Here is a 230,686-nt window from a genome sequence, read left to right on the forward strand (position 1 = left end):
TTTTTAAATTTTAGCTAAATAATAGTTATGATCAGAACAATAGCAGTATGAATTTCTGTAAAAATTTATAATACATATGAAGACATGACTATACGATACTCAGATCTAAATATAAACCCAATAGCTATTCAAATAGGCAACCTAAGTATACATTGGTATGGAATTACTTATTTATTTGGGCTCCTGATAGTTTATATTCTAGGAGAAATAAAACTAAAGAATAACTTATTAAATAAGAGAAAAATAAAAAATTTAGAAGACCTGATTTTGTATGGAATGCTAGGCGCTATAATTGGAGGAAGGTTAGGCTATGTAACCATATACAAGCCATCTTATTTCTTTACAAATCCTATAGAAATTTTTTATCTATGGGAAGGAGGAATGTCATTTCATGGCGGACTCATAGGAGTAGTTATTTCTTTATTTGTGTATACAAAATACAACAACATTCCATTTTTTGAGACAACTGATTTCATCGCCTGCATAGTTCCTCCTGCTATTTGTCTAGGAAGGATAGGAAATTTTATAAATGGAGAACTATGGGGCTATCCGACAGACCTTTTTTTCGGAGTGATTTTTGATGAGACTTGCGATGATTTAGTTAGGCATCCTTCACAACTATATGAGTCAATACTAGAAGGACCGATACTATTCACAATAATGCATATTTCCTCTAAAAAGATTAGAAAAACAGGAATAGTGAGTTCTGTTTTTTTGATTGCGTATGGTCTGTTAAGATTTGTTGCTGAATTATGGAGAGAACCTGATTACTTCCTAGGGACGGTCTTTATAAGTCTCAGCATGGGACAAATTCTATCAATATTAACAGTTATTATGGGCCTAATAATCATGCAGACACGTGCTAAATAAGATCATCTATTAAAATTGATATATTATCCATTTTATCTTTTATTTCCTTAAAGGTGACACTATTGGAATTAATGCAATCATCGGAAATTCTTATTGATAATAGCTCACTAGCTAACTGTAAAGAAACCATTGTAGCCAACATCTCAGTTGTATATGTTTTTCCAGAATCTTGTATACGAGCAGCCAAATTATTAATATAATCAACAGCAGAAATAAGACTGGACTTCTCCTCGATAGAACAAGCTAGCGAATAGTCTCTGCCAATGATTTTAACATCAAGACGTTCCATTACTATCATCCTCATTTGAAAATATACAAGGTAATTTATTTGCTAACTCGCCTAAACGGTTAATTGCCGACTGCACGTTACTTCTCATGTGAGAAATCTTTGACTCTTGTGATAATAATATATCTCTTAATTTATGCTCATAATTCTTCATTAATGCTTCTTTCTCTTTATAACACTCCTCCTGAGCTCTTAACTTACTAGTAAGAACATTCTCCATAGCTTCTTTTTCAGAAATCAAAGAAACAATTCTATCTTCAGATTCAATAGACTTATTTTTCCAGCAAATAACATCTGAATTCTGTTTATTATATGCCTCTTTCAATCTGGAAATCTCCAAATCATAGTATTTAGCTTGATCTATAAAATTTTCCTCTAACTCAATAAACTTATCCTTCCAATAAATAATATCTAACTCTTTTTTACCACAAATTTCTTTTATATTGGAAATTTCTATATTGCATTTTTTTACTTTGTCTTCAAGATCAGCATTTTCAGATCTAATATCCTTGAACTTATCTATTAAACTATTAACACGAAAAATAAGGCTATCTATTTCACTCAACATATCTCTAATATCTCTAATTTTATTAGCGAACAACCATTATGAATTTAATTTATTATTTACAAAATCTGTAATTACACTTTGGCAATCATGCTCATTATTTAAAACTTAAAATCTTAAAATAAAATAGATGACAACTCCTTCAGAGCCTGCTTATAAACAGACCTCTTGAACTCTATTACATTATCTAATGGTAACCAATAATGACTCCACCTCCATGCGTCAAACTCAGGACTAGATGTTGCAGATAAACAAACATCGCTATCACTACCAATCAATCGCAACAAAAACCAGATTTGTTTTTGACCTTTATACTGGCCTCTACTTTCCTTGCGAACGAAATTACTAGGAACATTATAATGAAGCCATTGTTTAGTTCTTCCTATTATTTTAACATGTTCTGGTTTTAAACCAACTTCTTCATAAAGCTCACGATACATAGCTTCCTCCAAGCATTCACCATATTTAACTCCACCCTGCGGGAACTGCCAAGCCTCTTCTTTTATTCTTTTACCAAGAAAAACTTCATTTTGTCTGTTAACAATAATAATGCCAACATTAGAACGATAACCTTCATTATCAAGCATGATGATGATCTACCAAATTAAATTTATTACAATTAGAATAACACTTTAATATTATTTTAAAAAACATATAAATATGCATGCTACTAAATACCACATCTTTACACTAAAAGAAGCTCCATCAGAAGCAGAAACAACAAGTCATAAGCTGATGACAAGAGCGGGAATGATTAGAAAAATATCTGGCGGAATATATACTCATATGCCACTAGGTCTGAGAGTATTACATAAGATCGAAGCCATTATTAGAGAAGAAATGAATAGATCAGGATCCATCGAATTGCTAATGCCAATTATCCAGCCAGCAGAACTGTGGCAAAAATCAGGAAGAATAAAAGAATATGGACCAGAACTATTAAGATTTAAAGATAGGAATGAGCGTGATTTCATCATACAACCAACTTCAGAAGAAGTAATCTCAGAAATAGCAAGGAATGAAATACATAGCTATAAACAAATGCCTTTAATTTTTTATCATATACAAACTAAGTTTCGTGATGAAATTAGACCTCGTTTCGGATTGATGAGGAGCAGGGAATTTATCATGAAAGATGCATATTCTTTTGATACAACTGAAGAGAACTCCTTAATCAGCTATGAAACTATGTTTAATGCTTACTCAGGAATATTCAATAGAATTGGATTAAAATTTCGAGCAGTAGCAGCAGACACAGGGTCAATAGGCGGGAATAGGAGCCACGAATTCCATGCTATAGCTGAAACAGGCGAGGATACAATAGTATATGATAGATATTCTGACTACGCATCCAATACTGAATTAGCAGAGGCCCCTTGTCTTATATTGGAAAGAAATAAGCCAAAACAGAATATGGTACTTGCTCACACAACAGATACCAATACATGCAAGAAAGTAGCCGAGTATCTAAAGGTTCCTATTCACAGTACTATAAAATCAATCGTATTAATGACCCCCTCTGAAAATAGAAAAATGTACCTGCTTTTGATACGTGGGGATCATACGTTAAACGATATTAAGGTAAAGAAAATTGAAGGCTTGGATAAATTTCGTTTAGCAACAGAAGAAGAAATTTTTGAATATTTTAACTGCAAACCAGGATTCCTGGGCCCAGTTAATATAAATAAATCAATAACTGTAATTGCAGACAGAACAGTGGCAAATATGAGTGATTTTGTATGTGGAGCAAACATAGAAAACATGCACTACACTGGGGTTAACTGGTCTAGAGACCTAGCAGAACCAGATGCAATATATGATATCAGAAATGTAGAAATAGGAGATACCTGCCCTAACAGCAACAATATTTTATCATTTCAGAGAGGAATTGAAATTGGACATATTTTTTTCCTGGGAACAAAATATTCAAAAGCATTAAATGTTTCTTTTTTAAATAAAGAAGGCAAATCCAACATTACACAGATGGGATGTTATGGTATAGGAATAACACGAATTATAGGGGCCGCAATAGAACAAAATAATGATGAAAATGGTATCATATGGCCAAAATCCATATCTCCTTTTGAAATAGTAATATGTCCAATTGGATATAAAAATAAAACTAGAGTACGAGAAACTTCTATAAAAATATATGAGCTAATAAAAGAATCCAAAATAGATGTTATTTTAGATGACAGAGATAAAAGACCAGGGATAATGTTTGCAGAATGGGATCTTATAGGAATACCCCTACAGATAATAATAACAGAAGATAATATAAAAAATGAAGAAGTTGAGATAAAAATTAGAAAAACGAACCAAAAAACCAGAATACATATAACAAAACTAATTGAGACAACAATAAGAATTTTAAATAATCTCTAACATGATATATTTTTGTAGTAATAAATAAACAATAATTGTTGTTGCATTATTTTGCTTATACAAATATATAAAAATAGGAAAAACTTTAATAAAACATAGTGCTTTATAAAAAAGCGTGTTTGATTAAATTCGATAGGGATAAAAATGACTGACAGTGAATCTAAGCTCTATGAGCTTATTGAATGCATAGATAATTTTCTTTTACTATCGTTTCTAATTATCTGTTTACTGTATACACCATATGTATATGCAAAACAAAACAATCTGGATAATGGGAAATATACTGTAGCAATATACGATTTTAAAGGGGTGCCAGAAGCAGGACTTTTCATAAAAGACACAATAAGCAAAGATCTTAACCGCATAAATAAATTTAAAATAAAACATGATTTCAAGAAAAATAAGAAAAAAACTGCTAATGATAGCATCAGTTACATTATAAAAGGAGAAATAAATCAAGAATCTAAAGACGTATACAATGTGAATTATCAACTTGTTGATTTTATTAATAAGATAACGATAGACAATGTTTCATTTTCTGGATCTAAGGCAGAAATTAGTAATATTGCACATCTTATATCAGATCGTATTTTTAGAAAAATAACTGGAGAAAAAGGAATATTTTCTACTAAAATAGCTTCTGTATTGTATAAGATGGGTATTTTTGAATTGGTTATATCTGATTATAACTACAAAAATCACCAAGTAGCCCTCAGATCAAAAGAACCTATAATTTCCTTGTCGTGGTCACCTGAAGGATCTAGAATAGCATATTCTAGCTTCGAGACAGGTAAACCCGTTATATATATTCATAATATAGCTACAGGAGAAAGGAAAGTTATATCTGATGATTACAGTGGAGCCAGTAGCTCACCCGCATGGTCTCCTGATGGCTTGAAAATAGCAGCCACAATGACAAAAAACAGATTGCCACAAATATATATAGTAGACTTGAATAGCAAAAATATCGATCCCTTTATAAGCTCCTATAGTTCTGATACCGAGCCCGTTTTCACAAAAGATGGGAAACATATAATCTTTAATAGCGACAGAAGCGGTACTTATCAAATTTATAAATCTGATATTAATGCCTCAAAGACAAATAGAATCACTTTTAATGGAGAATATAATAGCTCTCCTAAGATATCTTCTGATTCTTCAAAATTATTATATATAAAAAAGAAAGATAACAAATTTCAAATAGCCTGCTTAAATATGCTATCAAATACAGAAACCATTCTAACTAATGGTGATAATGACTGTTCGCCTTGCTTTTCTCCAAATAATAATGAAATTATCTATATATCTAATAAAAATGATTGCAGAACAATAGAAACAATCAGCCTAATTGATGGATCTAACAATAAAATATACAATGATGCGGATTCTAGCATCATAGAGATTTCATGGGGACCATTTATAGAATGAGAAAATTATATACAATTTTGCTTTTTTTTATAACTTTATCTCTAACATCCTGTAGGATAATAACTGATAACATGGTGTCCAGAAATATAAATTGCAGAACCGAAAAGATAAACAATATATCGATATTTTTTGATAGCAACAGCTATTATGTGAATAATCATTATTCTAGTATAATAGAAAGCGTTGCCTGTTTCTTGTCAAAAAATCAAAATGTAAAAGTCATTCTAAATGGATACTCTGATATAAATGGAGGATCTGAGTATAATATTGCTCTAGGGCAAAGAAGAGCAAACTCTGTTTACGAAATCATGAGAATATTAGGAGTTAATGATACTCAAATGGAAATCATAAGCTTCGGAAAAGAAAAATTTCACAAATCAAGCGACACTCTTGAAAATGATTTAGCAAGAAACCGTCGTGTTGATATAATAATACAACATTAAAAAATTTACTAAATGATAGTAACTTATTCACCAAATATACGTTCACTGTTAATAGCATTTATAATGCTTGTCTTTATAACTCCAGTAACAACCTGTGCTAAAAATGAACCGAGCGCTAGTGAAATAAATTTACAAAAACAAATTGATAATATAAAGAAATCAGAACTTCAGCTACATAACTATATTATGAATCTGCAAAATGAAATATATATTATTCGAGATCAGATAGAACTTATATCAAATAGTCCTTTGTTAAATAAACAATCGTTCCATACTAAAACGCCACAAAATGATGGGCGTAGTCTAAAAGAGAAAGAACTTTATGATCTATGTATAAAAATGTTTAACGATCATAAATACATAGAATCTAAGAATCATCTAGCTAATTTTATTGATGTATATAACAATAGCAGTCTAATACCATATGCGATATTCTATTATGGAAAGTGCAATTACAAACTAGGTAGATTTAAAGAATCAATAGATCAATTAACTATTTTCATTAAAGAAAAATCAGATAATGAGCATGTTCCTGAAGCAATGCTGCTAATTGCTGAGAATCAGATAGCCCTTAATAACATTTCTGATGCAACAAAAACATTAAGAAAAATATTAAAAAATCACAAAAACTCAGATATATATGGAACGGCACAAAAATTATTTAACATGATCAAATAATAACCACTTAAAAAACAGATCAAAATGAAAACTATCAAGTTAAATCAATATAATTTCCATTATGTAAACAAAGGCACTGGAATGCCTTTATTATTAATTCATGGGTCATTATGTGATAGTAGATATTGGAAAAAACAAACTGATCGTTTATGCATAAACCATGAAATTTTTGCATTAAATCTTAGGCATTATTGGCCGAATAAATTTGATCTAGCTAATAGTGAATTTTCTTTGGATCAACATTCATACGACATAATAAAATTTATACAAGAAGTGGTAAAAAAACCAGTAAACATATTAGGACATTCAAGAGGAGCTACTCTATCACTAAATATTGCAGCAAAGAAGCCTGAGCTCATAAATAAACTGATATTGGCTGAGCCTGGTGGACTAATAATTCCTGGCATGCACGATCAAAAAAATGATTTTAAAATACATGTTTCTGATCTTATAGAACAAAACAAGATTGATGATGCTTTAGAGTTATTCATTGATAAAGTTAGTGGTTCTGGAACCTGGAAAAAAATGGTTCAGTGGTTCAAAGAAATGGCACGTGATAATGCGCACACTCTAATAGGTCAATCTTTAGAAAAAATGTTGTTTTTATCAAGTAATGAGATCAGAAATATATCTATTCCTACATTATTAATAGGAGGCGAAATAAGTCCAGAGCCATACCCAAGAATAATAAAGATATTACACGACCTTATACCGCAAAATTATAGGGTAGTTGTCAATGGGTCTTCCCATGGAATGAATTTAGGAAACCCTGCTTTTTTTAACAAGACAGTCTTGGATTTTATTTGTACATAGACTCAATATAGATTATAAAAAACCACCTTTTACTAGAAATTATTGGCAATTTGCTAATTTACAACTAACTTCCATTTTAAATAGTTATTTTAAAAAATACATCCAAATTCTACTTTTTATATCTGATAGTGCCTAACATTTAACTATTAAAGTAGAATGCACTTCGATATCGATATCGATATCGAATCCAAATATACAGTAAAAATATAGGCTGTTTTTATTTAGTTATAGAAAAAATGACTAATGATATATAATCATACTGATTTTACAAGAAGCCTTTAGTGCTAATATTTTACTATTGCATATATGGTAAGTTTTCATATAAGCTTCGGCTTATATGATTAGTAAATTATAGATAAAAGACAATATCTGAATAACACAAAGCAGAGATGATATACTCCACTCACAAAGAATTCTCTAGTGCTCAAATGGTATGCTGCATAACAGCAAATTTAGTTAGTTATCCCATGTATATATGGCAAAAACAATCAGATAAAAATCATTAAAATGGGTAAATGTATTTATCGAAATGTTGAACTTGTTTACAAAGCGTATTGTTATACTTACAGTACTATTATTTTGAATATAGCTTCTAGTCCTCATTCGGACATAAGATAATAAAGGCTCGCATGATTTCGCTTTCATTAACACAATCACTACTTGCCTGCTGTTTGGTTTTATTGGGCGGGCGTTTTTTAACAAAAAGAGTTAGTTTTCTGGCTCGCTATAGCGTTCCTGATTCTATTGTTGGCGGTCTTATTTTTGCAATAATAACACAAGCTTTAGCTGCATTTGGTGGCATTCAAATCTACCTTGAAACAACAATTAAACCGACTTTCTTATTACTTTTTTTTGGCTGTATAGGACTAACTGCCGACTTAAAATTACTTGCGAGAGGAGGATCAAGATTGATAGCTTTGCTATTGGTGCTTGTTCCATTTCTGTTCTTGCAAAATATAGTTGGTCTAAGTTTGGCGTATTTGTTAGATATGCATCCACTTATGGGCCTGATAGGAGGAACTATAACATTAGTTGGTGGACATGGAACAGGTGCTGCATATGCAGCACGTTTTGCTGATATAAATAATATACAAAACATAACTGCATTGGCTATGACATCAGCAACTATAGGACTAGTTTTTGGCGGAGTCCTGGGAGGTCCTATCTCTGAATGGTTAATAAAAAAACATAAAATTATTACTCCATTTGAAAGCGGAGAATACAATGAGGCTGATAAATTACCTAAAAAAGATACAATTGAAATAAAACCCTCAACAGAATCTCCCGATTTTATTACCTCACTCTGCGCTGCTTTGATAACGCTAGCAGCCGGATCATACCTATCTAAACTATTAGGCAGTAATGCTATTAGTTTACCTAATTTTCTTTGGTGTCTTGGCGTCGGAATATTAATAAGAAATATTGGTCCATTTGTAAAATTAAAACTTAATGATAAAGCTACAGAAATATTAGGGACAGTAATGCTGTCGTTATTTCTTGGTTTTACTATGATGACATTAGATCTTGCCAGTGCTGCAAAACTTGCGGGACCTTTAGCCTTTATATTACTAATACAATCTATAGTATGCTCATTATATTGCTGTTTAGTAGTATTTAAAGCTCTTAAAAGAGATTATGAGGCTACAGTAATGTCCGGAGCTTTTTGTGGTATTGGATTAGGAACTACTGCAACTGCCATTGCAAATATGCAAGCGATTACAAATAGGCATGGACATGCCCCACAAGCATTTATAGTAATACCCCTCACAGGGGCTTTCCTTGTAGACATTATGAACGTTATTGTTCTTACCACAATGATTTCTTTACCTTTTATAGGGGGTAGTATTATATGACACATATTATTAAAAAAATGTTAGTGATAATTATGTGCATTCTGCTATCTGCCTGTGAAAGACAGCCTGACTCAGAAAAACTTCGTTCGGCTTTAGAAAAGGGGTTAAACAATACTTTTGGCACAGGATCATTTAATATTATTAAATTAAAAAGACTTGGCAGTGCGATAGATAGCACAGCTCCTTCTAATGAAGAAAGAAGGGTTGTCTACTATGATGTAGTACTAGAAGCAACCAAAAATATAGAGCTTGGTTCTTGGGATCATCCTGGTGCTGCTGCATTAGTTACTCTGATAGGAGCAGGACCAAGGAGCATTGTAGGTGTTAAGTCTGAGGGTAATAGTGCCGGAGATAGGATAACTGCTCATGCCAGTGCAATATATATAAAAAACAATGGCTCATGGGAACGAGTAGCACCTGCAGGATATACAGCAGAAGATGGATTATTTTTGGAAAATGGAATACAAAAACCTGCTGCAGAAAGACTAATTAGTTCCCTTAATAATATTACAACATCCATACCTTATACATCATCAAAAACAGCACAAAAAGTTGTTCAGCAAGAATTAGAGAGATCAGTAACCAGAATCAATGGAAGGCTTGCAAGACTGCAAGATGGGTATCCTTTTGCAGCTGGACCTGGGAAAGGTGAATATTTAGTATTTGCACACTCTTTAGCTGATATTGCAAAAAAACAACATGTTAAGATGATACCCTTGATCACTAGTGGCAGCACTGAAAACATAGATCTTCTTAGGAATGGCAATGCAACTATAGCACTAGCTCCGGCTGATATTGCACTAATGGCATACAATGGCAAAGGCCCATTTGAAGGACATGGGCCCTTCACAGAGCTAAGAACATTGGGAAGTTTATATCCTGAGCTTGCACACATAGTTGTGCGTAATGATTCTTTGATAAAAAATTTAAGAGATTTAAGAGGCAAAAAAATCTCACTTGGATCAATAGGATCTGGAGGCAGAGCAACTTTTGAGCAAGTGTTATCAGCACATGGCCTACGTGCTCATGAAGATTACAATATAATCGACACAGAATTCACTACTGCATTGCAACAACTAAATAACAATGAAATAGATGCAGCAGCACAAATAACAGGAACACCAGCAAGTCCCTTACGAGCAGAAATGGCTCAATCAAAACTTCGCTTAATTCCTTTAGATCCAATAGCTGTCAAAAAATTAACTGAAAATAACCCTGCTCTTCTATCTCTAAGTATTGCTGCAGGAACATACTCGAACCAGCAAAAACGTATAACCACAGTCGGAACAGCTGCTCTAATGCTAACAACATCGGAATTAACAATGGATGAGGCCGATAATATCGTAAAATCAATATATCATGCCGGGCAATACCTGCTAGCCGCAGGATCAACTCAGGGCGCGCAAGTTTCAGTTACTACATCAAAAATATGCCTAACTGTACCAATGCATCAAGGTGCGGCCGAGGCTCTAAGAAAAATAGCACATACTGCTCTACCGAGAGCCGTTGTATCAAAAAACACACTACCTAAAAAGACTATGTCGGATGATACTGGAATTGAATCATTGCCTCATGGTATGTGAAAAATATTTTTCATATAGAATCATCATATTTAAATAATTGATAACATTATGGCCATGTAACCTTTTTATCAATTTTTTGCAAATCTTCTATATAATTATCATGCTCTTTCTGTTCCTCAGTTGTAGCTTTCAGAACAGGAAGGTTTAAATAAAATCTATTGTCTCGTAAATTTTTGCCGGAATAAGAGTTCGATTTATTATTAATTATCAACTCGTCTTGGCCACGAGTCATAGATAACCAAACATTAGCCAAAAGCCGGGCATCTAACAATGCGCCATGCAAGACTCTATCCTTATTAGAAATGTTATAAAAATCACATAATGCATCCAAAGAATTCCTCTTACCTGGACGTAACTTTCTAGCCTGATCTAAGGAATCTACTACACCAGAGCAATAAGATATCAATGGCCCCATACCCGCCATATTAAGCTCACTATCGATGAATTTCACATCAAAAGATGCGTTATGGGCTATTAATTCAGCATCTCTTATAAATTCTATAAAACTGCTAACTATAGATTTAAATATAGGCTTATCTGATAGAAAATCTACAGTTAATCCATGTACTGACAAGGCACCAGGATCAATATCTCTATCTGGATTAATATAAACGTGAAAATAATTATCAGTTATAGAACGATCCATAACCTCTACACACCCTATTTCTACAATCCTATGTCCTTTAGCAGGATCAAGACCTGTAGTTTCAGTATCAAAAACAATCTGACGCATAATAGAACTCTAAGTAATTTTTGTTAAGATAACATCAATCAATAGATAAGCTAGATACTCCCATATTAGCTAATCTATCAGCAATGTTATTACCTTCATTGTTGGAGTGCCCTTCCACCCAGTACCACTTGACATTAGACTCAATAACCTGATTACATAAGATTTTCCATAGATCAATATTTTTTACATCTTTCCCAGAAGCAGTATGCCAATTATTTTTTATCCAATTATTAATCCATTTTGTCATGCCATTTACTACATATTTAGAATCTGTATATATATCTATATTTATAAAGTCTTTGTTTACTTTTTTTAATCCCTCAATTATAGCTAATAGCTCCATTCTATTATTTGTAGTATTATTTTCTCCTCCATATAAATCAATTCTCTTCCCATCTGGGTAGATTATCATAACACCCCATCCGCCTGGTCCTGGATTTCCTTTACAAGCTCCATCTGTCCATAATTCAACTTTGCTATAACTATTCATAATTTAATAAAAAATACCTATAAATAAAAAATGCACTTACCATATTGACTAAAGAATAATTATATTCTTAAGATAAGTTTCGATAATAAATATTAATAACAAACAATGTATAGTATATTCTGCATTAAATTTTTGTTACAACCGATAAAATATAATCAATTTACAAAACAAATACCAACTTCTATTGATAAATGAATACATGGATGAAAAACAAATAAAAAATGGGATATTTCCTATAAAAGCCCTGAAAGATAACTACATATGGGCAATAGTAAAAAATTACTCAGTTGCTGTTATTGATCCGGGAGAATGTGCGCCCATATTGGATTTTGTTAACAAATACTCTTTAAGAATTTGTGCTATCTTCATAACTCACTACCATGAAGATCACATTTCGGGTATAAAAAAACTATCTGATAGTGTAAGCTACCAATTCCCAATTTATGGTCCGCACCATAAAACTATATCATTGTGCAATAAAAAGGTTTATGAAAATGATATTATATATATTCCAGAATTAGAAACTTTTCTGAGAGTATTAGATGTATCTGGCCATACATCACATGATATAGCTTACTATGGGGAATATGAAAAGATACTATTTTGTGGGGACACCCTGTTTTCAGGAGGCTGCGGCAGGTTATATAATGACAGTTTTACTGAAAAAATGTTTTTATCTTTAATAAAAATATCAAGTTTACCTTTAGAAACAATGGTTTTTTGTGCTCATGAGTATACCTTGCAAAACTTAAGTTGGGCTATAACAGTAGATACTAGAAACGTAAAACTAGAGGAATACTACAAATCGATATGTATTCTAAGTAAAACTAATTGCCCTACACTACCTTCTTCCATCTCTAAAGAATTAGATATTAATCCTTTTTTAAGAACTAACCATTCTGATATTATTAAATCAGCATCATTGTATTCTGGAAAAAATCTAAAATCATCATTGGAAGTTTTTAGTATATTACGTAAATGGAAAAATGCAATTGGATAAAAATATAGCATATATGCCTTGTCTGAAAGCTTATTGTATATTGTTATGCATAGCCTTAATGGCTGGCTGCACCTCGGTATCAGCTGGTTTTCAAAGCAACGATTTACATAATGTTAGATCTCTACTAAAGAGAAACAATGAGCCATTAGATGCTTGGGATAGAATGAGAAAAGGATTTCAAATGCCTAATCTAAACACAGAATTATCAAAGCAATGGTTACAGTATTATGCCTCACATCCAGAGTCAATAAAAAAGATAGCTGAAAGGTCCAGTAAATACTTGTATTTCGTAATAGAAGAGATAAATAGAAGAAATTTGCCAACTGAACTTGCATTAATACCTTTCATAGAAAGCGCATATAACCCAACTGCAATATCAAAAAATAAAGCATCTGGACTATGGCAATTTGTTCCAAAAACAGCTCAACATTTTAACTTAAAACAAGATTGGTGGTGCGATGAAAGAAGAGATCCTGTTATATCCACATACGCTGCATTAGATTACCTAGAGAAACTTTATAAGACACAAGGAAATTGGCACCTTGCGCTAGCTGCCTATAACTGCGGTGAATCGACTATTCAAAAGGCTATAGCAAAGAATAAATTACTGGGGCTTCCTACAAACTATTCATCACTTAAAATTCCAGAAGAAACTAGAAATTATGTACCGAAGATACAAGCTATAAAAACTATTATAAAAAACCCAGAAAAATTTGGGATTGAATTACCTAAAGTAAACAATAGCCCATATTTTAGTAGCGTAAAAAAAAACAAAGATATAGATATTGAAGTGGCTGCTAAATTGGCAGAGATATCTCTAGAAGAATTCAAGGCTCTCAATCCTTCTTACAATAGACCGATAATAAAGGGCCCCTACTCTCAAACAATTTTATTACCAATACATACTATAGATACATTTCACAATAATTTAAAATCATTCAAAGGAAACCTAAGCAATTGGAAAATTTATAAATCAAAAAACAGAGAAACATTTACTTCTATATCAGAACGTTTTGGCATATCAGAAACAGATCTCAGAAAATCAAATCATATAAAACATCAACAAAAATTAACTTCTGGACAAATATTACTAATTCCAACAGATAAGATTAAAAAAAATTCTATGATATCCAACTTAATAGAATATGAAATAAAAACTGGAGACACCTTATCAAAAATAGCTAAAGATCATAATACGACACTAAATAATCTTATTAAAGCAAACAAATTAAAAAACGATAAAATCATAGCTGGATCAAAAATAATGGTCCCTTATAAAAAGAAATAGGTAAACTTTCTTATGCTATAGAAATTAAAATCAGCATATAGGTTATTAATGGAGAAGAATAAATGTGTTTTCTGAAAAATAAGAGAATCTTAATAACAGGTATCATATCAAATAAATCAATAGCGTATGGGGTTGCAAAATCATGCAGAGAACAAGGCGCTGATTTAGCTTTTACTTATGCAAATGAAAGATTTGAAAATCGAGTGAAAGAAATAGCAAAAGAATTTGATAGTAAAATTTGCATACCCTGCGATGTAAGCGATGATAGGCAAATAGAAAATCTATTTGAAGAGATTTCAAATAGCTGGGATTGTCTGGATGGATTAGTACATTCAATTGGTTTCGCTCCAAGAGATTCTATTTCTGGAAAATTTTTGAATGGGCTAACTAGAGAAAACTTTTCTATAGCTCATGAAATTTCATCATATAGTTTCCCCGCTATAACGAAGTCATTATTACCCTTACTGAGAGACAGAAGATCTTCTATCATAACAATAAGCTATATTGGCGCAGAAAAGTATATTCCTAACTATAATATAATGGGTCTTGCAAAAGCATCATTAGAATCAAGTATAAGGTACCTGGCCGGCGATCTAGGTGAATTGAATATTAGAGTTAACGGAATTTCATCAGGGCCAATCAAAACACTTGCTGCAAGCGGGATAAAAGATTTCTCTAGTATTCTAAATTTTGTAAAGAATGTTAATCCTTTAAGAAAAAATGTAACCATTGAAGATATAGGTAATACTGCTGCATTCTTGTTGTCTGACATGTCTTCCGGCATTACCGGTGAAATAATACATGTAGATGCTGGTTTTTCAGCAGTAGCTGGAATAACAAACAATAAAAATGTTATATAAAATAGTACAATCATCATTAATAATAATTATATTTTTAAATTTTGAGAATTTAGGAGTATTAACATCATCTTAGATAAAACATAATAAATTATTTTATATGAAAGTTAATATTTTATAATACCTTTAAGGAGGGGCTATGTCTGGTGGAAAATCTTTTTCTATTTTTTCTTATTTTGAAAAAATAATCGACCCATTTAAAGATCCATCAGAAGAAACTCCTCCGGGTAAATTAGCAGAATTTTATTTACATTATCTAAAGCAGATATGGCTTGTCTTATTTGCCCTCCTCATAGTAGGATTACTTGTTGCGCTAGTTGAAGTAGCATTATTTAAATATATTGCTAAAATCATAGATATGGCACAAACAACAGATCCTAAAGATATTTTTAATAATAACTTAAAACAATTAATTATAATGACATCTGTTATTGTTATAGCAAGACCGTTATTGTTTGGTTTACATAATTTGTTAAGTCATCAAACTATAACTGCAAATCTATCCGCAATGATAAGATGGCAAAATCATAAGTATATTTTAAAACAAAGTGTAAATTTTTTTCATAATGATCTAGCGGGAAGAGTAGCTAACCGCGTGATACAAACAGGTAGTGCACTAAGAGACTCCGCCTTACAAATGATAGAAGCCATATGGCATATATTAATATATGCAGGTAGTGCTATGTTCTTATTCTTGCAGGCAGATTGGCATCTCATACTACCTTTAATATTATGGATGATAATTTATTTGTTTATGCTGTGCCACTACATACCCAAAATAAGATCTATGGCAATATCATCATCAGAAGCTCGATCAAAGCTAATGGGCCTAATAGTAGATTGTTATACAAACATTATTACAATCAAGCTGTTTTCAAACTCTACTAAGGAAGAGAGTTATGGAAAAGAAGCTATAAATATGCAAATGAATAAACATCAATCTGTGTTAAGATTAATAACAGAGATTGACACCTTGTTAACATTTACAAATGGAATATTGATCGCGTCTACAACTGGATTATCACTATGGCTATGGAGTAATGGCATAATATCTATAGGATCAATCACACTAGCTACTGGACTAGTTATAAGAATAAATAATATGTCTAGTTGGATAATATGGGTGGTGAATAGTATCTTTGAGAACCTAGGTATAGTTCAAGATGGCATTGAAACCATCTCAAAGCCTGTAGAAATAAAAAATAAAGAAACAGCAAAACTATTAAATGTAACAAACGGTTCTATTAGGTTTGAATCTGTTGAATTTAAATATAATAAAAATAACAGCGGAATTCTATCAAATTTCAACTTGATCGTAAAACCAAAAGAAAAAATAGGCATAGTTGGGCCATCTGGAGCTGGAAAATCAACTATAATGAACCTGCTATTAAGATTATATGAATTAGATACCGGTAAAATATACATTGATGATCAAGATATTTCTTCGGTAACACAAGAAAGTTTGCGTGCAAAAATTGGAGTTGTGACACAAGATATATCTCTGCTAAACAGATCCATTAGAGATAATTTAACCTGTGGAAATGATAATATATCTCACAAACACTTGCAAGAAGTATTGCACAAATCGAAAATGAATGAATTTCTTACGAGCGTAATAGATCACAAAGATCTTATGGGTCTTGATGCCACCGTTGGAGAACGGGGTGTAAAACTATCCGGAGGACAAAAACAAAGAGTAGCTATAGCTCGTGTGTTGTTAAAAAACGCCCCAATATTATTACTTGATGAAGCGACTTCTGCCCTGGACTCTGAGATAGAATCAATAATACAAGAAAATCTAGAAAGCATAATGCATGGTAAAACAGTTATCACTATAGCACACAGACTATCAACGATAATACGTATGGATCGTCTAATAGTGATAGAAAAAGGCAGAATCATAGAAACAGGAACACATAAAGAACTAATTGCACGCAACGGTTTGTATAAAAAACTTTGGGATCATCAAACTGGCGGCTTCATTAAATAAAAACAAACTATTGGCGGACAGAGGGGGATTCGAACCCCCGATACGCTAAAAACGTATACACGCTTTCCAGGCGTGCGCCTTAAGCCACTCGGCCATCTGTCCCAAGACTTTAATTATAACAGAATTATCAGCGTTTGACTGTGTAATATTCCATCATTCTTGCAACATATCTTGCTATTGTGTCTATTTCGATATTTACCAGATCTCCATCTCTAAAAAATTGTATATTAGTCTCTTTAATAGAGTGAGGTATAACGTTAATTCTTATTACGCAAGTATTAATATTATCAATTACTTGATTAATAGTTAGGCTAACGCCATTTACTGCTATTGATCCTTTATATGCAACAAATTTTGAAAATTCTACAGGTAAACTTATATATAGCTCTTTAGATTCTCCTACTGATGAAAATTTTTCTACCTTGCCTATACAGTCAATATGACCATAAAGAAGGTGGCCATTAATTCCATTAGTAATAGATAAAGAAGTCTCCAAATTAACTATTGTATTTAAATTATTAAAACCAACAGTACAACTAAGGCTCTCAGCTGAAATATCAATATAAAAATATTTTTGACAAAAATTAACTACCGTCATACAAGCGCCATTAACTGCTATGGAATCACCTATATTAATATTTTCTAATTTCAAAGTACTGGGCTCTATACATAGATTTAATCCTGCTAACCGATCGTATGAATCTGATAAATCTTTTATACCAATTATTCTTCCTAGGTCTCTCACAATACCAGTAAACATTTTTTTACTCTATAAAACATTTAAATAACTTTGGATGTTGTTTCAAATAAATAATTCCATTTATTGCTTTCATAAAGTCTAATTCTAAAATCAGAACCAATAGAAACAGCATCAAGTATAGAAAACCTTAATGCATCTTTCAGACTTAATATTCTTTTCAATTTGGCCACTGGAAAAGCATCCCCCAAAAAAATAGGAGCTAAATACATAACTAGTTCACCCACATGATTATCTGAAAGCAACCTTCCATTTAATCCAGCACCGGCTTCTACATGTATTTCGTTAAAACAGTTATCTGCCAACCATTTCATGACAAGCGACAAATCAACACTAGCAGGGATTTTTTCATTTGGCAATAAAATCACCTCAACATTCTTATCTGCTAATCTATGTTTTTTTTCTTTATTATCAACAGAAGTAAACACGAAAACTTTTGATCCATCTATTATGTTAATATCCTCTCCTATTATAAAACCATCATCTATAACTGCCCTACATGGCTGTCTAGCAGTATCTACATATCTGACGTTAAGTAGCGGATTATCATGCATTACTGTACCTATGCCTGTCAAGATTATACCACTACGCGCCCTCCAATGATGTGTATTTTTCCTAGACTCCTCACATGTAATCCATTTCGATTTATAGTTATGTAAAGCAGTTCTACCATCTAGAGATGAAGCAACTTTTAACCTAACCCAAGGTTTAGAACATAGCATTCTATATGCGAATCCTATATTCAACCATAATGCTTCTTTATGGCAAACTCCTACTAAAACCTCTATTCCTGACAAGCGTAATTTTTTTATTCCATTGCCACTTACCAAAGGATTAGGGTCAACCATCGATAAAACAACTCTAGCAGGAGATGCTTTTATGATTTGATCAACGCAAGGTGGAGTCTTACCATAATGGCTACATGGCTCTAATGTAATATAGAAAATAGATCCTGTTACATCCTGATTATTTTTCCTAGCATCTATAAGAGCACATACCTCAGCATGATCACCACCAACAAAACTGGTTGCCCCCATCCCTATACACTTTCCATCTTTTACAATGATGCACCCAACACTAGGATTGGGTGCAGTATTATAAGAGGCTTTGTCAGCAAGCTTCAGTGCTTCACGCATCCAAAACTCATCTTTTTGAAAAAAATCCATCGTTTCTATTAATACACTACTCAAATAATAAAAATCTTAATATCAAATTATTATGAAATATAATACTCAAAAACATTAAAAATTAATCATTATTTATTCTTATATACAGGTAGTCTTGCCGTCAACTCATTAACCTTATTGCGAATTTTAGATAAATTATCATTATCATAAGGATTACTAAGAACATCCGCCAATAAGTTTGCAGTAAGCTCAGCATCTGATTCCAGAAAACCTCTAGTGGTGATAGCAGCAGATCCTATACGAATACCACTAGTGATAAAAGGACTTTCTGGATCATTTGGTATAGAGTTTTTATTGACTGTAATATGAGCAGCACCTAAAGCTTTTTCTGCTTCTTTCCCATTAATTCCAGTAGATCGAAGATCTACTAACATCATATGACTTTCTGTATGACCAGATACAATACGTAATCCTCTTTTTGTTAAAGTATCAGCCATAACCCTAGAATTATTAATAACCTGTTGTGCATAAATTTTAAACTTGGGATCCAGAGCCTCACGAAACGCAACAGCTTTCGCAGCAATAACATGCATTAAAGGACCTCCCTGTATTCCAGGAAATATAGAAGAATTAATAATTTTCTCAAATTTTGACTTTGTCATGATTACACCACCTCTTGGCCCCCTAAGAGATTTATGAGTAGTCGAAGTAACAAAATCAGCATATGGCATAGGATTAGGATAGACACCACCGGCAACCAAGCCAGCATAATGTGCTATATCAACCATAAAAAAAGCTCCGACACTAGCAGCTATTTCAGACATAAGTTTAAAGTTAATACGCAAAGAATATGCAGAAGCACCAGCAACGATCATCTTGGGTTTATGTTGTTTAGCTAATTTTTCAACATTTTTATAGTCAAGAACCTCATTTTCATCCAAACCATAAGGTATGAAGTTATATAACTTGCCTGATGAGTTAACAGGAGATCCATGGGTTAAATGCCCTCCCTCTGCTAGACTCATGCCAAGAACAGTATCACCAGGTTTCAATACTGCATTATAAACACCTTGATTAGCCTGTGATCCAGAATTAGGTTGAACATTAGCTGCCTCGGCTCCAAATATTTTCTTAAGCCTATCGATAGCTAATTGTTCAACATCGTCCACATATTCACAGCCACCGTAATAACGCTTACCTGGATAGCCCTCTGCATATTTATTTGTTAAACAAGAACCCTGAGCTTGCATAACAGCTACACTGGCATAGTTTTCAGATGCTATCAACTCTATATGCTGTTCCTGACGAATAGACTCTCTCTCGATAGCTTTCCATATGTCTGGATCTACTTGGTCGATCTTTTTAAATTGTTCAAGCATTATGGCTCCTATAGGAAATTGACATCTAACTATATAATATAAAAACAAAAACTGCCAAAATTTTGGTAAATTTAGACAAATAGTATACTTATTTAGTAAACTATAATCCTATTAAACTAATTATAGCAACCATTATTGGATAAAACCTAAAGACAGATAATAAGAAATACTCCAAGGTCATGAAATCAACTAAATACTATGACCTCTATGTTAATAGAACTTTAATAAATTTTCTTTTTCCTACCTGAATAATATATTCACCTGCAGATAATTGTAAAGACTTGCTTTCAATTCTATCTCCGTTTACCTTTATCCCTTTTTGTTCTATCATTCGCTGAGCTTCTGATGCTGATGCTACTAAACCTGAGTTTCTTAGTACTCTAATTATATTAATGGGAGCTGGACCAAGATTAATTTCTAATATTTCACTCGGAACTCCTCCGTTACGGAATAAATTATCAAAATTCAAAAGTGCTTGATCTGCATCCTTATTCGAATGAAATCTTGTCACTATTTCCTTAGCAAGTGCAACTTTTATATCCCTAGGATTCATCCCTTCATTAACTTTTTTCCTAAATATATTTATATTTTCAGAAGATCGAAATGACAATAAATCAAAGTAATGCCACATTAAATTATCTGAAATGGACATTAACTTACCAAACATAGAATCTGATGACTCTTCTACTCCTATATAATTACCCTTAGATTTAGACATTTTTTCTACACCATCTATTCCTATCAACAAAGGCATAGTCAATATTGACTGCTGCTCTTGCCCATTCTCTTTTTGTATTTCACGACCCATCAATAAATTAAATTTCTGATCAGTTCCTCCTATTTCCATGTCTGCTTTTAATGCCACTGAATCATAACCTTGCATAATTGGATATAAAAACTCATGTATAGATATAGGATCTCTTGCTTTAAATCGTTTAGTAAAATCATCTCTTTCTAAAATTCTAGCCAAAGTACAACTAGCCGATAATTTTACTATCCCTCTTGATCCTAATTTATCAAACCATTCTGAATTGTATCTAATTTCTGTCAAATCAGGATTTAATATCTTATATGCCTGAGAACAATAAGTTGCAGCATTATATTCAACCTGCTCTTGATCTAAAGAAGGACGTGTTGCTTTTCTTCCACTTGGATCACCTATCGTTGCCGTGAAATCTCCTATCAAAAATATTACTTTATGACCTAAATCTTGTAACTGTCTAAGCTTATTTAATACAACTGTGTGCCCTAGATGTATATCTGGTGCTGTTGGATCAAGACCAAGTTTTATTCTTAAAGGAACCATGTTTTTTTTATTTCTTGCTATCTTATTAATTAATTCCTCTTCCACTAATAACTCATTGCAACCTTTCTTTATAATAGAAAACTCTGATCTGATATCTGAACTAATGTAGTATTCTTTATTTAACATAATTTAAAATGTACTTTTAATGAAATTAATTATAATATCGACTATGCTATTGAAAAAATTTAATGAAATTACTAATTTATAGTAATTAAATCTGATTTACATCGTTAGAATTATGCGCTACATGAACTATAAACCTTGTTACATAACAATTTCATTTGGCGAATGAAATGAAATCACAATAAAAACATGATGAATATTTTCTTACGTCGACTTATATCAATAATAATATTATTTGCTCTTTGCGTAGCTCCATTATACATGTTTAAACGCAATACAAATAAATCTGATCTGCCACAATCAAAAATTCTCAGAAGCGAACAACCTTTGTTAGATTATGATTATAGACTACTAGATACAAGCGATGATATCTTTCCTTATATTAACGAAACCATTATAAAAAAAGGCGATACTTTACGAAGTATTCTACAGCGCTTAAGGGTAAAAAACCTAGAGAAAATACAAAATTTTATTACAAAAAATCCTGAAACTAATAGCATTCGAAAGTTGTTGCCAGGGCGCCAAATACAAGTTGCTACTGACTTGCATGGAAACATGATTTGGCTACGATATTTACATACACCTTATTGTGATAATAGTGGTCAAATTATATGCAAATACTTACAAATTTCTTCTAACAAAGAACATTCTTATTCTGCCTATGAAAAAACAAATTATTCTGAAAAACAAATTAGAGTAGCATTCGGAGTTATAAAATCATCTCTATTTGAAGCAACAGAACAAGCAGGAATTCCGAATTTCATAACAATACAAATGACTAATATATTAAGCACTAAGTTAGACTTTCCAAGAGATATACGCATTGGAGATCAATTTAGAGTTATATATGAATTACAAATGTATGATGGACTTTACTTAGGATCAGGCAAAGTGCTGGCTATAGAATTTAAAAGCACTGATAAAATGCACAATGCCATATGGTTTGATAATGATAGAAAAATAGAAGGCGGATATTATAATTTTAATGGAGATAGCCTAAAAAAAACATTCCTTAATTCCGCTATAAAATTTAGCCGTATAAGCTCTAGATTTGGTAAAAGAATACACCCTATAAGAAAGACATTAGTTGATCATAAAGGGGTAGATTATGTTGCCCCAGCAGGGACTCCCATATATGCTACAGCTGATGGAATAGTAGAGTTTTCTGGATGGCAAAATGGTTACGGCAAAGTAGTTATTTTAAAACACTTCAATAAATATTCAACTTTATATGCACATCAAAGCAGAATTGACCCGAAAATACATAAAGGCAAAAAAGTATCACAGGGACAATTAATAGGGTATGTTGGATCAACAGGATGGGCTACAGGACCACATCTGCATTATGAACTACGTATAAATAACAAACCTGTTGACCCATTATCCATAAAATTACCAACATCAAAAAAAATAGATGCCTCCATACAGAATAACTTTAACAACAAAGTAGAATACTATAAAGAACAAATGAGATTTTTAGAAAAATTACAATCTGAATCAATAAAAATTTCCTATAGCAAATAAATTATAACTAGACAGAAAAAGAAGAGCCACACCCACAAGTTGTAACAGCGTTTGGATTTCGAATAACAAACTGCGAGCCCTCGATATCGTCCTTATAATCTATCTCAGCGCCAAATAAATATTGCAAACTTATAGGATCAACCAAAAAACTTGTCCCTTCTTTATCTATTACAGTATCTTCGTGATCATAAGTATCATCAAATGTAAAACCATACTGAATGCCTGAACAACCACCACCTTGAACAAAAACACGCAGTTTCAAGTTAGGATTGCCCTCTTCTTCTAAAAGAGATTTTACCTTACTAATAGCAGATTCAGTAAAAATCAATTTTGCCGCGTTATTAACAAATCTATCAAGACTCATAAAATCTCGTTAATAAAAGTTTTAAAATTTAATTAATTAATTAGTTAATTAATCTCTCTAAGGTAATATAGCTACAGAGTCTAAACCAGTGGTTTCTTTTAAACCAAATATTAGGTTCATATTCTGAACAGCCTGACCTGCAGCTCCCTTAACCAAATTATCCTGTATAACTAGTATAATTAATCTATTCTCATTATTTGGGCGATGAATAGCAATTCTAAGTCTATTAGAAGAGCGAACTGATCTAGTTTCCGGAAAAGATCCTGAAGGCATTACATCTATAAAAGGTTCAGACTTATAACGTTTAACAAACAATTCCTGAAAATCAATATCTAAAGCATGAGGAAGTATTTTTGTATAAATAGTAGAAAACATTCCTCTAATCATTGGAACTAAATGAGGCACAAAAGTTAAATTAATCTTTTTGCCAGATATTTTCTCTATTTGAGAGACAATTTCAGGATGATGCCGATGCCCAGAAACACCATATGCTTTAAAATTATCTGATGACTCAGAGAATAAATTTGAAATCTCTAGCTTTTTACCAGAACCAGACACCCCTGATTTGCAATCAGCTACTATATCACTAACATCTATTAAAGGTTCAGCTAGATCTAATAAAGGAATCAACCCCAATATAACCGTAGTTGGATAACATCCTGGATTTCCAATGACATTAGATTTAACAATATTAGAACGATTTAACTCCACTAGACCGTATTCTGAATTTTTCAAAATATCCGGACAGGAATGCCCCATCTTGTACCACTTTTCGAAAATTTCCACATCCTTGATACGAAAATCAGCAGCTAGGTCAATAATTTTAACACCAGACTCTAATAGGTCTCTAGCCTGAGACATAGCCACACCATGAGGAGTTGCAAAAAATACAATATCACAACTCATTAATTTAGGGCTATCTAGCGAAGAAAATTCTAAGCTAATATGGTTGCGTAAGTTTGGATATAAATCAGAAACACGTAACCCTGATTCTTTTCTTGATGTTATAACCAGCAAATCCACATTAGGATGCTGTATTAATATACGTAATAATTCCACTCCAGTGTATCCAGTACCACCAACTAGACCAACCTTAATTCTTTTATCAAAACTATTATCCATAATAAAACCATCAGTACGCTAATATTTTATAAACTAATAGTATATTACACCATTAGATAACATTTAACTGAACCATAATAAAAACAGAAATGAAAATTATAACTGATGAGATACAATATTCATGTATATGAATACAAAAAACTAACGGTCGTTATTAAACGACCGTACAAAAAATTAAATTAACGTTTACTAAATTGTTTTTTGCGACGTGCTTTCCGTAGTCCAACCTTCTTTCGTTCAACCTCTCTAGCATCACGAGTGATAAATCCAGCATTAGATAAAGAAGGTTTAAGTTCTTTATCATAATCTACTAGAGCTCTAGTAATGCCATGACGTACTGCTCCAGCTTGACCAGTCTCACCACCACCATAAACATTGGCCTTTATATCAAAAAAATCTAGATAACCAACCTTAACCAATGGTTGCTTAACAATCATTCGACCAGTTTCACGAGCAAAGAAATCATCCAGTAATTTACCATTAATCGTAATTTTACCTGTACCCTTCTTAATAAAAACCCTGGCAACAGAAGTCTTGCGTCGGCCAGTTCCATAATTCCAATTACCTATCATACTCGTTCCCTAGAATTCCCTAGCAATAGGCTGCTGAGCAGCATGTGGATGATCAGCACCAGCATACACCTTAAGTTTCTTTATCATTGCATATCCCAAAGGACCTTTAGGCAACATGCCTTTAACAGCCTTTTGAATTACTCTGCCTGGAAAACGTTGTTGCATTTTTTCGAAACTTATCTCACGTATTCCACCTGGATATGTAGTATGTCTATAATAATTCTTATCTCTAGCTTTATTGCCAGTAACTACTATATCCGCTGCATTGATTATTACAATAAAATCACCCGTATCAACGTGTGGTGTGAATTCAGGTTTGTGTTTTCCGCGCAAAAGTCGTGCAACTTCGCTGGCTACACGACCTAAAATCTTTCCCTTGGCATCAATAACAAACCAGCTTCGCATAACTTCATGCGGTTTAGCCACAAAGGTCTTCATGTCAATCCTTAGTATAAAAATCCAGCTAAAAGCTGGTGATAATAAGACCTATCGAGAATTTTCAATTCAGACAATCCGAACCGAAAAATATAAATAATGCCTAGACGTTATAAATCGTCCGTACAATAATTGAAAGGTCCAATTTTTGATTCTTACACAAAACAATATTATTTGCAATCAAAAACATTGGTATAACAAGACTTAGACTAAACCAATTAATTTATAATCCAGCTATTGACATATTTTCTATTAATACTGATCCTGTTGTTTTAGTACCTCTTGAAATAACATCAGATCCAATTAAAAGAATTTGTCTGAACATGTCTCTTAAATTCCCAGCAATTGTTATCTCTTGTACTGCATGCTGTATCTCACCATTTTCTACCCAAAATCCAAAAGCTCCTCTTGAATAATCTCCTGTAACATAATTAACACCTTGTCCTATTAGTTCAGTTATTAGCAAACCTCTATTCATTCTCTTTATCATTGACATTAGATCATCAGTTTTTTTCGTTTTGGAAGAGATCATACAAATATTATGTGAGCCACCTGCATTCCCTGTAGTAGACAATCCTAACTTCCTGGCAGAATAAGAAGACAAAAAATAACCATTAATAACCCCCTTCGATACAACAGAACGTTTTATAGTAGAAACACCCTCAGAGTCAAAAGAGGTACTACCAATTGCTCCATCTATATGCGGATCCTCTATAATGTCTATATGATTAGAAAAAACACTCTTTCCTAAAGAGCCAGTCAGGAAACTAGCATTCCTATACAAGGCTCCTCCGCTAGCCGCCTGAACAAAAGAGCCTATTAGCCCTAAAGCAACCGGAGCTTCAAAAATAACAGGAAAGTTTCCAGTTGATATGCGACGGGCAGACAATCTAGCAATAGATCTTTCTGCTGCATATTTCCCAATATGCACTGGATCTGATAAATTTAATGGATTACAGTTCGAGTCGTACCAATAATCCCTTTGCATATTGCCTTGATTATCTCCAGCTATTGGCATAACTGACAAACTGTACTGAGAAGAAATTCTACTTCCAAAAAACCCAAATGTATTTCCTAATAAAGAATAACTCTGACTTGAGTTAACAAAGGATCCATCAGTATTCACTATTCTATTACTAAAATTTATAGCAGCCTCTTCTGTCTGCTTAGCAATAGATATCATGTCTTCCACAGACTTGGACCATAAATGATATAACTTAAAGTCTCGGAATTCCTTAGCCAATAAATCCTCCTCTGGAAGACCTGAAGCCTCATCAATAGCAGTATATCTCGCTATATGCCAAGCAGCTTCTACTGTCTTGCTTAAAGCATCAGGAGAAAAATCAGAGGTGGATGCTGAACCACTCTTCTTGCCATCAAATACGACTATATTTAACATCCTATCATGTGACTTTTCTATGGTTTCTACACAGCCCTTACGCACAGAAACTGACAATCCCTTGACTGTAGAGATTTCTGCATATGACTGGTTAGCGCCAAGTCTATTTGCGCTTTTCAATGACCTCTCAATGAGATCTTGGAAATGTTCTTTATTTTTATCCATAACCTATAATGAAGCAGTTTTTAATTCTTTAATGAATCTTACACAAAGCTGGTAATACTAGTATTATAATATAAGTATTGATGAATATTTACCTGTCACAATTAATTTATATTAAATAATATGATAATTGGCTTATTACTAAGTTGAGTTATACATTCAAATTAAATAGCTTATGTTAAAAAACGAAAAGAAAACTATAGAAATAGAGACTAGCATAGAACCATCACATACATTAATATGGCTTCATGGATTAGGAGCAAACGCACAAGACAGCATACAAATTCTAAGTAATTTGGATATTAGAAACTTAAATACACGCTTCATATGCCCTAATGCTCCTGAGAGGATTATATCAGTAAATTGCGGGCTAAAAATGCAAGCATGGTACGATATAAAATCAAATATAATTGATGAAAATGAAGATATCTGCGGGATAAAAGAATCCGTCTGCATTATAAATGATTTGATAAATAGAGAAAAATCAAGAGGTATTAAACCTGATAATATTATCTTAGGTGGATTTTCACAAGGTTGTGCGCTAGCATTATATGCTGGATTAAGCATAACCGAAAAAATAAATGGTATAATTGCCCTATCCGGTTATTTGCCTATGAAAAAAGATCTGATTAGCAAATTAAATCAACATCGAGATATAAATATCTTTGTTGGACATGGGATAAATGATCCATTAATATCTCCATCCTATCCAAAAGAATATGTGGAGATATTGAGAAAGAACGGTTATAACAATATAAAACTTAAATATTACGACATAGCCCATAGTATCTGCACAGATGAGCTAAAAGATATAAGCAATGCAATAAAAGAAATGATAACAAAAAAATCAATAACGACTTAGGTCAAAATATACTCTATATATAGATTTATCTTCAGGATCAGTTTTTATAATAAAGCCAAGATTTTTTAGCAAAGATAACATGGGCCTGTTGCTACTTAAAACAAAACCATCCATGTATTTAAAACCTATTTTTTTCGCTGCATCTATCATGTAAATCATCAATTTATTACCGAGCCCAATTCTCTGCCATTTATCACCAACAACTAGAGCATATTCGACTCCTAAACCATCTTCATTACATAAAAAATGCACAAAGCCAATCATAGTATCCTCGTTGTATTTATCATTATTGGCTGATTTGTCTATAATTGCCACCAAAGCCAACTCTCGTTGATAATCAATCTGAGTATAATGAGATAACATTTTAGGAGTTAACTCTCTCATTGCAGATATGAATCTCATGTAGCGAGATCTGTCAGATAATCCTCTAATGAAATTCTGCAAGATTTCTGCGTCTTCAGGACGTATCGGCCTCACCAAACATACTGTCCCATCTTTCAAATAACACTTCTTTACTAGATCCGAAGGATATGGATGAATTGCCATGTGTGGATAAGCAACATTCACAAAATTATCATTGCCATGTTTCATGATCTCTACTGCTACATTATCAGATACTACCCCATAATCTGTAATAAAAAATGGTCCTAAACATAGTGAATAGATATCAGGAAGCGCTATCAACATCTCAGAAATTTGAACTAAAATTAATTGTAATGTACTTAAGCGATTATCGCCAATTTCTAATTTATTAACAAAGACATTACTACGTTCTATAAGTTGTCTGGCTAAAAAATTATTTAGAGGAGGTATTTCCATATTCAAAGGATTTGTATTATCAAAATTTTTATGATTAATAAAGCTACCACAAAGTTGTATAACTGGACCAAATATACTATCTCTCCATACATGTATCTCAATGGGGCCATTAGATCTAGGCAAAAATTTCCACTCTGTAGAGAATTTGATTCTCATGTCAAATGCACAAAACATTGCATCTATTTCTTGTAAATTTAAATTATGCCTGCCATTTGAAATAATTGAGCTTAATAATAACTTTATATCATCAATATTTGGCAATACATAGAACGGAATAGATGGCTGAACCTGCAACAGTAATTGCTGATTGTAATAATGTTCTGCTAATACACTAATAGCATAAGCAGCTGACTCTGGAGTTTGAAACACCGATATCATATATCTGTTACATATTTTCACTAAGGATGTCGCTGCAATATCAGCCATCAAACAAATTACTATTGGTTTTTTTATTTCAGGAATTATGTTTAATAATGCCTCAACTATAGATAGCATGTCTGAAGAATAATCAGGAGCTATCAGCACAAGAATACCATCTATATCATCATCAGATAAAAACAAATTCATTGCTTTTATAACAAGATCCTTATCTAATGAACTATGAATTATAATTGAGCAATGATCAATTACTGATATTTTATCAAACAATAACTTTATAGATTCCCTGGTATTGCTTGATAAATTGCTCTTTAATAGCATTGGGGAAGCATATATCATATCAACGGCTAGTCTAGATAGTCCTATGCCATTTGAAAACAAGGCAATTCTTCTACCATTTAATTTATTTGGATAAGATAATATTCTTACTGCAGAAAATAACTGTGAAAAATATCTTATCCTAACCACGCCTGTTCTACGCATAACAGCACTAAACACAACATCATCATAATCATGATGACCTGCTTTTAATACTATTACAGGCTTTATCCTAGCCAATGCTCTTAGCGCACTGATAAACTCACGGACATTGTCCATGTTTTCTAAATACAAGACAATACTCTCGGTATAATAGTCCCAAATCAAATAATCTATTACCTTGGATAAACTAAGTGACGTTTCTTTCCCTATAAATAAAACTAACGAAAATCCTATATTGTCTCTTGAGGCCCAGTCTATAATTACCGACACAATAGACCTAGATTGAGATATTAAAGCAACTCTACCTTGTCTAACAGAAGGAAAATTAGGGCTTAAATTTAAAGAAATACTTGGGCGCTGTATACCAAAAGAATCAGGCCCCAATAACTCGCACTTACAATCACTAGCCCATCTTTTACACAAATCTCTTATGTTTTTTGAATATAATGATGCATCATGATTTAATATAATAGCAGCCCTGGGATTAAACTTACTTAAAGAATAAAGTGTCTCCTGTAAAATATCATTAGAAACACATACGAGGACAAGATCCACGGAATCTATAATACTAGGGTTACATTTACCGTAGTATTTTACATACAACTCTTTATTTTTAATACGATCAATATCTATAAGATTTTTTTTTATATTTTCAGGCAAAGATATGTTATTTATTTCCTTGTCGGTGCAAATTAATAATGAAGATGGATCTAACAAAGAAGAAAGAAAGTGCCTTGACATTAATTTATACTATACTCCATCAAAAATAAGATAAAACAAATAAAAATATTTACTGTTATTATAGTATTTTCTAGACAATATATTTTTATTTAATACAAATAAGTGTTCAATTCTAACAATTTAATTTATTTATATGAACTCCTACACTAATAATAACGTGCGTGTTCGTTTCGCTCCATCCCCAACAGGTTTCCTTCATCTGGGAGGTGCTCGTACAGCATTGTTTTCATGGGCTTTTGCCAAACACAATAACGGTATATTTTTATTGCGCATAGAAGATACTGACATAAAGAGATCAACTAAAGAAGCTATAAAATCCATCATGGATGGCATGACATGGTTAGGAATAATATCAGATGAAGAGATAGTATATCAAACTCAAAGAATGGAGCGCTACCGAGAATTACTAAAAAAAATGCTTAACGAAGGTAATGCTTATTACTGTTATAGTTCAGCTGAAGAAATTGACAAAATGAGAGAAGAAGCTAGGAAAAATGAAACAAAACCAAAATATGATGGCACATGGAGACCTGAGCTTAATAAAATAATGCCAAATATACCAAAAGATCGCAATCCAACAATAAGATTTAAAAACCCATCAACAGGGATAGTAACATGGAATGACATGGTAAAAGGAAGGATTAGTTTTAAAAATGAGGAACTTGATGATTTAGTAATAGCTCGTTCTGATGGCACTCCTACATATAATTTTTGTGTAGCCATAGATGACCTGGATATGGGCATATCTCATGTGTTACGAGGAGATGATCATGTCAATAATACACCTAGGCAGATTAATATACTAAAATCACTGAATGCAAAAATTCCCGAATACGGACATCTGCCTATGATATTAGGAACAGATGGCGAGAAGTTGTCAAAGAGACACGGGGCCATGAATATTATGGAATATAAATCTAAAGGCTACCTTCCTGAAGCAATGGTAAACTATTTGGCTCGCCTTGGATGGAGCCATAATAATGATGAGATATTTAATACTAGGCAGCTAATAGACTGGTTTGACATTAAACATCTATCCAAGTCTCCGTCACAATGGGATCCTAAAAAACTTGACTGGATTAATTCATACTATATAAAACATACAGATACTCATAATTTAGTGAATATGGTAATGCCGATGATAACAGCTCGCAATTATGAGCCTAACGAAAATGATCTAGGATCTATAATAGACCTTTTTAAAGAAAGGTCTACAACTCTAAATCAACTTGCTGAAAATGCAATAATTTTCTATAAAGAGACTATCAATATAGCAGATGATATAAAAAATAAGTGTACTGATGATCAAACAATTCAACTTATACGCAAATTCATTTCTATTGCAAATAACGTAGACTGGAAAATAGAAGAAATAGATAGAGTTATTAAAACTATAATTACAGAAAACAATATAACAATGAAACAAATTGCATTGCCACTAAGAATATATTTAACAGGAGAAGCAAATACTCCATCTATCAATAAAGTCTTATTACTATTAGGTAAGGAAAAGGTACTTAGCCGTCTAAGAAAGACTCTTGATAATTACAAACAGCTCTAATATTTAATTATAAATAAGCGTCTCACAGAATTGAAAATTGGTGATAGTTATTAAAATTTAATCATAGTCAAATATCTTTTTAAGAAATAGGCTAAGAAATTTTATCAGCAAATTTTTCTCTTGTAAGTTAGGGGATCAATAACTAAAATTAGTCTATTACATCTACACTTCGATCCCCTAGGTCTGCTTGAGACACTGTCTCTTTTTAGATATTAACAACAACTGTTAGGATACTCTTAGCAAATCCAGGCGATTAAAGAACCTTAAAATTTAAGCCTTGATTTAGGGATTTAATCATGCAAAAAACAGTAATTTCTATAACTGATGACTCATCAGCTGTAAGCAAAAAACAACAAAATTATATTGACAAATGGTCTGACTATAAAGTAATTAGACGAGATGGATCTGTAGCTGATTTTATTCCAATCAAGATTAATATTGCAATAACAAAAGCATTCATAGCAGTACGCAATGACCAAGGTATAATGTCCGCTAGCAATAGGGAGCTAATTGAAAAACTTACAAATCAAGTTATATCTGCTCTGATACGGAACAAACCTAGTGCTGGATCATTTCATATAGAAGACATTCAAGATTATGTTGAATTATCTCTAATGAGAGCAGGTCTTCAAGATGTTGCTAGAGCTTATGTTCTATATAGAGAAAAAAGAAATCAAGAAAGGATTATATCAAAAACCATAATAGATAAAAAAAATAATACTGAAGATGAGAACTCTATAACAGTAAAAGAAAATAATCAGTTAAGAACAATTAAAATATCTTCGTTAAAATCAATTATAAAATCAGCCACCACTGGACTAGAAAATGTTATAAAAGAAGTCGATATAGAAATAATTATAAAAGAAACTCTTAAAAATCTATACGAAGGCATACCAATTAAAGAAGTATTTAAATCTATAATTCTAACGACAAGAGCAAAAATAGAGAAAGAACCATCCTATAACTATGTAACTGCTAGGTTACTACTACACACAATAAGGAAAGAAGTTCTAGGGAAAGATATCTCTCATGAGGAAATGCATAAAAATTATGCAGATTATTTACCTGAATTCATTAAAATTGGGGTAAAAGGTGGGATTCTATCATCTGATCTTGAAGATTATGATCTAAATTTGCTAGGGAATGTAATTGATGCTAACAGAGACCTAAATTTTAAATATCTTGGACTGCAAACCTTATATGATCGTTATTTTTTGCATCTAAATGGAAAACGGATAGAACTTCCACAAATATTTTTTATGAGGGTTGCTATGGGCATAGCAACTAAAGAACGAGACAAAAACCAAAAAGCAATAGAATTCTATAATATATTGTCTTCTTTTGATTTTATGAGCTCTACTCCTACTTTATTTAACTCTGGAACTAAACACGCTCAGATGTCATCCTGCTATCTAACGACAGTGCCTGATAATCTAGATGGCATATATGAGTCTATAAAAGAAAATGCTCTGCTAGCTAAATATGCTGGCGGACTTGGTAATGATTGGACCCCAGTACGAGCATTAAGGAGTCATATAAAAGGAACAAATGGAGAAAGCCAAGGAGTAGTTCCTTTTTTAAAAGTTGTTAACGATACAGCTGTTGCTGTTAATCAAGGAGGTAAACGTAAAGGAGCTGTATGTACCTATCTTGAAACATGGCACTTGGATATAGAAGAATTTTTAGAGCTAAGAAAAAATACTGGCGATGAAAGAAGACGTACCCAAGACATGAACACATCTAACTGGATACCAGATCTTTTCATGAAGAGAGTAATGAACAATGAAGATTGGACCCTATTCTCTCCATCAGACTGTCCAGATTTACACGAAAAGTATGGTAAAGAATTTGAGAAGGCTTATTCTAAATATGAAGCCAAAACAACAAATGGAGAAATCACCTTATTCAAAAAAATACCAGCTATATCTCTGTGGAGAAAAATGTTATCAATGTTATTTGAAACTGGTCATCCATGGATAACGTTCAAAGATACATGCAATATAAGATCTCCACAACAGCATATAGGTGTAGTTCACAGCTCCAATCTATGCACTGAAATAACATTGAATACAAACGAGTCTGAAATAGCAGTATGTAATTTAGGATCCATAAATCTAAATAATCATATGAAAACAACAGATAACAAGTCGTTTGAACTTGATCTGAAAAAATTACAAAATACTACTAAAGTAGCAATGAGGATGCTAGATAACATTATTGACATAAACTATTATGCGGTATTGAAGGCAAAACAATCAAATGAAAAACATAGACCTGTTGGGCTAGGCATTATGGGATTTCAAGATTGTTTACACATGATGCGCATATCCTATGCATCAAAAGAAGCTATAGATTTTGCTGATAAATCTATGGAAGCAATATGCTACTATGCTTATCTAGCTTCTAGTGACCTAGCGAAAGAAAGAGGTAAATATAACTCATTTAAAGGATCTCTATGGTCACATGGCATCTTGCCACAAGACACTATAGACATATTAGAAAAAGAAAGAGATGGTTATGTTGAAATGGATAAATCTAGTCAACTCGATTGGAAATACTTAAGAAATCATATCTTGGAAAATGGAATGCGCAACTCAAACTGTGTTGCAATAGCACCCACAGCTACAATATCAAACATAATTGGTGTGTCTGCAAGTATAGAGCCAACCTTCCAAAACCTTTATGTTAAATCTAACCTGTCTGGAGAATTTACCATTATCAATGAATACCTAGTTGACGATTTAAAACAACTAAATATTTGGGATGAAGTAATGGTTGCAGATATAAAATATTTTGATGGCAGCCTATCACGTATAGAACGCATACCGCAAAATATACGTGATTTATATAAAACAGCTTTTGAAATTCAACCAGAATGGCTAGTAGAGTGTGCTTCGCGTCGTCAAAAGTGGATAGATCAGTCTCAGTCTTTAAATATATACATGTCAGGCGCATCAGGAAAGAAATTAGATGAAACATATAAGTTAGCATGGATAAGAGGATTAAAAACAACATACTATCTACGAGCTATGGGGGCAACTAGTACAGAAAAATCTACAGGTCAAGGCGGAGAATTAAATTCAGTTAATATAAAGAAAGAGCAATCAAAAACGTGTCAGATAAACATTAATGATCAAGAATGTGAAGTCTGTCAATAAAATTTACTGTTACATAATAGGACATGTATTATGACGAACGCACAAGATTCAAGAACCAAAAGAATTATCGCTTCTGAAAAAAGGATAATAAATGGCAAGACAGATGTAAACCAATTGGTACCATTCAAATATAAATGGGCCTGGGAAAAATACTTGAGTTCGTGCGCTAATCATTGGATGCCTCAAGAAGTTAGCATGTCACGTGATATTGCCTTATGGAAAAATCCAAATGGTCTAACAGATGACGAAAGGTTAATTGTAAAAAGAAATCTAGGGTTCTTTGTAACAGCTGATTCTTTAGCTGCTAATAACATAGTGCTTGGCACATATAGACACATTACTGCTCCTGAGTGCCGGCAATTTTTATTAAGACAAGCTTTCGAAGAAGCCATCCATACTCATGCATATCAATACATAGTTGAAAGTTTAGATCTTGATGAATCTGAGATATTTAACGCTTATAACGAAATCGAATCAATAAGAGCAAAAGATGAATTTTTAATACCATTTATAGATGTAATATCTGATAAAAAATTTCAAACTGGAACATTAGAGGCAGATCAAACTCTATTAAAATCTATAATAGTATTTGCTTGTCTAATGGAAGGTTTATTTTTCTATGTTGGATTTGTTCAAATCCTATCCTTAGGAAGGCAAAATAAAATGACTGGTTCTGCAGAACAATATATGTATATATTGAGAGATGAATCAATGCATTGTAATTTCGGAATAGATCTTATCAACACAATAAAACTGGAGAATCCTCAGCTATGGACACGAGAATTCCGAGAAGAAATAACCTCACTATTCTATAAAGCTGTTGATTTAGAATATGCTTATGCAGAAGATACAATGCCAAGAGGCGTCTTAGGTCTTAATTCAACCATGTTTAAATCTTATCTAAGATTCATAGCTAACAGAAGAGCTCAACAAATAGGTCTAGATATTTTATTTGAACAAGAAATTAATCCATTTCCTTGGATGTCAGAAATGGTGGATTTAAAAAAAGAACGAAATTTCTTTGAAACTCGTGTTATTGAATATCAAACTGGTGGCACTTTGACTTGGGAGTAATAGACTAAACTACTTGGACAGAAAACTTGATAAAGAAGACTATGCATATTTTATAATGTATGATAGTCTTCCATATTCCAGTTAATATGACACCATATCTTCATTCAATATATTTCTTTCCATACAAACATACCCAACCATCTATTTCTTTCCAGACGTGAAGTTTGATATTTGGTAAATATACTGATACTACATCTTCTATCTGATTAGACAAAATACCAGACAAAACTAAATAACCATTATTCTGAACCATTGAATATAATTTATTAGCCATCAATTGGAGCGGTTTAGATAAAATATTAGCGACAACAACTTCGTACGTGTTAAAAGGCATATCTTCTGGAGCACAAACTATTAAACTAACATTGTTTATACTGGCATTATGTTTTGCACAAGAAATAGCTTGGCTATCTATATCTACTGCCACTACCCTTTCTGCTCCTAATTTTAAAGCAGTAATTGCTAAAATACCAGAACCACAACCATAATCTAGTAATGAAGATCTTTCCTTAATATTATTATCTAGCCATGATAAACAAAGGCTAGTAGTAGGATGGCTACCTGTGCCAAAAGCTAAACCTGGATTTATTTCTATATAATGAATATTACTTGGATTAGTATTAGTAATATTACTATAAATATCATTCTGATTAATGCTGGAAACTATACAGATTCGTTCTGTTACTAAAATAGGAGAAAACTTAGACTGAACTAATGAAACCCAGTCCAATTCCTCTAGCTCAACCACAGAAATATAATCCACATCTTTATTACTCATTGCCAAATGATCTAGAGCTGAATTCAACATATCTAAAGGATTTTCCTCATTTGAAACTAAAACATTTACCCTATTTCTGCTCCAATGAAATTGGGCTTCTGAAAATCCAGGCTCTAAAAAAAGAGGGTACTCTTCCGCGCTATCTATATCAGCATCTTCAATTGAAACAGACAATGCTCCCAGATTTATAAATGCATCAGATAAAGAATCCATGTAAATGGCTTTACAATAAAAAGATAATTCCTGCAAAAATGACTCCCGGAAATATTATGATTTATCACTAACTAACACTAACAGCTATATTCTTTGCGATAACTTCTGCTCTAAATAATGAATGCTAGTGCCACCCTCAAGAAATCTAGAATCTTGTAATAATTCTCTATGTAAAGGAATATTAGTTTCAATACCGCCCACTACCATCTCTGATAAAGCCACCTTCATCTTAGATAGAGCTTGCTCCCGACTGTCACCATATGTAATCAACTTAGCGATCATTGAATCATAATAAGGAGAAACAACGTAACCATCAAACACATGCGAATCAACTCTAACACCAGGACCGCCAGCAGTGTGCCAATTTGTTATCTTTCCTGGGCTAGGTAAAAAATTAGATGAATTCTCTGCATTTATTCTACACTCGATGGCATGTCCCTTTATTTTTATATCTCTCTGTCTTAATGCTAGCTTCTCTCCGGCAGCTATCTTTATCTGCTCCTGAACTAAATCAATACCAGTAATAAGCTCTGTAACAGAGTGCTCTACTTGGATTCTAGTATTCATTTCAATGAAATAAAACTCACCATTTTCGAATAGAAACTCAAAAGTTCCAGCTCCTCTATATCCAATCTTTCTACAAGCATCTACACATCTATCACCTATACGTTCAATCAACTTCCTAGGAATGCCAATTGCTGGGGCTTCCTCAATTATTTTCTGATGGCGACGCTGCATAGAACAATCCCTTTCCCCAAGCCATAACGCTTGGCGAGCTCCATCAGATAAAACTTGTATCTCAATATGTCTAGGATTTTCTAAAAATTTTTCTATGTAAACACTAGGATTATTAAAAGCAGCATCTGCTTCTGATCGAGTCATAACAACTGCATTCAACAATGCAGCTTCAGTATAAACAACTCTCATGCCTCTACCACCACCTCCCCCAGCTGATTTTATGATCACTGGGTATCCTATCTGTCGAGCTATATCTAATATAGAAGGTGGATCATCTGCAAGAACACCGTCAGATCCCGGAACCACTGGAACTCCTGATGCTATCATTATTCTCTTCGCGCAAACCTTATCACCCATTTTACGTATGGTTTCAGGCCTAGGACCTATAAAAACAAACCCGCTTCTTTCAACTCTTTCTGCAAAATCAGCATTCTCTGATAAAAAACCATAACCAGGATGAATGGCTTCTGCATCTGTAACCTCTGCAGCAGAAATAATAGCCGGCATATTCAAGTAACTATCTTTTGATGCAGCAGGACCTATGCACACAGATTCATCGGCTAAACGAACGTATTTTGCATCTTTATCTACGTCAGAATGAACCACGACAGTTTTTATGCCCATCTCACGACAAGCTCTTTGTATTCTCAACGCGATTTCACCACGATTAGCTATCAGTATTTTCTCAAACATTTTGACCATTTAACCAATAATAAATAAATGTTGACCATACTCAACAGGCGCCCCATTATCTACCAATATTGCTTTTATAACTCCTGACTTATCAGCTTCTATCTCATTTAATAATTTCATAGCTTCAATTATACAAAGCTGATCACCCTCTTTTACTACTTGTCCGATATCCACAAAAGGCAAGGCACCAGGACTTGATGATCGATAAAAAGTGCCAACCATTGGAGCCTTAACAATATAAGAATTATCCGTGACATCATCACTTGCTTTGTTCTCTGTAGAATTGACCAAATCTATAGTAGAACTAGTTTTATAATTAGATTTAGAAGACTTAACGATACGAACCCTATCATCACCTTCTGTTATTTCAAATTCTGTAATATCTGATTCAGCAACCAAATCTATTAATCTTTTAATTTTCTCAAAATCCATGTTTTTCCCAAGAGTGAAGCCAAGAATCCAAATAATGAATATATATCTGGAACTAGTTTGGTTCTTCTAAAACCCACAATAATTATTAATATGTTATAGCATATCTTAATGCTGCTTCATATCCAGTAATTCCTAGGCCAGAAATAACACCAATAGCAATATCAGATAAATAAGATAAGCTTCTAAAAGACTCTCTTTTATAAATGTTAGATATATGTACTTCTATGAAAGGAATGGAAATCGCAGATATTGCATCACGCATGGCTATACTAGTATGAGTATATGCACCAGCATTAATAATAAGAAAATCATTTTTCTTGAAACGAGCATCGTGAATTGTATCAATAATATGACCTTCATGATTACTCTGCATAATGGAAATACTAACCCCAGCTTCAGAAGCAATGCTTTTAAGGCTATTATCAATCATAGACAACGATAGATTTCCGTAGATAGTTGGTTCTCTAACACCCAGTAAATTTAAATTTGGGCCATGTAACACTAGTATGTTTTTTGCCATTGAACGCTACCATAGTATATAACGAATTATTTTAAATAAATTATTTCAATCTAGTGGAAGCACTACGGATTGTTTAAGATAACAATATCCTGTATTTTATATAACTAGAAGAATATTACTAGAATTATAACCTATAATTCTAGTCTATGTATTGTTCTAGAATAAAACTAATTATATATTTAATATGTTATGTAAAATAGGTAATGGTTTATAGATATAAAGAAAATACATAGTAATCTATTATTCTGAAAAAGTTAAAAATGCCATGATTTAATTAATATTTCATTGAGAATTATAAATTTATAGAGCATTAACATTATTAGAACAATACTAAATATAATAATATTCACTTATCAAAATATAGAATAAACCATGAATATGTATGTTTTCTACGATGAAGGAAAATCCTTCAAGACAGGTAGTATAATCTCTGAAACAGAGAATAACATTCAAATAATCTCGGAGCACGGCAAACACATAAAAATTAAACAAGTGAATTGTTTATTTAAATTTGATACTCCTGATCCACTTGCTCTAATGACAGAAGCTAAAAATCTAACAAAAGAACTAGATGCAGAATTTCTATGGGAATGTTCTCCTAAAAACAACTTTAAAGCTATAGACTTAGCAGAAGAATATTTTGGACACAGACCAACAAATATAGAATATGTTAGCGTTTTGATTTTATTACATAACTCACCTATATATTTTCACAAGAAAGGTACTGGGCAATATATATCAGCTACAGAATATGCAATATCTTCTGCTTTAATCGGCATAGAGAAAAAAAAATTAATAGAGCAAGAACAAGAACATCTGAAAACCCAAATGTTGAATGGCATTCTACCTAAAACTATACATGAAAATGCAGAATTATTAGTAACAAGTCCAGATAAACAATCAATTCAATGGAAAGCATTAAATTCAGCATGTATGGAATTGCAAAAATCTCCTGAGCAACTTCTTCTGTCATTAAAAACATGGCCTAACCGATTAATACTATTGAAAAAAAAATTCATCTCAGCAAATTTTCCAAACGGATTAGATTTCCCTAAGGCTTCTAATATTAAAAAAAATAGAAATCTAAATTTATCCAATAATGAAATATACTCAATAGATGACAAAAATACTATAGAGATAGATGATGGCCTATCTGTAAGAGAGCTAGAAAATGGCGAGGTAGAAGTAGGCATACATATAGCAGCTCCAGGCTTGGGGATAGAACCAGGTAGCATATATGATACGAATGCAAGATTTAGAGCATCTACTATATATATGCCTAGCGAGAAAATTCAAATGCAACCCGATGCAATATTAGATGAATTCTCTCTTGATAAAGGAAAAGAAACTCCAGCTTTATCTTTATATGTTATTTTTGATAGGGATTACAATATTATTAAATCTAGCTCCTGTATAGAACTTGTAAAATTAAAAGATAATTTGCGCACTAATCATCTTGAAGAAGAATACACAGCATCTAATTTAGACAATCCTGAGAAGGATGTAATATACTCAAACTGGATAAGACCATTATGGAAAATTGCTCAGAAGTTAAATTCCTCAAGACAAGTTAACAGAGGATTTTCAGAAAACAATTCTTACGTAGATTTTTCCATTTATCTAGAAGGAGACACTAATAACCCTGACACCATAGTGCAGATAGAAAAAAGAAGAAGAGATTCTCCTATAAATTTAGTAGTCTCAGAATTCATGATTCTTGCAAACTGCTTATGGGGGGGGCTACTAAAAAAATATCATATTCCTGGAATATATAGATCCCAACAACCGATGAGTAGAGTAAAAGTTGGAACTATACCTCTACCGCACTCTGGGATAGGAGTACCACAATACATATGGAGCACTTCTCCACTACGAAGGTATGTAGATCTTGTTAATCAATGGCAATTAATATCTATAGTTGAAAATGAAATAGCTGCGCCTCTATTTTCCCCATTTAGAAATAGAGGAAATGAGCTTCTGACTATAATACAAGAATTTGAACTCCGATATTCCGTTATATCAAATTTTCAAAATGAAATAGAGAATTACTGGTACATAAAATGGCTAATACAAAATGGGATAAAAAAAACCATAGCACACGTAATCAAGGACAATTTGATAAAATTAATCGAAGTCCCACTATTTGCAAATATAAGTGACATGCCAAAAAACCCAAGAGGAACAGCTATGGAAGTAGAAATCACTGACATTGATGAATTAAATTGCAAGCTAACCTGTAAATATATACAGCGATCTGAATCTATCTAAAAATAGGTAAAATTATAATAACCCTATTATAGAATAATCTTTAATATTTATAGGAAATATTTTAATGAAAAAATATGCAGTAGTTGGAAATCCTGTTGCTCATAGTCGATCACCAGAAATACATATGATGTTTGCAAAACAAACTGGTATTTTAATATCTTACGATAAAATTATTTCATCAGAAGAAAAATTTAATAAAACCGTTAGGAGTTTCTTTGATGAAAATGGATACGGATTAAACATCACAGTCCCTTTCAAGATGAAAGCATTTTCAATAATAGATGATAATTTAATATCAGAAAGAGCTAAAATAGCTAAAGCCATTAACACAATCTGGATAAAAGATGGGCTCCTACATGGCTGCAATACTGATGGTGTAGGACTATTAAGAGATCTAACTAGATTGGATTTTAATTTTAAAAATGCCAGGATATTAATTGTAGGGGCAGGAGGAGCTGCTAGAGGAGCACTTCAAGCCCTATTAAATACTTCTTGCTCTGAAATCCATATTGCAAATAGAACAGTTATTAACGCACAAAATTTAGTAGAGGAATGTAGGAATAATGATGACAAAATAATTGGTCATGGATCACTTGCAGATTCAAATAAAAATGGACCTTGGGACCTTGTTATAAATACTACAACAAGCAGCCTGTCTAATCTAGCACCAACTCTTCCTGGAAACTTATATTGTAAGGACAATTCCCTTGCATATGATATGATGTACAGTAAAGATGAAACACCTTTTATGCGCCAAGCTAGATTAGATGGAGCTACAAATTACTCAGATGGATTAGGCATGTTAGTAGAACAAGCAGCTGAGAGTTTTTTTATTTGGCACAATTCAAGACCAAATACTATAACCGTAATAGATAATATAAGAAAATTAATGTCTAAATAACAATTAACACTAACACATTACTGATTTTAACATTACAATTAAGAGTTGAATGTTTACTATTAATAGTTATCTAGCTAAAAATACATATAGATCATGTCTCATTGTCTTGTTGTCTCTTCTGAGTTTATTTACTATTTTTTCATTAATAGAAACTATAGAGGATATAGATTCTATTACTATTAGTATATTTTACTTTCAAATCCTGAGCGCTCCTGGACGTTTATATGATCTAATACCCATCAGTATTTTAATAGGTACTGTATTATCTATAAATTGGCTATCGATAAATAATGAATGGCTAATACTTAATATGTCAGGCATAAGCAATATTAAGCTTATTTCTACCCTGTGGTTAATAAATATTCCAATAGTAATATTCTCTTTATTTCTTTCTGAATATATAGTACCAGTTGCTGAAATGAAGAATCTGAATAATCAAGTAGCAAATAAGAAAAAACAAAATAATAATCAATTTATAAGTGGATACTGGATAAATGAAAACATAAATTCTAAAAACACAATAATTAATATAAATGATATGAAGGCCAATGGAGAAATTGAAAAAATTACATTATATGAATTTGGACAAAACAGAAAACTTGCCAAAATATATTTTGCTGATCATGGTAAATTTATAAAAAAACAAATGATACTAAAAAATGTAATAGTAAAAACTCTAAACAATCCTCTTTGCGAGACTTTAATAGACAATCATCAAAAAAAATATATAGACACAATATTTTTTGAAAACATACGTTACGATACAAATATAAATAAAGAATTTCTACTTGCCAGCAAATTACCAATAGACAGGGTACCACTGTCTACCCTATTTAAATATAAAAAAAGCAACATTGCCTCCTATATACAAGAAGTAGAATTATATAATAAACTGTTGTATATATTGTCCTTATTTTTAATGATATCTATAGCTACAAATATCATTAAAAATAATCATATTAAAAATGGCAATAGAATAATCGAAACATTAGTAATTGGTATTATCTTATTCATAATAATTAAACTATGTCCTATAATTGGCTCATTCTATAATTTATCTATAATCTCAACAACTTTAATTCCTGGTGTAGCTATTACAATATTATCAATTTGCAACATTATCCAGCGAGAAAATATAGAATGATAGAATATGATGAAACTATTAAAAAAGAAATTTGGGCAATTGGAGATGTACAAGGTTGTTGCGATCAACTACAAGAGCTATTATCGCACAATATATTTTCAGACAATAAAAATATAGAATTATGGTTTGCCGGAGACATGATAAATCGTGGCCCAAAATCACTAAAGACCATAGAATATATAATGAGTTCAAATAAAAGAAATATTTGTGTTCTTGGAAACCATGATCTACACTTGCTAGCCACATTTGCTGGGCTAAGAAAAACATCTAGATCTGATACACTAGAAGAAATATTAAATTCCCCTAATATATTAGACATTATAAATTGGTTGAGATTTCGCCCGCTTGCTCATTTTGATAATGGCAATCTAATGGTACATGCTGGCGTAATGGCGCAGTGGGACATAAAAAAAACATTATCTCTAGCATCTGAAATACAAGATTTGCTGCGTGATAAAAACTGGCAAAATAATATTAAAAAAATATTCGGCAATACATCATTAGTTTGGCATGATGAATTAAAAAATAATAAAAGACTTAGAACAATTACAAATGCATTGACTAGAATTAGACTATGCACTATAAAAGGCAAGATGATTTTTTCTATTAAAGATCCTAAACTCATAGAATCAGATAACAATATAGTTCCTTGGTTTAGACTTCCTGATAGAAAAACAAAAGACATCACAATAATCTTTGGTCATTGGTCCTCACTGGGTTTATTTATAGAAGAAAATCTGATGTGTCTAGATACTGGATGCGTATGGGGGAAAAGCTTAACAGCAGTTAGGCTTAATGATCGCAAAATTATAAGTGTTAATTGCAGTAATAAAATATAAATTAATGACAGCAATAGTGATATTTAAAACTATCAAAGTAATTCTGTAATATTACAGCAGCCGCTACTGCATCTTCGATGGCATTATTTTTTGATAATAAACTCTGAGCTTCGATGCTAGAATATCTCTCATCTACAAAATCTACCTTTATGTTGAACCTCCCATTGACCTGATTAGCAAAACGACGACATCTAAATGTCATTTCTTGCTCAGAACCATCTTTATTTAAAGGTAGTCCTATTATGACATGATCAACACCCCACTCTTTTAACAAAAAATCTATCCTTTCAAAACGAATAGAGTTCTTTTCAGACTGAATAATCTCAAGAGGACGAGCCTTTAATGTTAAAGTATTACCTAATGCTACTCCAATTTTTTTTATGCCAAAATCAAAGGCTAACAATACCTCCTCAGTCATAACAAGCATAATCCACAAGACTTGTCAAGTTATTAATTCCTAATAACCCTAAAGCAGCCCTATACCTATCCTTAGGAGGCAAATCAAAAATAATGCTAGACTCAGCTGGGACACTTATCCAATCATTATGATATATCTCATCCTCCAGCTGTCCTGCTGACCACCCAGAATACCCCAAAGAAATCAGTAAGCGATTTGGTCCTCTGCCATCAGCCACATCCTGCAATATGTCTCTAGACGTCGTTAAAGCCAATTCTCCTAGTTTTATAGTAGAACCATAATTGCTATTATATGGGTGCAAAATAAAACCGCAATCAGATTGCACAGATCCTCCAAAAAAGACCATCTTGTCCTTAATTGTAGATATCTCAAGACTTAGGTTGATTCTTTCAAATAAATTACCTAATGTAAATTCAGTTGGTTTATTAATAACCAGACCCAAAGCCCCCTTTGAGTTATGCTCACAAATATAAATCACAGATCCTGATAATCTATTATCTAAATCGCAGGATGTAGATATTAAAAAATGATTTACCAGATTAATTGAAGTACTATCTTTATGTATCATATAATTCCCACGATCAAAAATATAAAAATATTATTAAAAATATCTATAATCTATAAATAATCCCTAGATGAAATATATTAAAGATAATTATGGAAATTTTCATTATTAAGTGCATTTAAATAAATTATAGAGATAGTAGTAATATTATAAATAATGTTTTCATTAGTTAAAAACTATATATATCTAAAATAGTAAAAATATTCTATGATATCATGTCAAATGTTTTTTGAGTACATAAGAAAAAATATAACAATAGCTAAATAATTTATTAAAAAACGCAAAAACAAAGTTTCATTAAATAAAACAAAGCAATTTGCATTATAAAAATTAATAAGCTTATAATGTAGCAGTTGTCGTTTGCCATAAAAAACAAAAATGGCATGATAAGCCCTTTGTAAGGTTATTTATTAGAATATGTTAATATTCCCTTACAAAGTTGTTACATCATAGTTTCACAGTAAAATATTAATACCATGATTTCTAATACAGATCTCTTTGAACGAGCACAACAATTTATACCTGGTGGAGTTAACTCTCCTGTTAGAGCATTCTTATCTGTTGGCGGTTGTCCTCGTTTCATCAAAAAAGCATATGGCCCTTATATTTGGGATGCTGAAGGAAAACAATATATAGATTATGTCGGATCATGGGGTCCGGCAATTTTAGGGCACTCTAATCCTGAAGTTATAAATTCCGTTATAGAGGCCGTTAAGAATGGATTATCATTTGGAGCCCCGACTGAAGGAGAAACTGAACTAGCAAAACTTATAATTTCAAGAATACCTTCAATAGAACAAATACGTTTAGTTAGCTCAGGGACTGAAGCAACTATGACTGCAATACGTCTAGCTAGAGGCTTTACTAATAAGACTAAAATAATCAAATTTGAAGGATGCTATCATGGACACTCTGATAGTTTACTAGTAAAAGCAGGATCTGGACTTCTAACTCTAGGGCAACCAACATCTTCTGGAGTGCCAACTAGCTTTATAAAAGACACTATAGTACTAGAATTTAACAATATAGAATCAGTAGAGAAGGCATTTGAACAACATGGTAAAAATATTGCTTGCATTATAGTGGAGCCGATTGCAGGCAATATGAATTTAGTAAAACCCAAAGAAGGTTTTTTAAAATTTTTGCGTAATATTTGCACTCAAAACAATTCTCTACTAATATTTGATGAGGTCATGACTGGATTTAGAGTCGGACTGAGATCTGCTCAAGGTTTATTTGGCATATCACCAGATATAACAACACTAGCCAAAATAATTGGTGGCGGATTACCTGTTGGGGCTATAGGGGCTAGGAAAAATATAATGGAACATCTAGCTCCACAAGGTGGAGTATATCAAGCTGGCACACTATCAGGAAACCCTATTGCAGTTGCAGCAGGAATTGCTACTCTGAAACAATTAGGTAAGCCAGATTTTTATGAAAACCTAGCTAAAAATACAAATCTATTGACATCAGAACTTCAAAGAGTGGGAAGAAAGGCTGGATTCCAGTTTTCCTCGGATTTTGTAGGAGGAATGTTTGGTATATATTTCAATAATATGGTGCCAACATCTTTCATAGAAGCATCGAGTTGCAACTCAGAATTATTCAAATGTTTTTTCCATGAGATGCTTGATCAAGGTGTTTATCTAGCTCCATCATCTTTTGAGGCTGGCTTTTTATCATCCACACATGATGAGAATGTTATTCAGAAAACCATAGATATAGCAGAGAAAGTATTTAGAAAGCTAGAAAAACAAACATAGCGCAATAGAAATTTTATTTTTTATTGATTAGAAAAATATTTAAAGGTTAATTTTAAGAGCGAAAATCAAGCTGGGATAGTTCTAATGCCTAGCTTGATTGAGGCGCTCAATGTAATTACTTAAGTTTATATTTCCAGATTATCTATTAGACGAACATTTCCTATAAAAGCAGCCCCCAATATCACTAATGGAACGTTGATTTGATTATCTAAATCATCCTGACTCGGCAGGGAGAGATCTAATTGCTTGCGCACAGTTATATAATTAACAAACCACTTATTCTCTTCTAGCTTTCTAGTAGCCTCAAGCTCTAAGGCTACTAGATCCTTAATCGATAAATTACTATTATCTAAGATTTTCTGCCTCATACAGTTTAGAACTGTATATAACATAGGCGCAAGTGAGATTTGATCCTCGTTTAAATATTTATTCCTAGAAGAAAACGCAAGACCTCTTTTTTCTCTTACTATTTCATGACCTATGATATTAGTTGAAAGCAAAAATTGCTTACACATACTCCTAACAATTATCAGTTGCTGATAGTCCTTTTTACCAAGAACTACAGTATCAGGTCTTATAAGAGAAAACAACTTCATAAGTACTGTACAAACCCCTGAAAAAAAACCTTTTCTCACTTCCCCTTCAAGAATATTGCCTAATTCATTAGGGGGATTTACATAAAAATTTTGGGGTTCTGGATAAATCTCTCTCTCATCAGGAATGAATAATAAATCAGTTTTAGCATGATTTGCTAAAATGTTAATATCATTCTCTATGGAACGGGGATATTTGTCAAAATCCTCATTAGGACCAAACTGCAATCTATTAACAAAAATACTTACAACAACAAAATTCTTTGTTCCTTTAGCTAAATCAACTAACTCTAAATGACCTCTGTGAAGACTTCCCATCGTGGGAACGAAAGAGATTTTCGCATTCAACATGCTTAAAAATTTATGTAAATCAGATACTGAATATATTATCTTCATAATTAAACAATAAAATTATTAATCTGCTTGATAAACATATGGTTTTTGAGATACTCTAGATAATTCAAAATCTTTTATAAGATCTGTTTCAATCCTTTTATCCCATAATATAAGCCTTCCATCGACCTGTTGCTCCCTTAATGAAGGATGAGTCTTGTTATATTCTCTTATAAAAATAGTAATATCAGACTCATAACTATTTGACATATTAACATCTCCTATTGAAAAGCATTTAATTAATAAGATACTATATCTTCATTAAAAACAGAGGATAAATAAATATGCTATCAATTAATAACTGTATAAAAACATTGCCTTCATACTTTAAAATCAAAAAATTCTATTTAAAAACATTAATGGCAATTCCATTAGAATCTCTTTGTAGCTAGAACAAGGGTAATTTAAGATAGACTTTTGGGCTTCTTTCGCCTCGCATTCAGCTAATTTAGAAGTATATTGTAAAGCATCTGTATCCTTCACAATATCTATTATATCTACGAGATTAGCATCACCAATAAGCACCGCATCACGTAAAATATTTCGTTGTTTTTCAGAACAAACAGCCATAGCTCTTATTAATGGTAGTGTTAATTTTCCTTCACGCAAATCATCACCTATATTTTTACCTAAAGTATCCACATCCCCAAAATAATCCAATATGTCATCAATTAACTGAAAAGACGTGCCTATATGTCTGCCATAAGCAATTGCAGAATTCTCCTGTTCTAGATCAGCATTCGCAATAATAGCCCCAACATGTGCTGATGCTTCAAATAACTTGGCTGTTTTAAAACGCACAACTTGCATATAACTTTCAAAAGAAGCATCTGGGTCCCTAATATTCATTAACTGTAAAACCTCCCCTTCAGCTATTACAGTAGTGGTTTTTGATAGTATATCCATAATCCTTAAAGAATCAGTTGAAACCATCATTTCAAAAGATTTAGAATACAAATAATCACCAACTAAAACACTAGCCGCATTTCCAAAAATTGAATTTGCTGAGCTCAAGCCACGACGCAATTCTGACTCATCAACAACATCGTCATGCAATAAAGTAGCAGTATGAATAAATTCTATTATCGCTGCTAGCAAATGATGTTTATTACCTTTATAACCTAAAGATAATGCTATAACTAACACCATGGACGGTCGTATGCGTTTACCTCCAGAGTTAATTATATAGTCCCCTATGGCTCGCACTAAAGCCACCTCAGAGTTCAACTGCTCACGTATGATTTTATCAACCTCTTTTAAATCATCGCTAATTGATTTCATAAAAATAACTTTATCCAAAATTTACCAAAACACAAAATAGTAAGATAATAAAATTTATACTGTAAAATAGATTTCATGCTAAGTATTCTTCACAACAAAACCTTACGAGATATTTTTGTTGTTTATAGTTTAATTTATATTAATAAAAATACAATAGTTGGTTTATGGATTATTTTTGACTTTTTATCATTGTAATAATAGAATGATCGGTATAGCACAAAATGCATAAAATGTATATATGTGCTATTCTGTTTCTGTATTTCCAAATCCTCCTTGAACATAATAAGCAATTGATATCATGTAAAGAATGATTTGAATGAGAAATAGTACAAATAATATAGAGATTTAGTTATATCATTGAGGAATATCCTATGTACGCGGTCATAAAAACTGGTGGTAAACAATATAAGGTTACCACTGGTCAAAAACTTAAAATAGAACAGATACCAGCTGACATTGGACAAGAAATCATCCTAGACTGTGTTTTAATGATAAAGTCTGAAGAAAGAGTGATTATTGGCCAACCCACAGTTTATGGAGCAAGTGTAAAAACTACTATTCTGAATCATGGGAAGCATGATAAGGTCAAAATATTCAAAATTAGACGCAGAAAACATTACCAGAAGCACCAAGGTCATAGGCAAAGATATACAGAAATATTTATTAAAGATATTAATTTCAATGACTCTATCTAAATATAAAGGAACTAAGTAATATGGCACATAAAAAAGGTGGCGGGTCGACTAGAAATGGCCGAGATTCCGAATCAAAACGTTTAGGAGTCAAAGCATTTGGAGATCAATACATAACAGCTGGTTCTATAATAGTTAGACAAAGAGGAACCCGCTTTCATGCCGGACTAAATGTTGGGATTGGTAAAGATCATACATTATTCGCACTTAAGGAAGGTAAAATACAATTTTCTGTTAAAGGTGCGCTAAAAAAACAAATGGTATCTGTTATCAGCTCTAAATAAATCATTGACATAATAAGACTCATATCAACAGATGAATCTGATTATGTCACTCTATATGAAAAACTAATATGAAGTTTATTGATGAAGCTACTATTGAAGTGATATCTGGCAATGGCGGAAATGGTGTAGCTAGCTTTAGAAGAGAAAAATTCATACCTAAGGGAGGACCTGATGGTGGTGATGGCGGGCGTGGTGGGTCCATATATGCAATTGCTGACAATAATATTAACACACTAATAGACTTCCGTTATTCACGAATTCATAGAGCTAAAAACGGGCAAAATGGTAGAGGATCAGATAGATATGGAGCATCTGCGGATGATATATTTTTAAAAATGCCAGTAGGCACAATAATTAAAGATATAGATACAGGCTACATCATTGCTGATTTAAGAGCAAATGGACAAATAGAACTGTTAGCAGCGGGAGGACTTGGAGGTCTGGGAAACTTACACTTTAAATCTAGTATAAATAGGACTCCTCGTCAGTTTACCATCGGATCAAAAGGTGAGTGTAGAAGAATTAACTTGGAATTAAGATTATTCGCAGATATAGGTCTTCTTGGGATGCCTAATTCTGGAAAATCTACACTTATATCAAAAATATCAAATGCTAAGCCAAAAATAGCCGATTATCCTTTTACAACATTACATCCTAATCTAGGACTAGTTAGAACATCAGTTAACAAGAGCTTTGTTGTTGCTGATATACCCGGGCTAGTATCAGGAGCAGCTAAAGGAGTTGGTCTTGGTCATATTTTTTTAAGACATTTGAAAAGAACTAGGATATTACTGCATATTGTAGATATTGCGGCTTATAATGAATCATCTATTGATAAGATCATAGATGATATTAATATGATTACAGAGGAACTAACTCAGTATGATTCGGAATTATTGCTAAAATCTCGTTGGCTGGTATTAAACAAAATAGATATTGCTCAAAATATTAATGAGTCTAAAGAAATTATACGTAAAAAACTAAGATGGAATGAACCGATTTTCACAATATCAGCCATGAAAAAATTAGGAATAGCAGAACTAGTACAAGAGCTACAAGTATATATAGATAGACATAGAAGTATAGATCTATAAGCAATAATTCTCATCCAGAACTATACTTATGGCTTCTCTCAATTGAAAATCATTTAAACCCTCTAATTCAAATTTCGCATCAATTGTATTACTGCAAATATATCTATCATCAAAAAGTTCTTTATAATCTTCATAATTTGTTTTGTTATCATTTTTAATATGATTATATAAGTCAGATTCCCTGAGAATTTGAGCTGAAACTAAATTATCACTATGTGCATTACTTATTATATAGTCAGGAATTATTCCTGTTGCCTGTATAGATCTCCCTGATGGAGTAAAATATAAAGAAGTTGTCAATTTAACAGCAGAAGATTCATCCAAAGGAATTATTGTCTGAACAGAACCTTTACCAAAAGTTTTATTTCCCAAGATTTTTGCCCTAGAATGATCCTGCATAGCCCCGGCTACAATCTCTGACGCAGAGGCAGACACAGAATTAACTAGAACCACCATTTTTATATTCTTAAACCAAGTAGGCAAGAGCTTTAAATCATCTGAACCATCTATGGAATATTCCTCTGGAATAGAAAAATATTTACGATCATGTTCAATACTTCGACCAACAGTAGAAACCACTAAAGAACCCTTAGGCAAAAAGGCTCCTGAAATACCTATAGCACTGCTTAATAACCCACCAGGATTATTTCTAAGGTCTAAAATTATTCCATACAACTGTGTATCATTATCAACAATATTTTGTAAGCTTCTAACCATATCACTAAGTGTATTTTCCTGAAACTGTGTGATTCCGATATATAAGATGTTTTCATTGGTTAATTTACAATTAACACTATTAATTTTCATGGTATCTCGAATAACTTCTAAGGTTATATGATCATCACCTCTTAATATGGTAAGAGTAACCGATGATTTTGGCTCTCCTCTTGTCATATTTATAACCTTGGAAAGCGATATTCCTCGAGTCAGAATATCGTTTATTTTAACAATATAATCCCCAGAAATAATACCCGCATCTGCAGCTGGAGTAGACTTTAAAGTAGAAACAACTCTTATTCCCTTGTTATCTTCTATGCTAACTTCCATACCCAACCCACCAAATTCTCCATGTATCACTGCTTTTATATCGTTGTAATCTTCAGCATCTAAGTACGAGGAATGAGGGTCAAGTCTAGACAGCATACCTGATATTGCATTGTTAACTATGCTATCACTATCAACTTCTTTTACGTAATTTTCTTTAACTATAGTAAAAACTCTAATAATTTTCTTTAATTCTTTTAAAGATATAGAAGAATTATTATTTATAAAAAAGCTATTTCTGGTATTCAAGATAATAATAAAAGCAGAGCAACTAAGAAAAAAAATTACATAGCAAAGTTTTCTATACATTATAAGTAATTCATTATTAATTAAATAGAGAGAATTAACTACCAGAAACAATAGAAATATACAAAATGATAGGACATTTTTATTTTTTACCCTGTTCTGCGATAGCAGAGACAGCAATATCAATCTCACTAGGGTTTCCTAGATAATGATATCCTGTAAAATTAAATTTGCAATCTAGTTCACATAACATGGGCTGACCTGTTGGTATATTTAAATTCATTATATCTTGATCTGATATATTACCCATATACTTTATTAAAGCTCTGAGACTATTGCCATGCGCAACTATCAATACATTTTTTCCTTCTCTTACAACGGGTAGAATATGATCATTCCAAAATGGTACTACCCTATTAACCGTATCTCTTAAACACTCACTAGAAGGTAGTAGATTAGTTGCAATATTCTTATATCTTAAATCAAAACGTGGGTGTCTTTCATCATCAATTGATAATGGCTCCGGAGCTATGTCATACGATCTTCGCCAAATTAATACCTTATCCTCTCCAAATTTAGCAGCAGTTTTAGATTTATTAAGACCTTGCAATTCGCCATAATGACGCTCATTTAAGCGCCAACTTAAACTAGTTGGCGTATACATAATACCCATAGTATCAAGAACAATCCAAAGAGTACCTATAGCACGTCTCAACATAGAGGAATATGACACATCAAATTCATAACCTTCTTTTTTTAATAGCTGTCCTGCACAAACTGCTTGATTCTTTCCAGCTTCTGTGAGATCAGCATCTGCCCAACCAGTAAAACGATTTTCAGCATTCCAAACACTCTCGCCATGACGCATCAAAACTAATTTATACATATTGATATACTCACATAAACATTAAAATATCGTTTCTTATTTTTTTATTTAACGTAATATATTATCTAATATACATTAAACATTAATACCTAACTCTAAACAAATCATAAATATCAGGAAACAAAGTGGACCTAATAAACTTTTTTATTAAAGATAACAACATTCTATTCTTACTAATTGCTATAACTTCAGCTATTATATTAGTAGCGCCTCACTTTAGAAAAAACATTAGCAGCATTGATCTCAACGAAGCTATAAAATTAGTTAATAAAAACGGAGCTATATTAGCAGACATAAGATCAACTAATGACTTTAAAGAAAAACATATACCACAATCATGCAACACTAATTCAAACGATCTCAAATCTGACAGTAAATTCTCAAACAAACTCATAATCCTTATTTGTAAAGATGGTACAGATTCTTTAAAAATAGCTTCAGAAATGAAGAATTATGGTCTAAATAACATTTTATTTCTAATTGGCGGTATAGATGAATGGATAAATAATGAACTGCCAATAATAAAAAAATAGATTTTATAATAAAATTATACAATATAAGAATACTATCAGAATCTAAATCAAATAATCTTAAAAAGAAATAACATCATGAAAAATGATAACTATAATAATACACAAAATCAACAAGGTAACATGCAAAGATTTAATATACAACGCATATACCTAAAAGATCTATCTATAGAAATTCCTAATGCCCCAGATATTTTTCTTGATATGGATAAATATAAAGTAGATGTTAATATTAAAGTAGGAGGGAAAAAAATTGCAGATAATATTTTTGAATCTGATATAACACTTACAGTTAATGCTCTAATATTAGAAAAAATACTTTATATTATAGAAATAACTCAATCAGGTATTTTTGAATTTATAAATATAGATAAACCAACTATAGATAAGATGCTAAGTGTAACATGCTACACAATAATATATCCTTATCTAAGAACAAACTTGGCTGATATTCTATCTAGAATGTCAATGCCAACGTTTCATTTAGAAGAAGTTAATTTTCAAGCACTATACGAGCAATATACAAATGATTAATGATCAAAAATACTTGAGGCTTGATAATAAGTATAAAAATAACCAAGAAAAATACACTTACGGTAAAAAAACAAATGTTCTTATATTAGGAGCTGGCAGTTGGGGGACAGCACTAGCTATAACATCATCTAATAAAAACAATACTTGTATATGGTCTAGAAACACTGAACAAACAAATAACATGATATTACATAGAGAGAACAAAGCTTATCTGCCTGGCATAAAATTTAAGCCTGATCTAGCTATTACAAACGATATAGATCATGCGATAAAATTTATACTGTCAAATGATGCTCAACCGTTGATTATAATTGGAGTGCCTGTATCTGGCGTTTCTGAAATCTGCTCACTACTATCTAAATATTCAGATTGCATATCATTTGAAGAAATACCAGTAATATGGACGTGCAAAGGACTTGAAACTAATACTTCTAATTTGATACATGAAATAATACAAAGGGATCTAGTATCATCAAAATTTACACACGGCATATTATCAGGCCCTTCATTTGCTAGTGAGGTTGCATTAGACTTACCAACAGCACTAACAGTTGCTAGTAATTCTAATAATTTATGCAAAATAACAATAGATGCTCTACATAATAATAAATTGCGAATATATAGCAGTGAAGATGTTATCGGCGTAGAAGTTGGAGGAGCATTAAAGAATATTATGTCTATAGCTTGCGGAATATCTGATGGACTAGATCTGGGTAATAATGCAAGAGCAGCTCTCATTACCAGGGGGTTGATTGAAACTAAACGTTTTGGACTAGCACTGGGAGCCGCTAATGATACTTTCTACGGCTTATCAGGCCTAGGAGATCTAGTACTAACATCTACAAGTAACTTATCAAGAAATCGCAATATAGGAATAAAAATAGGAAATGGGCTTTCTATAAAAGAAATATTAGGCTTAAAAATCACAGCAGAAGGAGTCAGATGCGCATTATCAGTTAGAACAAGAGCTAGAAATATGAATATAGTTTTGCCAATAACTGAGGCTGTTTGCTCAATATTATTTGAGCAAACAAATCCAATCGATGCAGTAAATATGCTTTTAAGTAGAGAGGCTTGTCATGAATGATCATATTATAAAATCAAACTAGTTTAGATAAATTAAAATTATTTTGCCTCCAAGCCTCATAAACTGTAACAGCAATAGCATTCGATAAATTCAAGCTCCTTTGATTAGCTAACATAGGCAAACAAAGCCTTTGATATTCAGCAAAAATATTCATGTTTTCATCAGAGAGACCAGACGTTTCTCTCCCAAAAATGAATACATCGCCAGGAAAAAATTTTATTTCTGAGAAAATATTACTAGATTTTGTTGTGAGCACAAAACACCTATTTATAGGAGTCCCAATAAAATCTATCGCTTCTATTAAGCTGTCATGTGTACAAATTGGTTGCCATTCATGATAATCTAGACCTGCTCTTTTTAATTTTGCATCATCAAGATCAAATGACATTGGCTTTACAATATGTAAAAAACTTCCTGTGTTTGCGCATAAACGAATAGCGTTTCCAGTATTTGATGGTATCTCTGGGCAAACTAAAATAACATTAAACATATAACTCCATGCAATATATAATTATGATTGTTTAAATAAAACATTACACATTTGCAAAAATATTCAATATATTAATTTTATATACCAGGCTTATGAATATAACTAATAATAGAGCGGAACCTTCGCTACCCATCAATATATCGCATGTCTCCATACAATTCTCAAGGCGAAAAGGTCTGACTAATTCTCAGTTTTTATACAATGAAATAGCTAATCGTTTAGCAAATAATCTTAAGTATATAAAAATAAAACCAAAGAATATAGTAGATTCAGGCTGTGGGATCGGTAATAACATACCTGTATTACAATCCATATATAAAAATTTTAATTATATTGGAATTGATAGATCTTTCCCATTATTATCTATAGGCTATAAAAAATGGGGACAACAAGGAATACTAAATAAAATAAAAAACCTACTAACTAACAAATCAATACCCAGATTTATACAATCTGATATGAGTAAGTCTGGTCTAAAACCAAAATCTGTTGATATAGTTTGGTCAAATCTGGCATTACACTGGCACAATAAACCAAAAGATGTTCTTAATGACTGGTATAGAATACTTACTGACAATGGATTAGTAATATTCTCATACTTTGGGCCTGATACAATAAAAGAAGTACGATTAGCCGTAACTGATGCTAACATAAAAACAGGTATGATGAGTTTTATCGACATGCATGATATTGGAGACATGCTAATGCACAGTGGATTTGAAAATCCAGTTATGCAAAAGGATACGATTACATTGACTTATAAAACCCCATTACAACTTCTAAAAGACGTGCACTATATAGGTGGCAATGCCAATACAAACCGCAAGAAAAGCTTTACAAGCAAAGAGTGGCTAAATAACTTGTGTGAGTCATTAGAGAAACAACGCAACGGCTCTTCCATTAACTTAACTATTGAAATAATATACGGTCATGCATGGCGAAAGACTAATCATAACAACAGCAATGAGAAAATAATAAAACTAGATTTATAAGAAATTACATTACAATTATAAAATTTCTTGTTATTTAGCATCATTATTTCTTCTTCTATTTGTAGAAGTAATGCCTAGTTGCTTTAACTTGCGGTAAAGATGTGTGCGCTCTAACCCTGTCCTCTCAGAAACACGAGTCATACTATAACCATCACGCATAAGATGATATTCAAAATAAACACGCTCAAAAGCATCCCGAGCATCACGTAATGGCTGATCTAAAGAAACATTACCGAGCTTGCAACTACCATTTTGATCAATTGGAACTAAACAAGTGTCAGACCAGCTTGATTCTTCGTTAGGATTTATAACTTCTTTTGTAACAGAACGTGGTGCTTTAAAACTTGAAGATTGCAATGTTCTATTTCTCAATAAACCGGAAGCAACAGTTTTTAGTAATTTTTGCAGAGAAATAGGCTTCTCTAGGAAATCCATTGCACCTATACGTGTAGCTTCCACAGCAATATCAATACTTGCATGACCACTCATCATTATGACAGGCATAGTTAGCAAACCTTGTGAAATCCACTCCTTTAGTAAACTTACCCCATCAGTATCAGGCATCCAAATATCTAATAAAACAAGATCAGGTCGTAAACGTAAACGAATTTCCCTAGCTTGCGCTGCATTCTCTGCCTGTTCAACTGTATGCCCCTCATCATATAATATTTCAGATAAGAGCTCACGTATACCTACTTCATCATCTACTACTAAGATTTTGGCCATAAATATCCACCCATTAGATAGCCAATACCTTAACTACAAAAAAAACACCCATTCTATGATATCTCCTTTAAAAAATTTACAAACAAATATGTATTTATACACTAATCATCAAATCATAATTATTAACAATATAAATTAACAGAACAAACAACACTGATGCATCATTATAATCAATAAAACAAATACCACTTCAAACTAGAAAATAACTTTACGAGAATACATTATGACATATCATTAAACTAGTAGATACTCGTATATATCACAAAATTTATTGCTATTTGCATAAGATATATTTAGATACAGACATTCTACTATCATTTAAACTATATAACACTATCAAAAAAAATTATAGACTATGACTAATTCATGATGCCGTTTGATAAAAGGAAATTATGGACAGAAATCATCTAAATAGCGCAATAAAGAGAACAATATTACAAAACATAATTATATATCTTTTATTTGATTTTATGATCTAAATAATTTCATATGAGCAACATCTCTTAAATTAATAGACTACCTGCTAACACTTTTTCTCAAATAAAGCAAAAAAAAAGCCATCGTGAGAAATACAATCTCCATTATCGCTAGTCACGGGAAGAATCTGGGCTGGAGAATCAATAAAAATAGCATCGTTATGTCTATCTAAGAAAGATAAAGCCTGACCAATGCATTCCTCATAAAAAATAGAACATGTCACATACAATAACCTCCCCCCAGGAGCCACAGTATTCCATAAAGCATCTATAATCTTTATCTGTTTCAGTACAAATTTTCTTATGTCTGATTCTTTTCTTAACCATCTAATATCAGGATGCTTTCTAACTATGCCTGAAGCGGAACATGGCACATCAGCCAGAACAGCATCAAACAACTGGCCATCCCACCATTTATCCAGATCTACGGCATCAGCAAGCATAAGTCTAACATTATCTGAATATAATCTTAATCTTTCTAAATTTTGCTTCATCCTATTCAATCTTATTTCATCACAATCTAGCGCTAAAAGATTTATATTCGCCAGTTCTAGCAAATGGGAAGCCTTGCCACCTGGTGCAGAACATGCGTCCAAAACACTCATACCATTCTCAACTCCCAATATATGACCAGCTAGTTGAGCGCCAGCATCCTGTATACACCACCATCCTTCTGAAAATCCTACTAGCTCATCTATTTTTGATTGCTTTTTATTTTGCAAAATAATTCCAGAATCACCAAAACCACAACAATCAACACCATTGTCTAAGAATATACCCAACATACTATCCCTATCTATTTGCCTAGAATTAACTCTTATTGCTAAAGGGGCTGGACTATCAGCTGAAGATAGTATTACCTTCCATGAATCACAATAAGCACGACGCAAATTATTTATCCACCAATATTGATAATTCCAACATGCCTCAAGATCATCGGCTACTAAATTCTCCAATAAAAACCTCTTTCTCAGGAAACTCCTTAATCCAGCATTTAATAATGACTTGTAGGGTCTTAGTAATGGCATATCATTTACAGCATTAACTGCTTCATTTACTACAACAAACTCTTTATATATTGGAATAGACTTTAAACATTTTTGGCTTTTTTCAAGATTAGAAAATCTCAATAAAGTTAGTGATAATAGCCATAGAGATTCAAATAACTTATTTGGATATCTTTTTATCAGACATTTTCCAACAGCACCAGCCCATCCTAAATATCTCATCGAATGAAAACTTAATGATTGCACAGACGACCTAAGAGGTGTCTCCACCTTGTCTAGAAAAAATGTCAGCGATCGTCCTTGCATCACTTCCAATATAGCATATGCAGTCAGACTCATGGTATCTGACAATTTGATAGTAGAGTCACTATGCTTTACAACTTTCATGTCCATTTGAGCACATAAACCTAAATAAGCTATTTTGCAATAATATTCTTATTAAGAAAAAATCTAGATTTGTATCCATTGATAAAATCTTTAATAGAGGAACGACTTGCGCCTAATCTTTGTAATTCAAGTAAACGCAATATTCCTCTACTAGTAAAAACATTTACACCTTCATCATCAAATGACTCTATGGCTCCAGGAACACCTCTAAGATTATCATTTTTTAATGGAATAGCGTCCCATACTTTTAAAGGATCTTTAAAAGCATTTAATCTTATAATAGCTCCTGGAAATGGATTAAAAGCACGAATTTTCCTAGATAATGAAAAAGCATCATCATAAAAATCTAATAATGCCTCATTTTTTTCTATTTTCTTAGCATACGTTATATTATAAATAGATTGCAGCTCAGGAGTTATTTTTTCAATATTATCTAATACATAATTAATTGCACGAGAACCCTCTTCAGCTAATATTTTTTGCAAGTCGAGAGTTTTATAACTATCGAGAATGGGAACACTAGATCTGAATAAAATGTTCCCAGTATCTAATCCTTTATCCATTTTTATCACTGTTATACCAGTACGTTTATCTCCATATTCTATTGCCCGTTGTATCGGAGCAGCTCCTCGCCATCTTGGCAATAAACTAGCATGAACGTTCACACAACCAAATGTAGGAAGGTCAAGAACCCATTGAGGTAATATCATTCCATACGATACTACTACCATAATATCTGGTTTTATATTTTCAAGATTATTAATAAAATCTGCAGGAAGATCATCTTTTTTAAATGTATGAGGCTGAATAACATTTATATTATTTAGAATTGCTAAACGTTTTACAATACCATCTTTTTTGATTAACCCGCGACCAGATGGTCGATCTGGTTGGGTTATAACAGTATGGATATCATAACCTGAAGATATTAAGCTAAATAAATGATCATAAGCAAATTCAGAAGTGCCTGCAAATACTATACGCATATCTATACTCCACTAGACGCAGTAGAAAACGCTATCTTGGTCTTAGATTTTCTATACTTAGATCTGATTCTATTTTGCTTTAAACTTGATAAGTATTCTATAAACAATTTCCCGTTTAGATGATCAATCTCATGCTGTATGCATCTTGCCAACAATCCATTCGCACGATGCTCCGCTATATTGCCATCCTTGTCCATAGCAACATAAACAATTTCAGAGCATCTTTCAACTCTATCATATATACCAGGTATAGATAAACATCCCTCATTATCAATATACATCTCACTACTTCTCCAGATTATCTCTGGATTAATCAAAGCAATGAAATCAGAACCACCACTGCCATAAATATCAATAACGATGATGCGCTCTTGAATATTTACTTGAGTTGCTGCTAATCCAATTCCTTCTGAATTATACATAGTTTCTAGCATATCATATATAATTCCTCTTACTCTCTGATCAACTACAGGAACTGGATTCGCTATATTGCGAAGACGATTATCAGGATAATTAATTATATTAAGTAGTGCCATTTGAAATAAATATAGGATATTAAATTTACGTCACAAGAGATTTGTGATAATTTTATTTTATACGTTTTTATATTATATCAAAGTTTTATAATTCAGTTGAAATAAGACGATATGAATATGACAATCCAATAAATCTCTATGAAAAACTTTAACGTAATACTAAATGGGATAGATATGAATAAATTTGATAGTATTACAGATAGAATAAATAATGTTAAGCAACGTATTACAGACGCTTGTATTAGATCTGGTCGCAAACCAGATGATGTTAGTATACTGCCTGTTAGTAAAAATTTTGATGCTGAACATATAGAATTAATGATTAACTCAGGATTCACCTCTTTTGGGGAAAACAGGATACAGGAAATTCGTGAAAAATATAACATAATCAATAAAGATATTAAATGGGTAATGATCGGAAACCTACAAATGAATAAAGCAAAAGAAGCCATTAATTACATAGATGAATTGGAATCATTGGATAGGTTAGATCTGGCCTTAGTATTGGATAAACACCTAAAACTAGAAAAAAAATCGTTAAAAACATTAGTGCAAGTAAAAACTTCTTCAGAACCACAGAAACATGGCCTAAATCCAGAAAATCTAATAGATTTTATAGGCAAAGTCTCTGAAAATTATAAGTCTTTAGAAATTATTGGACTAATGACTATTGCAGAAAACTCAAAAGACAATAAAATTGTGAGAAATTGTTTTAATGTTCTATATAAGCTAATGAGAAAAGTAAACGAACAAAAAATATCGGGGGTAAATTTAAAAAAACTTTCCATGGGAATGAGTGATGATTTCGAGATTGCAATTGAAGAAGGCGCAACTGAGGTTAGACTTGGTTCTATTATTTTTGGAAAAAGAATTTATAAATAAAAGGATATTATCGGTATTAAAATAACATACTTCATAATTAAACGTATAGATCTAAAAAACTAAGATTAACAATATTATTACCAGAATTTATTGATATGCCTATAGATTATTTAAAACGAATCCTAACATCTAAAGTTTATGATGTAGCAATAGAAACTAAATTAGATCCAACGCCTCTTCTAAGCAAGAGAATATCCAATAACTTATTATTAAAGAGAGAAGACACACAAGCAGTTTTTAGTTTTAAACTAAGAGGCGCTTATAATAAGATGGCTAATTTATCTAAGGAATCTCTAAGCAACGGAGTGATAGCAGCATCTGCTGGGAATCATGCCCAAGGCGTAGCCCTTTCTGCAACAAAATTGGGATGTAGGGCAGTTATTGTTATGCCTACTACTAGCCCACAACTGAAGGTAAATGCTGTACGGCGTTTAGGAGGAGAAGTTATACTAGCTGGAGAAAGTTATACAGATGCATATAACCATGCCCTATTGTTAGAAAAAGAAGAAAAACTCACTTTTGTCCATCCATTTGATGATCCAGATGTTATTGCTGGACAAGGAACGATTGGCATGGAAATACTACGTCAGCACCCAGATCCGATAGAAGCTATATTTGTAGCTGTAGGCGGTGGGGGATTAATATCAGGCGTTGCTACATATATAAAACAATTACGTCCAGAAATAAAAATAATTGGAGTGCAAACAACTGATTCTGATGCAATGTTACGCAGTATAAAAGCAGGTAGGCGTATGCATTTAAAAGATGTTGGCTTATTCTCAGATGGAACTGCTGTAAAACTTGTAGGTGCTGAAACATTTAAACTAACTAAACAATACGTAGATGAATTCATTGTCGTTAATACAGATTCAATTTGCGCTGCAATAAAAGATGTTTTCCAAGAAACGCGAGTAGTTTTAGAGCCAGCTGGTGCTATGTCAGTAGCAGCAGCTAAGCAGTATGTGTTAGAGAAAAATATCAAAAACAAGAATTTAATTGCTATATCATGTGGCGCAAATATAAATTTTGATAGATTAAGATTTGTATCTGAAAGAGCTGATGTCGGAGAAATGCGAGAGGCAATATTTGCAGTTACAATACCTGAGCAACGTGGCAGTTTTAAAAATTTTTGTCACCTAATTGGCAAGCACAATGTTACGGAATTCAACTACCGAATATCAGATGCAGATAAGGCACATGTATTTGTCGGATTACAAATATCATCATCAAATGAAACTGATAAGATAGCTGGTATATTCCGTCAAAATAACTTCGATGTACTAGATCTCACATATGATGAAATGGCGAAAAGCCATCTAAGACATATGGTTGGCGGGAAATCAAATCTTAGCAATAATGAAATACTATATAGGTTTGAATTTCCAGAACGACCTGGAGCACTCATAAATTTTCTAAATGTAATGAATCACGAATGGAATATTAGTCTATTTCATTATAGAAATCATGGTTCTGACTATGGACAAATACTGGTTGGGATTCAAGTTCCTACTAAGGACAGAAAATTATTTAAAGAGTTTTTAACTGAATTATCTTACCCATACTGGGATGAAACAAACAATCCAGCCTATAGTTTATTTTTATAATCACTAGGTATAAATACATATAAATACAAACTCCACCATCATCTATTATAAATATTAGGCAATATAAAGATAGTGGTGGATTATATAGAGTATCTAGTTATCGAATAAGACACCATCATTCAGTTTATACGTTTTTATATCATGAAAATGAAAAACATTCGCATGTGTAGCCATTATAACACTACGTTTTTTACCTGCTGCTTGCCTTAAATCTATGAAGAAATCCTGTTCCAATACTCTATCCAATCCAGAAGTAGGTTCATCTAACACTAAAACAGAAGCTGGCGATATTAACGCTCTAGCTAAACAAAGCCTACGTGCCTGACCAATTGAAAGATTAGATCCTGTTTCTGTAATAAAAGTATCCAATCCGAGGGGCAAATTCCTAATAAAATCATGAAGATTAACTAGTTTAAGAGTTTCAAATATTAAATCATCAGACGCTAATTGATTACCTATAATTATATTGCTTCTTAATGTTCCTAAGAATATATCTGGATCATGACTTAAAAAAGCTATCCTGCTATGTAAATCTGATTGCTTGCATTTCCTTATATCATTGCCACCGAAAGTAATATATCCATCCGAAACCTCATCCATACGAAGCAATAAACTCAATAATGTAGACTTTCCTGAACCACTTGGCCCTACAATAGCGACATGTTCTCCGATATTTATTTTTAGATTTACATTATGCAGCACAGTAGAGTTTTCATTAGTTATTGAATTAATGTAAGAGAAACTAACATTATCATATACAATGTCACCATGACTTGGCAAATTAACTGGATCATCTATATCCTTTATGCTGTTCTTAGTATCAATTATAGCACTTATCCTGTCAGCACCCTTGATAGCAGATCCTAGGCAAGCAGATCCTTTAACAATAGAAGAAAACATTTCGAAAAAACCAAATGAAGCTAATAAAATACCAATTAACAAAGGCGCTTCAATTTTGTTCTTCTCAAAATAACCTATCTCTAAGTAAATAATAATAACTATTCCGATTCCAGATACGATTGAAAGAAAATACTGCCCAGTAGCTGATGCAATGGATTGATTACTTCTATATTTAGACATGCCAGAACAAATATAACTAAATTCTCTATTCTTAGCATCCTGTAACTGCATAATTGTTATATCAATATGCGAGTCAATCATTTCCAAAATAAAACCTCTCATATTAGAAGAATATTCCTGAATATACATTCCATTATTTTTAGTAGATCTTATCAACAAGAAAGGAATAACAACAACAGCAAAACATGAAATTAATACCATGACCAAAGAATTTATTGGCATGAAACAATAAAAAAACAAATAAAATAAAAAAAACAATATGATTACAACAATAAACGGCTCTAAGAATAATAAAAACACAACGTCTAAAATATCAATATCACTCGTTATTCTAGACACTAAATCCCCGTTATGATATTTGGATAATTCTTTGGGATTTAACTTGATCATTGAACCAAACACAAAACCACGGAGATCAGATAATAATTTAAAAATAGCAGCATGGCCTGTTAATTTTTCTATGTATCGAAACACCACCTTCGTTAATGATAATATTCTTATAAGTGCAGATGGCATAAAAAGATTAAACATAGCCCCTATGTCAACTATATACGCCCCTGTTAATAACCATCCAGATATTCCTAATAGAGCGATCCCAGATATAGCAGTCATAAATAATAAAACAATAGGAATACACAAATTAAACTTGTTATTTGAGTATAATGGATATAATAAGCTAAATAATGTTCTCATAATTATTATTAATCTTGCCATCAATTAAATGCCAAATAATCTGCATATTATTATATATAAATGGCGAATGTGTAATTAGAATTAGAGTTTTATTTTGTGAGAAATCAAGTATATTCTTTAAAAGCTTTTTTTCCGTATCTTGATCTAAATGTGCTGTCGGCTCGTCTAGCAATATAAAATCTGGATTTCTAAGGAATAATCGCGCTATACTTAATCTTTGGACTTGTCCTCTAGAAATTCCCATGCCTCCTTTACCTAATATAGTATTGAGACCATTAGGAATATTTTCAGTGAAATCTAATACTAAAGATAATCTTGCCGCTTCTAATATCTCATCGTAAGAGGCTTCTGGCTTTGCTATTTTAATATTTTCTAAAATACTATCTTGGAATATATAAGGACGTTGACTAACTAAAAAAGTCTTTCTTCGTAGAATAGCTTCATCTAAATGTGTAAGATCACAACCTTCAAACCTAATTTGCCCATCATATTGCCTCAATCCTATTATAGATTCTATTAAAGATGTCTTGCCTACTCCACTTACTCCTGTCAAAGCAATATGATCAAACCTTAAAATATTAAAACTTATTTTATTAATTACAATTCTATTAGAATTAGAATCTTTAATTTCTAAATCTTTGGCAGATATTAATATTTGATTGTCGATAGAAAAATCTACATTAATTAATTTATTATTTTTAATGCTATTTGATGTTGCGAGATCAATCACAGGCAATCCACAGAATAATTCTTCAATTTTATTTACTGCTGCATATGCTGATGCTCTATCATGGTAATATAAAGCCATTTGCCTTAAAGGCTGATAGACTTCTGGCGCCATTAGCAAAAAAAACAAACCTAACTGCAGATTAACTGAATCATTCCCCATACGAATAAAATTTAAAAAAGTTAGACCTACATAGACAGCAATACAAGCAATACCCATAGCAGAAAAAAATTCTAGAACAGCGGACGATAAAAAAGCAATTTTCAAGACCGATAACGTACGATCTTTAAGATCATTACTTGCTCTTACTACTGAAGAAAGTTCTCGTTGCGCACAACCATATAACTTTAATGTCATTAGACCTCTTATTCTATCTGCAAAAAAACCAGAAAGCCATGAAAAAGAATCTAAATACTTGCTACTAGCGCGCTCTGCACCATGACCAATTAGCGCCATAAATAATGGTATTAATGGAATACTTATAAATAGTATTAATCCTATAATTTTGTTAAAACAAAATATTACTATTGAAAAAGAAAGAGGAACAATTGCCGCACTGATAAAAACAGGAAGATACTTGCGAAAATAACCATCCAGTAACTCTACCTGTTCAACTATGCTACTAGCAATAGCACCAGAAACCTGGTTTCGAGTCCACACATGGCCATTCACTAATAGAGTTTCATACAATATTTTTCTTACGTTTACTTTTATTCTCTCAGAAGCTTTTATAGCACATAATTCCTGCACATAAGCAATAGTAGAACGTATAATTACTAAACAAGTAAACAAAGAAATCGAATACAATAAACCGTCCCTACTTATATTATTAACAAAAGCAGAATTCAATATATTCGATAGTACCCATGACTGAAAAATCAACACGACACTACCGAATAATGGCATTAAAATTGCCATAGCCACATAGAATCTAGCAAAAACAATAAGACTACCAAGCCAAACCTTACCAGATTTATCAAGTATATTATTTTTACTTGCCACAGCTAATCACTATTATTGGAATTATTCTTGTATTCAAAAAGTATACCGCTAATAACACTAGAAGCTGCAGCAAACCCCAGCCCCAGAATCCAGGAAAAGTACCACATATGCAAACCTCCAATATTAAAAATTAATAAGAATTATGTGACTCAGCAACAGATTTATCATTCACTTTTCCACGCATAACCATGTATACAAATGAAGTATAAGCTATGACTATAGGTAAAAATAAAAGAGTTGATAAGAACATTACCCAAAGAGTCAAATGGCTCGAGGAAGCATCCCATACTGTCAATCCGCTACTATAATTCCCGAATGAGGAAGGCATAAGAAAAGGAAATAAAGAAACGCCAACAGTAACAATAATAGCAGTAATACCAAGGCTAGATCCAATAAATGCTGAAACATAATACTGTTTTCTAATAGCCATAAACGATACAATTGGCCCCATTGTGCCGATTAATGGAGCTATACAAGCTATAGGCCACTTATAATAATTCAATAACCATGCACCTTTTTGCGACTCAACTATTTTTAACAACGGATTAGAAACGCAATTATAGTCGATAATACTTGTTATAATTTGACCATCAATGTTTTTTACTAAAAACCCAGCAAATACAAAAATAAATGCTGTTAAAAATGAAAATATTTCCCCATAGAATACAGAGCGCTCTTGCACAACGCCTTCCGTCTTTAATGCTAAAAAATTTGCGCCATGCATAGCGAGCATTACAACACTAAGAATTCCAGTAACTAAGGAAAAAGGTCTAAATAAACCCAAAAAATTACCGTTGTAAGAGACTCTCAAGCTAACATGATCGAATCCAATTGGCACTCCTAAAATTATATTACCTATAGCAACACCGAATACTAGAGAAGCAACAATCCCCGAAAAACATAGTAAATAATCCCAAGAATTACGCCATGTGCTAGATTCTACTTTACTACGATATTTAAATCCAACCGGCCTTATAATTAGTGCGATTAATACTAATAACATTGCCAAGTAAAAACCAGAAAAAGAGGCAGAATATATTAAAGGCCAAGCAGCAAAGATAGCACCTCCAGCTGTTATTAACCATACCTGGTTACCTTCCCATACAGGACCAATAGAATTTATTAAAACCCTTCTCTCGTTATCACTTCTAGCAACAAGCGGCAATAAAGTTGCTACACCTAGATCAAAACCGTCAGTTACAGCAAAACCAACAAGCAAGACTCCCAAAAATACCCACCACAAGAACTTTAAAGTCGAATATTCCAAAAAAATAAAAGATTCCATTATAATCTCAAAAAATATTATTAATTATCTCTTAAAAAAGAACTATTTCGATCTATAGGATCATTTTCAAAATCAGGACCTTTCCTAATAGCTGCTAACATTAATTTAAAGCCTACTATAAACAAAGAAGTATATATAGACAAGAAAATTGCAAGACTAATAGATAAGTCTAATAATGACAAGCCTGAAGCGGCATAATAAGTAGGCAATACTCCTTCTATTACCCATGGCTGCCTTCCGTACTCTGCAACAAACCATCCACATTCCAATGCAACCCATGGCAAAGGTATACTAAATAAGAATATCTTAAGAAAATATTTATAATTATGGAGACCTTTCTTCATAGAAAACCATAAAGAAGTAGCAAAAAGAATCGTAAAATAGAAACCAAGCACTACCATGACTCTAAAACAATAGAATAAAGCAGTCACATTACCTGGAATAGTATCCAGAGCAGCTTTAGCAATATCATCAGTATTTGCTTTGCTTAAATCGGGCTGATAGCGCTTAAGCAATAATGCATACCCTAAAGATTTCCAGTTTTGATGAAATAACTCTCTAGCCTCTTTATCTTGTGAATCAGCTCTTATTCTCTCTAAAGAACTAAAGGCAACTATCCCTCTCGAGATTTCATCTTTTGCTTTATCAACCAAATCATTAATTCCTAATATTTCCTTATCAAGTGAACGAGTTCCTATTATACCCATAACGTATGGTATTTTAATTTCAAAATCATTTTTACGTTCTTTCTGATTAGGTATGGTTATCAAATTGAAAGAAGCAGGTGCTGGTTCAGTCTCCCACATGGACTCTATAGCTGCAATTTTCATCTTCTGATGACTTGAGGCCAAATATCCGCTTTCATCACCCAACACTATAGAAGAAAGTGAACCAAAAAATCCAAACGCAACAGCCACTGACAGTGACCTTTTTGCAATTTCCAGATTTCGCCCATTGAGCAAATACCAAGAACTAATGCCACAAACAAAAATAGCGCCAGTTATATAGCCAGCGCTAACTGTATGTAAAAACTTGCTTTGTGCCGTTTCGCTAAGAAGAACAGAAAAAAAACTGTCCATCTCCATTCTCATGGTATCAGGATTAAAAGAAGCCCCAACTGGATTCTGCATCCAGGCATTAGCCACTAGAATCCATAAAGCAGATAAATTAGTCCCAAAAGCTACCAACCATGTAACTATTAAGTGTCCAACCCTCGACAAGCGATCCCAACCAAAAAAGAATAAGCCAACGAATGTCGCCTCTAAAAAGAAAGCCGTTAAACCCTCAAGCGCTAAAGGAGCTCCAAAAACATCTCCAACATAATGACTATAATAAGACCAGTTCATGCCAAACTGAAATTCCATCACAACGCCGGTTGCAACACCCAAAGCAAAATTAATTCCAAATAAAGTGCCCCAAAATATCGTTATACGCTTCCATATCTCTTTACCAGTAATTACATATACACTTTCCATAATTGCAAGCAACATGGACAGTCCGAGTGTCAGCGGAACAAAAATGAAATGATAAAAAGCTGTAGCAGCAAATTGAAATCTGGAAAGATCGACTACGTCAAAATAACCCATCAAAATCCCTTTTCTATGAATAAACTAATAACAACATCACAAAATAACAAACCTATTTATAGAGCTACGAAACTCATCAATATTAAACAGATAAAATTTAATATTATTAATAAATAAACCATCGGTATAGTATAATTCTACAACTTTGAATAACATAACAATAGTTATTTAATCTATAAGCTATAATTATTAAAAAACTGATGATAACTAAACAACAAATAATAATATTGTAATATAAACACTCAAAAGAAAAATATACTACACAAATGGACGTAGACACGAAAATATCAAATGAAGATGTTATATCATCTGCTCACAGAACGCTGAGAATCGAGGCTAAGGCAATCGAGGAAATATCCTATAAATTAAATAATGAATTTATACAATCAGTAAAAATGCTATTTTCATGTAAAGGAAGGGTTGTAATTAGCGGCATAGGAAAAACTGGCCACATTGGCAGAAAAATAGCGGCTACATTAGCATCTACTGGAACACCAGCTTTTTTTGTTCATGCAGCAGAAGCTATGCATGGTGATTTAGGCATGCTAACTAGAAATGATGTGCTTATAGCAATATCTTACTCAGGATCAGGCCCAGAGCTTCTATCAATACTACCAACAGCCAAAAGACTGGGGGTAAAAATAATAGCTATTACCGGTAACATAAAATCAAAAATAGCCAACCTGTCCGATTCTATTTTAGATATAAATGTTAAACAAGAAGCTTGTCCATTAAATTTAGCCCCTACTGCTAGCACAACTGCCGCATTGGCATTAGGAGATGCACTAGCAGTGGCTTGTTTAGAACTTAGGTGCTTTAATCTTAATGATTTTGCTCGATCACACCCTGGTGGAACACTAGGGAGAAATTTGTTAACATTGGTCCAAGATGTAATGCGACCGCCTAAACTATTGCCAATAGTTCATCCTAGACTATCTGTTCTTGAAGCATTAGATATTATAACCAGTAAGAATATGGGCATGGCAATAATTATGGGGGAAAATAAAATTCCATTAGGTATATTTACAGATGGTGATTTGAGACGTTTGTTAATGAAGCACAAAGAAGATATTTGCACGATTAGCATACTCAATGGAATGAGCTCAGAGCCATTTTACATATCCCCTAAAGCCCTAGCCATAGAAGCAGCTAAAAAAATGGATGAGAAGCAAATAAACCAGCTCATAGTATTAGATGAACACAACACTCTAATAGGCGCTCTTCATGTACATGATCTCATGAATGCAAAGATAATATAGCATGATCTATCCAAAAAAAATTATAGAATTATTATTGCATGGCATTCCAAAAAACATCCTGAATTCCATTTCTAAAATTAAGCTAATGGTTTTTGACGTGGATGGTGTGTTTACTGATGGAAGCATGTTATATGATAAATACGGAGAACATATTAAAAAATTTAATGTTCTTGATGGGAAAGGGATTCAATTACTTTTAGATAGCAACGTGCAAGTGGCAATCGTTTCCGGAAGAAAAAATGATGCTGTGTTACATAGAATGAATGAGATAGGGATCAAGATGATATATCAAAATGTTGCTGTAAAGCTTGATATAATCATATCATTATCTAAGAAATTAAATATATCAATCGAAAATATTGGATTCATGGGTGACGACATAATAGACATGCCCGTAATGGAAAAAGTTGCTTTCTCTGCAAGTGTTCCTAATGCCCCCATTTATATACAAAATATTGCTGACTGGATATCAAAAAACAACGGTGGCAACGGAGCAGTACGAGAATGCTGTGATTTAATTTTAGCAACAAAACAAAATATTTAATCAGCATATGAAAGAACGCACACTTGCGATTGTTAGTATATTTATACTATTTTCCCTGATGATTTTGATATTCACAAACTGGATATCATTATATAAAAATTATACATCGAAACAATGTGATATAAAAACAGTTGAATATTGGGGGAATAATTTTTTTGTTATATCAATAAACAAAAACGATGAAACGGTCAAAATCATAAACGGAGAATCAATGAATAAAACACTTAGTAGTAGTATCGTAAAAATTAATAACCCAAATATAATAATTAATAATAAGAACTGATCCTCCAAAGTATTTATAAAATAGTAATTATGATTAAAACCTTAGTTTTAGCTAGGATTCATGTGCTTTTATATCTAGCAGTAACCCTAGCATTACTAAACAATCCAACGCAATCAGAAACACTAGAAGACATCAAGAAAGATAAAATGAATATACAGGTGTCGTCTAATGAGCTAATCTATGACAAATTAATCAATAAGTATTTATTAATAGATAATGTGATGATAAAGTGTGGCAAAACAAATATAACATCAGATATTATTATTCTGGACTCAGATAACTTTATAGATACTTTACATAGATCTTCATTTTGTAGTGCCTTGAATGAAATTCTTGCTAAATTTTATATTTTTAATCAATATGCAATAACTATTAAAAGCCATAAAATTGAATATGACACGACAAAAAACGAAGTAGCGATCGAAAGTGCTATCATAATAAATATGGATTGTGGAGCGCCCTTTTATTATTTTATAGCCCCACATATAATAATAAATACAAAAAACGGAAAATTTAAAGCATATGGAGGAGCTGATAACAATAAAGCTCGAGTTATAATCCCCTCTATGTCAGATATGAAAAAACTTAGACTAAATTGGTAGAGTAGCATAAGTATGCTTACAAATATTATCGAAAACTGCAAAAATGATCATTCCATATTAAAAGCAAATAATCTTAAAAAATCATATAATGGAAGAAATGTTATTAAAGACATTTCTCTATATCTGAAAAATGGTGAAGTTGTTGGTTTGCTAGGCCCAAATGGAGCAGGAAAAACAACTAGTTTCTATATGGTGCTAGGAATAATACCCACAGATTCAGGATCTATAGAAATAAATGAAGAGGATATAACAAATCTACCCATTCATAAACGCTCGTCATTAGGAATATCATACTTGCCACAAGATGCTTCTATATTTCGCGGATTGACTGTAGAAAATAATATCAAAGCTATCTTAGAACTCCAAAAGAAAAATGGCAAGAGAATATCTAAACTAGAGATTGAGATCTATACTAATGAATTACTAGATAAATTACATATATCATATATTCGTCATAGCATGGCAATATCACTATCCGGTGGCGAGAGACGCAGAGTAGAAATAGCAAGAGCTCTAGCAACAAAACCAAAGTTTATATTATTAGATGAGCCATTTGCAGGAGTTGATCCAATATCTATTCTAGAGATACAAAAAATTATTTTTTTTTAAAATCTTGTAATATAGGAGTACTTATCACAGATCATAATGTTAGAGAGACTCTGGAGATATGTGATAGAGCCTACATAATAAACGAAGGTACTGTTATAGCTAGCGGAGATCCTAATAAAATTATAACTAATAAGATAGTTAGAAAAGCATACCTAGGAGATGAGTTTAAAATGTAAATATTGTCTATATAGCTTATTAATAATAGACTATCAGTTACTATTAAAAAAAGGAGAATCTTATGAATCTTAATATAATAGGCCGCAACGTAGAAATAACAGCGGCAATGCAAGAATACATATCAAAAAAACTAAGCAACACATTACTTAGAATTGAAGATGAATTGTATGCTAGTGTTGCTGTGTATATAGAACATAAACAGCACAACATAGAAATAAATATTAGACATATAAATAAAACTATATTACATTGCAAATCATCTGATACTAATCTATATGACGCAATAGATGATCTATCTGAAAAAGTAGAGAGACAACTAATTAAGTTAAAAGAAAAAGAAAAAGAAAAATCTTTTTAGTGACTAATGAGCAAAATTATATTAGATATATACTTTTCATTAATGATAAAACTCAACCACAAGTTCCTAGCATGTTGCCTACACTACAAGAATTAGTTCAGGATAATAATGATAAAATCAAATTCCAATGGATAGCAGGACAATCAGCATCTAACCGCTTAATATCAGATGAGGATACATCTTCAGCTAATATTGTTGGTCACCTGAACCTTATTCATCCCTCAAGAATACAAATCTTTGGGCTAGAAGAGATGGATTACTACGTCCGTCTTGAAAAAAATAGGCAAATAACTTACATAAAAGAACTGTATAATGGAAGATCTCCTGCAATTTTAATAGCAAACAATCTACAAGCGCCTCAAATCCTAATTAATAATTGCAGCCAATACAATATACCGCTATTATCAACTCCTATAGATGCCGCCAAGTTAATAGATATTCTTCGAGTTTATATTAGTAAAAAACTAGCTCCTATAGAAACAATTCATGGTGTTTTTTTAGATGTATTTGGCATAGGAGTACTTATCACCGGCAAATCAGGTCTTGGAAAAAGTGAGCTGGCACTAGAGCTCATATCAAGAGGTCATGTGTTGATAGCAGATGACGTTGTAGAATTGTTTCAGGTTGGCTCAAATATTGTAGAAGGCAAATGCCCATCTTTATTACAAAATTTACTAGAAGTTAGAGGACTGGGATTGTTAGACATAAGAACAATATTTGGAGAAATTGCAATTCGACATAAAATGAGATTAAAACTTGTCGTTAATTTAACTAAACAGTTTAACAGTGATAGTTTTGAAAGACTACCTTTACAAAAAGAAGTTACTAAAGAGATCCTTGGGGTACCTATAAGGGCCGTTACAATACAGGTTGCTGCCGGCAGAAATCTAGCTGTTATAGTCGAGGCTGCTGTTAGAAACACAATTCTACAAAGGAGAGGCATAGATACCCTTGGAGATTTTATAGAACGACAGACCATCGCAATATTAAGTAATAGCACCTAGTTTATTATATAACGAATAGTACATTATTAATTGATTTATGACACTATCTAGTGCTATTGAAAAAATAAACTATATGAGATGAAAAAAGTTATTCTAATAATAGGAGTGTCAGAATATATAAAATCCGTAATTCTCAGACTGGTGCAAGTTTTCTGATTTTTTAATATACATAGAAGATATATTTATAGCTAGAGCAAATTAATATTTAACTCATGTTAATATTGCCTATAACTAAGAAAATAGCAGTTAAAAATTAAGCAGTAACGTAATAGATAAATAACTGCGATAACTCATTAGGATTCATATAGATAAGACATTTATATATATGGTTCTGAATATACAAAAGATACTATAAATTATCTAGCTGTGGATACTATATAAACAAATTAATAACATAAATACATTTATGTTATATAAAAACTAGCAGATAATTTACAATTATGATTTTCTTATAATCATAAGATATGTAGCATTAGTAAGCAATACTGAATAATTTATTATATTTTCGGTTTATAATTATGCTGATTTTTAGAGTTTTTATAACATTCTAGATATAAATGTCCCTCATGATTAAGCAACTGCTGCTTCCTATGCAAACCTCCAGAAAATCCAGATAATTCTGTATTTATAGACACGACCCTATGACATGGATTTAGTATCAGGATTGGGTTTTGGCTAATTGCATGTGAAACTGCTCGATAAGATTTAGACATGCCTATAAAAGCAGCGAATTCTTTATAACTTATAAGACTCCCAAATTGTAAAAACTTTAGACTTTCCCAGACTAATTTTTGAAAAAAAGTCCCATAAAGCCTTAAAGGCAATTCAAAATTAACTCGTTCTTTTCTAAACCATTGATTTAATTGCTTAACAGCATTCTTGAGTATCGGCGTCATTTCCAATTTCAAAATATATCTATCTATAGTGTTTATAGTATTATTGATACTAATTTTATTAGTATCAATAAATGAGACCTCAATAATACTATCGTTAGAAGAAACTAATTTAATAACGCCTATGGGACTTTTAAAAAAACAATAAAACATCTTTTCTGATTCAGGTTTCATAATAATATATCCTTATTCTTAATCATAATAGCCCTGTTATATAAAAATTTTCTTGACATTCCAGTGGTTTTAGAAACAACTCTAACAGACTCAGATAAAGGCATGCTGTCAAGCAAAACATTTATAAAAGAGTCAATATTTACTGATTTAAATGTTTCTAATACTTTACTCTCTTTACCGTGAAGAATTAGAACAAATTCACCCTTAAAATAATGTGAATTACATGATTTCAACATAGATACTTCTCCCAGAGAAATTGTATCTATTTTTTCGAATTTTTTTGTAAGTTCCTTTGCTATTGTTAGGAATCTGTCGTTACCGCATGTTTTTCTCAAATCTTCTAAACTGCTCATTATTCTATGAGAAGACTCAAGCATTATGACTGGAAATGTTTTGTCACTCCATTCTTTAAACCAAAGAAATCTTTGACTTTGTTTAGATGGCACAAATCCAGCAAAAACATATGCAGGGTTCTCATCTGTAGTAACCCCACTAGCCATAAGTGCTGTGGTAACAGAACTAGCACCAGGAATCGGTATTACTCTATAACCAGAAGATCTAACTTTCAATATAATTTTAGATCCTGGATCACTGATACCAGGAGTACCAGCATCCGATATTAAAGCAACTCTTTTCCCTGATCTTAAAAATTCACATATCTTATCAGAGGCTTCTAATTCATTGTGTCTATGTGCTGAAATTAATTTATTTTCTATACCATAAAATCCTAATAAATGATAACTGACTCTAGTATCTTCTGCCGCTATTAAATCCACCATAGATAATGAATAAATAGCCCTAAAACTTATATCTGCTAGATTTCCAATAGGAGTAGCAACTACATAAAGGGTGGATAAGGGCCAATCTTGCATAGAAATCTGTCTTATAGCAGATTTAAGATCTATTTTTTTTAAAAAATCTATTTTATCCATATTTGATTATGTACAATTAAAAGTTAGAAAAATACAATATGCATATTCTCTACATAAAATAAAAACTTATATTTTAAATAAAAAAATCATATCAAACACCTGACAATGAAAAATTTTATATTAATATTGATTATTACTACAATATTACCTGGTTGTACCCCTGTTTTAATAGGAGGAACTGCTATAACTACCATGTCAATAATGTTGGACAGAAGGACAGCAGGAGCACAACTTGAGGATCAAATTATTGAGATGAAAATTAAAAAAGGCATTTACAACTACTTAATGAATGAAAATGCCAGAATATTAGTTACGTCATATAACAGAAGAGTTCTCATAACAGGAGAAACTGAAGATGTTAGACACATATCTAATATAAGTAGAATAGCAAATTCTGTGGATAATATAAAATTGATAATAAATCAAATAAAAGTAGAACCTGCTTCAAGTTTTAGAACTATTTCTTATGAAAAATGGATTTATTCAAAAATAAAAGCAGCATTAATAAATAATAAAAATGTACAATCTGGAAGTATATCCATAACAGTTGACAAAGGGACAGTTTTTCTAATGGGGCTAGTTACCAGAAATGAAGGAAATGAAGCTGCAATGACAGCAGCAAGAATCCATGGCATTAAACAAGTAGTAAAACTATTTGAGCATATAGACAAAAAAGCAACTAACATTGGATCCAAAACTCTAAATATTAGATAATGTGATTGTTAAGTAGTTAATAATTAATATAGAGTAAAAGTTATAGGATTTTAAAAATACTTAATAATCTTACGATAATAACGCCGCACCCCTAATAACATAAAGTTACCATGACCTACACATCCAATAACACAAATCATAAAATCTCTTCTGATATTAAATCTACAGTTCTTTCAGAGGCATTGCCATATATAAGAAAATTCCATGGCAAGACTATTGTTATTAAGTATGGCGGCAATGCTATGACAGATTATAATCTGCAGAAAACAGTGGCTCATGATCTTGTGTTGTTAAAATTAGTTGGATTGAACCCAGTAGTAATACATGGTGGAGGACCACAAATAGATGCCGCCTTAAATAGAGTTGGCAAGAAATCAACATTCGTTCAAGGAATGAGAATCACAGATAGCGAAACAATGGAAATTGTTGAATGGGTTCTAGGCGGGCAAGTACAGCAAGATATTGTAATGATGATAAATGAGTTTGGCGGGAAAGCGGTAGGATTGACCGGAAAAGATGGGGCTATGATAAAAGCCAAGAAAAAACTAATTCCTAATAATGACAATCCATCTGAGCTGATTGATATTGGATTTGTCGGTGAAGTGCTTTCCATAGACCCTTCAATAGTTATCGCGCTTCAGGATGATCAATTTATACCTGTAATTTCCTCAATTGGTTACGGTGAAGATAATGAAGCATACAATATAAACGCAGATATAGTAGCAGGTAAAATTGCAGAAATACTCAAGGCCGAAAAACTTGTTATGATGACAAACATACCTGGCGTCTTGGATAATAACGGACAGCTATTGCGTTCCTTATCATCACAAACTATAGATAAATTACTTGCTGATGGTACAATCTCTGGGGGAATGATACCAAAAATATCATCTTCATTAGAAGCTACGAGAAATGGAGTAAACTCTGTTCATATAATAGATGGTCGAGTGCCACACTGTCTATTGCTTGAGTTGCTAACTGATCAAGGGGTTGGAACTATGATTTATTAAAAAGCAGCATCAATAATTGAAAATTAAAAAGAAAAAAATTGATAAATAGTATAAATAAGTAATATAGTATAGGTTTAAATGTATTTTTTTATTAAATAGCTGAATCGGAGAATGAGAATGGTGAAGTCAAAATTATATCCTCCCACCCCAGCTGTTGCCAGTTGCATTCCAAAAGGATTATTATTTGGGATATTGGCTCTAGTTGGGGTACTGTTTCTGCCGCTATCTGGTGATCTGCCTTTGGCTGGTCATAGGATGCTGGCAATATTAGCCTTTGCTGTAGTTGTATGGGTCACGGAAGCTGTTTCTTATGAAGCAAGTGCCATAATGATTACAGTATTAATGGCATTTTTAATAGGAACCTCTCCATCGATAGACAATCCGAATGTAGTTTTCGGTACTGCCTCTGCTATGGGACTAGCTTTGTCAGGATTTTCTAATTCTGCATTAGCATTAGTTTGGGGAGCTTTATTCATCGCTGCTGCTATGACTTTTACTGGTCTTGATAAACGTATAGCTCTGTTTACATTATCAAAAGTTGGAACTAGTACAAAAAGCATAATGATAGGCTGTATCGCTGTTATAGTTATACTAAGCTTAGCTGTGCCTAGCGCTACTGCTCGTAGTGCAGCTGTTGTGCCTATTATGATGGGTATAATTACATCTTTTGGTTTGAATAAACGTTCTAACATAGCTGCTGGAATAATGATAGTTGTCGCACAAGGCACTGGCATATGGAATATAGGAATAAAAACAGCATCTGCCCAGAACCTGTTGACTGCTGGATTCATGAATAAAATGCTAGGAGAAAATGTAGCATGGTCTGATTGGTTTCTTGCTGGAGCTCCATGGTCTGCATTAATGTCGGTATTCTTAATTGCACTAGTTCTGAAAATGTTACCTCCTGAGCCAGACGGCATAACAGTTGGTAAAGAAGCGGTAGAAAAATCTTTGTTAGATCTAGGACCAATGCCTACTCAACAAAAAAAATTACTTGCTATATCGATGTTATTGTTATTCTTTTGGGCAACAGAAGGTAAGCTACATAGTTTCGATACAACATCAACAACATATATTGGCTTAGTTTTGCTTATTTTGCCTGGATTTGGCGTTATGTCTTGGAAAGATGTACAATCACGTATTCCTTGGGGAACTGTCATAGTATTCGGAATTGGTGTTAGCCTAGGATCAGCTCTGCTTACAACACATGCAGGTCAATGGCTAGGAAATAAAGTAGTTCTAAATACTGGTATAGACCAACTAGGCCCTATTGGAATATTTGCAGTATTATCTGCATTTCTGATAATAATACATCTTGGGTTTGCTAGTGCCACAGCTTTAGCTTCCGCCTTGTTACCAATAATAATATCAATGTTAAATACGATGCCTGGTGATTTTAATAGAGCAGGCATAACTATGCTATTAGGTTTTGTTATAAGTTTCGGATTTATTCTTCCTGTAAACGCACCTCAAAATATGATATGTATGGGAACTGAGACTTTTAATGCAAAACAATTTGCTAAAGTTGGTATAGTATTAACTATTGTAGGCTATCTATTAATGGTATTATTCAGCTTAACATACTGGCGTTGGCTAGGATGTCTATAAAGGAAAGGTGTTCACCAATAAAATTATGAAACTTAATATCAACCAAGCTATTAATTTTGGTAAAAATATATTGATAGCACAAGGGGTTCCTGTTGATATAGCACTAGATGTTTCACAACATCTAGTTTGCTCTGATCAAGTTGGGTATACCAGTCATGGCTTATCAATATTACCAACATACCATAAAGTACTGTCTAAAGGATTTCTAAACCCCAATGGCAGACCAGAATTAATAAATGATCAAGGCACAGTTTTAGGATTTGACGGCTGTAGGGGGTTCGGACAACATATTGGTAAAGTAGTTGTACAGGAAGCTATAGAAAATACTAGAAAACATGGTCAATGTACAGTTACAGTAAGAAACGCACATCACCTGGGACGTATGGGGTTCTATGGAGAAATGGTTTCAGAGGCTGGAATGATTTTTCTTGCTTTTACAAATGTGATAAATAGAGAACCAACTGTAGCTCCCTATGGCGGCAAAGAAGCTAGAATGACAACAAATCCTTTATGTTTTTCTTTGCCATTATCAGATCAATATCCTCCATTGATAGTAGATATGGCAACGAGCTCTATGGCTATAAATAAAGCTCGTGTTCTAGCTACTAAGGGAATGAAAACCGAATATGGATCATTAATAGATGCATCTGGGAATCCAACAAATGATCCTAATGCTCTTTTCACTGATCCTCCTGGGGCTTTATTGCCTTTTGGTGCTCATAAAGGCTATGCGCTGGGGCTGGTAGCTGAATTATTAGCTGGTATACTTACTGGTGGCGGAACTATACAACCTAAAAATCCTAGGCGTGGGGCTGCCATGAATAATATGTTTGCAATAGTAATAGATCCAACCAAAGTAGATTCAAACAGCAAATGGATTAAAGATGAAACTAATGCATACATAGAATATCTACATTCATGTCCACCTCAACCAGGAATTGATAAAGTCCAATATCCAGGAGAATTTGAAGCTGCAAATAGATCAAGAAATAAAGATTTCGTAGAATTTGAAGACTCTATTTGGGAGAATATAAATCAACTAGCAGATAAATTAGGTATAAACACCCCTAATTAGTAAACTATAAAGGAAGGATGCTTCTATATAACATAGCAGCATCCTTTTTTATTTTTATTTGTCTGCTGCCCTGCCTATATTCATTAATATACCACATGCTATACACATAGTTAGTAGAGCAGATCCACCGTAACTCATAAAAGGAAGAGGAACTCCTACTACTGGCAATATGCCAGTAACCATGCCAATATTAACAAACACATATATGAAAATCATCATGCTGATAGACCCAGCTAATAACTTAGAAAATTGAGAGCTAGCTTGCATAGAAATCAATAATCCTCTAAAAATCAAAATGCTATATAGAATCAATAAGAATATACAACCATATAGACCAAACTCCTCAGCAAAAACAGCAAAAATAAAATCTGTACTGCGTTCTGGTATGAAATCTAAATGTGTTTGTGTCCCCAACATATAACCTTTACCGTACAACCCTCCTGATCCAACAGCAATAATGGATTGCATTGTATGAAAACCACGTCCTAAAGGATCAGAGCTTGGATTTAATAAGGTACAAATTCTATTTTTTTGGTAATCATGAAAAAATAACCATCTAAAACTATCCGCACATAAGACATCTTCATAATACATAAGACAAGATACAATGAAAGTTAAAGTCAGAAATATAGGTAATATTACTCTAAATGGCAAGCCAGCAAAATAAATTACAGAAATGCCAGCTCCAAAAACTAATAGAGCAGTTCCTAAATCAGGCTGTATCAGTATAAAAAAACAAGGAACTAATAGAATTAAACTTGCGATTAAAAAACTTCTAACCGTTAAATATTCCCTGTCTTGCATGTCAAAGAAATAAGACAACATCATTGGTACAGCAATTTTAAGAATTTCTGAGGGTTGAATACGAATAAAACCTAGACTTAACCAACGTGTTGCTCCCTTAACTGTTTCTCCAAAAAATTCTACACACAAAAGCAGCACAACCCCTAATACATAAAAAGGTATAGAAAAATTTCTTAGCAAATGCTGCGGAATAAATGATATTAATAACATTATAAATAATGAGAATAAGAAATGATCAAACTGTCTTATGAAACGATAACTAGAAGGCCCAACAGCAGAATACATGACAGCCATATCAATCGTCATGAAAGCTATTAATATTATTAATAAATAAAAATCTATACAGTTAATAAGCTTCTGCAAAATAAAAACATAAAAATTTTTCAATCTAAATATTTCCTTATATGAAATAAAACTATATATCATTAATCTTTATATTTTTATTGCATTAACCAATAATCGAAAATCTTACGAGCTATTGGAGCTGCCTCTTTAGATCCCCATCCCGCATTTTCTACAATGATAGAAACAGCAATTTGTGGATTATTTGCTGGAGCAAAACCAATAAATACAGCATGATCCCTAAGATTTTCATCAATATTATTCATATAATATTTTCCGCCTCGCAGGCTATATACTTGTGCTGTACCTGTTTTACCTGCAACAAGATATGGGGCGCTTTGAAATGATTTTTTTGCTGTACCAGAATGAGCAACTTCTATCATTGCATTTTTTATAAAATCGATATTAGTTTGCTTAAGTGGAATACCTATACTGACATTACTAGCAATATTTACAAAATCACCGGAACAATTTCTAGTCCTAAGTGCTATATGAGGTTTTCTATATATCCCATCACTTGCCAATGTAGCCGTCGCCTGAGCAAGCTGCAAAATAGTGAATGAATTATATCCTTGACCAACCATCAAAGAAATAGTATCCCCTGTATGCCATTTTTGCAATTTTTTATCTTTATACCGATTATATTTCCATTCAGTTGATGGCAATATACCCTTCTTTTCTCCATCTAAATCAATATCAGTTATTTGACCAAATCCAAATTGTTTTGCAAAATCGTGCAATGTATCAACATCTATATCCAATCCTAACGAATAGAAATAAGTATCGGAGGAAACAACAATAGCTTTATTCATATTAACCATGCCGTACGCAACGCTTCCAGGGTTTCTAAACCTATGTCCTTTAAATTCAAAATAACCTGGGTCAAATATTTCATCATAAGTTTTTTTCTTGTCAAGCTCTAAAGCTGCTAAAGCAATGAATGGCTTATATGCAGATCCAATTGGATATGTTCCATGTAATGCCCTATTAATAAGTGGATAATCTAAAGAATTATTAAGAGAGTTCCAGCTGACAGAATCTATTCCATCTACAAACAAATTAGGATTAAACGATGGTTTTGATACTAATGCAAGAACCTCGCCATTATTAGGATTAATAACTACCAATCCTCCTTTCCTATTGCCAAAAACCTCTTCTGCTATTTTCTGCAACTTAATATCAATGGATAAAAAAATATCAGAACCGGCTATTGGGTCAATAGATCTTATTTTACGCACAGGTCTACCTGTAACAGTAATTTCTAACTCGTCTAAACCAACACGACCATGTAAAACTTCTTCATATACTTTTTCAATTCCCTTCTTTCCTATTAAATCCGATCCTCTATAATTTCCTATTTTTCCAGACCGATCTAAATTTTCAATTTCTTTTTCAGATATCTTTCCAACATAACCTATAACATGAGCAGCTAAATCATTATTAGGATACTCTCTTAATAATCTCGCTTTTAACTCTAACCCTGGAAAATTAAAATAATGAGCAGCAAACCAAGAAGCTTTGTATGTATCTAATTTATTACAAATTGTTATTGGTTTATAACCATTTGTCTCTGATATTCTTTTTTTTATAATTCTGATATCATTCTGATTAAAATCTATAATTGGCTTAAGCCTATCTATTACATCATTCAGATTGCCAGCTATTGCTGGTATGATATCTATCGTATAAGTATAGCTATTACGTGCCAATACTTCACCGTTACGGTCAAAAATCTCACCTCTTTTTGAAGGAATTGGGACCATAGCTATACGATTTTTATCAGCACTCTTTGATAAACCATCATAGCGACTGATCTGTAGGATACATAATCTACAAAACAGCAAAAAGAAACAAAAAATTGCAAATGCATAACTAGCTAGCACTCTTATATAAAATCTGTTTTTCTGTTTATTTAAATTATTAATATCTATCATAAATCTCTAAAAATCAATTAGCTATGACATGTCAGAATCTTCATAAATATGTTTATACCTAAGCAAAACCCATGATAGAATTGGCCAGATCATAGCAATGATCATAGTATCTAATATCAATAACCAACCAATCCAGTATCCATTAATCCAAGAAATTAATAAACTTCTAATTAACTTAGAAAAGAAAAATACAGGAAGCAAATGCAATGATTGACTTAATAATCCAAAACATAATAATCTCCTGTGTAGAAAAAGAGAGAAATACGCTATTAATAAGTACTCTAAAGCACTACTACCCATTAGGAGAGATTGCTGCACATCAATTAATATGCTAAAGAAAAATGCGGTTAACAACCCTATCTTAGAAGATTCATAAATACACCAAAAAGATATAACAACAATTGGAAACTCCAGGAAAACCCTATAAGGCAATAGAGATGTAATCCAAGATATAGTTATTGTAAGGTATATGAATTCCGTTCCCATAGGCTCTATAATCTTGGTATTATCAAAATTAATCGGTAGACCTACATTCCGGTATTTATTCTTAGCATTCACCAAATACCTCTAATAATTACTCATTAGTGCTACTTACATCAACTTGAAGCACTATAAAATGACGATATCTTTCATGTTTAGCTGGATTATCAGATATAGCTCTAGAATACCCTATTGACTTGTCAATTTCTATTTTAGTAATTTCAGCAACAGGCAAACCAGCTGGAAATATCCCTCCAATACCGCTGGTAATTAATTTGTCACCTTCTTTTATATCTACATTATCTAATAAATAACGAACTTCTATTTTTCCAGATCCTGCACCAAAAGATATCAACCTCAGGCCATTTCTACTTATTTGAACAGGTATGGCAATACCATTATCCGATATAAGAGCAACCTCAGAAGTCCTTGGAGTAACTCGTATAATCTGGCCCACAACACCAGACTCATTTATAACAGGCATCCCAGGTAATATGCCAGAATTACTTCCCTTATTAAAAACTAAACGTCTATTAAAAGAATTTACAGTGTCGTAAAGGATTTCCACTACAACAGAGGCTTGCTGTATATTTTCTTTTATTCCTAATAAATTTCGTAACTGGTTATTTTCCACAAGTAATTGAGCCATACGTGTTGTAACCTGTGCTAACTCAATGCGTTGCCTTTGTAAAAATTCATTCTCCTTTTTTATAATACTAGCTGCATTCATATATGAATTAATTTGAATAACAAAATCTCTAGGAGCAACTACAATCCGCTGGAATGGATATATGGCAATAGCCACAACCCTGCGAAATGGCTCAATAAATCTGTAACGGCTATCAATTATCAACAATAACAAAGTTAATATAATTAGAAAAAATAACCTTAGCTCTAAAGATATCCTCTGTCTGAAAAGAGTAGGAACCTCATGAGATTTCATACTTCCTCTATAAAACAACAATTACAATATGAATTGTAATTACTAGTCATTTATAAAAATTGAGCCTAACTTTTCAAGATGCTCTAAAGCCTCTCCGCAACCACGGACAACACATGTTAATGGATCCTGAGCGACAACCACTGGCAATCCAGTCTCTTCTTGAAGGAGCCTATCCAAATCCCTCAATAAAGCACCTCCTCCTGTAAGAGAAATACCTTTATCAGTTATATCAGCACCCAACTCTGGCGGTGTTTGCTCTAGCGCTATTTTAACAGCTGACACTATTTGGTTTAATGGATCCGTCAATGATTCAAGTATTTCATTAGAAGAGACAGTAAAACTACGAGGAACCCCTTCCGCTAAATTTCTACCTTTTACTTCAATTTCCTTTACATCAGAACCAGGAAAAGCAGATCCTATATGTTTCTTTATCAACTCTGCTGTTGGCTCGCCAATTAACATGCCATAATTACGTCTGATATAATTAACAATAGATTCATCAAACTTGTCACCACCAACCCTAACAGAACCCTTATATACCATACCTCCTAAAGAAATTACAGCTACCTCTGTCGTTCCCCCACCTATATCAACAACCATGGATCCACTAGCGTCAGAAACAGATAATCCTGCGCCAATAGCAGCTGCCATTGGCTCTTCTATAAGGTAAACATGTGATGCCCCTGCTCCAAGTGCTGACTCACGGATAGCTCGCCTCTCGACCTGTGTGGATCCACATGGCACACAAACTATAATCCTAGGACTGGGCGCTAACATGTTACGTGGATGTACCATACGAATAAATTGCTTCAACATCTGTTCTGTAACAGTAAAATCTGCTATTACTCCATCCTTCATTGGCCTTATGGCTTCCATATTGCCAGGAACCCTTCCTAACATCTGTTTAGCTTCATGCCCCACAGCCTGAATAATTTTTTTTCCATGCGATCCACCATCATGGCGAATCGCAACAACTGATGGCTCATCAAGCACAATACCTTTGCCTCTAACATAAATAAGAGTATTAGCGGTACCAAGATCAATTGCCATATCACTAGAGAAATAACTACGTAGAAATCCAAACATTAATATCTAGCTTATTAAAAAATATTTAAAAAAACCTATTACTATTGAAATTAAAAAAATTGATTTTTTGTCTAATCAAATACAAGTAAATTATAATTATCAATTTTATAATAGGCAGCCTTTTATCAGGTACAATAACAAACTACCAGATTGCAAGTAACATCTTAACACATACAGAATATTTTATGACACTTGATAAAAATGATGTAGCTAATATTGCCAAATTAGCAAAAATAGAACTTAGCACAAAACAATGTGTTGATACCACTAATGAATTAAATGAAATTCTAAGTATTATTGACCGCATACAAAAAATAAACAATGAAGATAATGAACTTATTACGCATCCCATCTCATTGCATGAAAAAATTTCCATGTTTCTAAGAGATGATAGAGTTATAGACGAATGCTCAGATACTCTTATAGAAAAAGTTGCTAAAAATGCTCCTCAATTCGAAGATAACATGTTTTTAGTTCCTAAAGTAGTTGAATAGATTATGACAAAACCACTATTACACACAGAATTTGAAGGAATATCATCCCTACGTAAGGCTATTGTTAAAGGCGACATAAGTGCTGTAGAAATAGCAAAAAGCTGTTTAGATAGAATTGAATCCCTGGCTATAATAAATGCTTTCTTAGATATACGACCAGAAGTAACTATTTCTCAAGCTGAAAAAGTAGACAAGGAGATTTCAAATGGATTAATTAAACCTCTGTCAGGAATTCCAATTGCTCACAAAGACGTTTTTGTTACAACTGACTGGCATACAACTGCTGCTAGCAAAATGCTAGCAGGCTACTTTAGCCCATTTAATGCAACTGTTGTAGAAAAACTGAGAAGTGCTGGTGCTGTATCTCTGGGAAAATTAAATTGCGATGAGTTTGCCATGGGGTCAACAAATGAAAACTCAGCATATGGGCCAGTTGCCAACCCTTGGGATTATAGCAAAGTTCCTGGCGGGTCATCAGGAGGTTCTGCTGCTGTTATAGCAGCCAGAATGGTATATGCTGCTACTGCTACAGATACTGGAGGATCAGTAAGATTACCATCTGCTCTATGCGGTGTTAGTGGAATTAAACCAACATATGGCTCAACTTCAAGATATGGGATCATTGCTTTTGCATCTAGTCTGGATCAAGCAGGAATAATTGCAAAAAGCAGTAAAGACTTATTAGATCTTTTAGATACAATGATAGGCTTCGATGGTAAAGATGCTACTTGTTTAGCAAAATGTAACAATATAGAAAACCAACCAGGAAAGATACGTACAGATGTTAAAAATCATATTACTAAATTTAATAAAAATAATAGCTATCCACTAAAAGGCATAAGGATAGGACTTCCTAAAGAATTTTTTGGAGATAATTTATCTGAAGAGGTTTCAAAATCAGTTATAAAAGCAATATGTGATTTCGAAAACCTCGGTGCATCAATCGTTAAAATCTCACTACCATTAACTGAACTAACAATACCAACTTACTATGTCATAGCTTCAGCTGAAGCTTATAGTAATCTTTCTAGATTTGATGGGATACGTTATGGGCATAGAACAAAAAATTATAAAAACATCGATGAAATGATTACAAAATCTAGATCTGAAGGTTTTGGGTCAGAAGTAAAACGTCGTATATTGCTGGGAGCACATGTATTGTCTAGCAACAATTACGAGAAATTTTATTTAAAAGCTAAAAGTACTAGGAAGACTATCGCTCAGGATTTAAAAAATTCATTGCTAAATGAATGTGATGTAATAATGGGCCCAGTTTCTCAAAGAACAGCAAAAAATATCGGTGATAATTCAAGCAATACTCTGGACTGGCTAGCTGATATGTATACACTAGGAGCAAGCTTAGCTGGACTACCCGCAATGTCTATACCTTGTGGATTTGATAATAATAATCTTCCTATTGGGTTGCAAATTATTGGCAATTATTTTGATGAGGGATTGATACTAGCATTGTCCGATTGCTATCAGAATATTACTAACTGGCATAAACAATATCCAAAAATATAAGGCATAAGAAATGAAATCTGGATGGGAAATAGCTATAGGTTTGGAAACACACGTGCAACTCGCTACAAAATCTAAAATATTTTCTAGCAGTAGTACATTATTTGGATCACCACCAAACAAACAAGCAAGCGAAATAGATATGGCGCTACCAGGAACTATGCCCTCATTAAATTCTAAGGCAGTTGAATATGCTATAAAATTTGGGCTTGCCGTTGGAGCAACGATATCAAAGAATTCTATATTTGAGAGAAAACACTACTTTTATCCAGATCTTCCTAAAGGATATCAGATAAGTCAATTTAGAAAACCAATAATTAAAAACGGTACAATTTCTTTCTATCTAGATGGAGAAGAAAAAAAAGTTGGTTTGATACAAGCACATTTAGAAGAAGACGCAGGGAAATCTTTACACGGAAAATATAACAGCAGTATAGATCTAAACCGTGCTGGAGTTCCTTTATTAGAAATAGTAACTGAGCCAGTAATGAGATCGGCAAAAGAAGCATATATATACGCAAAAACGCTACATAACTTGGTTATTTGGCTAGGTATATGCGATGGCAATCTACAAGAAGGATCATTTAGATGTGATGCTAATGTGTCTGTTAACAAATCAGGTAGCACAATACTTGGAACAAGAACTGAGATTAAAAACTTGAATTCATTTAGATTTCTGGAAAAAGCTATTACATTTGAATTTAATAGACAAATTAAACTAATTGAAAACGGAGGCGAAGTAACACAAGAAACAAGATTATATGACTCTGAATATGATGAGACTAGGAGCATGAGAACAAAAGAAAGTGCTACTGACTATCGATATTTCCCTGATCCTGATCTGCAAATACTAAACATATCTAGTGAATACTTAGAAAAAGTTAAAAAAAACATGCCAGAACTTCCTTTTGACAAAAGTAAAAGATTCGAAGCAGATTACTCTCTTTCTAGAGAAGATGCCTTACAGATGACCGTCAATATACAGACATCTGAATATTTTGAGTCGGTTATAAAACATATTCCAAAAAACTGTGAAAAAATTGCTGCGAATTTTATAAGTCAAGAATTAAGCACTCTTATGAATCGTGATAATAAAAACATTAGCGAAATAAAGATTACAAGCCATATCCTAGCCTTATTGATAAACAGAATGATTGATGGAACCATATCTAACAAGAATGCAAAGCATCTTCTCTCAATTATGTGGAATAAAGATCGATATGATATTGATACCATAATAGAAGAAGAAGGTTTAGCTCAAATCAAAGACATAGCATTAATTATAGAATTAATAGATGAAGTCATATTAAATAATAAATCCGTAGTCATTGAATATTTATCTGGGAAGGGAAAAGCATTCAATTCATTGATAGGCCAAGTAATGAGAATAAGCAACGGTAGAATAGATCCTAGCAACATAAATACCATATTAAAACAAAGAATAGAAATCTATAGTAAAATAAACAAGTAATAATCGAATCTAGTGCTAAACCATAAAAAATCGCTAGAGAATTCCATATACTTCACGGTATTCTGAAATTCTCTCTCGATACTTAGATAAATTTATATCATTCATGACATTAGAAAAAATATCATTTAAAGAAGCAATACTAATAACTGGTATGCCATAAGTTTCTGCTACTTCCTGTACTGCTGATTTTCTAGAAGAAATACATCTGTCTACAGAACATTCCATTCTATCAAGAGCAATAAGCATAGCAACTGGTTCTGCTCCTGTCTTTTTTATTATACTTATCGATTCCATTGCTGAAATTCCTGAGGTTATGACATCATCTATTATAACAACCCTTCCCTTTAAAGGAGATCCTATCAATAACCCACCCTCTCCATGTGTCTTCATTTCTTTTCTATTGAAGGAAAAAGGTATATCCTTACCTAACATCAATGAATAATTAATTGATGTTGATATAACTAGCGGTATTCCTTTATAGGCAGGACCAAATATCATATCAAATGCAATTCCGGAATTAACTAAAGCATTTGTATAAAATCTTGATAATTTGTTAATGCTATAACCACTATCAAAACACCCAATGTTAAAAAAATATGGGCTATTCCTACCTGATTTGGTTTCAAAACTACCAAAACATAGCGCCTTGCACTGTAATGCAAATTTCACAAAATTAACTGCATTTTTTTGTAGAGAAATCATTTTAAACCTTTATAATGTTAAAAATAATTTATAGAATGTAGAGCACTAAGTCAAAATAAAGAAAATCAGTCTAATATTATACGAAAAAAGGTTAAATTTGTTAAAAATAACTTCTATTAATCTTAATGGAATAAGATCCGCTTTCCGAAAAGGATTTGTGCAATGGCTAAAAACTCATGAGCCTGATGTTGTTTGTATGCAAGAAACAAGAATTTCTTATAATGATCTGAGTAAAGAAATTAACAATCCATTGCTATACGAAGGATATTTTTTTTGTGCGGATAAAAAAGGATATAGTGGAGTAGGAATATATTCCACTATAAAACCTGAAAAAATTATAAAAGGCATAGAAAGCAATGAATTTGATTGCGAAGGTCGAGTAATTCGAATAGATTTAGAAAATATATCTATTATCAATGCTTATTTCCCATCAGGAACAAGTGGGCAAGATAGACAATCTGCAAAATTTAGATTTTTAGAAAAATTTGAACTTATTGTAAATAAAATATGCTATGAAAATCAGAAATATAATCGTGAATTCATATTATGCGGAGACTGGAATATTGCTCATAAAGAAATAGATATAAAGAACTGGAGAAACAACACCAAGAATTCTGGATTTTTACCTGAAGAAAGAAATTGGATAACAAAAATAATAGAAAAATATAATCTTATAGATGTTTTCAGGGAGTTAAATCATCAGCCAGATCAATATACCTGGTGGAGTAATAGAGGCAAATCTTGGGAAAAAAATGTTGGATGGCGTATAGACTACCAATTTGCTACACCTAATATTGCAAAGTTGGCTATTAATTGTGAAATCTATACAGAAAATAGATTCAGTGATCATGCTCCGCTTACTATAATTTATGATTTCAATATTTAAAATATAGCCATTTGCAAAAGAAAATATATAAGGTTAGAATTCCCAAAATAAATTAATTTATTGGATCTTGTTAAACATGTGATGAATAATTTATTAAAATCTGCTCTAATACATTGTTTATCAGTAATAATTAAAATTATCTTCTGTTAGAATCTAAACATGCCAGCTGTATTATATTACTATCCAACATTCGAAGCATGGTCTAGTGGCCTGCTTACAGGTCTAAGTTTATTTGCAGTTGTTGGCGCACAAAGCGCTTTCATACTGCGTCAAGGCATAATGCGATCACATATAATTACTGTGATAACTGTATGCGCACTATCTGATGCCATATTCATTACCCTGAGCGTTTTTGGCCTAAAAGAAATAATATTAATAATCCCTAGTTTTAAGAAAATAATACTAATTTTCGGAATATTGTTTCTTGTTAGTTACTCATACCAAGCAGCAAAAAGGTCTATAAATAACAATAGCAATCTTATAGCAGCTAGCGGTACAGCCATGACAAGGAAATCAGCGATACTAGGAGCACTAGGATTTAGTCTATTAAATCCTCACTTTTGGTTAGATCTAATACTAATAGGATCATTAGCCAGTATTTTTGATGATAGAAGCCTAGCATATGCGTTTGGGGTAATAATATCAAGCATACTATGGCTTATTGTACTTGGCCTAGGGTCACGTATGTTTGCTCCGTTTTTCTCTAGTCAAAGATCATGGAGGGTATTAGATGGTCTTATATCTATACTAATGCTATTCATGGCTGTGTTGTTGGCGCTTAAATTCGAAACATAACTATAAAAAACTATATAAAGTGAAGTTGCTACCGAATAATTTGCTAGGTTTTATTGAAATGCTGCCAAAAGTTTGGCGCGATACTATGCTCTCTTATGCTAATATAATGACGGTTCAGCATATAAATAAATTTATAGAGACAAGGTTATCAGATAACGCCATTATATACCCATTTAACCCAATGAAATCCTTACATGTAATATCATCAATCTCTGATATAAGGGTTATCATACTAGGACAAGACCCCTATCATGGCAAGGATCAAGCTCATGGATTTGCATTTTCCGTATTAGAAAATTGCAAGAAACCTCCAAGCTTAAAGAACATATGTAAAGAATTATCTCTAGAATATCCTAGTGTAGAATTTATAAGACTAAGTAATCTATCTTGCTGGGCTAATCAAGGAGTATTATTGCTAAACTCTATATTAACCGTAGAAGAAGGGAAACCATTATCACATAAAAAAATAGGATGGGAGAATATAACTGATTCTATTATAAAAATAGTATCTGAGGATAATTCGCCAAAAGTTTTTATGCTCTGGGGAAGTTATGCGCAATCAAAAAATTCCTTAATAAAATCAAGCCAAAGAGATCATTTAATACTTAAGGCCAACCATCCTTCCCCTTTATCTGCTTCCAGAGGACCATTACCATTTATAGGATGTAATCACTTTAAAATAGCTAATGAGTGGTTGATTAATCACAGAAAAAAGCCTGTTATATGGCAAATTTAATAAATAAGTAGATTCTTATAATGATTTAAGATATGCTGGATCGGTGACAAAAGGTGCTAATGCGCCTTGGTCTCATATTGGGTTTTTCAGAGCCCTATTGATAAACTTGTAATAGGTCTTCATTCATCGATTACCTGACCTCCTTTAGCCTGATATTTAAATAGAGATAGATTTGGTCGGCACGATGTTACCCGTCGATTGTCATTCAAATTATACAAGCCAAGTTTTGTATGATTTGAATAGCATAACATTTATATTTAATAATAAGGTAAAAGTATGTCTTTCGAAAAAATAGGAATCAATTCTAATATATTATCAGCTCTAAAAACATCAGGATTTGTATCACCGACTCCAGTACAAGAAGCAACTATTCCACAGGCATTATCTGGAAAGGATTTAATAGTATCTGCACAAACAGGCAGCGGAAAAACTGCTGCCTTTATGCTGCCTATATTACAAATGCTGTCACAGAAACCAAAATCTAATAACATCAATCCACAAGTGTTAGTATTAACTCCTACTAGAGAACTAGCTCTACAAATAACTAAAGCAACAGCATCCTATGGCATAAATATGCCATGGCTAAGAATAGCAACTATAGTTGGCGGCATGCCCTATAGAAATCAAATAAGAGCTTTGTCTAAAAGGGTTGATATATTAGTAGCAACACCTGGCAGGTTGATAGATCAAATGAAATCTAATAAGGTTAGTCTAACTAGCATACAAACACTAGTTCTTGATGAAGCAGATAGAATGTTAGATATGGGATTTATAGAGGATATAGAAACAATTGTTAAAAATACCCCAAGAGACCGCCAAACTATGTTATTTTCAGCAACTATTGATGAATCAATAGCACGACTTGCAAAGAAAATGATGAATAATCCCCAACATATTGCACTAACTAGTAGCAAACAAAAACATGACAACATAACTCAAAAATTATTTTATGCTGATAATAATGAACATAAAGTTAAACTATTAAACCATGTTCTTAATGAATCATCTTTAGATCAAGCAATAATATTCACATCAACTAAAAAAGGTGCAGACAAATTAGCGGAATGTCTATCGGATAATGGATTTTCTGTTGCTGCATTACACGGCGATATGAATCAAAGACAACGTACACGCACCATATCCCAACTACAAAAAAAACAAATTCGTGTATTGGTTGCTACTGATATTGCAGCCAGAGGGATTGATATAAACGGAATTAGTCATGCTGTTAATTTTGATTTACCTATGCAAGCTGAAGATTATGTGCACAGAATTGGACGTACCGGACGAGCAGGAAGAAATGGTTCAGCGTTGAGTTTAGTAACAAATGAAGAAAAACATAAAGTGCGTAGGATCGAAAAATATATAGGACAAACTATTTCTACTGAAACAATAGAAGGCCTAGAACCTAAAGTTACTAGATCTTCTAATGATATTTCAAATAAAAGAAATAAACATAGAGTCAACACCAGTAGAAATGGACTATCCGATAAAAATAATACACCTAGAAGATTTTCTTCCGTAAATAAAACAAAAGAAAAAATGGATACAAAAAACCCATCTTCTATTAGAGCCGCTTCTAAAAGCAACAACAATCAAAACAGAAAACAAAACACATCTAAAAGAAACAATTTCAAAGAAAGCATTAGAGATAATAAATTTTCTGAATCTAGAAGAATATAAAAGATTCTTTAATAGAAATGAACACAATTAAGTCTCTTTTAAAACACTTGCATCCATCATCAACAAAACACTCAAGACAGATGATGGATTTTCTAAAAAGAAAAATTAGAGCCTCAACGGAAAAAGCAATAAAATTTGAAGACTGGATGTTCGAAGCGCTATACAATCCCTTTCTCGGTTACTATACATCTAAGAATGATATATTATTCAACGAAAGGGATATACTGAAGAATGCTCCTATTAACGGAGATTTTATTACCGCCCCAGAATTGACGCCAATATTTGCAAAAACAATATCAAAACAAATTGATCAAACACTAAATTATCTTGGATCCAAGGATATTATAGAGTTTGGTGCAGGATCGGGTATACTAGCTAAAAATATCATACAAGAATTTATGAGTATCGGTATAAACGTTAATTATAAAATAATAGAAATCTCAAATTCTTTAATTTCCATCCAAAAACAAACTTTAGCTTCATTTAATAATCAAGTCGAATGGTTATCTAGTTTACCAAATAAGTTTAAAGGCTGCGTCATCGCTAACGAATTATTAGATGCAATGCCAGTATCAATATTTCATTATTCAGAAAATAAAAACATCATGGAAAAATGGGTTGGATTAGATCAAAGAGAAGAATTTATCTGGATAAATAAGCCTGCAGATGATAGGTTATTAAATGCAATGAATAAGATAATACCTCTAATAGGTCCTAACTACACATCAGAAATAAACTTTCAAAGTGAAGCCTGGGTAAGAACTATACCAGAGTGGCTAGAAGAGGGAGTAGTATTTATAATAGACTATGGATTTCCACGCTATGAGTACTATCATCCACAACGCATAACCGGTACATTAATGTGTCATTTAAATCATATGGCATATTCAGATCCTTTTACAGCACCTGGAATACAAGATATAACATCACATGTTGACTTCTCTTTAATAGCTGAATCATCAATAGAAAATGGATTGAATATACTAGGATACACTTCATTAGCAAATTTCCTTATAAATTCCGGGATAACAAACATTATCAATGATCTAGATAGATCCGATATAAAGAATCATATTAAAAATATAGGAGCTGTTCAAAAACTAATATCAGAAACTGAGATGGGAGAACTATTCAAAGTAATAGCAATAGGAAAAAACTTCCAAGAAGAGCTCATGGGATTTTCAAATAATGATAGATCTCAAAAACTATTAGTCTAATTCGTTCAAAATTCTCATCCTTTCTTTCTCTAATATATTTTTTATTTGGAGCGGGGCTTTACCATAAACATCTATAATGCTGCCTATATTAATCCTAACTATATTATTCAATATATAATACCATCTATCTATATCAAACCTTTCTAATGTATAAAGAACTCTCAATAACTCAATAAAACGATTAGGCCTTCTAAAGAAATCTACTTTATATAGAAGATTCATTACCCTCCTACTATCCTTAACATCTGATCTGAAAATATTATCTGCAATTAACGGGAGTAGTTTTGAATAATCTTTGCATGATGATGGCACTTTAAGTTTATTGCCTATATCTTCTATTTTATTAGAATTTATACATAATAAAGCATACCTGCCGGCTAAACTAATATCAACAGAAAATTTATTTAAAGCCTCCTTAACTGACTGGTTCAAATTCAACTCAGGTGCAACATAATCAATAGCTTTAGTTTTTAACATAAAATCTATCATTTTAGCGGGAGACTTCTCCATAAGACCTGAAGATAATTCCTTCCAAATCCTTTCTGGTCGCAAATATTTAATCTCCCCGCTATTTACTAGATTACAACATAGACTTATTGTGTCTCTTGCTACTTGAAAAGTATCAAATTTAGCACAGAATCTAGCTAATCTAATGACACGCAAAGGATCTTCTACAAAAGCAGGCCCAACATGACGTAGGATACCTAAATTTAAATCAGTCACGCCTCCGCAAGGATCAATTATCTCGCCTTCCTTATTTATTGCAATAGCATTTATTGTTAAGTCTCTACGTCTCAAATCATCCTCTAGCGTTACATCATTACCTGTATAAAACTCAAACCCATTATAACCTAACCCTACTTTTTTCTCTTTCCTTGCTAGAGCATACTCTTCCCTACTAATTGGGTGCAAAAAAACTGGGAAATTCTTGCCAACTATTTTAAAACCTCTATTCTCCATTTCATAAGGAGTAGATCCTACTACTACCCAATCCCTATCCTTAATCGATAAGTTGCATAAACTGTCACGTACAGAACCACCTACCGCATATATTTCAAGACCATGAGTGAACTTATCTTCATACATATAATTATTTCTCATAGATTAAATATACATATATCATATTAACAATATTTCTAATAAAAAGTAGTATTATATTTCATAGAATTGATATAAGTTACTCACAATAATATAACCTTATATAAAAACTATATAGGCAAAAAATGACAAATAAAAGAATTAGATTGCTGCTTAAAAACAAAAGATTAGAAATGTCTATAAAAGATAGAGATAGTGGTAGCTATCTTATAGAAAAACAACTTTATTTTTGGATAAAAAACACTGCCGCAGAAGAGTATGAAGCAGGTAATATTATACAAATAGCAACATTCTGGCCAATGCCATTAGAACCTAAAATTGTATCGCTAAATCATAGACTATCAAAACTAGATAATGTTAAACTTAGTTTACCTGTTACTAACGATCTAGATAAATATATTGAATTTAAAGAATGGAATCCAAGTATAGCTATGATAAGAGGGAGATATGGTATATTGGAACCATCTTCAAGCTCCATAGTAGCACAACCTCATATAATATTAGTGCCAACTTTGGGATATAGCAATAATGGCGACCGAATAGGATACGGCAGTGGTTATTATGATCGAAAATTATCAGAGCTTATAAATCAAAAATATAAATTTATAACTATAGGAATAGCGTGGGATCAGGGGTTAATAAAAGAACCTTATAAAGCTGCTAAACATGACATTAAATTAGATGCAATAATATCACCAAAAGGATGGGTCAAAGAACCACCTAAAATTACTAACCTTTTTGATAATATTAAAAACCGCATCTCATCAAGATTAGCAATATAATTTATATAAAAATATAATGATGGTTGTGTTATGCCATTGGCAACTAGTTTAATGAGATTCTTATTCTATTAATATTATATAAACTAAGCTAGATGTTGTTTTTGCGCAGATAACCATTTGACCTTATACGACTCCATACATCTAGTTTCTCCTCATTACTAAAAAACACCCAGTTAGAAACTTCAAACAAGGTGCGCCCGCAACCACGACAGATATCGTCAAAAAGTGTAGTGCACACACCTACACAAGGAACATCAGTAATACTTAAAATACTATCTTCAGAATTCTCATCTGAAGACTTTGATACCAATGTCATTTGTAAAATTGCCTCAAAATAAATTATATAAAACGCTTTATTTCTTTGATTTTATCTATTTTCTCCCATGTGAATTCTGGCTCTGAACGTCCAAAATGACCATAAGTAGCAGTCTTAAGGTAGATAGGCCTTAATAAATCTAACATATTTATAATGCTTTTAGGACGCAAGTCAAAAACATCTGAAACTAATTTGGAAATTTCATTGTCTGGAATAATACCTGTTCCTTCCGTATAAACGGTAACATTAATTGGATCTGAAACACCGATAGCATAACTAATTTGTACTTGACACTGCTTAGCTAAACCTGAAGCCACAATATTTTTCGCGATATATCTAGCTACGTAAGAAGCTGAACGATCTACTTTGGACGGATCTTTTCCAGAAAATGCTCCCCCTCCATGAGGACAAGCACCACCGTATGTATCCACAATAATTTTTCTACCAGTCACACCACAGTCACCCTTTGGGCCACCAATTACAAAACGACCAGTAGGATTAATAAGAAACTTTGTCTTGCTTGTAATAATACCTTCTGGAAAACTAGGTTTTATAATTTCTTCAATCACCGACTCTACTATTGTCTTATGCGCAACATCAGGAGAATGCTGAGTTGAAAAAACAATAGTATCAACACTATGAGGTCTACCATTGACATACCGAAAAGTTACTTGAGATTTTGCATCGGGACGCAACCATGGTAATCTACCGTCTTTTCTTAATTCACTCTGACGTTGAACTAGTCTATGAGCATACCATATCGGAGCTGGCATAAGACAAGGAGTTTCATCACAAGCATAGCCAAACATCAAACCCTGATCCCCTGCTCCCTGTTCTAAAGGGTTTCTATTGTCATCTGAAGATATACCAACTGCTATATCAGAAGACTGTTTCCCATAAGAAGAAATAACAGTACAATCATTATAATTCATGCCATAATCCGAACTATCATATCCAATGCTTTTGATGATATCTCGCGCTATTTTCACATAATCTATCTCTGCAGAAGTAGTAATTTCACCAGCTAGAACTATGATACCGTAACCACATAAAGTCTCAGCTGCAACACGAGCATCAGAATCAACTGCTAATATGGTATCCAATATCGCATCAGAAATCTGATCCGCTATCTTATCTGGATGTCCTTCAGAAACTGATTCTGAAGTAAATAAAAAATCGTTATTCGGCACAAAAATGATTCCTTGTAATAATTTAGGTTGAGCTAGCTTAGAGCAGGACTATTTTAGTTATTTCATATTAATTTATAAATTAAGGATGTCCTCTAATTTCAAAACTAATCAAATCACTGATAGTATATTAATTAAACTAATTGCTTGCCTAAATTTGCTTTAAATAAAGATTAAAAAACACATAAAAATAATTTCAAAATCGATATATAACACTAAGTTATAGCTGTTACAAGATATTAATATATTTATATCTTGTATAAATAGCAAACAAGATGTAGCACATCTTTAAAAACACTTAAATTTACTAAACCTATTATCTATACATTTGAAAAAGTTTAACAATCAATAAATTGATGATGTCTTGTAAAACTTCTGTAGACCCTATGAATATTATTTCCTATACAATAATGTATAATACCTAATAATATAACAATAGGGCAAATGTAAATTAGACAGTGTTTTCATATTTATGTTAGATATATTGCAATAGCTAATAATAGTTAAACAATTACAAAGAGAACGTTAATTATATTCTTTCTTTATGCTCTGAGTAAATTTACTTAATCAAATATTCTAAATAAATACTAGACTCTATTAACATAATATTATATGAAAAATGTGCTATTGTACTATGATAATTATGTTTGGATATATCATCTATTCCTCAATAAGCTAATTAACACTACAAAAAAACAAAGAGGTTATTTTCGAATCTAGCTGCACATTAAATTTAATGAATCTTCCTAATAATTGAACAATACAGTGACTTATTTATATATAAAATTTCGACAATTAAAAATCCTAATCCTGGAATTTATTTTTAAAAAATTATCCAGATTAAATGATGAATATAGAATAAAAATAAGCAGTATTTTCAAGTATATTATTTATATCCTTTTGAGGAAAAGAGTGAGGATAGCACGCAAGAATCTAAATGCTTGCTTCCCGCATTTAGATAAAAAAACGATAAAAAATTTACTGCTCGAACACTGTAATGCAATAGCGCTATCAGTTATTGACAGGAGTATATTATGGTATGGAAAGCCAGAAAGGATAAAATCTATAGTTAGCATAGAAAACATAAATATCATTCAAGACCTAATCAACAATAAAAAAAAGGTTATGATACTTATGCCTCATTTATTAGGAATGGACGCTGCTGGCACTATATTAAGCTTAAATCTACAAACCATGGCATGCATATATAGACCATCCGGTGATAATGAATTAAACTATTTTGTTAAGAAAGGAAGGTCAAGATTTAACAATACCATATTAATAGCTAATAAAAATAATATTAGAAAAATGATTAAGCATTTTTCAGAATATAGACCTGTAGTTTACCTGCCTGATATGGATTTTGGATCAAAACAATCTATATTCGTTCCATTTTTTGGAATACAAACATCTACTCTAACTACAACTGCTCTTATAGCAAAAAAATGGGATGTTATAGTAGTGCCTATGACCCCTTATATTGATACAAAAACTGGAAAATACAAAGTCATAATAATGGACCCCTTAAAAGATTTTCCGGGCAAGCTCTCAGTAGAAGAAGCTACTACTCTAATAAATCAAAAAATAGAAACTTGGATAAGAAGAGCTCCATCTCAATATTATTGGATACATAGAAGGTTTAAGACAAGACCTAATGGACAAAAGAGCTTATACTAATTTTGAAACAAGGAATTAAATAAATGAAACTGGATTTCACAAAGATGCATGGCATAGGCAATGATTTTATAGTTATAAATGGAATAAATCAATCGGTAATGATGACAACAGGACTTGCTAAGGCTCTTGCAGATAGAAATTTCGGTATAGGAGCAGATCAAATTCTATTAGTAGAAAAAACCAATAATAGTGGTGCTGACTTTCGATATAGAATATTCAATGCAGATGGTAGTGAAGTGGAGCACTGTGGTAATGGAGCAAGATGCTTTGTTAGATTCATACATAAAAATGGATTGTCATATAAGAACCCTATAACAGCAGAAATATCAGGAGGAACAGTAATATCTCTATATGAAAATAATGATGGTTCAGTCATAGTTAACATGGGGGCTCCTAAATCACTTCCTTTTGATAGTTCAAAATTGAAGTCAAAAATACAATCACATGAGATATTGTGGCAACTAGAATCAACAATTGGCACAAAGATATATTTTTCTGTATTGTCTATACCTAACCCTCATGCAGTGATATATGTAGAAAAACTTAATGACAATTTTATTAAAGAAATAGGACCTTTTTTAGAATCTAATGTAATATTCTCACAAGGAGTAAATGTTGGATTTGCACAAGTAAAAAATCGTAATAATATTTCACTGAGAGTTTACGAAAGAGGATCGGGAGAAACTTTATCCTGTGGTACTGGAGCATGTGCTGCTGTAGTCTCAGGAATTAGAAGAGGCTTATTAGATTCTCCAGTATATGTAAACACACGCGGCGGCACCCTATTAATATTTTTGGATGGGGAAAATATACAAATGCAAGGACCAGCTGAATTTGTATTTGATGGCGCTATAGACATAACCAAACTTTTGTCTCAAAGAGCTGCTATGAATAAATCTATATAGCACTTTCCTTATATTTCATAAAAAAACATAAAGGTGATTTATTGATAAAAAATAAAGATTTTAAAAAAAATAATCTTAAGAAACCACTAAGTGATTGGTTGGTATACATTTATACCAATTTGCGCTATTCAAAGAATACCTTTGATAACTATAAACATGACCTATCTTTACTAAATGAATTCACAGGTGAAAACAATATTTCTCTAGAGGAAGTAACCACAGAAAACGTGCGAAATTTTTTTGCAAAAAAACACTCCCAAGGCGTTGGTCCTAAAGGAATAGCAAGAACTTTGTCAGCATGGAGAAGTTTCTACAAGTGGTGGGGACCAAAAATTAATATGATGAGCAATCCAATATCCGGAATTCGTCCACCAAAAGCGACTCGTCCTTTACCAAAATCACTTTCAGTCGATCAGATAAAAAACTTGCTTGACATGAATGAGTATCAAGCAAATAAAACCTCTGATTGCATAATATTCCGTGATCAAGCTATTTTTGAATTATTGTACTCTAGCGGATTACGTTTATCTGAATTAATATCAATCGATATAAAATATGAATCTAATATAAACTATAAATCTACAAGTTGGATAAACTTGAATCAATCAGAAATAATAGTTCTAGGAAAAGGAAACAAACAAAGAAAATTACCAATAGGTAATACTGCTCTAAACGCTATAAAGAAATGGATTGATTTGCGCGAGAAATTTGTATTAAAAACTAACTCGATAAATGATAGGCATGCCCTATTTCTTGGAATAAAAGGAAGAAGGATCTCACCTAGAGTTATTCAGATGCAATTATTAAAACTGTCTAAAACATCAAATTTATGTATGCATATATCCCCTCATATGATCAGACATAGTTTCGCAAGTCATTTGCTACAATCCTCGCAAAACTTACGTGCTGTACAAGAGCTCTTGGGTCATAAAACAATATCAACAACCCAAATATACACGAAACTTGACTTCCAGCACTTGGCATCTGTATATGACAAAACACACCCAAGAGCAATAAGAAAAAAATAATCAAACTATATCAATAATTTTATAACCATTTTGATAAATTAAATTGACGCTTAATTTCTTATAACATATGCTTATGGACTTGAACTAGTCTATGACAAATTAAATAAATATTGAATCAAGTCTGAAATTCGTTGATCTTGGTCATATTAAATGTCTTCATATAGCTATAGTGTACATATCAATACACTATCTAACTCAATAGAGAATATAGTTATGGCACCTTATAGAGATTTAAATAATATGATACCAGTAACAATAATTACTGGATTTTTAGGCGCTGGGAAAACTACTTTAATAAAAAATATTCTATATAAATTAAAAGATTACCAACTTGCTATTATAGAAAATGAATTTGGACCTGAAAGCATCGACAATGAACTATTATTTCAAAATTCAAAAGAAGAAATTATAGAATTATCTAATGGTTGTATATGTTGTTCTATACGTGGTGATCTGGTTAAAACTTTAAATGATCTCAAAACAAAAAAGTTAAATAAATCGTTAAATTTTGACCATGTTATAATAGAAACAACTGGCATAGCAAACCCAGGGCCAATTTGTCAAACGTTCTTTATTGATAATGATATAGCTAATTATTATAGATTAGATTCTGTAGTTGCTTTAGTAGATGCTAAGCATGGTATCGATACATTAAAAAATCAAATAGAGGCACAAAAACAAATAGGCTTTGCCGATCGAATTCTAGTGTCAAAATCTGATTTGGTTGATGATAAAGAATTTAATTTGCTAAAAAAACACTTAATAAAAATAAATCCAAGATCCCCTATAAAAAAGACAAATTATGGAGATATAAACATAGAGGATATATTGAATATTAATGGCTTTAATTTAAATGATGCACTGGATATAAACTCAGAATTTATAAACCAAGAAGAACATATCTGTTCTGAAGATTGTCATCATAATAACGAGATAAGTTCGTTTGTTTTTTTATCAAATAAGCCATTTTGTTCTAAAAAATTAGAAATAGTTCTGAGCTATCTTACAGAAAAATATGGTCCTAATATGTTGAGGTACAAAGGCATTCTGTATATGCATGACACAAACAAACGCATTATACTCCAGGGAGTTCATATGCTAATGGGAGCAGAACAAGGTAATGAATGGGAGTCCGCACAAAAACCAAATACAAAAATAGTTTTTATAGGTCATAAATTACCCAGAGAACTATTTGTAGAAAAGTTAAATGAATGCACTATGGATATTAGTGAAATTTAATACTATGAACTTTAGTTAAAGTAATCGCTTGTTTCTAATAGCATTAAATTATTAATGGGTACCTTTAATATGAAAAATAATGATAAAAATATAAATAAATATGCTCCAAATGGAAGAAATAACAATTTTTTAAGTGAAAACTATATTCTTTCGATGTCAGAAGAGGATTACATGAATGATGTTCAACTGTCATTTTTTAAAAATAAACTTAAACAATTAGAGCAAGAAATTTTATTAAAAGCAGAGGAAACTACTGAATACCTAAGAGAAACTCAATTTGTACCAGACCCTGCCGATAGAGCTACTATAGAGGAAGAACATACGATCGAACTAAGAACTAGAGACAGAGAACGCAAATTATTGAAAAAAATACAGAAATCAATTTCTAGAATAGAGACTGGTGAATATGGCTGGTGTGAAGAGACAGGTGAACCTATAGGAATACCTAGACTCTTAGCAAGACCAACTGCAACTTTATCTCTAGAGGCGCAAGAAAGAAGAGAAATGCGACAAAAACTATATGGTGGATAGTAATCTTATACTCTTTTATAAGCATCATATTCTTAAATTTAAATATGAATTTCCCTTATGACTTTCAAGTTTTTGGAAGTATGCTGACTAGTTATATATTAAATATGGAGGTTTTATGGAATCGTTTCATGCTACGACCATAATATGTGCCCGTCGTGGCAATAAAGTTGCATTGGGTGGTGATGGACAAGTAACCATGGGCAATATAGTGATAAAAGGCACAGCAAGAAAAATTCTACGTCTTCACAAAGATACAGTGCTGGCTGGTTTTGCTGGAGCCACAGCGGATGCTTTCACACTACAAGAATTATTTGAAGCAAAGTTAGACAAGCATCAGGGCAATCTAATAAGATCTGCTGTAGAAATGACCAAAGACTGGCGTACAGATAGGATTCTAAGACGTCTAGAAGCTATGCTAATAGTAGCCGATATAGAACATACTTTAGTGCTTACTGGTAATGGTGATGTTCTTGAACCAGAACATGGTATAGCTGCTATAGGATCTGGTGGAGCCTATGCACATGCAGCGGCTATGGGGTTAATTTCTAACACAGAATTATCTCCGTTAGACATAGTAAAAAAATCGCTAATGATTGCATCAGAATTATGCATATACACTAATGGTAACCATATCATTGAAACTTTAGATAATTAATTGCTATTACTCAAATAATTACATACTATTAATAAGGAAGGAATTAAGACATGTCAGCTTCAAGTATGACACCAAGAGAAATAGTTCTTGAACTGGACAAGTATATTGTTGGACAGAATCGCGCCAAAAAATCTGTAGCGATAGCATTAAGGAATCGTTGGCGAAGACAACAAGTACCAGAGAACTTGCGTCAAGAGATATATCCAAAAAATATTTTGATGATAGGACCAACTGGTGTTGGCAAAACTGAAATAGCACGCAGATTAGCAAAATTGGTTAATGCCCCTTTCATTAAGATAGAAGCTACTAAATTTACCGAGGTTGGATATGTAGGTAGAGATGTAGATACTATAATTAGAGACTTAGTAGAACATTCTATAAAACAAACTAGAGAAATAGAAATACTATCGATCAGATCTCAGGCTGAAGATTCTGCTGAGAATCGTATCCTAGATATACTAATCCCTAATTCCAGATTAGATGAAGAATCAGATCAAATTAATGAAAATAATACAAGACAAACATTTAGGAAACGTTTGAGAGAAGGAAGACTAGATAATCTAGAAATAGAAATAGAAGTTAACGCTACAACACCACAATTCGATATAATGACTCCTCCAGGCATGGAAGAAATAGCAGATCAATTAAAAAATGTTTTTGCTGGAATTGCTAGTGAAAAGAAAAAACAAAAAAAAGTAAAAATAAAAGAAGCTTTTAAGATTTTTGTAGAAGAGGAGTCTTCAAAAAGAATTAATGAAGATGATATAAGATTTAATGCTATAAGAAATGTAGAGCAAAATGGGATTGTATTCCTAGATGAGATAGATAAAATTGCAACAAGGAATAGATCTGACAATGCAGAAGTTTCTAGACTTGGCGTTCAAAGAGATTTGCTTCCTCTAGTTGAAGGAACGGCTGTAAATACTAGATATGGCATAGTAAAAACTGATCATATCTTGTTTATTGCATCAGGAGCATTCCATTTATCAAGACCATCAGATCTTATACCAGAATTACAGGGACGATTTCCAATAAGAGTAGAACTGAATTCCTTATCTATAGAGGACTTTTCCCATATACTATGTGATACAAATGTATCTCTTACTAAACAATATTCGGCTTTAATGGAAACAGAGAATGTAAAACTTGATTTTCAAAAAGATGGGATAATTAAAATAGCAGAACTAGCATCTTCTGTTAATGAGCGAACAGAAGATATAGGAGCTAGACGACTATATACCTTAATGGAGAAACTTCTAGAAGAACTGTCTTTTGATGCTTCTAGTTCCAGCGGAAAAACTATAGCAATTGATTCGGCCTATGTTGAACAACAATTAAAGGAAATAGTACTAAATCAGGACTTGTCTAGGTATATTTTATAAAAAAAACAGAAAGTGATAATGTATTGTACGATCATTATCACTTTTAACTATACAATAATCTATAAAATCACAAAATGAAAAACACTTTAGGAGATGCGTATAACAATTTATATATATTATCAAAATGATCTCTAGATACAACATTAACATTTAAGGTCAAACTAACATATTTCCCAGACTTGCTTATAATTAAATTGTCATGTGAATAATCTATGTTGATATCAGAAGAGTTTAATATACTAAATATATCATCAGCAAATCCAGGATCATTCTTCCCAATAATTTTAACTGGAAAATTATTGGGATAAATATCACTTATTGATTCATATGTAGTCATAAATAAACTTAACTAATTTCCAAACCAGCGTCTTATCATATCTTTAACTCTTCCAAATAAACCAGCTCTATTAACACTATTCTGTATTCTTAGGTTGATGGTTTTTAATATTTGATTGTCTAAACTAAATTGCAAGACCCCAACAATCTGATCCTTATACAACGGAGCGATTAATGGCTCAATCCTCTCCATTACCAATTTTACATCTCCTGCTCTACCTCTAGGAACAGATAACCACAACTGATCTCTTGGTCTAAGATTGGTTTTTTCAGATACTCCTTCCCAAACTCTAGCCTCTAATGATCTTGAATCTTTATCTTCAAACATAGCTATAGTATCAAAATTCTGAAATCCCCAGTTTAAAAGCCTTAAACTTTCTTCAGTTCTTATAGCTTCATTGTTAGCACCCAATAATACTGCTAGTATACGGCGATCTCCCCTCAGCGCTGTAGAAACAAGGCAGTATCCAGCCGTATCTGTATGTCCAGTTTTTAAACCATCTACAGATGAATCAGACCATAATAAACGATTACGATTTGTCTGAGTTATACCATTATAAGTAAATTCTTTTTGTTTATAATAATGTAAGAAAGATTCATGCTTTTTTAAAAAATTTATTGATAATAAAGCAAGATCACGAGCAGTGGTCAAATGACATGGATCAGGTAAGCCAGTAACATTAGTGAAATTACTGCTATTCATGCCAATTTTTTTTGCTTCACGATTCATTAAATAAACAAATGAATCCTCGTCCCCGCTCATAGACTCAGCTAAAGCAATAGAGGCATCATTACCTGATTGTACAATCATGCCCTGTAATAAATCATTAATGGAGACTTTTTTATTTGGTTCTAGAAACATTCTAGAACCAACAGTTCTCCAAGCTTTCTCAGATACAACAACATTATGATCTATATCTAAACGCTTATCTTCTATCGCTCCAAATATCAAATAAGCCGTCATGATTTTTGTTAAAGAAGCAGGCTCAACTTTCAAGTCTGGGTTAGAAGAGGCAAGTACTTGTTCACTATTCACATCTATAATGATCCATGACCTAGAAGATATCTTTGGTTTAGGTAAAAATGAAACATTACTAACAGGAATTGATAATTTATCAGCATCTTTATAAATTGATAAAATGCTATCTACCTTATCATTATCTGATCTTACAGACAAATATGAGCTCATTAAAATTATTAAAGAGACTGATAAAATAAGTCTTGAAATGAAACTTAACAGATATTTAATTTTTAAAAACATATTCATCAGTTAATATGAGATTTAATAAGTTACACCTATAAAGTACATTTATGCACCCGATAAGCATCTAACAAAAACAATGTTGAAATTATAAAATAATCAGCAAGAAGACGACACATTAATACTTAGGTAAGATGCTACTATTCGTCGTAATATTAACAACCTTCCATGAAAAAAATGAGTACAAGATGGGATCATAACAATAGGCAAAGATTTTGGTCTAATCCATTCTAATAACTCATCAAAAGGCACTACTTCATCATCTTCCCCATGAATTATTAAACTATTATCCGGCAAAGAAACTTTTTTAAACTCAAAACGATGTACGGCAGATCCGATAAGGATTAAAGATTTATATAAACTGTATTTATTATTGTGCAATAGGGAAGAATATACTTGTGCCGCCACAGCAGAACCAAAGGAAAAGCCAGCCAACATTATAGGCAATTTTGATAGTTCTGGATAAATCAAGTGTATCTGTGACAACAAATAAAGCATATCTTCTGTCTCCCCAATGGCATTATCAAAAGCACCATCAGACTTACCAACACCTCTAAAATTTGGTCGTACAGAAACCAACCCTCTATCAGAGCACTCGCTTGCAACAGTTGTCACTATCTTATTATCGCGAGAACCACCATATAATGGATGAGGGTGTAATACAAGAGCCAACCCAAGGATCTCTCCTAACGGCCACTCTATAGCACAGTCTATATTTCTAGACTTGCCGCCAAAACAAATTTTTTCAAATCTTGAGCCCATAAGAATAACAAAAAATATCAATATCTAAGTTGAGCATTATATATCAATGAACATAAAATATCTTATAATAATAATCGCAAATGGACAATTAATTTTATATTTTAAATTTCTATATAACATGTGTTATATAGAAATAATACTATATTAAGCAAGGTTACAATTTATATATGCTAGAAAGCTACAAAAATCTTACTGCTGATGGCATAGTCGAGAAATTAAAAAAATATCTTACAAGTTTCAAAAAAATATCTTGGAAAGAATCAACAGGGTCTACTAATTCGGACTTAATTTCTCTTATAAAAAATAATAGTGTTACAATACCATGTCTATTAGGGGCAAATCACCAATATAATGGCAGAGGAAGAAATGGTAAAACCTGGGTAGATGACTTTAAATCAACGCTAATGTTTTCTTGTGCTTTTAATTTTCATGAATCTAATATAGACTTAAGCATGCTACCTATCATTATAGGAATGGCTACATGTGAATCTTTGCAAGAACTATCTCATACGAGAGAAATAGGTCTAAAATGGCCAAATGATATATACTGGAGAAATAAAAAACTGTCTGGTATTTTGATAGAAATCATTAAAAATAATAATATAGTTATAGGGATAGGAATAAATATAGATAATACAGATAAATTATCAGGAAGAATAGATAGAGAAATAACTAGCTGGAAACAAATTATTAATAGTTATTTATCTATCAATGATTTTATAGATATAATACGTTCATTATCTTTATCTTGGCTAAAATCTATAAAATTGTTAGAAACATGTGAATCATCATCAATTATTAAACAATTTCATAAAGTAGACGTTTTATACGGCATACCTGTTACAATTGAAAATCATGATACCAAAATACATGGTATCGCTTGTGGGATAAATCATAAAGGATGTCTAGTTGTAAAAACAGCTACTGACACTCATATTGCACATATTGGCAACGTCTCTGTTAAATTTTAATATGATACTTTTAATCGACTCTGGTAATAGCAGAATAAAAATAGGCTGGTCATTAAATAAGAATGGATGCATCCATAGAGAACCACATGTAAAAATATTTGATAATTTAAATATAAGGTCTCTTGGTCAGTGGCTATCTTGCTTGCCAAAAAAACCAAATCATGCTTTAGGAGTTAATGTAGCTGGAAAGCATCGTGAAAATGTAATAGAAAATGAACTAAATAATATTAACTGTAAAATTGAATGGATAGTTGCTCAAACAAGAACATCTATACTAATAAACGAGTATAAAAATCCTAATCAATTAGGAGCAGATAGATGGGCAGCAATGCTAGGAATAGTGGAGAAACAGAAGAAAATTCACCCCCCACTAATTGTAGCAAGCTTCGGAACAACAACTACGATAGACATAATAAGCCCCAATAATATTTTTATAGGAGGTATAATTCTTCCTGGATCTTTCATGATGAGACAATCGCTAACAAACGGAACAGCAAATCTACCAATGTCTAGCGGAGAATCAATTGATTTGCCATTAGATACTATTAACTCTATAAATTCAGGAGTTTCCTCAGCACAATCTGGTGCATTAGCACGGCAATGTATAATAACATTTAAGAAATATAATGAATTCCCAATAATATATGTAACCGGTGGGTTATGGCTAGAACTAGAAAAAGAAACTAGACAATTAATTAATGAGATAGCGTTTAAAAGCAGAAGCGAAAAAAAAACAGAAATAATATATGAAAATAGACCAGTACTAGATGGATTAGCTATCATTTCTAGAAATTATAACTAACTAATAAAATATTTTACAAAAAAACTTCTATCTCCCTAATCACTCTATCAATAGAGCCTCTATGCGAATTTATCCACGACTTAGCGGATTCTCTCATTAGAGAAACTTTATTTGAATCTTCTAATAAGTATTTCGCCATATTTATTGCCTCTTTAACATTAATCGCCCTTAATATAACACCAAATTCTTCTGCATCCACAGATAAATCTTGAAAATTAAAAGTATGAGGACCTACAATTACAGGAATATTGGCAAAACACGCCTCTATAAAATTATGACCACCTAGTGGAGCAAAACTACCAGCAACTATAGAGACATCTGTCATCCCGTAGTAAAAAAACATCTCGCCCATAGAATCCCCTAATATAACACTAATATTATTAAGTGATCGGCCATCAGATATAGATGATTTTCTTTCAAATGTTATATTCTCTTTTTTTAAGTAATCGGCAATAATATCAAACCTTTCTTCATGACGAGGCACTATCAGAAATATAATTTCATCCTTTCTGCATTGCTTTATATGCTCTATAAATATAGACTCTTCATTTTCTCTTATACTAGCTATAAGAACTATAGATTTTTTTATATTTTTTTTAAATTCTGCTCCTTTTTGTATTTGGTATTTAGGAACAGATATATCAAATTTAATATTACCAGTAACTATAGGTGATAAGGCTCCTGCTTTTTTTAACAAATAAGCATCTGAAATTGTTTGAGCCATAACTAAAGTTATATTCTCTAAAGATAAAGGAACTATTAACCTAAATCTCATCATGGTTGTAAAAGATCTCTTGGATAACCTGGCATTAACTAAAACAATAGGTACTTTGTATTTATGTGTGTAATATAATAGGTTTGGCCAAATTTCTCTTTCTATTATGATGCAAAGACTAGGCTCATAGTACCTTAAGAATCTTTGAACAGAGCCAGGAAAATCATATGGTAAAAATACCAACATTATCCTCTTAGACATTGTCTCATTGCAGAATAATCTTTGTCCTTCTTCTTTAAAACTATAAGTGTTACCTGTTATTAGAATCAATAATCCTCTGTCTAAGAGATGTCTAATCAGTGGATAGGAAGCTTTCAGTTCACCAATACTAGCAGCATGAATCCAGGCAATCTTACCTTTTTTACACTGATGGATATTGATTTTATTTTCATTATAAAAGCCAAATCTCTCGGCGTAGAAAATAGTTTTCCTTGTTTTTTTATCACGAATGTAAAACAATACATATAACCAGACAAATGGGGCAAATAAGTACAATAGCAATGTATATAAAACATATATCATAAGAACAAAATAATACCTAAATTACGTCATGATCAATTGTAGTGTCTACAAGAACAAGATAATAAATTAAATCAGAAATATATAACAGCTAATCTAATACTGACTTCACTAAGATAAAGTATGTACTACACAATGGCTAGCAGTATTATCAGAAAACTGTATATAAAAAATAGCAATATATAGAACTATATTTTACTGTTCTTATATGATCAATAAATACACCTATAATTCAACCTTAAACAACACTTGTCTTGGCTAATAATTGCTATTGAGGATTAGTGTATATTCATAAAATTATGTTATTTGCATAAGTATCATACATTCATTCAATCCTATTACACTAAAAACCTCAAATATTATTGTCCGTAAATAATCTAAACAAGCGACTTAAATATAAGATAGAAAAAGCTCACTAAAAACATAAAAAATAACTTATAAATACTATGGATTATATCAAAATCAGTTATTACTAATTGCATTACCTCAGTTTAACATGTAACTCCTTTAACTGATCATCATTAACAATAGATGGTGCTTCGGTTAATAAACATTGAGCCCTCTGAGTTTTAGGAAATGCTATAACATCTCTTATAGATTCAGAATTTGTTAAAAGAGCAACAATCCTATCAAGACCGAAAGCTATACCACCATGAGGAGGAGCTCCATATCTTAAAGCATCTAGAAGAAAACCAAACTGCTCTCTTGACTCTTTTTCATTAATACCAAGAACCTTAAATATTTTCTCTTGCAAAATATTGTTAGATATTCTTATAGAACCACCTCCTATTTCCCATCCATTTAATACAATATCATAAGCTTTAGAGACAACTTTATCATACTCTCCATTATCAATAAAAATATCATGACCATCTTTTATACTTGTAAAAGGATGATGCACGGCAGAATATCTATTATTCTGCTCATCAAATTCAAACATAGGAAAATCAATCACCCACAATGGTTTCCATCCCTCTGAAAACAAACCTGTAGCCTTTCCAAACTCACTACTACCTATCTTTATTCGTAAGGATCCAAGCGCATCATTCACTATTTTATTTTTATCTGCCACGAAGAATACAATGTCTCCATCTGTTAATTTAATACGCTCAATTAATTTTAATAAAATTGAATCATCTATATTTTTTAATATTGGAGATTGCAATCCATCACGACCATCACTTACTTTATTAACCTTTATATATGCCAATCCTTTAGCGCCATAAATTCCTACAAATTTAGTATAATCATCTATCTCTTTTCTAGAAAAATTAACACCGCATGGTACTCTTAATGCAGCTACACGACTATCAGAACTAGTTGCTGCATTAGAAAAAATCTTTAGATCAGAATTTTCTACCACATCACTAACATCTATAAGCTTCAAATTTATTCTAAGATCTGGCTTATCAGAACCATAATTATATACCGCCTCTTTCCAAGAAATTACAGGAAAAGTTTCTGATAAATTAATATCTTTAACTCTCTTAAAAATAAATTTAATCATATCTTCAAAGATGCAACGTATATCCTTCTCTTCTAGAAATGATAACTCACAATCAATCTGTGTAAACTCTGGTTGCCTATCTGATCTAAGATCCTCATCGCGGAAACATTTTGTAATCTGATAATATCTATCAAAACCAGAAATCATTAACATTTGCTTAAATAGCTGTGGAGATTGAGGCAAAGCAAAGAAATGTCCCGCATTTACACGAGAAGGAACTAAATAATCACGCGCTCCTTCTGGAGTACTCTTTGTTAATGTAGGAGTTTCTATTTCAATAAAGCCCATTTTATCTAAGAAACAGCGTGCAGCCGAAGAAACACTATACCTAGTCATCAAATTTTTTTGCATCTTAGCTCTGCGCAAATCTAACACACGATTAAATAATCTTGTATTTTCTGACAAATTTGTATCTTCCAACTGAAATGGTAGTGCAACTGCTGTATTGAATACTGTAATTTCATCACATAAAACCTCTAGATTTCCGGTAGGCATGTCTATATTCACTGTTCCTTCTGGACGCAATTGAACTATACCCGTAATACCTATACAGAATTCATTACGAAGCATTTCTGAATCACTAAATACCTTTTTATCAGGGCTAAAAACAATTTGTATCAGACCTGTTCGATCACGTAAATCTATAAAAACTACACCACCATGATCACGACGACGATGAACCCATCCATAAAGAGTAACTTTCTGGCCTAAATTTTTATTACAAACCTGTCCGACATAGCAGGTACGCATTGGAACAACTCCATTTGATGATAACTAAAAGTGTACTATACCACTAACTAATATCTTAAATAATAATCTTTAAATATTATTTAATCTTATAAGTTGACACAACACCCATTGAAACAATATATTTCAGAGCAGTGTCTACATTCATATCCAAGGATTTAATAGAATCTTTTCTTACTATTAAAAAAAACCCTGATGTTGGATTTGGAGCAGTAGGAACATAGACACTAACATAGTTATCATATGGCAAACAAGATATTATATTGTTTCCTGGAGAACCTGTAATGAAAGCCACCGTCCAACATTCATTTCGAGGATACTCAATCAATACAGCTTGTCTAAAAGATTGGCTATCTGTCGATAGAACTGTATCACTAACCTGCTTAACAGAATTATATATAGAACGAACCAATGGTATTTTCCCTAAAATAGTATTCCAATAACCCAACAAAGTACGTCCTATTAGATTGGCGGTCAACACACCACTTGTCCATATAACGACTACAACCAGAACCAACTGGAATCCAGGTATATAATGACCAAATAAAGACTTTGAAGATAAACACTCGGGGACAGAAGCTTCCAGTATGCTAACTAACAATCCTAATACCCATAGAGTTATAATTATTGGAACCCATACTAACAAACCAGTAATGAAATATTTCTTAAACATTTTTATCACTTTTAAAACATTACTAAGACAAAAACTCAGTGGTTAAAACTGAAATTTTAAGAAGATGAAGAAGAAACTGAAACTACAAAACTTTAAGTAATATCTAAGATTCTAAAACAAATATTCTCCTAATAATTACTATATTTCATGAAAAATAATAACGAGATTAAATTACAATAGTCTAGTTTATAAATTTAGAAAATTATCAACACTCTGATGAATTAATCAATATTATAATTTTTAATTGTTTAGATTTCACACAATAAGATCACAATCATCAATTAAACATGGAATTTCATTCATACAAAACATATAATATAAACTATAAATAATTTTATGTGATAAGTATTTATAGTTTCTTACAAGAAAAAACTAAAAATCAGAAAACACTACATGATAGTGAACCCAATGCGGAATGACACTATGTCATATGTTTAGCATATAACATAAAAATATTATAATGTTATATGCTGTGTCTAAATTATAATTTTTTAAATCTATATGAGAATCATATATGGATAAATCAATAGAACAAGAATTTCATTTTTCGAAACGTTCTCAACAATTAAAAAGCTCTGCTATTCGTGAAATACTTAAAGTTACAGAAAGAGCAGAAATAATTTCATTTGCAGGTGGATTGCCAGCTCCTAGCGGATTCCCTGTAGATGTGATAAGAGCAGCGATTGATAAAGTATTACGAGATAATGGTAAAGTAGCACTTCAATATGGAACAACAGAGGGTTTTGCACCATTACGTAGCTGGATTTCTGAGGAGATGAATAAAAAAGGAGCAAATATAACTAGTGATCAAGTATTAATGGTGTCTGGATCACAACAAGCTTTAGATCTAATAAGCAAAGTAATGGTTGATGAGGGAGATAAAATACTTGTTGAAAATCCAAGCTACCTAGGGGCTTTACAAGCCTTCAGTGTTTATCAGCCTAATTATATACCTGTATTAACTGATGACGGTGGTCTTGTCCCAGAGTCCATAACATCTCAGGTTGCTAAAAATGCACGTTTTATATATGCATTGCCTAATTTCCAGAATCCTACTGGACGTACATTAAATTTAGAAAGGCGTGAGAAATTAGTTAGTATAATGGCTAATCTAAATATTCCTATCATAGAAGATGATCCATACGGTGAACTAATATATGAAGGGACACCAAAACCAAGCCTACTTTCATTGTCAAGTAACCTTGGAGGCACTATTATAAGATTAGGGACCTTTTCCAAAGTACTAGCACCAGGTTTAAGATTGGGTTATGTTGTTGCTCCAACAAGTATAATCAGAAAACTTATACAAGCAAAGCAAGCAGCTGATCTTCATACTTGTACTCTAGCTCAGATGGCTGTGTATGAGGTGGTTAAGGACGGGTTTCTTGATAAGCATTTACCCAATGTAAGAAATATCTATAAAACTCAAGGTAGTTGTATGCTTGACGCTATCCAAAAAGAGTTCCCAGCCGAAACAAAATGGACAAAACCAGAAGGCGGTATGTTTTTATGGATAACTTTGCCAGAATATATTGACAGCACAGAACTTCTTAAGAAAGCTCTAAAGAGAGACGTAGCTTTTGTAACTGGCAAGCCTTTTTATATTGCTCCTGGCTATGGCCAGAACAACACTATACGTCTAAGTTTTGCAACTGTGCCAGAAGAAAAAATAAGACAAGGAATTTCTATTCTAGGACAATTAATAAAAGAGAATCTATAAATAGAATGAAAAACGACAAAAATCTTAATGATATTAATTTTAATAATTTCCTAAATACTATCTTACCAAGTAGCTGGATTCCTTTCATTATGCTTTGTCGTTTAGATAGACCTATAGGTATATGGCTAACTATACTACCATGCTTTAGCGCTCTTATAATATGCTCTGAAGGAATACCGACTATCGGTAATATTTTTATTTTTTCCATAGGAGCAATATTAATGAGAAGTATCGGTTGTATATTTAATGATATTTGCGATCAAGAATTTGATAAAAAAGTAAGCCGGACATGTTTTAGACCACTGGCTACTGGCAGCATAACCTCAAAAAAAGCTATTATATTCCTTTTAATACAATTAATGCTATGCTCCTTATTATTGTTATTTCTAAACTCTACTAGTAAATTTTTGAGCATAATATTAATTCCTATAGTTCTAATGTATCCCATATGTAAGAGATTTACTTATTGGCCACAAATTATTCTGGGGATATGCTTTAATTGGGGAATACTAATAGCCTGGTCAGAAGTAAACAACTCTATTACTATCGACGCATTTCTGTTATGGATCGGAGCAATATCTTGGCAAGTTGGTTACGATACTATATATGCATATGTAGATGCAGATTACGACAAGAAAATAGGATTAAAATCCACAGCAATATTATTTTCAGAAAATGGAAAATTTTTTATAACCATATTCTACCTATTTTCATTAATATTATGGACTCTAGCCGGATACAATCTAAAACTGCATTTTAGCTACTATATTGGGATAACAATCATTTTTTTCCATTTTATATGGCAAATAAAAAATTTCCAACCACAAAGCCAAAAAAGAAACTTCTATTTGTTTCTTCAAAACGTATGGGTTGGAATATTACTAGTATCATGCTCGCTTACAGGAACTATCTTTCTAAAATAGAAATTATTAATTTTTAGAGAAAAAATAATTTTCTTTATTAGGAAATATACCAGAACGAACCTCCTCAGCATAATATTTAGCTGCATGTTGTATATCTTTTCCTAGGCTAGCATAAGTTTTTACAAATTTTAGGGAAGCATCTGGATTCATACCTAATATATCATCCACTACAAGAACTTGACCATCACAGTCAGATGAGGCCCCTATTCCAATTACAGGAATATTTACTGCTTCTGTTACCTTTCTCCCTATAACCTCAGCAACACACTCTAATACTATAGCAAACGCTCCGGACTGCTCTAAAGCAATAGCTTCTGATACAATGTTATCAACAATATGTTGATCAGGCCCCAGCGCCTTAAATCCCCCAGAAATATTAAATTTCTGAGGCATTAATCCTATGTGACCCATAACTGGTATGCCCCTTTTATGGAGAAAATGAATTGTTTCTACCATCTCTTCTCCACCCTCAAGCTTTATACCACTGGCTTTTGTCTCTGACAAAATACGAGCTGCATTTCTAAATGCTTGCGACTTTGACTCTTGGTAAGTACCAAATGGCATATCCACAATAATACAGGCCTGCTTAGAACTTCTAGTAACAGCAGCTCCATGAGCTATCATCATATCTAATGTTACTGACAGTGTATCATGGAAACCATAAATAACCATTCCCAATGAATCACCAACTAATATAACATCAACATATGGGTCAATATGATTAGCTACTGGAGAAGTATATGCTGTTAACATCACTAACTTTCTTATACCTTTAGATTCTTTAATAAAAGGTATATTTTTACGATTTTGTTGAATAGTAGTCATATTTAATGTTTTCTTATAAATTATATATCGACATTTTAGTCAAAATTATATTAGCTGCAACTAAAAAGGAATATCATCTTCCATTTCAGAAATACTCATGGTATTCCTCTCGTTGTTTAAAGTATACGATCCTTTATCAGAAGATTCACTGACAGCTGTATCCTTGTTGCCTAACATTTGCATCTGATCACCAACTATCTCAGTGATATATCTATCAGATCCGGTATCTTTATCCTGCCATTTTCTTGTCTTAAGTCTTCCTTCTAAATAAACTGGCCTTCCTTTTTTTAGAAATTCTCCTGCAATCTCTGCTAAACGGTTATATAGAACAACTCTATGCCATTCAGTCTCCTCCTTTCTATCACCACTACTCCTGTCTTTCCACTGAGATGTGGTAGCTATAGACAAGTTACAAATCGCAGAACCTTCAGGGGTATATCTCAACTCAGGATCGCGTCCTAAATTTCCTAAAAGTATGACTTTATTAACAGATGCCACTATAATCACTCCAGATTATTAATAAAATTTGCTTCCAAATATTAAATTAAAAAAAATTGTTTATATTACTAAGCTCAATAAATAATTTAAGAACAAAACATCCAATCTTAACAGATGAAATATACTTATGTTTTATATAAGTAGAATACAATATTTCCTTTAATTAAAAATTTTATAATGAGTTATATTCATATACAAGGTGCTCGCACTAATAATTTAAAAAATATACACATTGACATACCACACCATAAATTAGTAGTTGTCACTGGAGTATCTGGATCTGGAAAATCTTCACTAGTATTTGACACAATATACTCTGAAAGTCAAAGAAAATACATAGAGAGCCTGTCACCTAGCTTTAGACAATTTGTACATATGCTAATACAGCCCGATATTGATTTAATAGATGGATTATCCCCTACTATTGCAATAAAACAAAAATCAAATTATAAAAACACAAGAAATACTGTTGGAACAATAACAGAAATATACGATTACATAAGACTACTATTCGCAAAAATTGGCACACCTTTTTGTCCAGAGCATAATGAACCTTTGTTAATTAAAAATATTAGTCAAATGACTGACTGGGCTATGTCTATAACAACAAATAACGATATATTAATATTATCTCCAATCAAGAAGAATGAGTATGTATCATTAGAAACAATATGTAAAAATTTATTATCACAAGGATTCTTGAGGATATATATAGAAAATCAAGTTATAGAAATAGATGAAGCAATAAATACTAAGGAATTAAATAACATTGACAAAATAGCAGTAGTTATAGATAGACTAAAAATTAAAGAAAAAAACAAAGATCGCCTATCTTCTAGTTTCGATACAGCAGCTAAAATAGGTAGGGGACATGTCTTAGTAAAAAATTTAGATAATGGGAATGAAAAGACTTTCTCGACAGTGCACTCATGCCCTATTTGTAATTATCAGATAAATACACTTGAACCGAGTATGTTTAACTTCAACAGTAGCAGAGGATGCTGTAAACAATGTAATGGACTTGGTACAGAATATTATTTTGATAAATCCACAATTATTAATAATAATTTATTATCAGAAATACTAGAAATATATTCTCTAAACAATAACATTACTCTAGAAAAAATATCAGAAATGTACTGTTTAAATTATGATGAATCATTTGACTCTATTGATATAAACAAAAAAAATTTAATACTAAGTGAAATAGCAATACATCGTGATTTACGTGAAGATACAAATAATATACCCAAAGGGATAATTAATTTTCTAGAAGATTTAGCTAAAAAAAGTAATTCAAAACATTTAAAAACATTATTAAAAAAATATCAAAATATAAGACCTTGTGCAGCATGCAATGGTACTAAACTATGCTTAGAAGCTAGGAATGTTTTATTGTGCAACAATAAAAGAACAAATAAAAAAAACAATAGTATTTCAATAACTGAAATTGAATCAATGCCTATAGAAGATTGCTTCGTGTTTTTTAAAAAATTCAAAAAACATGAAAATATAACATCTGAACCCATATTGAAGCGTATACTTCCTCGTCTGTCTTTTCTAATAAAAATGGGGCTGGGATACCTTTCTCTAGGAAGAAATATAAATACTATTTCTGGAGGAGAAGCTCAGAGAATTAAAATGTCTAGTCAAATATGCTCCGGCTTGATAGGAATCACATATATTCTAGATGAACCATCTCAAGGACTCCACAAACATGATACAAAAATACTTATAAAAGCATTAAAAAATCTCAGGGATCTAGGCAACAGTATAATTGTTATAGAGCATGACAAAGAAATTATATTATCAGCAGACTGGATTATAGATATGGGTCCAGAGGGAGGAGGAAGAGGAGGATTTATAATAGCTCAAGGAACACCAAGGCAAATAATAGATAATCCTAACTCATTAACTGGAGCATACTTAAAAAATAAAAATAAGAATAAAGTTTTTAAAAAAACTATTAACAATAAAACTAGATGGCTACAAATAGAAAAAGCAAAATTTAATAATCTTAGATCAATAGATGTGAGCATACCAATAGGATATTTAACATGTATTACTGGAGTATCTGGATCTGGAAAATCAACCCTGGTAAATGATATTATAAAATATGGAATAACAAATCATATATCTAATGATAAATACTGTACTAATAGGTATAAAGAAATACATGGGACTGAGTTTTTTGATTATCTAATACATATAAATCAGAATAGTATTGGCAATACAGCAAATAGTAATATTGCAACATACTGTGGAATCTTTACTATAATCAGAGAACTTTTTTCTAGTTCTATAGAAGCAAAGAAAAGAGGATATGCTCCAAATAGATTTAGTTTTAATATAAAAGGCGGTAGATGCGAGGTGTGTAGAGGAGCAGGTAATAGCAAAGTAGAAATGCATTTTATGCCTGATATATATGTAATTTGCGAAGAATGCAAAGGTAAAAAATATAATAGAGAAACTCTAGAGATTTACTATGGCGGACTAAATATTAGTGACATTCTCAATCTTACAATAGGAGAAGCAAAAACTTTTTTTCAAAATATACCAAAAATAATTAATAAAATAAATATACTTGCCGATCTTGGATTATCATATTTATCGCTAGGTCATAATATAAATTCATTATCTGAAGGAGAATTGCAGAGAATTAAAATTTCTATTGAGTTGTCAAAACAAACTCAAGGAAGGACATTGTATATCTTAGATGAACCCACTTCTGGACTACATGATAATGATATTAAATTATTATTAAATACAATAAGACTTCTAATTGAAAATAATAACACTGTGATAATTGTAGAACACAACATAGATATAATCAAAATGGCAGATTGGATTATAGATATAGGCCCAGAAGGAGGAATAAATGGCGGATCCATTGTAGCACAAGGAACTGTCGAGAACATAATCAAATCGAAAGCCAGCTATACTGCTAGGTATCTATAGCTAATTATAGATTGACAATGAATCCATAATATGATTATTAATAAAAAATAGTAGCATAGACATATAATCATCAAAGATTAAAAATAAAACCAAGTCTACACTACATCAATGATTCATATAATATTTTTCAAATCAGAATATAGCGGTTGCTGTTTTAGTTATCACATGCTTTATAGCGTTATGTGATACATTCTGAATAACTGCTTCTCCTATATTTTTCATTAAAACAAAACGTATCTCACCACTGTCATTTTTTTTATCTAATAACATTAATTCAATCCATCTATCAAATCCAAAATTTGGAGCATTAGATGGACATCCTATAGATTTAACCATATTTCTTATACGCGAAATATCTGACTCTCTAAATCCTATAGAATATGCTGACAATTCTGCAGCCTGCACTAAACCACAACCAACAGCCTCCCCATGTAGCCATTTACCATAACCAAGTCCAGATTCTATAGCATGCCCAAAAGTATGGCCTAGATTAAGTATAGCTCTAACATCAGATTCTTTTTCATCTTTACCAACAACATGAGATTTTAATTCACAAGAACGTTTTATTGCATACTCTATAGCAATCTTATCCAAACTAAGTAAATTATTAACATTATCCTCACACCATTCCCAAAAGCTGGAATCTAGTATAAGGCCATATTTAATTACTTCTGCTAAACCTGAAGAAATCTCTCTAGGGGCAAGAGTTGTCAAAACATCTGTATCAATTTCAACAGAAATAGGCTGATAAAATGATCCTATCATATTCTTTCCCATAGGATGATTTATAGCTGTCTTACCACCAACAGAAGAATCAACTTGTGCTAATAATGTTGTAGGAACCTGGATAAAACGAATGCCCCGCATATATACAGATGCAGCAAAGCCAGTTATATCGCCAATAACCCCACCACCTAATGCTACTAATACAGCTCTCCTGTCTAACTTAAAACTTAATAAAGAATCAAATATTTTATTCAATGTAATCCAATCTTTATATTTTTCACCATCAGGCAATTCTACATAGAAAACATTTTTACCTGTTCTTAATAATACATCTCTAACTTTCTTCCCATATAAAATACCCACAGTAGAGTTAGTGACGATAGCAATAGAAGTGACATCTTCAGGTATAATTTGATCTAAACTATCCAATCTACCTGGTTCAATATTGATTGGATATGATCCATTTGTGATATTCACATTAACTACATTCATTTAAATTTCTCGTATGTTTGTAAGATAGATACTAAATTATTAACTAAATCACTGATACTAGCATTACTAGTACTTATAATAATATCAGCAACTTCTTTGTAGATAGGTTCACGTTGTTCTAACAATTCTCTTAATATTGCGTAAGGCTTATCCGTGTTTGATAAAAGAGGCCTGTTAGAATCCAGGTTAGTCCGCTGAAATAAATCATCAAGTGATGCTTGAAAATACACTACGATCCCTCTTTTCTTTAATACATCTCTATTAGAATGAGAAAGCACAGCACCACCACCTGTTGCTAATACGGTATTAATTTCATTAGAACAATCTAATAAAACTATCTCTTCCCTCTTACGAAAACCAGATTCCCCTTCTATTTCAAATATAGTCGGTATGCTTACCCCGCAACGAGACTCAATAGCAAGATCTAAATCAATGAATTTTCTATCTAAAATGCTAGAAAGATTCCTTCCTATCGTGGTTTTACCAGATCCCATCATGCCAATTAAAAAAATTGGCGTATCATAAGGTAGACTTTCATTTACAACATTTTCAGATTCTATATTTTGATTTTTAGATTCAGGTAATATACTCTCTAGATCAACCATCTCAGATAATTTCCTTAAATTAATCATAAATGAATTATTACTTATAAATAAGAAAATTAAAACTAATTAACTATATTTTTAATATATTACTAAACAAACCGAACTGTTCAAAACCAACAATGTTTATAATGAAAGAAAGATATATATTGACAAGATTTTTGATTAATACAATTGTTATACCCATAAGCATACTTACCGTTATTATCTTTATACTTGTGTCTTTATCTTGGCGAAAACTACCAGATCTTAGTGCAATGATAGACTATAAGCCCAGAGTACCTCTACGAATCTATAGCTCAGACAATATATTAATCGGTGAATTCGGAGAAGAACGCAGGAGCGTACTCAATTTCCAAGATATACCGAACATAATGAAATTATCAATATTAGCAGCGGAAGATGATAGGTTCTACAAGCATGGCGGTATAGACTGGATTGGAATAATCAGGGCTGGATTAATAAATCTAAAAAATATGTCGAAAACTCAAGGAGCTAGCACTATAACAATGCAATTAGCTCGTAATTTTTATCTATCTTCAGAGAAAACATACTCAAGAAAATTATACGAACTAATGCTAACATTAAAAATAGAATCTGAGCTAACAAAAAACAAAATACTAGAACTATATATGAATCAAATATATCTAGGTAATAGAGCATATGGTTTTGCTGCTGCCTCATTAGTATATTTCAACAAACCATTATCAGATATTAATTTAGCGGAAGCTGCCATGTTAGCTGGAATACCTAAGGCTCCGTCAATCTATAATCCAATTTCAAATTTTAAACGAACAAAATTACGTCAGAATTACGTTCTAAAAAGGATGCTGTCTCTTGGATATATAACAAAAATTGAATATAAAGAAGCGATTGATGATGATATAAAACTTTATAATACTAATAAAAAACAACATATTTATGAAATACATGGTGAGTATGTTGCTGAACTAGTAAGACAACTGCTATTCAAAAACTTCAAGAGTGATCTATATTCTAAGGGAATAAATGTATTTACTACTATAAAATCGAAAGATCAAGACTCTGCCTATAAAGCCGTTAGAAAAGTGGTTATTGATTACACAAAAACAAAATACTATGGCCCCGAAGAACAAATAGAATTACCTGTTGAATTAGACATGTCATCAGTTTTATTTGAAACCATATTAGCAGAAATATTTGATAAATATAATGATAGTGATGAAATTTTTTCTGCATTAGTTCTATCTATGGATGATACGTATATAACAGCAATAAAAAGAGATAAAGTCATCGTAAAAATAAACAAAGAAAACAACACAATAAATAATATTGAACTATCAAAAGAAATAAAACGTGGATCAGTCATACATTTATATTTAGATAAAGGAGAGCCACGAATTATAAATATGCCGACCCTACAAGCAGCCTTTGTATCAATATCACCACAAGATGGTAGAATACTATCCCTAGTAGGAGGATTTGATTTTTATCGAGGTAATTTTAACAGAGTAACACAAGCCTGGAGACAACCTGGGTCGAGTATTAAACCATTCATATATGCATCAGCTATAGAAAAAGGAATATCTCCAGCAACACTAATTTCCGATCTTCCCCTGAATATGACAGCAGAACAAACAGGATCAAAAGCATGGAATCCAAAAAACTATGGTCATAAATATGAAAAAGATATGATTTCTATGCGAAATGGTTTATATCGATCAAAAAACATGGTCTCTATAAGGATATTACAAACAATAGGACCAGAATATGCTAGAAACTATCTAGAAAAATTTGGTTTCGATAAATCCCGTCATCCTGCTGTCATATCCCTAGCATTAGGAACAGGATCAGTAACACCTTTACAACTCACAAGTGCTTTTGGCACATTTGCTAATGAAGGACATCTTATACCTCCTTGTTTAATAGAGAAGGTAACAGATAGTTATGGAAGAACAATCATGCAACATAGCATAATTAAATCTAATAAAAGTAATCAAGCAATAGATTCACGAGTTTCATACATAATAAATGATATCCTTAAAGGAGTTGTAAAATATGGAACAGCATCCAAGGCTCGAAAAGCACTGCGACGTGATGATATAGCTGGTAAAACAGGAACAACAAATGACTCAGTAGATGCATGGTTCTCCGGATACACAAAAGATATTGTGGCAACAGCATGGGTAGGCTTCGATCAACCAAAATCTTTGGGATCACATGAAACAGGGAGCAACATAGCAATGCCTGTATGGATTAACTATATGAAAGACGTAATACAAGAAAGGCCAGAAGAGCAAGAAGAAGAAAAAATTCCAGATGGAATAATTATATATAACAATGAATTATACTTAGAAGAGTTTCCTCCAGAAATAGCCATATCAGAAATTAAACCATCAGAAGAATTCTATGATGAGGATTTAAAAGATGTTATACATAGCGAATTTTAAAATTAAAAATCTAGAATAACTTTTCTACCAATAATATCTGAACAGCATTTTGATAATAATTCAGAAAAATTTAGGCCGTTACGGTTGTCTATCCATCTTCCATTGTCATATTTATAATGAAATCCTCCCATATTACTTACAGCAAACCATAACTCTTGTATACTGTTCTGACTATTAATAACCATATTGCATCCATTATCAAATTTGATGCTTAATACATTACCACTCTTCGCAGTATCAACCTCAGATGAAAATAGATCATTGATTTTATCTTCAACATCTTCTAGCAACTTATCAATCAAAATACTAAAATCTGAATCTTTCATAATCTTTATTTAAAATAATAATGAATATAGAATAACAAAACCTATTATGATTTGTTAAACTACTATGCTTAATAATTTTATGCCTAATAATAAGAAATTTACCATCATATTGACCACTATTATATTAACTTGTAGTACACTTAGCTCATGTGGATATAAATGTCAACTTAATTCAAGCAATCCAATTTATAACAATAAGACTTACGACTTAAGCATATTCGTAGATAAAACTACTGTAAGAATACACACTTAAAGAACAATTGTACATTATGAAGAATCATAACTTTAAATTTAAAAATAATATCCTATTCGTAGAAAATATTTCTGTGAGCTCTATTGTAGAAAAATTAGAAACTCCACTCTATATCTATTCTAAAAGAGCAATAACTGAAGCTTGGGATAGTTATTATCAAGCAATCAAAAACAGAAATTGTTTAGTATGCTATGGCATGAAAGCAAATTCTAATTTAGCAGTTCTAAAGGAATTTTCAAGACTTGGCTCAGGTTTTGATATAGTATCAGGCGGAGAACTAGAAAGAGTACTAGCTATTAAAGCAGACCCTAAAAAAGTTGTATTCTCTGGAGTTGGTAAACAATCATGGGAAATAGAAAAAGCAATAAAATCTGGGATTAAATGCTTTAATGTTGAGTCTGAATCAGAACTTTATAACATATCAAAGATAGCTAAAAACATAGGTGTTATAGCTCCTATCTCTTTAAGAGTAAATCCAGATGTGGATGCTAATACCCATCCATATATTTCTACAGGATTAAAAGAAAATAAATTTGGAATATCTATAAATACAGCTTATGATTGCTATAAAATAGCAGTTGGACTTCCAAATTTAGAGATAGTTGGCATAGATTGTCATATAGGATCGCAACTCACAGAAATCAAACCATTCATAGATTCTATTGAGAAAATTATACTGCTAATTAATAAACTCAAGGCTTCTGGAATACAGATAAAACATATCGATATAGGTGGCGGTATAGGGATTCAATATAAAGAAGAATCATGCATATCACCTAAAGAACTTGTTGATAAAGTTTTTGCTAAATTAGAGGATAATGACCTAGGAGATCTACAAGTTATCCTTGAGCCTGGTAGATCTTTAATTGGCAATGCAGGAATATTAGTGACCAAAGTACAATATCTAAAAAAATCTGAAGATCGGAATTTTGTGATAGTGGATGCAGCAATGAATGACCTTATAAGACCAGCATTATATCAGTCATATCATGAGATCGTTCCTGTAATAAAAAGAGATGGAGCAAAAAAAGAGTATGATGTCGTTGGTCCAGTATGCGAGAGCTCTGATTGGTTTGCTAAAGATAGGTTGCTCAATGAATTATATGAAGGGGAGCTCCTAGCAATTGAATCAGCTGGAGCATACTGTATGACTATGGCCAGTAATTATAATACTAGAGGACGAGCAGCAGAAGTAATAGTTGATGATTTTAATTATTATATAACCAAAAAAAGAGAAACGATAGATGATCTATTAAGACTAGAATCAACTATCTCATGAAAATACTGGAAAATAATATATCTCCTAATCAATGGCGCCCTACTCCATTATTAGTAATATTCACCCCTATCACAAAGACAATTATCTAACTAAAGTGTCCATACTACATAATACATATTTTCATTCATCATCTAAAATACTAGATACTTTACCAAGAGACGGACTCCCAGAAATCTGTTTTGTAGGAAGATCGAATGTTGGTAAATCTACAGCAATCAATAAAATAACAAATAGAAAAAAATTAGCTTTTTCAAGCAAAACACCTGGACGCACTCGTCTTATAAATATGTTTAATGTAATTGAACAAAAAAAACATAGTACTATAGGGTATCTGGTCGATCTTCCTGGATATGGATATGCAAATCTATCAAACCAAGAAAAAATCAACTTTGAGAAAGTTTTAACTAAATATGTTCAATACAGAAAGACATTAGTAGGGATAGTACTATTAATAGATATGCGTAGGGGCATTACACCCTTAGATGACGATTTTCTAAATCTAGTAACTCTAAAACCAATAATAATAATCCTTACTAAAGCAGATAAACTAAGTTATTCAGAACGCATAATTAGGAAAAGTATAACAACTGAAAAATTAACTAAATTCAAAAATATTAGAAACATAATAGAATTTTCTGCAGCTAAAAAAATAGGAATACTAGAGGTATCTGATATTATAGAAAAACTAATTAAACAATAGGAAATAGTCATGAATTCACAAATTTTTTCACCATCATATCCAGAATCAAGGATGAGACGCCTAAGAAAAGGTGATTTTATACTTAGAATGCTAACAGAAAGCAACCTATCTACTAACAATCTAATATTCCCTTTATTTATAGTAGAGGGTAATGGGGTAAAAGAAGAAGTATCATCAATGCCAGGAATATATGTGTATTCTATTGATGAAATACTATACGTAGCTGAAAAATGTATTGATCTAGGAATCCCAACAATAGCACTATTTCCTGTCATAGATTCCACACTAAAAACAAATAATGGGATTGAATCTATTAATGCGAATGGACTAATACCTCGAACAGTAATTGAAATTAAAAAACGTTTCCCAGAACTAGGGATAATGACTGATATCGCATTAGATCCTTATACAATACACGGACAAGATGGCATATTGGATGATAGTGGATATGTATTAAATGATGAAACCATAGAAATGCTTACAAAGCAATCTCTTTTGCATGCCAGTGCAGGAGTAGATATAGTAGCACCTAGTGATATGATGGATGGTAGAATTGGCATCATAAGACAAAAACTAGAAAGCAATGAATATAAGAATACCATAATAATGGCTTATTCTGCTAAATATTCCAGTGCCTTCTACGGCCCTTTTAGAGATGCAATAAGATCTAGCAACAACTTAAAGAAAGGAAATAAAAATAGTTACCAGATAAATCCAAGCAACATAAACGAAGCTATTAGAGAAGCAGCAGCTGATATAACTGAAGGGGCTGATATGCTTATAGTTAAACCTGGAATTCCATACTTAGATGTATTAACTAAAATTAAAGAAAAATTTAGAGTTCCAACATTTGCATACCAAGTTAGTGGAGAATATTCTATGATAAAAGCTGCATCACTAAATGGCTGGATAAGAAATGATGAAATAATACTAGAATCTCTTATATGCTTCAGAAGAGCAGGAGCTGACGGCATATTGACATACTTTGCGTTAGAAGCTGCTGAGCTATTAAGAAAAAATAATTAATTTTATTAATGACAAACATGACTATATTCTAAATAGTCATGTTTGTTGATATAAGATTATAGCTTGACTTGCAACTAATTAATCGTTCACTTCTTTTTTGGGTTCTCTATCTAGCATCTCCATAAAAGCCATAGGAGCATTATCTCCGTTACGAAATCCTATTTTTAATATCCTAGTATATCCACCTGGTCTACTAGAAAATCTCGGCCCAATCTCTGAGAATAATTTTACTACAGCATCTCGATCGCGCAATCTAGCAAATGCTAGTCTTTTATTTGCTAGAGTTGGATTTTTACCTAATGTAATTAGAGGCTCAATAACATGACGCAGTTCTTTAGCTTTTGGCAAAGTAGTCCTGATTGCCTCATGATTAATAAGAGAAACAGCCATATTACGAAACATAGCAAGACGATGGCTACTTGTGCGATTAAGTTTGCGTAAACCATGACCATGACGCATAATAATTTCCTTTACAGTATCCAAGAGCTGATTTTAAAATTCACAGCTCAATATATTATTTAACTTAGATAGTCCACAATAAATCAGAAACATCTATTGTTCCAAACCTTACAGGAAACTATCAATGCAATTCAGTTATTCTATCTCTACAGGTGGCCAATTATCTAATTTCATGCCAAGAGTTAAACCACGCGTAGCTAATACTTCTTTAATTTCATTCAATGATTTGCGACCTAAATTAGGAGTTTTCAAAAGCTCTGTTTCTGTTCTCTGAATCAAATCACCTATATAGTAAATATTTTCTGCTTTTAGGCAATTAGCAGAACGTACAGTTAGTTCTAAATCATCTACAGGCTTCAATAGGACAGGATCAATTCCTGGAGTAGTCCTAGAAGGTTGAGAATCATTAGGCTCTTGAGCCCCTTGTAAAGATGCAAATACAGATACTTGATCCATTAAGATACAAGCAGCCTGTCTAACAGATTCCTCTGGGGTTAAAACCCCATTAGTTTCAATATCTATAATTAGTTTATCAAGGTCAGTCCTCTGTTCTACACGAGCACTTTCGACACTATAACTAACTCTGCGTACAGGACTGTATGATGCATCTAAAATTATCTTTCCAATAGAAGTACTTCTATCAGAAACTGAAGAAGAGCGAATATTGCCAGGTATATATCCACGACCCTTTCTTACTTTAAAATGCATATCTAGTTGACCTGAATCTGTGAGATTACAAATCAAATGATCAGGATTTATTATCTCCACATCATGCGGCAATTCTATATCTTTTGCTAAAACTATAGCAGGACCTTTCCTGTTGATAGACAAACTAACCTCATCACGGCTATGTAATTTAAAAATAACATTTTTTAAATTCATCAATATGTCGATAAGATCTTCTCTTACTCCAGGAATAGTAGAGTATTCATGAACAATACCGCTAATTTGCACTTCAGTTGGAGCATATCCTTCCATAGAAGATAACAAAATACGACGCAAAGCATTACCAAGAGTGTGCCCATAACCACGTTCAAATGGCTCCATAATAATTTTTGCTCTATTATGAGAAATGGGTTCAACCTCAACAACTCTTGGCTTTAAAAAATCCTGACTAGACATACATACTTCCTATTCAATACCCTCAGTTCGTTACACCGATAAGGCTGAAGATAATAAAAGACAATAAAAAACAGACTTATATTAACGAGAATACAGTTCTACTACCATAGACTCATTTATATCTCGAGCAACATCAGAGCGATCAGGAACCGCCTTAAAAGTTCCCATTTGCTTCTCAGAGTCAAGATCTAGCCACTGAGGTATGCCAATACTAATAGCTAATTTTATTGCTTCTTTAATTCTATTTTGATTTTTAGACTTTTCTCGAACTGATATTATATCACCAGCTTTGACTGATAATGAAGCTATGTCTACAATTCGACCATTAACCTCAATCGCACGATGACTAATTAGCTGACGAGCTTCTGCTCTTGTAGAGCCAAAACCCATTCTATAAACAACATTATCTAATCGAGATTCAAGTAACTGAATTAATATTTCTCCAGTATTTCCTTTTCGTCTCTCTGATTCCTCAAAATATCTACGAAACTGCTTTTCTAAAACACCATACATTCTCTTAAGTTTTTGCTTCTCTCTCATTTGAAGACCGTAATCTGAGATGCGAGATCCAGATGTACGACCATGTTGACCTGGTTTTGATTCTGATTTACATTTCGAATCAAACGGTCTACGAGCACTCTTGAGGAAGAGATCAGTACCCTCACGACGTGAGAGTTTACATTTTGGTCCAATATAACGTGCCATAATATTATTTTATCCTTAAATACGACGACGCTTTGGAGGACGACATCCGTTATGTGGAATAGGTGTTATGTCGGAAATACTAGAAATCTTAATTCCAAGAGCATTCAAAGCTCTTACAGAAGATTCGCGACCTGGACCTGGTCCCTTTATTCTTACTTCAAGGGTTTTAATTCCAAACTCCATAGCAGCACGACCAGCAGCCTCAGCTGCTACCTGCGCTGCAAAAGGGGTAGATTTTCTAGATCCTTTAAAGCCAGAGGATCCTGAAGTCGCCCAAGACAAAGCATTACCTTGACGATCTGTTATTGTAACAATGGTATTATTAAAAGAAGCATGAACATGCACTATTCCATCTGAAACATTTTTCTTTACTTTCTTTCTGACGCGAGAAGCGCCACTTGTAGAAGATTTCGCCATATTCTAAATTCCTCAATAATTACTATTTTTTCAGAGAAGCAGCTGCTCTACGTGGTCCTTTACGAGTGCGTGCATTAGTACGAGTGCGCTGACCACGTACAGGCAATCCACGTTTATGACGCATCCCTCGATAAGTACCCAAATCGATTAACCGTTTAATTGAAAACTGAATCTCACGACGAAGGTCACCTTCTACCGTAAACAATCCAACTTGCTCACGAATCCGCTCTAGTTCAGCATCGGTCATATCCTTTATTTTTTTAGAAGGAGAAATCTTTGCTGTTTCACAAATCTTACAAGCACGAGATCGTCCAATTCCAAAAATTGCGGTCAAACCAATCTCAGCATGCTGTTGTGGCGGGATATTAATGCCAGCAATACGGGCCATGACTGTTCCTTGAATAAATCAATTATAGTCAAGAATAACAAAAATGTTATCCTTGACGTTGCTTATGACGCGGGTCAGTACAAATAATTCGCACTACTCCGTGACGTTTAATAATCTTACAATTTCGGCAAACTCGCTTAACTGATGCCATTACTTTCATCGTTAACTCCTAACTTTCCGTAATAATTTTTGACTTACTTAGCACGGAAAATAATTCTAGCCCTAGTAAGATCGTAAGGTGTAAGCTCAACTGTTACCTTATCTCCTGGTAATATTCTGATATAATGCATACGCATTTTACCAGAGATATGACCAAGAACTATGTGTCCATTTTCAAGCTTTACACGAAAATTTGCATTAGGAAGATTTTCTAAAATCTCTCCCTGCATTTGTATTACATCGTCCTTAGACATTATCTTCTACTTAAAACAATAAAAATTTTTCATTTCCTTAACTCTTAAAATTAGATTTCTTAAGTAGGGAATCATATTGGTAGGACATTACACAAGATTGAACCTGTGTCATAAAATCCATCGTTACAACAACGATAATTAATAAAGAAGTACCTCCAAAATTAAAAGGCACATTCCATTTCGCTACCAAAAATTCTGGAACAAGACAGACTAATACTACATACATAGCACCAATCAATGTTAAACGCACAAGAATTTTATCAATATAACGAGATGTCTGTTCACCTGGGCGAATTCCAGGAATTAGTGCACCACTTTTTTTAAGATTATCTGCTGTTTCTCTACTATTAAAAACAAGAGCAGTATAAAAAAAACAGAAAAATAAAACAAATAACGAGTATAAAGCTATGTATAAAGGCTGTCTAGGTGAAATTGCAATAGCTAAACTAGATAACCAATTAATTTCACTAGCTCCTGAAAACCAGCTGGCTATTGTTCCTGGCAATAACATCAAAGAAGAAGCAAATATAGGAGGAATAACCCCGGACATATTTAACTTTAATGGCAAATGTGAACTCTGTCCTCTATATAATTTATTACCGACTTGACGCTGTGCATAATTTACAGGAATTTTTCTTTGAGCCATTTCAACAAAAACAACTAGAGAGGTAACTAAAAAAACTATGCTTAGTATAAAAATAGCTGATGTGATAGAGATAGAATTGACGCGAACCATATCCAGTAATAAAAGCAACGAAGATGGAAGCTCCGAAACTATACCAGCAAATATAATCATAGATACGCCGTTACCAATTCCACGTTCAGTTATCTGTTCACCCAGCCACATTACAAACATAGTACCGGTTACTAAAGTTAGAACTCTAATCATCATACAAAATGTACCGTCATCAACTATTAGCCCAGGCTGAGATTGTAAAACAAGGCAAACGCCAAAAGCTTGTACAGAAGCAACTAAAACAGCACCATATCTTGTATACTGAGATATTTTTCTACGGCCAGACTCCCCTTCCTTCCTTAGAGATTCTAAATAAGGCACTACCATAGTCATTAACTGAACCACTATGGAAGCTGAAATATAAGGCATAATTCCTAATGAGAACACGGAGAAACGAACCAATGCTCCTCCTGAAAACATATTGAATAAACCTATTATTCCCCCCTGATTATTTTGAAACAAATCAGCTAACACATAAGGGTTAACACCAGGAACAGGAATATGAGTACCAATACGATAAACTATAATTGCAAGAACAAGAAAAACAACCCTACGTTTCAAGTCATAATAGCCAGAACTAGTCTTAGTTGATGATTGCCATCTAGTCACTTTTATAAATACCTCTTAAACTATTAACGATCCACCAACAGACTCTATAGCAGAACAAGCACCAGCTGTTGCTGCAATACCCCTTAATACTAATTTACGTGACAAACTACCAGACTTTATAACTTTAACAAACCTTACCTCACCCTTAACAATAGAGTTGCTTTTCAATACTTGTATATCAACCTCATTAACAGACAAAGATTGCAAATCTGATAAATTAATCTGAGCATACAAATGATTATCAAATTTCCTAAAACCCCTCTTTGGTAATCGTCTTTGTAATGGCATTTGACCTCCTTCGAAGCCAACTTTGTGGAAACCTCCTGAACGAGATTTCTGTCCTTTGTGGCCACGGCCCGCTGTTTTTCCCAATCCAGAACCTATCCCTCGACCAACACGACGCCTAGGAAATTTACTTCCTTCCGCAGGATTTATTGTATTTAATCTTATTTCTAACATAAAGCTTTCCTAAACATGCGAAACATCAATAAGATATTTTACTTTTCTAAGCATTCCTCTAACCTCAGGTGTATTATTCAAAATGCTTATACTATTTACTCTACGAAGACCTAAACCTCTAACGGTCTCTCTATGAGACTTATTAGTTCCAATAGTAGAGCGCAAAAGTCTAATCTTCAATTGATCATGAGTCATAAGAATTATCCTAATATTTCCTCTATGCTCTTACCTCTTTTAGCCGCAACTTCAGAGGGGGTCATAGAATTACGCAATCCATTAAACGTTGCCCTAACTAGGTTATAAGGATTGCTAGAACCCAAACTCTTGGCAACAACATTACGGATACCCATTACCTCAAAAATAGCACGCATAGGACCACCAGCTATTACACCTGAACCCTCAGCCGCCGGAGAAATAACAACTTTAGAAGCTCCATGTTTGCCAACAACAGCATGTTGCAACGTGCCACTTTTTAAAGAAACTTTAAACATGTTGCGACGAGCTTGTTCCATTGCTTTTTGGACAGAAACAGGCACTTCCCTAGCTTTCCCTTTGCCCATGCCTATACGGCCATCACCATCACCAACCACAGTAAGAGCCGCAAAACTCATTGTACGGCCTCCCTTAACAACTTTACTAACACGATTGACAGCTATCATTTTCTCACGTAAGCCATCTTCGTTATCTTTTTCCGCGTTATTCTTGCCTTGTACTTTGGCCATTTATAAAATCCTCGATCAAAACTTTAATCCAGCCTCACGAGCAGCTTCAGCTAAAACTCTAACTCTGCCATGATAATGAAAACCGGAACGATCAAAAGCTACAGAGTCTATACCAGCACATTTAGCTTTTTCTGCGATACGTGCACCCACTATAGCAGCCGCTATCTTATTACCACCATTAGTAGTCTTCTCCCTCAATAAGGACTTAACCTCAGATTCTAGAGTCGAAGCACTAACTAAGACTCTATCTCCTTCTGGCGAGAAAATATTAGCATAGATATGTAAATTAGATCTAAATACAGATAGACGATTAACACCTAATCTACTAATTTTTCGCCGCGTTGGAATAGATCGACGCAATCTGGAATTTCTTTTATTCATAACTTCCTCTCTTGCCTAAATTACTTTTTCTTAGCTTCTTTAAGCACTACTCGCTCGTCAGCATAACGTACTCCTTTCCCTTTATAAGGTTCAGGTGGACGATATGATCTAATTTTTGCTGCAACTTGACCAACAGATTGCTTATCTATACCTTTTATAACGAGCTCTGTAGGCGTAGAACTCTCTGCAATAATACCAGATGGTAATTGATGTAAAACATCATGAGAAAAACCAAGCTGCAATTTAACTACAGATTCCTGCACAGAAGCTCTAAAACCAACACCGACCAACACTAACTTTCGTTCAAAACCTCTACTAACCCCAATAACCATATTAGATATAAGAGCACGCAAAGTTCCTATCATAGCTTTCGACTGTTCTGAAATACGAACAATTGAAAAAACTATTTTATTCTCTACAAGATCTACTTTTACATCATCAACTAGAAACTGTGTCAAAGAACCTAAAGGACCTTTTATTGTAATTTGATTATCTTCAATTTTCGCCTCAACATTATTAGGCAAATCAATTGGATATTTAGCAATTCGTGACATTAGAATTTCTCCCTAGGCCACATAACATAAAACTTCACCGCCAACACCATTAGCCTTGGCTTTACGGTCTGTCATGACACCATGTGAAGTGGAAACTATAGCTATACCCAAGCCGTTCATTACTTGAGGAATACTAGAGCTCTTTTTATAAACTCTTAAACCAGGGCGAGAAACTCTATCAATTCTCTCTATAACTGGACGTCCAGCATAATACTTGAGAATAATCTCTATTTCTGGTTTGCTAGCAATACCTTTAATCTCAAAACCATCTATATATCCTTCCTCTTTTAAGACAGTAGCGATTGCTACCTTTATATTTGAAGACGGAATAATGACCTTTACTTTATCAGTTTGCTGTGCATTGCGGATACGAGTCAACATATCAGCAATTGGATCGCTCATGCTCATGCTATTTCTCCTACCAGCTAGCCTTAATCATTCCGGGAATTTCTCCCTTCATTGCCATTTCTCGCAATTTGTGTCGAGCTAGCCCAAACTTACGAAAAACACCTCGCGGACGCCCCGTTACAACACAACGATTACGTTGTCTTGTGGGATTAGAATTGCGCGGTAACTGCTGCAGCTGTAATCTAGCTTGATATCTTTCTTCGTCTCCTTTTGATTGATCATCAATTATAGATTTTAGTTGAGCACGTTTAACAGCGAATTTATTAACCAATTTGGTACGTTTAATATCACGATTTATCAGGGACAATTTAGCCACTTTGTAATCCCATTAATTACGAAAAGGAAATCCGAAGGCTGTTAATAAAGCTTTCGCTTCTTCATCAGTCTTCGCTGTAGTAGTGATGCTAATATTCATTCCACGCAAAGTATCGACTTTATCATACTCGACCTCAGGAAAAATGATCTGTTCTTTAACACCTATATTATAATTGCCATGGCCATCAAAAGCACGACCAGAGACACCTCTAAAATCGCGAACTCTAGGCAAAGCAACAGAAACCAAACGATCCAGAAACTCATACATGCGTTCACCGCGTAGAGTAACCATACAACCTATTGGATAATTTTCACGAATCTTAAAACCAGCTATAGCTTTACGAGTTTTAGTTACAACAACTTTTTGTCCTGATATTTTTGTTAAATCAGATACAGCATGATCAACAATTTTTTTATCAGAAACAGCCTCAGATACTCCCATATTAAGAGTAATCTTAGATAGACGTGGAGCTTCCATTATGCTTTTATATCCAAATCTTGACTTTAGGCTAGCTATAACTGTATTTCTATACAAATCTTGTAAACGAGACATGCTTCGCTCCCTATGATTTATTATCTACAGAAGAACCATTGGAACGGAATACTCTAGTCTTTACTCCATCTAATTCCTTAATAAGGACACGCTCTCCTTTTCCAGTATCCTTATTGAATAAGGCTACATTAGATATATGTATAGGCATAGACTTGCTGGTAATTCCTCCAGGATTATTACTCATTGGATTAGCCTTTAAATGCTTCTTCACAACATTTATTCCTTCTACCAACAAGTGATCCTTTCCAACAACTGCTGAAACTATCCCACGACGCTTTTTATCGCGACCAGCAAGAATAACAACCTCATCACCTTTACGAATTTTATTCATTAAAGCTTCCCTACAAAACTTCCGGAGCCAAGGATACAATCTTCATAAACCTCTCATTACGTAACTCACGAGTGACAGGTCCAAAGATACGAGTACCAATTGGTTCTAACTTTGCATTTAGTAATACAGCAGCATTACTATCAAATCGCAGTAATGCTCCGTCTTTCCGACGAACACCTTTTGCTGTACGCACAACAACAGCATTATACACTTCACCCTTTTTTACACGTCCGCGTGGGGCTGCATCTTTAACACTTACTTTAATAATATCGCCGATTCCGGCATAACGTCGCTTAGACCCGCCAAGAACTTTGATACACATAACATGACGTGCACCAGTATTATCAGCCACATCTAGCGTGGTTTGCATTTGGATCATGATTTTTCCTATTCCAACTTAACAACTTAATTTTATAGTTGTCAGTTTTGGCCCCGTTTTTCTAGAATGGCTACAATAACCAAATAGATATGGGTTGAAATCTTAACATAATAATATCTCCCTATCCTTAAGATAAGAGAGACACCTCCCTGTATTCTCCCATGTTTTTATAAAAAACACAAGATACAATTAACTAAAAAACAGCAAACCTAAATTTGTGATATTAGATAACTCTCGCAGCATCAATCAAACGCACAACTAGCCAAGATTTAGTGCGAGAAATTGGCCTACATTCTTTTATTTCGACTGTATCTCCCTCATTATACTTATTATCAGCATCATGAGCCTTATACTTTACTGAACGAGTCACTATTTTACCAAGAACATTATGTTTTACTCTTCTCTCAACTATAACCACAACAGACTTGTCCATTTTGTTACTAACTACTTTTCCAACTAATGTCCGTTGACGTTTAGAGCTCTGAATCTCAACAGAATTACTCATTTCCTATTTCCTCTGTCAATATTGTACGTATACGAGCTATGTCCCTACGTACTTTACATATCTGACTTGTATTAGCAAGCTGCTTTGTAGCTACCTGCATACGCAATCTAAACTGAGCTTTCAATAAACTCTCAAGCTCAACATTCAGATCTGTTTTGTTTTTTAAACGAAGCTCACTAGCTTTCATAAAAACCTCTCTAAGCACCAATACGACGCGATACGAAAACAGTAGAAACTGGCAATTTAGCTGCCGCTAAACGGAAAGCTTCTCTGGCTAACTCTTCACTAACACCTTCCATTTCGTACAACACCTTTCCCGGCTGAATTTCTGAAACCCAATATTCTGGATTTCCTTTACCATTACCCATACGAACTTCTGCCGGTTTCTGAGAAATTGGCTTATCTGGGAAAATACGTATCCATACCCTACCGCCACGTTTAATATGTCTATTAATAGCACGTCTAGCAGATTCTATTTGTCTAGCTGTTAATCTTCCTCTACCAGTAGCTTTAAGTCCAAATTCACCGAAAGCTACATTGGCTCCACTAGTGGCAAGACCAGTATTTCGACCTTTATGTTCTTTACGATATTTTCTACGAGCTGGTTGTAACATAATTAACCTACCTCATTTTCTGAAGAAGAGCTGTTATTAGCCTGTTGAGAACGATAGTTAGTTTTTCCAGATCCTCTATTACGTGACGACTTATTATCAACCCTTTCTTTTGGAGAGCGTCTTGACTTACGATTATCCTCTTCTCTGAAAGGTTTAACATCAGTTGGCAATATGTCATTAGAAAAAGATATATCGCCTTTATATATCCAGACTTTAACACCTATAACACCATAAGTTGTACGGGCTTCAGAAGTTGCATAATCAATATTAGCCTTAAGAGTATGCAAAGGGACTCTACCTTCACGATACCATTCAGTACGAGCTATTTCTATACCATTCAATCGTCCTGAGCTCATTATTTTAATACCCTTAGCTCCTAATCTCATAGCATTTTGCATCGCTCTCTTCATAGCTCTACGGAACATTATGCGCTTTTCTAGCTGTTGCGCTATAGAGTCAGCAATTAATTGAGCATCAATTTCCGGTTTTCGCACTTCTTCTATATTAACTTGCACTGGAACACCAGCCAATCTCTGAAGATCAGTCTTTAAATTCTCAATATCTTCTCCACGCTTGCCTATAACAATCCCAGGACGAGCCGAATAAATAGTTACACGAGCATTCTTAGCTGGTCTCTCTATTAATACTCGACTAACAGAAGCCCCCTTAAGCTTTTTCTTTAAATATTCACGGATTCGTATATCACCAGCCAAGATACCTCTAAAATCACGGTCCTCAGCAAACCAACGTGACGACCAATTTCTGGTGACTGATAAACGAAATCCAGTAGGACAAATTTTCTGACCCATATATTACCCTCTCTCCCTAGGATTCTACCTTAACGGTAATATGACAAGTTTGTTTTTCGATTCTATTACCACGACCTTTAGCGCGAGCAGAAAAACGTTTCATAGACTGAGCCTTGTCAATAAAAATCTCTTTAACATACAACTCATCTATATCAGCACCATTATTGTGCTCAGCATTAGCAATCGCAGACTCAACAGCCTTTTTAATAACACAAGCAGCTTTTTTAGGCGAAAATGCTAGTATATTAACCGCCTGCGCAACAGACTTATTTCTTATTAAATCAGCAACCAATCGAACTTTTTGAGCTGACATATGAATTCCACGGATAACAGCAGTAGTTACCATTTAATCACCTCTTCGCCTTCTTATCTGCAGCATGCCCTTTAAATGTTCTAGTAGCAGCAAATTCACCCAATTTATGACCAACCATATTTTCATTTATATAAACTGGTACTTGCTGACGACCATTATGAACTGCAATTGTTAATCCAATAAAATCAGGGAGAATAGTTGACCTACGAGACCATGTTTTAATTGGTTTTTTATCCTTACTTATAAAGGCTGCCTCTATCTTTTTCATAAGATGAAGATCGACAAAAGGTCCTTTTTTGATAGAACGTGACATATTCGTTCGCCTCTTATTATTTACGCTTACGTTTTTGGACTATCATATTATCAGTCCTTTTATTGCGACGAGTTTTATAACCCTTAGCTGGAGTTCCCCATGGACTTACAGGTTCTCTGGCCTCACCAGTTCGACCCTCGCCTCCACCATGTGGATGATCCACCGGGTTCATGGCGACACCACGAACCGTAGGACGTATGCCGCGCCAACGCATTGCCCCTGCCTTACCTATTTGGCGAAGACTATGCTCCTCATTTCCTACCTCACCTATGGTCGCTCGACAATCCACATGAATGTTGCGAACCTCTCCAGATCTTAAACGAACCTGAGCATAAACACCTTCCCTAGCAAGCAAGACTGCTGATGAGCCGGCTGATCTAGCTAATTGAGCACCCTTGCCAGGACGCATCTCTATGCAATGTATGGTTGACCCGACCGGTATATTTCGTATAGGCAAAGCATTACCTATACGAATTGGCGACTCAACTCCAGAAATTAAAACATCCCCAACTCCAATCCCTCTAGGAGCTATGATATAACGACGCTCACCATCAGCATAACATAAAAGAGCTATATAGGCGCTACGATTAGGATCATATTCAAAACGCTCTACTTTAGCAGATATACCATCCTTACTGCGACAAAAATCCACTACTCTATAATGCTTTTTATGACCCCCTCCCTTATGCCTAACAGTGATATGACCATTATTATTGCGGCCTGATATGCGATTCTTTTTTTCCAACAAAGCAAAAAAAGGATCACCCTTATGAAGGACTGGGTTTACTAATTTTACCACCCCTCTCCTACCAGGAGAAGTAGGCTTCACCTTTAAAATAGCCATTTATATCACCTCTGCAAAGTTAATCTCATGACCATCTCTAAGGGATACATAAGCTTTCTTTTCATTACGACGATGGCCAATGAAACGACCGAAACGTTTAACTTTGCCTTTTCTATTAAATATGCTAACAGAATCCACTTTTACATTAAATAAGAGTTCTACCGCTGCTTTAACCTCTATCTTCGTAGCATCTGGCAAAACCCTGAAAGCAAATTGTCTACATTTATCAGCAATGTTAGTTGTTTTTTCTGTAATCACCGGAGCTAAAATAACTTGCATCAATCGTTCCGCATTCATCCAAACATCTCCTCTAGTTGATTAATAGCTAATTTCTCAATTACTATCTTCTTATAATGAATCAACGACAACGGATCTATATAATGCGGTTCCATCACAGCTACATGTGGTAAATTACGAGTAGCTAGATAAATATTCTCATCAACCTCATCTAATATTATCAATATTGACTCAGAACCAAAATTTTTAATTCTTAAAACAGCCTCTTTAGTTTTAGGAGAATCAAGCTTTAAGGAGTCTATTGCTAATACACGATCTTCTTTGACTAGCTGCGACAAAATAGATCTAATTCCAGATCTATACATTTTCTTATTAATCTTCTGAGAAAAATTCTCCTCAGGAGAATTAGGGAATATACGACCGCCACCTCTCCATAATGGAGAAGAAGTCATGCCAGCCCTAGCGCGACCAGTACCTTTCTGACGCCAAGGTTTCTTAGTGCTATGTTTGACAGCAGCTCGATCTTTTTGCGCTCTATTACCAGATCTTCCATTTGCCTGAAACGCAACTACTAATTGATGAACCAATGATTCATTTACTTCGCTACCAAAAACTAGATCAGAAACATTCATTATAGATGTCTGATCTTGATTATCAAGGAGCTTTATATCCATGTTCTAGCTCCTCTTCTTTAAGATTTTCTTTATAGCTGGAAGAACTACTATCTCCGAATCGGAATAACCAGGAACAGCTCCCCTAACTATTATTAAACTTCTATCTAAATCTATTCTAACTATTTCTAGATTTTGAATAGTACAAGAAACAGAGCCTAAGTGACCAGGCATTTTCTTTCCAGGAAATACCCTGCCAGGATCCTGAGACTGACCTATAGAGCCAGGAGCCCTATGAGAACGAGAATTGCCATGAGAAGCTCTTTGAGAGCTAAAATTATGACGCTTTATGGCGCCAGCAAAACCTTTACCTATGGTTGTTCCAGAAACATCCACCTCTTGACCAACCTCAAAGATTGAATTTATATCTAAGATAGATCCAACAACAAAATCTAAAGAATCAGAAGGATTGAGGCGAAACTCTTTCAGTACACTACCAGCATCAATACCAGCTTTAGAGTAATGTCCGGCAAGTGGTTTAGTAATACGCGAGGGTTTTCCAACACCGTACGCTAACTGGACAGCTGTGTAACCATCTTTTTCAACTGACTTTATTTGTGCAATACGATTATTTGACACATCCAGAACAGTTACAGGAATAGATTCACCATCATCCGTAAAAATTCTAGTCATGCCAACCTTGCGACCTACCATTCCTAATCTATAGGATGTAGAAGTCGAATTCAACATTATTATCTCCATTTTGGCTACGATTGGCCAATACACCACACAATAAAAAACATAAAAAATAAAACAAAAACAAACATAGATAGCAGAAAAAATCTATATTTGTTTAGAGATCTGATTACATCATGTTAAATTACACACATGCGTAAGATAGCATAACATAGTAAGATATCAAAAAAACTATTGCAAAGCAATCTCTACATCAACTCCAGCTGGCAAGTCTAACCTCATTAAAGCATCTACCGTTTTATCTGTAGGCTCCACTATGTCCATTAAACGTTGATGGGTACGAACCTCAAATTGATCACGAGAAGTTTTATTAACGTGTGGAGATCGTAATAAATCATAACGATTAATTCTTGTTGGCAGAGGAACTGGACCCCTAACAATAGCCCCAGTACGCTTTGCTGTATCAACTATTTCTGCAGCAGATTGATCGATTAGCTTATAGTCAAAGGCTTTCAAGCGAATACGAATCTTTTGATTTTTCATGAATATTCCTAAAGAGCGAATAACAAAGGCAATAAACCTTTGTTATTTATATTTTCAAGCAATGATTTTAGATACTACACCAGCACCAACAGTTCTACCACCCTCACGAATAGCGAAACGCAATCCTTCTTCCATTGCTATAGGTGACAATAACCTTACTGTCATAGCAACATTATCGCCAGGCAGAACCATCTCTTTATCTTCTGGCAACTCAATAGTACCAGTTACATCAGTGGTTCTGAAATAAAACTGTGGACGATATCCTTTAAAAAATGGAGTGTGTCTACCGCCTTCTTCCTTAGATAAAACATAAACTTCAGCAGTAAACTCTGTATGAGGAGTAATAGATCCTGGTTTAGCTAGAACCTGACCTCTTTCAACATCTTCCCTTTTAGTTCCTCTAAGAAGAATTCCAACATTATCACCAGCCTGACCTTGATCAAGCATTTTGCGAAACATTTCAACACCAGTGCAGATGGTTTTTACTGTAGGCTTAATACCTATAATCTCTATCTCTTCTCCTACCTTTACTACACCGCGCTCTACACGACCGGTAACAACGGTTCCACGACCAGAGATTGAGAATACATCCTCAACTGGTAATAAAAATGCACCATCTACTGCTCTTTCTGGGGTCGGTATATAATTATCTAAAGCATCAGCTAGAGCTAAAATCGCTTTCTCACCAAGCTCACCTTTATCGCCCTCTAAAGCTAATTTGGCAGAACCTTTTATTATAGGAGTGTCATCACCAGGAAAATCATATTTTGATAGCAACTCTCTAACTTCCATCTCAACAAGTTCTAAAAGCTCCTCATCATCTACCATGTCTGCCTTGTTCAGGAAAACAACAATGTAAGGCACACCAACCTGACGAGATAACAATATATGTTCTCTAGTTTGTGGCATTGGCCCATCAGCAGCAGAAACAACCAATATGGCACCGTCCATTTGTGCAGCACCAGTTATCATGTTTTTAACATAATCAGCATGACCAGGACAGTCAACATGAGCATAGTGACGCGCTGATGTTTCATATTCAACGTGAGCGGTATTTATAGTAATACCTCTGGCTTTCTCTTCTGGAGCGGCATCAATCTGAGCATAAGCTCTCGCTTCCCCACCAAATTTAGTAGCTAATACCGTAGTAATGGCAGCTGTTAAAGTTGTTTTACCATGATCAACGTGACCAATAGTACCTACATTTACATGCGGCTTGCTACGTTCAAACTTGCCTTTCGCCATATGTTCCTTCCCTTAAACTTTCTTAAATTCAAATAATAATTACCCTTAACATAAATGCTAGGATAATATGCGTTAATATTTTACTTTGATCTTGCCGTAATAACATCATCTGCCACATTCTTGGGCGCTTCTGAATAATGCTTGAACTCCATTGTATAAGTAGCTCGTCCTTGAGTTAAAGAACGAAGACTTGTAGCATAACCAAACATTTCTGCCAGCGGCACCTCAGCCTTTATTATTTTTCCGCCACCCATAATATCGTCCATGCCCTGAACTATTCCTCTGCGTGAAGATAAATCACCCATAACAGTACCAGCATAATCTTCAGGAGTTTCCACTTCTACAGCCATCATCGGCTCTAAAAGCACAGGACTAGCTTTCCTTAGACCCTCCTTAAATGCCATAGAACCAGCCATTTTAAATGCATTTTCATTAGAGTCAACATCATGGTAAGATCCAAAGAATAATGTAACCTTAACATCAACTATAGGATAACCAGCTAATACGCCAGATGGCAAAGTTTCTTGAATACCCTTATCAACTGCAGGAATATATTCCCTAGGAACAACCCCTCCCTTAATAGCATCAACAAACTGATATCCTTCTCCTGGGGATAATGGCTCAACTTTTAATACTACATGACCATACTGACCTCGACCACCAGATTGTTTAATAAACTTGCCTTCGGCCTCTTCACAAGTTTTTCTGATAGTCTCCCTGTAAGCAACCTGTGGTCTACCTACATTAGCTTCTACTCCGAACTCCCTCTTCATTCGGTCAACTAAAATCTCTAGGTGCAATTCACCCATTCCAGAAATTATAGTCTGACCTGACTCCTCATCGCTACGTACTCTAAAGGAAGGATCTTCTTGTGCCAAACGAGACAAAGCCATGCCCATTCTTTCTTGATCACTCTTAGACTTCGGTTCTACTGCCTGTGATATTACTGGCTCAGGAAATACCATTTTTTCTAGCGTAATATGAGAATCAAGATCACAAAGAGTCTCACCTGTAGTAACTTCTTTTAGACCAACAACTGCTGCGATATCGCCAGATAAAACTTCCTTAATTTCTTCTCTATTATTAGCATGCATCTGCAATAATCTACCAATACGTTCTTTTTTCCCTTTTATTGGATTAAAAATAGTATCTCCAGATTTTAAAACTCCTGAATAAACCCTTATGAAAGTTAACTGACCAACAAATGGATCACTCATTAACTTAAAAGCTAAAGCTGATAGTTTTTCTTTATCATCAGCCTTGCGAAGAATTTCATTACCGTCATCATCTATGCCAGAAACAGGAGGTATATCTATAGGAGAAGGTAAGTAATCAATAACAGCATCCAACATCCTCTGCACCCCCTTATTTTTAAAGGCTGATCCACAAAGCATAGGCTGAATTTCACAAGCAATAGTCCTGGCTCTTATAGCAGAATTAATATCTGACTCATCTAAATTACCGGTTTCCAAATATTTGTTAGTGAGATCCTCCGAGAATTCAGCAGCAACCTCTAATAAATTTTCCCGCCATTTTTCCACTTGATCTTTTAAGTCTGGAGATATTTCTTGATAACTGAATTTAGTACCTTGGTTCTTTTCATCCCATATAATAGATTTCATTTTTACAAGATCAACCACACCCATAAACTTATCTTCAGAACCAATAGGTATAACGATAGGAACAGGGTTTGCTCTTAGACGTAATTTAAGCTGATCATAAACTTTAAAGAAATTAGCACCAGTTCTATCCATTTTATTAACAAACGCAAGACGAGGCACCTTATATTTATTTGCCTGACGCCAAACAGTTTCTGACTGAGGTTGAACTCCACCAACAGCACAATAAACCATGCAAGCGCCATCCAATACCCTCATGGAACGTTCTACTTCTATGGTGAAATCCACATGCCCTGGAGTATCAATGATGTTTATTCTATGCTCAGGGTAATTATTGGCCATCCCTTTCCAAAAAGCGGTAGTAGCAGCAGAAGTAATAGTAATACCACGCTCCTGCTCTTGCTCCATCCAATCCATAGTAGCAGCACCATCGTGAACTTCGCCAATCTTATGGTTAACACCAGTATAGAATAGGATTCTCTCTGTTGTTGTAGTTTTACCTGCATCTATATGAGCAGAGATACCTATGTTGCGGTAGTACTCTACCGAAGTTTTGCGAGACATTATATTACCCCCAACTACCAACGAAAATGACTAAATGCTTTATTAGCCTCTGCCATTTTATGAGTATCTTCTCTTTTTTTCATAGCAGAACCTCGAGATTCAGATGCATCCATTAACTCTCCTGCTAAACGTAGATCCATAGACTTCTCGCCACGCTTTTTAGCTGCTTCACGAACCCAACGCATAGATAAAGCTAAACGACGTACAGGTCTTACCTCAATAGGAACTTGATAGTTTGCACCACCAACACGACGACTTTTCACTTCTACTATAGGCTTAACATTATTTATCGCAAGGCTGAAGATATCCAAAGGATTTTTTCCAGTCTTGTTACCAATATGATCCAACGCTCCGTAAACAATACGCTCAGCGACAGCTTTTTTACCGCTTAACATAACAATATTAATAAATTTAGCTAATTCAACACTGCTAAATTTTGGATCCGGCAAAATATCTCTCTTAGGAATCTCTCTACGACGTGACATTTACTAATTTCCTTGTGTAATTCAGTTGAACTATTAAAGTCAAAGCTGCTTAAAAAAACAGCCACTTACATACTACTTAATAAAAAGTAGACACACTTTCTACAACTCTCATTGCAGTATTACGATTTCTTAGAGCGCTTTGCTCCATATTTGGAACGAGCTTGTTTGCGATTTTTAACACCCTGCAAATCAAGAGAACCTCGAACGATATGATATCTAACGCCAGGAAGGTCCTTTACACGACCGCCACGAACTAAGACTACTGAGTGTTCTTGCAAATTATGTCCCTCGCCACCAATATATGAAATAACTTCATAACCATTGGTCAGGCGAACTTTGGCAACCTTACGCATGGCTGAATTAGGTTTTTTCGGAGTTGTTGTGTAAACACGTGTACACACTCCTCTACGTTGAGGACAATTTTCCAAAGCTGGACTTTTATTCTTGATAACGCTGACCTCGCGGGGTCTACGCACAAGCTGGCTGATAGTAGGCATATACTATAAAATCCCTTTATATTACATTTCTGTTTAACACTTATTTATGTTGCTACAGACAAAAAATAATGAAGCGGCAAACTAAATCAAAAATAAACCCAAAATGAGGCAATAATTTGATTTAGAAAACCTGCAAATAAAGGTGCTTGAACAGCACCAACAAAATAACAAAACAACATACAACTGAGGATAATACATTCGTTATAGCTGATTGTCAAAGTAGAAAATTATACAATGAACAATCAGTCATGCAAATTATTAAAAACTGACAGCCTCAAAAGGATCAATTGAACTCCTAGCTGTTGATTTATTTAACTCATCAGAACGTGTCTTAGCTCTACGTGCATTATGACATGACAAACCAGTACCAGCAGGAATTAAACGACCAACAATAACATTCTCTTTAAGACCTCTTAAGTCATCACGTTTGCCCATAACGGCAGCTTCTGTCAACACACGAGTAGTCTCTTGAAAAGATGCTGCTGATATAAAAGAATCAGTAGATAGCGAAGCCTTTGTAATCCCTAGTAGAATATTTTCATAAGTAGCCTGACTGCCACCTTGAGAAATAACACGATCATTCTCATTTAGTAGCTCTGACCTTTCTACTTGCTCTCCGGGAATAAATTTCGTGTCCCCTGGACTAGAAATCACAACCCTACGTAACATTTGACGAACAATAACTTCTATATGCTTATCATTTATTTTTACACCTTGTAACCGATAAACATCCTGAACTTCGTTAACTATATAAGAGACAAGACTTTCTACACCCTGAAGCCTTAGTATATCATGCGGATCTGCAGGACCATCTACTATAATTTCTCCTTTATTGACTACCTGTCCATCATGCACCAATATTTGTTTTTCCTTAGAAATTAAGAATTCATGAGAAATCCCATCAAGGTCAGTTATAATAAGCCTTTGCTTACCCTTTGTTTCTTTTCCAAAAGAAACAGTTCCAGTTACCTCGGCAAGCATACCAGAATCTTTTGGAGATCTAGCTTCAAATAACTCCGCTACACGAGGCAAACCACCAGTTATATCTCTTATTTTTTGTGACTCTTGTGGTATCCTTGCCAATATCTCTCCTATTGATACCGATTGTCCATCACGAACAGTAATAAGAGCCCCTATTGGGAAAGCTATATTAACAGCATGGTCTGTGCCAGCTATTTTTACCTCATCTCCACCCTCATTAATAAGTTTAATCTGTGGACGCATCATAATCTTATTTCCACGAGTCTTTGGAGTAATCACAACCAAAGTTGATAATCCTGTTAACTCATCAACTTGTTTAGCTACAGTAACACCCTCTTCTATATTTTCAAATTTCACAGCTCCAGAATACTCAGACACTATAGGTCTAGTTAAAGGATCCCACGATGATAATCTCATGCCTGCCTTAACATTCTCACCATCTCCAACTAACAAGACAGCCCCATAAGGTATTTTATGCCTTTCACGTTCTCGAGAATTCTCATCAAAAACAGCCAGTTCTCCCGAGCGTGAAATTGCTATACGCTCACCTTTAGGATTGGTTACATATCTCATAGTGCCCATGAAACCAACAACACCATTTGATTTTGTCTCTACAAAACTAGCAAGAGCTGAGCGAGAAGCTGCTCCACCAATGTGGAAAGTTCTCATGGTTAACTGAGTTCCTGGCTCACCAATAGACTGAGCAGCTATAACACCGACTGCTTCACCTATATCAATAGAAGAACCCCTCCCCAAATCTCTACCATAACAAGAAGCACACAAACCACGTCTTGTTTCACAAGTCAAAGGAGTCCTTATTCGAACCTCATCTATACCTAAAGAATCTATTTTCTCTACAAAGCTTTCATCTAATAAAGTACCAATAGGAATGATTGTCTCTCTTGTGTCAGGATTAACAATATCTGATGCAGTGACTCGACCCAGTATTCTATCGCGCAAGGACTCTATTACTTCACCACCCTCAATTAGAGCCTTCATATTGTAACCATGAGAAGTGCCACAATCATACTCAGTAATCACCAAGTCCTGTGTAACATCTACCAAACGACGAGTCAGATATCCAGAATTAGCTGTTTTTAAAGCAGTGTCAGCTAAACCTTTACGAGCTCCATGAGTAGAGATAAAGTATTGTAAAACGTTTAACCCCTCTCGAAAATTAGCACTAATTGGCGTTTCAATTATGGAGCCATCAGGCTTTGCCATTAAACCTCTCATGCCAGCCAACTGACGTATCTGCGCAGCAGAACCACGAGCACCAGAATCAGCCATCATATAAATAGAGTTAAATGATTCCTGACGAATATTGTTACCATCTCTATCTAATACTGGCTCAGTAGCTATATATTCCATCATGGCCTTACCTACTCTATCACTGGCCTTACCCCATATATCTACTACGTTATTGTACCTTTCCTGGGAAGTTACCAATCCTGATGAATATTGCTTATCTATTTCTTTAACTTCTTGATTTGCCTCTGAAAGAATCTCAGCCTTTGCATCTGGAATTAACATATCTTCCATAGCAATAGATATACCAGCTCGAGTTGCTAAGGAAAAACCAGCCTGCATAAGCCTATCGGCAAAGATCACAGTAGCTCTTAAGCCACAACGCCTGAAAGAATAATTTATTAAACGAGAGATCTCTTTCTTTTTTAATGCCTTATTTAATACAGAAAATGATAAGCCTTTTGGCAATGTTTCTGAGAGCAATGCCCGACCAACAGTAGTTTCATAACGATTCACAACAGGAGAAAAATTATCTTCAGTATCATTCTCATATTCTGTGATTCGCACTGAAACACGACTTTGCAATTCAACTTCGTTATTATGATAAGCTCTTTGAACTTCTGAAACATCAGAAAAACACATATGCTCTCCTAAACCATTTATACGTTCACGAGTAGCATAATATAAACCCAAGACTATATCTTGAGAAGGAACTATCGATGGTTCACCATTAGCAGGAAATAATATATTATTAGAAGATAGCATAAGGGTACGAGCCTCAAGTTGCGCCTCTAAAGATAAAGGAACATGTACTGCCATTTGATCCCCGTCAAAGTCAGCATTGAAAGCTGCGCATACTAGAGGATGCAGCTGTATCGCTTTTCCTTCAATAAGAACAGGCTCAAAAGCCTGAATGCCTAGTCTGTGTAATGTTGGGGCTCTATTCAACATAACCGGATGCTCTCTAATAACCTCCTCCAAGATATCCCACACTACTGGATCCTGACTATCAACCATCTTTTTAGAAGCTTTGATAGTATTAGAAAGCCCCATCATTTCAAGCTTATTAAATATAAATGGTTTAAATAGCTCTAAAGCCATTAATTTAGGTATACCACATTGATGCAACTTGAGCTGAGGCCCAACAACGATAACAGAACGTCCTGAATAATCTACTCTTTTGCCAAGTAGATTTTGACGAAACCTACCACCTTTACCTTTAATCATATCGGCTAAGGACTTTAACTGGCGCTTATTAACACCAGTCATTGCTTTACCTCTACGACCATTATCAAGCAAAGAATCAACCGCCTCTTGAAGCATTCTTTTTTCATTTCTAAGAATAATCTCAGGAGCCTTTAGCTCTATCAATCTTTTCAATCGATTATTGCGATTTATAACACGGCGGTACAAATCATTTAGGTCAGAAGTAGCAAAACGCCCACCATCTAAAGGCACTAAAGGTCTTAAATCAGGAGGCAATACAGGCAACACCTCCATAATCATCCATTCTGCTTTTATATCGGATCTATGGAATCCTTCCATGACTTTTAGTCTTTTGGATATCTTCTTTATTTTTGCCTCAGAATTAGTATTTTTGATTTCATTCCTAAGAACTTCAATTTCTCGACTAATATCCATAGTACGCAATAATTCACGCACTGCTTCGGCACCCATCAAAGCTTTAAATTCATCGCCATATTCTTCTGTTTTTGATATAAAATCATCGTCAGTCATTATCTGACAACGTTTTAGAGGTGTCATACCTGCATCAATAACACACCAAGCCTCAAAGTATAGAACTCTTTCTATATCACGTAGTGTCATATCTAATACTATACCCAATCTAGATGGCAAACTTTTCAGAAACCAAATATGTGCAACTGGACTAGCAAGCTCTATATGCCCCATTCTTTCTCTGCGAACCTTTGATGCGGTTACTTCAACCCCACATTTCTCACAAATAACACCTCTATGTTTTAGACGCTTATATTTTCCACATAAACACTCGTAATCCTTTATAGGACCAAATATTTTTGAGCAAAATAAACCATCTCTTTCCGGTTTAAAAGTGCGATAATTTATAGTTTCCGGCTTACGAACCTCTCCGTATGACCAAGAACGAATCTTCTCAGGAGAAGCCAGGCTAACCTTTATAGAATCAAACTGCTCATCCTGGGAAACTTGTTTAAAAAGATCAATAAGAGCTTTCATTAGTTACGCTCCAAATCTATATCCAAACCTAAAGAACGAATTTCTTTAACAAGAACATTAAAGGATTCAGGCATTCCAGCATCAATTAAATGATCTCCCTTAACTATGCTTTCATAAACCTTAGTCCTTCCAGAAATATCATCAGATTTCACTGTCAACATTTCTTGCAATGTATAAGCCGCACCATAAGCCTCCAAAGCCCAAACCTCCATTTCGCCAAAACGCTGACCACCGAATTGCGCTTTACCTCCTAAAGGTTGTTGAGTAACCAAAGAGTACGGACCTATGGATCTCGCATGCATCTTATCATCGACCAAATGATGTAATTTCAAATAGTACATATACCCAACAGTAACAGGTCGTTCAAACTTTTCACCAGTCCTACCATCAAATAACCAAGACTGAGCTCTAGATTTAGTTAGTTGCATTTTATCAGCAATATTATCTGGGTAAGCTATATTTAGCAGATCATGAATTTCTTTTTCATTGACCCCATCAAAAACAGGAGTAGAAACAGGCAAACCTGGTTTCAAATTATTAGCCAATTCTAAAATCTCACTATCAGTCAAACTATCTATAGAGACAATATTAGATTTATAAATACTACTTAAATATTCCCTAATTTTTGAGGACTGATGTTTCAATTCAGAATTAAGGACATCACTGATCCGAGCTCCTATACCCTTAGCAGCCCATCCTAGATGAACTTCTAAAACCTGACCAACATTCATCCTAGAAGGAACGCCTAAAGGATTTAGAACAATATCAACTGGCGTTCCATCAGCCATATAAGGCATATCCTCAACTGGAATAATTCTAGAAACAACACCTTTGTTACCATGTCTGCCAGCCATTTTATCGCCAGGTTGTAGTCTACGCTTTACAGCCAAGTATACTTTCACCATCTTCAAAACACCGGGAGGCAACTCATCACCTTGTGTTAATTTCTTCTTCTTCTCTTCAAATAAAGAATCAAACTGTTTTCGTTCCTGATCAAGAGAATATTTTGCTTGCTCTAATATACTAGCAGCATCTTCTGATTCAAGACGAATATCAAACCAGTACCAATGATCAATAGATTTAAGATAGTCCTTAGTAATCAAAGATCCTTTTAATAATTTTAAAGGGCCTCCATTAGCTATCTGACCGACCAATACTTTTTCAATCCTATCAAACTGATCTTTTTCAACTATACGCAAACGATCATTTAAATCTTGACGATACTTTTTAAGATCATCATCAATAATAGATTGAGCTCTATTATCTCTTACAACACCTTCTCTAGTAAAAACTCTAACGTCTATTACAGTACCACTCATTCCAGAAGGAACTCTCAAAGAAGTATCCTTCACATCAGATGCCTTCTCTCCAAAGATTGCTCTTAGTAATTTTTCTTCTGGTGTTAATTGAGTCTCTCCCTTTGGGGTAACCTTGCCAACTAAAACATCATCAGGACCAACTTCAGCACCTATACAAATAATACCAGAATCATCCAATCTATTTAATTGTACTTCGGAAAGATTACTAATATCTCTAGTAATATCTTCTGGACCTAGCTTAGTGTCCCTTGAAACGACAGTTAATTCTTCTATATGAACAGACGTATACCTATCATCAGAGACAACCTTTTCTGAAATAAGAATTGAATCTTCAAAATTGTAACCATTCCAAGGCATAAAAGCGATTAACATATTCTGTCCTAGAGCAAGCTCCCCTAGATCTGTTGAGGCACTGTCAGCCAAAACATCACCTTTTGATATATTGTCACCAAGTCTTACAATTGGACGTTGATTTATATTAGTATTTTGATTTGATCTGGTATATTTAATGAGATTATATATATCAACACCAACCTCTCCTGCTATGTTTTCTGAATCATTCACTCTAATAACTATACGTTCAGCATCAACATAATCAACTAGACCACCCCTTAAGGCCTGAACTGTTGTTCCAGAGTCAACAGCTACTATGCGTTCAAGACCAGTACCAACGATAGGCTTTTCTGGACGCAAACAAGGAACTGCTTGCCTTTGCATATTAGCACCCATAAGAGCTCGATTCGCATCATCGTGCTCCAAGAAAGGAATTAATGAAGCAGCGACCGATACTATTTGAGAAGGAGCCACATCCATATAATGAACATTACCTGGAGAAGTTAATAAAGTCTCACCAGATTCTCTACAAGCAACCAGCTCATCTGTAAAAAAACCTTCTTTATTTAACTCTGCATTAGCCTGAGCAATAACATAATTACTTTCTTCTATAGCTGAAAGATAATCAATTTGATCACTAACTTTACCATTTAGAACTTTTCTATATGGTGTTTCCAGAAAACCATATTCATTTAAACGGGCATATAAAGACATAGAATTTATAAGACCGATATTAGGACCCTCAGGAGTTTCTATTGGGCAAACTCTACCGTAATGAGTTGGATGAACATCTCGCACTTCAAACCCAGCTCTATCTCTAGTCAACCCTCCAGGCCCCAATGCTGAAACACGACGCTTATGTGTAACCTCTGATAAAGGATTAGTTTGATCCATAAACTGAGAAAGCTGACTGGAGCCAAAAAATTCTTTTATAGCTGCAGAAATTGGTTTTGAATTTATCAAATCGTGAGGCATTAAATTATCAGCCTCTGCCTGACCTAGTCTTTCCTTAACGGCCCTTTCAACTCTAACTAAACCAGATCTGAACTGATTTTCAGTCAATTCTCCGACACACCTAACTCTCCGATTTCCAAGATGGTCTATATCATCTATACTTCCATGTCCATTACGCAAATTAACTAATAACTTTATAATATCAAGGATATCCTCACTAGTTAGTATGGTTTTATCATCCAAGTATTCACGACCAAGCCTACTATTTATCTTCATTCTTCCCACACGAGATAAATCATAGGTAGAATCACTGAAAAATAATCGATCAAACAATGATTCAACAGCCTCCTCTGTAGGAGGCTCACCAGGCCTCATCATTCGATATATGGCTATCTTGGCAGACATTTGATCGACAGTTTCATCTATTCTAAGAGTCTGAGAAATATAAGCCCCTCTGTCTAAATCATTCGTATATAAAGTTCTAATATTTTTTACACCAGAATCCCTCAAAGTCTCCAGGGTTTGTTCTGAAATTTCTTCATTAGCATGAACTAAAACTTCTCCAGTCTCGGGATCAATAATATTTTCAGCAACAACTCTACTCAGCAAAAAATCATCTGATACAGTAATAGCATTTATATTAGATTGAGAAATTAGTCTTATGCTTCTAGAACTTATTCTCTTATCCTTTTCTACTATAATATTCCCTTCTTTATCAACAATGTCAAAGCTAGCTACTTCACCCTTCCACCTATCAGGAATAAATTCTAAAACAGAACAATTACTCTTCAATTCAAATGAATCAAAATCAAAAAAATAAGAGAGTATAAATTCATCTAAGAAACCAATAGCCTTTAACAAAATTGTTACAGGCATCTTTCTTCTTCGGTCGATTCTAAAGAACAATATATCCTTAGGGTCAAACTCAAAATCTAACCACGATCCACGATAAGGTATTATTCTAGCTGAAAATAACAATTTTCCTGAGCTATGAGTTTTACCTTTGTCATGCTCAAAAAATACTCCTGGTGATCTATGTAACTGAGAAACAACAACACGCTCTGTACCATTAATAATAAAGGAACCAGAAGATGTCATAAGAGGAATCTCTCCCATATAAACTTCCTGTTCCTTAACTTCCTTTATATTTGACTTGTTCGAATCTTTATCTATCAAAACCAGGCGTAATTTTGCTCTTAATGGCGAAGCATAAGACAAACCACGCTGTTGACACTCTTTAACATCGAATATAGGATCACCTAGAGAATAGCTAACAAACTCTAGGCAAGCAGATCCATTATGACTAATTATAGGAAAAATTGACAAAAAAGCCGCTTGCAAACCATCAACAGAACGCATGGATGGATCAATACCAGCCTGCAGAAATGATTGATAAGATTGCAATTGAGTAGCAAGAAGGCATGGGATTTTTTGTACATCTTCACGCTTAGCAAAACTTTTACGAATGCGCTTTTTTTCGGTATACGAATAAGGCATGAATACTCCGACTCGAAGTTGCATAAACCGTCCACCACGGTTCTAGGTTAACACGTTTCCAGGAAACTCTTAGATACAAAAACTTCCTGGAAATGCAAAAACCCGGAGATAGTTACATACCAACTCCGGGTATCGTTACAAAAAATTATTTTATTTCAGATTTTGCGCCAGCATCATCAAGTTTTTTCTTAATGATTTCCGCATCAGCCTTAGAAACACCTTCCTTAACGGCCTTAGGAGCGCTATCTACTAAATCCTTTGCTTCTTTTAGCCCTAAGCCTGTTAATTCACGAACAGCTTTAATAACACTAACCTTATTAGCTCCAGCTTCTAACAAGATAACATTAAATTCTGTTTGCTCTTCAACTGCAGCATTATTATTACCAGACGGAGCAGCAATAGCAACAGCGGCGGCTGCTGCTGAAACACCAAATTTTTCTTCCATCGCTTTAATAAGCTCGGAAAGATCTAATACTGTCATGTTAGCAACAGCTTCTAGAATTTCATTTTTACTTAAAGACATTTAACGAACTCCAAAATTATAAGCTAGACAAAATTGTCTCTCTATTGAATAAGAAAAAATATTAAGAAGATAAATTCTTCTGATCATGAATAGCGGATAGTACTCTGACAAAAGATGTAGGAACCTCATTAATAGTACGTACAAATTTTGTGACTGGAGCTTGCATTGTTGCCATCAATTTAGCTATTAACTCTTCACGTGAAGGTATAATAGCTAATGCCATAATATCATCATAATCTAATAGACTACTAGACAAGGCACCAGCCTTAATAACCAACTTATCATTATTTTTTGCAAAGCTAGCCAACACCTTAGCTGCAGCTACGGGATCAGAGCTAATACAATAAATTAATGGACCTACTAGTTTATCTGATAAAAACTTAAATCTCGAGTCCGCAATAACTCTGCGAGCAAGTGAATTTTTCAAAACTTTTAAGTACACACCAGCATCACGAGCAGATTTACGTAATAAATAAACAGAAGCAACATTAAGACCACGATATTCAGCAACAACGATTGATTGTGCGTCACTTATCTTTGTGGTTATTTCCTCAATAACTATCTCTTTTTCTTGACGATTAAGACTCACGGATACTCCATAAAAAAACGTTTAAGACAAATGAAACAATCTCATACGTCACCCGGAATCGGCGTCTAGCTGAGTTCATCAAAAAAACAAGAATCTCTCAGAACGCCGTCTACGTTGGAATTAAAACAATATTAAGCAAATTTTCTTTTGCTCCAACGATCTTTGACAGAAATGTCTTATATTTACAAGACATTGCGCCCAAAGCACTTTATTTAAACAAATCATAATTTACAGAAGAAATATCAACCTTAACTCCTATTCCCATAGTAGAAGAAACTGATAACTTGCGTAAATAAATACCTTTTGCTGTAGCTGGTCTACTCTTCTGCAACGAATTCATAAGAGCCACTAAATTTGAATATAGCTGCTGAACAGAAAAAGAGGCTCGACCTATAGCAGAATGTATTATTCCTGATTTGTCTGTACGAAACTGAACTTGGCCTGCCTTAACCTTTCTAACAGCATCAGCTACATCAGCAGTTACGGTACCAACCTTGGGATTAGGCATAAGACCTCTAGGACCTAAAATTTGACCCAAGGTGCCAACAACCCTCATTGTATCTGGCGATGCAATAACAACATCAAAGTTTATTTGACCAGCCTTAATTGATTCTGCTAGATCATCTAATCCAACCAAATCAGCTCCAGCCTGTATAGCAGAATTAGCTTTTTCTCCCTGAGCAAATACCGCTACACGAACAATCTTGCCAGTACCTTCTGGCAAAACAACAGATCCTCGTACCAACTGATCAGATTTCTTAGGGTCAATACCAAGCTTTATAGCAATATCTACAGACTCGTCAAACTTAGCATTAGCTGTTTCTTTTATTAAAGAAAAAGCATCCTCTACAGGATAATACTTAGAACGATTCAACTTTCCATTAATAACTGCAGCGCGTTTATAAGATGCCACGATTAAACTCCCTCAACCTTAATACCCATACTACGTGCACTACCAGCAATAGTACGTACAGCTGCATCAATATTTGAAGCAGTCAAATCAGGCTCTTTTATCTTGGCTATATCTTCAGCCTGAACTCTAGTTAAAACGCCGACTTTATCCATATGTGGCTTAGCTGATCCTTTTTGTACGCCAGTAGCTTTTTTTATAAGAATAGAAGCAGGAGGTGTTTTTAACAAAAAAGTAAAACTCTTGTCAGCAAAAGCTGTAATAACAACTGGTATTGGAAGCCCTGGCTCCATACCCTGAGTCTTAGCATTAAAAGACTTACAAAATTCCATTATATTTAAACCGCGCTGACCTAATGCAGGACCTATTGGCGGTGAAGGATTAGCCTTCCCAGCTGGTACTTGAAGTTTAATAAAACCAATAATTTTTTTTGCCACAAAGTTCTCCTAAAGGGTAATAGCGCTTGAAAAGCTCCCCAAAAAAACAAGATCGATAATTAAATTTTCTCGACCTGTCCAAAATCCAACTCTATTGGAGTTGACCTGCCAAATATAGTAACAGAAACTCTAATTTTATTTTTCTCATAATTAATCTCTTCAACATTGCCATTGAAATCCGCGAAAGGACCATCCTTTACCCTCACAATTTCACCAACCTCGAACAAGATCTTAGGTCGCGGCTTATCAAATCCTTCTTCAATTTGAGACAGTATTTTTTCTACCTCTCCTCGACGAAGAGGAGTAGGCTTATTACCAGACCCACCAAGAAAACCAGTTACTCTATTAGTGCTTTTTATTAAATGCCATGTTTCATCAGTTAATTCCATCTCTATAAGAACATATCCAGGAAAAATACGACGTTCAGTGATAGATTTTTGTCCATTTTTTATATCAATAACCTCTTCTGAAGGAATCAGAATTCTACCAAAAAATGAACCCAGACCAGATTGGTCTATTCTATCATATATCGTTTTTGAAACATTTTTCTCCATACCAGAAGAAACATGAACAACATACCAGTGTTTATTACCCATTAAGTGATCTTATCTCCAACCCAGCAAAATACCATAAATAAAAAAATCTATAATTTTATCAATCAAACAAATAAAGATACTTATCAGGATCGCAAAAACACAAACAGTTCCAGTCATTCTTATAGCTGATTTACGATCCGGCCAACTAACTCTCTTTAACTCAAAAAAAGAGTCCCTGCAGAACGAAAAAAAACTTTTACTTATCTCATTAAAAATAAATAAAATAAAAGATAAACAAGAAAAAACAGAAAAACAAACTAATCTAAAAAGCATAGTTTTTTCTGATAACCAAAAAATTGGTACTAGTCCCAGAAAAAAAACCAAAAAAGCTAAGAAAAACTTAACTTTATCAAAACGACTAAAACAATTATCAAAGCTAGAGATAGACATTTTAAAATTTTAAAAAGACATTATATAATGGCAGGGGCAGTAGGAATTGAACCCACAGCCTTCGGTTTTGGAGACCGACGCTCTGCCAATTGAGCTATACCCCTATATCCAAATAGATAAAATAGTTTATAGAACCAAAGATCCATTCCTTACTACTCAATAAACCTTTGTTATTTATATTTTCAAGCAATGATTTTAGATACTACACCAGCACCAACAGTTCTACCACCCTCACGAATAGCGAAACGCAATCCTTCTTCCATTGCTATAGGTGACAATAACCTTACTGTCATAGCAACATTATCGCCAGGCAGAACCATCTCTTTATCTTCTGGCAACTCAATAGTACCAGTTACATCAGTGGTTCTGAAATAAAACTGTGGACGATATCCTTTAAAAAATGGAGTGTGTCTACCGCCTTCTTCCTTAGATAAAACATAAACTTCAGCAGTAAACTCTGTATGAGGAGTAATAGATCCTGGTTTAGCTAGAACCTGACCTCTTTCAACATCTTCCCTTTTAGTTCCTCTAAGAAGAATTCCAACATTATCACCAGCCTGACCTTGATCAAGCATTTTGCGAAACATTTCAACACCAGTGCAGATGGTTTTTACTGTAGGCTTAATACCTATAATCTCTATCTCTTCTCCTACCTTTACTACACCGCGCTCTACACGACCGGTAACAACGGTTCCACGACCAGAGATTGAGAATACATCCTCAACTGGTAATAAAAATGCACCATCTACTGCTCTTTCTGGGGTCGGTATATAATTATCTAAAGCATCAGCTAGAGCTAAAATCGCTTTCTCACCAAGCTCACCTTTATCGCCCTCTAAAGCTAATTTGGCAGAACCTTTTATTATAGGAGTGTCATCACCAGGAAAATCATATTTTGATAGCAACTCTCTAACTTCCATCTCAACAAGTTCTAAAAGCTCCTCATCATCTACCATGTCTGCCTTGTTCAGGAAAACAACAATGTAAGGCACACCAACCTGACGAGATAACAATATATGTTCTCTAGTTTGTGGCATTGGCCCATCAGCAGCAGAAACAACCAATATGGCACCGTCCATTTGTGCAGCACCAGTTATCATGTTTTTAACATAATCAGCATGACCAGGACAGTCAACATGAGCATAGTGACGCGCTGATGTTTCATATTCAACGTGAGCGGTATTTATAGTAATACCTCTGGCTTTCTCTTCTGGAGCGGCATCAATCTGAGCATAAGCTCTCGCTTCCCCACCAAATTTAGTAGCTAATACCGTAGTAATGGCAGCTGTTAAAGTTGTTTTACCATGATCAACGTGACCAATAGTACCTACATTTACATGCGGCTTGCTACGTTCAAACTTGCCTTTCGCCATATACAACCCCAAAATAAAATAAAGCAAAATACCAAAAATTACATTGGTGCCCATGACGCGGATCGAACGCGTGACCTCTCCCTTACCAAGGGAGTGCTCTACCACTGAGCCACATGGGCATTATGGAGCGGGTGAAGGGAATCGAACCCTCATCGTAAGCTTGGAAGGCTTCTGCTCTACCATTGAGCTACACCCGCACAGATACGCGCATTCACCAACAATAATCTAGAAATAGATATTTAAAGATTCATAGGTAACCATATCGACATAAACATGGTGGAGGAGGTTGGATTCGAACCAACGTAGGCGCAAAGCCAACAGATTTACAGTCTGCCCCCTTTAACCACTCGGGCACCCCTCCTATACAGTATCTAAAATTGTGAAGAAATTCTTTCAAAAAGTCAAACTATAGTGACAAAAATCATAATTAATACTAAATAATAGTAAACAGTTAGACAGTTATACAACAAAACAACAGTGATTATATATTTATAATTAATAAAATTAAAATCAAAAAAACTAAAACACTTAATTACTAGCTCTCTTAATTACTACTAGGCAACGTTGAGAATTGATGCCAGGAACATTAAGATTATATATATTGCTAATACCCCAATCATTAATACAAGAAAAATCATCAATTTCTTTATTTGGAATTAAGCTTTTCATGGAACATAAAATACCATCGTTTTTAACATGATGGCCTGAGAGCTCTACAAATTTAGACAATGAAGAAAAAGCCCTTGATATTACAACATCACATTCTAAAGATTTAAGATTTTCTATCCTCGAGTGATAAACAATGACGTTTGATAATAAAAGACTACTTGAAACATACTTAAGGAAAGATGTTTTCTTAAAAATAGAATCTATACAGGAAATACTGCAATTTGATCGCATTATGGCTAAAACTATACCTGGAAGACCAGCTCCAGAACCAACATCACATACCCTTAGATTTTTTTTCGAAAACGAGTCCAAGAAAGGTAAAACAGATAGACTATCTACTACGTGATATACAAGCATATCCTTATAATTTTTAACAGATGTTATATTGCAATATTTGTTCCATTTTTGCATCATAGATAAGTAGTTACTCAACAATATTTTTTGCTCATTAGATATTTTAATTTTAAGAGTAGAGCAATAATCAGATAAAAAATCATCTGGTAAGTAATTTCTATATAGATGCATTTGAACTCTTCAATTTTTTAACATAAACAAAAAGTACTGATATAGCCGCTGGAGTAACACCAGGAATTCTGCTAGCCTGTCCTATTGTTTCTGGTCTATAATCATTCAGTTTTTGTCGAACCTCAATGGATAGATTAATCATGGAAAGATAATCTATATTATCAGGTATAGAATATGACTCATTCTCAGATATTCTTTTTATCTCATCTGCCTGCTTAGAAATATATCCTGAATATTTTATATGAATATCGATTTGGTCTGATAAAATATCATCATGAGAAACACCTGGGCCTATCAAATAACAACCTGAATCTTTTATAGACATTAGTTCTTTATATTTAATGTTTGGTCTTTTTAGAATATCAAAAACAGATAAATCATTATCAAGATTTTTTCCTAATTTATCATAACTATAATATTTTCCTAGAGACCTAAAATTCAATGAAGTATTTTTTAATCTTTGTATCTCTTTATTTAAAAGATCGCGTCTTCTATTAAATAAATCCCAGCGATTATCATCGACAATACCCATGCCCCTACCTAATTCAGTAAGCCTTAAATCAGCATTGTCCTCTCTTAGAGTTAAACGATACTCTGCTCGTGATGTAAACATCCTATATGGTTCGGTAGTGCCTCTTGTTATTAAATCGTCTACCATTACTCCGATATATGAATCACTCCTAAGGGGAAGCCATTGATCTAAACCCTTACATTTTCTTGAGGCATTTAAACCTGCTAATAAACCCTGGGCGGCTGCTTCCTCATAACCAGTAGTTCCATTAATTTGACCAGCCATATATAAACCATTTATATTTTTCGTCTCCAATGTGGCTTTTAGAGACTTAGGATCAAAATAATCATACTCAATTGCGTAACCATACCTTAATATATGTGCGTTATATAAACCAGGCAGAGAGCGAACTAAATCAATCTGAGCATCAAAAGGCAAGCTTGTAGATATGCCATTTGGATAAAATTCATTAGTATATAAACCTTCTGGTTCTAAGAAAACCTGGTGAGAGTCCTTATCAGAAAACCTAGTGATCTTATCTTCTATAGATGGACAGTATCTTGGTCCCTTAGACTCTATTGATCCATTGTATAAAGGCGACCTAGGGAATGAATTTCTAACTATTTCGTGAGACAATGGATTAGTCCTGGTAATCCAACAAGGTATCTGTTTGGGATGCATGTTTCTATCCCCAATGAAAGAGAAAACAGGTGCCGGTAAATCTCCTTCTTGAATCTGAAGCATATTAAAATCAATAGTTCTGCCATCTATGCGAGGAGGAGTTCCAGTTTTTAGACGTCCGTAGGGAAAGCCAAGATCTTTTAGATTTTCAGACAAAGAAACTACTGATTGATCACCAGATCTACCGCCAGAAAAACTACTATTCCCCATATGTATAATTCCATTAAGAAAAGTACCTGTTGTCAACACAACTGATTTTGCTTTTATGTCAATCCCAAGACTAGTCTTAATACCAAAAACACTATTGTTTTTTACTAAAATACTATTAACTGTTTGTTGAATAATGTAAAGATTCTCTTGATTCTCTAGTTTTTGTCTAACAATTTGACGATATAATGATCTGTCTATTTGAGCTCTTGTTGATCTAACAGCAGGACCTTTTGATAAATTTAACGTCTTAAAATGAATGCCCGCACAATCAGCAGATAAAGCCATAGACCCCCCAAGAGCATCTATTTCTTTCACTAAATGACCTTTGCCAATACCACCTATTGATGGATTACAAGACATTTGTCCCAGTGTGTCAAGATTACCAGTTACAAGCAAAGTATCAGAACCAGATCTTGCAGAAGATAGAGCAGCCTCTGTTCCAGCATGTCCTCCACCTACTATTATTACATCAAAATTAAAGTTATTATCCATTAATATCTTTTTATTTAATTGTTTATTTTAATAATTATTATAATTATTAATGTGTTTTTCTGTGAATAACCTTATATTGTTTTTAATATTCAATGAGTTAATTATAATAATAACTAATGTAATAAGCATGTTTTATTACATAATAGTTTCTGGATAAAAAACAGTTTTATTTTTTTACTCTAGTTATTCATATTTCTTCATAAAGTTATTAACAATAATTATTTTCCTATACAAAAGCTAGAAAATATTTTCTCTAGCATATCTTCTGATGTAAATTGTCCTGTTATCTCGCACAAATTACAGTGTGACAATCGCAATTCTTCAGCTAAAATATCTAGAAATAAATTTTCTTGTGTATAAGATATTGCTATTTCTATATGTTCTAATGCTTCTTGTACGGCATGAAAATGCCTTTCCCTGGTAGAGAAAGCATCCTCATCTGATGTTTTGTATTCTATTTTTTTTAATATTTCTTTTTTTAGAAAATCCAGACCAGCGCCGCTCTTTGATGATACCAAAATGCCATCATAATAATCGTGATTTTTTTTATATAAAAGATCTGATTTATTATATATTTTTATAACATTTGTTTTTTTTGATATTTTTTTATTTATGTAATACTCTGTATTATCATCTCCTGTGTTTGAATCTATAACATGCAACACTATGTCTGCATTTTCTATTGCCTCCCATGACTTTTCTATTCCTTTTTTTTCTATCAAATTATTACTATGTCTTATCCCAGCAGTATCTATAATATTTACCATGACCCCTTTTATATAAATAGCATTAGAAACTTTGTCCCTTGTTGTTCCGGCTAATGGGGTTACTATTGCTATTTCTTCTTCGGATAATGCATTCAATAAGCTTGATTTTCCGGAATTTGGCCGCCCTGTTAAAACTATGTTTATACCGTTTTTTAGTATTAAATTGTTTTTTATTTTTGATTTTAATTTACTTAGCTTTGATTTTATTGATACCAATGAAACATATATATCTTTTTTTTGAAGATCAGTAATATCTTCTTCAGGAAAGTCTAAATTTGCTTCTAACAAAACTCTAAGATTTATTATTTCATTAGATATATCATTTATTACTAATGATAGCGATCCAGACATGGTTTTTATAGAACTTCTTGCCGCGGCTATTGAAGAAGAATTAATTAAATCAGATATAGCTTCTGCTTGGATTAAATCAATTTTTCCATTTAAGAATGATCTTTTAGTGAACTCTCCTGGATTTGCTAATCTAACACCAATATCTTTACCTTTTAATATGCATATGTCTAGAATTTGATGCTGAGTAACCATTCCACCGTGACATTGAATTTCGATCACATCTTCACCGGTAAATGATCTAGGTGCTTTAAAAAAAATTACTATTACATTATCGATAATTTCCTGATCATTATCAATCAAAGTAAGGTAATTTACTGTTCTTTCTTTAATTTCCTTTTTAAAAAGACTCAGCATTAGCGGCAATAATTCTTTTCCAGAGATTCTTATTATTCCTATGCCGCCTGATCCATGTGCAGTAGCTATGGCTACGATTGGTACGTTTTTTAACATGTGATTTTGACTTTATTGATATTGTCATAAACCAAAGCTAGAACTTTTTTATTATGTTTAACTTTGGTTTATGAAGTTTACTTTATTGTCTGCTTGTTTCTCTTGTTATAAACCATTGTTGAGCTATTGATAGTATATTATTTATACACCAGTACAAAACTAAACCAGATGGAAAAAAGAACATCATGCCACCAAATACTAAAGGCATTATCATCATTACTTTTGCTTGCACCGGATCAGGTGGTGATGGATTTAGTTTTATTTGAACAACCATTGTAATCATCATTAATATTGGCAGAATCATGAATGGATCTGTTGCAGATAAATCTTTAATCCAAAATATCCAAGGAGCTCCTCTCATTTCAACACTGGATAAAAGAACCCAATATAAAGATATAAAAACAGGTATTTGTATAATCATTGGCAGACATCCTCCCAAAGGATTAATTTTTTCCTTGCGATATAATTCTATTATTGATGAATTAAATCTTTTTGTATCGTCCCCACACTGTTCTTTTATCGACTGTATGCGAGGAGATATTTTTTTTAATCTCGCCATTGATCTATAACTTTTTGATGCCAAAGGAAAGAAAATCATTTTTACGAATACTGTCAACAGTACTATTGTCCATCCCCAATTCTTTGTTAATGAGAAAATCCAATTCATTAAATTGAATAATGGTTTAGCTATTATTGTAAACACTCCGTAGTCTACAACCAAATCTAATCCTTTAGATATTTCTGACATTTGTTTTTGATCTTGCGGCCCAATCCATAAAAATGATAAATTTTCATGGTAGCTATCAGGTTCTATTTGTCCTAAGGATTCTATAGTTCTTGCAGCGAATATTTTATTTTCATTATCCACCTCAACAATCTCGTTATTTCTATTAGAATTACTAGATGGTATACAAGCGGTAGCAAAATAGTGCTGTATCATGGCGATCCATCCATTCTCAGATTTTTTTGCATATTTAGCTTTATTATTAGAAATATCCTTGAATGATACTTTTTGAAATTTTTCTTTTTCCGAGTATAAAGCTACTCCATTAAATGTTTTATAAAAACTTGAACTATCTGTCGGCTCGCTACTATCCCTTAGTATTTGTAAATACAGGTGAGGATTTATTGATTTGTCATTTTTGTTGATAACTTTATGATTTACTTTTATTGCATAGCTATTCATGCTCAAAATGAAAGTTTTTATGAGAATAACATCACCTGATTCACAAGAAAAACTTATTTCTATATTTTGATCTGATATTTTTTTATTTGATAATAGATTAAATTTATTATTGTGATTTGGTATATTTTCTTTTCCTAATAAACCTGATTGTATTGTATACAAGAAATTGTCATTTATATCTAATAATATAGTATGTTTATTATCATTTTGATTAGTGTACTTTAGCAATTCTGCTTTTACTATCTGAGCTCCTGTTTTACTAAAAGTTATTTTTAAAACATCATTCTCGACTGTAACAGTATCATCCATTAGTTTTTTTGCCAGATCAATATAAGATTTGACGGTTTCTTTTTTACTGTCTTTTAGTAAAGGAACATGTTTCTGTAAATTATTATTATTTGATTCAGGCAGTAAAATTTCTTGGTTTGTTTTGATTAAGTTTTCATTTTGCCAATTGTTCCAAAGAACTAAGATAGAGCAGGAAAAAATAATCCAAAGTAGAGTTCGTTTTATATCCATGTTTAGTGATATCTTTTAATAAAAGGAATTGTTATAACTAGTTAAATATTTTTAAGGTATTTTGTCATTACCACCTTTAAAGAAAGGATTGCATCTTAAGATGCGTAGAATAGTTAGATATACTCCTTTAATATTCCCATGTTTATTTATAGCGTCTATAGCATATGTAGAACAAGATGGATTAAATCTACATTGATTTCTAATTAATGGACTTATCGAATATTTATAAAGCTTGATAAGCATAATTAGTACATTTTGCATTTCGAGATTTTATAAAAATGATTATTGATTTCAATAGCTGCCATTTTTTTTATCTTTATTAATGATACTAACGTGACTTTTGAGTGTAGACGAACTACATAATCGTTGATAGGCATAAGACATCTGTTTTTTCGAAATGATTCGCGAATTATTCTTTTAATTAGATTTCTGACTATTGCTTTATGGGCAAATTTTTTTGAAAATATTAATCCTAATCTACTGTTAGATTGGTTTTTTTTTATGAAAGGATCAGCTGCCTTAACAGAGAAAAGAATACCTCGAGATAATATTTTCCCTTTAAGGACAGCTTGAAATTCACTAGGACTGTGTAAACGAGCTTCGGTTGGAAACCTAGCCCTTGTATTTGCAACTCTCAACAATTTTAGTAATTATGTTAAGTTTACTTATACAGCTAGTCGTTTTCTACCTTTAGCTCTACGAGCATTAAGAATAGCACGCCCAGAACGTGTTTTCATCCTTATGCGAAATCCATGTGTTCGCTTACGACGTGTTACAGAAGGTTGATAGGTTCGTTTCATTTGAAGTCTACTAAAAGAACAAAAATAGGAGTATAGTGTATCATATCAAAAATAATAACTGCTAATGTTATCCGTGTTTGTAATTTTGTCGTAAAAAATACATTTTGTTGATATATAATGTATCGCTTACAGGTACATCTCATAATTCATAGCAAACTTACATAACAGGAAGTGTATATGTTAGGCTAAGAAATTAATTTCATCAAGTCGTTTATATGATATGTATACATAACGTATAATCTGATTGCTTTGTTTTTTTATATTTTATAATACGAATTTATCTTGGCTTGCATAATAATATCATGGAAGATTTTTGGTTATCTTTTATCTCTAGTCTAGAAAAGGAACTTCCTCCTCAGCAAATTAGTGCCTGGATTAAGCCACTTATTCCTGTTGCTTTTGATGAATCTAAAAGCATTTTACGTATAATGGCTCCTAATAGATTTAAACTTGATCTAGTAAAAAAGAAATTCGCTAGTCAAATTGAAGTGCTAGCCTCAGATTGGTTTAAGAAATCAGTAAATGTTGTATTTGAGTTACCAGCTAATGGTGAAAGATCTATTCAAAGGAAAAATGATACGTCCTCTTCAGATGTTGATAATGATCCTTATGAAAAAAAGTCAGGCAGCAATAGTAGTACGATAGCCCCAAAGATTGAATTAGCAACCTCTCATGAGGTTGCTAATATAGCCTATGAGCGCTCTAGACTAAATACTGTTCTGACTTTTGATGGCTTTGTTACAGGCAAGGCAAATCAGCTAGCTAGGGCTGCTGCAGTTCAAGTTTCTGAGAATCCTGGGGTTTCATATAATCCTCTTTTCTTATATGGAGGAGTAGGATTAGGAAAAACACACTTGATACATGCTGTTGGTAACTCAATGTTGTTTGCCAGGAGTGATGTTAGGGTTAGGTACGTTCATGCAGATCAATATGTTTCAGACGTTGTTAAAGCCTATCAGAGAAAGGCTTTTGATGAGTTTAAAAAATATTATCATTCTTTAGATTTATTGCTTATAGATGATATACAGTTTTTTTCTGGTAAAAACAGAACACAGGAAGAATTTTTTTATGCTTTTGAAGCTATGGTTGCTCAACATAAGCAAATAATAATCACTAGTGATACATATCCTAAGGAATTATCTGGTATTGATAGTAGATTAATATCTAGATTTGACTCTGGTTTAACTGTGGCCATAGAGCCCCCTGAATTAGAAATGAGAGTAGCTATTTTATTAAGAAAAGCAGAGTCAGAAAATTTACCAATGCCAGAAGAGGTCGCTTTTTTTATAGCAAAACATTTAAGAAGCAATGTAAGAGAATTGGAAGGCGCATTACGTAAGGTTTTAGCCTACATCCGTTTTCATGGCAGGAATGTTTTGACTGTTGATGTTTGCAAAGAAGCATTAAAAGATTTGTTATCTGTTTCTAATGGACAAATTACTGTAGAGAATATACAAAAGACTGTTGCCGATTACTATAAGATTAAAGTAGCCGACATGTACTCTAAAAGAAGACCTGCTAATATAGCTCTACCACGCCAAATTGCTATGTATCTATCTAAAGAACTTACTCAGAAGAGTTTGCCAGAGATAGGTGATTTATTTGGTGGTCGTGATCACACTACTGTATTGCATGCTGTTAGAAAAATCTCTGATGCACGCATAAAACAGTCTGAGTTAAATCATAATCTTCATGTGCTTGAACAAACTTTAAAGGGATAATGATGAGATTTTTACATGTTGTTCGTGAATCATTATTAAAAACACTTTCCAATATAGTAGGAATAGTGGAAAGACGTAATACTATGCCAATATTGTCGAATATAATGATTTGTAAAGATAAAGGTAATAAGGTTGCATTTATTACAACAGATATTGAAGTTCAAATGACTACCTATGCAAATTGTGGTTTTGGTGAAAGCGAGGCTTCTACAACTGTTTCTGCCCGTAAGTTTCTTGATATATTAAAAGCCCTACCTGATATGAGTAGTGTTAATGTTGATTTACATGATAATAAGCTTTATATTGAATCATCAAAAAGCAGGTTTAATTTGCAGACTATTAATTCTGATGAATTTCCTGTTATGTCATGTCCTAATACTTGGGAGATATCTATAAGTTTATCTCAAAGAGATCTTAAGAACTTGTTTAACATGGTTTATTTTTCTATGGCGCAGCAAGATATCCGTTATTATCTAAATGGTATGCTTCTGGTTTTTAAGGATAATTGTATAGTTGCAGTATCTACAGATGGTCATAGGCTAGCCTATAATTCTACTATTGCAAATGAATTTAGAGTTTGTAAGGAAGTTATTGTTCCAAGAAAAACCATACTTGAGATGCAACGTTTGTTGCAAGATTCTGATGATGTTATATGTATAGATGTTTCGGACACACAGATAAAGTTCTGTTTCCGTGATATCGAATTCATATCTAAATTAGTTGAAGGCAAGTTTCCGGACTTTAGGAAAGTTATACCTATCAATTATCCTATAAGTTTTTCTATTAGCAGAGAGATTTTTCAAGGAAGTCTACAAAGGGTGGCTATTCTAACTAATGATAAGTTTAAAGGTGTTAGATTTCACTTTGATGTTGATAACCTTAAGATTTCTTCATCAAATACAGATCATGAGGAAGCTCAGGAAGAGTTAGAGATAGAGTATAAAGGAAATGTTTTTGATGTTGGTTTTAATGTAAACTATCTATTGGATGTTATATCTAACTTGAAAAGTGATAATTTAATTTGGTCTATCACTCCCGATAGTAATGCTTCTGTTTTGATTACAGTACCAGATAATCCTAATTTTAAATATGTTGTAATGCCAATGCGCATATAGAAGCATGCTATATAGTTTTTATTCAACTTATTAATAAAAAAGTTATTTTTAAAATGTCAGATAAGAAAAATACTAAATTAATGAAAGAGAGCAGCGAGTACAGTGCTGGTTCAATAAAGATGCTTAAAGGTCTAGAAGCTGTTAGAAAGAGACCTGGTATGTATATAGGTGATACATCTGATGGAACCGGTTTGCATCATATGGTTTTTGAGGTTGTTGATAATGCTATAGATGAAGCTCTTGCTGGTTTTTGTGATGATATAGTAGTCAGTATTAACGCGGATAAATCCATATCAGTAAAAGATAATGGCAGAGGCATTCCTGTTGATGCCCACCAGGATGATGAATTTAAGCGTAGTGCTGCTGAAATAGTCATGACAGAGTTACATGCTGGTGGAAAATTTGATCAAAATGCTTATAAAGTATCAGGTGGTTTACACGGTGTTGGTGTTTCTTGTGTTAATGCTTTATCAGAATGGTTACATTTGACTATTTGTCGTGATGGTCATATTTATAAACTAGGGTTTAAAAGAGGATCTTGTATTTCTCCATTATCTATTTACGGGGATACAAAAGATACTGGCACAGAAGTTTGTTTCTTGGCTGATTCAGAGATTTTTTCGAATATTGAATATAATTATGATGTTCTATCAAAGAGGTTAAGAGAGTTATCATTTCTTAATAATGGTATTAAGATTCGTCTTGTTGATTTGATAAAAAATAGGAGTGAGAATTTTTCTTTTTCTGGTGGGGCTAAGGGTTTTGTTGAGTATATTAATAGAAATAAAACAGTCTTACATAAGAATATATTTAATACGATAGCTGATTCGTCTGCTGGTGGTATTCCTGTAAACGTAGAAATTGCAATGCAATGGAATGATACATATTCGGAGAATGTTCTTTGTTTTACCAATAATATACCTCAGCGTGATGGTGGTTCTCATTTGACTGGATTGAAAGCTGCTATGACTCGTGTTCTAAATAAATATATGTCTGACAATGATCTTGCTAAAAAGGCTAAGGTTGATACTTCTGGTGATGATATGAGAGAGGGTCTTGTATGTGTTCTATCAGTTAAAGTACCAGAACCTAAATTTAGTAGTCAGACAAAAGATAAGCTAGTTTCAAGTGAAGTAAGACCAGCTGTTGAGGATGTTATATCTCATACCTTAGAATCATGGTTGTTAGAGAATCCAACTGATGCTAAGTCATTGTGCATTAAAATAATAGAATCAGCACGCGCTAGAGAGGCAGCGCGCAAGGCCCGCGAAGTGACTCGTAGAAAGAGTGTTCTAGAGGGTAGTGGTTTGCCAGGAAAGCTTGCTGACTGTCAAGAGAAGGATCCCGCTTTATGTGAATTATATATAGTGGAGGGTGATTCTGCAGGTGGTTCAGCTAAACAGGGAAGAGATAGAAAGTTTCAAGCTGTTTTACCACTACGTGGAAAAGTTTTAAATGTAGAAAAAGCTAGATTTGATAGGTTAATTGCTAGCGAGCAAATTACTACATTGATAACTGCTCTTGGTACTAGCATAGGTACAGATTTTAATATTGAAAAATTGCGTTATCATCGTTTAATAATTATGACTGATGCTGATGTGGATGGCGCTCATATAAGAACTTTATTATTAACATTTTTATATAGACAGATGCCAGAATTAATTGAGAGAGGGTACATATATATAGCCCAACCACCACTTTATAAGGTAAAAGTTGGTCGCGAAGAATTTTATTTAAAAGACAACGATGATGAATCAGAATTTATTCTTAAACTTGCTTTAAAAAGTGCAGGATTAATAACTGATAAAGGCAAGGATCATATCAGTGGTGAGGTTTTTTTAAATCTTGCTCGTAAATATGTTGAGGCAGAAAATATTATTAGAAGACTATCACGTAATTTTGATATAAATGTTTTATATGCTATTGTAAACGGAGTGGATATAGATATAGATACAGAAGATAAAGCTAAAGAATCTGCTGATTTTTTATTCAAAACATTAGTAAAGTCATCAATTCCTAATGATTTTCTAGATGTTTCTGTTATTGATGATTTTGCAATTAGGGTTAGTCGCAAGACTCATGGCAATGAGAAAGTTTGTGTAATAGATAGAGATTTTTTAAGAACATCTGATTATATATTTTTACGCGATTTAAGCTGCGATTTCTCTGGCTTGATTGGAGAGAATTATATTGTTTATCGGGGTGAGGCTGATAAACGTAAGGAAAAGAAAATTTCTAATTTTAAGGAAGCAATGACATGGTTATTTAATGAGGCTGAAAGCTCTATTTCAAAACAACGCTATAAGGGTTTAGGAGAGATGAATCCTGATCAGTTATGGGAAACAACAATGAATCCGAAAGCTCGTAGACTATTAAAGATACGCATAGATGACGCTATAACTGCAGATCAATTATTTACTACACTAATGGGCGATGATGTTTCCCCTAGGAGAGAGTTTATTGAAAATAATGCATTATATGCAACAAACATAGATATATAATAGATTGGTCATTTCAAGATTTTCATTATATCGATACTGTTCGTTATTGTTACTCCAATGCCCTCCATATCTGATAGGAACTTTCTTGTATCTTCTTCATATCCATTAACAGGACTCATGCAGTCAGTTAAGATCATTATGTTTTCAAGGTTTTTTCTTTTGCTATTATATATAAGATCTTCAATAGTCTCTTTTACACAGTGACTGCTAGATTCTCCTGCTATTAATAAAATATCACATTTATCTAAGTGTTTTATTAATTTTTCATTTATACATTTTATATTTTTTCTGTTATCTCTGGAGAGCACGCTAAACTGTTCTCTTAGTGGATCTAATCCTTTTAAGATTATATTAGTTCTTTTTGAATTCGTATCTTCCCATGTTCTCTGTGATATTTGTATATGATTATTAATATTATTTCCCCAAGTGCCAATTTCACAATGTACCGGCCATATTGTTAGTCCTTTTTTTTCAGATTTTTCTATATACTCTAAGTATTTTATTATTTGTTTTTTGTTGTCTTTTGTCCTTGGAATAATAGTTTTCTTTACAATGTCATCTGATGTAACTATGGTAAAAGGGTCTACATCGTTATCTCCTGTTTTCCAGAAACATGTGTGAGCTATATCCATTCTATAGTGACTGTCTAGTGTAATTATTATATTAGATATGGTTTTTATGTTTTTTTTTATAAAGCTTCCAAGTCTTTTCATATCATTATTAGAGCCCACTATTGGTAAAGCTGGTGATGTCTTATTAAACAGATACTCATTTTTAGGTGTCTCACAAAAATCATTTTGAGGATCTATAATCATTAAATTTAGTTTTGTCATATTTAGTTATCTTTAGTTTTTTTATTTTTTTCAAATTTGAATTCTATTTTTCCATGATTTAATGTTAGATATGCTTTAAATTTCCTCTTGGTTCTCGCCGAAATAAAACCATCAAGTAGGCTTGTAGATCCTATAGTTAATAGTTTAATAATTTGATCATTAGATATTTCCTGATGTAATATATTCTTATTTATGCGAAAATCACATTTTTTTTGTTCATTAATATTATTTGAGCAGATGTAACTGTTGTTATTTTCAAATACACTCCCAGAACATTTTGGACAATTTCCTAATGTTTCCTGTTCTGATATATTAGCGATATCATTATCATTATTCTGCCCAAAATCAAACTCTAATTTCCAGTCATTATTTATATATAAAGTTGCAGAGAAAGATCTAAATGATTTGCTAACAAAGTTATCCAAGGGGCCTATTTTTTTGTTTTTTAATAAATACTCAACCTCTTGTAATTCAAAAGTTCTACTACCGGGATGTTTACTTATTGAAAAATCACATTGTAGGCAACAATATCTACGGTAATTTTCAGCAAATTTGCCTCCGCATTTTGGACAAGGATTCTCAAAAGTAACGTAATCTCCTGGAACATTATTATTTTCATATTCTTTTGTTTTTTTTACTATATTTTTTGTCATGTCAACTATTTCATTCATAAAAATAGAACTCTCCAGCTTATTTTGTTCTATTTTTTTTAGTTTTTGTTCCCATTCTCCTGTTAATTCTGGGGATGTTAGTTCTTTTATATTTAGCCCCGATAGTAATGTCATTAATTGATTTGCCTTTGCTGTCGGTATTAATTCTTTTCCAAAACGACGTAAATATTGCTCACTTATAAGACCTTCAATTATAGATGCTCTTGTTGCTGGAGTACCTAATCCTCTTTCAGATATTGCTTCTCTTAATTCCTCGTCTTCTATTAGTTTTCCAGCTCCTTCCATTGCTGATAGTATGGAGGCTTCATTGTAACGTGCTGGTGGTTTTGTGGTTAGATCTTTTATGATAACTGATTTATTGGTAACTATTTCGTTGTCAATTATTCTAACTAGGTCAATATCTGTATTTTGGTTATCTTTATTGTAGACTGACAACCACCCAGGATTAGTTAGTATTTTTCCTTCTGTTTTAAATTTATGTTCATTAACTTCAGTAGTCCTTATAGTATTTAAATATTCAGCTGCTGGAAAAAAAACAGCAAGGAATCTTTTTAGTACCATAACGTATATTTTTACTTCTAATTCACTTAATTTATTTGGGATTTGTAGAGTGGGTACTATTGCAAAGTGGTCAGAAATTTTTTTATTGTTAAAAACTCTTTGATTTAATTTTACCCATTGATTTTGAGTAATTTGTCCTGCGCAGTTTGATATAATATTATCTACTATTTCAGTATTGGTGCTATATATCAACTTAATAGTATCTTTAACTGTTGTTATATAATCTTCTGGCAAATGGCGTGAATCTGTCCTTGGATATGTTAGTGCTTTGTGTTTTTCATATAAAGATTGAGCGAGATTAAGAGTTGTTTTAGCAGAAAGACCAAACCTGATATTAGCCTCCCTTTGTAGTGAAGTAAGATCGTATAGACTTGGAGATAATTGGGTAGATTTTTTAGACTTATCGTAAACAAACCCAGTAGTATTTTCACATTCTCTCTTTATTCTAGAAGCTTCTTCATAAGACCATATCCTTGATTCTCTTTTTTCTGGATCATTATCATTCTTTTTAAAAGAACTATTAACCCACTTAGCATCATAGGACCCGTTTTTTGATTCAAAAGTAGCTACTAGTTCCCAATAATCTTGAGATATGAAATTTTTTATTTGTTTCTCACGTTTGCTAACTATAGTAAGAGTAGGAGTTTGAACTCTACCAACAGTAGTTTTAAAAAAACCTCCATCTTTACTATTAAATGCTGTCATTGCTCTGGTACCGTTAATCCCAATTAACCAGTCAGCTTCAGCCCTGGAACGAGCAGCATGCTCAAGAGATTTTAGTTGCTCATCAGTTCTTAGATTTTTAAATGCATCTTGTATTGCATCTTTAGTCATAGACTGTAACCATAAGCGATAGACTTGTTTTTTTGTTTTAGAAAACTCTATAATGTACCTGAATATTAGTTCTCCTTCTCTTCCTGCATCACAGGCATTAATTATTGATTTGATATCTTTTCGTTTGATGCTTCTGTTCAGTAGTTTTAAACGTTCAGAAGCTCTTTTATCAATAGGAATTAGTTCGAATTTATTAGGTATTATAGGTAAGCTAGAGAGGTTCCACTTACCTTTAGATGGCTCATTTGATGCTGATAGAGTTAGTAGGTGCCCTATGCTTGATGTAATCACATAGTCTTCATTTTCATAAAACTCATTATTCTTCTTAAAGCCCCCCAAGGCTTTTGATATATCATTTGCAACAGATGGTTTTTCTGCAATTATCAGCTGTTTATCCATATTTTTTAAGATGTTTTCGTAAGTAATTAGGCGTATATTGTATACTTTATTATTTGATTTATTATATTAAGGATGTTTTTAAATAAATTGTCAATTGTCTAGTGGTTTATATAGTAGTACCACATTGATCTTATATATGATCTTTTATCAACAGTTTTAATTTTGGTGGTTATTTATATGGAATTAAATAAACTTAAAGTTTCCTCATTAATGGATATAACGGCACGCCCAGATTTGGTATTCTTGCGTGGACATGGTTCTTGGTTAGAAGATAGCACTGGGAAAAAATACTTGGATTTTATACAAGGTTGGGCAGTTAATTCCTTAGGACATAGTCCTAAGGAAGTTATTAATGCTTTGTTAGAACAGTCTAGATTACTTATAAATCCTTCTCCTGCTTTCTATAATAAACCATCAGTAGAGTTAGCAACTAGTTTGGTAGAGGCATCTTGTTTTGATCATGTTTTCTTTGCTAATAGTGGGGCAGAGGCAAATGAAGGAGCAATAAAATTAGCTCGCAAATGGGGTAAAATTCATAAAAAAGGAGCATATAAAATAATTACTATGAAAGATAGTTTTCATGGTCGTACTTTAGCTACTATGTCAGCTTCTGGGAAAGATGGGTGGGATAATATTTTCCCGCCAAGAATGGAAGGTTTCATAAAGGCAGATTTAAATAATATTGAGTCGGTAAAAGAACTAATTGATGATGATGTAGTAGCTATTATGCTTGAGCCAATTCAAGGAGAAGCTGGTGTAATACCAGCAGATAAGAAATTTATGCAGGATTTACGTAATCTAGCTGATTACAATAATTTGCTCCTTATTGTTGATGAGGTTCAAACAGGAATGGGCAGGACTGGGACATTATTTGCGTACCAACAATATGATTTGGTGCCAGATATTATGACTCTGGGTAAGGGTATAGGTGGTGGTGTTCCTCTATCAGCTCTTCTTGCTAGAAATAGTGTTTGTGTCTTCTCACATGGGGATCAAGGAGGCACATATAATGGTAATCCTTTATGTACTGCTGTTGGTTTGTCTGTATTGAATGCAATAAACAATACTAATTTTATGGAATCAGTTGTGATAAATTCTGGTTTTTTATCTAAAGGATTATCCGATTTGTCAGATAAGTATGGTATGAATGGAGAGAGAGGGATGGGGTTCTTGCGTGCTTTAATACTAAATAGTAATGATGCGCCAGCTATTGTAGAGCTTGCAAGAAATTCTGGACCTGTAGGTTTAATTTTAAATGCACCTAGAAGCAATCTTCTGAGATTTATGCCTGCATTAAATATTTCAAGAGATGAGATTTCATTAATGCTAGAAATGTTAGATAGTTTTATTTCAAAAATATTAAAAAGATAATTTAGAGCGTTAAGCTTTATTTTAGAATCATTCTTTACGAAGTTTTTCTATAAGATGATCTATAGTTTTTATTGTGCATTCATAATCATCTCCTGCCATAGCAGGTGATGTTATGTATTTTCCACCAATAATAAAAGTAGGTACCCCTTTTATTTCATATAATCTAGCTAATTGATTAGCTCTATTTGATTTTGAATATATATGGAATGAGTTATATAATTCTAAGAATTCATTTGTGTTTATGTTTTTACTGTTTAACCACCATGTCAGGTCTTTTACCTGTTTTATTGATTTTTTTTTATTGCCAAACATATAGAATAATTCACTATGCAGGTGTGGTTTATTGAGTTCATTTATTGTTAGATATAATTTTTGCAATTCCTCAGATTTTTTATTGCAAGATACAGGAATTTTTATTAGAGTTACATCGGATGTTAGGGATGATTGCCATTGATTTAAGATATTTTCTATTGCTGTACAATGGTGACACATATAAGACAAGAATTCTATCACTTCTATTTTGTTTTTACCAAGAGACTCGATCTTATTAGTAATTACCTCATATCCATTTTCAGCATTACAATTATTTGATATAAGAAAAGTTATAACAATAATGATAATTCTCACTAATAATTGACATTTTTTGTAAATTTTTATCATCATCATATAAGAAATTTTAAAATGTAACTTCAGAATAGTAGAACTTTAATCCTCAGTTGCTATTCACAATAGTTTTTCATAGACATTTCAGTACTGAAATGTCTATGGTATTGAGATATCTAGTTTTATATCAATATAATAGATATCATTAGTTATTTGTTTTTTAAACACCTACATTACATTCTATCAGGGGCCGATATTCCAAGAATTTCCAGACCATCTTTAAGAATCTGCAAAGTGGCTTTTCCTAATCTAAGCCTAGATAACTTTATATCTAATTGTTCTGATATAATTTGATTCGAGTTATACCATGCATGACAATCGTATGCAAAGTCTCGCAACCAAAATGCTAAATTATGAGGTGAGAGTTCAGTAGCTGATTGATAAACAGTCTCTGGAAATTCTGATAATTTCTTTATTAAACTTAACTCTTCTGTGCTATTAAGTAATGATAGATCTGCTTTATATATTTCTTTATTATTTACATTAGCCTTATTAATAACAGAGTTTATACGAGCATATGCGTACTGTATATAAAATACTGGATTATCCTCTGATTTTGATATGGCTAGATCTATATCAAATATGAATTCAGTATCAGAACGTCGTTGTATTAAAAAATAACGAGCAGCATCACGTCCAACCCATTCTACAATATCATGCATAGTTACATAATTGCCAGCTCTTTTTGAGACCTTGACTTCTTCTCCATTACGAACTATTTTTACCATTTTATGTAAGACATAACTGGGGTATTCTTTAGGTATTCCTATATTTAATGCCTGTAAACCAGCTCTTACACGTGCTATTGTTCCATGATGATCACTACCTTGGATATTAATAGCATAGTGAAAACCTCTATCCCATTTAGTTTTGTGATATGCAACGTCAGGGAGAAAATATGTGTATTCACCAGTACTTTTACGCATTACTCTATCCTTATCATCACCTGTATTTAGATCAGTAGTGCGTAACCAAACAGCTCCATCTTTTTCGTATGAATAGCCATTATTATCAATTTCTTTTACTACTTCTGATACTTTGCCAGAAGTATAGAGTGAACTTTCCAGATAGTAGTTGTCAAATATTGTTCCAAATGATTTTAAATCTAGATCTTGTTCTCTCCTTAAATAAGCTACTGCAAAATTTTTTATATCAGACAAAGAGTCTATGTTGCCGCTTGCTATTACTTGATTTGATTCATTTATTTGAACAGATTTTCTATTAATAAAATCATTGGCTATGTCTGAAATATAGTCTCCTTTATATAGATCATTATCATCTACAGCATAGTTAACAATATTATTTCCTTTTGCAATTTTTTGTACACTGAGGGCTAGATTGTTAATTTGATTTCCTGCATCATTGTAATAAAATTCCTTAAACACCTTCCATCCTAATGCTTTGTATAGTTTACATATTGCATCTCCTATCGCTGCTTGTCTAGCATGGCCAACATGTAGGGGACCAGTAGGGTTGGCTGAAACATATTCTATTAGTATCTTTTTATTTGTGTTGTTGTTGTATCCATATAATATTTCTTTTTTTTCAATTGATGGAATGACTTCAAAAATAGCATTTTTAGACAAATAAAAATTTATAAATCCAGGTCCAGCTATTTCAATTTTATTAATTATTTTTGATAAATTATTATCAATAAGTAAATCTGATACCAATAGAGTGGCAACTTTTTGGGGGTTAGTTTTTGCCATCTTTGAAATGCGCATTGCAATATTAGTTGAAATATCACCATGTGCTTGTATTTTTGGTTTTTCTAGTAAAATTTCAATTTTAATTTCTGGGAAATTTTTAGTTATCAAACTTTGAATAGATGATATTATTTGTTTTTTGTGCCCTAAGAGCATGATGTATTTCTATAATGTAATGTAAGTTAATGTTTTATTTTACTACAAGAGACAATAATATAAATATTGTCTTTGTAGTAAATATTATCGTATTATGATTGTTGTTCTGATTCAAGATGTCTATTTATTGCACTGAGAACTGCCATAAAAGATGCAGTTACGATATCCCTATCTATACCTACTCCAAATATAGAACTATTATGTTCTATGCGTAACTCAACATAACATGCAGCACGTGTATTGGTATTTGATCCCAAAGAGTGTTCGTGATAGTCCATTATCCTTGCAGGCAATCCTAGTGCTGATATAAAAGCAGAAATTGCTCCATTTCCTTCGCCGTGTATAATTCGTTTTTGTCCATTGCATTCTATCTCTGCCTCAACAGAAAAATGCTTGGCTTCTGCTGCTTGTGGATCTCCATCTATACGATGACGAATTAATCTCCATGGCGATCTTTGATCTAGATATTCTGATTTGAATATATTATAAACTGCTTCAGCTGTAACTTCTCTTCCAGTTTTATCTGTAAATCTTTGAACAGCTCTACTGAATTCTATTTGTAGTTTCCTTGGTAGAACCAATCCATATTCTCTTTCAATAAGATATGCTACTCCACCTTTACCAGACTGACTGTTAACACGTATTACTGCATCATAGCTCCTTCCTAAATCAGCTGGATCTATTGGCAGATAAGGAACTTCCCATATGGTATCCATTTTCTGTAAGGCCATTCCTTTTTTTATGGCATCTTGATGTGATCCTGAGAATGCCGTAAACACAAGATCTCCAGCATATGGGTGCCTTGGCGGTGTAATCATTTGCGTGCAATGTTCAACACATCTTCTTATCTCATCAATATCAGAGAAATCTAACCCTGGATCAATTCCTTGTGTATACAGGTTTAATGCTAATGTTATTAGATCAACATTACCTGTTCTCTCTCCATGTCCAAATAAACAACCTTCGACTCGATCAGCACCAGCCATAATAGCTAATTCAGCTGATGCAACTGCGGTACCACGATCATTGTGAGGATGTACACTTAGTATTACATTATCCCTGTTGTTTATATTTCTATTCATCCATTCTATTTGGTCAGCATATATATTAGGTGTAGATGTTTCTATTGTTGCGGGTAGATTTAATATTAGTTTATTATTAACGGTAGGTTGAAAAATGTCTATCACTGTGTTGGCAACATCTAGTGCAAATTCTAATTCTGTTGAACTAAAAACTTCTATAGAATATTCATATTGCCAAATAGTTTTATCTGAATACTGGCTAAATAAATCCTTAACGAGATTAGCTCCATTCATAGCAATTTTTTTAATCTCATCACGATTCATATTAAATACTATTTTTCTAAAAGAAGGAGCACATGCATTGTATAAATGAACTATAGCTTTTTTTGCCCCATAAACAGCTTCTACTGTCTTCCTTATTAAGTCTTCCCTCGATTGAGTAAGAACTGAGATTGTCACGTCGTTTGGTATGTATTCATCTTCTATTAGCTTACGAGTAAAGTCGAACTCAGTCTTTGAGGCAGAAGGAAACCCAATTTCTATTTCTTTAAATCCAATTTTTAGTAATTGCTCAAAAAAACTTATTTTGCGTTCAATATTCATTGGTTCAATGAGTGACTGATTACCGTCTCTTAAATCAGTGCTAAGCCATATAGGGGCTTTTGTTATAAATTTACTTGGCCAAGTTCTATTACAGTAATCTTTTTTAAAAGGACGAAACGGCATATATTTAGTAGCTGGTTTAGTAATCATATTTTATATCCATATTTATTATAAATAAAAATCATTTTGACAATAGTATCTACTATTTTTAACGCTACAAACCAAGTATTTACAGAGAAGAACTTGATACTTAGTTTATATAAGATCCATGGACATAACCTATAATTAATTATCATGGAGTCACATTCAGAATCTTTATAATACCTTATATTTTTAATATATTATCATGTAAATATATAAGATTGTTGTCATGCGGCATCTATTATTTTGGTATTTTTACTAATTTAGTAATCAGTCTAATTATTTTGTTAGGTCTATGGTTTTTATATTTTTTGACATTTCATCTAATAAAATCATTTTATCTTTTTCTATTTTTTTTTGATCTTCTGGTGAAATTTTTTTACGATATTGATTTGTTATAGAAATATCTTTTGTCTCCTCTATAGCATCTTTTCTTAACATATATTTTTCTAGCAATTTATCAGAACTAGGTTGTGGAGGTTGTGCTATATGTTGTTTTCCATCAGCATTCAAACGCATAATGCCACTTCCTCTATTATTAATATCCATAGATAGTGGATTATTATTTGTAAGCCATTTATCTATAAAAACGATACATATAACTAACAAAAGTATTAATGTAAATACTAGTGCTGTTCTGTTTATTCTTAACATCTTTGCTTTTATTGCTTTACAAATGTTTTATTATGTTCTCTAGTTCTATGGAATTTTATATTAGGATATAGCTCCGATAGTGATCTGAGTTGAGCGCCAGAACTGATTAGAAGCGCAGGTGAATTTGTAATATCAAATGCCATATTTGTAATGTTTGAGTTTATGAATCTATCAAGTATTTGTTTATTGTCTGATGTTATCCATCTTGCCATATTATATCGAGTAGCATTCATCATAACATCAGCACTATATTCGTTCTTTAGTCTATGTGCTACGACTTCAAATTGTAATTTGCCGATAGCTCCTAGGAGTAATGGTCCTCCAGAATAATATTGGAATACTTGTATAGCTCCTTCTTCTCCAAGTTGTCGTAATCCGTTATATAGTTGTTTTGTTTTTAATGGATCTTTAGGTTCTACAGAATAGAACATTTCGGGAGCAAAAAATGGTAATCCAGTAAATTCTAGATATTCTCCTTCAGTTATAACATCTCCTAGATGGATAGTCCCATGATTAGGAATTCCTATAATATCACCTGCAAAAGCCTCTTCTACTATTTCTCGGCGTTGTGATAAAAAAGATACAACACTGTTAGTTTTTATTTCCTTTTTTGTTCTTATGTTTTTTAGACTCATGCCTCTAGTAAACTTACCGGAATTTATTTTTATAAAGGCCACCCTATCTCTATGAGATGGATCCATATTTGCCTGTATCTTAAATACTAAGCCAGAGAACTTTTTTTCTTCAGGGTATACTGTTCTGCTTATAGTAATAATAGGGGAAGGAGCAGGTAAATAATCTACTATAGAGTCTAATATTTCTTGAACTCCAAAATTATTTATAGCAGAACCAAAGAATATGGGAGTTTGATCGCCATTAATAAATTTTTCTTGTTCAAATTTTGGGGTTGCGTTACGAATTAAATCTATTTCCTGAGCTATTGGCGCAAAGAAATTATTAAATCTTTCTTTGTTGTCATATGAGTTATCCAGGATGTTTTCAGGTTTAGTGTATGTTTCTTGTCCTGGTTTGAATACAAGTATTCTATCATCCTTAAGATTAAATACTCCTTTAAATGACTTTCCCATTCCAATAGGCCATGAAAATGGTACAGATTCAATTTTTAAACTATTCTCTACCTCTGACAATAATTCTAATGGCTCTCTAACTTCTCTATCAAATTTATTTATGAATGTAATAATAGGAGTTTTTCTAGATCTACATATATCTAAGAGTCGTATTGTTTGTGATTCAATTCCATTAGCAGCATCTATTACCATTAATGCGCCGTCAACAGCCGTCAAAACTCTATAGGTATCCTCGGAAAAATCTTGATGACCAGGAGTATCCAGAAGGTTTATTATACAATCACGGTATTCTATTTGCATTACTGAAGACGCTACTGAAATGCCCCTTTGTCTTTCTATTTCCATCCAATCAGAAGCTGCATAACGAGAAGACTTTCTAGCCTTAACACTGCCTGCTATTTGTATAGCTCCAGCAAACAATAGTATTTTCTCTGTAAGTGTAGTTTTTCCAGCATCAGGGTGTGAAATTATAGCAAAAGTTCTTCTTCTTTTAACTTCTCTAGCAATATCCTTCATTGCATATTCTTATAAGTGATTTTAAATAGTGTAATTTTGTTTATTTGGCTATCGAATACCTAGTAAATTAGGAAAGAGGCCGACTAAAAGGATTTAATAAAAAATATGGCTCCCCGAGCTGGACTCGAACCAGCGACCTGCGGATTAACAGTCCGTCGCTCTACCAACTGAGCTATCAGGGAAAAATAATATTGACTCAAAATACCATTATTAAAGATGATATTTTTAAATTAAGAACATGTCAATAGCTAAATTAAAACTACTTAAAATATGATGATCTTATACTATGGTGCCGACTAGAGGAGTTGAACCCCCGACCTTCGCATTACAAGTGCGCTGCTCTACCAACTGAGCTAAGCCGGCTCTATAAAAACAAACATCCTTTATTGTAATAAATTTTTACAAAAAAGCCAATGATAACATATTTTAATTATTTGACTATAGAAAACTGTTTACTCTTAATGTTTTCTAAATTGCTATCATTATTAGCTTTTGAAAAAGTAAATTCCATACCAATTCCTGTTACAGGGGAGTATATAGCTATAATATTAGCCATTGGTATAAAAATATTTTCTATTGTATTATTAAAATTAGCTTGAAACGTTATAGCATCGTTCTTTATTTGCAATTTGGCAGTTGCGTCTATACTTATATTTAGCGTAATTTCTCCGTTTTTAATATATAAACGAGGAACTATAGTAGTATCATCAGTTTTAACTAAAATGTAAGGTTCATAGTTATTATCTGTACACCACTCATGCAAAGCTCTTATTAAATAAGGCTTAGTTGAATTTGATTGCATATATTTTATCCTAATTCTATCTACGCATAATTTTCTCTGAAGGTGTTAATGATTCTATGTATGCTGGTCTAGAAAAAATTCTTTCTGCATATTTTTGTAATGGCGCTGCATTTTTCGACAAGGATATCTCGTAATGTTCTAATCTCCATAATAGTGGAGCTATTGATATATCAAGCATAGAAAAATCATCTCCTAATAGAAATTTGTTTCTTGATAGAATAGGAGAAAGTTGTGTTAGTCTATCTTTAATCTTTATACGGGCTTCGGCAATTGCGTTACTATCATGTTTAGCATTTTTATTTTCTAGTATTTTAACTTGAGAGAACAACTCTTTTTCAAAATTATATAAAAATAACCTAATTCTTGCTCTTGTTATTGGGTCTGCTGGCATTAATTGTGGGTGTGGAAATCTTTCGTCTATATATTCGTTTATTATGTTAGATTCATACAAAACTAGATCTCTTTCTACTAGGATCGGTACATTACCATATGGATTCATCGTAAGAATATTTTCAGGTTTATTATTTATATCGATATCACGGATTTCAAAATCCATCCATTTTTCAAATAAAACAAAACGACATCTATGAGAGAACGGACACGTTATTCCTGAGTAAAGCACCATCATTTTTAAGAAATACCTTCAAGTTAGTCTTTGTTATTCATTTACAAAAATAACATGCAAATTAAATTCATGTAGTATATCGAACATTATAATTGATATATTTGTATATCAATAGTAATTTGTTACTAAATAGGATTATCTACTTCTATGTATTCTACCTTAATATCAAATGTTTTTCTTAAGAGATCTCCTAAGGCTTGTATTCCATATCTTTCAGTAGCATGATGTCCAGCACATATGAATCCAATATCCGTTTCTCTAGCTATATGAACTACTGGCTCGGATATTTCTCCAGTCACATAAACATCTGCACCTACATCAATTGCTTCTGAAAACATTTTTTGTCCGCCTCCGGAACACCATGCAATGTTTTCTATATTTTTTTTTGGATTGCCTATGAGTAATGAAGCTCGATTTATTTTAGTGCTTATAATAGTATTTAAATGATCCATGTCGCGTAAATTCTTAGATTTGCCTAGCCATAACATAGACCCGTTACTACTGTTTTTTCTTATATCATAGAACCCTAATAGAGTGCCAAGAGTTATGTTATTACCTATCTCTGGATGATCATCTAGTGGCAGGTGATATGCAAAAACATTCAGTTTATTTTCTAGGCATAATGCTATGCGTTTGCGTTTTATTCCAGATATAGCTAAATTATCATTTTTCCATAGCAATCCATGATGGACTATAACGGCATCTGCTTTAGCTTTAATAGCCTTTTGTAAAAATAATTCACACGCTGTTACCCCTAAGGCAATACTGTATATTCTTTCTTTTCCTTCTACTTGTAATCCATTAGGACAAAAGTCATCATACTTTTCTGGATTAAACACACAGTTTAACCATTCTAGTAGAATCTTCGAGGTTATGTACTTCATTTAATGTTTTTTTAAATCCATATAAATATTTTGAGGAATATGCATATCATCATATAACTATTTACTCATAAGAATCATAGAATTTTCTTATGTAAACTATTGCCTCCAATTATATGGAAATGTAAGTGTGGTATTTCTTGTCCAGAATTAGTTCCAGCATTACTAATTACCCTAAAACCATTCTTGCATCCGTTTTGTATAATTATCTCAGGTATTAACGCTATCATTCTTCCTAACCATTCAGAGTCATTAATAGATATACTTTGCAATGATTCTATATGTTTTTTTGTTACTAATAACAAGTGTAGTTCAGAAATAGGATTTTTATCATGAAAAACTATAAACTCTTCATTCTCAAAAACTATTATCGCTGGTAAATCTTTTTTTATGATTTTACAAAAAATACAAGTCTCAGTCATCATAATCCTTACCTTTTTCACGTCTAGATTTTTCTTCTATTCCAGATAACCCTTCTCTTCTTTCCAGTTCTGATAGAACATCTTCTGGCCTAAGATTATAATATGTTAGCAATACAATACAATGAAACCAGAGATCTGCTGTTTCATTAATAATAAATTTAGACTGCCCGTCTTTAGCTGCCATAACTAGCTCTGTAGCTTCTTCACCTATTTTTTTTAGAAAGGAATCTGGTCCAGTTGTAAACAATTTTGCTACGTAAGAATTGTTATTATTAAGACTATTGTTTTCATTCGGTTTTCTGTCTTTTAATGTATCTGCTAGTCTGGATAGCACTTCTTGTCCTGTATTTCTTAAGATTTTCATACTTATTTATATATATGCTCAGGGTTTTTTAATATTGGATCTATTTCTTTCCATTCTAATCTGTTTATATCTCCATTTGTAGTTATCTCAGGATTTTCTAATTTAAGAAAGAAACAGCTATTCCGTCCTGTATGACAAGATATTCCTCCAATTTGTTCTACCTTGAGTAATAACACATCGTTGTCACAATCTGTTCTTATCTCATGAACAATTTGTATATGTCCCGATTCTTCACCTTTGCGCCATATACGATTACGAGATCTAGACCAGTAGACTACCTTTTTTGTTCTTACCGTTTCATATAAAGCCTCATCATTCATCCAAGCTAACATAAGAATAGAGTTTGTTTTATATTCCTGTGTAATTGCTGGCAATAGGCCATATTTGTCAAATTTAAGATTGTTTATCCAAGATATTAAGTTATTCATCATAAGATGTTTCTACCTAATAGGTATACCAAGATTTGTCATGAATTTTTTACATTCACTTATAGTATGAATTCCAAAATGGAAAATGCTTGCTGCTAATACAGCACTAGCATGGCCTTCTGTTATACCATCAGCTAAATGTTGTAAGCTTCCAACACCGCCAGAAGCTATGACTGGAATTGGTAAATTATCAGATATTGTTTTTGTAAGCTCTAAATCAAATCCAGTTTTTGTTCCATCTTTATCCATGCTTGTTAATAATATCTCACCAGCGCCATACGATGACATCATTTTTGCCCATTTTATAGCATTTATACCGGTTGATTCCCTTCCTCCTTTTATTAGAACTTCCCATTTAGGATATTCACCTGTTTTAGAAACACGACGAGCATCTATAGCAACAACTATACATTGCGAACCATAGTAATCAGATGCTTCTTTAACAATATCTGGATTTTCAACAGCAGAGCTATTTATACTGACTTTGTCCGCGCCAGCATTCAGTAATTTTTTTATATCAGATATTTTCCTAACCCCACCTCCTACTGTTAAAGGAATGAATACTTTGGAGGCAACTTTCTCTATTACGGGTAGAATTAGTTCACGATTCTCATTAGTTGCTGTAATATCAAGGAAGGTTATCTCATCAGCACCTTGTTCGTCATAACGTTTTGCTATTTCTACTGGATCTCCAGCATCCGTTAAGTTAACAAAATTGACTCCTTTTACTACACGTCCACCAGCAACATCAAGGCATGGTATAATTCTTTTTGTTAGAAAGTTTGTCATTTTTACTTCGACTTTGGTTTTGTTAGTTCATCGGCTAGTTTTTGAGCTGATCTAAAATCTAAAGATCCTTCATATATGCTTCTTCCTAAAATAGCGCCTTCTATCCCTTCTTCAGAAACTTCACATAATTTTTCGATATCTTTAATCGTTGCTACACCTCCTGATGCGTATACAGGAATTTTTATGTTTCTTGCAAGCTCAACAGTAGATTCTATATTTAATCCAGACAACATTCCATCCCTGTTTATGTCAGTGTAAATGATAGAGTCACATCCATAATTTTCAAATTTTTTTGCAATATCTATTAAATTGTGTTTAGTTATCTTACTCCATCCATCAGTAGCAAGCTTACCATCTTTGGCGTCTAGTCCAGCTATTATGTGTCCAGGGAAAGCCACACAAGCCTCATTCAGGAAACCTGGATTCTTCACTGCCTCTGTTCCGATAATAACGTAAGATATTCCTATATCTAAATAGTATTCAATGGTGTTTAAATCACGGATACCACCTCCTATTTGTACAGGAATCTCATTATCAATAGTATCTAGTATTGACTTTATTTGTAGATCATTTTTAGGTTTTCCTATGAATGCTCCATTAAGGTCTACTAAATGTATACGACGAGCTCCACTCTCCAACCATCTTTTAGCTACTATGGATGGTTCTTCTGAAAAAATTGTGGAATCACTCAAATTTCCTTGGCGTAATCTAACACATTGTCCGTTTTTAAGATCGATAGCTGGAATCAGTAACATATATATACTATAAATTAGGTTAATTAAAAGAATATTATTTTAAATTTAACATCAAACTTTCCAGTTTGCAAAGTTACGATATAGCATTAATCCATATTTCGAACTTTTCTCTGGATGAAACTGTACTGCAAATATATTATCAGAAGCTATAGCACAGGTGAAAGACAATCCATAATCAGTTTCTCCTGCTATAATAGTCTCATCTTCTGGACAGACATAGTAGCTATGAACAAAATAGAAATGGGTATTATTGGGAATGTCTTTCCATAGAAAATGATCTTGTTTTTGATGAACTCTATTCCATCCCATATGTGGGACTTTTAGAGAATTTGCGTTGATTTTTTCTTCTGAGTTCGAGGCATTAACAAAAGGATAGCCACTGAATTGTTTTACAGATCCTCTTAATAGCCCAAGGCATTTTACATGTCCATTTTCTAGGCTATAATCAAACAACATTTGTTCACCTACGCAGATACCAAGCATAGGTTTTTCTGAAATGGTGTTTTTAATCAATTCTATCAATCCTAATTTTTCAAGGTTTTTCATGGAGTCTAGCATTGCTCCTTGACCAGGAAGAACTAATTTATCTGCCCTTTTTATTTCTTCAGTGGAACTACAAATTTTAATGTTAGCTTCCGGGGCTGCGTATTGCATTGCCCTAGCTACTGAATGGAGATTTCCCATTCCAAAATCGATAATAGCAATATTAGACACTTTAAGTTTCTTATTAAGGTTATGTAATTTATAATACGCCTTTCGTAGAAGGCATAATTCCCGACATACGTGAATCCTTATTTATGGCTTTACGTAAGGCAATCCCAAATGCTTTAAATATAGATTCACATTGATGATGTGAGTTACCGCCACGTATATTATCAATATGTAATGTTATCAGTGCATGGTTAACTAAGCCCTGGAAAAATTCTCTTATTAGATCTATGTCAAATTTACCGACATATGGTCTAGTAAATGTAACGTTATATTCAAGATGAGGTCTGCCTGAGCAATCTATAACTACTCTAGATAGAGACTCATCAAGAGGCACATATGATTCGCCATATCGAGAAATACCAATTTTATCGCCTAATGCCTTTTTAATAGCCATTCCCAATGTTATTCCAATATCCTCGACAGAATGATGATCATCTATATGTAAATCCCCATTAGATTCTATTCTTATATCAATTAGTCCATGACGTGATACTTGATCTATCATGTGATCTAAGAATGGGATTCCAGTATCTATATGTTTTTCACCAGACCCGTCTATATTAATTGATAATTTAACATGTGTTTCATTTGTATTACGTGTTACTTGAGCTATACGCATAATAGTTATTTTTTATGAATAATTTTTAATATGGTTTTAATCAATAGTCTATTTTCAGAATCAGTGCCAACAGATAGTCTTAGGCAATTACTCAGTAAAGAATGAGAATTAGACATATCTTTTACTAAAATGTTATTTGATTTCAATTCATTGAAAACATTTTTAGCTATAATGCTATTGTCAAACCTAACCAAAATAAAATTGCCATAGGATTCATATGATTTAATATGATCTATTTCTCTTAATGATTCTGATAGCTTAATTCTATTTGATAGAATTTGATTAGAATGTTCATCTAAAATATATTTCTTATCTAATACGCTAAGAATTACAGATTCTGTTAGTACATTTATATTATAGGGTGGTCTTATTTTATTTATCTGTTTTATCCATTCCGGATTACCTGCGAGATAACCAAATCGTATGCCAGCTAGACCAATTTTTGAGAATGTTCTTAGAATTAATACATTTTGTAGTTCATGTAAACGATTCATCCATGATTTTTTATTAAAAGCATAGTAGGCCTCATCTATTATTACTAGGCCAGGAGCTATGTCTATTATTGATTGCACATCACTGTCATTCCATAGCCCACCAGTTGGATTATTTGGCATTGCTAGGAATATGATTTTTGGTAAGTTATATTTTATGGATTCTATCATCTTACATATATCTAATTGTAGATCATCAGTAAGATCAACTTTAATAAATTTTGCGTGGTTAAATTGCGATGCCATTTCAAAGAATACAAAAGAAGGTGATGGGGATAAAACAGCATCTCCTGGCTTGCAGCAGCTTTGAATTATTAAATGTATAAGTTCATCAGATCCATTTCCAAATAATAGATCAGAATTACAAGGTATGTTAAATTTTTCTTTTATAATTCTTGTTAGTTTAGATTTATCAGTGCTAGGATAACGATTCAAATGAATCTTTCTTAGATTGTTAATAACGTGATCAAGAATTTCTTCCGGCAAGACATATGGTGATTCCATAGCATCTAATTTTATATAGTTATCAGAGCTACTAATAGGATAAGCATCAGTTCTTAGAATATCTTCTCTAATTGTATCATTAATAAGATTTGAGAGTTTCTTATTTGCTATCATGATATTTTCCGTCTATACGATATTGAGCACTGGATGCATGGGCTTGCAGTCCTTCACTGTTTGCCAGAGTTGACGCTATTTTCCCTAGGCCTATCGATCCCTTCTCTGAAATATTAATAAGACTTGAACGTTTTTGGAAATCATATACCCCTAATGGAGATGAGAATCTTGCTGTGCGGGAAGTCGGTAATACATGGTTAGGTCCAGCACAATAATCTCCCAATGATTCGGAACTAAAGCATCCTATAAATATTGCTCCTGCATGTCTTATTAAAGGCACTAATTCAGTAGCATTTTCTGTAGATATTTCTAAATGCTCTGGGGCAATAATATTTGCTATATCACATGCTTCAGATAGATTGTTTACCTTAATTAAAGCTCCTCGATTTGATAAACTTTTTTTTAAAATATCAACTCTAGGCATTCTATGAATCAATTTTTTAATTTGATCCTCTACTTCATTTATAAAGTCCATATCTGGACATAACATTATAGATTGTGCTAGCTCATCATGTTCTGCTTGTGAAAATAAATCCATAGCTATCCATTCGGCAGGTGTTTTTCCATCGCATATAATCAATATCTCGCTAGGACCTGCTATCATATCTATTCCTACCGTTCCAAAAACCTTGCGTTTCGCACATGCTACATATGCATTACCTGGCCCCACTATTTTATCTACTTGATTCACGGTTTCTGTGCCATATGCTAGGGAGCCTATGGCTTGTGCCCCGCCTATAGCAAATATTCTGTCAACGTCTCCTAATGCAGCAGCAGCTAGAACCATGCTATTAATATAACCATCTGGAGTAGGTGAAACCATAATCAATTCTGGAACACCAGCTATTTTTGCAGGTATTGCATTCATAAGGACGGACGATGGGTATGAAGCTTTACCTCCTGGTACATATAGCCCTACTTTGTCTATAGGTGTTATTTTTTGTCCAAGAATATTATCATACGAATCTTTATAACTCCAAGTGAATGCTCTTTGTTTCTCATGATATTCTTTGATTCTGTTAACAGAAATTTCCAACGCTTCGCGTTGTTGCTTTGGAACATTGTTAAGTGATTTTATCCATTCCTCTTTTGGAATTTCTAATTTATCCGGAGAATCTACATTAAGACGGTCAAATTTTCTAGTATAATTTAGTAAAGCTTTGTCTCCATCATTCTTTATATCTTTTAATATTAAATTTACTGTTTTTTCAATAGATTCATCTTCATTAGAGTCAAATTCTAATATAGAGGAAAGAGATGAGTAGAAATTTGGATCAATAGAATCAAGACGTGTAATCATAGTTATATTATTAATTCTTCTCAGTTTAACAACAGGTTATGTATGCAATTTCATTCATATAAATTAGTAGCACGAGAAAAGGCATCTATAATTGGTTGTAACGATGCCACGTTGTTTTTAAGTGATGCTTGATTAACTATAAGTCTAGAGGATATAGGTATTATATCTTCTACTACTACTAAACCGTTGGCTTTAAGTGTGTCTCCAGTCGAAACTATATCCACAATAGCATCAGCAAGACCAACTAGAGGTGCCAGTTCCATTGATCCATATAGTTTTATTAAATCTATGTGTACTCCTTTTGCTGCAAAGTGCTCTCTGGCAGATCTAATATATTTTGTAGCCACACGCAATCTAGATCCTTGCTTAACAGCATCTTTATAATTAAAATCTTGTCGTACAGCAACAGCTAGGCGACATCTAGCTATATTTAAGTTTATTGGCTGATATAAGCCACCAGGTTGTTGCGCAGAGTGTTCTATAAGTATATCTTTACCGGCAATTCCTATATCTGCTGCGCCGTATTGTACATAAGTAGGGACATCTGATGCTCTCAGTATTAATATTCTTAAATTGGGATCGCTAGTCTGTATTATTAGTTTCCGAGATTTCTCAGGGTTGTCATTAACTTTTATACCTGCTTCTGCTAAAAGTGGCATTGTATCTTCAAAAATTCGTCCTTTTGATAAAGCCAATGTGATGCTCTTGTTCACAATTTTCTTCATTCATCATTCCTATTTGTAGCTCGTTTAATGTTAGCTCCTAGCTTTTGAAGTTTTACCTCAATGTTTTCATAACCGCGATCCAGATGATAGATTTGTTCTATAGTTGTCTTACCTTGAGCAACCAGTCCAGCTATAACTAGACTTGCTGATGCTCTTAGATCCGTAGCTCTTACAGTTGCTCCAGAAAGAAAGTCTACCCCACGAACTGTAGCAGAATTTCCATTAATTGTTATATCTGCTCCTAATCTATTGAGTTCTTGTACATGAAGATATCTATTTTCAAATATATTTTCAACTATCATTGACGTTCCATATGATACACAGTTTAGCGCCATAAATTGTGCTTGCATATCAGTTGCTAATCCAGGATACTCACAAGTGACAATGTTTACAGATTTTGGTTTCTTGTTCATGCTGCATAGTAAACTACCATTGTCTTGTTTTACAGAAACCCCAGATAGTCTTATTTTATCTATAGTAGCTAACATGTCATATGGATTAACACCATTTATTCTTATATTACCACCTGTAGCAGCTAGAGCGCACAAAAAAGTACCTGCTTCTATCCTATCTGGTAGTATTCTATGATTTGCTCCATATAATTTGTCAACTCCATTTATAACTATTCTACTCGTTCCGTGTCCTTTTATATTAGCTCCCATTTTTATTAGCATATTAGACAGATCTACTATTTCTGGTTCGCATGCAGCATTTTCTATAATAGTTTCGCCTTCTGCAAGAGTTGCTGCCATAATGATATTTTCTGTTCCGGTAACTGTCACTATATCTGGACGAACTATAGTCCCTTTAAGTTTCTTTGCTTTTGCAATAACAAAACCATGTTCTACTCTTATATCAGCTCCTAATGCAGATAAGCATTTTATATGCTGATCTATAGGCCTCTGTCCTATAGCACATCCTCCAGGCATACTAACAATAGCTTCCCCAAATCTGGTTAAAAGCGGACCTAGAACTAAAATAGATGCCCTCATTGTTTTCACTAGTTCGTAAGGAGCTTTTAGATTATCTATTTTATTTGACATTATAGATACTTTGTTTGGACCATTCTTTTCTGTTATTGATCCAAGCTTACTAAGTAACTTGATAGTTGTAGAAACATCATTAAGATCCGGCAAATTACTCAGTGAAATTGTTTCTGATGTTAGTAATCCAGCACATAAAATTGGTAATGCAGCATTCTTTGCGCCAGAGATGTTAACATCCCCTTCAAGTTGTGAGCCACCTATGATTTGTAATTCTTCCATTGAAGCCATAATAAATATTGTAAGTTGATAATTCGTAATCCTAATGTTGAAAAAAATAACTGATTCTATAATCTATATATTATATTTTTATTTTATTATGACCTTAATTTATAACCAGTAGACATAAGACGCAAAGCAAAAAGGGATAAAGATATAAGAACGGATATTACTATTGCGAGGCTAATATATGGGGATACATCAGATTTTTCAAAAAAACCATAACGAAAACCATCTATCATATAGAACATAGGGTTACAATACGATATTCTTTGCCAAAATTCTGGTAACGTTTGGACTGAATAAAATACCCCTGACAGAAAAGTAGAAGGAACTATTAAAAAATTTTGAAACATGGCTAACTGGTCATACTTTTCAGAACATATTCCAGCAATCATTCCAATAACGCTCATTATGCTACATGTTAGTAAAGCAAATACCATTACCCATAGATAATTTACAGCACCTAAAGGATTAATGGAAATTGAAAAAAGCCATACGAAAAACCCGACAGTTAGTCCTCTAGCAACTGCTGCTAGTACATAGGCAAAGAATATTTCTATATGGGACATTGGAGATAGCAGCATGAATATAATGCTTCCAGTAACCCTGCTTTGGATTAGTGATGAAGATGTATTAGAAAAAGAGTTTTGCATCATACTCATGGCTATTAGACCTGGAATTATAAAACTAGTATAATGTATGCTGTCAAAAGCTAATCTATCTTGTAATATTTGACTAAATACCAATAGATATAAAAGTGACGTTGTAACAGGTGCAGCTACAGTCTGAAAAAATACTTTATAGAAACGTAATATTTCTTTTTTCAACAATGTAAAGAAACCTATCATATTCTTTCTTTGATTTGATAGCACATATTGGTTCTTATTGTTGTTTAATTTAAATTCCATAAGCATCCCATAACTATATTATAGTTCTTTATTGAAAGAGGATAATTCATTGCAATTAATAATATTCACAAAGGCTTCTTCAAGATTTTTTCCTCCAAATCTTGACGTTAAATTTTTTGTTTCATCTAGCGCTATTAAATCTCCAGATTTTAGTATAGCAATACGATTACACATTTCCTCAGCTTCTTCAATATAATGCGTAGTTAATAAAATAGTATGTCCTTCTTTATTTAGACGTGATATAAATTTCCATAATGTGTGACGTAGGCCTATATCAACACCAGCAGTTGGTTCATCTAATACTATTATAGGAGGGCGATGTACTAGCGCTTGTGCTATCAGCACTCTTCTTTTCATTCCTCCTGATAATGATCTCATATCATGATCTGCTTTATCAGAAAGGGACAGGTTATCAAGCAACTCTTCTATCCATAAGTCATTTGATTTTATACCAAAATATCCTGATTGTATAAACAGTGTTTCTCTTACCGTAAAGAAGGGGTCGTATACTAATTCTTGTGGAACAGTGCCTATTAAATTTCTTGCTTTACGATAATCTCTTACAACATCATGACCATATATCTTTACTTTACCGGAGGTTGGAAAAGAAAGACCTGACAATATAGAAATAAGGCTAGTCTTTCCAGCGCCATTTTGTCCAAGAAGCCCGAAAAATTCCCCAGGTTTTATTTGTAAATTAATATTATTTAAAGCCTTAGTCGGCTTGTAAGATTTATTTTTTAGTGTGTAAGTTTTACACAATTGTTCTATAGATATTGAAAACATATAATTTTTAAAATAGAGGATTATTTATGAATTTTATCTAATTTTTCTATAAGTGTATCTATACCATTGCTATGGATTTCGTTATTAAATTGATTTCGATAACTTTCTATTAGCCACATTCCTTCTATGCTTACATCATAAATTTTCCAAGTATTACCATGTCTTGTTAGCCTGTAGTTTATTTGTATTTGTTTTCCATTGCTTTGCTGTACAAACGATTTTATTATGGCATCATTAGATTTTGCTTCTCCTCGATATGGCAATACTTTTATTTTTGTGTTCTTTGAAATTAAACTAAAAGCGCTCCTATATGTTTTAACCAAAGTATTGCGAAATACTTTTATTAATGCTTTTCTCTGTTCATCAGTAGCTATTTTCCAGTGTTTGCCTGCTGTAAGTTTAGTGGTTTTAAAAAAATCCACATGAGGTAGTATATAGTTATCAACTACTACATTAATGCTATCTAAATCCATTCTACCTGATTCTATTGTTTTTTGAATTTCTATCAAAGCAAGGTTTGTAACATTTGTTATAAAATTATCAGGATTGTTAACATTACCTGCCTGTGCATAGGTTGTATTAGGGAATAACATTACTGAAATAAGATATAAGAAAAATACTGTTTTTTTTATATCATTACCTAATGAAATATACATATTGTAATTTTCCTTTTAGCTAAATTTTTTGTTCAGTCTTCATAATCTGGCACTCTTGTATCATCTTTGTCTTGATTTGCGATAGCTCTTTTACCCATATATGAGTCTCTTGTTAGTGTATATGGGTCGATTGCAATAGTATTGAGCAAGTCTGTCGCATATAAAAGATTCATTCTTGCGTCTAATATTACTAGGGAAGCAAAACCTATCTTGCAATATCTGCTGCAAGGTATTATTTTTACAGGGCTTGATAATAGATCACAGAAACTTCCTATGCTATCACGTAGATTACTAGGACCAATTAATGGTAATACAATATATGGTCCAGGTTTAATTCCCCAAATGGCCAAGGTTGTTCCAAAGTCATTTGGTATTCTCATTGCCCCGGTCTTAGAGGCAACATCAAAACATCCTCCTATCCCCATAGTTGTATTAAACATAAATCTTCCTAATGTATTAATAGCATCATGGCAGTTGCCTTGAAGTATACTATTCAAAGCAGAGGTTATACTATCAGCATTATCTAATGCGTTATGTATACAATCCCTTATAGTCTCTGGAATTATTAATCTATAGCAGTTAGCTAGTGGAATAAGAACTGAATTATCAATATCTTGATTAATTTTAAAAAAAACTCTGTTTGTTTTTTCTGCATAGTCAGCTTTAAACTCATTTTTCTGGTTATGACTGAATGCACTGCAAGCTGATAGTATAAAACAAGAGAATATTATAATTAATGCAAAGACATTTATGCTATTCGTTGAATTTTTATTTTGTATAAACATATTGTTTATTAATACTCAAACTGTTCAGGATCATTTATAATAGACATGCCAATTATGTTTTTTTCACCAGAACTATATAATAATTTACTCATTAACTGTTCCATAGATATGAAGCCCTGAGTATATACTATACATTCTAAATTTTTAATATATTCTTCTTCATTACCAGGGCTAATGTCTATATATTGTTCGCCAAGTAATCCAGATGTTAGTATTGATGCAGAAGTATCTATAGGCAGTAAATATTTCTTATCTATGTTCATAGTAACGCTAGCTAGGAATGATTTTGTGTCAAGTGATACATTTTTTACACGGCCGATGGTTACACCAGCACTTTTTACTTGTGAGTTGATTTTTAAAGATCCAACGTTATCAAAATTAGCCTTAACTATGTAGGTAGATGCGAATGGTTTGTTCCTTAAATTATTTGTTTGTAGAACAAGAAAGAACAAAGATGCAATTCCTACAACAACAAACAAGCCAACCAAAAGTTCAGTTTTAGAGTTCATCATAATTTAAAAGTTAGTTTACGAATAGTATAGAGGTCATAAAAAAATCTAATAGAAACACAGTTAGAGATCCGTTCACAACTGTCCTGGTTATAGCTCTTGATATACCATCAGGAGTAGGGTTGCATTGCCATCCTTCATTTAATGAAATTGCAACGGTTGACAGACCGAAAACCAAACTCTTGAATATAGTTCCGCATACGATATCAGAATATATATCAAATCCGCATTGAATTTGAGACCAAAAAAGACCAGAATCTATACCAACGACTATTGCTCCAACAAGCCAGCTTCCAATAATACCAGTTGTTGAGAATATTATAGCTAACACTGGCATTGATAATATTCCAGCCCAAAAACGTGGTGCTAGAATCCTTTCTACTGGATCAATTGCCATTATTTCCATTGCTAGTATCTGTTCTCCAGCTTTCATTAATCCTATCTCGGCTGTCATTGATGTCCCTGCTCTACCAGCAAAAAGAAGAGCTGTAACTACAGGGCCTAATTCTCTTGTTAATGATACAGTAACCATTAAACCAAGAGTATCTTCTGCACTAAACTTACTAAGCATCAGATAACCTTGAAGTCCCAGAACAAAGCCTACAAATAAACCAGAAATGGAGATTATTAAAACAGAATTATTACCGATAAGATAAATTTGATCTACAACTAGACTTCTTCTTTTATTTGTTAAATCACTTCTAATGACTATTTTACATAGTAGGCAACACAATCTTCCTGTGTTTAAAGTAAATTCATAAACACGATTTAGAATATTATTTAGTTGAATCATATTTGTTGCCTTAGCTTTAACAGCCATTCTTTAAAATCATATGTTTCAGGGTGGTTAAATGGTACTGGTCCTGTTGGAGCTCCGTTTATAAATTGTTTAACAAAGGGATCTTCTGATCTAGACAATGATTCTGGTGATCCTGATGCTATGATGGATCCATTTCCAATTATATTGATAGTATCTGCTATCCTAAATGATTCTTGCATTTCATGTGTTATTAGTATAGAGGCACATTGTAAAGTGTTAGATAGTTCTTTTATTAGTTTAGCTATTACTCCCATTGAAATTGGGTCTAGTCCAGAAAATGGTTCGTCATACAACATAATCCATGGATCTAATGCAATCGCTCTTGCTAAAGCTACTCTTTTTGCCATCCCTCCTGACAGGGTTGTTACAGGCATATGAGCCGCTGCTTTTAAGCCAACAGAATCAAGTTTTTCTAAAACAATTTTTATTATCTCTTCGATGGGTATTTTTGTAAGTTCTATTAAAGGAAATGCTACATTATCAAATACGTTTAAATCAGTGAATAGGGCTCCATGCTGGAATAATACACCCATTTTGCTTCTTAAGTTTTTAAGATCCTTGTCTTGCAGTAATCTTATGTCTTGGTCGAATATTTTTACCTTTCCATTGATAATTGGTATTTGATTTGTAATTGATTTAAATAAGGTAGTTTTTCCTGACCCAGAGCCTCCCATTATAGCAACAATCTCTTTTTTTCGCACATCCATAGAGATATTGTTTAATATGATTGATTCTCCATAGCCAACTGTTAAGTCTTGTATGGATAATATAACATCATTATCTTTTTTCATAAAAATCTTTAACTAACAAGGTTGATACTATCATGCATAATTAACACTATATAATCAACATCTCAAGCTTATAATAGCAGATTGAAATTAGTATCTATTAATTAATTTTTGCAAACTCTGTATAAATAATGTATCCTAACCAGCTGTGTCTGGTGTTCATTTATAATAGATTTTGAATATATGTAGATTGTAAAAAAACCTACTGAGAGGTACAATATTACACTACATTCATGGTATTAGGTAATTTTATAGTTATAATTTTTTAGTTATTCTAGAGGTGTGATTATGACTGGATCTAAAGGTGGCTTTTTAACACATTCTTCTAGCACCTCAGTAGTCTTGGATTCTTTCAGTCTTAGCGGTGTTGGAACTATAGAATCATATATTGCTAATGCTAACAGAATGCCTGTTCTTTCAGCTGATCGTGAAGTGGAGCTAGCACGTTGTTTAAGAGATACTGGTGATTTAGGAGCTGCCAAAGAACTGGTACTTTCACATTTGCGTTTGGTAATATCGATAGCAAGGCAATATTTAGGATATGGTTTGCCTCATGCTGACTTAATACAGGAAGGTAATATTGGATTGATGAAGGCTATAAGGCGATTTGACCCCGAAAGAGGAGTCCGTCTTATGTCATTTGCAGTTCATTGGATAAAAGCAGAAATTCATGAATTCGTTATAAGAAATTGGCGCTTGGTAAAAATTGCTACCACGAAAGCTCAACGTAAGATATTTTTTAACTTGCGTAGCATGCGTTCTAATGGTAATTACCTTGATTCAGCTCAGATAGATAAAATAGCAAGTAGCCTAAATGTTCGTTGTGAAGATATAAGAGAGATGGAGATCCGTCTTTCTGGATCCGATATTCCTATAGAGTCTAGAGAAGATGACGATGATGGCTATTATCCTGCTGAATATTTATTTGATTCTAAGGATGAGCCAGATAATATCTTAAATAAGCGAGATTACGATCTTATGCAATCTACTGGTTTAAAAAAAGCGTTAGAAGTTTTAGATGGTCGCTCGCGCAAAATAGTTGAATCGCGCTGGTTACAGGATGAATCTAATCATACTTTACAAGAGTTGGCAGATGAATTTGGAATATCAGCTGAAAGGGTTCGTCAAATAGAATCAGCTGCTATGAAAAAAATGAAAAAATTCTTGTTAAAATGATGTGTGTTTTATCTAATTTCTAATTCAGTAATAATTCATTTATACATTTATAGTTAGGAAGCTTAGTTCATGAATGTCGGTTTTATAGTTTTTGGATTGACAGGTTTATTAACATTGGTTTGTTTTCTGTCTCCTTTGTCTGTGCGTATTAAGCTTCCATATTCTGTTATCTTAGCGATTGTTGGTTGCATTTTAGGGGTCTTGGTCTATGGGCCGCATAACTGGGCTCCATTTGTTGTAGCTGATTTTCTGGATTCCCTTGGGTCATTAGAAATATCTTCTGAAGCTTTCTTGATGGTTTTTTTACCGGTCTTATTATTTGAGACTGCTTTGTCTATGAATGTGAGAAGGTTGTTAGATGATATTGGTCCTATCCTTATGATGGCAATTGTTGCTGTTATTGTGTGTACTATAGTGGTAGGTTTTACTATCAATGCTATATCTTCTTATGGTTTAGTAGCTTGCCTTTTATTAGGATCTATTGTTGCCACAACAGATCCAGTAGCAGTGGTTGGTATTTTTAGAGAAGTAGGAGCGCCAAAGCGTCTAACTACATTAGTTGAAGGCGAGAGTTTATTTAATGATGCAGCTTCTATAGCTTTATATACAGTATTACTATCAGTTTTAGCTGGTAGTGGTGAGCTTTGTATTGGTAATGTAATAAATGATTTTGTAATTTTGTTTGTGGGTGGTGGGCTTGTTGGTTATGTGATGGGTAAGGCTGCTTGTTTCTTGTTTACTTGGTTAAGAGGTTTCCATGCAGCAGAGATTACACTTACATTAACATTAGCTTATTTGTCTTTCTTTATTTCGGAGCATTATCTTAATGTTTCTGGCGTTGTTGCAACTGTCATATCTGGATTGGTTGTTGGATCTACCGGACGCATAAGAATGTCACCAACTACTTCAGAGTATTTATCTAAGTTTTGGGAACAATTTGGTTTTTGGGCTAATTCACTAATTTTTCTTTTTTCTGCTATGCTAATACCCCGTTTTATGGGTACTTTAAACCTGCAGACATGTATACTAACGCTTATAGTTTTCGCTATTACGCTTGTTGCTAGGGCGGTTGTCATATTTGGCTTGCTGCCAATACTTAGAATAACAAGATTAGGTACTACTGTAAGTCTTCCTTATAATTTGGTTATCTTATGGGGGGGATTGAGAGGAGCTGTTTCTCTTGCTCTTGCTTTGGCCGTTACGGAAAACAATTCTGTTCCTGAGGAATTGAGGCATTTTATCGCAATTGCTACTACTGGTTTTGTTCTTATGACATTATTTATTAATGGGGTTACTTTAAGGCCTTTGATAAGGGTTCTTAAGTTAAATGAACTGTCATTAATTGATACTACTATAAGAAATCAGGTTCTAGGTGTTACATTAAAAGAGTTACAGGTCCATATAGAAGAAGTAGCAAGGACAGAGCATATAGGACAAGATTCCTTAGAGAGAATACAGGCTGTTTTTAAGTCTAGTTTATTAAGATTACACGATGTTCCAGTTTCTCAAATGAACAAATCAGAGCGAGTGTCTGCTGGTTTAGCTATTTTAGCTCAAAGAGAAGAAGAGATGCTTTTTGATATACTTAAAGCAAGGATTGTCGATGAAAGAGTAGCTGAATCTTTATTATCTAGAGCTGAGTATTTGGAAGATGCTATTAGAACCGGTGGTTTAGATGGTTTTGAATATGCGGTTGAAAATGATTTGCGTTATTCAAAAATGATTAGGGTGGCCTTATGGTTTCATAATATATTTGGCTATAATGAATGGCTTGCTGATAAGTTAGGTTATCGTTTTGCTAACCTGATGATAAAAAGATCTGTTGAGCAAAAATTAATATTGTTTGCTAGTGAGAAGGTTTCTCCAATTCTTGGTGATGAAGCTATAGAGGTTATAATAAAAGCACATAAGCGTCGGTTAGGTCTTATAGAAAATGCATTACAGGCTATGAATTTGCAATATCCATTATATGCCACTGGGTTGCAGGAGATTTATCTTGGGAGAGCTGCTAGGGAATTAGAGTATATTAGATATAGTGATATGCTTAGCAAATTCTTAATTAGTGGAGAAGTATATGAGGATTTGATGGAAAAATCACACGCTCGCTGGCATTATATAGATAGACATCCTCCTCTTGATATTGAGTTAAGTTCTGCTGAGCTAATAAAAAAGGTACCCTTATTCCATGATCTTAGCTTGAATTCACTTAAGTCTATATGCAAGTTGCTAAAACCTAGGTTAGCTCTGCCTGACCAAATAGTTATAACAAAAGGTAAACAAGGCAGAGAGATGTACTTTGTAGCTTCTGGAGCTGTAGCGATGCATTTACCCGATGATACTGTTGTTGAGTTAGGAAGTGGTGAGTTTTTTGGAGAGCTAGATTTGTTTGGCAAAGATCCTTTGGTGCTAAAAGTTACTTCTCTTGGCTATAGCAAATTGCTTTTACTCAGCTCCAAAGATCTTGGCGTATTGTTAGAAAAAGACTCTGAGCTCCGATGTCGTATAGAGAGCATAGTAAATCAGAGAAGGATTGCTATAGATACTTGGAGGCAGAGGTCTAATTACGATATTAGCCCTAGCTAATATTTAAGTAGTTTCTTATAGTCATTAGTTTAATAATATCCGACAATATTATGATAGATGATTCTATTGTAAAACTGTCGGATAATATTTCTGGGGTAATTTCTTCTATTCTCATTTTTTTAAAAATCGCCACTTCTCCATCGTTATTTTTTGGGTAAAAACTTTCTTTTAATAAGCTAGTTTTGCTTAAAAGTTCTTCTATCTGATAACCTTCTTCAGTGTTTTTTTTTATATTGAAAATTCTAGAAAGTTTACTGCTTGCTAAAATGTTTCTTTCTATTAAATTTGCCTCTTCATAGCATTCCCTAGTTAAAGCCTGTTCTGGTTTTTCTCCTTTACTAACAAGCCCTCCAACTATTGTTTCTAGTTTTCCAGGGTCGATAGTCTTTTTGTGTGATCTTTTTGACACCCATAATTCTTTATTATTTAACCAAGAGTTCATATGAACTGATCTGGTTTTGAATCCTAGAATACGAGCTGCAGATCTTTCTATATAGCCAAGTATTTCATAATTTGGACCGATAATATCTAAAAGTTCGTTATTCCATTTCTTGATTTTATATTCGGATTTTAATATTTTTGTTGCATTTAATAATAATTCCCCTAGATCTTTTACAGAAATATTTTCATTACCGATATGTAAATTAGTTCCATTTATATATCCTAATCCATGTTGTTGTAATATTTCACATGTTTCTATACTAGAAATACCGCATTTTTTTTTGTTAATCATAATAATTAAAAATTTATTTTTTTTATTATCATGGATTGGAGGGGAGCATAGTTTATAAAAAAAAGCTCTTAAATTATTAATTTCATTGATAGATCTATTATTCATATTTATAATTTAGTTATAGATTTAATATTTTACTCATGCTAGTTTTTTCGCTTGTTTATCGATTGTTTTATTATTTCGCTTTTAATTTCTAGGTATCATTTAATATGCCTTCAACTATTTAAATAATTTTTATGCTAAATATTATTATACTTGCTGCTGGATCTGGAAAACGAATGCAATCTAAGATTCCAAAAGTTTTACATACATTGGCAGGACGTCCTATGTTAGAGTATGTAATAGAAAGCGCGAGAAATCTTAATCCTAATTCTATAACAATTGTCTTAGGTCACGAAGCTGATGTTGTGAAGTCATGTATAGATCATAATGATTTAAATATTGTATTACAGGAGTCTCAGTTGGGAACAGCACATGCTGTAATGTGTGCTACATCAATGATATCTTTTCGTAATAACAAAGATAGTACTACGCTTATTTTGTATGGGGATGTTCCGCTAGTGAGTGTTAGCACATTGAGATCATTACTAGATTCTTGCTGTGGCGGGATGTCTATATTGACTAGCATATCTGATAATCCTTATGGCTACGGTCGTATTATCCGAGATAATGTTGGTAATATTGTTCAAATAGTAGAGCACAAAGAGGCTAGCCAAGAGCAAATATCTATTAGAGAGATTAATGCTGGTATTATTGCTATTCATACAGAAAAACTAAAACAGTGGATCAGTATGATATTTAACAACAATGAACAAAAAGAATATTATCTTACAGATTTGGTAAAAATAGCTGTTAATAATAGTGTAATTGTTAATTCTGTTTTGCCCAAATACTCCTGGGAAGTATTTGGTATTAATGATCACAGACAACAAGCAAACATTGAAAGAATATATCAATATGAACAGGCCAAGAATTACATGTTAAAAGGATTAACCTTGTCAGATCCTAGGCGTTTTGATGTTCGAGGATCTTTGAAATTTGGCCGCGATGTTTTTATAGATGTTGGTTGTATATTTGAAGGATTGGTCGAATTGGGAGATGATGTCCGTATAGGGCCTTATTGCATTTTGAGAGATGTTACAGTAGCAGAAAATGTTCTTATAGAGGCATATAGTCATGTAAGTAATACTATAGTAGAAAGTAATGTTGTAATAGGTCCGTTTGCTAAGATATGCAAAAGTTCTTATATAAAGAGCAAGTCCAAAATAGGTAATTTTGTAGAAATAAAGAATACAAGTTTTGGAAATAGCAGCAAAGCTAATCATCTAGCATATATTGGTGATTCTGAAATTGGATCAAATGTTAATATAGGAGCAGGAGTTGTAACCTGTAATTACAATGGTGCCAATAAGTTTCGTACCATTATAGAGGATAATGCTTTTATTGGATCTGGATCGCAATTAATAGCTCCTATAAAAATAGGAAATAGTGCTACTATTGGTGCAGGAACTACATTAACTGATGACGCTCCTGCAGATCAGCTAACAATAGCTAGGTCTAGACAGAAAACTATAGTTAACTGGAAGAGACCAAAGAAGAATTGATAACGGCTATAGTTAATTTATAATACATAGTAACTATTTTTTAATGGGATATATTGATGACTTTCATTCACATGTTTTAAATCAAGTAGTAATGGTTTGATCTTGTTTTTGTGTGCGATCGCATTGGACAGAAATTATTCATTTAATTATTTTACTATTATCGTATATTGTATGGTTATTTAAAAATAGAATAGTAATTAATAATTAACTTATCAAAAATATAATCTAATAATTGTAAAAAACGTATAATCATATCAGGCGTTATTTGATGTTTTTCTATCAATTTTTGTTATTAAAATGATGCTTTTGATCATATTATTTACTTATGATTATACCTTGGGTTTATTTATTTTGACTAGACTCCTTTTATTTTTTATATAGTGTAATATTTATCAATATTTTAGTTTGTTAATACTAGGCATGAATCTTATATGTTTTGTTATCCAGTTCCTATTATTGATTATTTGAGGCAATCATTATGTGCGGTATTATAAGTGCTGTTTCTTGTAGAGATATAACTTCTATGTTGCTAGACGGATTATCACGTTTAGAATATAGAGGTTATGATTCCTGTGGTATAGCAATTTATAGTAGGGATAGTTTAAGAAGGGTTCGTAGCATGAAGAGGGTTTCTGACCTGAGCAAACAGATAATAGAGCATAATTTATACGGTTCTATTGGTTTGGCTCATACAAGATGGGCTACACACGGTATACCATCAACGTATAATGCTCATCCACATTTTTCTAGCCTTGATTCAGGGAAACCAAGAATTGCGTTGGTGCATAATGGTATAATAGAAAACTATGATGATCTCAGAATAGAATTACAGAAATGTGGATATAAATTTGAAAGCCAAACTGATACAGAAGTTTTAGTTCATCTTATAAATCATAAATATGATGGTGATATTCTTAGTACTGTTCAAAAAGTTGCTAAGTTGTTAACTGGAGCTTATTCTATATCTGTCTTTTGTGTTGATGAGCCTTATAGAATAATAGGTTCTTGTAAGGGGGCTCCTTTAGTATTGGGTTTAGGTGATGGAGAGAATTTTCTAGCTTCTGATGTCCTGGCTATGGCTGGTAGAGCTAATGAGGTTATATATTTAAATGATGGTGATATAGTAGATGTTCAATATAGTAATTTCTGCATAGTAGATTCTAATAATAAGCTAGCTTATAGGAAAAAGTATCCAAAGAATAGTTTTATGGGGGTTGTAGAATTAGGGGCCTATAGACATTATATGCAAAAAGAGATATTCGAGCAGCCCAGGGCTGTAGCTGATACTTTGCAAGAGGTCAATGTCATATCAGAGGACATCTTTGGATCTAATGCTATAGAAATATTTCGAGATATAGATTCTGTTTTAATAATTGCCTGTGGTACAAGTTACTACGCAGGTATGACTGCAAAATATTGGATAGAATCTATTGCTAAAATTAGAGTTTCAGTTGAGATTGCCAGTGAATATCGTTATAGAGATAGTGTTGTTAATCCTAAGACGCTAGTATTAGTAATATCTCAGTCTGGAGAGACATCTGATACTTTATCGGCACTTAAACATTCGATATCATTGGGAATGAATTACAATATGGCAATATGTAATTCCCAGACTAGTGCTATAGTGAGAGATTGCAAACTTTGCTATATAACTAGAGCTGGTATAGAAATTGGAGTGGCATCAACAAAAGCTTTTACTACACAATTAACAGCATTATTCTTATTATCTATTACTCTTGCAAAAAATCGTTCTATACTTAGCAAGGATGATGAAATTCTCTTTCTAAGAGCTTTGCGTCATTTGCCGGCATCTCTGTCTTCTGTTCTCGATTTAGAGCCTTTAGTAGTTAATTGGGCGAATCATTTTGCTAATAAAGAAAATGCTTTATTCCTTGGTCGTGGAATGCATTATCCAATAGCACTTGAAGGCGCTCTGAAAATGAAGGAGATAAGTTATATACATGCAGAAGCATATCCAGCCGGAGAATTAAAACATGGTCCACTTGCTTTAGTGACCGATAATATGCCGGTTGTAGTAGTTGCGCCAAAAGATAGCTTATTAGAGAAATTAAAATCTAACATGCAAGAAGTCCAAGCAAGGGGTGGAAAATTATATGTTTTTGCTGATTCTGATAGCAGAATCAACGATGATAGCATAAACTTAATAAGAATGCCTGAGCATTATGGAATGCTATCACCTATTTTACACACTATTCCTTTACAGTTATTGGCTTATCACACCGCATGTATACGGGGAACAGATGTTGACAAGCCAAGGAACTTAGCAAAAAGCGTGACAGTGGAATAAATGCTAATATCAAGATATTAGTTCGCTTAATTTTTGTCCTGGGTCTGTAGACTTCATAAATACTTCCCCTATTAAGAATGCATTTATATTTGATTTTCTCATTATTTCTATATCTTCTTTTGAAGAGAATCCACTCTCAGTAATTATTATTTTTTCGTTTGGCACATATTCCTTTAGATTTAATGTGTTATTTATGTCTGTATGGAAACTACCGAGATTTCTATTATTAATTCCAATAAGTTTTGTTTTTAGATGTAATGCCGCGTCAATTTCATGTCGGGTATGCGTTTCTACCAAGACATCCATTCCCAATTCCATTGCAATTGCTTCTAGATCTATTAATTGATTGATATCAAGTATAGATACTATTAATAATATACAATCTGCTCCTATTGATCGTGCTTCTAAAACTTGATAAGGATCTATTACAAAATCTTTACGCAGAATTGGTAAATTACAGGATGATCTAGCTCTAAGTAGGTCCTCACAACATCCATGGAAAAATTCTCTATCAGTTAATACTGATAAGCAAGTTGCCCCATTTTTGGCATAGGTAATGGCAAATTTTTCTGGATCAAAATCTTTTCTTAATATTCCTTTAGATGGAGATGCTTTTTTTATTTCTGCTATAACGCTTGGCAATCCTTGTTGAACCTTTTTTTCTATTGCATCAGCAAAACCCCTGGTAGGATCTTGTTCGCATATTTTTTCAACAAGAGCGGAATTGCTGTTTTTTTGTTTTGCTATTATTATTTCTTCTTTTTTTGCGAGTACAATTTTCTTTAAAATATCATTCATTTTGAGAACTTCCTAGTATAGGCTCTAAATTCTTCTAATTTATCCCTAGCCGATCCGTTTTTTATAATTTCAAAAGCCAATGATACGCCTTGTTTAATGCTATTAGCTTTATTGCCTGCATATATTGCTAGTCCGGCATTTAAGGCAACAATATCCCTGGCAGGTCCATCTAAATTATTTAAAGAGTCTAATATGAGTTGAGCTGATTCTGACCTATTAGATACTCTAATACTTCTATTCGATATCATTGGAATATTATAATCCTCAGGATGAATTTCATACTCTGTTATCATCCCGTTCTTTAATTCCCCAACCATTGTGGCGCTTCCTAATGCCGCTTCATCCATTCCTTCTTTGCCATATATCGTCAAAACATGGTTAGATTTAAGTTTTTTTAGAACTCTAACTTGAATACCCACCAAATCAGAGTGGAAAACTCCCATTAGTTGATTTGCGGCACATGCTGGATTAGTTAGCGGGCCTAGTATATTAAAAATTGTGCGAACTCCAATTTCTTTTCTAACCATAGCAATATTACTCATTGCTTTTTGATGTAGTGGAGCAAACATGAATCCTATTTTAGTATTTTCTATACATTCAATAATATGCATTGGTTCTAGTTCTATATTTACACCTAATTCCTCCAAAACATCAGCACTGCCAGAGGATGAAGATGCACCTCGATTTCCGTGTTTAGCTACTCTAACGCCGGCAGCAGCAGCAACAAACATAGCTGCAGTAGATATATTAAATGTTTGACTGCCATCTCCTCCAGTTCCGCACATATCTAGAAGATTTTCTCTATTTTTAATTGGCACCTGTTTAGAAAATTCTCGTAATGCTAAAGCAGAAGCTGTTATTTCATCAATAGTTTCTTTTTTAACTCTTAATCCTATTAGTATTGCGCTTGAGATTTGTGGTGATAGTTCTCCATTTATCATCATGCTCATTAAGCTGAACATTTCATCATGGAATATCTCCCTATGTTCAATACATCTAGTTAAGACTTCAGTTGCAGTAATAGACACTAATTATTCTCCTATTCTAATTGATCATAAGAAAATTTTTTAACAGCTGATATCCATGTTCACTAAGTATGGATTCTGGATGAAACTGTACGCCAAATACAGGTAATTGTTTATGCCTTATCCCCATAATATCACCATCTGGAGCTGTGGCTGTAACTTCTAGGCATTCAGGAACGGTTGATGGATCTATAGTCAATGAGTTATATCTTATTACTGTATATGGTGATGGTATGCTATGAAAAACGCCAAGCTCATTATGTGATATTTGTATTGTTTTTCCATGCATAACATTATTGGCTCTAATGATATTACCACCAAATGCCTCACCTATGGCTTGATGTCCTAAACATATCCCTAATATTGGTATTTCCCCAGAAAATTCTAATATGGTAGAAATGCTGATTCCAGCTTGAGAAGGAGAGCAAGGTCCTGGAGAAATACATATTCTATCTGGCTTTAGGTCTTTTATGCCTTGAATATCAATCTTATCATTTCTGTACACACACACTTCTTCTCCGAGTTCTCCAAAATATTGAATTATGTTATATGTAAATGAGTCATAATTATCTATCATTAAAAGCATTTTCTTTGATTCCTAATGTTTATAACAATCTAATGTCTATTAATCTAATCCATTTTGCACTTGTTCTGCTGCTCTAAGTATAGCTCTGGCTTTAGCTTCAGTTTCAGCCCATTCTAACTCTGGATCAGAGTCTGCTACTATTCCGGCGGCAGATTGAACATAGAGTATTCCATTCTTAATAATTCCAGTACGTATTGCTATTGCCACGTCCATTTCTCCATTATAGCTCATATATCCAGCAGCTCCTCCGTATATTCCTCTTCTTACTGGTTCCAACTCATCTATTATTTCCATTGCTCGTACTTTTGGAGCGCCTGTTAGCGTACCAGCTGGGAATGCTGATTTTAGAACATCCATATTTCCCATATCTGATTTTAATACTCCTGTGACATTAGATACTAGATGCATAACATGTGAATATCTCTCTATGGTCATGGCATCAGTAACTTTTACTGAGCCAATTTCAGCTACGCGTCCAATATCATTTCTAGCTAGGTCAATAAGCATGACGTGCTCTGCAATTTCTTTTGTATCAGATTTAAGAGACTTTTCTAGCTCAATATCTTGCTCACGAGTACCACCTCTTTTTCTTGTTCCTGCCAGTGGTCTTATTGTAATCTGTGATTTTTTTGCTCCGTTGATTATAATTTTTTCTTGTCTAACTAATATTTCTGGCGATGATCCAACAACTTGGAAATCATCAAAGTTCCAGAAATACATGTAAGGAGAAGGGTTTATTGATCTTAATGATCTATATAATGATAGAGGATTATCCCTAAATGATTTTGTTATTGTTTGACCAATCACTACTTGCATAAGGTCACCGGCCTCAATATACTCTTTAGCTTTTCTTACAGCAGATATATAGTCTTTTTTAGAGAAATTGCGTTGCTCGCTAGTTTGCATACTATTGTGAGAATAAGGTGTCTCTATAGGTTTTTTTAGTCTATTCTTCAGCTCTGTTAGTCTTTTCTGTGTTTTTGAATAGCTCTCTGGTTTGTTAGGATCTGCATATACTATTAGATAAATACGTCCAGCTAAATTATCAACTACTGCCAATTCATCTATATGCAATAACATGATATCAGGTGTCCCTTCCCCCATTCCTAGAGGGAACGGTTTTACCGCAGGTCCTAGACATGGTTCAATATTGCGAACCACATCGTAAGCAAAATATCCAGCCAATCCACCACAAAATCGTAATACTCCAGGCAAAGGAGCGGCTCTAAATCTGGATTGATATTTTTCTATAAAATCAAGAGGATTGCCTTCATGTTTCTCTAAAACCTTACCATTTGTTATGACCTCAGTTGTATTTCCAATAGATCGCAACACTGTTTCTGTTGGCAATCCAATAAAAGAGTACCTCCCAAAACGATCTCCACCCATTACTGATTCGAGCAAACAACTCATTTTCCCAGAGCTATTATTCGAGTATGCAAGCTTAAGATATAACGATAAAGGCGTATCTAAATCTGCATAAGTTTCTGATATTAATGGTATCCTATTATATCCTTGAGATACTAGGTGATTGAATTCTATTTCCGTCATATTTTTTCCATGCTTACTAATAAAAAACCCAGAACTTTAATAAATTGTTCCGGGTTTGATTGAGGTTTTGCTTATTAAAGCAAATTATTTTATTGGGATCTAATAAGAATCATTTACCCGGGCGGAGTACGCCACCAGCGCCACAAAGCGTCATGTGTTTTTTTCAGGAAGTTATGACTCATAATTTTATAATTAGCTATGAAATTGATTTAAATGATCAAAAAATACTACAAAGTAACACTATTATAATGATGAACCCATTGAGAAACTTTTGTCAAGTTATCTATAATTACATCAGCTCCCATTGCTTGTATATTTGAGTTATTATTGTATCCATAGGAAACCAATAAAGTGGCTGCAGTGTTTGCTGACTTAGAGGATAGTACATCATTTAGTGAGTCTCCAACGAATATAGTTTGTTGTGGTTTAATATTCATTTTTTTGCATGCCAGCAATATTTGATCTGGGAAAGGCTTACATTTTTGGCATGTATCCCCACATATAATATATTCAAAAAATGGTAATAAATTAGTGTCTCGTAATATTTTCATAGCTAGTTCTGTTGGTTTGTTGGTTACCACAGATGTTCTGATTTTATTGGTTTTTAATGTTTTTAAGCCATCAAGCACGCCATTATAAACTGTAGTTTTATTTCCGTTTCTTATCTTATAATTTCTTAAAAACGAGTTTTTAGCTTTTGTAAAGTAATCTTTACTTAAGTTTATTTCGCTAGAGTTGAATGATAGAGATTTATTAATAAGACTGTCTACTCCTTTTCCGATAAGATTTTTTACTGCATTTTCAGGTATATTATCTAGAGATATTTCTTTTAGCATGATATTGATAGCATCTGATATATCAGAGATGGAATCAATCATAGTGCCATCTAAATCTATTAGTACCGAATTAATTTCATTCATATATTTTTAGTTAGAATTATCAATTAGATATAGCATTAGATTTCATTAAGCTAATGGCATTAGTATAATTTTCTGAGTTAAAGATAGCAGATCCCGCAACAAATACATTAGCTCCAGCTGCATAAACATCCTTTATATTATTTGCGTTAATTCCTCCATCAACTTGCAAAAATATAGATCCTTCATTAATTTTTTGCCAATGTTCTATAATTTTAGATGCTTCTTTTATTTTTGCTACAGCTGATGGTATGAATTTTTGACCACCCAACCCTGGGTTTACCGACATTATTAATACTAGGTCAATTTTATCTATAATGTAATCTAGATAATTTAGCGAGGTTGAAGGATTAAATGCTAGCCCAGATTTGCATCCATGATCCCTTATTATGGATAATGTTCTATCCAAGTGTTTTGTCGTTTCTGGATGAACGGTAATTATATCAGCCCCACTCTTAGCAAATTTTGGGATAATATTATCTGGAGATTCTACCATTAAGTGTATATCTAAAGGGGCTGTGGTTACAGATCGTATAGATTGGCATGCCATGGGCCCAAGGGTCAGATTTGGCACGTATTGGTTATCCATAACATCTATATGTATCCAATCAGCACCGGATTTTACAACTTTCTCCACTTCTGATCCTAAATAGGCAAAATTAGCTGATAGAATGCTTGGTGCAATTAGAATCGGTGATTTTTTTATATTCATGAAAATTTATCTGAAATGTTAATCTTATAAATATTTGTCGTATTATTGCCTTTGTTTATATCTTGCGCCATACATTTTTACATAGTCTGTTGTTTTAAGCTTTTGATATTAGACTGCTTTAGAGTTTTGAGTGAGAATAATTTTTATTATTAATACATTTTTCTATACTCTCTTAGATTCATATGGCTATACGCAGTATACTTATAATATTGTATTGAAAAATTTCAGAAAATCAGATTGGAATAGTATTCCCAATTGGGGAAAAGAAGATTTTGTACAATTTTGGTCAATATTTTTAAGTAATTGTCAATATATATCTGGTCATGAAAAAAAAAATTCTATTAATGACTATGTGAAGGTAAAGGATTGGAAAAAATATGTTCTATTGCAAGTTCATGGTATGGAGTCATCAACTAGCTGTCAAATGGGCTGTTAACTGTATACTATAAGTCGTTGTTAAGATGTTTTAGATATAAGCATGGTATTTATCAATGGTCAATTATAGGTGTTCCAGAGAACCTTCTTAGAATGGATTTGTCATCAGTTTATCCTGAGTTAAAGTGCAGAGTAATTAGTGGTAGAATTATAAAGGGTATAGTTATTCCATATTATTCAAGAGCAGAAATTGTATTAAAATATGAGTATTTACTAGTTATAGTTTAGACAGATGATTTGATAGATAACTATTTTCTAGGTATTTAAGGTTATGGGAGTGTTTTTTACGGATGAAGATAATATTGGAGAGATAATTAAGCTATCGTTTTCTGATCATAATGGTCATACGTACATATCAATTAGCGATTGGTTAGTGAAATAAGAATCGATAGATAGATATAAGATATCTGTACCTTTTATTAAGTATTGAACAAAACATCATCCGGATAGGATATTTGATTTATTAAATACAAATCCATCTTATATATTTTTTCTGAGAGTGATAAATTAAAATCAGAGCTTGGTCCTACTGGAGCTTGTAGTATAGAGTTGACGGCGATGCGTTCTATTGTTATTAATAGTAATTTTATAACATTATGTACTACAATGTTTATATCATTTAATCTTCCTGATTCTTCTTTATTTTAGCATTTTGTATTCGTGCAAGATACTGGAAGGGGCCCTGGCAGTTTAGATTTATTTATTGATGGCTGTTTTGATTCATGATTGATTGCAGGGAAATTTAAGCAGCCTTGTAATGTATGGATATTACTTCCAAAAGCATAAAATATATATTATTAAATATTATGAATAGAACTGATATAGTTGTTTGCGGAGCAGGTATAGTTGGTCTTTCGACTGCTTTGGCATTATCCCAAAAAAAACAAAATGTTACTATAATTGCACATCGTTATGTAGATAAACCTACATATAACGATGAATATGGATCAAGAATATATGCTATATCGGCATCTAGTCAAAAATTCTTAGAAAGAATAGGCTGTTGGTCTAATATTCCAATTGGCCGTTTAACCGCTGTTATTGGTATGGAAATATATGGGGATGCTTATAGTTCTATGCTTGATTTAAGTTCTTGGCAGTCATCAGTATCACAATTATCTTGGATCGTAGAAGCATCAGAAATTGAGAGATCGTTAGTCAAGGAGCTTATCGATTTGGGAGTATCATGGATCGATGATCGTTGCTCTGGCTATAGTGATGGTATTATGATTACCGAGGGAGGAAAGAGAATATCTGCAGATCTTTTTATTGGAGCAGATGGCTCTAGATCTACATTGCGTGATTTGGCAGGAGTTGCTCGCTCAGTTAAGGATTATAACGAAATCAGTTTAATTGCGAATATCTGTGCTCATGGCTCTCATAGAAGTAAAGCTTTCCAATGGTTTGGGGAGCATGGCATTTTAGCATTATTACCATTGCCTAATCTGTCTTTTGGTAATCAGTTATCCATGGTGTGGTCTACGAACCAAGATATCATTAATTGTTTAAATGACATTAATATTGATCAACAAAAATCATACATAGAGAAGAAATTAAATGAGATTACTTGCCAGAGATTAGGATGTTTGAAGATAGTAAGCAATGAAATATCAAGGTTCAATTTAACATTAGAGAGATCTAGTTTTATTGCCCATGGCATGGCTTTTGTTGGGGATGCGGCTCATAGATTACATCCTCTGGCAGGCCAGGGATTGAATTTAGGATTAGGGGATGCAGAGTCTTTATGTGATATTCTTTTGTCTAAAGCTCCGAACCAGAATTTTGGTGACATTGAGCTCTTAAACAAATATAGCAGAATCAGAAGTAGGCAAGTTTCACGCATGTATTTTGTAACGGATGCTCTACACAAAATTTTTAGCAGTAGATTTCCTCTGATTAAATTAGCTCGTAATTATGGGTTATCTTTTTTAAATAAGGCTTTTTTCCTTAAACCAATAATCGTAAAATTTGCTTCTAAAAATTAATCTCTGGTAATTATCTATTGTACTCTTCTTCTATCGAAATACTTTTGCAGTTATTAAATACATTAAACTTGCTTATTGTTAGTTTTATTGAGATTATTTCTGATAAGCTTTCCAGGAGATTGGTGGCTATCTTGTAAGACAAAGCCTCTATCAATCCAAAATGCTTGCTAGTTGCCACCTTTGTTATAATTTCAACTATACTTCTATAATCCACTACTTGTTCAATGTCATCCATAATGGTATATGAAGATGTTAGTTCTATTTTTGCCTCAATTTTTATTGGCTGTTTATTTTTTATTTCTTTCTCTAAAATGCCTATACTGGAATCTATAATTAAATCGGATATTAATATTTTTCTTGAAAATATCATTAGTTTAAGCCTTATTGAAATTGATAGTTGCCACAATGTTATAACATTTTAATATATTTATGCATTAATTAATTTCTGAATTGACTGTATGTAACTTATATTTTATATTCATTTAATATATCCGCTTCATTGTTACTATTATTTACCATAGTTCCATCTATTACTATAAATAAATCACCAGATGATAGAACAGCTTTGTAAGCGGTTCCATTTTCTAATATAGTTTCTAATAGGGACGCCATTGTTCTTGCTTTTAATTTTTGCATCTAAAATAGGTTTTTTATTTTTATGAATTCTAACTTAACTCCATATTGTATTAGCCATTCTTGTATAGGGATTTCTTTTAGGCCATAAACATAGTTTTTTATGAATGTCTCAGCATCTAAATTTGTTGATTTCCTTATTATATTTTCTATGTGGTTCTCAGTCGCGCCTTTTTTTTTATTCCCTTGTAGAAATTGCGACCATATTTATCCCGCATAAATCTCATAACATCATCCAAAGAGTATTTTCCGTTGCTATCTTTTATTATTGTTGAATCTAGTACTAGCGCAATAATAGATCCTTTAAGGTAATAACTTATTGTTGAGTTTGGGGAGTTTTCATCTTGTTTATAATAACTAGTCCTTGCATCAAAAGAACTTTGTGCCAGAGTTTGCTTTTTTAGGCCAGGGAGACTCATCAATTTATTTATTTTCTTGCATATAATATCTATGTATACGCTATAACTAATTAATTTTGATCTTAAAAGAAAAGCATTCTCATAATATGGTGTAAAATCTTCAAATACCCATAATAATGATGTTTGGTTAGCTTCTTGTAAATTGTATTCGATAAATGCCTCTGGTTTAATTATCTTTACATTCCATGAATGAAAGTATTCATGGCTGAATAATCCCAGTAGTTCTCTATATTTTTCAGAAGGCTCTATTCCAATTATAGGCAAGTATTTTTTCTCTATGCATAAAGCATAAGATGATCTGTGCTCTAGGCCTCCACTATATTTATGACTTATGTTTATAAAAAAATGAATTTATCGCTGCTATCAGAGAAAGGAGATACTTCATTTATAGGATCAAAAAAATTTATTTGTGATTCACATATTTTTGTATATCCTCAGTAATTTTATTAGTATCTATTTTGTACGAGTCTCCTGAAAATACTATTTCATGTATAATTCCGCCAGAGAAGAAACTGCTTATTTTTGATCTTCCAATTTCAACAGGATGATCTATAAGCTAATCATAACATTTGGAGGAATAGGTCCAGAATTCTGTGTCTTTATTGGTAGATTCTATTTCTAATTTTGTTAAGCTGGTAATATATGTTCCAGTTACTGATTTTTCTTATTTGTAGAATACACTTAGCATCTTGTTTTCCATCTACTTGTAAAAATAATCTAGTATCCAAGAATGATTGTTAATTTTTTTTGTTGTTAGAGCAACATCTTCCGAATAAGCTAGTATGGCTTCCATGTTTCTGGAGAAATCTCTTATAACATAGTTTCCTGGCGTCCATGCACGCATTGATAGTATTTTCCCATTCTGGTTTGGTTCATTTATTTTTATTTGAACTTTATATCCATGTCCTGGAATATCAAACATATCTAATTGATAGTTTATTGACTTTTCCATGGTTATTTAGTTAGTGGCTATAATTTATTTTTTAATTTTAATTTTGGATTTAAATTTTTTGTGAGCTTAACAGAATTCAAAAATAGTCTACTAGGCTCTATGATAATTTAAAATGTTATAATTTCCCAGTATATGTTGCTTGTGAGAATCTTATAATGTATTTTGTGGTGAGGCTTATAATCTTTCAGTGGATGATAGCAGTGGTTTTTTCATCTATTGGTTTGGCAATAGACTGGAGAATAGGTGCTTCATTTTTTTTAGGTTGTTCTGCATATTTAATTCCTATTTCTATCTTTGTTGTATATATGTGTTTGATACCTAATGTTATTAACTACAGGGAACAAGCCTGTCTTTTCTTTGTTGGTAATTTTATTAAATTAATCTTTGCTGTTTTTCTTATATGGTTTTTTGTTTTTTTATATTCAGAAAATATATCCTGGTTTTTCTATTTATCTGGTTTGTTTTTTTCTCTTAAAGGTTACTTGTTACTATTAATCTTTAAAAGATTTATGTAGAATATAATTTTCTAAAACTACTCGTTAAATATTATTTAACAATTGGAGCAACAGGATTTAGTTATGGTTTCTTCCCATGAAGTGTCACCTCAGTCCTTCTATATACAGCACCATTTAGTGCACATGAATAATATTGGGAAACAACAAGAGTCTATAGTTCAATTTAATGTAATAAACTATGATTCACTATTTTGGTCAGTATCTACAGGGATTTTAGTTGTTTTTTTATTATGGCTTGTGGCAAGACGATCAACAAGTGGGGTCCCAGGTCGTTTTCAGGCATTTGTTGAGATGATTGTAGATATGGTTGATGAGCAGTCGAGATCTATTATAAGTAGTGCAGATAGCAGAAAGTTTGTTTCTCCGTTGGCTCTTACTATTTTTGTTTGGATTGTTTTGATGAATGCTCTGGATTTTCTTCCAGTTGATCTTTTTTCAGCCATATTTAAGATTTTAGGTGTTGGGAATCATCATGATAGTTTATTTTATTATCATAGAGCGCTTCCTACTGCTGATTTGAATATTCCTATTGGCATGTCCTTGGGTGTTTTATTATTAACTTTGTATTACGGCATAAAGGTAAAACATACTAGAGGATTTTTCAATGATCTATTCTTTGCTCCGTTTCATGCTAGTGGTTTAACCTCTTTGATTATTGCTCCTGCTAATTTGCTATTGAACTTAGTGGAGTATTTTGCTAAAACTGTTTCCTTAGGAATGAGGTTGTTTGGGAATATGTTTGCTGGCGAACTAGTCTTTATGCTTATAGCTTTATTAGGGGGTTCTTGGAGTGGTTTTAATGGTCTGAGTTACGCTTTAGGGTTTACTCATTTATTAGCTGGTTCACTCTGGGCTATTTTCCACATTCTAATAGTGATTTTGCAGGCGTTTATTTTTATGATGTTAACGCTTGTTTATATTGGACAGGCACATGATGGTCATTAGGTTTTATAGTGCCCGTATGATTTTTTATTATCTTTTTTACTTTTTATTTATCTTGTAATTTAGGAGTTTATTATGACTAATGCTGCCCTTGTTGCTATTTCTTGTGCTTTCATTGTAGGTTTAGGTGCTATTGGGGCTTGTATAGGTATTGCGATTATGGGAGGAAAATATCTAGAAGCATCTGCTCGTCAACCTGAATTAATGAATGCTTTGCAAACAAAAATGTTTTTGTTAGCTGGCTTGATAGATGCTGCATTTTTAATAGGTGTTGGTATAGCAATGCTGTTTGCTTTTGCCAATCCTTTTGTTGCTTAGTAGGTTTAGAAAATATTTATAAAACTTTTATTAGTTTTATTTGTTTTTTAGAAAGTACAGTTATTGGAGATATTAAACCGTGAATTTAAATGCGACGATTTTTTTTCAGATGGTTGTGTTTTTTATTTTGGGATTGGCCACTATGGTATTTGTTTGGCCTAATCTCATAAAAGTAATTGATGAGCGTCGCAAAAAAATATCCGACGGTTTATCAGCGGCAGAGAAGAGTATTGCTGAGCTTTCTATTGTTAATGATCGTGTTAAGCTGATAGCAGATAATGCAAAAAAAGAGGCGCATGAACGTATATCTAATGCCGAGAGGCAGGTATCTGATATTATTGACAAAGCTAAATCTGATGCTGAGTCAGAAAGATCAAAAATCATAGCTCAAGCTCAACAAGATACAGAGATTATTATTCGCAATGCCAGAGATTTATTAAGAGAAGATGTTGCTATTCTAGCAATAAAAGGGGCGGAACAAATACTTCGACGTGAAGTTGATCTAAATGAGCATAGAGATATATTAGATCGTCTTAAGTCTGAGTTATAGATTTTTGGATAGATTTTATGATAATGTTTTTGACAGTAGCTAGAAAGTATGCTGAAGCACTATTTTCTGTGATTCAAGATAAAAGCACATCATCTTTGGATTTTTGGTCCTTAGTTCTGAATGATGCTGCTAGGGTTGTGTCTAACAGTGATGTGGAGCAGTTTATTTCTAATCCAATTATTGGCAAGCTAGAAAAACTAGAAGCATTAAAAAATTTGTTAAGTCCTGAAGCTCCTAAGATGTTTTTCAATCTTATAGAATTACTTATAGAGCGTAATAATTTATTGATATTGCCTTATGTTTCTGAACAATTTTTGAGATTAAAGAATAATTATGAAGGTGTTGGCGTAGCTAAGATTTTTACCGCTTTTTCTTTATCTGCAGACCAGATTAAAAGTTTAATTGCTAAATTAGAGAGTCTAACAGGGTTGATTTTAAGGCCTAAAATTCTTGTTGATGAATCACTCATTGGCGGGGTCAAAATTTTTATCGAAGACAAAGTGTTTGACATCTCAGTTAAAAATAGTTTGACTAGAATGCAAGAAGTCTTGTCGGCCTTGTAAACAATAAATTTTCAGGAGTTAATATGCAACTAAATCCCTCAGAGATTAGTGAGTTTATAAAAAGACGTATCGAGGGTATGGATTCAGAAGTAGATGTTCGTACAAGTGGTGTTGTTGTTTCTGTTACTGATGGTATTACTCGCATATACGGATTGTCGGATGTTATGCAAGGAGAGATGTTAGAGTTTTCTAATAATTCTATAGGTCTTGCTCTTAATCTCGAGCGTGATTCTGTAGGAGCTGTTGTTTTAGGAGACTATACTGGTATTTCTGAAGGAGACATTGTTAGAACAACAGGCCGCATATTAGAAGTCCCGGTTGGATATGGATTACGTGGACGTGTAGTTAATGCACTTGGTGAGCCTATAGATGGTAGAGGATCTATAAAACATGATGCTACTGACATTATAGAGAAAGTTGCTCCTGGTGTTATTGATCGACGTACAGTTTCTCAGCCTTTACAAACAGGCATTAAGTCTATAGATTCTATGGTTCCTATAGGCAGGGGGCAGCGTGAACTTATTATTGGAGATAGGCAGACGGGAAAGACTAGTGTGGCTATTGATACAATTATTAATCAGAAAAATAGTGGCGTTACCTGTATTTATGTGGCTATTGGCCAAAAGGCAGCTTCAATTAACAATGTTGTTAGGAAATTAGAAGAATATGGCGCTTTGGAATATACTATAATAGTGGCCGCTACTGCTTCCGACTCTGCAGCTATGCAATATATAGCTCCATATTCAGGATGTACAATGGGTGAGTACTTTAGAGATAGAGGCGAAGATGCACTTATCGTATATGATGATCTAACAAAGCAAGCATGGGCTTATAGGCAGATATCATTATTATTGAAACGTCCTCCTGGTAGAGAAGCATATCCAGGAGACGTGTTTTATTTGCATTCTCGTTTGCTTGAGAGATCTGCTAGGGTTAGTGAGAATTATGTAGAGAAATTTACCAAAGGTGTTGTTAAAAATAAAACTGGCTCTCTAACATCTTTGCCAATAATTGAAACTCAGGCTGGTGATGTTTCAGCGTTTGTGCCAACAAATGTTATTTCAATCACTGATGGACAGATATTTTTGGAAACTGATTTGTTCAATGCTGGAATTAGACCAGCTATTAATGCTGGCATATCTGTTTCTAGGGTTGGTGGATCAGCTCAAACTAAGATTATTAAAAAATTATCTGGTGGGATTAGAACTGACTTGGCTCAGTATAGAGAATTAGCTGCTTTTTCTCAATTTTCTTCTGATTTGGATGAGGCAACACGTCGTCAGTTAGATAGAGGTAAAAGAGTAGTTGAATTGCTTAAACAAGCGCAATATCAACCATTAAAGGTGTGGGAGCAGGCTCTATTATTATTCTCTTTGAATAGAGGTTTTATGGACGATGTAAATGTTTCAGACATCGCTTTATTTGAAAGGTTCATAAAGGATTTCTTTATAAAAAATTACTCTTCAATTATTGATAGGATTGAAAATAGTAAGGATTTATGCCAGAAAGATGAGAAAGATTTATCTTTGGCTATTCAGAATTTTAAAGAACTTAATACTTTTTAAGTGGGCTTATTAGCATTTTTGGTTAGGAAATATCAATGCCTGGGATTAAAGAAATTCGTAGTAAGATTAAGAGTGTGCAGAGCACTAGTAAAATTACTAGAGCCATGGAGATGGTTGCCGCCTCTAAGATGAGGAAGGCTCAAGATAGGATGAAGATATTCCGTCCTTATGCTAGTAATATGCGTAGGATAGCCATTCATCTTATGCAGGGAAATCCAGAATATTCTCATCCTTATTTAATTGAAAGAAAAATTTCTGCGGTTGGGATAATTTTAGTTTCTACAGATAAGGGTTTATGCGGAGGAATGAATACTAATATAAGTAGATTGGTATTATCTAAACTTAAAGAATTTAATAAAGATAATATAGAGGTATATACGTCTGCATTTGGTCAAAAAAGCCTCAATCTTCTTACCCGCATAGGTAGTAATTTATTATCGCAAGAGACCCAATTAGGTGATGTTCCTGACATCAGTAGATTATTGCCAGTTATGGATGTTCAGTTAAAGGCGTATATGGAAGGTAAGATAGATTCTTTATATGTCGCTTCAACTCGATTTGTGAATACAATGAGGCAGGAACCAATATTTTCGAGATTTTTGCCATTATCAGTGAATCTAGATGATCCGTATCATAAAATTGATAAAGACTATACTTCTGATAATGCAAATGTTTACAATTGGGACTATATTTATGAGCCAGATGCTAAATCTGTAATAGATAATCTTTTGGATCGTTATGTGGATTGTTTGTTGTATCAGGCTATAGTTGAAAATATGGCTTCAGAACAGTCTGCAAGAATGGTTGCGATGAAAGCAGCCTCCGATAATGCAAAAAGAGTTATTGATGATTTGCAGATGATATACAACAAGAATCGCCAGACAGCGATTACTAAAGAAATCTCTGAAATCGTTAGCGGCGCATCAGCTGTTTAAAGTATGTTTAAGTATAAATATTCTTATAGTAAGGAATTATAATGAACAATGGAATCATCGTTCAGTGTGTTGGAGCCGTAGTAGATATTCAGTTTCCAAAAAATAATATACCAGGTATACATGAAGCACTTAATGTCATAGATGATAATTCTTTTATGGAAAAGAATCTGACATTGGAAGTTCAACAACAATTAGGTGATGGCATTGTACGTACGATTGCCTTAGGTTCTAGTGATGGTCTAAGTCGAGGAATGAGAATCATTCGCACGAATGGTCCTATTTCTGTACCGGTTGGAGATGGAACTTTAGGTCGAATAATGAATGTATTAGGTAAGCCCATTGATGAGGCTGGTCCAATTATTCATGAGAAAACTAGGTCTATTCATCAAGATGCTCCACGATTTGAAGATTTATCTCCATCAGTAGAGCTTTTAGAAACAGGGATTAAGGTAATAGATCTTGTATGTCCTTTTGCAAAGGGAGGAAAGGTTGGATTGTTTGGAGGAGCTGGTGTCGGTAAAACTGTTAATATGATGGAGCTTATTAACAATATTGCTAAGCAACATAGCGGTCTATCAGTATTTGCAGGTGTAGGTGAACGCACTAGAGAAGGTAACGATTTCTATCATGAGATGGCTGAGTCAAAGGTTTTAGATAAAGTTGCAATGGTATTTGGCCAAATGAATGAGCCACCTGGTAATAGATTGAGAGTTGCTCTCACAGGGTTAACTATAGCAGAGAAATTTCGTGATGATGGTCGGGATGTACTGTTTTTTATAGATAATATATATCGTTATACGTTAGCTGGTACAGAGGTTTCTGCATTATTGGGAAGAATGCCTTCAGCTGTGGGTTATCAGCCCACACTTGCTGAGGAAATGGGCAAATTACAGGAACGTATAACTTCCACAAAAAAAGGCTCTATTACCTCAATACAGGCTGTTTACGTTCCAGCTGATGACCTTACTGATCCATCACCAGCTACAACTTTTCAGCATTTAGACTCTACAGTCGTTTTATCTAGGGATATTGCGGCTTTAGGTATTTATCCTGCTGTAGATCCACTGGATTCAACTAGCCGTCAACTTAATCCTCAGATTGTAGGGGATGAGCATTATAAAGTTGCCAGACAGGTCCAACAAACATTACAAAGGTATAAGGATTTACGCGACATAATAGCAATTTTGGGTATGGATGAATTATCTCAGGATGATAAAGTTGTAGTTTCAAGAGCGAGAAAAATTCAAAGATTTTTATCTCAGCCATTTCATGTTGCTGAAGTTTTTACAGGATCGCCAGGCAAGTATGTTCCTTTAGTAGAAACTATACGTGGTTTTAAGATGATAGTTGAAGGTGAATGCGATAGCTTACCAGAGCAGGCTTTTTATATGGTTGGGTCTATAGACGAAGCATTTGAAAAATCTGATAAATTATTAAATGAGTAATTTGTCATGAATAATTTTATCACTGTTAATATTGTTAGCATATCAGAGTTGTTATTCTCGGGTAATGCTAAGTTTGTTCTTCTGCCAGCCGAATTTGGAGATATAGGCATATTGCCTGGACATGTGCCCCTAATTTCTCTTATTCGTACTGGCATGCTAAAAATAATTTGTCCAGATGATTCAGAGCATAGCATTTTTGTAGCTGGTGGTATATTAGAGGTTCAGCCAAAAGAAGTAACTGTATTAGCAGATACAGCTGTTATAGCTACGGAATTAGATGAAGTGAAAATTATAGAAGCTCGTAAGAAGGCAGAAGAAGTTTTGAGAAATAATAAAGACAGGACTGATATAGCGAGTGTTGAAATGGAATTAAATATGCTTGCAGTGCAGGCAAAAACAGTTCGTAAGTTTGGTAAAGCTAGAGTATACTGATTACAGCTCTAGCTATATATTGATTTATAAAAGGTGGTGTTTCCATATGTTGAAAAATGATATCCTGTTGCGCTCTTTGTTCCGTGAACATGTTGAATATACTCCAATTTGGCTAATGAGGCAGGCTGGCAGGTATCTACCTGAGTATAGAAAAGTACGAGAACTTGCTGGATCTTTTATGAGTTTGTTAACGAATCCAGATTATGCTTGTGAGGTTACTCTTCAGCCATTGAGAAGGTATAATCTTGATGCTGTTATATTGTTTTCAGATATTCTTACTATTCCAAATGCTATGGGTCTCGGTTTGAGTTTTACTGATGGGTTAGGACCTAGTTTTACCTGTAAAATAAGGACGGAGGATGATATAAAAAGATTTTTGTCTGTTCCAGATATGAATTCTTTAGGTTATGTTTTTGACACTATAAAGTTGGTGAATAATGAGTTAAAACAAAAAGTTCCACTTATAGGTTTTTCTGGAAGTCCGTGGACGCTAGCTTGTTATATGGTTGAAGGACAATCATCTAAAGACTTTGCTAATATAAAAAAGATGTTATATTCAAGGCCTGATTTGTTGCATAAAATATTAGAGATAAACACTGAATCTATTATTCAATATTTAAATTTTCAGATTGATGCTGGTGTAGATGCTTTAATGCTGTTTGATACTTGGGGTGGTATTCTTACTGGCACAGCTTTTAAAGATTTTTCCTTGGCTTATAATAAAAAAATATTTGATAGTTTAAATAGAATAGTTGGAGATAGAAGAATCCCTGTTGTTAGTTTTACTAAAGGAGGTTCTCTGTGGCTGAAAGATATAGTTAAAAGTGGTTGTGATGCAATAGGTTTAGATTGGACCATTGATATGGCAGAGGCTAGACGCATTACATCTGACTCAGTTGCTCTGCAGGGAAATCTAGATCCATTGGCGTTATTAGGTAATCATAGTTTATTGCGATCAGAAGCTAGAAACATCATAGAATCTTTTGGTTTTGTTGGTAATAGTGGTCATGTTTTTAATATTGGACATGGATTAACTCCTAGTACAGATCCAGATGCTGTGGCAGAGCTGATTGAAGAGGTTCATTCTTACAGTAGATTATTTCACGTATAATTATAATGTTGTTATATTTATTCACAAGATATTAACTATGTTTATTTTTTTGTATTGTTAGCTTTTTAATTTTAAATGGCGCTAACTATTTGAATTTTAATGAATAAATTGGTTAATATTTTCTTATTAATTTTCCTATATAATTTTTTATGATTATTTCCACTGGATATTTATAGATTTTCCACAGAGTTATCCACAGATATATGTTTCTTTGTCTGTGGATTTTCTTTCTTTGATTCAGCAGTTGTTTTTTCAATGATTTTATAACGAATAATATTTTTATATTAAATGCCTAGTCAGAGTGAGTTATTAATTTCTTATAATTGGTTATGTGTGGCATTGAATTTGCCTTTGTTTTCTACTTTTGATTACAAAAGTACTGGTAGCATCGCCATTGGTTCTAGAGTAATAGTGCCTTTTGGCAAGAGGACGTTAATAGGTATAGTAATTAATGTTCTAGAAAAGCCATCTATAGATGCATCTCAGGTTAGAGAGATTTTAAATGTATTAGATGATTTGCCACCGTTTTTGCCAGATTGGTTAAGGTTGCTTGAGTTTACTGCCGATTATTATCAAAGACCTTTGGGAGAAGTTATGTTCTCTGTAATACCATCACCATTACGAGATATATCTTCATATAAAGGAGAATGTAGTTTAGGTGGCCCTACTAT

At 33.1% G+C, this 230,686-nt stretch carries 233 protein-coding genes, 7 tRNA genes and 1 pseudogene (1 of these 241 cut by a window edge); 88 read left to right on the forward strand and 153 right to left on the reverse strand.

Annotated features, from left to right (window positions below; genetic code table 11):
• Positions 1-84 precede the first annotated feature (84 nt).
• The gene (gene lgt / locus CKBE_RS00005; protein ID WP_015237560.1) at positions 85-870 is read left to right on the forward strand and encodes a prolipoprotein diacylglyceryl transferase; all 786 of its coding nucleotides are present in this window, start codon (positions 85-87) and stop codon (positions 868-870) included.
• Here the strand turns inward: lgt and CKBE_RS00010 are convergent.
• From CKBE_RS00010 to CKBE_RS00020, 3 genes are all read right to left on the reverse strand, one after another.
• Entirely contained in the window at positions 863-1,159 is a 297-nt protein-coding gene (locus CKBE_RS00010; RefSeq protein ID WP_015237561.1) for a cell division protein ZapA, read from the reverse strand. The two genes, lgt and CKBE_RS00010, sit on opposite strands and share 8 nt — an antisense overlap.
• Positions 1,146-1,724, reverse strand: a complete 579-nt coding sequence (locus CKBE_RS00015; protein WP_015390069.1) for a hypothetical protein — start codon at positions 1,722-1,724, stop codon at positions 1,146-1,148. Before CKBE_RS00015 ends, CKBE_RS00010 begins: the two co-directional genes overlap by 14 nt.
• Before the next feature lie 113 nt (positions 1,725-1,837).
• Complete coding sequence (locus CKBE_RS00020; RefSeq protein WP_015237563.1) at positions 1,838-2,308, reverse strand: RNA pyrophosphohydrolase; 471 nt, start codon at positions 2,306-2,308, stop codon at positions 1,838-1,840.
• 73 nt (positions 2,309-2,381) lie between these two features.
• Here CKBE_RS00020 and CKBE_RS00025 point away from each other — a divergent pair, with 73 nt between their 5' ends.
• From CKBE_RS00025 to CKBE_RS00055, 7 genes are all read left to right on the forward strand, one after another.
• Positions 2,382-4,106 carry a proline--tRNA ligase gene (locus CKBE_RS00025; RefSeq protein WP_015390070.1) on the forward strand — a complete coding sequence of 575 codons (1,725 nt, stop codon included), beginning with the start codon at positions 2,382-2,384 and terminating at the stop codon, positions 4,104-4,106.
• Positions 4,107-4,250: 144 nt separating this feature from the next.
• A complete protein-coding gene (locus CKBE_RS00030) occupies positions 4,251-5,534 on the forward strand; it encodes a PD40 domain-containing protein (RefSeq protein WP_015237565.1) in 1,284 nt (427 codons plus the stop codon).
• 71 nt (positions 5,535-5,605) lie between these two features.
• Positions 5,606-5,977, forward strand: coding sequence for an OmpA family protein (locus CKBE_RS00035; protein ID WP_225968679.1), 372 nt, complete (start codon positions 5,606-5,608; stop codon positions 5,975-5,977).
• Positions 5,978-6,040: 63 nt separating this feature from the next.
• Positions 6,041-6,655, forward strand: a complete 615-nt coding sequence (locus CKBE_RS00040) for a tetratricopeptide repeat protein (protein ID WP_225968680.1) — start codon at positions 6,041-6,043, stop codon at positions 6,653-6,655.
• A 24-nt stretch (positions 6,656-6,679) separates the two neighbouring features.
• The gene (locus CKBE_RS00045; protein ID WP_015237568.1) at positions 6,680-7,468 is read left to right on the forward strand and encodes an alpha/beta fold hydrolase; all 789 of its coding nucleotides are present in this window, start codon (positions 6,680-6,682) and stop codon (positions 7,466-7,468) included.
• Between the two features lie 629 nt (positions 7,469-8,097).
• Positions 8,098-9,321: a sodium/glutamate symporter gene (gene gltS / locus CKBE_RS00050; RefSeq protein WP_015390072.1), complete on the forward strand. Its 1,224-nt coding sequence runs from the start codon at positions 8,098-8,100 to the stop codon at positions 9,319-9,321.
• On the forward strand, positions 9,318-10,904 hold the full coding sequence (locus tag CKBE_RS00055; protein WP_015390073.1) for a TAXI family TRAP transporter solute-binding subunit: 1,587 nt from the start codon (positions 9,318-9,320) through the stop codon (positions 10,902-10,904). The genes gltS and CKBE_RS00055 overlap by 4 nt, the downstream gene beginning before the upstream one ends.
• A gap of 46 nt (positions 10,905-10,950) precedes the next feature.
• On the opposite strand, the gene dnaQ is transcribed toward CKBE_RS00055, so the two are convergent.
• Together dnaQ and rnhA are read right to left on the reverse strand one after the other, a co-directional pair.
• On the reverse strand, positions 10,951-11,637 hold the full coding sequence (dnaQ, locus tag CKBE_RS00060) for a DNA polymerase III subunit epsilon (protein ID WP_015237571.1): 687 nt from the start codon (positions 11,635-11,637) through the stop codon (positions 10,951-10,953).
• Between the two features lie 34 nt (positions 11,638-11,671).
• Complete coding sequence (rnhA, locus tag CKBE_RS00065; RefSeq protein ID WP_015237572.1) at positions 11,672-12,127, reverse strand: ribonuclease HI; 456 nt, start codon at positions 12,125-12,127, stop codon at positions 11,672-11,674.
• Between the two features lie 199 nt (positions 12,128-12,326).
• Between rnhA and gloB the strand changes: the two genes are divergently transcribed.
• The 4 genes from gloB (at position 12,327) to CKBE_RS00085 (ending at position 17,262) form a co-directional block, all read left to right on the forward strand.
• A complete protein-coding gene (gene gloB / locus CKBE_RS00070) occupies positions 12,327-13,127 on the forward strand; it encodes a hydroxyacylglutathione hydrolase (RefSeq protein ID WP_015237573.1) in 801 nt (266 codons plus the stop codon).
• A gap of 13 nt (positions 13,128-13,140) precedes the next feature.
• A complete protein-coding gene (locus CKBE_RS00075) occupies positions 13,141-14,415 on the forward strand; it encodes a transglycosylase SLT domain-containing protein (RefSeq protein ID WP_015390074.1) in 1,275 nt (424 codons plus the stop codon).
• A gap of 62 nt (positions 14,416-14,477) precedes the next feature.
• On the forward strand, positions 14,478-15,275 hold the full coding sequence (locus CKBE_RS00080; protein WP_015237575.1) for an enoyl-ACP reductase FabI: 798 nt from the start codon (positions 14,478-14,480) through the stop codon (positions 15,273-15,275).
• A gap of 136 nt (positions 15,276-15,411) precedes the next feature.
• The gene (locus tag CKBE_RS00085; RefSeq protein WP_015237576.1) at positions 15,412-17,262 is read left to right on the forward strand and encodes an ABC transporter ATP-binding protein; all 1,851 of its coding nucleotides are present in this window, start codon (positions 15,412-15,414) and stop codon (positions 17,260-17,262) included.
• 11 nt (positions 17,263-17,273) lie between these two features.
• On the opposite strand, the gene CKBE_RS00090 is transcribed toward CKBE_RS00085, so the two are convergent.
• The 5 genes from CKBE_RS00090 to tyrS form a co-directional block, all read right to left on the reverse strand.
• Positions 17,274-17,364, reverse strand: a tRNA-Ser gene (locus tag CKBE_RS00090).
• A gap of 25 nt (positions 17,365-17,389) precedes the next feature.
• The gene (locus tag CKBE_RS00095) at positions 17,390-18,022 is read right to left on the reverse strand and encodes a riboflavin synthase (RefSeq protein ID WP_015237577.1); all 633 of its coding nucleotides are present in this window, start codon (positions 18,020-18,022) and stop codon (positions 17,390-17,392) included.
• A 20-nt stretch (positions 18,023-18,042) separates the two neighbouring features.
• Positions 18,043-19,185 (reverse strand): bifunctional diaminohydroxyphosphoribosylaminopyrimidine deaminase/5-amino-6-(5-phosphoribosylamino)uracil reductase RibD, encoded by a 1,143-nt coding sequence (ribD, locus tag CKBE_RS00100; protein WP_015237578.1) that lies wholly within the window; start codon positions 19,183-19,185, stop codon positions 18,043-18,045.
• An 89-nt stretch (positions 19,186-19,274) separates the two neighbouring features.
• Positions 19,275-20,525: a serine hydroxymethyltransferase gene (glyA, locus tag CKBE_RS00105; RefSeq protein WP_015390075.1), complete on the reverse strand. Its 1,251-nt coding sequence runs from the start codon at positions 20,523-20,525 to the stop codon at positions 19,275-19,277.
• Positions 20,526-20,730: 205 nt separating this feature from the next.
• A complete protein-coding gene (gene tyrS / locus CKBE_RS00110; RefSeq protein WP_015390076.1) occupies positions 20,731-21,957 on the reverse strand; it encodes a tyrosine--tRNA ligase in 1,227 nt (408 codons plus the stop codon).
• Positions 21,958-22,215: 258 nt separating this feature from the next.
• On the opposite strand from tyrS, the gene CKBE_RS00115 reads away from it, so the two are divergent.
• Positions 22,216-23,478 carry a M23 family metallopeptidase gene (locus tag CKBE_RS00115; protein WP_420804534.1) on the forward strand — a complete coding sequence of 421 codons (1,263 nt, stop codon included), beginning with the start codon at positions 22,216-22,218 and terminating at the stop codon, positions 23,476-23,478.
• A gap of 7 nt (positions 23,479-23,485) precedes the next feature.
• On the opposite strand, the gene erpA is transcribed toward CKBE_RS00115, so the two are convergent.
• The 5 genes from erpA to pmbA all read right to left on the reverse strand — a co-directional run bounded on the left by erpA (position 23,486) and on the right by pmbA (position 27,535).
• Entirely contained in the window at positions 23,486-23,842 is a 357-nt protein-coding gene (gene erpA / locus CKBE_RS00120; RefSeq protein WP_015237582.1) for an iron-sulfur cluster insertion protein ErpA, read from the reverse strand.
• Positions 23,843-23,899: 57 nt separating this feature from the next.
• Positions 23,900-24,964, reverse strand: coding sequence for an N-acetyl-gamma-glutamyl-phosphate reductase (argC, locus tag CKBE_RS00125; RefSeq protein WP_015237583.1), 1,065 nt, complete (start codon positions 24,962-24,964; stop codon positions 23,900-23,902).
• 179 nt (positions 24,965-25,143) lie between these two features.
• The gene (gene rpsI / locus CKBE_RS00130; protein ID WP_015237584.1) at positions 25,144-25,536 is read right to left on the reverse strand and encodes a 30S ribosomal protein S9; all 393 of its coding nucleotides are present in this window, start codon (positions 25,534-25,536) and stop codon (positions 25,144-25,146) included.
• Between the two features lie 9 nt (positions 25,537-25,545).
• Positions 25,546-25,974, reverse strand: a complete 429-nt coding sequence (rplM, locus tag CKBE_RS00135; RefSeq protein WP_015390078.1) for a 50S ribosomal protein L13 — start codon at positions 25,972-25,974, stop codon at positions 25,546-25,548.
• A gap of 220 nt (positions 25,975-26,194) precedes the next feature.
• The gene (pmbA, locus tag CKBE_RS00140) at positions 26,195-27,535 is read right to left on the reverse strand and encodes a metalloprotease PmbA (RefSeq protein WP_015390079.1); all 1,341 of its coding nucleotides are present in this window, start codon (positions 27,533-27,535) and stop codon (positions 26,195-26,197) included.
• A 172-nt stretch (positions 27,536-27,707) separates the two neighbouring features.
• Between pmbA and CKBE_RS00145 the strand changes: the two genes are divergently transcribed.
• Complete coding sequence (locus tag CKBE_RS00145) at positions 27,708-28,394, forward strand: alpha/beta hydrolase (protein WP_015237587.1); 687 nt, start codon at positions 27,708-27,710, stop codon at positions 28,392-28,394.
• Here the strand turns inward: CKBE_RS00145 and CKBE_RS00150 are convergent.
• Positions 28,380-30,812: a GNAT family N-acetyltransferase gene (locus CKBE_RS00150; protein ID WP_015237588.1), complete on the reverse strand. Its 2,433-nt coding sequence runs from the start codon at positions 30,810-30,812 to the stop codon at positions 28,380-28,382. The genes CKBE_RS00145 and CKBE_RS00150 overlap by 15 nt on opposite strands.
• Positions 30,813-30,945: 133 nt before the next feature.
• Here CKBE_RS00150 and gltX point away from each other — a divergent pair, with 133 nt between their 5' ends.
• The 3 genes from gltX to CKBE_RS00165 all read left to right on the forward strand — a co-directional run bounded on the left by gltX (position 30,946) and on the right by CKBE_RS00165 (position 36,605).
• Positions 30,946-32,373, forward strand: coding sequence for a glutamate--tRNA ligase (gene gltX, locus CKBE_RS00155; RefSeq protein ID WP_015390080.1), 1,428 nt, complete (start codon positions 30,946-30,948; stop codon positions 32,371-32,373).
• A gap of 296 nt (positions 32,374-32,669) precedes the next feature.
• Entirely contained in the window at positions 32,670-35,531 is a 2,862-nt protein-coding gene (locus CKBE_RS00160; protein ID WP_015237590.1) for a ribonucleoside-diphosphate reductase subunit alpha, read from the forward strand.
• Between the two features lie 30 nt (positions 35,532-35,561).
• The gene (locus CKBE_RS00165) at positions 35,562-36,605 is read left to right on the forward strand and encodes a ribonucleotide-diphosphate reductase subunit beta (protein ID WP_015237591.1); all 1,044 of its coding nucleotides are present in this window, start codon (positions 35,562-35,564) and stop codon (positions 36,603-36,605) included.
• A 100-nt stretch (positions 36,606-36,705) separates the two neighbouring features.
• Here the strand turns inward: CKBE_RS00165 and prmA are convergent, their stop codons facing one another.
• From prmA to aroQ, 4 genes are all read right to left on the reverse strand, one after another.
• Entirely contained in the window at positions 36,706-37,632 is a 927-nt protein-coding gene (prmA, locus tag CKBE_RS00170; RefSeq protein WP_015390081.1) for a 50S ribosomal protein L11 methyltransferase, read from the reverse strand.
• A gap of 48 nt (positions 37,633-37,680) precedes the next feature.
• On the reverse strand, positions 37,681-39,027 hold the full coding sequence (accC, locus tag CKBE_RS00175) for an acetyl-CoA carboxylase biotin carboxylase subunit (protein ID WP_015390082.1): 1,347 nt from the start codon (positions 39,025-39,027) through the stop codon (positions 37,681-37,683).
• A 9-nt stretch (positions 39,028-39,036) separates the two neighbouring features.
• Complete coding sequence (accB, locus tag CKBE_RS00180; protein ID WP_015237594.1) at positions 39,037-39,459, reverse strand: acetyl-CoA carboxylase biotin carboxyl carrier protein; 423 nt, start codon at positions 39,457-39,459, stop codon at positions 39,037-39,039.
• Positions 39,460-39,544: 85 nt separating this feature from the next.
• Positions 39,545-39,979 (reverse strand): type II 3-dehydroquinate dehydratase, encoded by a 435-nt coding sequence (gene aroQ, locus CKBE_RS00185; protein ID WP_015390083.1) that lies wholly within the window; start codon positions 39,977-39,979, stop codon positions 39,545-39,547.
• 372 nt (positions 39,980-40,351) lie between these two features.
• Here aroQ and CKBE_RS00190 point away from each other — a divergent pair, with 372 nt between their 5' ends.
• The 4 genes from CKBE_RS00190 to CKBE_RS00205 all read left to right on the forward strand — a co-directional run bounded on the left by CKBE_RS00190 (position 40,352) and on the right by CKBE_RS00205 (position 45,131).
• Complete coding sequence (locus tag CKBE_RS00190; RefSeq protein ID WP_015237596.1) at positions 40,352-42,247, forward strand: ribonuclease catalytic domain-containing protein; 1,896 nt, start codon at positions 40,352-40,354, stop codon at positions 42,245-42,247.
• A gap of 64 nt (positions 42,248-42,311) precedes the next feature.
• A complete protein-coding gene (gene aroE, locus CKBE_RS00195; RefSeq protein WP_015237597.1) occupies positions 42,312-43,148 on the forward strand; it encodes a shikimate dehydrogenase in 837 nt (278 codons plus the stop codon).
• Positions 43,149-43,197: 49 nt separating this feature from the next.
• Entirely contained in the window at positions 43,198-44,292 is a 1,095-nt protein-coding gene (locus CKBE_RS00200; protein ID WP_015237598.1) for an LptF/LptG family permease, read from the forward strand.
• The gene (locus CKBE_RS00205) at positions 44,289-45,131 is read left to right on the forward strand and encodes a symmetrical bis(5'-nucleosyl)-tetraphosphatase (protein ID WP_015237599.1); all 843 of its coding nucleotides are present in this window, start codon (positions 44,289-44,291) and stop codon (positions 45,129-45,131) included. The genes CKBE_RS00200 and CKBE_RS00205 overlap by 4 nt, the downstream gene beginning before the upstream one ends.
• Position 45,132: 1 nt before the next feature.
• Here the strand turns inward: CKBE_RS00205 and ruvX are convergent, their stop codons facing one another.
• A complete protein-coding gene (gene ruvX / locus CKBE_RS00210) occupies positions 45,133-45,549 on the reverse strand; it encodes a Holliday junction resolvase RuvX (protein WP_015237600.1) in 417 nt (138 codons plus the stop codon).
• A complete protein-coding gene (locus CKBE_RS00215; protein WP_015237601.1) occupies positions 45,542-46,117 on the reverse strand; it encodes a YqgE/AlgH family protein in 576 nt (191 codons plus the stop codon). Before CKBE_RS00215 ends, ruvX begins: the two co-directional genes overlap by 8 nt.
• Positions 46,118-46,590: 473 nt before the next feature.
• Between CKBE_RS00215 and hemL the strand changes: the two genes are divergently transcribed.
• The gene (gene hemL / locus CKBE_RS00220; protein WP_015237602.1) at positions 46,591-47,880 is read left to right on the forward strand and encodes a glutamate-1-semialdehyde 2,1-aminomutase; all 1,290 of its coding nucleotides are present in this window, start codon (positions 46,591-46,593) and stop codon (positions 47,878-47,880) included.
• 125 nt (positions 47,881-48,005) lie between these two features.
• On the opposite strand, the gene panC is transcribed toward hemL, so the two are convergent.
• From panC to CKBE_RS00235, 3 genes are all read right to left on the reverse strand, one after another.
• A complete protein-coding gene (gene panC, locus CKBE_RS00225) occupies positions 48,006-48,869 on the reverse strand; it encodes a pantoate--beta-alanine ligase (protein ID WP_015237603.1) in 864 nt (287 codons plus the stop codon).
• An 18-nt stretch (positions 48,870-48,887) separates the two neighbouring features.
• A complete protein-coding gene (locus tag CKBE_RS00230) occupies positions 48,888-49,076 on the reverse strand; it encodes a DUF3460 family protein (RefSeq protein WP_015390085.1) in 189 nt (62 codons plus the stop codon).
• A 123-nt stretch (positions 49,077-49,199) separates the two neighbouring features.
• Positions 49,200-50,147, reverse strand: a complete 948-nt coding sequence (locus tag CKBE_RS00235) for a polyprenyl synthetase family protein (protein ID WP_015390086.1) — start codon at positions 50,145-50,147, stop codon at positions 49,200-49,202.
• Between the two features lie 371 nt (positions 50,148-50,518).
• On the opposite strand from CKBE_RS00235, the gene rplU reads away from it, so the two are divergent.
• The 3 genes from rplU (at position 50,519) to obgE (ending at position 52,217) form a co-directional block, all read left to right on the forward strand.
• Positions 50,519-50,842 carry a 50S ribosomal protein L21 gene (rplU, locus tag CKBE_RS00240; protein ID WP_015237605.1) on the forward strand — a complete coding sequence of 108 codons (324 nt, stop codon included), beginning with the start codon at positions 50,519-50,521 and terminating at the stop codon, positions 50,840-50,842.
• Between the two features lie 20 nt (positions 50,843-50,862).
• Positions 50,863-51,123, forward strand: coding sequence for a 50S ribosomal protein L27 (rpmA, locus tag CKBE_RS00245; protein ID WP_015237606.1), 261 nt, complete (start codon positions 50,863-50,865; stop codon positions 51,121-51,123).
• A 68-nt stretch (positions 51,124-51,191) separates the two neighbouring features.
• Positions 51,192-52,217: a GTPase ObgE gene (obgE, locus tag CKBE_RS00250; RefSeq protein WP_015237607.1), complete on the forward strand. Its 1,026-nt coding sequence runs from the start codon at positions 51,192-51,194 to the stop codon at positions 52,215-52,217.
• Here obgE and CKBE_RS00255 read toward each other — a convergent pair.
• Both CKBE_RS00255 and gpmA read right to left on the reverse strand, forming a co-directional pair.
• A complete protein-coding gene (locus CKBE_RS00255) occupies positions 52,212-53,510 on the reverse strand; it encodes a S41 family peptidase (protein WP_015237608.1) in 1,299 nt (432 codons plus the stop codon). The two genes, obgE and CKBE_RS00255, sit on opposite strands and share 6 nt — an antisense overlap.
• Before the next feature lie 139 nt (positions 53,511-53,649).
• Positions 53,650-54,393, reverse strand: coding sequence for a 2,3-diphosphoglycerate-dependent phosphoglycerate mutase (gene gpmA / locus CKBE_RS00260; protein WP_015390088.1), 744 nt, complete (start codon positions 54,391-54,393; stop codon positions 53,650-53,652).
• A 125-nt stretch (positions 54,394-54,518) separates the two neighbouring features.
• Here gpmA and CKBE_RS00265 point away from each other — a divergent pair, with 125 nt between their 5' ends.
• The 3 genes from CKBE_RS00265 to CKBE_RS00275 all read left to right on the forward strand — a co-directional run bounded on the left by CKBE_RS00265 (position 54,519) and on the right by CKBE_RS00275 (position 56,544).
• Positions 54,519-54,926 (forward strand): rhodanese-like domain-containing protein, encoded by a 408-nt coding sequence (locus CKBE_RS00265; protein WP_015237610.1) that lies wholly within the window; start codon positions 54,519-54,521, stop codon positions 54,924-54,926.
• Positions 54,927-55,001: 75 nt separating this feature from the next.
• On the forward strand, positions 55,002-55,457 hold the full coding sequence (secB, locus tag CKBE_RS00270; RefSeq protein ID WP_015237611.1) for a protein-export chaperone SecB: 456 nt from the start codon (positions 55,002-55,004) through the stop codon (positions 55,455-55,457).
• Positions 55,450-56,544, forward strand: a complete 1,095-nt coding sequence (locus CKBE_RS00275; protein WP_015390089.1) for an NAD(P)H-dependent glycerol-3-phosphate dehydrogenase — start codon at positions 55,450-55,452, stop codon at positions 56,542-56,544. Before secB ends, CKBE_RS00275 begins: the two co-directional genes overlap by 8 nt.
• A gap of 13 nt (positions 56,545-56,557) precedes the next feature.
• Here the strand turns inward: CKBE_RS00275 and CKBE_RS00280 are convergent, their stop codons facing one another.
• Complete coding sequence (locus CKBE_RS00280; RefSeq protein ID WP_015237614.1) at positions 56,558-57,034, reverse strand: tRNA (cytidine(34)-2'-O)-methyltransferase; 477 nt, start codon at positions 57,032-57,034, stop codon at positions 56,558-56,560.
• 92 nt (positions 57,035-57,126) lie between these two features.
• Between CKBE_RS00280 and CKBE_RS00285 the strand changes: the two genes are divergently transcribed.
• Positions 57,127-58,026, forward strand: coding sequence for a methyltransferase domain-containing protein (locus CKBE_RS00285; protein ID WP_015237615.1), 900 nt, complete (start codon positions 57,127-57,129; stop codon positions 58,024-58,026).
• 30 nt (positions 58,027-58,056) lie between these two features.
• Here CKBE_RS00285 and CKBE_RS00290 read toward each other — a convergent pair whose 3' ends face one another.
• From CKBE_RS00290 to def, 4 genes are all read right to left on the reverse strand, one after another.
• Entirely contained in the window at positions 58,057-58,752 is a 696-nt protein-coding gene (locus CKBE_RS00290) for a response regulator (protein ID WP_015237616.1), read from the reverse strand.
• Between the two features lie 523 nt (positions 58,753-59,275).
• Positions 59,276-60,628, reverse strand: coding sequence for a 16S rRNA (cytosine(967)-C(5))-methyltransferase RsmB (gene rsmB, locus CKBE_RS00295; protein ID WP_015390090.1), 1,353 nt, complete (start codon positions 60,626-60,628; stop codon positions 59,276-59,278).
• A gap of 23 nt (positions 60,629-60,651) precedes the next feature.
• Positions 60,652-61,608: a methionyl-tRNA formyltransferase gene (gene fmt / locus CKBE_RS00300; protein WP_015237618.1), complete on the reverse strand. Its 957-nt coding sequence runs from the start codon at positions 61,606-61,608 to the stop codon at positions 60,652-60,654.
• Between the two features lie 2 nt (positions 61,609-61,610).
• The gene (gene def, locus CKBE_RS00305) at positions 61,611-62,144 is read right to left on the reverse strand and encodes a peptide deformylase (protein WP_015237619.1); all 534 of its coding nucleotides are present in this window, start codon (positions 62,142-62,144) and stop codon (positions 61,611-61,613) included.
• A 138-nt stretch (positions 62,145-62,282) separates the two neighbouring features.
• Here def and CKBE_RS00310 point away from each other — a divergent pair, with 138 nt between their 5' ends.
• Together CKBE_RS00310 and ilvA are read left to right on the forward strand one after the other, a co-directional pair.
• Positions 62,283-63,026 (forward strand): YggS family pyridoxal phosphate-dependent enzyme, encoded by a 744-nt coding sequence (locus CKBE_RS00310; protein ID WP_225968682.1) that lies wholly within the window; start codon positions 62,283-62,285, stop codon positions 63,024-63,026.
• A 95-nt stretch (positions 63,027-63,121) separates the two neighbouring features.
• A complete protein-coding gene (gene ilvA / locus CKBE_RS00315) occupies positions 63,122-64,630 on the forward strand; it encodes a threonine ammonia-lyase, biosynthetic (protein WP_015237621.1) in 1,509 nt (502 codons plus the stop codon).
• Positions 64,631-64,723: 93 nt separating this feature from the next.
• Here ilvA and cydC read toward each other — a convergent pair whose 3' ends face one another.
• The 5 genes from cydC to CKBE_RS00335 are packed head-to-tail and all read right to left on the reverse strand — an operon-like array spanning position 64,724 to position 71,003.
• Positions 64,724-66,403: a thiol reductant ABC exporter subunit CydC gene (cydC, locus tag CKBE_RS00320; protein WP_015390091.1), complete on the reverse strand. Its 1,680-nt coding sequence runs from the start codon at positions 66,401-66,403 to the stop codon at positions 64,724-64,726.
• Positions 66,387-68,132 carry a thiol reductant ABC exporter subunit CydD gene (gene cydD / locus CKBE_RS00325; RefSeq protein WP_015237623.1) on the reverse strand — a complete coding sequence of 582 codons (1,746 nt, stop codon included), beginning with the start codon at positions 68,130-68,132 and terminating at the stop codon, positions 66,387-66,389. Before cydD ends, cydC begins: the two co-directional genes overlap by 17 nt.
• 2 nt (positions 68,133-68,134) lie before the next feature.
• A complete protein-coding gene (gene cydX / locus CKBE_RS03895; protein WP_081583117.1) occupies positions 68,135-68,239 on the reverse strand; it encodes a cytochrome bd-I oxidase subunit CydX in 105 nt (34 codons plus the stop codon).
• 23 nt (positions 68,240-68,262) lie between these two features.
• Positions 68,263-69,417 carry a cytochrome d ubiquinol oxidase subunit II gene (cydB, locus tag CKBE_RS00330; RefSeq protein ID WP_015237624.1) on the reverse strand — a complete coding sequence of 385 codons (1,155 nt, stop codon included), beginning with the start codon at positions 69,415-69,417 and terminating at the stop codon, positions 68,263-68,265.
• Positions 69,418-69,437: 20 nt separating this feature from the next.
• Entirely contained in the window at positions 69,438-71,003 is a 1,566-nt protein-coding gene (locus tag CKBE_RS00335) for a cytochrome ubiquinol oxidase subunit I (RefSeq protein WP_015390092.1), read from the reverse strand.
• A 266-nt stretch (positions 71,004-71,269) separates the two neighbouring features.
• Between CKBE_RS00335 and CKBE_RS00340 the strand changes: the two genes are divergently transcribed.
• From CKBE_RS00340 to hprK, 6 genes and pseudogenes are all read left to right on the forward strand, one after another.
• Positions 71,270-72,262, forward strand: a complete 993-nt coding sequence (locus tag CKBE_RS00340; RefSeq protein WP_015237626.1) for a KpsF/GutQ family sugar-phosphate isomerase — start codon at positions 71,270-71,272, stop codon at positions 72,260-72,262.
• Position 72,263: 1 nt separating this feature from the next.
• Positions 72,264-72,806: a KdsC family phosphatase gene (locus CKBE_RS00345; protein WP_015237627.1), complete on the forward strand. Its 543-nt coding sequence runs from the start codon at positions 72,264-72,266 to the stop codon at positions 72,804-72,806.
• A gap of 312 nt (positions 72,807-73,118) precedes the next feature.
• A complete protein-coding gene (locus tag CKBE_RS00355) occupies positions 73,119-73,691 on the forward strand; it encodes a hypothetical protein (RefSeq protein ID WP_015237628.1) in 573 nt (190 codons plus the stop codon).
• Between the two features lie 12 nt (positions 73,692-73,703).
• Positions 73,704-74,476: pseudogene (gene lptB / locus CKBE_RS00360) on the forward strand (LPS export ABC transporter ATP-binding protein).
• 62 nt (positions 74,477-74,538) lie between these two features.
• Positions 74,539-74,835, forward strand: a complete 297-nt coding sequence (hpf, locus tag CKBE_RS00365) for a ribosome hibernation-promoting factor, HPF/YfiA family (protein WP_015237630.1) — start codon at positions 74,539-74,541, stop codon at positions 74,833-74,835.
• 74 nt (positions 74,836-74,909) lie between these two features.
• Complete coding sequence (hprK, locus tag CKBE_RS00370) at positions 74,910-75,839, forward strand: HPr(Ser) kinase/phosphatase (protein WP_041571845.1); 930 nt, start codon at positions 74,910-74,912, stop codon at positions 75,837-75,839.
• A gap of 497 nt (positions 75,840-76,336) precedes the next feature.
• On the opposite strand, the gene CKBE_RS00375 is transcribed toward hprK, so the two are convergent.
• Together CKBE_RS00375 and rsmI are read right to left on the reverse strand one after the other, a co-directional pair.
• A complete protein-coding gene (locus CKBE_RS00375) occupies positions 76,337-76,906 on the reverse strand; it encodes a methylated-DNA--[protein]-cysteine S-methyltransferase (protein ID WP_015237632.1) in 570 nt (189 codons plus the stop codon).
• A complete protein-coding gene (gene rsmI / locus CKBE_RS00380) occupies positions 76,903-77,838 on the reverse strand; it encodes a 16S rRNA (cytidine(1402)-2'-O)-methyltransferase (protein ID WP_015237633.1) in 936 nt (311 codons plus the stop codon). Before rsmI ends, CKBE_RS00375 begins: the two co-directional genes overlap by 4 nt.
• Positions 77,839-77,943: 105 nt before the next feature.
• Between rsmI and CKBE_RS00385 the strand changes: the two genes are divergently transcribed.
• The 4 genes from CKBE_RS00385 (at position 77,944) to CKBE_RS00400 (ending at position 82,245) form a co-directional block, all read left to right on the forward strand.
• Positions 77,944-78,552: a BON domain-containing protein gene (locus CKBE_RS00385; RefSeq protein ID WP_015237634.1), complete on the forward strand. Its 609-nt coding sequence runs from the start codon at positions 77,944-77,946 to the stop codon at positions 78,550-78,552.
• Positions 78,553-78,662: 110 nt separating this feature from the next.
• The gene (gene argB, locus CKBE_RS00390; RefSeq protein ID WP_015237635.1) at positions 78,663-79,562 is read left to right on the forward strand and encodes an acetylglutamate kinase; all 900 of its coding nucleotides are present in this window, start codon (positions 78,663-78,665) and stop codon (positions 79,560-79,562) included.
• Between the two features lie 111 nt (positions 79,563-79,673).
• The gene (locus tag CKBE_RS00395; protein ID WP_015237636.1) at positions 79,674-81,170 is read left to right on the forward strand and encodes a DASS family sodium-coupled anion symporter; all 1,497 of its coding nucleotides are present in this window, start codon (positions 79,674-79,676) and stop codon (positions 81,168-81,170) included.
• Between the two features lie 25 nt (positions 81,171-81,195).
• A complete protein-coding gene (locus CKBE_RS00400) occupies positions 81,196-82,245 on the forward strand; it encodes an Ldh family oxidoreductase (RefSeq protein WP_015237637.1) in 1,050 nt (349 codons plus the stop codon).
• Positions 82,246-82,299: 54 nt separating this feature from the next.
• Here the strand turns inward: CKBE_RS00400 and rodA are convergent, their stop codons facing one another.
• Genes rodA through CKBE_RS00425 form a run of 5 tightly spaced genes read right to left on the reverse strand, consistent with a single transcriptional unit; the run spans position 82,300 to position 87,834 of the window.
• Positions 82,300-83,475 carry a rod shape-determining protein RodA gene (gene rodA, locus CKBE_RS00405; RefSeq protein ID WP_015237638.1) on the reverse strand — a complete coding sequence of 392 codons (1,176 nt, stop codon included), beginning with the start codon at positions 83,473-83,475 and terminating at the stop codon, positions 82,300-82,302.
• 14 nt (positions 83,476-83,489) lie between these two features.
• Positions 83,490-85,325: a penicillin-binding protein 2 gene (gene mrdA, locus CKBE_RS00410; protein ID WP_015237639.1), complete on the reverse strand. Its 1,836-nt coding sequence runs from the start codon at positions 85,323-85,325 to the stop codon at positions 83,490-83,492.
• Positions 85,326-85,346: 21 nt separating this feature from the next.
• Positions 85,347-85,883 carry a rod shape-determining protein MreD gene (locus CKBE_RS00415; protein ID WP_015237640.1) on the reverse strand — a complete coding sequence of 179 codons (537 nt, stop codon included), beginning with the start codon at positions 85,881-85,883 and terminating at the stop codon, positions 85,347-85,349.
• Positions 85,884-85,899: 16 nt separating this feature from the next.
• The gene (gene mreC, locus CKBE_RS00420) at positions 85,900-86,748 is read right to left on the reverse strand and encodes a rod shape-determining protein MreC (protein ID WP_015390098.1); all 849 of its coding nucleotides are present in this window, start codon (positions 86,746-86,748) and stop codon (positions 85,900-85,902) included.
• Positions 86,749-86,790: 42 nt separating this feature from the next.
• Entirely contained in the window at positions 86,791-87,834 is a 1,044-nt protein-coding gene (locus tag CKBE_RS00425; RefSeq protein ID WP_015390099.1) for a rod shape-determining protein, read from the reverse strand.
• A gap of 185 nt (positions 87,835-88,019) precedes the next feature.
• Between CKBE_RS00425 and gatC the strand changes: the two genes are divergently transcribed.
• The 3 genes from gatC to gatB are packed head-to-tail and all read left to right on the forward strand — an operon-like array spanning position 88,020 to position 91,320.
• Positions 88,020-88,328: an Asp-tRNA(Asn)/Glu-tRNA(Gln) amidotransferase subunit GatC gene (gatC, locus tag CKBE_RS00430; RefSeq protein WP_015237643.1), complete on the forward strand. Its 309-nt coding sequence runs from the start codon at positions 88,020-88,022 to the stop codon at positions 88,326-88,328.
• Positions 88,329-88,331: 3 nt separating this feature from the next.
• The gene (gene gatA, locus CKBE_RS00435; protein ID WP_015237644.1) at positions 88,332-89,852 is read left to right on the forward strand and encodes an Asp-tRNA(Asn)/Glu-tRNA(Gln) amidotransferase subunit GatA; all 1,521 of its coding nucleotides are present in this window, start codon (positions 88,332-88,334) and stop codon (positions 89,850-89,852) included.
• 10 nt (positions 89,853-89,862) lie between these two features.
• Positions 89,863-91,320, forward strand: coding sequence for an Asp-tRNA(Asn)/Glu-tRNA(Gln) amidotransferase subunit GatB (gene gatB / locus CKBE_RS00440; RefSeq protein WP_015237645.1), 1,458 nt, complete (start codon positions 89,863-89,865; stop codon positions 91,318-91,320).
• A 33-nt stretch (positions 91,321-91,353) separates the two neighbouring features.
• Here gatB and pyrE read toward each other — a convergent pair whose 3' ends face one another.
• A complete protein-coding gene (gene pyrE, locus CKBE_RS00445) occupies positions 91,354-92,022 on the reverse strand; it encodes an orotate phosphoribosyltransferase (protein ID WP_015390100.1) in 669 nt (222 codons plus the stop codon).
• Positions 92,023-92,119: 97 nt separating this feature from the next.
• Between pyrE and CKBE_RS00450 the strand changes: the two genes are divergently transcribed.
• The 5 genes from CKBE_RS00450 to CKBE_RS00470 all read left to right on the forward strand — a co-directional run bounded on the left by CKBE_RS00450 (position 92,120) and on the right by CKBE_RS00470 (position 97,339).
• Positions 92,120-92,908: an exodeoxyribonuclease III gene (locus CKBE_RS00450; RefSeq protein ID WP_015390101.1), complete on the forward strand. Its 789-nt coding sequence runs from the start codon at positions 92,120-92,122 to the stop codon at positions 92,906-92,908.
• Between the two features lie 159 nt (positions 92,909-93,067).
• Entirely contained in the window at positions 93,068-93,703 is a 636-nt protein-coding gene (locus tag CKBE_RS00455; RefSeq protein WP_015237648.1) for a LysE/ArgO family amino acid transporter, read from the forward strand.
• A 19-nt stretch (positions 93,704-93,722) separates the two neighbouring features.
• Positions 93,723-94,439 carry a uracil-DNA glycosylase gene (locus CKBE_RS00460; RefSeq protein ID WP_015237649.1) on the forward strand — a complete coding sequence of 239 codons (717 nt, stop codon included), beginning with the start codon at positions 93,723-93,725 and terminating at the stop codon, positions 94,437-94,439.
• 276 nt (positions 94,440-94,715) lie between these two features.
• The gene (locus CKBE_RS00465) at positions 94,716-96,122 is read left to right on the forward strand and encodes a DEAD/DEAH box helicase (RefSeq protein WP_015237650.1); all 1,407 of its coding nucleotides are present in this window, start codon (positions 94,716-94,718) and stop codon (positions 96,120-96,122) included.
• Positions 96,123-96,139: 17 nt separating this feature from the next.
• Positions 96,140-97,339, forward strand: coding sequence for a class I SAM-dependent methyltransferase (locus tag CKBE_RS00470; RefSeq protein ID WP_015390102.1), 1,200 nt, complete (start codon positions 96,140-96,142; stop codon positions 97,337-97,339).
• On the opposite strand, the gene CKBE_RS00475 is transcribed toward CKBE_RS00470, so the two are convergent.
• Positions 97,331-98,425 carry a tRNA nucleotidyltransferase/poly(A) polymerase-related protein gene (locus CKBE_RS00475; protein WP_015390103.1) on the reverse strand — a complete coding sequence of 365 codons (1,095 nt, stop codon included), beginning with the start codon at positions 98,423-98,425 and terminating at the stop codon, positions 97,331-97,333. The two genes, CKBE_RS00470 and CKBE_RS00475, sit on opposite strands and share 9 nt — an antisense overlap.
• Positions 98,426-98,562: 137 nt before the next feature.
• Between CKBE_RS00475 and CKBE_RS00480 the strand changes: the two genes are divergently transcribed.
• On the forward strand, positions 98,563-99,219 hold the full coding sequence (locus CKBE_RS00480) for a 5-formyltetrahydrofolate cyclo-ligase (protein ID WP_015237653.1): 657 nt from the start codon (positions 98,563-98,565) through the stop codon (positions 99,217-99,219).
• Positions 99,220-99,307: 88 nt separating this feature from the next.
• On the opposite strand, the gene CKBE_RS00485 is transcribed toward CKBE_RS00480, so the two are convergent.
• Both CKBE_RS00485 and metK read right to left on the reverse strand, forming a co-directional pair.
• A complete protein-coding gene (locus tag CKBE_RS00485; protein ID WP_015237654.1) occupies positions 99,308-99,535 on the reverse strand; it encodes a DUF1289 domain-containing protein in 228 nt (75 codons plus the stop codon).
• A gap of 23 nt (positions 99,536-99,558) precedes the next feature.
• On the reverse strand, positions 99,559-100,725 hold the full coding sequence (gene metK / locus CKBE_RS00490) for a methionine adenosyltransferase (protein ID WP_015237655.1): 1,167 nt from the start codon (positions 100,723-100,725) through the stop codon (positions 99,559-99,561).
• Between the two features lie 897 nt (positions 100,726-101,622).
• Here metK and CKBE_RS00495 point away from each other — a divergent pair.
• From CKBE_RS00495 to hslU, 7 genes are all read left to right on the forward strand, one after another.
• Positions 101,623-102,399 carry a lysophospholipid acyltransferase family protein gene (locus CKBE_RS00495; RefSeq protein WP_235043810.1) on the forward strand — a complete coding sequence of 259 codons (777 nt, stop codon included), beginning with the start codon at positions 101,623-101,625 and terminating at the stop codon, positions 102,397-102,399.
• Positions 102,400-102,422: 23 nt separating this feature from the next.
• Positions 102,423-103,304 carry a diaminopimelate epimerase gene (dapF, locus tag CKBE_RS00500; RefSeq protein ID WP_015390104.1) on the forward strand — a complete coding sequence of 294 codons (882 nt, stop codon included), beginning with the start codon at positions 102,423-102,425 and terminating at the stop codon, positions 103,302-103,304.
• Positions 103,305-103,345: 41 nt separating this feature from the next.
• Positions 103,346-104,332, forward strand: a complete 987-nt coding sequence (locus tag CKBE_RS00505) for a tyrosine recombinase XerC (protein WP_015237658.1) — start codon at positions 103,346-103,348, stop codon at positions 104,330-104,332.
• A 213-nt stretch (positions 104,333-104,545) separates the two neighbouring features.
• Entirely contained in the window at positions 104,546-105,571 is a 1,026-nt protein-coding gene (locus CKBE_RS00510; RefSeq protein WP_015237659.1) for a CobW family GTP-binding protein, read from the forward strand.
• Between the two features lie 69 nt (positions 105,572-105,640).
• Positions 105,641-106,102, forward strand: a complete 462-nt coding sequence (gene dksA / locus CKBE_RS00515; RefSeq protein ID WP_015237660.1) for an RNA polymerase-binding protein DksA — start codon at positions 105,641-105,643, stop codon at positions 106,100-106,102.
• A gap of 115 nt (positions 106,103-106,217) precedes the next feature.
• Positions 106,218-106,757 carry an ATP-dependent protease subunit HslV gene (gene hslV, locus CKBE_RS00520; protein WP_015237661.1) on the forward strand — a complete coding sequence of 180 codons (540 nt, stop codon included), beginning with the start codon at positions 106,218-106,220 and terminating at the stop codon, positions 106,755-106,757.
• Between the two features lie 50 nt (positions 106,758-106,807).
• On the forward strand, positions 106,808-108,139 hold the full coding sequence (hslU, locus tag CKBE_RS00525) for an ATP-dependent protease ATPase subunit HslU (protein WP_015237662.1): 1,332 nt from the start codon (positions 106,808-106,810) through the stop codon (positions 108,137-108,139).
• 67 nt (positions 108,140-108,206) lie between these two features.
• On the opposite strand, the gene CKBE_RS00530 is transcribed toward hslU, so the two are convergent.
• From CKBE_RS00530 to CKBE_RS00540, 3 genes are all read right to left on the reverse strand, one after another.
• Positions 108,207-108,476 (reverse strand): DUF493 domain-containing protein, encoded by a 270-nt coding sequence (locus CKBE_RS00530; protein ID WP_015237663.1) that lies wholly within the window; start codon positions 108,474-108,476, stop codon positions 108,207-108,209.
• 12 nt (positions 108,477-108,488) lie between these two features.
• A complete protein-coding gene (locus CKBE_RS00535; RefSeq protein ID WP_015390106.1) occupies positions 108,489-109,742 on the reverse strand; it encodes a D-alanyl-D-alanine carboxypeptidase family protein in 1,254 nt (417 codons plus the stop codon).
• A gap of 93 nt (positions 109,743-109,835) precedes the next feature.
• Positions 109,836-110,498, reverse strand: a complete 663-nt coding sequence (locus CKBE_RS00540) for an alpha/beta hydrolase (RefSeq protein WP_015237665.1) — start codon at positions 110,496-110,498, stop codon at positions 109,836-109,838.
• Between the two features lie 167 nt (positions 110,499-110,665).
• Here CKBE_RS00540 and CKBE_RS00545 point away from each other — a divergent pair, with 167 nt between their 5' ends.
• Together CKBE_RS00545 and CKBE_RS00550 are read left to right on the forward strand one after the other, a co-directional pair.
• Complete coding sequence (locus CKBE_RS00545; protein ID WP_015237666.1) at positions 110,666-111,469, forward strand: biotin--[acetyl-CoA-carboxylase] ligase; 804 nt, start codon at positions 110,666-110,668, stop codon at positions 111,467-111,469.
• 1 nt (position 111,470) lies between these two features.
• The gene (locus tag CKBE_RS00550; RefSeq protein ID WP_015237667.1) at positions 111,471-112,271 is read left to right on the forward strand and encodes a type III pantothenate kinase; all 801 of its coding nucleotides are present in this window, start codon (positions 111,471-111,473) and stop codon (positions 112,269-112,271) included.
• Positions 112,272-112,284: 13 nt separating this feature from the next.
• On the opposite strand, the gene CKBE_RS00555 is transcribed toward CKBE_RS00550, so the two are convergent.
• From CKBE_RS00555 to CKBE_RS00565, 3 genes are all read right to left on the reverse strand, one after another.
• A complete protein-coding gene (locus tag CKBE_RS00555; protein ID WP_225968683.1) occupies positions 112,285-113,505 on the reverse strand; it encodes a 3-deoxy-D-manno-octulosonic acid transferase in 1,221 nt (406 codons plus the stop codon).
• Between the two features lie 541 nt (positions 113,506-114,046).
• Entirely contained in the window at positions 114,047-115,822 is a 1,776-nt protein-coding gene (aspS, locus tag CKBE_RS00560) for an aspartate--tRNA ligase (protein ID WP_015237669.1), read from the reverse strand.
• A gap of 76 nt (positions 115,823-115,898) precedes the next feature.
• A complete protein-coding gene (locus tag CKBE_RS00565; protein WP_015237670.1) occupies positions 115,899-116,492 on the reverse strand; it encodes a DUF502 domain-containing protein in 594 nt (197 codons plus the stop codon).
• A 514-nt stretch (positions 116,493-117,006) separates the two neighbouring features.
• Here CKBE_RS00565 and CKBE_RS00570 point away from each other — a divergent pair.
• The gene (locus CKBE_RS00570) at positions 117,007-118,212 is read left to right on the forward strand and encodes an aminotransferase-like domain-containing protein (RefSeq protein ID WP_015237671.1); all 1,206 of its coding nucleotides are present in this window, start codon (positions 117,007-117,009) and stop codon (positions 118,210-118,212) included.
• Positions 118,213-118,217: 5 nt separating this feature from the next.
• The gene (ubiA, locus tag CKBE_RS00575) at positions 118,218-119,135 is read left to right on the forward strand and encodes a 4-hydroxybenzoate octaprenyltransferase (protein ID WP_015237672.1); all 918 of its coding nucleotides are present in this window, start codon (positions 118,218-118,220) and stop codon (positions 119,133-119,135) included.
• 6 nt (positions 119,136-119,141) lie between these two features.
• Here the strand turns inward: ubiA and panB are convergent, their stop codons facing one another.
• Both panB and ssb read right to left on the reverse strand, forming a co-directional pair.
• On the reverse strand, positions 119,142-119,960 hold the full coding sequence (panB, locus tag CKBE_RS00580; protein WP_015237673.1) for a 3-methyl-2-oxobutanoate hydroxymethyltransferase: 819 nt from the start codon (positions 119,958-119,960) through the stop codon (positions 119,142-119,144).
• A gap of 60 nt (positions 119,961-120,020) precedes the next feature.
• Positions 120,021-120,458, reverse strand: coding sequence for a single-stranded DNA-binding protein (gene ssb / locus CKBE_RS00585; RefSeq protein ID WP_015237674.1), 438 nt, complete (start codon positions 120,456-120,458; stop codon positions 120,021-120,023).
• 177 nt (positions 120,459-120,635) lie between these two features.
• On the opposite strand from ssb, the gene uvrA reads away from it, so the two are divergent.
• Positions 120,636-123,416: an excinuclease ABC subunit UvrA gene (uvrA, locus tag CKBE_RS00590; protein WP_015237675.1), complete on the forward strand. Its 2,781-nt coding sequence runs from the start codon at positions 120,636-120,638 to the stop codon at positions 123,414-123,416.
• 132 nt (positions 123,417-123,548) lie between these two features.
• On the opposite strand, the gene aroB is transcribed toward uvrA, so the two are convergent.
• Positions 123,549-124,634, reverse strand: a complete 1,086-nt coding sequence (gene aroB / locus CKBE_RS00595; RefSeq protein ID WP_015390109.1) for a 3-dehydroquinate synthase — start codon at positions 124,632-124,634, stop codon at positions 123,549-123,551.
• The gene (locus CKBE_RS00600) at positions 124,631-125,266 is read right to left on the reverse strand and encodes a shikimate kinase (RefSeq protein WP_015237677.1); all 636 of its coding nucleotides are present in this window, start codon (positions 125,264-125,266) and stop codon (positions 124,631-124,633) included. Before CKBE_RS00600 ends, aroB begins: the two co-directional genes overlap by 4 nt.
• A gap of 101 nt (positions 125,267-125,367) precedes the next feature.
• On the opposite strand from CKBE_RS00600, the gene CKBE_RS00605 reads away from it, so the two are divergent.
• Positions 125,368-127,665 (forward strand): penicillin-binding protein 1A, encoded by a 2,298-nt coding sequence (locus CKBE_RS00605; protein ID WP_015390110.1) that lies wholly within the window; start codon positions 125,368-125,370, stop codon positions 127,663-127,665.
• A 2-nt stretch (positions 127,666-127,667) separates the two neighbouring features.
• Here CKBE_RS00605 and cyaY read toward each other — a convergent pair whose 3' ends face one another.
• Complete coding sequence (cyaY, locus tag CKBE_RS00610; RefSeq protein WP_015237679.1) at positions 127,668-127,991, reverse strand: iron donor protein CyaY; 324 nt, start codon at positions 127,989-127,991, stop codon at positions 127,668-127,670.
• A gap of 269 nt (positions 127,992-128,260) precedes the next feature.
• Between cyaY and lysA the strand changes: the two genes are divergently transcribed.
• The 3 genes from lysA (at position 128,261) to hemB (ending at position 131,249) form a co-directional block, all read left to right on the forward strand.
• The gene (gene lysA, locus CKBE_RS00615; RefSeq protein WP_015390112.1) at positions 128,261-129,523 is read left to right on the forward strand and encodes a diaminopimelate decarboxylase; all 1,263 of its coding nucleotides are present in this window, start codon (positions 128,261-128,263) and stop codon (positions 129,521-129,523) included.
• A 94-nt stretch (positions 129,524-129,617) separates the two neighbouring features.
• Complete coding sequence (gene yihA / locus CKBE_RS00620; protein WP_041571814.1) at positions 129,618-130,223, forward strand: ribosome biogenesis GTP-binding protein YihA/YsxC; 606 nt, start codon at positions 129,618-129,620, stop codon at positions 130,221-130,223.
• Positions 130,224-130,232: 9 nt separating this feature from the next.
• Positions 130,233-131,249 (forward strand): porphobilinogen synthase, encoded by a 1,017-nt coding sequence (hemB, locus tag CKBE_RS00625; RefSeq protein ID WP_015237682.1) that lies wholly within the window; start codon positions 130,233-130,235, stop codon positions 131,247-131,249.
• A 78-nt stretch (positions 131,250-131,327) separates the two neighbouring features.
• On the opposite strand, the gene rplQ is transcribed toward hemB, so the two are convergent.
• From rplQ to rpmH, 53 genes are all read right to left on the reverse strand, one after another.
• A complete protein-coding gene (gene rplQ, locus CKBE_RS00630) occupies positions 131,328-131,708 on the reverse strand; it encodes a 50S ribosomal protein L17 (RefSeq protein ID WP_015237683.1) in 381 nt (126 codons plus the stop codon).
• Between the two features lie 135 nt (positions 131,709-131,843).
• Positions 131,844-132,830, reverse strand: coding sequence for a DNA-directed RNA polymerase subunit alpha (locus CKBE_RS00635; RefSeq protein WP_015237684.1), 987 nt, complete (start codon positions 132,828-132,830; stop codon positions 131,844-131,846).
• An 81-nt stretch (positions 132,831-132,911) separates the two neighbouring features.
• Positions 132,912-133,535: a 30S ribosomal protein S4 gene (gene rpsD / locus CKBE_RS00640; RefSeq protein WP_015237685.1), complete on the reverse strand. Its 624-nt coding sequence runs from the start codon at positions 133,533-133,535 to the stop codon at positions 132,912-132,914.
• Positions 133,536-133,550: 15 nt separating this feature from the next.
• On the reverse strand, positions 133,551-133,952 hold the full coding sequence (gene rpsK / locus CKBE_RS00645; RefSeq protein ID WP_015237686.1) for a 30S ribosomal protein S11: 402 nt from the start codon (positions 133,950-133,952) through the stop codon (positions 133,551-133,553).
• Positions 133,953-133,974: 22 nt separating this feature from the next.
• Entirely contained in the window at positions 133,975-134,340 is a 366-nt protein-coding gene (rpsM, locus tag CKBE_RS00650) for a 30S ribosomal protein S13 (protein WP_015237687.1), read from the reverse strand.
• A 46-nt stretch (positions 134,341-134,386) separates the two neighbouring features.
• Positions 134,387-134,500 carry a 50S ribosomal protein L36 gene (rpmJ, locus tag CKBE_RS03905; RefSeq protein WP_081583118.1) on the reverse strand — a complete coding sequence of 38 codons (114 nt, stop codon included), beginning with the start codon at positions 134,498-134,500 and terminating at the stop codon, positions 134,387-134,389.
• 34 nt (positions 134,501-134,534) lie between these two features.
• Positions 134,535-134,753, reverse strand: coding sequence for a translation initiation factor IF-1 (gene infA, locus CKBE_RS00655; protein WP_015237688.1), 219 nt, complete (start codon positions 134,751-134,753; stop codon positions 134,535-134,537).
• Positions 134,754-134,790: 37 nt separating this feature from the next.
• Positions 134,791-136,098, reverse strand: coding sequence for a preprotein translocase subunit SecY (gene secY, locus CKBE_RS00660; protein WP_015237689.1), 1,308 nt, complete (start codon positions 136,096-136,098; stop codon positions 134,791-134,793).
• A gap of 15 nt (positions 136,099-136,113) precedes the next feature.
• A complete protein-coding gene (gene rplO / locus CKBE_RS00665) occupies positions 136,114-136,557 on the reverse strand; it encodes a 50S ribosomal protein L15 (protein ID WP_015237690.1) in 444 nt (147 codons plus the stop codon).
• A 9-nt stretch (positions 136,558-136,566) separates the two neighbouring features.
• Positions 136,567-136,752, reverse strand: a complete 186-nt coding sequence (rpmD, locus tag CKBE_RS00670) for a 50S ribosomal protein L30 (protein WP_015390113.1) — start codon at positions 136,750-136,752, stop codon at positions 136,567-136,569.
• Between the two features lie 5 nt (positions 136,753-136,757).
• Entirely contained in the window at positions 136,758-137,279 is a 522-nt protein-coding gene (gene rpsE, locus CKBE_RS00675; protein WP_015237691.1) for a 30S ribosomal protein S5, read from the reverse strand.
• A 15-nt stretch (positions 137,280-137,294) separates the two neighbouring features.
• Positions 137,295-137,660, reverse strand: a complete 366-nt coding sequence (rplR, locus tag CKBE_RS00680; protein WP_015237692.1) for a 50S ribosomal protein L18 — start codon at positions 137,658-137,660, stop codon at positions 137,295-137,297.
• Positions 137,661-137,680: 20 nt separating this feature from the next.
• Entirely contained in the window at positions 137,681-138,214 is a 534-nt protein-coding gene (gene rplF / locus CKBE_RS00685) for a 50S ribosomal protein L6 (RefSeq protein WP_015237693.1), read from the reverse strand.
• Between the two features lie 12 nt (positions 138,215-138,226).
• Positions 138,227-138,622: a 30S ribosomal protein S8 gene (gene rpsH, locus CKBE_RS00690; RefSeq protein WP_015390114.1), complete on the reverse strand. Its 396-nt coding sequence runs from the start codon at positions 138,620-138,622 to the stop codon at positions 138,227-138,229.
• A 10-nt stretch (positions 138,623-138,632) separates the two neighbouring features.
• A complete protein-coding gene (gene rpsN / locus CKBE_RS00695; RefSeq protein ID WP_015390115.1) occupies positions 138,633-138,938 on the reverse strand; it encodes a 30S ribosomal protein S14 in 306 nt (101 codons plus the stop codon).
• Between the two features lie 12 nt (positions 138,939-138,950).
• Positions 138,951-139,490, reverse strand: coding sequence for a 50S ribosomal protein L5 (gene rplE / locus CKBE_RS00700; protein ID WP_015237695.1), 540 nt, complete (start codon positions 139,488-139,490; stop codon positions 138,951-138,953).
• Between the two features lie 10 nt (positions 139,491-139,500).
• Positions 139,501-139,821, reverse strand: a complete 321-nt coding sequence (gene rplX / locus CKBE_RS00705) for a 50S ribosomal protein L24 (RefSeq protein WP_015237696.1) — start codon at positions 139,819-139,821, stop codon at positions 139,501-139,503.
• Between the two features lie 10 nt (positions 139,822-139,831).
• Positions 139,832-140,200 carry a 50S ribosomal protein L14 gene (gene rplN / locus CKBE_RS00710; protein WP_015390116.1) on the reverse strand — a complete coding sequence of 123 codons (369 nt, stop codon included), beginning with the start codon at positions 140,198-140,200 and terminating at the stop codon, positions 139,832-139,834.
• 223 nt (positions 140,201-140,423) lie between these two features.
• Positions 140,424-140,705 (reverse strand): 30S ribosomal protein S17, encoded by a 282-nt coding sequence (gene rpsQ / locus CKBE_RS00715; RefSeq protein WP_015237698.1) that lies wholly within the window; start codon positions 140,703-140,705, stop codon positions 140,424-140,426.
• Complete coding sequence (rpmC, locus tag CKBE_RS00720) at positions 140,698-140,892, reverse strand: 50S ribosomal protein L29 (protein WP_015390117.1); 195 nt, start codon at positions 140,890-140,892, stop codon at positions 140,698-140,700. The genes rpsQ and rpmC overlap by 8 nt, the downstream gene beginning before the upstream one ends.
• 10 nt (positions 140,893-140,902) lie before the next feature.
• The gene (gene rplP / locus CKBE_RS00725; RefSeq protein ID WP_015237700.1) at positions 140,903-141,319 is read right to left on the reverse strand and encodes a 50S ribosomal protein L16; all 417 of its coding nucleotides are present in this window, start codon (positions 141,317-141,319) and stop codon (positions 140,903-140,905) included.
• 2 nt (positions 141,320-141,321) lie between these two features.
• The gene (gene rpsC, locus CKBE_RS00730) at positions 141,322-142,128 is read right to left on the reverse strand and encodes a 30S ribosomal protein S3 (protein ID WP_015237701.1); all 807 of its coding nucleotides are present in this window, start codon (positions 142,126-142,128) and stop codon (positions 141,322-141,324) included.
• Between the two features lie 16 nt (positions 142,129-142,144).
• Positions 142,145-142,474, reverse strand: a complete 330-nt coding sequence (gene rplV, locus CKBE_RS00735) for a 50S ribosomal protein L22 (RefSeq protein WP_015237702.1) — start codon at positions 142,472-142,474, stop codon at positions 142,145-142,147.
• Positions 142,475-142,478: 4 nt separating this feature from the next.
• Positions 142,479-142,754, reverse strand: coding sequence for a 30S ribosomal protein S19 (gene rpsS / locus CKBE_RS00740; RefSeq protein WP_015390119.1), 276 nt, complete (start codon positions 142,752-142,754; stop codon positions 142,479-142,481).
• A gap of 16 nt (positions 142,755-142,770) precedes the next feature.
• Positions 142,771-143,598 carry a 50S ribosomal protein L2 gene (rplB, locus tag CKBE_RS00745; protein WP_015237704.1) on the reverse strand — a complete coding sequence of 276 codons (828 nt, stop codon included), beginning with the start codon at positions 143,596-143,598 and terminating at the stop codon, positions 142,771-142,773.
• The gene (gene rplW / locus CKBE_RS00750) at positions 143,599-143,895 is read right to left on the reverse strand and encodes a 50S ribosomal protein L23 (protein ID WP_015390120.1); all 297 of its coding nucleotides are present in this window, start codon (positions 143,893-143,895) and stop codon (positions 143,599-143,601) included.
• Positions 143,892-144,509, reverse strand: coding sequence for a 50S ribosomal protein L4 (gene rplD / locus CKBE_RS00755; RefSeq protein ID WP_015390121.1), 618 nt, complete (start codon positions 144,507-144,509; stop codon positions 143,892-143,894). The genes rplW and rplD overlap by 4 nt, the downstream gene beginning before the upstream one ends.
• 3 nt (positions 144,510-144,512) lie before the next feature.
• The gene (rplC, locus tag CKBE_RS00760) at positions 144,513-145,208 is read right to left on the reverse strand and encodes a 50S ribosomal protein L3 (RefSeq protein WP_015390122.1); all 696 of its coding nucleotides are present in this window, start codon (positions 145,206-145,208) and stop codon (positions 144,513-144,515) included.
• A 165-nt stretch (positions 145,209-145,373) separates the two neighbouring features.
• Entirely contained in the window at positions 145,374-145,685 is a 312-nt protein-coding gene (rpsJ, locus tag CKBE_RS00765; RefSeq protein ID WP_015237708.1) for a 30S ribosomal protein S10, read from the reverse strand.
• A 54-nt stretch (positions 145,686-145,739) separates the two neighbouring features.
• The gene (gene tuf / locus CKBE_RS00770; protein ID WP_015237709.1) at positions 145,740-146,930 is read right to left on the reverse strand and encodes an elongation factor Tu; all 1,191 of its coding nucleotides are present in this window, start codon (positions 146,928-146,930) and stop codon (positions 145,740-145,742) included.
• Positions 146,931-147,010: 80 nt separating this feature from the next.
• A complete protein-coding gene (fusA, locus tag CKBE_RS00775; RefSeq protein ID WP_015237710.1) occupies positions 147,011-149,113 on the reverse strand; it encodes an elongation factor G in 2,103 nt (700 codons plus the stop codon).
• Positions 149,114-149,127: 14 nt separating this feature from the next.
• Positions 149,128-149,598, reverse strand: coding sequence for a 30S ribosomal protein S7 (gene rpsG, locus CKBE_RS00780; RefSeq protein WP_015237711.1), 471 nt, complete (start codon positions 149,596-149,598; stop codon positions 149,128-149,130).
• A 119-nt stretch (positions 149,599-149,717) separates the two neighbouring features.
• Positions 149,718-150,095 carry a 30S ribosomal protein S12 gene (gene rpsL / locus CKBE_RS00785; protein ID WP_015390123.1) on the reverse strand — a complete coding sequence of 126 codons (378 nt, stop codon included), beginning with the start codon at positions 150,093-150,095 and terminating at the stop codon, positions 149,718-149,720.
• A 258-nt stretch (positions 150,096-150,353) separates the two neighbouring features.
• On the reverse strand, positions 150,354-154,538 hold the full coding sequence (rpoC, locus tag CKBE_RS00790; RefSeq protein ID WP_015237713.1) for a DNA-directed RNA polymerase subunit beta': 4,185 nt from the start codon (positions 154,536-154,538) through the stop codon (positions 150,354-150,356).
• Positions 154,538-158,641: a DNA-directed RNA polymerase subunit beta gene (gene rpoB, locus CKBE_RS00795; protein WP_041571822.1), complete on the reverse strand. Its 4,104-nt coding sequence runs from the start codon at positions 158,639-158,641 to the stop codon at positions 154,538-154,540. Before rpoB ends, rpoC begins: the two co-directional genes overlap by 1 nt.
• 145 nt (positions 158,642-158,786) lie before the next feature.
• On the reverse strand, positions 158,787-159,164 hold the full coding sequence (rplL, locus tag CKBE_RS00800; protein WP_015237715.1) for a 50S ribosomal protein L7/L12: 378 nt from the start codon (positions 159,162-159,164) through the stop codon (positions 158,787-158,789).
• A 61-nt stretch (positions 159,165-159,225) separates the two neighbouring features.
• Complete coding sequence (gene rplJ, locus CKBE_RS00805) at positions 159,226-159,753, reverse strand: 50S ribosomal protein L10 (protein WP_015237716.1); 528 nt, start codon at positions 159,751-159,753, stop codon at positions 159,226-159,228.
• Between the two features lie 208 nt (positions 159,754-159,961).
• A complete protein-coding gene (gene rplA, locus CKBE_RS00810; RefSeq protein WP_015237717.1) occupies positions 159,962-160,666 on the reverse strand; it encodes a 50S ribosomal protein L1 in 705 nt (234 codons plus the stop codon).
• Between the two features lie 2 nt (positions 160,667-160,668).
• A complete protein-coding gene (gene rplK / locus CKBE_RS00815) occupies positions 160,669-161,100 on the reverse strand; it encodes a 50S ribosomal protein L11 (protein ID WP_015237718.1) in 432 nt (143 codons plus the stop codon).
• 59 nt (positions 161,101-161,159) lie between these two features.
• A complete protein-coding gene (nusG, locus tag CKBE_RS00820; protein ID WP_015237719.1) occupies positions 161,160-161,696 on the reverse strand; it encodes a transcription termination/antitermination protein NusG in 537 nt (178 codons plus the stop codon).
• Positions 161,697-161,705: 9 nt separating this feature from the next.
• Positions 161,706-162,086: a preprotein translocase subunit SecE gene (secE, locus tag CKBE_RS00825; protein WP_015237720.1), complete on the reverse strand. Its 381-nt coding sequence runs from the start codon at positions 162,084-162,086 to the stop codon at positions 161,706-161,708.
• A gap of 28 nt (positions 162,087-162,114) precedes the next feature.
• Positions 162,115-162,190: transfer RNA gene (locus CKBE_RS00830), tRNA-Trp, on the reverse strand.
• Positions 162,191-162,268: 78 nt separating this feature from the next.
• Positions 162,269-163,459, reverse strand: coding sequence for an elongation factor Tu (gene tuf, locus CKBE_RS00835; protein ID WP_015237709.1), 1,191 nt, complete (start codon positions 163,457-163,459; stop codon positions 162,269-162,271).
• Between the two features lie 44 nt (positions 163,460-163,503).
• A tRNA-Thr gene (locus tag CKBE_RS00840) sits at positions 163,504-163,578 on the reverse strand.
• 4 nt (positions 163,579-163,582) lie between these two features.
• Positions 163,583-163,656 (reverse strand) — tRNA-Gly (locus tag CKBE_RS00845).
• 77 nt (positions 163,657-163,733) lie between these two features.
• Positions 163,734-163,820, reverse strand: a tRNA-Tyr gene (locus tag CKBE_RS00850).
• 167 nt (positions 163,821-163,987) lie between these two features.
• A complete protein-coding gene (rsmG, locus tag CKBE_RS00855; RefSeq protein WP_015237722.1) occupies positions 163,988-164,653 on the reverse strand; it encodes a 16S rRNA (guanine(527)-N(7))-methyltransferase RsmG in 666 nt (221 codons plus the stop codon).
• Positions 164,640-166,547: a tRNA uridine-5-carboxymethylaminomethyl(34) synthesis enzyme MnmG gene (gene mnmG / locus CKBE_RS00860; protein WP_015237723.1), complete on the reverse strand. Its 1,908-nt coding sequence runs from the start codon at positions 166,545-166,547 to the stop codon at positions 164,640-164,642. The genes rsmG and mnmG overlap by 14 nt, the downstream gene beginning before the upstream one ends.
• Before the next feature lie 218 nt (positions 166,548-166,765).
• Positions 166,766-168,115 (reverse strand): tRNA uridine-5-carboxymethylaminomethyl(34) synthesis GTPase MnmE, encoded by a 1,350-nt coding sequence (gene mnmE / locus CKBE_RS00865; protein ID WP_015237724.1) that lies wholly within the window; start codon positions 168,113-168,115, stop codon positions 166,766-166,768.
• A gap of 82 nt (positions 168,116-168,197) precedes the next feature.
• Positions 168,198-169,820, reverse strand: a complete 1,623-nt coding sequence (yidC, locus tag CKBE_RS00870; RefSeq protein ID WP_015237725.1) for a membrane protein insertase YidC — start codon at positions 169,818-169,820, stop codon at positions 168,198-168,200.
• A 51-nt stretch (positions 169,821-169,871) separates the two neighbouring features.
• The gene (yidD, locus tag CKBE_RS00875; protein WP_407712408.1) at positions 169,872-170,063 is read right to left on the reverse strand and encodes a membrane protein insertion efficiency factor YidD; all 192 of its coding nucleotides are present in this window, start codon (positions 170,061-170,063) and stop codon (positions 169,872-169,874) included.
• A gap of 2 nt (positions 170,064-170,065) precedes the next feature.
• Positions 170,066-170,461: a ribonuclease P protein component gene (gene rnpA, locus CKBE_RS00880; protein ID WP_015390126.1), complete on the reverse strand. Its 396-nt coding sequence runs from the start codon at positions 170,459-170,461 to the stop codon at positions 170,066-170,068.
• Positions 170,462-170,485: 24 nt separating this feature from the next.
• Positions 170,486-170,620 carry a 50S ribosomal protein L34 gene (gene rpmH / locus CKBE_RS03910; RefSeq protein ID WP_015390127.1) on the reverse strand — a complete coding sequence of 45 codons (135 nt, stop codon included), beginning with the start codon at positions 170,618-170,620 and terminating at the stop codon, positions 170,486-170,488.
• A gap of 302 nt (positions 170,621-170,922) precedes the next feature.
• Between rpmH and dnaA the strand changes: the two genes are divergently transcribed.
• Genes dnaA through gyrB form a run of 3 tightly spaced genes read left to right on the forward strand, consistent with a single transcriptional unit; the run spans position 170,923 to position 175,957 of the window.
• Entirely contained in the window at positions 170,923-172,341 is a 1,419-nt protein-coding gene (gene dnaA, locus CKBE_RS00885; RefSeq protein WP_015237726.1) for a chromosomal replication initiator protein DnaA, read from the forward strand.
• 2 nt (positions 172,342-172,343) lie between these two features.
• A complete protein-coding gene (dnaN, locus tag CKBE_RS00890; RefSeq protein ID WP_041571755.1) occupies positions 172,344-173,456 on the forward strand; it encodes a DNA polymerase III subunit beta in 1,113 nt (370 codons plus the stop codon).
• Positions 173,457-173,509: 53 nt separating this feature from the next.
• Positions 173,510-175,957 carry a DNA topoisomerase (ATP-hydrolyzing) subunit B gene (gene gyrB, locus CKBE_RS00895; RefSeq protein ID WP_015389937.1) on the forward strand — a complete coding sequence of 816 codons (2,448 nt, stop codon included), beginning with the start codon at positions 173,510-173,512 and terminating at the stop codon, positions 175,955-175,957.
• 8 nt (positions 175,958-175,965) lie between these two features.
• Here the strand turns inward: gyrB and CKBE_RS00900 are convergent, their stop codons facing one another.
• A complete protein-coding gene (locus tag CKBE_RS00900) occupies positions 175,966-176,790 on the reverse strand; it encodes a cysteine hydrolase family protein (RefSeq protein ID WP_015237729.1) in 825 nt (274 codons plus the stop codon).
• Positions 176,791-176,792: 2 nt separating this feature from the next.
• Positions 176,793-179,255 carry a DNA topoisomerase III gene (locus CKBE_RS00905; RefSeq protein WP_015237730.1) on the reverse strand — a complete coding sequence of 821 codons (2,463 nt, stop codon included), beginning with the start codon at positions 179,253-179,255 and terminating at the stop codon, positions 176,793-176,795.
• A 177-nt stretch (positions 179,256-179,432) separates the two neighbouring features.
• On the opposite strand from CKBE_RS00905, the gene CKBE_RS00910 reads away from it, so the two are divergent.
• Positions 179,433-180,626: an acetylornithine transaminase gene (locus CKBE_RS00910; RefSeq protein ID WP_015237731.1), complete on the forward strand. Its 1,194-nt coding sequence runs from the start codon at positions 179,433-179,435 to the stop codon at positions 180,624-180,626.
• Between the two features lie 27 nt (positions 180,627-180,653).
• Here the strand turns inward: CKBE_RS00910 and CKBE_RS00915 are convergent, their stop codons facing one another.
• The 28 genes from CKBE_RS00915 to CKBE_RS01050 form a co-directional block, all read right to left on the reverse strand.
• Positions 180,654-181,253, reverse strand: coding sequence for a thiol:disulfide interchange protein DsbA/DsbL (locus tag CKBE_RS00915; RefSeq protein ID WP_225968684.1), 600 nt, complete (start codon positions 181,251-181,253; stop codon positions 180,654-180,656).
• A 209-nt stretch (positions 181,254-181,462) separates the two neighbouring features.
• Complete coding sequence (argS, locus tag CKBE_RS00920; RefSeq protein ID WP_015237733.1) at positions 181,463-183,151, reverse strand: arginine--tRNA ligase; 1,689 nt, start codon at positions 183,149-183,151, stop codon at positions 181,463-181,465.
• A 92-nt stretch (positions 183,152-183,243) separates the two neighbouring features.
• The gene (gene leuA, locus CKBE_RS00925) at positions 183,244-184,926 is read right to left on the reverse strand and encodes a 2-isopropylmalate synthase (RefSeq protein ID WP_015237734.1); all 1,683 of its coding nucleotides are present in this window, start codon (positions 184,924-184,926) and stop codon (positions 183,244-183,246) included.
• Between the two features lie 270 nt (positions 184,927-185,196).
• Positions 185,197-185,571 carry a hypothetical protein gene (locus tag CKBE_RS00930; protein WP_015237735.1) on the reverse strand — a complete coding sequence of 125 codons (375 nt, stop codon included), beginning with the start codon at positions 185,569-185,571 and terminating at the stop codon, positions 185,197-185,199.
• Between the two features lie 8 nt (positions 185,572-185,579).
• Complete coding sequence (locus CKBE_RS00935) at positions 185,580-187,175, reverse strand: peptide chain release factor 3 (protein WP_015237736.1); 1,596 nt, start codon at positions 187,173-187,175, stop codon at positions 185,580-185,582.
• 106 nt (positions 187,176-187,281) lie between these two features.
• Positions 187,282-187,357 (reverse strand) — tRNA-Asn (locus CKBE_RS00940).
• A 105-nt stretch (positions 187,358-187,462) separates the two neighbouring features.
• Positions 187,463-187,538, reverse strand: a tRNA-Thr gene (locus CKBE_RS00945).
• Between the two features lie 67 nt (positions 187,539-187,605).
• A complete protein-coding gene (locus CKBE_RS00950) occupies positions 187,606-187,977 on the reverse strand; it encodes a stringent starvation protein B (protein WP_015237737.1) in 372 nt (123 codons plus the stop codon).
• A gap of 16 nt (positions 187,978-187,993) precedes the next feature.
• Positions 187,994-188,605 (reverse strand): glutathione S-transferase N-terminal domain-containing protein, encoded by a 612-nt coding sequence (locus CKBE_RS00955; protein ID WP_015237738.1) that lies wholly within the window; start codon positions 188,603-188,605, stop codon positions 187,994-187,996.
• Positions 188,606-188,727: 122 nt separating this feature from the next.
• Positions 188,728-189,486 carry a Nif3-like dinuclear metal center hexameric protein gene (locus CKBE_RS00960; protein WP_015389939.1) on the reverse strand — a complete coding sequence of 253 codons (759 nt, stop codon included), beginning with the start codon at positions 189,484-189,486 and terminating at the stop codon, positions 188,728-188,730.
• A 74-nt stretch (positions 189,487-189,560) separates the two neighbouring features.
• Entirely contained in the window at positions 189,561-189,905 is a 345-nt protein-coding gene (locus CKBE_RS00965) for an HIT domain-containing protein (RefSeq protein ID WP_015237740.1), read from the reverse strand.
• Positions 189,898-190,269, reverse strand: a complete 372-nt coding sequence (locus CKBE_RS00970; protein ID WP_015237741.1) for a phosphoribosyl-ATP diphosphatase — start codon at positions 190,267-190,269, stop codon at positions 189,898-189,900. The genes CKBE_RS00965 and CKBE_RS00970 overlap by 8 nt, the downstream gene beginning before the upstream one ends.
• Positions 190,270-190,271: 2 nt before the next feature.
• A complete protein-coding gene (gene hisI, locus CKBE_RS00975; RefSeq protein WP_015237742.1) occupies positions 190,272-190,697 on the reverse strand; it encodes a phosphoribosyl-AMP cyclohydrolase in 426 nt (141 codons plus the stop codon).
• 12 nt (positions 190,698-190,709) lie between these two features.
• The gene (gene hisF, locus CKBE_RS00980) at positions 190,710-191,486 is read right to left on the reverse strand and encodes an imidazole glycerol phosphate synthase subunit HisF (protein ID WP_015237743.1); all 777 of its coding nucleotides are present in this window, start codon (positions 191,484-191,486) and stop codon (positions 190,710-190,712) included.
• A 2-nt stretch (positions 191,487-191,488) separates the two neighbouring features.
• Positions 191,489-192,241: a 1-(5-phosphoribosyl)-5-[(5-phosphoribosylamino)methylideneamino]imidazole-4-carboxamide isomerase gene (gene hisA / locus CKBE_RS00985; RefSeq protein WP_015237744.1), complete on the reverse strand. Its 753-nt coding sequence runs from the start codon at positions 192,239-192,241 to the stop codon at positions 191,489-191,491.
• A gap of 51 nt (positions 192,242-192,292) precedes the next feature.
• Complete coding sequence (hisH, locus tag CKBE_RS00990; RefSeq protein ID WP_015237745.1) at positions 192,293-192,955, reverse strand: imidazole glycerol phosphate synthase subunit HisH; 663 nt, start codon at positions 192,953-192,955, stop codon at positions 192,293-192,295.
• Positions 192,956-192,983: 28 nt separating this feature from the next.
• Positions 192,984-193,571 carry an imidazoleglycerol-phosphate dehydratase HisB gene (gene hisB / locus CKBE_RS00995; RefSeq protein ID WP_015237746.1) on the reverse strand — a complete coding sequence of 196 codons (588 nt, stop codon included), beginning with the start codon at positions 193,569-193,571 and terminating at the stop codon, positions 192,984-192,986.
• Positions 193,572-193,576: 5 nt separating this feature from the next.
• A complete protein-coding gene (gene hisC, locus CKBE_RS01000; RefSeq protein WP_015237747.1) occupies positions 193,577-194,680 on the reverse strand; it encodes a histidinol-phosphate transaminase in 1,104 nt (367 codons plus the stop codon).
• A complete protein-coding gene (gene hisD / locus CKBE_RS01005) occupies positions 194,667-195,986 on the reverse strand; it encodes a histidinol dehydrogenase (RefSeq protein ID WP_192811408.1) in 1,320 nt (439 codons plus the stop codon). Before hisD ends, hisC begins: the two co-directional genes overlap by 14 nt.
• Positions 195,987-196,030: 44 nt before the next feature.
• Positions 196,031-196,705, reverse strand: a complete 675-nt coding sequence (gene hisG, locus CKBE_RS01010; RefSeq protein WP_015389941.1) for an ATP phosphoribosyltransferase — start codon at positions 196,703-196,705, stop codon at positions 196,031-196,033.
• Positions 196,702-197,970: a UDP-N-acetylglucosamine 1-carboxyvinyltransferase gene (gene murA, locus CKBE_RS01015; RefSeq protein WP_192811409.1), complete on the reverse strand. Its 1,269-nt coding sequence runs from the start codon at positions 197,968-197,970 to the stop codon at positions 196,702-196,704. The genes hisG and murA overlap by 4 nt, the downstream gene beginning before the upstream one ends.
• Positions 197,971-198,065: 95 nt before the next feature.
• The gene (locus CKBE_RS01020) at positions 198,066-198,818 is read right to left on the reverse strand and encodes an ABC transporter permease (protein ID WP_225968694.1); all 753 of its coding nucleotides are present in this window, start codon (positions 198,816-198,818) and stop codon (positions 198,066-198,068) included.
• A 78-nt stretch (positions 198,819-198,896) separates the two neighbouring features.
• Positions 198,897-199,664 (reverse strand): ABC transporter ATP-binding protein, encoded by a 768-nt coding sequence (locus tag CKBE_RS01025; RefSeq protein ID WP_015237752.1) that lies wholly within the window; start codon positions 199,662-199,664, stop codon positions 198,897-198,899.
• A gap of 20 nt (positions 199,665-199,684) precedes the next feature.
• Positions 199,685-200,320 carry an MlaC/ttg2D family ABC transporter substrate-binding protein gene (locus CKBE_RS01030; RefSeq protein ID WP_015237753.1) on the reverse strand — a complete coding sequence of 212 codons (636 nt, stop codon included), beginning with the start codon at positions 200,318-200,320 and terminating at the stop codon, positions 199,685-199,687.
• Between the two features lie 32 nt (positions 200,321-200,352).
• Entirely contained in the window at positions 200,353-201,105 is a 753-nt protein-coding gene (locus CKBE_RS01035; RefSeq protein WP_015237754.1) for an MlaA family lipoprotein, read from the reverse strand.
• 8 nt (positions 201,106-201,113) lie between these two features.
• A complete protein-coding gene (gene mlaD / locus CKBE_RS01040; protein ID WP_015237755.1) occupies positions 201,114-201,617 on the reverse strand; it encodes an outer membrane lipid asymmetry maintenance protein MlaD in 504 nt (167 codons plus the stop codon).
• A gap of 10 nt (positions 201,618-201,627) precedes the next feature.
• Positions 201,628-202,407 carry a lipid asymmetry maintenance ABC transporter permease subunit MlaE gene (gene mlaE, locus CKBE_RS01045; protein WP_015237756.1) on the reverse strand — a complete coding sequence of 260 codons (780 nt, stop codon included), beginning with the start codon at positions 202,405-202,407 and terminating at the stop codon, positions 201,628-201,630.
• Positions 202,404-203,225, reverse strand: coding sequence for an ABC transporter ATP-binding protein (locus tag CKBE_RS01050; RefSeq protein ID WP_015237757.1), 822 nt, complete (start codon positions 203,223-203,225; stop codon positions 202,404-202,406). The genes mlaE and CKBE_RS01050 overlap by 4 nt, the downstream gene beginning before the upstream one ends.
• Before the next feature lie 285 nt (positions 203,226-203,510).
• On the opposite strand from CKBE_RS01050, the gene rpoH reads away from it, so the two are divergent.
• Positions 203,511-204,398 carry an RNA polymerase sigma factor RpoH gene (gene rpoH / locus CKBE_RS01055; RefSeq protein ID WP_015237758.1) on the forward strand — a complete coding sequence of 296 codons (888 nt, stop codon included), beginning with the start codon at positions 203,511-203,513 and terminating at the stop codon, positions 204,396-204,398.
• 69 nt (positions 204,399-204,467) lie between these two features.
• Positions 204,468-206,981: a cation:proton antiporter gene (locus CKBE_RS01060; RefSeq protein WP_015237759.1), complete on the forward strand. Its 2,514-nt coding sequence runs from the start codon at positions 204,468-204,470 to the stop codon at positions 206,979-206,981.
• Here the strand turns inward: CKBE_RS01060 and CKBE_RS01065 are convergent.
• Entirely contained in the window at positions 206,974-207,819 is an 846-nt protein-coding gene (locus CKBE_RS01065; RefSeq protein ID WP_015237760.1) for an NUDIX domain-containing protein, read from the reverse strand. The genes CKBE_RS01060 and CKBE_RS01065 overlap by 8 nt on opposite strands.
• 131 nt (positions 207,820-207,950) lie before the next feature.
• Here CKBE_RS01065 and glmU point away from each other — a divergent pair, with 131 nt between their 5' ends.
• On the forward strand, positions 207,951-209,318 hold the full coding sequence (glmU, locus tag CKBE_RS01070) for a bifunctional UDP-N-acetylglucosamine diphosphorylase/glucosamine-1-phosphate N-acetyltransferase GlmU (RefSeq protein WP_015237761.1): 1,368 nt from the start codon (positions 207,951-207,953) through the stop codon (positions 209,316-209,318).
• 478 nt (positions 209,319-209,796) lie between these two features.
• Positions 209,797-211,626 carry a glutamine--fructose-6-phosphate transaminase (isomerizing) gene (gene glmS / locus CKBE_RS01075; RefSeq protein WP_015389943.1) on the forward strand — a complete coding sequence of 610 codons (1,830 nt, stop codon included), beginning with the start codon at positions 209,797-209,799 and terminating at the stop codon, positions 211,624-211,626.
• 9 nt (positions 211,627-211,635) lie between these two features.
• Here the strand turns inward: glmS and trpC are convergent, their stop codons facing one another.
• From trpC to rpe, 6 genes are all read right to left on the reverse strand, one after another.
• Positions 211,636-212,424, reverse strand: coding sequence for an indole-3-glycerol phosphate synthase TrpC (trpC, locus tag CKBE_RS01080; RefSeq protein ID WP_015237763.1), 789 nt, complete (start codon positions 212,422-212,424; stop codon positions 211,636-211,638).
• Entirely contained in the window at positions 212,421-213,452 is a 1,032-nt protein-coding gene (gene trpD / locus CKBE_RS01085) for an anthranilate phosphoribosyltransferase (RefSeq protein WP_015389944.1), read from the reverse strand. Before trpD ends, trpC begins: the two co-directional genes overlap by 4 nt.
• A 16-nt stretch (positions 213,453-213,468) precedes the next feature.
• Positions 213,469-214,035, reverse strand: coding sequence for an anthranilate synthase component II (locus CKBE_RS01090; RefSeq protein ID WP_015389945.1), 567 nt, complete (start codon positions 214,033-214,035; stop codon positions 213,469-213,471).
• 39 nt (positions 214,036-214,074) lie between these two features.
• A complete protein-coding gene (gene trpE / locus CKBE_RS01095) occupies positions 214,075-215,586 on the reverse strand; it encodes an anthranilate synthase component I (RefSeq protein ID WP_015389946.1) in 1,512 nt (503 codons plus the stop codon).
• 227 nt (positions 215,587-215,813) lie between these two features.
• The gene (locus CKBE_RS01100; protein ID WP_015237767.1) at positions 215,814-216,506 is read right to left on the reverse strand and encodes an HAD-IA family hydrolase; all 693 of its coding nucleotides are present in this window, start codon (positions 216,504-216,506) and stop codon (positions 215,814-215,816) included.
• Positions 216,507-216,525: 19 nt separating this feature from the next.
• A complete protein-coding gene (rpe, locus tag CKBE_RS01105; protein ID WP_015237768.1) occupies positions 216,526-217,215 on the reverse strand; it encodes a ribulose-phosphate 3-epimerase in 690 nt (229 codons plus the stop codon).
• Between the two features lie 214 nt (positions 217,216-217,429).
• Here rpe and CKBE_RS01110 point away from each other — a divergent pair, with 214 nt between their 5' ends.
• The 3 genes from CKBE_RS01110 to CKBE_RS01115 all read left to right on the forward strand — a co-directional run bounded on the left by CKBE_RS01110 (position 217,430) and on the right by CKBE_RS01115 (position 219,635).
• Complete coding sequence (locus tag CKBE_RS01110; RefSeq protein WP_192811404.1) at positions 217,430-217,651, forward strand: hypothetical protein; 222 nt, start codon at positions 217,430-217,432, stop codon at positions 217,649-217,651.
• 17 nt (positions 217,652-217,668) lie between these two features.
• Positions 217,669-217,878, forward strand: coding sequence for an MltA domain-containing protein (locus CKBE_RS03915; RefSeq protein WP_157861885.1), 210 nt, complete (start codon positions 217,669-217,671; stop codon positions 217,876-217,878).
• A gap of 578 nt (positions 217,879-218,456) precedes the next feature.
• Positions 218,457-219,635, forward strand: a complete 1,179-nt coding sequence (locus tag CKBE_RS01115) for an FAD-dependent monooxygenase (protein WP_041572279.1) — start codon at positions 218,457-218,459, stop codon at positions 219,633-219,635.
• 10 nt (positions 219,636-219,645) lie between these two features.
• On the opposite strand, the gene CKBE_RS01120 is transcribed toward CKBE_RS01115, so the two are convergent.
• The 4 genes from CKBE_RS01120 to CKBE_RS03890 all read right to left on the reverse strand — a co-directional run bounded on the left by CKBE_RS01120 (position 219,646) and on the right by CKBE_RS03890 (position 221,639).
• A complete protein-coding gene (locus CKBE_RS01120) occupies positions 219,646-220,005 on the reverse strand; it encodes a dihydroneopterin aldolase (protein WP_015237770.1) in 360 nt (119 codons plus the stop codon).
• Between the two features lie 95 nt (positions 220,006-220,100).
• Positions 220,101-220,271 (reverse strand): PDZ domain-containing protein, encoded by a 171-nt coding sequence (locus CKBE_RS03955; RefSeq protein WP_157861886.1) that lies wholly within the window; start codon positions 220,269-220,271, stop codon positions 220,101-220,103.
• A gap of 146 nt (positions 220,272-220,417) precedes the next feature.
• Positions 220,418-220,951, reverse strand: a complete 534-nt coding sequence (locus CKBE_RS03885; protein WP_015237771.1) for a M61 family metallopeptidase — start codon at positions 220,949-220,951, stop codon at positions 220,418-220,420.
• A 436-nt stretch (positions 220,952-221,387) separates the two neighbouring features.
• Positions 221,388-221,639: a M61 family metallopeptidase gene (locus CKBE_RS03890; RefSeq protein WP_015237772.1), complete on the reverse strand. Its 252-nt coding sequence runs from the start codon at positions 221,637-221,639 to the stop codon at positions 221,388-221,390.
• Between the two features lie 164 nt (positions 221,640-221,803).
• Here CKBE_RS03890 and CKBE_RS01130 point away from each other — a divergent pair, with 164 nt between their 5' ends.
• The 11 genes from CKBE_RS01130 to priA all read left to right on the forward strand — a co-directional run.
• The gene (locus CKBE_RS01130; protein ID WP_420804535.1) at positions 221,804-222,154 is read left to right on the forward strand and encodes a hypothetical protein; all 351 of its coding nucleotides are present in this window, start codon (positions 221,804-221,806) and stop codon (positions 222,152-222,154) included.
• Positions 222,155-222,217: 63 nt separating this feature from the next.
• Positions 222,218-223,099, forward strand: a complete 882-nt coding sequence (atpB, locus tag CKBE_RS01135) for a F0F1 ATP synthase subunit A (protein ID WP_015237774.1) — start codon at positions 222,218-222,220, stop codon at positions 223,097-223,099.
• A gap of 72 nt (positions 223,100-223,171) precedes the next feature.
• On the forward strand, positions 223,172-223,414 hold the full coding sequence (gene atpE / locus CKBE_RS01140) for a F0F1 ATP synthase subunit C (RefSeq protein WP_015237775.1): 243 nt from the start codon (positions 223,172-223,174) through the stop codon (positions 223,412-223,414).
• A 79-nt stretch (positions 223,415-223,493) separates the two neighbouring features.
• The gene (locus CKBE_RS01145; RefSeq protein WP_015389949.1) at positions 223,494-223,964 is read left to right on the forward strand and encodes a F0F1 ATP synthase subunit B; all 471 of its coding nucleotides are present in this window, start codon (positions 223,494-223,496) and stop codon (positions 223,962-223,964) included.
• A gap of 17 nt (positions 223,965-223,981) precedes the next feature.
• Entirely contained in the window at positions 223,982-224,527 is a 546-nt protein-coding gene (locus CKBE_RS01150; RefSeq protein WP_041571759.1) for a F0F1 ATP synthase subunit delta, read from the forward strand.
• A 23-nt stretch (positions 224,528-224,550) separates the two neighbouring features.
• On the forward strand, positions 224,551-226,092 hold the full coding sequence (atpA, locus tag CKBE_RS01155) for a F0F1 ATP synthase subunit alpha (RefSeq protein ID WP_015389950.1): 1,542 nt from the start codon (positions 224,551-224,553) through the stop codon (positions 226,090-226,092).
• Positions 226,093-226,127: 35 nt separating this feature from the next.
• A complete protein-coding gene (gene atpG / locus CKBE_RS01160; protein ID WP_015237779.1) occupies positions 226,128-227,027 on the forward strand; it encodes a F0F1 ATP synthase subunit gamma in 900 nt (299 codons plus the stop codon).
• Positions 227,028-227,068: 41 nt separating this feature from the next.
• Positions 227,069-228,472 (forward strand): F0F1 ATP synthase subunit beta, encoded by a 1,404-nt coding sequence (gene atpD, locus CKBE_RS01165; protein WP_015237780.1) that lies wholly within the window; start codon positions 227,069-227,071, stop codon positions 228,470-228,472.
• A 6-nt stretch (positions 228,473-228,478) separates the two neighbouring features.
• A complete protein-coding gene (locus CKBE_RS01170; RefSeq protein ID WP_015237781.1) occupies positions 228,479-228,904 on the forward strand; it encodes a F0F1 ATP synthase subunit epsilon in 426 nt (141 codons plus the stop codon).
• A gap of 46 nt (positions 228,905-228,950) precedes the next feature.
• Positions 228,951-230,015, forward strand: coding sequence for a uroporphyrinogen decarboxylase (hemE, locus tag CKBE_RS01175; RefSeq protein WP_015389951.1), 1,065 nt, complete (start codon positions 228,951-228,953; stop codon positions 230,013-230,015).
• Positions 230,016-230,303: 288 nt separating this feature from the next.
• A protein-coding gene (gene priA / locus CKBE_RS01180) for a replication restart helicase PriA (protein ID WP_015237783.1) crosses the window boundary here: on the forward strand, positions 230,304-230,686 show its beginning. 1,720 nt of this gene lie beyond the right edge of the window; the window shows 383 of its 2,103 coding nt (coding positions 1-383); its start codon is at positions 230,304-230,306; its stop codon lies off the right edge, out of view.

The sequence above is a fragment of the Candidatus Kinetoplastibacterium blastocrithidii (ex Strigomonas culicis) genome, assembly GCF_000319245.1.
In the GTDB taxonomy this organism is placed as follows: Bacteria; Pseudomonadota; Gammaproteobacteria; order Burkholderiales; family Burkholderiaceae_B; genus Kinetoplastidibacterium; species Kinetoplastidibacterium blastocrithidiae.

Bases quoted from the DNA above. Each gene is read 5' to 3' on its own strand.
- rpmJ (WP_081583118.1), bottom strand. From the start codon at position 134,500: ATGAAAGTAATGGCATCAGTTAAGCGAGTTTGCCGAAATTGTAAGATT.
- CKBE_RS01065 (WP_015237760.1), bottom strand. From the start codon at position 207,819: ATGAATAATAGATCTATCAATGAAATTAATAATTTAAGAGCTTTTTTT.
- aspS (WP_015237669.1), bottom strand. From the start codon at position 115,822: ATGCGTACCTGCTATGTCGGACAGGTTTGTAATAAAAATTTAGGCCAG.
- CKBE_RS00340 (WP_015237626.1), top strand. From the start codon at position 71,270: ATGGACGTAGACACGAAAATATCAAATGAAGATGTTATATCATCTGCT.
- CKBE_RS03890 (WP_015237772.1), bottom strand. From the start codon at position 221,639: ATGGAAAAGTCAATAAACTATCAATTAGATATGTTTGATATTCCAGGA.
- CKBE_RS03955 (WP_157861886.1), bottom strand. From the start codon at position 220,271: ATGCAAAAATTAAAAGCAAGAACAATGGCGTCCCTATTAGAAACTATA.
- CKBE_RS00025 (WP_015390070.1), top strand. From the start codon at position 2,382: ATGCATGCTACTAAATACCACATCTTTACACTAAAAGAAGCTCCATCA.
- CKBE_RS00145 (WP_015237587.1), top strand. From the start codon at position 27,708: ATGTTAAAAAACGAAAAGAAAACTATAGAAATAGAGACTAGCATAGAA.
- CKBE_RS00605 (WP_015390110.1), top strand. From the start codon at position 125,368: ATGAAAGAAAGATATATATTGACAAGATTTTTGATTAATACAATTGTT.
- rpmH (WP_015390127.1), bottom strand. From the start codon at position 170,620: ATGAAACGAACCTATCAACCTTCTGTAACACGTCGTAAGCGAACACAT.
- fusA (WP_015237710.1), bottom strand. From the start codon at position 149,113: ATGTCTCGCAAAACTTCGGTAGAGTACTACCGCAACATAGGTATCTCT.
- rsmG (WP_015237722.1), bottom strand. From the start codon at position 164,653: ATGCATCTATATAGAAATTACTTACCAGATGATTTTTTATCTGATTAT.
- CKBE_RS00010 (WP_015237561.1), bottom strand. From the start codon at position 1,159: ATGGAACGTCTTGATGTTAAAATCATTGGCAGAGACTATTCGCTAGCT.
- CKBE_RS00230 (WP_015390085.1), bottom strand. From the start codon at position 49,076: ATGTCAAATAGTTATGAGTCTGATATTACTATTTTTATAAGAGAATAT.
- CKBE_RS00510 (WP_015237659.1), top strand. From the start codon at position 104,546: ATGGCACCTTATAGAGATTTAAATAATATGATACCAGTAACAATAATT.
- glmS (WP_015389943.1), top strand. From the start codon at position 209,797: ATGTGCGGTATTATAAGTGCTGTTTCTTGTAGAGATATAACTTCTATG.
- CKBE_RS00040 (WP_225968680.1), top strand. From the start codon at position 6,041: ATGCTTGTCTTTATAACTCCAGTAACAACCTGTGCTAAAAATGAACCG.
- lysA (WP_015390112.1), top strand. From the start codon at position 128,261: ATGAAGAATCATAACTTTAAATTTAAAAATAATATCCTATTCGTAGAA.
- gltS (WP_015390072.1), top strand. From the start codon at position 8,098: ATGATTTCGCTTTCATTAACACAATCACTACTTGCCTGCTGTTTGGTT.
- mlaE (WP_015237756.1), bottom strand. From the start codon at position 202,407: ATGATTCAACTAAATAATATTCTAAATCGTGTTTATGAATTTACTTTA.
- gyrB (WP_015389937.1), top strand. From the start codon at position 173,510: ATGTCAGATAAGAAAAATACTAAATTAATGAAAGAGAGCAGCGAGTAC.
- dapF (WP_015390104.1), top strand. From the start codon at position 102,423: ATGAAACTGGATTTCACAAAGATGCATGGCATAGGCAATGATTTTATA.
- infA (WP_015237688.1), bottom strand. From the start codon at position 134,753: ATGTCTAAGGACGATGTAATACAAATGCAGGGAGAGATTTTAGAAAAT.
- ruvX (WP_015237600.1), bottom strand. From the start codon at position 45,549: ATGACTGAGGAGGTATTGTTAGCCTTTGATTTTGGCATAAAAAAAATT.
- CKBE_RS00055 (WP_015390073.1), top strand. From the start codon at position 9,318: ATGACACATATTATTAAAAAAATGTTAGTGATAATTATGTGCATTCTG.
- rplL (WP_015237715.1), bottom strand. From the start codon at position 159,164: ATGTCTTTAAGTAAAAATGAAATTCTAGAAGCTGTTGCTAACATGACA.
- CKBE_RS00285 (WP_015237615.1), top strand. From the start codon at position 57,127: ATGAATATAACTAATAATAGAGCGGAACCTTCGCTACCCATCAATATA.
- CKBE_RS00395 (WP_015237636.1), top strand. From the start codon at position 79,674: ATGAGAATGGTGAAGTCAAAATTATATCCTCCCACCCCAGCTGTTGCC.
- yidD (WP_407712408.1), bottom strand. From the start codon at position 170,063: ATGCTTATCAAGCTTTATAAATATTCGATAAGTCCATTAATTAGAAAT.
- CKBE_RS00900 (WP_015237729.1), bottom strand. From the start codon at position 176,790: ATGACAAAACTAAATTTAATGATTATAGATCCTCAAAATGATTTTTGT.
- rplF (WP_015237693.1), bottom strand. From the start codon at position 138,214: ATGTCACGAATTGCTAAATATCCAATTGATTTGCCTAATAATGTTGAG.
- mrdA (WP_015237639.1), bottom strand. From the start codon at position 85,325: ATGATAGATATTAATAATTTAAATAAACAGAAAAACAGATTTTATATA.
- CKBE_RS00280 (WP_015237614.1), bottom strand. From the start codon at position 57,034: ATGTTTAATGTTATTTTAGTTTGCCCAGAGATACCATCAAATACTGGA.
- rplD (WP_015390121.1), bottom strand. From the start codon at position 144,509: ATGGATATAAAGCTCCTTGATAATCAAGATCAGACATCTATAATGAAT.
- rplR (WP_015237692.1), bottom strand. From the start codon at position 137,660: ATGAATAAAAGAAATTCCAGATTGCGTCGATCTATTCCAACGCGGCGA.
- CKBE_RS00970 (WP_015237741.1), bottom strand. From the start codon at position 190,269: ATGAAAATCTTAAGAAATACAGGACAAGAAGTGCTATCCAGACTAGCA.
- argS (WP_015237733.1), bottom strand. From the start codon at position 183,151: ATGCTCTTAGGGCACAAAAAACAAATAATATCATCTATTCAAAGTTTG.
- gatC (WP_015237643.1), top strand. From the start codon at position 88,020: ATGACACTTGATAAAAATGATGTAGCTAATATTGCCAAATTAGCAAAA.
- CKBE_RS00375 (WP_015237632.1), bottom strand. From the start codon at position 76,906: ATGAAACCTGAATCAGAAAAGATGTTTTATTGTTTTTTTAAAAGTCCC.
- CKBE_RS00960 (WP_015389939.1), bottom strand. From the start codon at position 189,486: ATGAAGTACATAACCTCGAAGATTCTACTAGAATGGTTAAACTGTGTG.
- dnaN (WP_041571755.1), top strand. From the start codon at position 172,344: ATGAGATTTTTACATGTTGTTCGTGAATCATTATTAAAAACACTTTCC.
- CKBE_RS01030 (WP_015237753.1), bottom strand. From the start codon at position 200,320: ATGTATATTTCATTAGGTAATGATATAAAAAAAACAGTATTTTTCTTA.
- CKBE_RS01150 (WP_041571759.1), top strand. From the start codon at position 223,982: ATGATAATGTTTTTGACAGTAGCTAGAAAGTATGCTGAAGCACTATTT.
- hemE (WP_015389951.1), top strand. From the start codon at position 228,951: ATGTTGAAAAATGATATCCTGTTGCGCTCTTTGTTCCGTGAACATGTT.
- CKBE_RS00465 (WP_015237650.1), top strand. From the start codon at position 94,716: ATGTCTTTCGAAAAAATAGGAATCAATTCTAATATATTATCAGCTCTA.
- CKBE_RS00045 (WP_015237568.1), top strand. From the start codon at position 6,680: ATGAAAACTATCAAGTTAAATCAATATAATTTCCATTATGTAAACAAA.
- obgE (WP_015237607.1), top strand. From the start codon at position 51,192: ATGAAGTTTATTGATGAAGCTACTATTGAAGTGATATCTGGCAATGGC.
- rpsH (WP_015390114.1), bottom strand. From the start codon at position 138,622: ATGAGCATGAGCGATCCAATTGCTGATATGTTGACTCGTATCCGCAAT.
- rnhA (WP_015237572.1), bottom strand. From the start codon at position 12,127: ATGAATAGTTATAGCAAAGTTGAATTATGGACAGATGGAGCTTGTAAA.
- CKBE_RS01020 (WP_225968694.1), bottom strand. From the start codon at position 198,818: ATGATAGGTTTCTTTACATTGTTGAAAAAAGAAATATTACGTTTCTAT.
- CKBE_RS00955 (WP_015237738.1), bottom strand. From the start codon at position 188,605: ATGATGGTGCTTTACTCAGGAATAACGTGTCCGTTCTCTCATAGATGT.
- mnmG (WP_015237723.1), bottom strand. From the start codon at position 166,547: ATGGATAATAACTTTAATTTTGATGTAATAATAGTAGGTGGAGGACAT.
- CKBE_RS00545 (WP_015237666.1), top strand. From the start codon at position 110,666: ATGCTAGAAAGCTACAAAAATCTTACTGCTGATGGCATAGTCGAGAAA.
- secB (WP_015237611.1), top strand. From the start codon at position 55,002: ATGAAAAATGATAACTATAATAATACACAAAATCAACAAGGTAACATG.
- CKBE_RS00635 (WP_015237684.1), bottom strand. From the start codon at position 132,830: ATGTCTAGTCAGGATTTTTTAAAGCCAAGAGTTGTTGAGGTTGAACCC.
- atpE (WP_015237775.1), top strand. From the start codon at position 223,172: ATGACTAATGCTGCCCTTGTTGCTATTTCTTGTGCTTTCATTGTAGGT.
- rpsS (WP_015390119.1), bottom strand. From the start codon at position 142,754: ATGTCACGTTCTATCAAAAAAGGACCTTTTGTCGATCTTCATCTTATG.
- rplM (WP_015390078.1), bottom strand. From the start codon at position 25,974: ATGAAGACCTTTGTGGCTAAACCGCATGAAGTTATGCGAAGCTGGTTT.
- rpsD (WP_015237685.1), bottom strand. From the start codon at position 133,535: ATGGCACGTTATATTGGACCAAAATGTAAACTCTCACGTCGTGAGGGT.
- CKBE_RS00910 (WP_015237731.1), top strand. From the start codon at position 179,433: ATGGAATTAAATAAACTTAAAGTTTCCTCATTAATGGATATAACGGCA.
- rsmB (WP_015390090.1), bottom strand. From the start codon at position 60,628: ATGGACATGAAAGTTGTAAAGCATAGTGACTCTACTATCAAATTGTCA.
- CKBE_RS00165 (WP_015237591.1), top strand. From the start codon at position 35,562: ATGACGAACGCACAAGATTCAAGAACCAAAAGAATTATCGCTTCTGAA.
- rpsQ (WP_015237698.1), bottom strand. From the start codon at position 140,705: ATGAGTAATTCTGTTGAGATTCAGAGCTCTAAACGTCAACGGACATTA.
- aroB (WP_015390109.1), bottom strand. From the start codon at position 124,634: ATGAATGTAGTTAATGTGAATATCACAAATGGATCATATCCAATCAAT.
- CKBE_RS00400 (WP_015237637.1), top strand. From the start codon at position 81,196: ATGAAACTTAATATCAACCAAGCTATTAATTTTGGTAAAAATATATTG.
- CKBE_RS00470 (WP_015390102.1), top strand. From the start codon at position 96,140: ATGAACACAATTAAGTCTCTTTTAAAACACTTGCATCCATCATCAACA.
- CKBE_RS00035 (WP_225968679.1), top strand. From the start codon at position 5,606: ATGGTGTCCAGAAATATAAATTGCAGAACCGAAAAGATAAACAATATA.
- hisI (WP_015237742.1), bottom strand. From the start codon at position 190,697: ATGAATAACTTAATATCTTGGATAAACAATCTTAAATTTGACAAATAT.
- cyaY (WP_015237679.1), bottom strand. From the start codon at position 127,991: ATGAAAGATTCAGATTTTAGTATTTTGATTGATAAGTTGCTAGAAGAT.
- CKBE_RS00085 (WP_015237576.1), top strand. From the start codon at position 15,412: ATGTCTGGTGGAAAATCTTTTTCTATTTTTTCTTATTTTGAAAAAATA.
- dksA (WP_015237660.1), top strand. From the start codon at position 105,641: ATGAAAAATAATGATAAAAATATAAATAAATATGCTCCAAATGGAAGA.
- CKBE_RS01170 (WP_015237781.1), top strand. From the start codon at position 228,479: ATGAATAATTTTATCACTGTTAATATTGTTAGCATATCAGAGTTGTTA.
- hpf (WP_015237630.1), top strand. From the start codon at position 74,539: ATGAATCTTAATATAATAGGCCGCAACGTAGAAATAACAGCGGCAATG.
- rpsJ (WP_015237708.1), bottom strand. From the start codon at position 145,685: ATGAAAAATCAAAAGATTCGTATTCGCTTGAAAGCCTTTGACTATAAG.
- rplB (WP_015237704.1), bottom strand. From the start codon at position 143,598: ATGGCTATTTTAAAGGTGAAGCCTACTTCTCCTGGTAGGAGAGGGGTG.
- hslV (WP_015237661.1), top strand. From the start codon at position 106,218: ATGGAATCGTTTCATGCTACGACCATAATATGTGCCCGTCGTGGCAAT.
- murA (WP_192811409.1), bottom strand. From the start codon at position 197,970: ATGGAAGAATTACAAATCATAGGTGGCTCACAACTTGAAGGGGATGTT.
- CKBE_RS00345 (WP_015237627.1), top strand. From the start codon at position 72,264: ATGATCTATCCAAAAAAAATTATAGAATTATTATTGCATGGCATTCCA.
- rplP (WP_015237700.1), bottom strand. From the start codon at position 141,319: ATGTTACAACCAGCTCGTAGAAAATATCGTAAAGAACATAAAGGTCGA.
- tuf (WP_015237709.1), bottom strand. From the start codon at position 146,930: ATGGCGAAAGGCAAGTTTGAACGTAGCAAGCCGCATGTAAATGTAGGT.
- rplN (WP_015390116.1), bottom strand. From the start codon at position 140,200: ATGATCCAAATGCAAACCACGCTAGATGTGGCTGATAATACTGGTGCA.
- rplU (WP_015237605.1), top strand. From the start codon at position 50,519: ATGTACGCGGTCATAAAAACTGGTGGTAAACAATATAAGGTTACCACT.
- CKBE_RS00080 (WP_015237575.1), top strand. From the start codon at position 14,478: ATGTGTTTTCTGAAAAATAAGAGAATCTTAATAACAGGTATCATATCA.
- rplO (WP_015237690.1), bottom strand. From the start codon at position 136,557: ATGTTAGAAATAAGATTAAATACAATAAATCCTGCGGAAGGAAGTAAA.
- hemB (WP_015237682.1), top strand. From the start codon at position 130,233: ATGAATTCACAAATTTTTTCACCATCATATCCAGAATCAAGGATGAGA.
- CKBE_RS00565 (WP_015237670.1), bottom strand. From the start codon at position 116,492: ATGTTTAAGAAATATTTCATTACTGGTTTGTTAGTATGGGTTCCAATA.
- CKBE_RS01035 (WP_015237754.1), bottom strand. From the start codon at position 201,105: ATGTTTATACAAAATAAAAATTCAACGAATAGCATAAATGTCTTTGCA.
- CKBE_RS00535 (WP_015390106.1), bottom strand. From the start codon at position 109,742: ATGAATATGTTTTTAAAAATTAAATATCTGTTAAGTTTCATTTCAAGA.
- CKBE_RS00385 (WP_015237634.1), top strand. From the start codon at position 77,944: ATGAAAAATTTTATATTAATATTGATTATTACTACAATATTACCTGGT.
- rpe (WP_015237768.1), bottom strand. From the start codon at position 217,215: ATGAATATAAAAAAATCACCGATTCTAATTGCACCAAGCATTCTATCA.
- hisG (WP_015389941.1), bottom strand. From the start codon at position 196,705: ATGAAGAAAATTGTGAACAAGAGCATCACATTGGCTTTATCAAAAGGA.
- CKBE_RS00530 (WP_015237663.1), bottom strand. From the start codon at position 108,476: ATGACTACATATGAATCAATAAGTGATATTTATCCCAATAATTTTCCA.
- CKBE_RS01050 (WP_015237757.1), bottom strand. From the start codon at position 203,225: ATGAAAAAAGATAATGATGTTATATTATCCATACAAGACTTAACAGTT.
- CKBE_RS00115 (WP_420804534.1), top strand. From the start codon at position 22,216: ATGTTTAAACGCAATACAAATAAATCTGATCTGCCACAATCAAAAATT.
- CKBE_RS00935 (WP_015237736.1), bottom strand. From the start codon at position 187,175: ATGAAGGATATTGCTAGAGAAGTTAAAAGAAGAAGAACTTTTGCTATA.
- CKBE_RS00200 (WP_015237598.1), top strand. From the start codon at position 43,198: ATGTTTACTATTAATAGTTATCTAGCTAAAAATACATATAGATCATGT.
- yidC (WP_015237725.1), bottom strand. From the start codon at position 169,820: ATGGATATAAAACGAACTCTACTTTGGATTATTTTTTCCTGCTCTATC.
- argC (WP_015237583.1), bottom strand. From the start codon at position 24,964: ATGGATAATAGTTTTGATAAAAGAATTAAGGTTGGTCTAGTTGGTGGT.
- CKBE_RS00950 (WP_015237737.1), bottom strand. From the start codon at position 187,977: ATGCAATCAAATTCAACTAAGCCTTATTTAATAAGAGCTTTGCATGAG.
- CKBE_RS00480 (WP_015237653.1), top strand. From the start codon at position 98,563: ATGACAAATAAAAGAATTAGATTGCTGCTTAAAAACAAAAGATTAGAA.
- CKBE_RS00425 (WP_015390099.1), bottom strand. From the start codon at position 87,834: ATGTTTGGATTTCTACGTAGTTATTTCTCTAGTGATATGGCAATTGAT.
- ilvA (WP_015237621.1), top strand. From the start codon at position 63,122: ATGCCTATAGATTATTTAAAACGAATCCTAACATCTAAAGTTTATGAT.
- CKBE_RS01115 (WP_041572279.1), top strand. From the start codon at position 218,457: ATGAATAGAACTGATATAGTTGTTTGCGGAGCAGGTATAGTTGGTCTT.
- cydX (WP_081583117.1), bottom strand. From the start codon at position 68,239: ATGTGGTACTTTTCCTGGATTCTGGGGCTGGGGTTTGCTGCAGCTTCT.
- rodA (WP_015237638.1), bottom strand. From the start codon at position 83,475: ATGATATATAGTTTTATTTCATATAAGGAAATATTTAGATTGAAAAAT.
- leuA (WP_015237734.1), bottom strand. From the start codon at position 184,926: ATGATTACTAAACCAGCTACTAAATATATGCCGTTTCGTCCTTTTAAA.
- CKBE_RS00930 (WP_015237735.1), bottom strand. From the start codon at position 185,571: ATGTTAAGAATAAACAGAACAGCACTAGTATTTACATTAATACTTTTG.
- CKBE_RS00235 (WP_015390086.1), bottom strand. From the start codon at position 50,147: ATGAAATCAATTAGCGATGATTTAAAAGAGGTTGATAAAATCATACGT.
- panC (WP_015237603.1), bottom strand. From the start codon at position 48,869: ATGAAGATAATATATTCAGTATCTGATTTACATAAATTTTTAAGCATG.
- mnmE (WP_015237724.1), bottom strand. From the start codon at position 168,115: ATGTTAAAAAACGTACCAATCGTAGCCATAGCTACTGCACATGGATCA.
- rpsM (WP_015237687.1), bottom strand. From the start codon at position 134,340: ATGGCCCGTATTGCTGGCATTAATATCCCGCCACAACAGCATGCTGAG.
- mreC (WP_015390098.1), bottom strand. From the start codon at position 86,748: ATGAAATCTCATGAGGTTCCTACTCTTTTCAGACAGAGGATATCTTTA.
- trpC (WP_015237763.1), bottom strand. From the start codon at position 212,424: ATGAATGATATTTTAAAGAAAATTGTACTCGCAAAAAAAGAAGAAATA.
- gltX (WP_015390080.1), top strand. From the start codon at position 30,946: ATGAACTCCTACACTAATAATAACGTGCGTGTTCGTTTCGCTCCATCC.
- glyA (WP_015390075.1), bottom strand. From the start codon at position 20,525: ATGCTTGAACAATTTAAAAAGATCGACCAAGTAGATCCAGACATATGG.
- CKBE_RS01025 (WP_015237752.1), bottom strand. From the start codon at position 199,664: ATGTTTTCAATATCTATAGAACAATTGTGTAAAACTTACACACTAAAA.
- rplE (WP_015237695.1), bottom strand. From the start codon at position 139,490: ATGTCTCGTTTACAAGATTTGTATAGAAATACAGTTATAGCTAGCCTA.
- nusG (WP_015237719.1), bottom strand. From the start codon at position 161,696: ATGGGTAATAAACACTGGTATGTTGTTCATGTTTCTTCTGGTATGGAG.
- aroE (WP_015237597.1), top strand. From the start codon at position 42,312: ATGAAAAAATATGCAGTAGTTGGAAATCCTGTTGCTCATAGTCGATCA.
- mlaD (WP_015237755.1), bottom strand. From the start codon at position 201,617: ATGATGAACTCTAAAACTGAACTTTTGGTTGGCTTGTTTGTTGTTGTA.
- rplV (WP_015237702.1), bottom strand. From the start codon at position 142,474: ATGGTAACTACTGCTGTTATCCGTGGAATTCATATGTCAGCTCAAAAA.
- atpD (WP_015237780.1), top strand. From the start codon at position 227,069: ATGAACAATGGAATCATCGTTCAGTGTGTTGGAGCCGTAGTAGATATT.
- rplC (WP_015390122.1), bottom strand. From the start codon at position 145,208: ATGGAGATAATAATGTTGAATTCGACTTCTACATCCTATAGATTAGGA.
- glmU (WP_015237761.1), top strand. From the start codon at position 207,951: ATGCTAAATATTATTATACTTGCTGCTGGATCTGGAAAACGAATGCAA.
- uvrA (WP_015237675.1), top strand. From the start codon at position 120,636: ATGAGTTATATTCATATACAAGGTGCTCGCACTAATAATTTAAAAAAT.
- CKBE_RS00190 (WP_015237596.1), top strand. From the start codon at position 40,352: ATGAATATGTATGTTTTCTACGATGAAGGAAAATCCTTCAAGACAGGT.
- atpG (WP_015237779.1), top strand. From the start codon at position 226,128: ATGCCTGGGATTAAAGAAATTCGTAGTAAGATTAAGAGTGTGCAGAGC.
- gloB (WP_015237573.1), top strand. From the start codon at position 12,327: ATGGATGAAAAACAAATAAAAAATGGGATATTTCCTATAAAAGCCCTG.
- CKBE_RS00905 (WP_015237730.1), bottom strand. From the start codon at position 179,255: ATGGATAAACAGCTGATAATTGCAGAAAAACCATCTGTTGCAAATGAT.
- panB (WP_015237673.1), bottom strand. From the start codon at position 119,960: ATGACTACTATTCAACAAAATCGTAAAAATATACCTTTTATTAAAGAA.
- CKBE_RS00570 (WP_015237671.1), top strand. From the start codon at position 117,007: ATGGATAAATCAATAGAACAAGAATTTCATTTTTCGAAACGTTCTCAA.
- rpmC (WP_015390117.1), bottom strand. From the start codon at position 140,892: ATGAAAGCTAGTGAGCTTCGTTTAAAAAACAAAACAGATCTGAATGTT.
- CKBE_RS00355 (WP_015237628.1), top strand. From the start codon at position 73,119: ATGATTAAAACCTTAGTTTTAGCTAGGATTCATGTGCTTTTATATCTA.
- ubiA (WP_015237672.1), top strand. From the start codon at position 118,218: ATGAAAAACGACAAAAATCTTAATGATATTAATTTTAATAATTTCCTA.
- CKBE_RS00335 (WP_015390092.1), bottom strand. From the start codon at position 71,003: ATGGGTTATTTTGACGTAGTCGATCTTTCCAGATTTCAATTTGCTGCT.
- lgt (WP_015237560.1), top strand. From the start codon at position 85: ATGACTATACGATACTCAGATCTAAATATAAACCCAATAGCTATTCAA.
- hslU (WP_015237662.1), top strand. From the start codon at position 106,808: ATGTCAGCTTCAAGTATGACACCAAGAGAAATAGTTCTTGAACTGGAC.
- gpmA (WP_015390088.1), bottom strand. From the start codon at position 54,393: ATGTATAAATTAGTTTTGATGCGTCATGGCGAGAGTGTTTGGAATGCT.
- CKBE_RS01100 (WP_015237767.1), bottom strand. From the start codon at position 216,506: ATGAATGAAATTAATTCGGTACTAATAGATTTAGATGGCACTATGATT.
- CKBE_RS01060 (WP_015237759.1), top strand. From the start codon at position 204,468: ATGAATGTCGGTTTTATAGTTTTTGGATTGACAGGTTTATTAACATTG.
- ribD (WP_015237578.1), bottom strand. From the start codon at position 19,185: ATGGATTTTTTTCAAAAAGATGAGTTTTGGATGCGTGAAGCACTGAAG.
- cydC (WP_015390091.1), bottom strand. From the start codon at position 66,403: ATGAGAACATTATTTAGCTTATTATATCCATTATACTCAAATAACAAG.
- CKBE_RS01120 (WP_015237770.1), bottom strand. From the start codon at position 220,005: ATGATATTTTCAAGAAAAATATTAATATCCGATTTAATTATAGATTCC.
- argB (WP_015237635.1), top strand. From the start codon at position 78,663: ATGACCTACACATCCAATAACACAAATCATAAAATCTCTTCTGATATT.
- CKBE_RS00965 (WP_015237740.1), bottom strand. From the start codon at position 189,905: ATGACTGAGACTTGTATTTTTTGTAAAATCATAAAAAAAGATTTACCA.
- rpsC (WP_015237701.1), bottom strand. From the start codon at position 142,128: ATGGGTCAGAAAATTTGTCCTACTGGATTTCGTTTATCAGTCACCAGA.
- secE (WP_015237720.1), bottom strand. From the start codon at position 162,086: ATGTCTATCTCTAGCTTTGATAATTGTTTTAGTCGTTTTGATAAAGTT.
- rpsE (WP_015237691.1), bottom strand. From the start codon at position 137,279: ATGGCCAAAGTACAAGGCAAGAATAACGCGGAAAAAGATAACGAAGAT.
- rpsK (WP_015237686.1), bottom strand. From the start codon at position 133,952: ATGGCGAAATCTTCTACAAGTGGCGCTTCTCGCGTCAGAAAGAAAGTA.
- rpsL (WP_015390123.1), bottom strand. From the start codon at position 150,095: ATGCCTACTATCAGCCAGCTTGTGCGTAGACCCCGCGAGGTCAGCGTT.
- atpA (WP_015389950.1), top strand. From the start codon at position 224,551: ATGCAACTAAATCCCTCAGAGATTAGTGAGTTTATAAAAAGACGTATC.
- aroQ (WP_015390083.1), bottom strand. From the start codon at position 39,979: ATGGCAAAAAACATACTAGTGTTACATGGCCCAAATTTAAATTTACTG.
- CKBE_RS00550 (WP_015237667.1), top strand. From the start codon at position 111,471: ATGATACTTTTAATCGACTCTGGTAATAGCAGAATAAAAATAGGCTGG.
- CKBE_RS00290 (WP_015237616.1), bottom strand. From the start codon at position 58,752: ATGGCCAAAATCTTAGTAGTAGATGATGAAGTAGGTATACGTGAGCTC.
- tyrS (WP_015390076.1), bottom strand. From the start codon at position 21,957: ATGTTAAATAAAGAATACTACATTAGTTCAGATATCAGATCAGAGTTT.
- rpoH (WP_015237758.1), top strand. From the start codon at position 203,511: ATGACTGGATCTAAAGGTGGCTTTTTAACACATTCTTCTAGCACCTCA.
- erpA (WP_015237582.1), bottom strand. From the start codon at position 23,842: ATGAGTCTTGATAGATTTGTTAATAACGCGGCAAAATTGATTTTTACT.
- def (WP_015237619.1), bottom strand. From the start codon at position 62,144: ATGGCACTACTTAATATAATTAATTATCCTGATAATCGTCTTCGCAAT.
- CKBE_RS00020 (WP_015237563.1), bottom strand. From the start codon at position 2,308: ATGCTTGATAATGAAGGTTATCGTTCTAATGTTGGCATTATTATTGTT.
- CKBE_RS00015 (WP_015390069.1), bottom strand. From the start codon at position 1,724: ATGTTGAGTGAAATAGATAGCCTTATTTTTCGTGTTAATAGTTTAATA.
- tuf (WP_015237709.1), bottom strand. From the start codon at position 163,459: ATGGCGAAAGGCAAGTTTGAACGTAGCAAGCCGCATGTAAATGTAGGT.
- hisF (WP_015237743.1), bottom strand. From the start codon at position 191,486: ATGACAAACTTTCTAACAAAAAGAATTATACCATGCCTTGATGTTGCT.
- hisA (WP_015237744.1), bottom strand. From the start codon at position 192,241: ATGTTACTGATTCCAGCTATCGATCTTAAAAACGGACAATGTGTTAGA.
- CKBE_RS00205 (WP_015237599.1), top strand. From the start codon at position 44,289: ATGATAGAATATGATGAAACTATTAAAAAAGAAATTTGGGCAATTGGA.
- CKBE_RS00485 (WP_015237654.1), bottom strand. From the start codon at position 99,535: ATGACATTGGTATCAAAGTCTTCAGATGAGAATTCTGAAGATAGTATT.
- hisB (WP_015237746.1), bottom strand. From the start codon at position 193,571: ATGCGTATAGCTCAAGTAACACGTAATACAAATGAAACACATGTTAAA.
- gatB (WP_015237645.1), top strand. From the start codon at position 89,863: ATGAAATCTGGATGGGAAATAGCTATAGGTTTGGAAACACACGTGCAA.
- CKBE_RS00075 (WP_015390074.1), top strand. From the start codon at position 13,141: ATGCCTTGTCTGAAAGCTTATTGTATATTGTTATGCATAGCCTTAATG.
- accC (WP_015390082.1), bottom strand. From the start codon at position 39,027: ATGTTTGAGAAAATACTGATAGCTAATCGTGGTGAAATCGCGTTGAGA.
- CKBE_RS00275 (WP_015390089.1), top strand. From the start codon at position 55,450: ATGATTAATGATCAAAAATACTTGAGGCTTGATAATAAGTATAAAAAT.
- CKBE_RS00150 (WP_015237588.1), bottom strand. From the start codon at position 30,812: ATGTCAAGGCACTTTCTTTCTTCTTTGTTAGATCCATCTTCATTATTA.
- rpsG (WP_015237711.1), bottom strand. From the start codon at position 149,598: ATGTCACGTCGTAGAGAGATTCCTAAGAGAGATATTTTGCCGGATCCA.
- rplQ (WP_015237683.1), bottom strand. From the start codon at position 131,708: ATGCGTCATGGTCATGGTTTACGCAAACTTAATCGCACAAGTAGCCAT.
- gatA (WP_015237644.1), top strand. From the start codon at position 88,332: ATGACAAAACCACTATTACACACAGAATTTGAAGGAATATCATCCCTA.
- rplX (WP_015237696.1), bottom strand. From the start codon at position 139,821: ATGAATAAAATTCGTAAAGGTGATGAGGTTGTTATTCTTGCTGGTCGC.
- rpoB (WP_041571822.1), bottom strand. From the start codon at position 158,641: ATGCCTTATTCGTATACCGAAAAAAAGCGCATTCGTAAAAGTTTTGCT.
- rplW (WP_015390120.1), bottom strand. From the start codon at position 143,895: ATGAATGCGGAACGATTGATGCAAGTTATTTTAGCTCCGGTGATTACA.
- CKBE_RS00540 (WP_015237665.1), bottom strand. From the start codon at position 110,498: ATGGGCTCAAGATTTGAAAAAATTTGTTTTGGCGGCAAGTCTAGAAAT.
- CKBE_RS00095 (WP_015237577.1), bottom strand. From the start codon at position 18,022: ATGTTTACTGGTATTGTGAGAGACCTAGGAAGAATAATTGGTATAAAA.
- dnaA (WP_015237726.1), top strand. From the start codon at position 170,923: ATGGAAGATTTTTGGTTATCTTTTATCTCTAGTCTAGAAAAGGAACTT.
- pmbA (WP_015390079.1), bottom strand. From the start codon at position 27,535: ATGGATAAAAATAAAGAACATTTCCAAGATCTCATTGAGAGGTCATTG.
- CKBE_RS00475 (WP_015390103.1), bottom strand. From the start codon at position 98,425: ATGTATGAAGATAAGTTCACTCATGGTCTTGAAATATATGCGGTAGGT.
- rpmA (WP_015237606.1), top strand. From the start codon at position 50,863: ATGGCACATAAAAAAGGTGGCGGGTCGACTAGAAATGGCCGAGATTCC.
- CKBE_RS00455 (WP_015237648.1), top strand. From the start codon at position 93,068: ATGCCAGCTGTATTATATTACTATCCAACATTCGAAGCATGGTCTAGT.
- rsmI (WP_015237633.1), bottom strand. From the start codon at position 77,838: ATGGATAAAATAGATTTTTTAAAAAAAATAGATCTTAAATCTGCTATA.
- CKBE_RS00600 (WP_015237677.1), bottom strand. From the start codon at position 125,266: ATGATTAATTTAAGGAAATTATCTGAGATGGTTGATCTAGAGAGTATA.
- CKBE_RS00160 (WP_015237590.1), top strand. From the start codon at position 32,670: ATGCAAAAAACAGTAATTTCTATAACTGATGACTCATCAGCTGTAAGC.
- atpB (WP_015237774.1), top strand. From the start codon at position 222,218: ATGGTTTCTTCCCATGAAGTGTCACCTCAGTCCTTCTATATACAGCAC.
- pyrE (WP_015390100.1), bottom strand. From the start codon at position 92,022: ATGATTTCTCTACAAAAAAATGCAGTTAATTTTGTGAAATTTGCATTA.
- hisC (WP_015237747.1), bottom strand. From the start codon at position 194,680: ATGATAGCAAATAAGAAACTCTCAAATCTTATTAATGATACAATTAGA.
- rpoC (WP_015237713.1), bottom strand. From the start codon at position 154,538: ATGAAAGCTCTTATTGATCTTTTTAAACAAGTTTCCCAGGATGAGCAG.
- dnaQ (WP_015237571.1), bottom strand. From the start codon at position 11,637: ATGCGTCAGATTGTTTTTGATACTGAAACTACAGGTCTTGATCCTGCT.
- CKBE_RS00030 (WP_015237565.1), top strand. From the start codon at position 4,251: ATGACTGACAGTGAATCTAAGCTCTATGAGCTTATTGAATGCATAGAT.
- trpE (WP_015389946.1), bottom strand. From the start codon at position 215,586: ATGACGGAAATAGAATTCAATCACCTAGTATCTCAAGGATATAATAGG.
- fmt (WP_015237618.1), bottom strand. From the start codon at position 61,608: ATGCGTATAGTATTTGCAGGCACTTCTGAATTTGCTTATGATCATTTA.
- rpmD (WP_015390113.1), bottom strand. From the start codon at position 136,752: ATGACTCATGATCAATTGAAGATTAGACTTTTGCGCTCTACTATTGGA.
- rpsI (WP_015237584.1), bottom strand. From the start codon at position 25,536: ATGATAGGTAATTGGAATTATGGAACTGGCCGACGCAAGACTTCTGTT.
- accB (WP_015237594.1), bottom strand. From the start codon at position 39,459: ATGGATTTTGAGAAAATTAAAAGATTAATAGATTTGGTTGCTGAATCA.
- CKBE_RS00310 (WP_225968682.1), top strand. From the start codon at position 62,283: ATGAAAAACTTTAACGTAATACTAAATGGGATAGATATGAATAAATTT.
- CKBE_RS00215 (WP_015237601.1), bottom strand. From the start codon at position 46,117: ATGATACATAAAGATAGTACTTCAATTAATCTGGTAAATCATTTTTTA.
- cydB (WP_015237624.1), bottom strand. From the start codon at position 69,417: ATGGAATCTTTTATTTTTTTGGAATATTCGACTTTAAAGTTCTTGTGG.
- CKBE_RS01090 (WP_015389945.1), bottom strand. From the start codon at position 214,035: ATGCTTTTAATGATAGATAATTATGACTCATTTACATATAACATAATT.
- hemL (WP_015237602.1), top strand. From the start codon at position 46,591: ATGATTTCTAATACAGATCTCTTTGAACGAGCACAACAATTTATACCT.